The sequence below is a fragment of the Pusillimonas sp. DMV24BSW_D genome, assembly GCF_011388195.1.
GTDB lineage: Bacteria > Pseudomonadota > Gammaproteobacteria > Burkholderiales > Burkholderiaceae_B > Neopusillimonas > Neopusillimonas aestuarii.
On sequence record NZ_CP049990.1, the window covers coordinates 115343 to 346028 of the forward strand.

Genomic DNA, 230686 nt, shown 5'->3' on the forward strand with positions numbered 1-230686 from the left:
TAAACAAATTGTAATAATAACGTAACAACACCACGCTACCGCCTGCCCACCATGAACGCCCTAACCCGAGAACCTTTCACGCCGCGCTGGCGTATCGATAACATCGGCCGATTGCTTAATAATGCGATTAAACGGTTTGAGAGTCGTATTTTGCTGGAAATGGAAAAAGCCGGATATGGGGGCTTCTCTCTAAGCCACATAACCATTACACGTAACCTCGACACGGAAGGCACACGCGCAACCGAACTGGCCCGGCGTGCAGGTATTACAAAACAATCCATGGGCGAACTGATTGCGCAGCTTGAACAAAGCGGCATTATCGAACGCCAGCCCGACCCCAACGATCGTCGCGCAAAAATCATTTTTTTCACACCCGCCGGCATGAAATGGCTCGACGCATTCGGCACGGCACTGAACCGTGCCGAACAAGAAATGTGCGCCGAGCTAGGTGAGGAAATGTTTGAAGCACTGCGCAATGCCCTGCTGCGCTACGACCGAAACAGGCACTAATGACCTGGCAGCAGCATGCCGGGCTGACTTCACCATCCCATAATACTGCCTTCGATTTTCCATTACGAGGCGGCTCAATCAATATTATTGACATTATAGTAAGGTAATCTTACTATTGAGAGGAATACCACGATTAATAGCTGTTCTAAAAAGCAGCATATCTTTGGCTTTTGACAAACCTGGACCTGGAATAGTTATGCTACCGAGTAATACTTCCGTAATGATTGTGGGCGGCGGACCCTGCGGCCTGATGCTCGCCAACGAGTTGGGGCGACGCGGTGTTTCAGCCGTGCTGGTCGATGAAAAACCCAGTACCGCCTTCAATCCACAGGCTAATGCAACCCAGGCGCGCACCATGGAACACTATCGCCGCCTGGGGTTTGCCAATGACATACGCGACTTGGGTTTGCCCAGTGATTTCCCAACAGATATCGCCTATTTCACCCGGTATGCAACGCACGAGCTGGCACGCTTCAAACTTCCCTCTGCTGCAGAGGCAAAAAAGAAAATCCATTCACTATCAGGGTCATGGAGTGCCGCCGAGTTGCCCCATCGCATTTCCCAGAAGTATGTGGAGCAAGTCTTGCGTCAACAAGCGGAGAAACTGTCTGGTATCTCTGTTAACTTTGGTTGGCGCATGGTTGAATTCTCTGATACCGGAAAGGATGTTCGGGTCCTGGTTGAACGGGTTGAAGATGGTGAAAGACGGGAAATCACCGCAGCTTATCTGATCGGTGCCGATGGCCCTCGCAGCCCTGTTCGTGAAGCCCTGGGTTACCGATACACAGGCGAAACCGGTGTTGTCCGTGACTTCATGGGTGGACGTATGTATGCCATCTATGTTCGTAGCCCCGACTTTTACAAAACCGTTCCTCACGCCCCTGCGTGGATGAACGTCTGCTTCAACAACGAGAGGCGCGCCTTTATGGCGGCGGTCGACGGTAAAGGCGAATTCGCCTTTCACACTCAACTCAAACCCCATGAGAATGAAGCAGACATCACTCAGGAAGATGCCTTACGGATGTTCCAGATGGGGGTGGGCGCACCAGTTAAAGCAGAAATTCTCTCTCATGGCGCATGGACTGCGGGCCACTCTCTGGTTGCCGATCATATGCAGAAAGGCCGTGTCTTTATAGGAGGGGATGCCGCTCATTTATTCACTCCCACAGGAGGGTTGGGCTACAACACAGCGGTGGAAGATGCGGTCAATATAGGATGGAAGCTGGCCGCCGTGTTGAAAGGTCAGGCTGCACCGTCTTTATTGGAATCCTACGAGCTTGAGCGTCGGCCGCTGGCAGTTCGCAATACCGCTTATGCGAAAACATTTGCCGACTCACTCGGGCTGTATGCGCCGGTGCCTGAAATTGAAGAAGACTCCGCGGCGGGGCGACAAGCGCGTGAACAGGCCGGCCAATACTTTGAGGCGCACGGACGTGCTGAATTCAATATTCCCGGTATTACTTTCGGCGGTCGCTACGACGGCTCACCAGCTATAGTGTCGGACGGCAGCGCCCCACCACCCGATGCGGCCAACGAATACACCGCCACCGCATGCCCCGGCGGCCGGCCTCCGCACTGCTGGCTATCGGCCGACAAATCCCTGTACGACACATTCGGGTTTGAATGGACTCTGCTTTGTATGAACCCAGACAATGTTTACACTGACGATTTTAAAGGACAAGCCCAACAGCGCAGGCTTGATTTAACGGTTGTAACGGCGCCACAGGCCCGTGATTTATACGAAGCCGATTTCGCTTTGATTCGTCCAGATCAGATCGTCGCCTGGCGGGGCAACAACACCCAATCGGCGGGCGAGATTTTCAGCCGGATTCTTGCGCAATAAAACCAATATGAATAACCTTTTCGGAGACTCTATTCCATGCGTGACCTTAATGAAAACACCTTGACCGATGAAGTCATTGCGCGCCTGAAGCATTGCGACAATCCCCGAGTCAAGCAAATCAGTGAAGCCTTGGTTCGTCATTTACACGCCTTTGTGCGGGAAATAGAACCGACTCAGGAAGAATGGGAAAGCGCTATCGGGTTTCTCACGAACACCGGCCATATGTGCGATGACAAGCGACAGGAATTTATTCTGCTGTCCGACACCCTGGGCGTATCCATGTTGGTTGACGCCATCAACCACCGCATGCCGGAAGGCGTGACCGAAACCACCGTGCTAGGCCCGTTTTATGTTGAAAATGCAAACGAATTTCCGCTTGGCGCCGATATAACCGAAAACATTAAAGGTACGCCCATGCTGATTCAAGGCACTGTGCGAAGCCAGGACGGCAGCCCGCTTGCCAATGCCCACATCAATATCTGGCAGTCCGACGGAGAAGGTTTCTACGACGTCCAACATCTCGATTCACTTGCATTGCGAGGCCAGTTTCACGCCGACGAAAACGGTAACTTCAGTTGCTGGACCGTACGCCCTTCCGCCTACCCTATTCCCGATGACGGCCCTGTGGGCAATATGCTGCGCGCTCAGGGGCGCCACCCTTACCGCCCTGCTCACGTGCACTTTATGATTCAGGCGCTGGGCCACCAGAAACTGGTGACACATGTTTTTGCCGATGGAGATAAGTACCTCGACAGCGATGTCGTATTCGGCGTAAAAAACTCCCTGATCCGAAACTTTGAAATGCACGACCCCGGCACGGCTCCGGATGGTAAAAAGATGGACCAACCCTATGCCTACTTGCGTTACGATTTCACGCTAAAAGCTATTTAATTCCATCAATATCATAGTCGCGACAACCCAAAACAGGATAAAGCCACATGCAGACTCATTTCATCTACGAAACTCTTCCTGCCCGCGTTATTTTCGGCGAGGGCAAACTGAACAGCCTCGGAGAGGAACTTGAGCGAGCGGGCCTCAAAAAGGCACTTGTCCTGTCAACCCCTCACCAGGCAGATTGGGCTCACGAAATAGCCACGTCATTAGGAACGTTAAGCGCAGGCGTTTTTTCACAAGCGGCCATGCATACGCCGGTCACCGTAACTGAAGACGCCATCAGCTTTTTAAATAAGGTCGGGGCCGATTGCGTTGTCGAGCTGGGTGGAGGCTCTACCATTGGGCTGGGGAAAGCGATTGCCTTGCGTACCGGGTTGCCACAAATTGCCGTGCCGACAACCTATGCGGGCTCGGAAATGACATCCATTCTTGGTCAAACTGAAAACGGCGTTAAAACGACGCAAAAAAAGCCCGTGATACAGCCCGGCACTGTGATTTACGACGTGAACTTAACACTTACCCTGCCGCCGGCATTAACCGCCACCAGTGGCCTGAACGCCATGGCGCACGCGGTTGAAGCACTTTACGCGCAAGACCGTAACCCAATCATTTCGCTTGTTGCTGAAGAAGGTATCCGTGCGTTTGCCGAATCACTGCCGGCCGTCATTGCCGCCCCAAACGACAAATCCGCACGCACAAAAGCACAGTACGGGGGCTGGCTATGCGGTATTTGTCTGGGCTCGGCCGGCATGGCACTGCACCACAAGTTGTGTCATGTGTTGGGCGGGTCATTCGATTTACCCCACTCGGAAACCCACGCCATTATGTTGCCTCATACCGCGGCCTACAACGAACCGGCCGCCGCTGAAGCCATGGACGCAGTGCGGCGTGCGCTGGGCAACGCAAACGCGGGGCAGGGTTTATGGGAGCTGGCTAAATCCATAAATGCCCCTTTAGCCCTGAAGGATCTGGGTTTTAAAGAGACCGACATCGAAAAGGCAACTGAAATTGCCCTGAAAAATCCCTACTGGAATCCACGCCCTCTTGAAGCCGACGGGTTACGTTCGCTGTTGCGTCGCGCTTGGGCCGGTGACGCCCCGCAAGCTTAAGGCACCGCCCATTTAAAGGCCTAAGACGCCAGGCTTATTTCTCCGGGTCTGGTGTTGAGTCAGGCTCAGCCGCCAGTAGTGACAGACGCTCAACCTGATAATCGCCATGATGCGGCTCAATGGACGGCAAGGTTTTATTGGCTTTGGCCGAAAGCTCGTTAAACCGGTTTACTTTGCCGTACAAACCCTGACGCCCGGCCAAAGCCGTTACGGTACGGTTGTAATGATTGCTGACGGTTCCCAACGTATCACCCAGCTTCTTCAAATTTTCCGCAACAACCGCCACCTGGTTGTAAATTTCACCGGCGCGATCACTTAATTCCTGCGCCTGAGCACTGCTGCGCGCCACCATCCACAGGTTAGCCACGGTCTTCAAAATGGGCATGAGGGTAGTGTGCGACACCATCACCACATTACGCTGGTAACCATAGTTGAACAGATCGCGATTATTCTTCAACGCTTCGATATAAGCCGACTCAATAGGCATGAACATGAGTACAAAACTTGGGCTGCGCATCCCAATGAGGTTCGTATAATCCTTACGCGAAAGGTCATCGATGTGCTGTTTGACGGCCTTAACGTGGGCCTGCAGCGCGGCGCCCTGTTCCGCTTCGGTTTCAGCACTTAAGGCGCGGTCGTAATCAACCAACGATACCTTGCTGTCGATTACCATATGCTTGTCATCGGGCAGCTTAATCACAAAGTCGGGCTGCCGGCTCTGCCCTTCGCCGTCTTTGAACCTGGGCTGAGCCTCGTAGTGGTCGCCCTTTACCAAACCCGCCAGTTCCAGCGTTTTCTCCAGTTGAATCTCCCCCCAAGTGCCTGTGGTTTTCTTATCCCCCTTCAGCGCCAGCGTTAAATTGTTGGCCTCGGCGCTCATGCGTAAGCCCACTTCCAACACTTGCTTAATTTCCGTACCCAGCGAAGCGTTGCCTTTAACCGATTCGTCATGCACTTGATTAATACGTTGCTGAAAGGCTGAAATTTGTTCACGAAACGGTTTCAACATGGCGTCGAGCGACGACGTGCTGGACTGAGTGAACAAGCGTCCTTTCTCCTCAAGCACTTTGTTCGCCAGATTCTGAAACTCGGTTTTCAACTGTTCCTTTGATTGCTCGAACGATTGCTTCAGCGTTTCAAAGGCAGCCTGTTTTTCTTCATGTTCGGCCTGCAAGCGGGTAAGCTGGCGATCAAGGTCATTCACACGGCTTTGTGCACCGGCCAGCTCAAGGCTTTTATCATTCACGGCATCTCGCGCCTCGTCGAGCCTTTCACGCAAACTGCGCAACTCGGCCTCATAACCGGCAAGCTGTCGATCAAGCTGCTGAATACGCGACTCGTAGTCGCTAATGCGCGCCTCGTACTGCGTTCGCGCAAGCTCATTCCGATTGCGGGCTTCGGCCAAACCGCGCCGGCCGTATATCATCGCTGCGCCTCCCCCCATGAGCAGGCCCAGCCCCCACAAGAGAAGACCAATCCACTCCGGCGACAACGTCATGATTTTTTCTTGACTCCAAAACAATGATCGAGCGTTGGGAACTGGCCCTCGCGCACCTCTGCGGCGTATTGGGCGGCGGCATGGCGGATAACACCGGCCGCATCGCCAAACGGTTTGGCAAACTTGGGAATGCGATCGCCGCTTAATCCCAGAATATCCTCGGTAACCAGAATCTGGCCATCGCAATCCGGCGATGCGCCGATACCAATTGTAGGAATTGCCACCGCATCGGTAATGCGACGTGCCAGTTCTTCGGCCACGCCTTCCAGCACCAATCCAAACGCCCCCGCTTTTTCATGCGCCAGCGCATCCTGAAAGATTCGCTCAGCCGCCTCTTCGGACATCCCTTGGGCCTTAAACCCGCCCATGGTGTTCACATACTGCGGCATTAAACCTACGTGCGCCAACACGGGTACCCCACGATCGACCAAAAACCGCGTCGTGGCCGCCAGTGCGCTTCCCCCTTCCATTTTTACACCGGCTGCACCACTCACCGCCAAAATATGTGCCGCATTGCGAAACGCCTGCTCCGGCGACTCTTGATAAGAGCCAAACGGCATATCGACCAAAATGCAGGCACGTTGCGTTGCGCGCACAACAGCCGCAGCATGAGCGGCCATCTGATCGACTGTAATGGCCAGCGTATTGGGCATGGCGTAACCCACCATCGCCGTGGAATCGCCAATCAGAATCATGTCCTGACTTTCATCAAGCAAACGCGCAATGGGCGCAATATAGGCTGTTAGGGAAGCAATTTTTTTCTTGCCCTTGTAACCCATGAGGTCGGGAATACTAATACGTTTTATTTTGGAATGTACGCTCACAGACAGCTCCTGGTTTATGCCGGAATCGAGAACCTTATAATGACCATAAGCTTACCCTGTTTAACACCTTAGGGAGATCGCATGACCGATATTGTAAATAGCGTTACGTTTCACGATGGCCACAAAGCCCCACGTATTGGGTTCGGCGTTTGGCAAGTAGAGAACAATGAAGCCGTTGACGCCATCAAAACCGCCGTAAAAACCGGCTATCGTCTCATTGACACCGCCGCCATATACGGCAATGAAGAGGGCGTCGGGCGCGCCATAAAAGAATGCGGCGTCGATCGTAAAGACCTTTTCATTACCACCAAAGTCTGGAATGATCGGCATGGCTTCGATGAAACCATGAAAGCATTCGAGGAAAGCATCAATAAACTCGGCCTCGATTATATCGACCTCTACCTTATTCACTGGCCCGCACCTAAAATCGGCTTATACGTTAAGAGCTGGGAAGCACTGATGCAACTGCGTGAAGAAGGCCGGGTTCGTTCCATTGGGGTTTCAAACTTTAATATTGACCACTTGCAAATGCTGCTCGACGAAACAGGCGTACTGCCCGTCGTGAATCAAATTGAATTGAACCCGCGATTCCAGCAGCCTGAGCTACGCGCGTTTCACGCAGAGAACAACATCGTTACCGAGTCATGGAGCCCGCTTGGGCACGGCCTGTTGTGGGAAAACCCGATTCTGGCCAAAGTTGCACAAAAACATAAACGTTCGGTTGCGCAAGTCATACTGCGTTGGCATTTGCAACTGGACTGCATGGTTATTCCAAAATCGGTCACCCCAAAACGTATCGAAGAAAATTTTGAAGTGTTCGACTTCGAGCTGGATGAGCAGGACATGAACGACATTGCCACCTTACACGACGACGATGCGCGCCACGGACCCGATCCGGAACGCTTCCGCTTACCTAAGGCGTAAACCAATTTAAGGCGTTATTTCCTGGGCCATAGCACGTGCCGCCGCTCTTGCGTCGGTTTCGGCTTTGGCCTGAATCACACGCCCAATAATAAAAAACGCCGCCCCGGGTGCAAGCGCGAAGGCGAACAATAGCGCATACGCGGCCGATTGCGCTCCTTGAACACCTCCGGGGTCAGTAATGCCGGCCGCGTTAACAATCATGCCGGCAATGGTTGAACCCATTGCAAGCGCAAACAACTGGACAGTAATAACCGAGCCGGACGCGATACTTTCCTGCCCCGCGGGCGCACTTCTGAATACCTGCGAGAGCAAATGAGGCCAGGAAATGCCAATGCCAAGGCCCACACCAAACAAAGGCGCCAACATCACCCAAAGCCAATATGTTTGCGTTAAATGCAGCATGGGCATGAGTACCGCCAGTGCTGCGAGCGAAACGGCAATCGTTGCAGGCCCCGCCCGCAATAACCATTTCGCAGTGGCCGGCCGGCGACCCGAACTAAAAATTGACCCGATCGTCCAGCCGATAGACATCAGAGCCGTTAAATAACCGGCCGCCAGCGGCTCGTAGCCATGAACCACCTGCAAAAAATAAGGAATGAAAACTTCGACGGTAATGGATACGCTGATCAGGGCCACGCAGGCGTAAATGCTACCCATGGCCTGCCGTAAAGAATAAGAACCTTGTGGCAACAGCGGGATATCGGCGTTCATATCGCTACGCGCGACCAACACCGCAATACCCAACCCCACAAAAACACCCAACGCATTCCAGCCCACATGGGTCGACAAGCTCCCCATTGAAACAACCAGTACCGACAACACCACAAGCGCGATTTTGCCAACGGGCACTCGAATACGTTGGCTGGGCGCATTCGTGCTGCCCGTCGTGGAAGCGTTAATTTGCGTAATCACCAGCCAGGCCAACCCAAACGCCACCGGCAAAATCGCCCCGTAAGCCCAGCGCCAATTTCCCGACTGAGCAAAAATACCGCCAATTGCGGGCCCGCTAAGCGTGGAAACGCCCCACATACTTGATGTCAGCCCCACCGCACGCGGCCAAAGGCGCTCCTCAAACACAACTCGAATCGACGAATAACACAGGCCCAACAACAACCCACCACCTGCACCCTGAACCGTACGGCCAACCAGCATCCAAAGCATGCTGGGCGCCAGCGCGCAGGTGGCAGTACCCACTGAAAAGATCGCAATAGCGACCAGGAAGGCTTTTTTCAAGCCGAATACGTCATTCGCCTTGGCCGATAAGGCCGAGCTCATAATTGAGGCCGCAACGAACAGCGTCATGTTCCACGCGTAATACTCCAGACCGCCAATATCACGCACAACGGACGGCAAAATAGTGACGGCAATATAGACATTGATGGCATGCAATGCCACCCCACCGGCCACCGCCAGTGAACGCAAACCATTGCGCCCCGAGAGCAGCTCGCCCCATGACGCTTGATCAGACGACCCACTCATACCGGCTCTCCGGGAAAGGGCCGATCGGCACAATTTGCATAGAACGCCTCAAGAAGCGACAAAATTTCTTCCGCCGTTTCCACCACCGTTACTAACTCCCGGTCTGCCTGAGAAATCATGCCCTCTTCCACCATAAAATCAAAATCAATCAATCGAGACCAATAATCTCTGCCGACCAAAATAATCGGCATACGCGACATTTTCTCGGTTTGCACCAAAGTTAACGCTTCGAACAATTCATCCAGCGTGCCAAAACCACCTGGAAACGCCACCAGCGCACGCGCACGCAACATGAAGTGCATTTTGCGCAAGGCGAAATAATGAAAATGAAAGCACAGCGTGGGCGTAATGAACGGGTTGGGAACCTGCTCGTGCGGTAAGGTGATGTTCAACCCAATACTTTTTGCTCCCGCATCAAACGCACCGCGGTTACCTGCCTCCATAATGCCGGGCCCACCCCCTGTAACCACCACAAACTGGCACGGGTTATCTGCCTGAAAACGTTGTGAAATAAGATAGGAAAACCGCCGGGCTTCTTCATAGTAGCGTGAATAGTGAACGTGCCGCTGCGCCACTTTAAAACTTTGTTCGGCTTGTGCATCACCCGGATGATTCGCAAGATAATCCGAGGCCTCATCGAACCTTTTTTGTGCTTCGACAGGCGACAATACACGCGCACTGCCATAAACCACAATCGTTGAGTCAATGTGATTTTCACGCAAATACGACTCGGGCTTAAGCAACTCAAGTTGCAACCTGACGGGACGCAAATCTTCATCCCGCATAAATTCAGCGTCGTGATAGGCCAACCGATAGGAAGGGCTTTTAAGAATGGCACGCAACAATTCGGCGCGTTGTTCCGGAGTGAGTGAATCGCTGGTCATTTCAAGGTCTTTTCAATACGATCCAAAGTCTCGTAGGCAGGCAATACACGCGCCATACCGGAACGCGGCTCGCGGTGTTCCTGAATAGCCGCGAAAAACTCACGGTCTTGCAACTCTATGCCATTCAACGAAACATCGACACCCGATACATCAATGACCTTACCTTCGCCGTCTACCAACTCATCGTAACGTGCAATGTAAGTGCCATTGTCGCAAATATAGCGGAAGAAGGTACCTTGCGGCCCCTGGTTGTTAAACGAAAGCGATAGCGTGCAAAGCGCCCCTGATGCCACTTTCAGTTGCACCGACATGTCCATGGCAATGCCCAGTGCAGGATGTAACGGCCCTTGCATGCCGTGCACTTCCTGCGCCACCTCACCGGTTTGATACTGAAACAGATCTACCGTGTGGCAAGCATGGTGCCATAACAGGTGGTCTGTCCAACTTCGAGGTTGCCCTTCCGCGTTCACATTGGAGCGCCGGAAAAAATAGGTTTGCACGTCTAATTGCTGCAGCACCAACTCGCCCCGCTGGATACGGTGATGTATCCACTGATGGCTGGGGTTGTAACGGCGCGTGTGCCCGGCCATCGCAACCAGGCCGGTTTCCTGTTGTTTGGCAGCCAAAGCCCGCGCATCGGCCAGGTTGTCGGCCATGGGAATTTCAACTTGAACATGCTTGCCGGCCTGAAGACAGGCCAATGCCTGAGCGGCGTGCACCTGGGTGGGACCGCACAAAATTATCGCATCGATTTCGGGCAGCGCCAGGCAAGCTTCCAGCGACGGCAAGACCGCAGGCACCTTGAATCGGCGTGCAATCGCCTCCAGTCGGGCGGTATCACGGCCACCGGTAATACAAACCACCTCAACTCCGCTGATATGACTAATTGCTTCTAAATGTTTCAGCCCAAAAGCCCCAATTCCAGCGATACCTACCTTCATTTCCGCCCTTTTAACGCCGCCCCCGGCCCCTAAAATGCCTTAAGTTTCCTGAAAGGCTGACGTAACCATAGCTACACATAGCTGTCAAGCCAATTGTAACCACCCTTTTTCCGAGTAAGTCTATTCATGATGCACAATCTTAAAATCAGTACCCGTCTGATCATCGGGTTCGTTGTAATGCTGCTGTTCATTGCCATTTTGGCCGGTGTCGGCATCTGGCGCGTTCAAAGCTCCGATGCCATGGCACAAGACCTTACAGAAGTTCGTTTGTACAACGAGCGGATTATTTCCAAATGGAACATGCTGACCGCATTGAACGCTGTGCGCACGCTCGCCAATGCCAAACTCACCGACCCCGGCACCATCGCCGCTTTCGAAAAAGATATGAAAGCCACAAGCGCGGAAATATCCAAGTTACAGGCCGCGCTTAAAGAAAGCGTAACCGACCCCGAAGCCTTGCGTTTATTCGATATTATTCAAGAGCGACGAGGCGAATACGTTGGCAAACGAAACGCGGCCATTGAAGCACGCAAGGAAGGAAATTTTGCCGCTTCGCGTGATTTCTTCGACAATCAGCTTGAAGGTTTACTGGCAAACTACACACAAAGTATTCAAAACCTTCTCACCTATCAGCAAGGTTTAATTAATAAGCGTGCCGACAACTTAAATCAAGAAAATGAGCTTGCGCTTACCATCATGATCGGTCTGACGGTCGCTGCGTTGCTTATCGGTGTACTGATGGCTGTCGGCATCACTCGCTCCATTACGCTTCCGCTGCGAAATGCCGTTAACTTCGCCGAAAAAGTCTCATCTCGTGATCTAACCGGTAATATCTCGGTAAAAGGCAAGAATGAAGTCGCCACCTTGCTGGCCGCCCTGCAGCGCATGAACGCCAATCTGCTCGACGTGGTTCTCGAGGTTCGCGACGGCGCCGATTCCATTGCAACCGCTTCCACCCAAATTGCTGCGGGCAACACCGATTTATCGTCACGCACAGAGCAGCAGGCAAGCTCGCTGGCGGAAACAGCCGCAACCATGGAAGAAATTACCACTACAGTAAAACAAAATGCCGACAACGCAAACCAGGCCAACGGTCTGGCCGAATCGGCAGCGAATGTGGCCACCCATAGCGGCAAAGTCGTATCCAAAGTTGTTGACACCATGGGCGCGATTAACGAATCGTCCAAGCAAGTGGTGGATATCATCAGCGTGATCGACGGTATCGCCTTCCAAACCAACATCTTGGCATTGAACGCGGCTGTCGAAGCGGCACGCGCCGGGGAACAGGGCAAAGGTTTCGCGGTTGTGGCCTCGGAGGTGCGTTCGCTTGCACAGCGCAGCGCCCAGGCGGCCAAGGAAATCAAAGATCTGATCGACAAATCGGTTTCCATCACCGAGGAAGGCAACCGTCTGGTCGCCGAAGCCGGCTCAACGATGGAAGAAACCGTTAGCAGCATCAAACGGGTGACCGACATCATGGGTGAGATTACCGCCGCGAGCCAGGAACAAAGTATTGGTATCGACCAGGTTAACCAGGCCGTTGCGCAAATGGACCAGGTCACCCAGCAAAATGCGGCATTGGTTCAGGAAGCCTCAGCGGCATCGGCCAGCCTGCAGGATCAGGCCGCATCGCTGGCCAATTTGGTTGCCACATTCCGCGTGGAAGCACAAGCCCATAAAGCTGCCACCAAAACAATCGAACAAGACAACGAACCCATGGGTCGTACTCCCAAACTACTGGGTGCCTGAAGATAACCTTCGACGTAACCAGCGAAAAACCCCGCCCACCAGCGGGGTTTTTTCATACAAGGCCTGGGCAGGATCCCAGTAGTCGTAATGCATGCACACTTTTCCGTGTGCATTGAACCGAACATGCGTAGCCCCCTTTACCGTCCAGTCGCGACGGGCGCCTGCTTTCCCGGTTTGAAACGAGAATGTCCAGGTTAAAAAGCCGTTGCGCCCTTCTGACGCAATCGCATCCACTTTGAACACCGGCAAATGCACTGTGGCAAACATATGTTCAAAAATGCGCCGGATAGCGTCAACACCGATCACATCGTTAAATGGGTCGGTAAACGCCGCGTCGGCTGCGTACACTTCACCCAATCGATCAAGACTTTCAGGCGCAAGACGCTCGTAGAACGCGGCAACACGTTGAATGCCCGGAGCACTCATAACCCGGTTCCCCGCCGCACCAGCGCAAAATACAAACGGTAAGGCAATAAACGCAGAAACTTCAGAACCACTGTGAAACGACGTGGGAAGTGAATTTCAAAACACCCGCGCGACCACCCCTTCAAAATGGCGGTTGCAGCCTGTTCAGGCGTTTGCATTGCCGGCATGGGAAACGGGTTCTGCGCCGTGAGCGGTGTTTCGACAAATCCGGGATGCACAACCGAAACGTGAATGCCGGCCGGTTTTAAATCCTGGTACAACACTTCGGCCAAATGCGTTAACGCCGCCTTGGTAGGCCCGTAAGCTAGACTTTGGGGCAAGCCCGTAAAGCCGGCCACACTGGATACAAAACTGATATGCCCCGCCCCCTGGGCCTGCATTGGCGGCAGCACGGCATGCAACATATTCAATGCCCCCACATAATTAACCTGCTCGTGCCGCAACATGGTGTCCAGATCATAGTCCTTCGCCCGCATGGTCTTGAAATAGCCGGCGCAATACAACACCACCTCAAGCTCGCCCAACTCCTGGGTAATACGCGCCATGGCTTGCTCAAATGTGCGCACATCAGTGACATCCAACGGAACAGCCAACGCCCCCGGATGCTTTTCAACGAAAGCGTCCAGCGCCTGCGCATTGCGCGCCGACACGACCACTTTGGCCCCCTGTTGCGCCAAGTCGTGGGCAACCGCGTGCCCAATACCACTGGACGCGCCCACCACCCAAACAACACGGTCTTTCCAATTTCGCATAGGTGGGTTCATCGGCATAAGAACTCCTTTTAGCGTTTGTAGAACGACAACGTCACTTCGCCCAGGCGAATACCGAATTTGCTCATGGTGGCGCGATTCAACATGACCTTGTCATTCATCAGGAACATCCAGTCGTCGAACGACACATCGTAGGTGGTGTCACCTACCGGCAGGCGCAACACATAATTCCATTGGAACGCATTCCCGGCAACATAACCTTCGGCTTCACCGACAACATCGGACGCCGTCCCGGTATAACGACCGTTGCCCTCATCGATTAGCGTCCAGACGCGGCGCTGGGTTTCACCGTCGCTGTAGATAAAATCCTCTTCCAGCGTCCCTTTATTGCCTTCCCAATACGCTTTAATGCGAACTGTGAACCGACGCACAACCTTGCCACTGCGATCAGTGAAAATACCGTACGCATCAATATCACCATCAAAATATTCTTTCAAATCCAGACGCGGCTTTTCCTGAGCGTAATCGGAAGGTGTGGGCGATGCACACGCCGTTAACACCAGGCACGCCAGTGCGGCCAACACTCCACGCCGCCAAACACGGCTAAGCCGAATGCCAAACATGCTCATTAACTTCTCCTTTTCGGTCAAAATTCATGCGCCAAACCCATAGCGCACCCATAGCGAACAACTTCAATAGGCAGGGCAAAACGGCATATCCGACAGTAAGCGCAAAAAGCCCGGCCGCGTCTTGCGTGCCTGGTGAATAACCCAGCCACTCCAGTAACGGCAACGCCAATCCGGCGGCCAACGCCAGATTCAACTTAGCGGCGCTGCTCCACCAGCCGAAATACGCACCTTCACGCCCGACGTCTGCCTCATGCCGACGAATGACTTTGGCCAACAATGCCGCGGGCAAGGCAAGGTCGGCCCCCAACGCGAACCCACTGGCGGCGCAAATCAAAGCAAACGCCACAATATCGCCGGCACCGATAAACGCCGCACCCACAAACCCCGCAATGGCCAACGCCATCCCTATGAGCCACGTACGGCTTAACCCCCAACGCGCCACACATGCAATCCACGCGGGCATGGAGCCGGCAGCCAGCGCAAAATAAATGAAGAGAAACAACCCTTCCCAGCCTTGTGCCATCAAACGATCGTTCACAAAGAAAAGCAACAGGGTTGCTGGAATGGCACTGGCAATCCCATTCAACAAAAACACGACGATCAAACCGCGATAAGCGGAAATACGCCATGGTTGAACCATTTGTGCCCAGCGCCGCGGGGCGACGTGTTTCGGATCATGCACGTTGCGGCTGGGTGCAGGCCCCAGCATTAATGCCACGGCGCCCATCGCCAGCGTCAGCCCCAAGACCACACTGGTTGTTCCCATTCCCGACACGGAAGGCAAAACGCTCGCAACCAGTACACCAACCAACGCAAAGCCCTCACGCCACGACACCCATTTACTTTGCGTTTGGTCATCTCCGCGCAAACGGGCGGCCCAGGATTGATGGACAATAGTGAGTACGCCGTAAGAAAGATAAGTAAGCAGCAAAGCGAGAACCGCCCAGATTAAAAGGCCACTGCCATTTCCTTTCCCCATATCGAAAAATAGTTGTGGCGGGAAGAACAAACCTGTAAAGCCAAGCCAAAGAAACACCGCCGATACGCCAAGCACCCATGCAGTCAACTTTAAGCCGCGTTGGAAAACATCGTCGGCAAGTTGACCTATTACCGGATCGGTAATCGCATCAAATATCCGTACCCCCAGTAACAGCGCCCCAAGCAGGGTCAGTGACATACCGAATTCGTTGGCATAGTAAGACGGCATGTAAACATAAAGCGGCAAGGCAACAAACGACAGGGGTAACCCCAGCGCCCCGTATTGCAAACCTGAACGGACCGACGGAAATGTCATTCCTTCATCCCAAAGAGTGCGCGGCGCAACGCCGGCTCCGACGTATCCGACGACAACCAGATTCCGAAGAAAAGCCGGGCGAAATCGGCATCGTCCGTTGACGCGGTTTCACGTCCGTTGAAATAGAATGCAGCCCCGCCATCGGGTCTATAAATACCGGTTAAGCGATCACCATCTTCCACGTTTGGAAAGGCCGATTGCATGAAAGACAGCCAACTTGCCTGACGTTGCGCATCAATAGTTTCCTGCGCTTGCATCTCTTCCAATGACTTTTCGGCAATGGCCTGACCCTCAAGGCTACGCGCATAGGTCAATTCCAATGCAAACGGGCGCCCCACCCATGCCTCGGTACTCAGCGGTGCTTTCACCCATAGACGAATGTCATACACAGAAAAGCCAAACCACCGAAAGCGCTCCTGCCCTTGCAACCGGGCATCGCCCAGCACCTCTCGCACCTCCGGCGGGGTAACAACCTGAGTTTTGCTTTCATCCGAGCCGGCCGCATCATCCGACTGCGATGACAGCGGATCATAGGTTTGTGACGATGACGTTGAAATCCCGACCCCCATGAAGAGTAAGAACATGAGTGCGTAAAGCACCCCATGGCATCTGCGACTCGTGACAACGGCTTGACCTTTCCTACGCGCTTTCATGCTACCTCCTGCGCCTCGTTAACCAGCGTAAACTGCACGACATTCGTGTTGCCAGTGTCGAATGCCGCTTCACAGTATGAAAGGTAGAAATCCCAGGTTCGCATAAAAACAGTATCAAACCCTTGAGCCCGAATGGCCGGCTCGTTCGCGTGAAATGGTGCTCGCCATCGGCGCAACGTTTCCGCGTAGTCGGGGCCGAAACGCAAGACGTTCTCGACACGCAACCCAGCACGCTGTGCGGCATTGCAAAACTCGCGTTCGCTGGGCAGCATGCCGCCGGGAAAGATGTACTGCTGGATAAAATCGGTTGACTTAACGTAGCGATCGAACAGGTCATCGCGAATCGTAATACTCTGAATACACGCCCGACCGCCGGGCTTCAGATTCTTACGCACCGTTTCAAAAAAAGACGGCCAGTACTCACGCCCCACTGCTTCGAACATTTCAATCGATATCAACGCGTCGTAGGGGCCATCGTGAATATCCCGGTAGTCTTGTAATCGCAAGTCGGCTCGCTCACCGTACCCTGCATCATCCAACCGGTTTTGCGCGTAATGCAATTGTTCAGTTGATAACGTCACGCCCACGACGTTCGCGCCGCGCTGCGCAGCAGCATGGGCTACCGCCCCCCAACCACAACCAATTTCCAGCACGCGATCACCTGCCGCTACTGCGGCTTCGTCCAGTGCCCGCCTTACTTTTGCGTGCTGAGCCTGTGGCAACGACTGCGTGCGATCATCCTGAAACCAGGCCGAGGAATAATTCATGGTTTCATCAAGCCAATAGCGATAAAACGCATTGCCCAGATCGTAATGGGCGTGGATGTTGCGCCTGCTGCCACTACGGCTGTTGCGGTTCAATATATGACGCATCCGATAGACCAACTTACCCCACCACGCACCGTAAAGCACACGCTCCATCTGCTCGCGATTAACGATAAAAAGCGCAATCAGCGATGTCAGGTCGGAAGTTGTCCAATCGCCCTGAATATAACTCTCGGCAAAACCAATATCGCCGGATTTCAACGCTGCGGAAAATACATTCCAGTTATTCAACCGCAAGGCTGCATGAGGTTGACCACCCGGCCCAAAGCGACGCATTTCGCCATTGGGTAGCTCAACCTCCAGCCGACCACAAGATAGCTTGTTAAGCATCCGCAAAACCGTGCGCGCCGCGAAGGTGGGCCGACTGTGCTGCGTACCGGTGCGGCCAAGGGTCGGATGAGAATCCAAAGTGCGTGTCATGATTCTGAGCTCCTGGAGTAAGACGTATCGGGGTCGTCACCCTGGGTGACAAAAGGTTGATCAAGTGGCGGCTTACGATTGAACGGCACTTTTTTGAGCCATAAGCGCAGCGCCTGCCAGTGAATCCTGGCCATAATTCCAAAAGTCAGGAAAGGCATGGATATCATGGCTTTCCAGAGGGTGGCGCGGCCAAGCGTTTCAAGATGCCCACTTATGCTGGTTTGCAAAATAGCCCGGCCACTCGCATCGTCGTGATCAATGCGCGCCACAATACGCTCTGCGCGGGAAGACGCAGCGTCTGTACGCATGAAGCGAAACCGGTAGCGCCCCGACGCCCGGCAAAACGGCGACACATGAAATACCTTGTCTGCCGTCATTTCTTTACCCCACTGCACTGACGACGCCAGCAAATAGCAATGACGCTCACCGAAAGTGTTGTTCACCTCGGCAACAATGGCTCGTAGCTTGCCTTCGCGGTTGTAGGCATACCAAAAACTGACCGGCTTGAAAACGTAGCCGAATACACGCGGATAGGTTTGCAACCACACTTCGCCGTCGGCATTGTGAATACCCGACCGCTGCAATAACTGGTCGAACCACGCAAGCGCATCGCCCTCCCCATCACCGTGATCTTTGTCGTGAAATGCAACCAGGGCGGACTTATTACGCGCCAGCCCACGCCAGCCGACATGATGGGCGCTTCGCATAGGCAACATCAGAAACCAGGTGCGATATGAAAATGCGTGCTCAACCGGATGCAACCGCGCATGACGGATTTGACCAATACCAATCAAAGGAACGCTACGTGCATGTGCACGATTCGCCTGCCTCGTGGTGATGTTCGACGTTTTCATAGGTGGCTCACTTATGCCGCCAACGCGGATGAAGGTCGGACGGGTGACTGTTGCCAACATTCCACCAATTGGTTTGCCACCCTCAAACCCGACTGATACCCGTCTTCATGAAAGCCGTAGCCCGTCCAGGCTCCGCAGTACCAAGTGTGATTCCGACCTTGCAAATCGGGCAATTGACCTTGAGCGCGCCGTGCCGCCAAATCAAAAACCGGATGCGAATAATCGAACCGCGCCAAAACTTTGCCGGGATCGGGCTCGCGCAACGGGTTCAGCGTTTCAACAACCGGCACATCGAATGGCAAAGGTTGTAAACGGTTCAACAGATAATGCAGACAGACGCCCGGCATTGCATCATCGCCGCGAACACCATGCTCATAATTCCAGGCTGCCCAGGCCGTTTCTCTGGCTGGTAGCACGCTGATGTCGGTGTGCAACACGGCATGATTGGGTTGATACTGAATCGCGGAAAGCATCTCGATCTCTTGTGGATGCGCATCCAGCGCCAGCAACTTCAAGGCCTGGTCGGAATGACAAGCCATCACGATGTCATCGAAATACTCGGTTCCGAAACGGGTGGTAACCGATACCCCCGTGTTCTGCCCATGCCGTCGTACCGATATAACCGGCGTACGTAAGCGCAAATCGGGGATCTCCGCTGTCATTTTCTCCACATAGTGACGTGCACCGCCACGCACCGTATGCCATTGCGGCCGATTTACCAACTGAAGCAGGCCATGGTTATGGCAAAAACGAATCAACGTGGCGACGGGAAATGCCATCATTTGATCTGCCGGGCATGACCAAATGCTGCTAATCATGGGAAGCAGGTACCAGTCGCGAAAACTGTCACCATAACCATTGGTTTCCAGGAAAGCGCCGAGCGGCTCCTGCAATTGGGCCTCTGTGCCGGAACGAGCCAGCGTAGTGGCCTGACGGTTAAAACGCACCAAATCCGACAACATCGACCAAAACTGTGGCCGCAGCAAGTTCTTGCGCTGGGCAAATACGGTATTCAAGTTACTACCACACCACTCAAGCGATTGCGCCGGAACCTGAACTGAAAAAGACATATCAGAAGGCGCCGTTTGGACATTCAGTGTGTTAAACAGCTCAATCAAACCGGGATAGGTCCGTTCGTTGAAAACCAAAAAGCCGGTGTCAACGCCATGCGTCACCCACTCACCCCGACTATTCGGCAAGGTGACGTCGACCGTGTGAGTGTGGCCCCCGCAATAATCCTCCGCTTCGAATAACGTGACCGCGACCGGGTAGCTTTGACGACCCAGGTACCACGCTGCACTGAGGCCCGATATGCCTGATCCAACAACCGCAACTTTCTTCACTTTCGCTTTTCCTTGCCTAGACAAAATAATATTTGTCTAAGTCAAAAATTGGTAATTAGCGAAATAATAGGCTTAAAATAGTTTTTTTTCAATATATGTCCTAGACAAAATAAATTTGCTATTATTCTTGTCCATGACAAACTAGAAAACAAACAGGTTCAAAACCATGACGTCTGTTCCGAAGAATCCGCAGCTCATGCTGAACATCACCGCTGTGGAACGCGATACCCGGATTGGCAAAGACGCTTTGCGCGTGTGGGAGCGACGCTACGGTTTTCCCCAGCCGGAACGCGATACAAACGGCGAACGTCTGTACCCGCCCGACCAAGTGGAGCGCCTGCGCATTATCAAACGGTTGTTGGATGCCGGCCATCGGCCCGGGCGGGTGGTTGCATTGCAATTGGCTCAATTGCATGAACTCAGTGACGCACTGAAAGAAGCAACCAATGCAACAATTGCCGCCGGCGACACAGCGTCATTGCAGAAACTGGAAATTACGCAACTTCTGGACCTGCTTAAAACACATGACCCCACACAGTTGCGACGTCGGTTCTCACAACAGATTATGCGCATCGGCCTGGCCCGGTTTGTTCTGGACATTGCGACCCCGCTGATGCGTGATGTCGGCAAAGCCTGGGCGAGCGGCGACCTGCACATCTTCGAGGAGCATCTGTGCAGCGAAGTGCTCGAAACCAGCTTGCGCGCCGCGTTGGCAACCGCGCCCGAACCTTCGGCGAACAGTCGACCCCGTATATTGTTATCCACCATCCCGGGAGAAAGTCACAGCTTAAGTATTCTGATGGCTGAAGCCTTATTTCTGGTCGAAGGATGCAGTTGCATGAACCTGGGTTCACAAACCCCGCTACACGATCTGATCAGTGCTGCAAACGCGCACCGGTCGGACATCGTCGCCATTAGTTTTTCAGCTGCAAGCAACCCCGGGCAATCGGCCGATGCGCTGCATGAGCTGCGTGCCATGCTGCCCGCCGCCGTTGAGCTCTGGGCGGGTAGCCCTCATTCCGTGTTGCTACGACGGGACATTCCGGGGGTGAGCGTCATGGCACATCTTGAAGACGTACCCGGCCAAGTGCAACGCTGGCGTCAACAAAGATAAGCCGCACAGGTTTACACTAAGCGCACTTGCCGTCCACCTCCGGATTGCAAGTGCCCGGATTCTTCATTTTGAGGGTCACTGTGTCAAAAAAATGGGTCAACTGGAAGATGCTGTTGCCGGCCTTGCTTGTGGCTGTGGTCGGCATAATCGTCTGGCAAAAATGGCGTGGTCCTGAAATACGCGCCTACCGTGTCGAATCGCATCCGCTGATTCAACAAGTGGTCGCAACCGGGCGCGTCGCCTCCGACGATCGCGCGGATATCGGCAGTGAAATTACGGCAGTCGTCAGAGAACGCCTGGTTGACCGTGGCCAGCCGGTACAAGAGAATGAAGTCCTGATTACACTTAGTGCAGACCAATTAAAAGCACAAGAGCAAGAGGCGCAAGCGGCCCTGGCGTTAATGCGCAGTTCGCGCCGGCCGCAAGCACAGGCGCGGCTGGAGCAAGCGCAATCGCATCTGGCGCAAGCAAAACGGGAGGTACAGCGGCGGCGCTTGCTGGCCAAAGAAAAAGCCATTCCAACCGAAGATCTGGAGCAAGCGGAAAATGCCTTGGCTGCAGCACAAGCGGGATTTGACCAGGCCAAACTTGACGTCTCGGCTTTGGCGCAAGGCGGCGTCGAGGAGTCTATTTTGCAGCAACGCCTGAATGCCATCCGTGCAGCCCTGGATAAAACACAAATTCGAGCGCCGTTTTCAGGCACGGTATTGGAACGTTACGTGTCACCCGGTGATACAGTTCAGCCGGGGCAAGCACTACTGACATTACGCGACCAAAGCAAGATTGAACTGCTGGTGCCCGTGGACGAACGTAACCTGGGCGTTCTTGAGGTGGGTCAGCCCGCCATTATCATTGCGGATGCCTATCCCAATGAACCTTTTAGGGCAGAAATTACGAGTATTGCGCCGGTCATCGACCCACAGCGCGGTACGGTCGATATTCGTTTATCGGCCGCGCCCGCCCCTGATTTCCTGAAGGAAGATATGACGATCACCGCCACAATAGAAACGGCGCGGAACGATGCCGCACTTGTCGTCCCCAACGACACACTGTTCCAACAAAACGGCAACCGGGCGAAGGTCTGGGTATACAGCCACGGCAAGGCTAACGAAACCCAAGTGAGAACAGGGCTCAACAGCCTGGCGCTATCGCAAATTACCGAAGGCTTGAGTGCCGGCGACATTGTTCTTGGCACCAGCGATGAGCTTACCGACGGCCAACGTGTTCGGGCAACCATCAGCCCTTTACCGCAAAGCCGAACCATTGATGCAGCCGAACGAACCGATGGGGAAACGCCCATGAAACTGGATTAGGCCCTTCCACATGTGGCTTGAATCACTGATTGCCTTAAAGTTTTTACGCCAAAATCTGGTTCAAACGGCATTGATTCTGGTGGGCATAGCCGTGGGGGTGTCAGTTATTGTCTTTATCACCACGCTAATTAATGGTTTGCAAGCCAACATTATTGAACGCACGCTGGGCACGCAGTCTCACATTCGGGTTGAACCGGCTGAAGAGCAAAATCTGATTGCACCGGTTCAACCCGGCACCATTGCCCTGATCCGCGAGGATCCTCGGGGTCAACGGTTACGCTCCATCAACAACTGGATTGCGGTCCAGTCCACACTCGATAATCTGGAAGGCATCACCGCCGTTTCACCCATCGTTTCCGGCCCGGCCTTTGCCCGTAGGGGCGACGTTTTAAAATCGGTGTCGCTCATTGGCATTGACCCCGACCGCTATGAAAGAATCATCCCGATCAGCGATGACATGATCGCCGGCCGCTTTCGTGTCGGCGCCGGCGACGCCGTTATTGGGCGCCTGTTGGCTAAAGACCTAGGGCTGCGTACCGGCAGCAAAATGCGGATTGAGGCGGACGATGGAAGGATTGCGTTAGTGACGATCGCCGGTATTTTTGAACTGGGCGTACGTGAACTTGATCAACGCTATGTTTACCTCGACCTGAAACAGGCACAGTCGTTATTGGATTTACCTGGTGGCGTCACCCTAATCGACGTCACGGTCGACAACCTTTTCGCCGCCGATCTGGACGCACAAAGAATTCAGAAGCTAACAGGCATGAAAGCGGAAAGCTGGATAGAAACCAATGCCCAATTGATGAACGCCTTGAGCTCACAAAGGCTCTCAACCACCATGATTACCGTATTTGTGGCTTTGTCGGTTGCGTTCGGTATTGCCAGTGTGCTGGCGATTAGCGTGACCCAACGCACGCGGGAAATTGGGATTTTGCGCGCCATGGGTATTCGGCAACACCAAATGTTGCGGGTGTTTCTCGTTCAAGGTGCGTTGCTGGGAATGGCTGGGTCGGCGGTTGGTGCAGTGGCCGGCACCGGCTTGGTCTGGGCATTCAACACCTTTGGCCCAAAACTTTTCTATATTCCATTAAGCCCTGTTCTTATCCCCATTACCATGGTGTTTGCTGCGTTCACGGGCGTTTTAGCGGCCAGCGTACCTGCCTGGCGTGCAGCGCGTTTAAACCCGGTAGAGGCGATCCGCTATGTCTGAAACGCTTCGACCCGTTCTAACACTGAAACAACTAAGAAAATCGTATAACGTCGGCAAACCCAACGAAACCGAAGTCTTGCATGGTATCGATCTGGAAATTGGCGAGGACGATTTCGCGGCGCTTGTGGGGCCTTCAGGTTCGGGCAAGAGTACACTTCTGAACATGTTGGGCTTGCTCGACCACCCAACCTCAGGTGAGCTTTTTCTGCAAGGCCAACCTACTCGCGAAATGGATGATGAGACCCGAACGGCTGCACGCGGCCGAAAAATTGGTTTCGTATTCCAGTTTCACCACCTGATTCCCGCATTCAGCGTGCTTGAAAACGTACTCATGCCTTTGATGATTGCGCAAGGCAAACCCGGCAAAACTGACCAGGAGCGCGCGATCAAACTGCTTGCTGAAGTTGGGCTGGAAAAATTCGCCCAGGAAAAGCCCGGAAACCTTTCAGGCGGCCAGCAACAACGCGTCGCCATTGCCCGCGCGCTGATTACGCAACCGGCACTGCTGCTGGCGGATGAACCCACGGGAAACCTTGATACACAAACAGCGGCCGGCATCTTTAAGCTCTTTCGGCGCTTCAACCGCGAGTTCGGCTGCGCTGTTCTGATTGTGACTCACGACCCTCGGTTATCAGAGACCTGTGACCGCACAATTACCCTGGTGGACGGCCGCATTGAGTCGGATTTACGCACACCTCACGAGCCGGCGCAATCGGGCCAGGGGATGTCCGCCTCGGAGGCCTTGGCTTCAAAAAGCGGCTTGGAAAAATAGTATCCCTGCATCAGGCTGATACCCAAATCGCTTAAACAGCGATATTCTTCGTAAGTTTCCACACCCTCGGCAATCATCACAATGCCCAACTCTTCCACCATGCGCTCCACGCCTTTGATAATTGCCTGGCGCGGACGGCTTTCATGCACGTTACGGATTAAATCCATATCGAGCTTGATAATATCGGGCTGATAGTCGGCCAATAAATTCAAACCGGCAAAACCCGCACCGAAATCATCGATGGCCGTTGTGAACCCAATGCGCTTGTACTCACGCAAAATTTCCGCCAGCCATTTTCCATCCTCGACCTCTTCACCTTCCACTGTCTCAAAAATAATTTGGTCGATGGGAAAGTCGAACGTTTTGGCGGCCTCGAGCGTGGTGCGGATGCAAAGCTCCGGCTTGTAAATGGCGTTGGGAAGAAAGTTAATGGAAAGTTTGGAATCCATGCCCAACTGCGAGGCAATTTGAATCGCCTTCACACGACAAGACTGATCGAACTGGTAGCGATTTTCATCGTTAACCCGCGCAAGCACGGAATAAGCAGATTCGCCTCGTTCCCCCCGGACCAAGGCCTCATGGGCAAATACTTCCCGGTTTGCAACATTTAAAATAGGCTGAAACGCATAACTGAACTGGAAACCGAGTGGTTCATTATCGCGACACTGAGAGCATGAAAGTGGTGGCATTAAATTTTAGGGTTCGATGTTTTGTAATATTCCCTGATCATAACAAAACGGGTCACCTCTGCAATACTGGTTTCGCCCCTAATTTAAATATCGATATAACCCTTAACAATGCCGCAGCCTGGCCATTCAACCCATCGGCGCGCGCTGCGACGTCGTGTACCAACACCGCATTTTCCTGCGTTACCGACGAAAGACTCGACACGGCACTATTAACTTGTTGTATTCCCGTCTTCTGCGAGTCGGTTGCCTCGCTGATTTCATGAATCAGTGCCGATACTTGCCTGACTTCATCGACCACCTCGGTAATCAGCGCACGGGTTTGCCCGGCAATCCGGCTACCGTTCTCAACCACCGCTGCGCTGTCTTGAACCAGGTGGCGGATATCCCGCGCCGCGGTCGCGCTGCGTTGCGCCAGATGACGCACCTCACCGGCCACCACAGCAAATCCTTTACCCTGCTGACCAGCTCGGGCAGCCTCCACCGCCGCATTCAGCGCCAGAATATTGGTTTGAAAAGCCAGTTCATCGATCAACGCCACTATTTCCGTAACACGCCGGGACGAAGCATCGATTCGCTGCATCACATTCACCAATGTTTCAACCGCTTCCCCTCCATTTTCCGCCCGCTCGCGGGCAAGTGTCGCCTTTTGCGCCACATCGCGCGCAACACTCGCATTGCGATCCACTGTTTGCGCCAGCGACTCCATCGTTGCCACCGTTTCCAGCAAGCTTTGAGCCTGTTGCTCGGTCCGCTGAGCCAAATCGATGCTTCCCTCCGCGATATGGCGGGCTCCTGAAGCCACCTCGTCACTACTTTGATGGACTTCACCCACAACGTTACGCAATGCGGTCTGCATGTGATGCATGGCGAACAACACGCTGCTTTTGGAGACCTTGCGCAAATTCAATGAATGAGACAAATCCCCTTTCGCGACCGCATGAGTGACCTGCACCACATCGCGTGGCTCGGCGCCCAACTGGCGCTTAAGTCCGCGCGTCAGCGCAGCACCCAGCACAATCGCCAACAGCGCGCCGGCCAAAGAAAGTGCGCCCATTTGGCTTAAGGCGAATTGATAAATTTGGGTTGTTTCATCGGCCAGTGCTGAAGACGTATTCTGCTTCTGCAACACCAACGCCACGGCACCCGTCTCTGCCTGCTCACCGATGGCGTGGGCCTGGGCCAACGCTTGTAAATAATCGGGGTCTGCAGACACCTGCATACCTTCGGTTTCCAAGCGTCCGGCATAATCTTCCAAAGCGGCGGCATAACGTTCAGTTAAGCCGATCATCTGCTCCACCGCCAGCCTGCCCTCCTCGTTGTCGAATAACGGCTTCAACTTTTCCAGCTCAGCATGCGCGCCGTCAAGGTGATCACGCATAAAGTAAATCTCACTGATGCGCGCCCCCTTATCCGCCACCAGCAACGCATTGGCAGCCGCCCGGCCCGCCGCCGTCATGTGTGCCTGTGCCTGAGAGGCATGCCTCACGCCGGCCACCTCCTGATTGAACATTTTTACCGCCATGGCGTTAACCTGCCCCAACAACTGCACACCAAACGCGCCCGTGAGGGCCGACATGGCGGCAACCAGAAGAAAAGCCATGATCATCTTGACGCCCAGGCCAAGACGCACTCCCTTTTTCATGCGGATTCCCTATCCGTGAACCAAAGCAGGCATCTTATCGACCAATTCTTGCAACTTTCTTACGCACCGGTTGAAAGCTGAAAACAAACACTCACTTACTACAACTTCCATCGTTTAATCACACGTACCCCCTTGCTAAAGCGATCTCATATCGCTAATCTTGCGATGTCACACTGTCAGCACCGCCACTTTCCATTTTCAGGCAGACGCATGCCGCGCATTTCGCTCTCCCATCGGTCAAACTATCGCTTCCCTTTATGGCTTGGTATTAGTTTCGTGGTAGCAGCGCTTGTTGGGCTGGCAACAATGCTGGTGGAGCCCGTAGAGGCCTGGGCTCACCGGCACTACCTTACCTGGCACCTGACGCTCGAAATCGCCTCCATTGCCTTCGCTTTTGCCGTTTTCGCCTTGGGGTGGAGTACTTACCGAAAGCATCCACAAAGAAATATTCTCTATCTGGCCTGCGCTTTTCTGGGCGTCGCGTTGCTTGATATTGCCCACACGCTGTCGTTTGAAGGCATGCCTGCCTTTGTTACGCCCAACAGCCCAGAGAAATCCATTTATTTTTGGCTGGTTGCGCGCTATTTGGCCGCCATCGGTCTTCTAATTGTCGTTTGGCTACCTTGGCCTTCAATCACTGAGTTACCGCAACGCCATAGTCGCCTTGCTCATCTGACCTGGCCGTTAAGTACTGTGTTGGGGATCGTCATCATCACCCACGGGGTTGTCTTGTACGCTCCCACTTGGCTACCCAACGTATTCAGCACTGAAACCGGCTTAAGCGATCTGAAGATCATGGCCGAGTACGGCATCATTACACTGCATATCGCGGCATTGGCCATTTTGCTGCGACGCCTGCCCAACAACAGCGAGTGCAACTTGTATCTGTTGGCCAGCGCACTCTTGCTCATGGCCGTGAGTGAACTGCTTTTTACTTCCTACACGGCGATTTCAGATACCGCCATGCTGTTGGGCCACATATATAAAGCGGCGGCCTATCTATTGCTTTATATGGCGCTGGACACCGGCCATCTGCAACCCCCTCCCTTTCGTGTGCAGAAATTGGAAAAAGCCCTGGAGGCCGCGATTAAAAACGGGCAAATGCATCTGGCGTTTCAACCTGTCATGAATCTGGCTGATGGTCGTTTATCCGGCGCCGAAGTCCTGGTCCGCTGGACCCATCCGAAACTGGGCATAGTGGGCCCGGCCGAGTTCATACCGATAGCCGAAAAATATGGGCTGATGCCCGAAATAGGGGAGTGGGTATTAAAAACTGCAATTGCCCAAATTTCACTATGGGTTCGTCAGGGCCTGTCGCCGAATGTCTGCTTTTCGGTTAACTTGTCATTGGTTCAGTTCCGTTACCCGCTACTGGTGGAACGCATTCAATATCTGCTGAAAACCTACCAATTGCCCGCGCATTACCTGGGCCTGGAAATTACTGAAAGCGTTGCCATGCATAATGCGCAAACCGCCATCCAAACCTTGCGCACATTACGGGAACAAGGCATTGCACTTTCAATTGACGACTTCGGCACGGGCCATGCGTCGCTCAGCCATTTGAAACTGTTTGACGCAAACACCTTGAAAATAGACCAGTCATTCGTGCGCGACCTAACCCATGATTCGCGTGATCGCGCCATTGTTCAGGCTATTGTGCATATGGCGCATGCCCTGGGCATGCGCACGACCGCCGAAGGTGTTGAAACGTCGGCCCAATTGGACCTGCTGAAAGCCCTTGGGTGCGACAGGGTGCAGGGCTACTACTTTAGCCGCCCCTTAAACACAGAGGAGTTCGAGGCGTTTTCATTGTCGACCCGGCGACCACAGCCGTTATCGGCCTGAACGACCGCGGCGTGTGCCGGAAAAGAACGGCTATCGCAAAACCAATACCGGCACTGGGCTGGTGCGCAACAACGTAGAGGTGGTACTGCCCATAATAAGGTGGCGTATACGTGAATGCCCATACGCCCCCATCACCAGCAGGTCGGCATTCACCTCAAGCAGATACTCACGCAAAACGACCTCCGCTTCGCCAGGCCGAACAACCTTCACAACATCAAAACCTTCATTGACCAAGGTGTCGTTTGCCCAATCGATGTTCTGCTGCTGCGTTTCACTTTCATCACCCACCCCAATAACATGGCAGGAAAGCCCTTTCAAAAGAGGGCTGGCGGCGACCATTTGCACCATTTTCTTACCTGTCTGGCTGCCGTCGAACGCGATGACAAACCGCTCCGGCTCTTTGAAGTCGCCGTCAACCACCAGAACCGGACGCTGCAGTGAACGTACAACGCGTTCGGCGTTTTGGTCGAGATACCATTTGGATGCACTGCCGGCGGATCGCTGCTGCCCGATAACCACCAACCGGGTTTCCGACTCAAGCTCAAGCAAGGTTTCAACCAGCGAACCATGGCGCTGCAGGGTGTCGGTGTCTTTCGCGCCTGCCCCCTCGGCCCGCTTGTGCGCCGCCTGCAGAATTTGCCGCCCTTGCTCCTGCGCCAGACGGCTGCGCTCTTCATCAAGAGTGCTCAATTGCTCCAACAGGCTTTCCTGGGCATCCATACCCAGCGCCCCACTGTAATCCGTTAAGCTGGCGCGCTCCGGATGGCGATCGAGCACATGAAGAAACTGCAACTTCACCTCTAGCAGACGAGCCGCCCAAATGCCGTAGTCGCACACCGCTGTGGCGCGGGGGGAGTCATCGACGCATGCTAATACCCTATTCACGCCCTTCTCCTTGATTATAAAAATCCACTTTAGCAGAGTTCAGCTCTGACTTATGTTTCCTTCTGATATTCAGGCAACACGGCGCCACACGACTTGCAGAACTTGGCATCGCCATCAAGACCCGTTGCCAGACAAGAGGGACACGTACGGGTGTTAACCCGCGGCAAGAAGCGTTGCGCCGTCATCTCCGACGAAATAATACCTGTGGGTACGGCCAGGACGCTCCAACCTATAAGCATCGTAAATGCGGTTATCGCCCTGCCTAAATCTGTTTGCGGAACAATGTCACCAAAGCCCACCGTCGTTAACGAAGTAATGGCGAAATAAATCGCTGTGGGAATGCTGCTGAACGCAGTGCCGGGTCCACCTTCAACCAGATAGAGCAGCGTGCCGTTCAGCGTAACGACAATCGCCACAACCGACAAAAATATAATAATTTTGCGCCGGCTGGCCATCAACGCCTGGCCGAGCATTGAGTATTCGTGCACATACGATACCAGCTTCAATAACCGGAACATGCGCAACAAGCGGAGCAACCGCAGATCAACCAAAGCGTGTAGCTCGGGCATAAGAACCGCTGCGTACGTGGGCAGGATCGCCAGCAAATCCACAACGCCATAAAAGCTGCGGGCATACTTCATGGGCTGTTTAACGCATGCCAGCCTGGCAATGTATTCGAGCGTAAACAAAACGGTGAAAAACCACTCGAGCACGCTTAAACTGGAACCGTATTGCTGTCGCACAGCGTGAATGCTGTCGAACATGACAACCGTGACGCTAAGAATAATTGCTGCAATCAGCGTGAAATCGAACCAACGGCCCAGGCGGGTGTCGGCTTCAAAAATCACTACAAACATCCGGTGGCGAAAGCCGTCTTCATAGCCCTCGAACTGCGAAGCAAATTGCCCACGTGTTGCAGATGAAGAACGCTCGGATGCCGACATACCTATTGTGCCTTCTGATATTCCTGGGTTAACTGCTGTTGAACTGTCTTTGCCTTTTCGGGCCAGGCACGCTTGATATACGCAAGACTGGCCCGGATTTCCTCGTCAGTTAAAACAGTGCCGTAAGCCGGCATATCGCTTTCATAACCAATAGGTGCCGTTACGCCGGGCACCAATCCGTTTTTTACGATATCGAACAAGACTTGATCGGGGTGATGCCAGGTATGCCCGGAAACATCGTGCGGCGGCGCGGGGAGTCGCCCATTCGGTTTCCGTTGCCGCCAATTTGGCTCGCCCTCGAGGTTTGCGCCATGACAAGCGGCACATTGCGCCGCATACACTTGTTTACCCAACTGCACCAAACGGGCGTCGGAAGGGTCAATATATGCTTTCGTTACGCTCGTTGCTGTGTGATAAATGTAAATACCCACCAACAGCACCACCAAGCCCGCACCCAGCCCCCAGAGCACCGGTTTACGCATGACTAACCGCCGGACTGCCGGTTGCGTAGCGCAAAGCCAATAAACAAAAGCGTCCAGCCCTGAATCAGCAAATCGACCCCAAGAATCAACCCTAAAACCCAAACACTATTACCTGGCCAGCCAAACGCAATCAATAAACCAACCAATAGTGTTACGACGCCGGACAAGGCCAACCATTGCCAGCCGCGTTGCGCCCGATTGTTAAACCAGATCCACAAACGCAATGCCCCTGAACCAATCAGCGTGGCACCAAAAAGCAGGGTTAACAGCGACGCCCCGGTTTCAGGACGAACCAGCGCCAATACTCCCGCACCCAAATACAAAACCCCGCCGATTGTCCAAAACACGAACCCCGACATCTGTTTCAGGCGCCAGGCATGAATTAACTGCCCGATACCGCCAATTATCATCAGGACTGCGATAAACAGTACGCTTACCAAAGTGGCCGCAACCACATGCCCCAGCGCCACCATACCCAACACCACCATCGCAACGCCCAGCGCAACAAACCAACCCCAACGATCACTCAATGAGGCCAGCATCTTCTGAACCTGCGGATTCGTGCCGCTCGGGGAACTCACCGGTTCATTTTCATTTGGTTTGTCGCTCATGCGTGGCCCCCGTTAGCTCGTTAAGTTAGCTCGTTAATGTAATGCCCACTATGGTAATGAACTACGCGCATTTCAACAATGTTATGCGCTGAACAAAAACGAAGGCGAAATGTCGGCTAAAACGCGTGGCTGTATGTAAGCTGAATCACGTCGAGCCCATCATTCGGGCGTTTAATTGCCGCATTAGAGTAATGGGAGTAACGCAACCCCAGGCGACCGGCTGAAGACAAGTTCACACCTGCTCCTATGTGTGTACCAAACTGAAACTGGGTCGATAAAGTCTTGTCGGCAAAACGCGTATGAGAAAAACGATTGATGCCAACTCCAGCCTCAAGATACATATTGTTGGGAAACGTCCAGCGCAAGAATGGCGTCAACCCGATTTGCCACACACTGGCACGATCTCGATTGCCACTGGCCTTCCAGAAAGCCGCTCCAGCCTCAGCCACCAAATCGAGCCGGCTACCGGATTCGGCAAACCGATAGTGCCACATCGTGGGCGACACCCAAGCCAACTCATAGCGCTGGTAATGGTTACCCACACCCGCACGCAACCCAATACCCGCGCCGTCGGCATGAGCCGTATCCGGCAACAACATCGCACCTGCACTGAGACACATTGCAAGTACACACAGCCCCGACTTTGTTGAAAGACTATGCATGATTTTTCCTTGTTCTGAATGAAGTTGTCAGCCAATCATATTCTATCTATAATTTATTAATCGTATAGTTAATAAATAACACTTCCTGGAGAAGCGCAACATGGCCAAACCATTGAAAGTAGGCATTATCGGCGGCGGCATTGGTGGTGTCGCAACCGCAGTGGCATTAAGTCAACGCGGTATCGACTACCACTTGTTCGAACGAGCCGCTGAGTTCGGCGAGGTAGGGGCCGGCATACAAATGACACCCAACGCCGTCAAAGTCATTAAAGCCTTCGGAGCGTGGGACGCCTTGAATAAGATTGGCTTCCTGCCGGAAGCTTTGGTTGGACGAAACTGGGATACGGCCGAAGAAACATTTCGCATGCCCCTGAAAAGTGATTGCCCACGCTTGTACGGTGCCGAATTCTTCCACGTGCATCGGGCCGATCTGCATCATCTCCTTGCAGACATGGTCGATCGCAATAAAGTCACGTTTTCAATTCGTTGTACCGGTGTTTCGCAAACCGGCGACAAAGCAGTGGCGCATTTTGACGACGGCAGCAGCTTTGAAGCCGATCTGATTATCGGTGCCGACGGCGTACGATCGGTTGTTCGCCATGCCCTGTTCGGCGACGACGATCCTAAATTTACCGGTCATATGTGTTATCGCGCGGTTGTCCCATTTGACTCCCCACCCAACTTCGTCGCACCGGAGGCCTCGTTCTGGCTCGGCCCAAACAGTCACATCGTGACTTACTACGTAAACAGCGGCAAAGCCGTTAATATCGTGGCCGTGCATGAAACCGAAAAATGGGTTGAAGAGTCATGGAACGCCCGCAGCACAAAAGAAGAATTGCTGGCCGATTTTCAGGGTTGGCACACCAACATCCAACAATTGTTTGATCGTGTGGATGACGTGTACCGCTGGGGCTTGTTCGATCGCGACCCTATGGAAACGTGGTCAAAAGACCGTATCACCCTACTAGGCGACGCTGCCCATCCCATGCTACCTTTCCTGTCTCAGGGCGCGGCGATGGCTATTGAAGACGCTTACGTTTTGGCCAAAGCATTGGCCGCCTTACCCGATCAACTCCCCAATGCACTACAGCAATACGAAAAAGAGCGCCTGCCCCGCACCGCGCGCGTGCAGCTTGAGGCGCGTGAACGCGGCAAAACCTATCACCTGTCATCAAAAGAAGCGCAAGCCAAGCGTGATGCCGAATATCGTGAACAGCAAAAGAAAGACCCTCACGCCGGCGGCATAAAGGCAAACTGGGTTTATGCTTATAACGCGACCGATTTCGAACCCGTGGTTTAGCCCTTATGACAATCTACAACAGCCTCTCCCCTCCAGCCCCGAAACGCAAAACGGCCCGTAAAGGTCCGGGCCGCCCGGAAGGCACGGGAGACAACGCATCAGAGCGTATTCTGGATGCCGCCGAAGACGAATTCGCCGAAACCGGCTACACCGGTACCAGCTTGCGTGCTATTTCCCAAAAAGCCGGCGTCACTCAGGCCCTGATCAATTATTATTTTGGATCCAAATATGGGCTCTACGAGGCTGTTTTCATTCGGCGCGGACGGGTTGTTTCCGACGAACGTTTACGGCGGCTCAACCAGTTAAAACAACAAACCGATCCCATCACGGTTGAACAAGTGGTCAGGGCCTTTCTGGAACCCACCATTGCATTGCGGGAAGAGCCTGCAGGGCGCCGATTTCTTCGCTTACAGGCACGGCTGCATACCGAGCCGGCGGAAATTTCATACCGGCTGCGTAATGAAGCCTACGACATCTCCACACGTGCGTTTGTAAATACCTTGTTGGAAATATGCCCAAGCTTGTCGGCAAAAGATGTGAACTGGCGCATGGCCTTAACCATTGGGGCCTACATGTACGCCTTTTCGGATACACACCGGCTCGATGAATTGGCGCCGACGGAATGCGACCCCAACGACACAAAGGAAGTCATCGAGGAAATTACCGCATTCGTCACAGCTGGGCTACGCGCGCCGCCCGTGTACCCTCGGTAACCAGGCCCAGCAGCGTTTGCGCATGAACAGGTCGACCCAATAAATAACCTTGCAGGTAATCGCAACCCAGGTCGACCAGCAAATCAAGTTGTTCCGGCGTTTCGACCCCTTCAGCCACCACGCTTAATCCAAGCTTGTTCGCCAGTGTGACCACGGCTTCGACAATGGCAACATCTTCTTTTTGCAGCGTCAGATCATGGACGAATCCACGATCGATCTTCAGTTCCGACACCGGCAGCCGTTTCAAATAGAGCAAGCTGGAATAGCCCGTACCGAAATCATCGATTGCAATACGCACCCCCAGACGCCGCAACTTATGCAAAATAACAATACTGGTTTCAGCATTTTGCATAGCAGTGGTTTCTGTAATTTCCAACGTAAGTGATTCAGGCTTGATGCGATAGCGATCGAGGATGGTTTGAAGCATTTCCACCAAACCCGAATGACTGAACTGCATCGCCGACAAGTTAACGGCGACGCGAGCATCTTTCCAACCCGCATCTTGCCAGCAGCGCAATTGCGAGCATGCCTGATCCAGCACCCACTCCCCAATAGGCACAATCAAGCCGGTGCGTTCGGCCATGGGGATAAAGCTGTCGGGAGCCACCCGCCCGTGGTCTGGATGCGTCCAACGCAATAACGCCTCCGCACTGGCCAAACCGCGGCCACGGGAATCATAAATGGGTTGATACACCAAGCTAAGCTGATTGTTCTCGAGGGCGATGCGAAAGTCTTGGAGCAAACGCAATTGCTCATACACGTTGTCGTTCATCGACGACTCAAAAAATCGGTAAGTATTGCGGCCTGACGACTTGGCATGCCGGCGTGCCGCGTCGGCGTTAGCCAGCAACGTCTCCCTAAGGTCACCGTCTTCGGGACACATGGTCACACCGATACTCACGGAAATATGCAAATCGCGGCCCACAATCTGAAACGGCTTCTGCACTAATTGAATGAATTTATCGGCCATTAAACTGGCGTCATCAGGCTTGGAAATAAACGCCTGCAAAACGAACTCATCGCCGGCCAACCGGGCCAGGGTGTCTTGTGCCCGGATGCCGTTTTGCAGGCGCTGCGCCATCGCGACCAGCAAACGATCACCCACATGACGCCCATACGCATCGTTAATGACCTGAAAGCCATCGACATCGATCATGAACACCGCCAGGTAACCGCCGTTTTTCTTCACGCTTCGAATGGCCTGATCGAGCCGCTCTTCAAAGAAAATACGGTTGGGTAACTGGGTAAGACCATCGTGCAACGACAAATGTTCAAGCTGGTCGGTTGCCTTACGTAACGACGTACTTAAAGTGGTTGACGTCAGTTGCATCCGGTTATCGAGCACGGACACCACCAGGGTAGCCAGCAAGGCCGCCAGCGTAACGGAAATGGTTAACAAAGCCAACCAGTACACATCAACGCCGGTAGAGGCCGCACCACAAATACTGCCTACCGGAAACTGCGCCGCCGCCATCCCGGTGTAATGCATGCCCGCAATGGCAGCCCCCATAACCAAAGAAGCTCCCACCCGCAACGCCGTCACGTAATTCAGATTCTGGCGCAAACGAAACGCCAGCCACAACGCAGCAACCGAAGCACCAAAAGCAATAAGCAATGAAAGCGCAACCCAGGACGGCAGATAGTCGATTCCAGGCTGCATAAGCATGGCGCCCATACCGGTGTAATGCATGCTGGCAATACCGGTGGCCATAATGAACCCACCTGCCAGCAAGCGATACCAGGGTAGCGTGGCACGACAAACCAACCACAAAGCGTAGCCGGAAGAGGCAATCGCCATTAAAAGCGATATTGCCGTAATGAAGGGGTCGTAACCCAGCGGTATGGGAAGATTGAAGGCAAGCATGCCGACGAAGTGCATGGACCAGATACCCAACCCCATGGCACACGCCCCGCCTGCCAGCCACCACCGCGCAGCGACACCCCGACTGGATGCGACACGACTGGCCAGATCAAGCGCGGTATACGACGCAAGAACGGCCACGGCCAGAGACCACAGTACCAGCGACGGGTTATAGGAACTTTCCAGCATGTAAACAGGTCTCTCCTGCGTTCGGCAAGCCCAACGGCTAAATACGTTATAACGACATGCTTACCCATAAATTAAGGGTGTAAATTGTTACAGCGCCTTGATCGCTGAAACTGTTGGTTTAACGCCCCTTTTTAAACACTTAAATGTCTGCTAACACCACGACCCGAAAAACTGAAAACGTCCTGGCCGGCCCCATGCTTAGAAGGCTGGAATCCAGGCGAATAGTGTTCTGGCTGGCAACCCGTGAACCCTGCGTCTGGCGTCTTTCAATAAAGGATATTGAAAACAGCGCGGCACTTGTTCCAAATGCTACACCGGTGCGCATCGGCCGTCATTGCTTTTTATACCTTTTGGATTTCGTACTTGACTCAGACCTGCCGACGGACCAGGCACTTCCCTACGACCTGCAATGGCAAAAGGAATCTGCCGGCGAAACAGAAAACTGGGTCAGTATTCGGGAATGGGCACCCGACCTGTGCCAGGACGGCCACGACCTGCCGCAATTCGTAAAACGTACGCGCCTGGCCGGCGTATTGCACGGTTCATGCCGCAAACCCCATTACCCTTGTGAAGATGGGCTCGTTGCCGCAGATCACTGGTTGAACCTGAAGGCTAACGACCCCGCAAGCTGGCCGGCTTTTCTGATGCTGACCGGAGATCAGGTGTATGTCGACGATGTGGCCGGGCCGATGCTCACGGCCATTCATGAGTTAATTGAAGAGCTCGGGCTTTACGACGAACAGATAGAAGAGGCGCTGGTTCCAGACAGCCAAACGCTGTACAAGAGCAAATACAACTACTATCGACGCAGCGAACTCTTGCCGGACGTGCGACCCAACGACCCGTTGCGCAAGCGGTTTTTTGAAGGGGCGAAAAAACCGGTTTTCACCACCAGTAGTGCCGATAACCATTTGGTGACCCTGGCCGAAATACTGGCAATGTACTTGCTGGTTTGGTCGCCGATAACGTGGGATTGCCTGCCCGAAGGGTTGCCCGCGGGTTTGAGTCCCGAAGAAACGGAACGTTATCGCAAAGAGCGCGAGACCCTGACTCACTTCATTGGCGGCCTCAAATCGGTGCGCCGTGTGCTTGCACACATGCCCACTTTGATGATTTTCGATGATCACGACGTCACCGACGATTGGAACTTGACGGCCGATTGGGAGCAAACGGCTTACGGCCACCCCTTTTCAAGACGCATCATCGGAAATGCCCTGGTGGGGTACATGCTGTGCCAAGGTTGGGGAAACAACCCCGATGCATTCAAAGACGACACACTCGAGAAAATACAAGCGTGGTCCCAATCACCCACCAAGCCGCACCAAGATGACTTGATCCATCATTTATTGCACTTTCATCATTGGGAATACAGCCTGGACACAAAACCCAAATTGTTGGTCATGGACACGCGTACACGGCGCTGGCGGTCGGAACGGAACCTGAATCGCCCTTCAGGCCTGATGGACTGGGAAGCGCTTACTGAACTGCAAACTGAGCTGTTGAACCACGATTCGGTTGTGATGGTGTCACCCGCGCCGATTTTTGGTGTAAAACTGATTGAAGTGGTGCAAAAGTGTTTCAGCCTCGCCGGAAAACCGCTGCTGGTTGATGCGGAAAACTGGATGGCACACAAAGGAACCGCCGGCGCCATTCTGAATATTTTTCGGCATACCCGAACGCCGGCCCATTTCGTCATACTTTCAGGAGATGTGCACTACTCTTTCGTTTACGGCATTCAGCTTAAGTCACAACGCGGTGTTCCCCATTTATGGCAAATTACCAGTAGCGGAATCAAGAACGAGTTCCCGCGCAAGCTACTGGACACGCTAGACCGCTTAAGTCGATGGCTTTATTCGCCGCGCTCACCGTTGAATTACTTCACTCGGCGCCGGGGCATGAAGATTAACCCTTTCAAACCCGAAACCGCGTCACACGGCGAACGCCTTTTGAATCAGGCCGGCATCGGCTATGTTGAGTTTGCCGAAGATGGAAAACCCACTTATGTTGAACAAATCAGTATGCAGAAACGCACCCAGTTCCGTTTGGATGTACCAGAAGAGTCGTCGTCAAACCCAGGAGAAACTCAATGAACCGTATTCCTGATGCAGATTTCAACAGCCTTCTTCCCCCGTTACAGCTGAACCGGCGCGGCTTCATGGTTACCGCGCTGGCAACCGGTTTCACGCTTGCCGCCGGGCCGCTCAATGCCGAAACCATTATCCGCACCGATACTGAAGGCCTGACCGCCGGCGACATCATGATCCCAGTGGGCGAAGGGGAAATCCCCGGCTATCGGGCCATGCCGGCAGGAAAAACCAATGTCCCGGTCATTCTCGTTGTACAGGAAATTTTCGGGGTTCACGAATATATTAAAGATGTGTGTCGACGCTTTGCCAAACAAGGCTATATGGCTATTGCCCCAGAACTCTATGCGCGCCAGGGCGACCCATCTAAATATACGGAAATCCCGAAGCTTTTTGCTGAAGTAGTCAGCAAAGTGCCCGATGCCCAGGTCCTGAGCGACCTTGACGCCAGTGCAAAATGGGCCGGCTCGAACGGGGGCAATACCCAAGACATCGGCATCACCGGCTTTTGCTGGGGCGGGCGAATTGTATGGCTTTATACCGCGCACAACCCGAACGTAAAAGCAGGCGTGGCATGGTACGGGCGCCTGGTGGGCGACAGCACCGAACTGACACCAAAACATCCGGTCGACATTGCCGCTTCTTTGAACGGGCCGGTGCTGGGCTTATACGGGGGAAAAGACGCCGGCATCCCGCCCGACACAATTAAAGCGATGGAGGCCGCGCTGGCAAAAGGTAACACTGCCTCTAAAGCATCGAAATTCATCGTTTATCCCGACGCCCCCCATGCTTTTCATGCCGACTACCGCCCCAGCTATCGCGAGGAAGCGGCCAAAGCCGGCTGGCAGGAAGCTCTTAACTGGTTCAACAACCATTTAAAATAGTTGTCAAGTTCGACTCAGATAGTCGACGACGGCATCTTGCGGCCCGCTAAACACAATGCGGGCCGCCTTCTTTTCGCGCTGTGACGCATACATTGGATCGTAGTATTCATGCAGAAGACCCTCAATCCAAACGCGATGCAAACTGATATCTCCCGACCGCTGCTGCACCTCCAGTGCCCGCTGCATAAAGACATCGAAGCGCTGGTAACGTTCGTGCCCCAGCCGTTTCACGATATTGGCCAGGCTTTGCCGCAGACGTTGTGCGAAAGAATGAAACCCGTCGTGCTCACCTTGCAGCGCGATAAACTCCTTCGACAAACTCGCCACGTAATCATGCAAAATACGTGTCACGCGATTCTCGAACGTGTCTTCCAGCCACACAACAGGTAGCGTTTGCATGCGTTGATACAGGCTCAATGGCAACGCACAACTGCCCACCAGGCGCGACTCATCTTCAAGCACAAAACGGTGCCGGCCGTTGGCCTGACTGCGCATCAGCTCAATAGCCAGATTATTTTCAAAATCAATTTGCGCAGGTTGCGGCGTGGCACGTTTACCGAAACTTGAACCGCGATGATTTGCCAACCCCTCGAGGTCGAGCGCAAACGACAGGCGCTTTAAGACATCGGTTTTACCGCAACCGGTTAACCCGCCCACCAGGGCGAATTCGCACCGGTCGACAGCCTGCTCGATTTCGTTCAGCAAAAAACCGCGCATGGCCTTATAGCCACCTGCTACGCGAGGATATGACACCCCCGCCTCGGCCAGCCACGACTGTACCAACCGTGACCGCAAGCCACCCCGAAAGCAATACAGGCACCCATCGGGATGAGCCTGAGCGAACTCGACCCACGCCTCGATGCGCTGAGCCTTAACGGCACCGGAAACAAGCGTGTGGCCCAGTTCAATGGCCGCATCCTGCCCATGCTGCTTATAGCAGGTACCCACTTTTTGCCGCTCAATGTCGTTCATCAACGGCAAATTTACCGCGCCGGGAAATGCCCCTTTGTTGAACTCAATGGGCGCTCGTACATCCATGAGCGGCGTTGAATCAAGAAACAAACGGCGAAAGTCGGCAATGGTGTCGGTCACAGTGAGAATCAATGCCCCAAATAGGCTTGCTGAACGGCAGGGTCGTTACGCAAATCGTTTGCGCTACCCTGGCCCACAATGCGACCGGTCTCAATAAGATAGCCCCGGTCGGCAATATCGAGGCTCAGATTAACATTTTGCTCAACCATCAGCACACCGACTCCCATTTCCTTGACACGCTTAATCGCCCGGAAAAGCTCTTGCGACATTAAGGGCGATAAGCCAAGAGAGGGCTCGTCGAGCAATAAATAGCGTGGCGCCGACATAATGGCACGGCCCACCGCAACCATTTGTTGCTCACCACCGCTCATGGTGCCCACCCGTTGGGGCAAACGTTCGGCCAATCGCGGAAACAGATCAAGCACGTTAGCCAGATTTTCTTGCTCGTGAGGCCGGGCCCGGGGAGTGAGCGCCCCGAGTTGCAGGTTTTCCCGAACAGTAAGGTCAACGAACACGCCGCGCCCTTCGGGTACCAATGCCAACCCCTTCTCGACCAAATGATGCGGCGGGACTGCCAGCAAATCTTCACCATCAAGCAAAACTTTAGCGCCCGGGAGCGGCTTGAGCATGCCACCTAAAGCCCGCAACATGGAAGATTTGCCCGCGCCATTGGCACCTAAAATGACGGCAAGTTCACCTGCTCCAACCTGGATGGCGGCATTGTCCAAAGCCAGGTGCTTGCCGTAGCGTACCGATAATTGACTCACTTCAAACATGCGGTGCTCCCAGATAAGCGGTAATCACTTCCTCCTGAGCCAGAACCTCTTCGGTCTTGCCCTCTGCCAATTTGGCACCAGCCAACATGACGACACAGCGATCACACAACGCACGCACCGCCTCCATGACATGCTCGACCAAAATGACTGTTAGCCCTTGCGCACGTAAGTTGCGAATCAGTTTGATGCCCTCTTGCAATTCAGTGGGGTTCAGCCCGGCCAGCCATTCGTCGAGCAATAGCAAACGTGGCTTGAGTGCAAGCGCACGCGCTAATTCCAGGCGCTTTTGATCGATATAAGTAAGATCCACCGCCGGCGTATCCGCAAACTTGCTTAATCCCACTAATGCCAGCAATTCCAACGCTTCGGTATGGGCCGCCGCACCGAACTTGTGATCTTTTCGATACGCCATACCGGCCTGTACATTCTCGACGCAGGTCATCCCGCCCAGCACCCGCACCAACTGGAAGGTACGCGCAACACCCAGGCGGGCAATTTTATAAGCAGGTAAGCCCATAAGTTCATCGGACTCCAACCGAATGCTTCCGGAGTCGGCGTGCAATGCCCCTGATATGAGATTCATGGCCGTGGTCTTGCCGGAACCGTTCGGCCCCAGCAAACCCATGACTTCACCCTCGGCCACCTCGAAACTCAGGCCGTCAACCGCCCTTAGACCTCCGAACGATTTTCTGAGTTCTTCAACTTTCAGTAGCGTCATGTTTGCTCCTTACCCGCATCGCGTTCGCGACCGCGACGCCCGAAACGACTTTGCAGTACGCCGACAATCCCATTAGGCACCAGATACACAATAATCAGGAATACGACACCCAGGAACAAAGCGAAATGATTCGGGAAGTTGGCCGATAACACTTCAAACAAGGCCGTCAACGGAATAACGCCGGCCAAAGGCCCCAGTATGTGTCCAACACCACCCAGCAAGGACATAATCAACACTTGGAATGATACGGTGGGGTTGAAGACAATGGCCGGATCAATGTATGTCCAGCGCGGCGCCATAATGGCACCCACAAGCGTCATGAACGTGGCACTGATCACAAACAGGGATACTTTCGCCACGGTGGTGTTCATGCCCAGATGCCGCGCCACGTGTTCATCTTCGCCGATAACCCGCAAAGCCAACCCCAGCCTTGAGCGCCGTATCCACCAACCGGCAAAAAGCACCAGCGTGAGCAAGGCCAGCAATTGCCAATAAATATCCTCTTGGGTGATATCCAGAAAAATATAGCGTCCGATTGATTTGGTGATGTTGACCTCGTACCAGGTCACAATCTGACGAACCAACTCGGCCAGGCCGAAAGTGAAAATGACGAAATGAATACCCGACAAACGCAGTGTTGAGAGCCCCACAACTAACGCAAGCAAAATGCCGATAACCATGGCGACACCCAAAACACCAAACCAGGGGAGTGTTTCCGAGAGCACGGCCACGGTATATGCGCCGATACCGAAAAACGCGGTGGTGGCTAATGAAATGTAACGCGTGGGACCGGAAAAGAGCGTCCAGGCGGTGGCCAATGCGGCATACTGCAAAACATTAATGCTGTAGGCCAGGAAATAACTGCTGTCTATGAGCAACGGCAAGGCCGCCACAATAATTAAGACAACGACAACCACGAGAAAGCCCGGAGAGAACATGGCGTTATTTTGATTCATTTGCCGGCCCTCCCGAAAATGCCTTGCGGGCGCAACAACAACACCAGCAGGAAAATAGTAAATGTCGCCGCCATGGTTAAGCCCGGATCAACAAAACGGGACACCAGCGTTTCAACGACCCCCAGCAACAAGCCGGCCAGAATACAACCCAGCAAATTTCCCACGCCGCCCATAATGACAATAACCAGCGCCTTCATGGTGAACGCCACGCCAATGTAGGTGCTGAACGGAAGAAACATGCTTACCAGAACCCCGGCACCCACGACCAATGCGCCGCCCAGGGCGAAGGCAAATGCAGCCATAGCGCGAGGGTTGATTCCCACCAAATGCGCAAACTGAGGCGCGTTGGCCATGGCGCGTAACGACGCCCCCCAGCGCGACTTCACCAGCACAAAGTAAACCGCCAGGCCAATGACAAGTGCCGCGCCCGCCGCCAACAAGCGATTGGCCGCAACCGCAGAACCCAATACATTAACCGGCACAGTTAAATAATCGTAGCTGTAATAATTGCCGCCGAAAATAATGAGCAAAATGCCCTGTACGACAAACAAAATGCCGAACGTAGCCAAAATGCTATCAACCTCAAGTGCGTCGGCTGTGGGCGAGCGTCGCACCAACGGCGTAAGCAATAATTGGTAGATTACCCACTGCAGCGCAAAACCCAGCGGCACGGCAACGGCCAGCGCCATCAATGGGTGCACGCCCAGGCTGGTAACCAACCAATAAGAAAAAAATGCCGCAGCCACCATGAATTCGCCATGCGAAAGATTCATGATGCGCGCAACCCCGTACTGTAGCGTCAGCCCCATGGCAATCAACGCATACAACCCGCCCAGCGTCAGTGACGCCAGCAAAAGCTCAATGAACAACATGTTTTTCCCCTGAACTGGAGCAACATCGGAGCGCGGGAAACCCGGCTCCGACGTTGACCGATCGGATTACTTCTTCCAGTCGGGTTTAGGAATGATAACGGGTTGCGCACCTTTCAGGTCTTTCGGCCCGACACCCTGGAAAACACCGTTTTGCCATTGACCGACGGTGAAGATACCGACCAACTGGTTGTTAACAATTTTGATGTCACCCAGAATGGTCTCGAAACCGCCTTTCTTGAGTTCGGCCGAAATTTTTTCGCGATCAATTTCACCGACACGCTCAATAGCCTGCTGCAGCATTTGCAATGAAGCATAACTTACTTGGCTGCCCCAATAGTCGGTATCTTTACCCGTCACTTCTTTGTGGCGTGCACGATATTCCTGGATAGCCTTTGATGTGCCGTCGATACCGCCCAAGCTCATTTGGCCTTCAACACCTTGCGCACCGTATTTACCAATGAAGAAGGGAAACTGGGTACCCACGCCGGTGTAGAAAATCTTGGGGTTCAAGCTAATGATACGTGCCTGATCGCTGATCAGGATCGTGTCGGGCGGATAAGAATAAGCAATAAAGGTATCGGCCCCCGAATCTTTAACTTGATTCAACAGCGTTGATAAATCGGACGTACCGACTGGATAACTTTCATCCATTACCAGCTCGAAGCCTTTGGCTTGCGCAGCCTTGCGAGCCGCAGAGGCGGATTCAACACCGAAACCGTCGGCAACACTGATCATGGCGATTTTGTTATTGATTTTCCCCTCTTTCAGCGCATCGGCCAATGTATCAAACAATCCATTCGCATACATCGACGCCGAGCCCAACAGAAAATAATGATTGGGCCAACGCTTGGCGAACTGGTCGGCTTTATCAGTTAGGTTGGTCGTGCCCAGTTGCGGATAGCCGTGCTTGTCGAATAACGGCGCAACGGCCAGATTTGTTGCCGTACCCCAAGGCGGCAATAGCAGGTCCACCTCATCTTGTGTTATTAAGCGTTCCACCGCGCGCACCGCCTCTTCGGTGCTGGAACGGTCATCATATTCAACCACTGTAATGGGTACACGCTTGCCGTACTTGCTTAGCATGATACCGCCGGCTTTGTTAACCTCTTCGACCCACATTTCATAGTTGGGTCGCTGCGTCGTGGACGCACCCGGGGCATTAGGGCCGGTTTTTGCCAGGGCGTAACCGATTACGATTGACTCGGGCGCTTCGGCGGCCAGGGTGGGTGCCGCGGCACCCACCACCGACAGACTTAACGCCAGTGTCGCCAGCTTTGATGTCCATTTTTTAACGGTCATTTTTTGTCTCCGGAAAATAAGGGGTTTTTAAAGTGATGACACACCCGACAACACGCACCCCATACAAGTGGCCAGGTAATGACTATAACAATTTACACACTATGTATCAGGTTACCTGATTGGTTGTTTTTAGTTGTTATTTCATGCTTTGATCAGTTCAAGAACTTCTTGAACAATCGCATCGGCAAATGCTTCATCATTCAAATGGCAATCGAATGACTCAACCTTAACGGACGCCGGCATGGCTTCTTTCGCCGCGTTATAAAAAACCGGGCATAAAGAAGAATCATGCAGGTGTCCTTCCGGGCTGTCATGATGGGAGAAACCCTGTAAGGGTACTAACACCGACACCGGGCTTTTGCCTTCTTTTACAAGGCCGGCCAAATGCTGCGCCAGCCGTGTTAGTTCTTCTTTCTCAGTACGAACCGCCGTAAGCGCTTTATTGTGAATGTGATAGCGTTTGCCCGGGAATTGACGCTCGGCCATTTCCGGGGGGCCGGACACCATGAAGTCGGCATTGCCCGGCGCGATCACCACTGGAATCCCCTTGGCCAACGCAGCCTTGGAACGATTGGGCCCGGCGCTACACAGGCCGTTATTCAGAAAATCATTATGCTCAACCACCGACGATTCGATTACTGCGATAACGTCGCGCTCGCTCACAATTTGGTCCAGAGCCTGCCCACCGGTGCCAAGAGTATGGAAAACCAACACTTCATAACCCTTATCTTCCAGCGACTTACGCACACGCACCGTGCATCGATCAATCGTTCCCAATGTGCCCATGGCGATGATGGGCTTATCGGACGCCTTTTTCGGCTCGTAATGCTTGGCCATGGCAGCTACTGCGATAGCTGCATTGCGATAAACATCGCCGGTGATGCTGTTAATGCCTGCAATATCGCAGACAGGATTGAACATGGTGATGTCTTTCGCGCCCACGAATGGTTGCGTGAACCCCGATGCCATGGTCGACACAAGTACCTTGGGCAACCCATACGGCATGGCCTGCATAACGGTGCTTACCAACGAGCTCCCCATGGAGCCGCCAATACCGATAATGCCACTGAGCGGTGTTTTGGCGTGCAGCGCCAACGCCAGCTTGGTGGCGCCTTCCATCATGACAGCCTGGCATTTGCCTTCGTGACCTAGGTCGCGGACCTCCTGAATGGTTTTCCCTGCTGCGCCGGCCACTTCCTCGGGCGTAATTTCAGCTCCCGGCTTGACCGAACGCCGAATACTGGGGTCCATATGAAGCACCTCGACACCTTGCGCTTCCAGATTGTCGCGCACATATTTGGCTTCCACCGCTTTGGTGTCGAGCGTAGCGATTAATAAAACTTTTGGTTTTGTACTCATGTTGTCTCCTGAAAATATTATTTGATTCCACACCTGTCGAGCCAAGCTAAGACGGATTCAATTTTTGGGCCAAACGAATAAAGAAATCGAGACTATCCGGGTTCGCCATCGCGTCGGGATGCGCCACCTTTTGCGCGGGCGACCCTAACAGCAAACGCCGTACCGGCACCTCCATTTTCTTGCCGGTTAAAGTGCGGGGAATAGCTTGAACCTGATAAATCTCGTTGGGCACATGACGCGGCGACGCTTTGGTGCGAATTTGCGTTTTAATCTGCGCCTTTAAATCATCATCGAGCACTTGCCCGTCGTCCAACACGACAAACAAAGGCATGAACGAATCACGCCCCAAATACTCAAGATCCACCACCAGGCTATCGCGCACTTCGGGCAGCGCTTCCACCACACGATAAATCTCTGCGGTGCCCATGCGAATCCCGAAGCGATTAATTGTGGAGTCGGAGCGGCCATAAATAATGCTGGTTCCACGCGACGTGAATTGAATCCAGTCGCCATGGCGCCAGTACCCCGGGAACATATCGAAATAACTATCGTGGTAGCGCTCGTTGCCCGGATCATTCCAGAAATAAATAGGCATTGAAGGCATGGGTCGGGTAATAACCAGTTCACCCACCTCATCGACTACAGCCTCGCCGCTCTCGTTGAACGCATAAGCGGCTACCCCTAATTCGCGGCACTGAATCTCGCCTGAATACACCGGCAGAGTGGGCGCGCAGGCGACAAACCCCGACGCAATATCTGTACCGCCGCTAATCGAAGCGAGCCAGAGGTCTGACTTGACGTTGTCGTACACCCATTGAAACGCATCAGTAGGTAACGGCGAGCCAGTGGCATTAATGGCACGCAGGGCATTGAACGGCCCAACCTCCTTAGGCGACAGCCCTTCTTTCATGCAGTTAATTAAATAAGCTGCACCACACCCTAAAAGGGTGACGTCGTAATCGTTAACAAAACGCCATAACGCTTTCTGATCCGGCCATGCGGGGTTGCCGTCGTAAAGCACAACGGTGGCGCCCACCAACAAGCCACCCACCTGTAAATTCCATACAATCCAGCCGGTTCCGCCCAGGAATAACAAACGATCCCCCTCGCGCAAATCGTGCTGCAAAGCCATGGTTTTCATATGCGTTAAAACAATGCCGCCATGACTGTGCACGATAGCCTTGGGCAAACCGGTTGTACCCGACGAGTAAACCACCCAAAGCGGGTGCGAAAACGGTACACGCTCGTATACTAATTGCGCCGGTTCGGAAACCTGGCTTGCCCACGACAATTGATTTCGCCAAGGCAGCGGTTGATTCACCTCTGCGTTCGGGCCCGGCACATGAATGACATGTTGTACCGTTGGCAGCGCATCAAGCAACTCACTCACCTGCTCTACCCGGGAGTGAAATTTGCCGTTGTAACTGTAGCTGTCGGTGGCAAAAATAAGCTTGGGTTCAATTTGGCTAAAGCGATCGGTCACGACCCGCACACCCATATCGGGTGCGCAGCTTGACCACACTGCACCCAAACTGGCGCAGGCCATAAACGCCACCACCGTTTCAGGGCGATTGGGCAAATAAGAAACCACACGGTCGCCTTTACCGATGCCCAGTTTGCGCAAACCGGCGGCCAATGCACCGGCATCACGCTGCATATCGGCCCAGGAAACCTCATAAGGCTCTGACGTTTCATTACGCGCGATCAGCGCCGGACGTTGATCCGTTGCGTTGCGAAATATATGTTCTGCATAATTAAGGGTTGCGTTGGGAAACCATTTTGCATCCGGCATCGTCTGAGACGCCAGCACCGGCTGGTTCGATCCGCCGGCCTGAACATCGAAATATTCCCAGATTGACGTCCAGAACGACTCGAGATTATCGACCGACCATTGCCATAAATCGGCATACTCGCCGCGCGGCAGGCCGTAACGGCGCTCAAGCCACTGCTGATAATGCGCCAGCCGCGAGGCATTTATTTGCGACTGGCTCGGTGTCCACAAAGGTTGAGCCGACGTTGCTTTGTCTGCTGACTGCGTCATCGCATTAACTCCAATAACTGGTCGATACCCGACAACGAATAATGTGGCCGGCGGTTATCAGGCAAACGAGCGAAGTCGTTCGCTTTGTACAAGCCGGTATGAACACTGACCGAAATCGCCCCGTTCAAATGCGCCATTTCATTTTCCAGCGCCGGGTCGTCACCCACAATCGCCACATGTTCCGGCGCCACGCCCAGAATTTCGCGCGCGATGGCAAAAGCCTCGGCGGCCGGTTTGCCAACGACAATCGCCTCCTTGTCGGTCACACTGCTAATGGCGGCGGTTAAGGCACCCGAAATACCCAAGGTACGGCCATCACGGCTGGCAATGTACGGCACGGTGGAAACCGTATAAAACCCCGCCCCCTGCCAAATCGCCCTACTGGCGGCGTCAAGGTCGGGCAAACCGAACTCGGGGTACCATCCGATAAAAACCGCATCGGCATCGTCTGCCCGCTCGGGCGCACACACCACTTCAAAACCCGCATCAGCCAACGGCTTCCAAACACCCTCGGCCCCCAGCACCAAAATTTTCTTATAGCCTTTTTTGCGAAAAACCGATACAGCAATGGCAGGAGGCGTTAAAGCACATTCGGGGGCCACCTCAATTCCCGCGTTGCCCAGCGCCTGCGACAACTGCACCGGCGTTTTCAATGAACCATTGGTAAAAACAACATAGGGCAACCCGCGCGAGCGCAAGAGCTCAAGCAACTCGAGCGAACCAGGCAACGGCGCATAACCGTTCAACCCCCTATCGGCCAATGCCAAGGTGCCGTCCACATCGAAAATAAACCCGCGCATTGCGTTCAGATCGGGCGCCTTTACTTCAGTCATTAAACTTCTCCCGCAGCTTATTGGCCGCGTAACTCCATTAGAAACCCGTCACGTTCGATTCGGGCATGCTTGACATCGGGGCGTTCGGAAAGCGCTTTAATCAGGTGCTCCACCGGCGCCACGCTGGGGTTGTAATCTTGTCGGCAAGGACCGGCCGCCACCATGGCATCAACCTGCTCAGCCGGCATCACTGCACGCAACAAAAACTCTTCATCCGACAATTTAGGGCTAAACTTTTTGCGCAATTCCGCCAGCGGCGGCATGGGCGACTGACCCACCAACTCTTTGGCGCGGGGCAACTGCTCAATACGATCCCTTACATTCGGGTCGACATCGCCCGGCGGCGTACCAAAGCGCCCAACCACGTAACGAATGACCTCATCGGGTACGTTGGCATAGCGCTCGGGCGACAACACATTCATGACCGCCATGGTGCCTACAACCTGCGAGAATGGCGTCACCATAATGGGGTAACCCAGCTCGGCCCGCACACGCTCCACTTCCTCATACACCTCAGGCAGGCGATGCGCCTGACGCATCTCACGAAGCTGACGCTTCATGGTACCGATCATGCCGCCCGGTAACTGATGAGCGAAATAACGTTCGTCGTACTCCTGCGGAATACCCATGGGTAGACCTTCCGCCTTGGCCAGGCTCGTAAAGTACTCGCTTACCTTCGCCATGGCATCCAGATCGAGATCATGCGCTACACCACGGCTTTCCAGATTACTGATCACGTTTTCAACTGCAGGCTGACTACTGCCGTTACCCAAGGGTTGCGCAGCGGTGTGTAAGGCATCGACACCCAAACCGGGGGCTTCGGGGTATGTGAACGGCGCCAGGCCAATCGTGCAATGGGAGTGCAACTCAAGCGGTTTGGAACCGACTGCCTCGCGAAGGGCCGGCAACAAGGTACGTGCGCGGTCGGGCGTAAGCAACCCGCCCGGGTCTTTCAGGTAAACCCGGTTAATAAAAGGCTGTGCCGCCAATTCGCGCGCCATTTGTGCAAAAAAAGCATCATCGTGAATCGGGCTCACGGTATATACCAACGCGCCGATCACTTCCGAGGCACCTGCCTTGGCAATGGCCTGACAATTATTAATAACGGCCTGCGTAGTATTCATGGGGTCCATGACCATGAAACGCTCAATACCATTATTCACGAGCAACTGATACGACAACGCCATCACTTCCGGATGAGCCGTTTCCCATGAAATAAACCGCATGCCTGTGGAGAGAAACGTGAGCGGCGTATTTTTTAAACGTGATTTCATTAAGCGCAAGCGTTCCCAAGGATCTTCCTTGTGGAAACGTACCGTCACCGCCATATGCGTGCTGGTACTGAAATCAATTGCGTAATAACCCACCTGATCAAGCACGGATGCGATTTGCAGCATCATGCCGGTGCGCAAACCCGTTGCGCCCCAAAGGCTTTGGTTGCCGTCTCGTAATGTCGTGTCAATAAACTGAATCTTTTTTTGCGTCATGTTTGTTCCCGTCGCGCTTCATTTTGCAAGCTGGGCTTTTCCGCCAAATAACGACCCAAAAAACCCGTATCGACTCCGCCTTGCGTAAATTCCGGCGTTTCCAATATGGCTTTATGCAGCGTAATATTGGTTTTCACGCCTTCCAATACCAAATCATCAAGCGCCATACGCAAGCGAAGACGAGCCTGTTCCCGGTTTTGCCCAACCGCAATCACTTTGGCCACCATGGAGTCATAAAAGGGTGGAATCATGGCACCGGCTTCAATGTGCGTATCAATACGCAAACCGTCGTGGGAAGGGAAATGGGCCTGAGTGACACGCCCGGGGGACGGCCTAAAATCGTGATCACAATCTTCGGCGTTAATTCGACACTCAATGGCATGGCCCTGCACCTGAATGTCGTTTTGCGCCCATGGCAATGGTTCACCCTGCGCAATACGGTACTGCGCCTCAATCAAATCAACACCCGTCACCTCTTCGGTAACCGGGTGTTCAACCTGAATACGTGCGTTCATCTCCAGAAAGTAAAACTGCTCGCGCGGCACGTCGACCAGAAACTCAATTGTGCCCGCGCCGCGATAACCGATATGGCGGGCAAACCTTACGGCCGCCTCGTGCAAACCATCTCGCAACGCATCCGACAGGTGCGGTGCGGGAGCCTCTTCAATCAGCTTTTGATATCGACGCTGCACTGAGCAGTCGCGATCGCCAAGGTGGAGGACATCTTTGCCGTCTCCCAACACTTGCACCTCGACGTGGCGACCTTGCGTCACGAAGCACTCAACATAAACGCGCCCATCACCGAAAGCAGAAAGCGCCTCAGCGCTGGCCATATCAAATTGTTGAATCAATGATTCACGCGTATCAGCGCGCTTCAGGCCACGACCACCGCCGCCGCCAACCGCCTTGATCAAGACGGGGTACCCGATATCATCGGCAACGGCCAAAGCTTCATCAAGGGTTTCAACCGGCCCGCCCGGCGTAACGGGTACATTTGCCTCGCCGGCTATGCGTCGTGCCTCCAGCTTGTTGCCGACCTGTTCAATTTGTTCAGCGGTAGGGCCAATGAAAATCACATCGTTTTCTTCGCAGGCACGCGCGAATTCAGCACGTTCTGACAGAAAACCATAACCAGGGTGAATCGCTTGCGCACCCGTCGCCTGAGCGGCATGTACCAAGGTATCGATTTTCAAATAGCTTTCAGTGGCACGGCCTGGCCCCACGCACACCACCTTATCGGCCATGCGCGCGCCCAGGCTGTCGCGATCGGCGCTTGAAACTACCAGGACCGTTTCAACGCCCAGGCGCTTAAGGCTGCGAATAATCCGCACCGCGATCTCACCCCGATTGGCCACAAGTACGCGGGTAATCGGTGGGGTCTGAATGCGATCAACCATGGTGATTGCCATAAATCCGCCTTAAGGACGCACGCGGAACAAAACCTGGTCGTACTCAACCAGTTCACCGTCTTGCGCCACCACCTCAACAACCTCGCCGGTTATATTGGCGGGAACTGAATTCATCAGTTTCATGACCTCGATAATGCCCACCACCGTTTCCGGCTCGACCTTTGATCCTTCCGCAATAAAAGGATCCGCCCCCGGTTTCGGTGCGCGATAAAACGTGCCCAGCATGGGGGCTTTAATCTCGAGCAACGCGGCCTGGCCTGAAGACGACGCCCTGTTTTCATCAGCATCCGACGACGGTGCTGCTGTTTTAGCTGAATTTGCCGGCTGCGGGGCTGAAACCGACGTGGCGGATGACACGGGCCGCATTGATGGCATTGCCGACGCAGGCGACGCATCCGAAACCGCGGTTGATGCACCGCTGTTGCGACGCAAATCCAACTTGATACCATCGGCTTCCAAATGCAGCTCGTCGAAATGCGACGCGTCAAGCAACTGGATAATGCGCTGCACATCGTCGTGGGTAAAGCTCATGTCAATGCTCCAAAAACACCCTGTTTGTCTTATTCATGTGCCGGTTTAAACCAACCCTTGTGCAACCAGTTTTGCCTAAACCCTCACGACAGTGCTAGCATTGCCAAACAACTTTTCACCAGGTGAAATTTATTGAAAGATTATCAAGTCAAGACGATCCGCGCCCTTGATCGCGGCCTGGAAGTACTGGAGTATCTGCACAAATCGCGCAACGCCAGCCTGCACGACTTATACTTGGCCACCGGTTTACCCAAAGCCACCCTGACTCGGGTTATCGCAACACTGGAGCGGCGCGGACTGATTTGGCAAAGAGTGGCCGACGGCGCCTTCATGGCCAGCCACACCTACCAGCCCCGGCCGCCCCAAGTCAATGACGAAAACTATCTGGTTCAAGTGGCGTCACCCACCCTGGTGCAACTGTGCCGTAAAGTCGACTGGCCATCCATTCTGGCTGTGCCGCGGCTGGATCATATGGCCGTGATTGAAACCAACAGCCCGCGCTCGTACTTCTCGCACATTCCATTGGGCCCAATCGGTTTTCGGGTGAATATGTTGCGCTCAGCCACCGGACGCGCCTACCTGGCTTTCTGCAGTGAAACGGAAAGGCAGTCGGTTTTGCAACGTTTGGCCGCCAGCAACGAGCCCGGCAACTATCTGGCGCGTCGCCCTGAACAAATTAAACAATTGCTGGAAGAGACACGCCAATTAGGCTACGGTTTGCGCACACCCGACTTCGGCGGCCATTACGACAAAACACGCCGTGAATTTGACGACGGACGAGACTCGGTTGCCGTACCGATCTGGGCAGGCAAAGAAGTGGTGGCAATCGTCAACCTGACATGGATTCACAAGATCGCAAAAAAAGAGGACATTATCAAAAAGCTATTGCCCGAACTGCGGCAAGCCGCACAAACCATTTCCTGGAATTTAATGTCGCCGCTGCGTGAAGACGCCTTAAATCCTTAACACCGCTGTGCCGCGCTTGGACCCAGACTCCACAAACTCATGTGCAGCGGCGGTTTGACGCAAACGGAAGGTTTTTGCCACGCGGTGCTGTAAACGCCCTTGCTCAAGCCACCCCGACAATTTTTCGATGCAGGCGGAGCGATCGTCGGGCAGCAAGTCGTACACCAGGAAGCAGCGCAAATCGATTGAACGCCACAACAGCGTTTTCAGATCAACAGGCAAAATACCGGTGGTGTTGGAGCCATAGCAAATATACACACCGTGTGCTTTCAGCACATTTTCCGAAAGCAATGCAGCCGTTGAAGAGAAATCCATATCGATGACGGCATCAACTCCCGCACCCTGCGTTAACTCAAGCACGCGCGGCCCAACTGCGGTTTGCTTATAGTCGATAACCGAAAATGCGCCCGCCTGCTCGGCATCTTCACGACGCGCACCTGAGCCCGCCGTGCCAATAACACGCGCCCCTTCAAGCACAGCCATCTGCGTTACGTAGTGACCCACCGCACTGCCGGCCCCGGTTACCAGAACCGTTTTACCTGCCAATGAACCTGCCAACCGGACAGACTGCACTGCGGTTAATGCGGGAATACCAAGACACGCGCCCTGCTCAAAACTCATTGCGTCTGGCAGGGGCACAGCCTGAGCTTCCGGCAAGACAACATATTCACAAGCAGTACCCCACGCTCGGCGCCACTGGGCATTCCATACCCAGACACGCTGACCGATACGATGAGACCCAACACCCGGCCCCACGTAATCAATCGTTCCCGCGCCGTCACTATGAGGCACAATTTGTTCAAAATCCAAGGGTCGGCGCAAACGAAACTTCACATCCGACGGATTAATACCCGACGCATGCAACTTCACTCGCACCTCACCGATGCCTGGCTCGGGATCGGATAACTCACCATACTCGAGCACTTCACGCGCCGCACCGTTACGGACATACCAAACTGCTTTCATAACGACCTATTCCTTAACAAGCACTTCACAAAGCTACACCTGCTAACGTTGCCCTTCAACCCATTTTCACCAATTTCGCTAGAATCGGTTTCTGTTTCAACATACGACGTAACAAATGGAAAATGCAATGACAATGACACACGAACTGGGTCTGCATCTAAACGGCCTGGAACAACTGCAGATTATGCTGGATCAGGACCTACGCTGCCCAATCGCAAAAACACTGGATATTAAAATGGTTGAGGCCGAAGACGGTCGCGCGGTATTCGAAGCGACCCCCGATAAACATTTATATAACCCAAACTATTTCGTACATGGCGGTTTTTCGGCCACCATGATGGATTTCGCCTGCGGCTATGCATCGATGAGCAAGATTCCAGCAGGCAAATCCGTTTCCACCATTGACTTGAAAGTTTCATATCATCGGCCAATTAACAAGGACACGGGTTTGCTGCGGGCGGAAGGTATTGTGACAAGCAGTGGCAAACGCGTTATTTTTTCAGAAGCAAAACTCATCGATCAGGATGGGCGCCTTTATGTTTCCGCAACATCAAGCGTGCTTGTTTTCAATCTTGAATAACACGGTACGACTCACGGCAACCGAGCATTACTCTTTACGCCGCGCTCGAACGGGCGCGACGAAAGTACAGCACCAAAAGCGCGACGCCCACAATCACAGCGGGAACCAGTGACCCGATATTCAACCACCACCAGCCTTGTGTGGTTACCAGCGCACCGGAACTGAACGACGACACAGCCATGACAAAAAACACCACGAAATTAATGGCCCCCTGCGCTTTATCGCGCTCTTGCGGCGTATGCGCCTGAGTGGCCAAATTGGTGGAACCGGTAAACAGGAAATTCCAGCCCACGCCCAACAAAAACAGAGAAATTAAATAGTGCTCGTAGGTATTACCCGACAGGGCAATGAAAATGCAGACCATGTTCAACACCAACCCTGCCAGCATGATTTGCAATGTACCGTAACGCTTTATGAGCGAACCAGTAATAAAGCCTGGGGCAAACATGCCGATAACGTGCCATTGCAATACCGTAGCGGTGTCTGAGAACGGAAAACCATCAACCTCCATTGCCAGCGGGGTGGCCGCCATTAGCAAGTTCATGATGCCATAGCCGATACCCGCACCCAAAGCCGCCACAATAAAAACCGGTTGACGTGCAATTTCCTTTAAATCACGGCCACTCGATTTGGGCGCCTCCGTTCTTGCATCATCTGGGAAACGGATGAAATGCATCACAACCATGCCCAAAACGCCCAGCACTGCCAACGCCAAATAAGCCCCCATAAACGGGTAAGCCGCCACGTCTTTCGTGTGCTGCGCCAAAGCCGGCCCTACAATAGCGCCGATCAACCCACCGGCCAACACCCAGGAAATCGCTTTTTCACGCAAACTGGCGTCAACAACTTCGGTTGCCGCAAAACGATATAACTGTCCGTTCGCGCTGTAGTAGCCCGCAATCAGTGTAGCCAACACCAGTAACCAAAAACTTCCGATCCATACCGCGAATGCGCATAGCAAGGAAGAGAGGACGGCAACGACCAAACCCAACTGAAAAGACTTTTTACGACCATGGCGACTCTGGGTTCTGGCAACCAACGCTGTCGACAACGCACCGCCGATGACGTAGCCCATGATGGGCAACGTTGCCATCCAAGGGATCGTCGCCAAATTCATCCCAACCAAACCGTTAATACCGATAAAAGTCACGTTATTCGTGAAAAACAATCCCTGGCAAACGATTAACAGCACGAGATTAGGGTTAAAAAGCCTGGGTTTTGCGGACATGAACAGCCTCCAACATGATCAGTGCGCTGATAATACACCCGATCACCTTTCCAGTAGCTGAAATTACCTTCCAATAAGCCGCCAAAAACTTATGCCGGGCCCTGCTATTATTGACCCAATTTGGTTAAATACGCGGCGGGAAATATCCAATGTCCATACAAAATCTACTTCAGCAAATGCTTTCTTCCGGGCAGCAGGCCGGGCAATCCGCCGGCACTCAATTGAACGACCTGGGCCGCAAAACCGGGCTAGGCGGATTTGGCGGCGGGGCGTTAACCGGCGGCGCGCTGGGGCTTCTGCTAGGCAACAAAAAATTCAGAAAAATGGGCGGCAAAGTCGCCACCTATGGCGCAGCGGCCGCGTTGGGCGCGGTCGCTCTCAAGGCTTATCAAGACTGGCAAACGCAACGCTCAACCAACAACGCGTCCGCGTCAGCGCCACCCGCGCCAATGGCCGGTGCTCAAGCGGCTCAAGCTTCAAGTGCAGCATTAGGCTGGTCGGAAAAAGACACTGAAACACATAGCCAGGCAGTACTGGCCGCCATGATCGGCGCAGCCAAAGCCGATGGCCATATCGGTGATTCAGAGCGTGCACTCTTGGAAGCGGAGGTCGCCCGGTTGGGCAGCGCGCAAGATCAAGCCTGGTTTCATTCTGAGCTGCAAAAACCGGCCGACCCGGCAGCCGTTGCCCAGCAGGCGGCAACACCCGAAATGGCCGCTGAAATGTACCTGGCCAGCTTGCTGATTATTGATGAACAAAGCTTTATGGAGCGCGCTTATCTGGATGAACTGGCGAAACAATTAAAGCTGGAGCCAGGCCTGAAAAACAACCTGGAAGGCCAGGTTAAAAACCTGGCTTAGAAATCGAAACGAAGACCCACCAAAAAGACGCGTCCACCCTGGCTGGCCGAGGTTAAATCAGCCAGGCCCCCGCGCTTTTCGACAATAGAAGCAGTTGACCCTTCACGATAAAACTCGGCAAAGAATTTCAGGTTTTTATCGTATTGATAGTCGACACCCAAATGCACAATGTTGTCGCCATAGTTCTGCACTTTGGCAAACATCGCTTTGAATGTATACGGGCCTGTGTTGTAACTGGCAAACAAATTAACCGCCTTATTGCCATCACGCGAGAAAGCACCGGGCGTATGATTATTTGTGTCGAATATCTCGTACTTGGCGGCAAAATACCACGGGCCGGCCTGGTGGCTGGCTGAAACACCATACACTCGGTCCTTCCCCAGCCCGGTATCACCACGATCGTCAAACCCAACCGCCAAACGCGTGTCGCCCAAAACATACGATAAAGCCGCCTGCATGCGACGGTCATCGATACGCGAAGTTGAGCGACGATTACCCGCAGCCGATGTGTAGCTGCCCGAAAGGGTGAAACCGTAAACAGCCGGGCTGTAGTAAGCAATCGTGTCGGGAATCCGAAACGCGGTATAAGTGGCAAAACCGCTGTAGTAACTGCTGAACTGATCAACCGGAGCGGCAACGGCGTTGTAATAAGGCATCCATTGCTGGCCGGCAATTAAAGTACCCACCGTTGTGCGCACGCCGATTTGGGCAATACGGATACGCTGGCGCTCATCGCGCCCCGCCCCGCCCTGGTCATAGGGATCGCTGATACGAAAATTGGCTGTGTCGAACGGCAACTCAAACTGGCCGAACACAGCGGTATCGTCATTGAAACGATACTCGCCTTTCAAGCCAACACGCGTGTAGGCGTCGCGCAACCCCACATAGGAACCCCACGGCCCGCTGTTTCCAGGATGCACAGACTCCAACTGCATGCGCAATGAGCCGTACAGCTCAACGGAATGATTCGCTCCTTCTGTCAGAACCACCGCCGAAACGGAAGGTGCAGCCAGAAATGCTGCACTTAACGAAAGCAGCCACTTTGCGGGTTTCATTATTTTTATGCTGTTCATATTTTTTTCCTGTTTGCACACTGCCATGCATTAAGGCGCCGGTGGTGTAGAGGCCGCTCGCCCATCCTCACGATCAGCCAAATACCGCAACTTGCGACGCAATTCACGCTCGCGGCGGCGCTCCTCACGATAATCCTGCTTCACCGCCCGCCAGAGTGCGACCACCATCAGCACAATAACTAACGTAAACGGAAGCGCGAATACAATTGTGGCCGTTTGCACCGCCTGAATGCCGCCGGCCAATAACAAACTAATTGCAATACCCGCCACCAGAACACCCCAAATAATTTTTACACGTGCGTGCGGATTAGGTTCGCCTCCGGTGCTCATCATGCCTAATACCAGTGTGGCGGAATCGCCCGAGGTCACGAAAAATACCAGTACCAGAACGGTAGCGACAATGGACATTAACGTACCTAACGGCATGGCATCGAACATCACAAACAACGCCGTGGACACGTCGGCCTTGACCGCATCTGCCAACGGCACCGCATCCCAGATTTGCATATGCAGCGCCGTACCGCCGAAAACTGAAAACCACAGAAAACCCGCCAATGTGGGTGCCAAAACCGTACCAAGCACAAATTCACGAATCGTCCGACCACGCGAAACCCGCGCAATAAACAAACCAACAAACGGTGACCAGGCAATCCACCAGGCCCAGTAAAAGATGGTCCAGCCACCGATCCAGCTATCATCCATGAACGGCGTCGTGCGCAAACTCATGCGCACAAACTCGCTGGCGTAACTGCCCAGGGTGGTCGTAAAGGTATCAATTAACGCAACGGTTGGCCCAAGCAGAAAAACCGTGACCATCAAAAGAAAAGCCAGAATCAAATTAATGTTGGACAACCATTTAATGCCGCGTGTCACCCCTGTAACGGCAGAGGTTAAAAACAAAATGGTTGTTACCACAATAATCAAAACCTGGGCGGTTGAACTAATGGGCACGCCTAACACATAGTGCAACCCGCTATTAATTTGCAGCGCCCCTATACCCAGCGAGGCAGCCACCCCAAAAGCCGTTGCAATAATGGCCAGCACATTCACCGCCAAACCCAAGTGAGGCGCCCACGACCATGGCAAAGAACTGGTGGCCACACTGACCAGCGCCGGTTTATCGCGGCGGAAACAAAAGAAGGCAATGGCCAATGCCACCACGCTATATACAGCCCAAGGGTGCAGCCCCCAATGGAAAAAGCTGTAACGCATCGCCGCCGATGCAGCCGCCGGCGTTTCCGCAATGAATCCGGGAGGCGGCGAGCCATAATGGGAAATGGGTTCGGCCACCCCCCAAAAGACAAGACCGATGCCCATTCCTGCCGCGAACAGCATAGCGAACCAACTATGAAGAGAAAACTCTGGGTCTTCATCTTCGGCCCCCAGTTTTAAATCGCCGTAACGACTGAACGCCAACAAACCGGCCACGACCACCAGCCCCAAAACAATCCACAAATAAAGCCAGCCAAACGTAACCGTTATAAAGCCGAGAAGCTCGTCGAAAATGCTCCCGAGAGATTGCGGCGCAATGATCCCCCACATGACGATCAGCAGGATGACGCCGGCCGAAATAATAAGCTGCATGCGTGTTCTCCTTTTGTTATGTGCCCGACATTGTAAACAGGCCTCACTTAGATTGACGATTTATGACATATAAATTAAAATAAGAATAGTTCTCAGTTGTATTAGTAAATTTAACTACCCCTTCCAACATAGGTTTTCCATGGCAACTGCCGCGTCGCTCAAAACCTGGTACTGGCTACATAAGTGGTCCAGCCTCGTCTGTACCGTTTTTCTACTCCTCATCTGCCTGACTGGGCTGCCGCTGATATTTCACGAGGAAATTGAACATGCGTTCGAGGACGGCAAACCGCACACCGTCGTTCCCGAAGGCACTCCCCGCGCCCGGATGGACGCCATTCACGCCAACGCCAAGGCACTGTACCCCGGCGAAGCACTGCAATATACCTATGTTGATGACCACGAACCCGTAGTCTGGGTGGGCATGGCCGACCCGGCCACCGCCTCCGATGCGAAAAGCCATCATTACATGCGTTTCGACGCCCATACTGCGGAACTGCTCTACGACGGGCCTAGTGTCTTTGAAGAACAATTCACATTCATGGGCGTCATGTACGCCCTGCACGTCGACCTGTTTGCGGGCCTTCCGGGTCAACTTTTCCTGGGTTTCATGGGGCTGTTGTTTGTACTTGCCACCGTATCGGGCGTTGTACTTTACGGTCGCTTCATGAAGAAACTCGAGTTTGGCTCCGTTCGCGCCGACCGATCACGCCGAATCAAATGGCTCGACCTGCACAACCTTTTGGGCATTGTCACCGTCGTCTGGGTAACCGTTGTGGGGGTAACAGGCGTCATCAATGAACTGGCGACACCCATGTTCCGCTATTGGCAGTCCACAGAAGTCGCCGCACTGATTGCACCCTACCAGAACAAAACGCCCCCGGCGGAATATGTATCGGCCGACGCCGCCATGGCGGCAGCCACCCAGGCTTTGCCCGATAGCGAAGCAACCAGTTTCAGCCATCCCGGCAATATGTTCGCCACGCCGCATCATTACGTATTCTGGATGAAAGGGTCGACACCCCTTACGTCCCATTTATTCACACCCGTATTAGTCGACGCCACAACGGCTGAAGTGACCGCCATTGCTGAACCCCCTTGGTATCTGGTCATGCTGGAGCTATCCCGCCCCTTGCACTTTGGCGATTACGGTGGGCTACCGCTCAAAATCATCTGGACTTTACTCGACCTGATCACCATTGTGGTGTTGGTAAGCGGCTTGTACTTGTGGGTTGCACGACGCAAAACCAATGATGCCCGCATCAAACAAATTGCCGATACGCTTACCCCCGCTTATTCAGCAACGAGGTCATGATGTCATCCCAGTCCCTCTCCTGCACACCACCGCGCCCTCGTGTACGTGTCTGGCGCACCCCTATTTTGCTGGGAATTCTTACCTGTTTCGGCCTGCTTTCCGCACTATTGGGAAGCGGCATCTGGAATGTGGTTAGCTGGATCGCAATGGCGATACCCCTGCTGGTTGGCGCTGGCTTCTGGGTTTTCCCCAGAAACAAAACCCGAACCGTCCAGCACCGGCGCCAATAAAGCTGCATCCGGCCTCGTTCACAAAAACAGTCACATACAACTCAGGGAGTTCTCCATGTCCTCTTCGCATAACCGCGCAGATAAGGCCTCTGTGTGCCGCCTTTCCGCCCTTACGCTTGCGCTGCTCAGCGCCGGCTCAACCGTCTGGGCGCAAACAACCGACAATGCCGACACCCAGACACGCGCGCTGGCACCTATTGTTGTTCAAGGCCAGGATGCCCAATCACCCTTGGGCCCGGTCGACGGCTATATTGCCACCCGCTCAATCAGCGCGACCAAAACCGACACACCCCTCATTGAAACACCGCAATCAGTCACCGTTGTCACACAAGAGCAAATAGAAGACACGGGCGCACAGAGCCTTCAGGATGCGCTGAACTACGCGGCCGGGGTACGTACCGAAGCATACGGCGTCGACTCACGCTCCGACAATTTCCGTATTCGCGGCGCCTCGCCCTCCATTTACCTGGACGGCCTGCGCACCAACTATAACTACTACACCAGTACAACCCGCACGGAACCCTACACGCTCGAACGCGTCGAGGTCTTGCGGGGCCCGTCATCCATGCTTTATGGCCAGGGCAGCACAGCCGGCGTCATTAATATGGTTAGCAAACGGCCACAGGAAGAGGCACATCACGAAATTGGCATCTCCTATGGTTCGCATAACCGCCGTCAAATACAGGCAGACCTCACCGGAGCAATCGATGAAGACGGAAAGTGGCTGTATCGTCTGGTTGCACTAAAGCGCAAGTCCAACACGCAAGTCGATTACGTGCGGGACGACCGTTGGGTACTGGCACCGTCATTGACCTGGCGGCCCAGCGCCTCAACTTCGCTCACCCTGCTGGCGTTATTACAGGAAGACAAATCAGGCTCAACCTCCCAGTTCTTCCCTTGGGAAGGGGTGGCCACCTACAACCCAAACGGGCAACTACCCACCAACCGATTCATTGGTGACCCCGACTGGGATCGCTACAACTCGAAGCGCCGCGCCATAGGTTGGGAGTTCGAACACAAGTTCAACGATAACTGGACTGTTCGTCAAAACACCCGCTTCTCGAAAAATGAAGTGGATTACCGCTCACTCTATGGCGACAGCTTCACACTGCCAGGCGGCTGGGCCGGCGACCCAATCAACAAACGCATGCTGGGCCGCATTGCCTATGGCTCCATCAAGAATGTGTTCATGGCCTCGGCCGACCAGCATCTGGAAGGTAAATTTGAAACCGGCGCGTTGAAACACCATGTGTTGCTTGGCTTTGACGCCACCTACGGTCGAGAAGAAGAGCGCTCAGCTTACGATGCGCCAAACTACAACGGTGGCACCGTACCGCTGATCGACGCCTACAATCCGGTTTATCCCGCCTACACCCCTCCCTCATTCTCTGAGCTTCCCACCATTCGCCAACGCGATATCGGTTTCTACCTGCAAGATCAGATGCGCTATCAGAACTGGATTTTCGTAGCGGGCCTGCGATACGACCGTTCCACTAACGCGCCCGATGGCGGGCAGGATCAAACATCCACCGCGTGGACCAATCGCTTCGGCATCATGTACGCCTTCGAAAACGGCATTTCGCCCTATGTCAGCTACAGCGAATCATTCACTCCAGTATTAGGCCGCACGTCTGCCGGCTCTCCCTATGTACCGTTGCGTGGCAAACAAATTGAAGCCGGCTTGAAATACGAGTCGCTCAACGGCAACATTCTTGTCAACACGGCGGTCTACAACCTGAAAGAAGAAAATCGCCTGGTCAGTGACCCGGCCAACCCGACTCAAAACATTCAGGCCGGCAAAACAACCAACCGTGGTTTTGAAATTGAGGTGAAAGCGAAAGTGACCCGCAAGCTTAATGTGCTGGCCAACTACAACTACACCGATGTCGACGAACAACTGGAAGCATTGCCTCGCCATCAGGCGGCCTTGTGGGGCAAATACCAAATTACCGGTGAAGAGCAAAATGGGCTTTCCGCCGGTGCCGGTGTACGTTGGTTCGGCGCCTTCACCGACGGCAACGCACCGCGCACGCCCAGCGTTACCCTGGTCGATGCCATGATCGCCTACGAAACACCCGATTGGCGCCTGGCACTGAATGCCAACAACATTTTCGACAAGGTTTACGTCAGTACATGCCTGTCGCGCGGTGACTGCTGGTATGGTGCGCGCCGCAGTATTGTTGCCTCGGCCACCTATAAGTTTTAAGCTAACCTTTCGCCGATGGGTGGGAAGGTGCCTTCCCACCCGCACAGCGCCGCCTTCAGCGGCGTTTTGTATTTCAACGTATCGGGTTTGTTATGCGCACACGTTTCCATTCCTGGCTATTTGGTTTAATACTCGCAATGAGCAGCTTGTTTCCCACCGACTCGATCGCCAGCGAATTACCCGCCGGTTTCACCTATCTGGAAGAAGCCATTCCCGACATCAAGATCAACCTGATGTACACCAGCAGCGATAACTTTCTGGGGCGCCCGGTCAACGGATATGAGAACGCGCGCGCCGTCCTTACCAAATCGGCCGCACAAGCGTTAAAGCAAGCACAAGATAGCTTGAAACCTTTTGGGCTCGGTTTATTGATTTACGATGCCTATCGCCCACAACGCGCAGTCGACGATTTCATTGCCTGGTCTCGCACCGATGACAATAAAATGCGCGAAAGTTATTACCCTGATGTTTCCAAGCCCGACCTATTCAAAGAAGGCTATATTGCCGCTAAATCAGGACACAGCCGCGGCAGCACGGTCGACCTGACCCTATGCGACCTGAACACAGGAATGCCACTGGACATGGGCACACGGATAGACTTTCTTGGCAAGGAATCCTGGCCCGACTATGCCGGCGTCACAGCTCAACAACGCGCGAACCGGCTGTTGTTAAGAAGAATCATGATGGAACACGGTTTCATCCCGCTGCAACAAGAATGGTGGCATTTCACTTTGGAAAATGAACCTTTTCCAGAAACCTATTTTGATTTTGTGGCGCGATAAGAACCAAGGTGCTCAAGCCTGCATAGCCATACACACCCGATTACGGCCGGTTTCTTTAGCCTCATACAAAGCGTTATCGGCTTCACGCAGCAGATAGCTGTAATCAGGATGGCCCGAGTACACTGCACACCCGATACTCACGGTTAACTTGAACACATCAGTTTGAGGCAACTCAAACTGATGCGCCTCTACAGCTGCGCGAAGGGCCTCACTGAGTTCCAACGCCTGATGCCGCCCCACATCAACCAGAATCACCAGGAACTCTTCACCCCCCATTCTGAACAGAAAATCTCCACCGCGGCATTGTTTCTGCAAAAGAGCAGCTACCTGCTGCACAACCACATCACCCGCTTCATGACCATAACGATCATTAATACGTTTAAAGTAGTCAATATCAACCGACACAACAGCAAATTCCCGCCCTTGATTGCGACACAGATCGATCTCGCGAGACAACACCGTTGGCAGAAACTTTCGATTCAACAAATGAGTAAGAACATCTTTACCCGACTCAAGCTCCAGGCTCTTTTCAAACAAACTTGACAGCTGCAGCAACAAATTCTGGGCATGTGTTTTAAGCACACGCAATTGCTCAGCCCGCAACGACAGATCGTGTGCGCTGCGTTCAATGCGCTGCAAACAAACAGTATCAACCTCTTCAATAACCTGCTCTATTACTGCGCATTCGGTCACCCCCTGAAAGGCGTGCGACCCTTTATGCCTGAACCACAAGCCAAACTCCGATTCCCGAATACGCGGCAAACGGGTGTCCGTTAGGCCGCCCAACGCCGCCTGAAACATCGCCTCACTTTCCCAGTTCAATAGCGCGGCCTTTTGTTTCTCCTTCTCGGTCGACAAATTTTCGGTAATTGAAAACAAACGATACGCTTCGTTGGACTTGGCCTGACGTTCAACATTCAAGGTATACGCTTCGCTCATCACCTCCATAGCCAGATCAATACGGGAACAAAACAACCGTATCGAAAAATGCCGCTGTTGTTGCGCGATATCGGCGGCGTTATCCACCAATGCAGCGTAGCGACTTTTAAGGCAACGTGCGCCTTTCAACACAACCGATACTGGAATGTCAACACGAGCGTGAATCGCGCCAATATTACGTTGATGGGTGTATAAAGCATGAATTTCGGCAGGCGTTTTTGCTGCATTCAAATCAACCAGCCATTGCATCATTGAGCGATGCAAACGTTGTTTTACTTTATCGTGAGTAAGAAACTGCCCCGCCTCTACATCATCGAGCATGGTTTGATAGAAGTAATCGGCCAACAATGGCGCGTGGTGCGTCACCAGTTCAGCCGTCACATACTCAACGACAGGCTCAACTCTTTCATGAAGCGCCTTCCATTCACGTTCAAAATGATTGTCAACCAGACCATCCATATACTCAAAAACTCACTTCAAGAACAACCATATTCTTAGACGCTAAATTTAATGATGAAAGCCGCCCGCCTCTCCCGCGCTCATGGGTACATCAACCGGGTGCCTCTCGAAATACTCAAGACTGCGTTTCATATCATCGACCAAAAGACTCACCAAATCACGGCTGACCCCGTGCCGCACCAGCACCCGCTGTATCACCAAATCGGTTCTGTTCGCCGGCATGGAATACGCCGGCACCTGCCAGCCGCGACTGCGCAGCCGATCGGCAAAGTCGTACAAGGTATAACCACGCGACTGCGCATCGTCTTTCAGCGTCCAGCACACAGCCGGCAAGCCGCGCTTCATGTCGCCGTCGAACAGCACTTTGAAAGGTCCCAGCTTGTCGATTTCCTGCGCCAGATACTGCGCGGCTTCGTAACACGCCGTTTGAATCTTACGGTATCCCTCAATACCAAGACGCAAAAAGTTATAGTACTGCGCCACGATTTGCCCCCCAGGGCGTGAAAAATTCAGCGCAAAAGTAGGCATATTGCCGCCCAGATAGTTAACGTCGAAAATCAGCTCGCGAGGTAAGCTTTCTGCATCACGCCATACGATCCAGCCCACACCCAGCGGCGACAGACCGAACTTATGGCCCGAAGCATTAATCGAGTGCACGCGGGGCAAACGGAAATCCCATTTCAGTTCGGGCGCGCAAAAAGGCGCCAGAAAACCACCGCTCGCACCATCAACGTGCATGGGAATATCGAGCCCGGTTTGCGCCTGCAATTGATCCAACGCCTGGCTAATGGCTTCAACCGGCTCGTAATCGCAAGTAAATGTGACGCCCAGTGTAGGCACGACCCCAATCGTGTTTTCATCAACACGTTTTATCACCTCTTCAGGAGACAAAATCAAACGGTCTCCCTCCAACGGCACTTCCCGAAGTTCAACATCGAAATAACGTGCAAACTTATGCCAGCATATTTGCACCGGACCACAAATAAGGTTCGGCTTATCGGTTGGCTTTCCTTGCGCCTGCCTTTTCTTGCGCCATTGCCATTTCAACGCCAACCCTCCCAGCATTGCCGCTTCTGAGGAACCGGTTGTGGAACACCCCAACGTATTCTCCGCCGCAGGGGAATGCCATAAATCAGCCAGCATGTGCACGCAACGCGCCTCTATTTCGGCCGTTTGCGGGTACTCATCCTTGTCGATCATGTTTTTATCGATGCATTCATCCATAAGACGATGCACCTCATCCTCAACCCAGGTTTGGCAGAACGTCGCCAGGTTCTGGCGTGAATTCCCGTCGAGCATCAATTCATCGTGAACCACCTGATACACATGTCGAGGATCCTGCTCTATTTTCGGGAAACGGTACTTTGGCATACTCACCGACAGGTCGGTTGAAGCATAAACATCGTCGAGCAAACGGTCGCGAATTCTGTTCCGGGAATGAAGAGGCATGGCTTAACCTGAATTATGTTGTACGGGGAAAGAATCAGTGTCAAAATCAGACACGGGGTTAGCCACATGTTAACGGAAACCACTCCCTTTCTACAGCAAGGACTCCATGGCCGTTAAACCGCCTGTTTATGTCAGCCGCATTTCCAAATGGGTGTGTGGTTTTAGCTTGGCGCTCCTGCTTCCATTAACAAGCGCGCAAGCGCAATCAGTGCGCGTGGGCGTGTACCACAACCCGCCCAAAATATTTATCTCTCCAGACGGACGCATTACCGGAATTTTCGGCGATCTCATTAACGCCATTGCCGACAAGCAAGGTTGGGATATTGAAGTAGTTCCCTGTAGTTGGGAGGCGTGTCTGCAATTAACCCAGCAAGGCAACATTGACCTGATGCCCGACGTGGCTCTTTCAGAGTTGCGCGATACGCAGCTTGATTTTCACCAAACTCCTGCTTTGTACAGTTGGTCTCAGGTGTACCAGAACCCAACCCAAAACATTCAATCTTTCCGTGACTTCGAAGGCAAGCGCATTGTGGTTCTTGCGCAATCCATTCAACAGTCATACCTCGAATCGGCGCTTGCAGGGTTCGGGGTAAACGCAAAAATCATACCTGTTGATCGCTACGAAGAAGGGTTCAAGCTCGTAGAACAAGGGCAGGCCGATGCCGTGGTGTCGAACCATCATTTCGGCAACTACACCGCCAACACGTTCAATGTTGAAGAAACGCCCATTATTTTTCTTCCGAGCGGGCTTTACTTCACAACGGCCGAAGGTCGGAATCCCGCTTTGCTGGCAACAGTCGACCAGCAACTTCAAGCCTGGCAGGCGGACACGCAATCGTTCTACTACGACACTTTGAAAAAATGGGGTGGCGAGCCGATCATTTCAGAAGTACCACGATATGTCTGGTGGACACTTGCTGTAAGCCTGGCACTGCTTGGATTAACATTATTTGCCGCGTCTCGACTTCGCCGGGAAGTAAAGCAACGTAAACGGCGTTTGGCTGAAAGCGAGTCACTACGCAACACCATTCTGGATGCCGTCGACGCCTGCATCTACATCAAAGACCTGGAATTCCGTTATTTATATGTAAATCAGGCGGCCTCGAAACTGTTCAATCGCCCTGCCGCCGATATCGTCGGCAAAAAAGACGAAGACCTTTTCGACCTGGAAACGGTAAAACATCTTAACGAGATTGACCACCAAGTTATTGAAAAAGGTGAACGCTTTGCCGGCGAAGAGGTCGACACAACACGCAACAACAATCAGACCACTTATTTTTATTCCGTAAAGATTCCGTTGCGCGACGCCGGAAATAGAATCGTCGGGCTATGTGGAATATCAACCGACATTTCCCAGCAGCGCCAGTTTCGTGACACCATTGAAAAGCTGTCCAAATATGACGCCTTAACCGCACTACCCAATCGAAGCTATTTCTTCGAACAGCTTGAGGAACGCTTGCACAACAACGCAATGCGTCTGATGAATGCCGCACTTATCATTGTCAATATCGATGACTTCCGTTCGCTGAACGACACGCAGGGTCATCGGGTTGGTGATTTACTGCTTATCGCTGTGACCAACACCATTACCGGACTATGTCGGCCCAACGATCTCGCCGCACGACTTGTGGGCGACTCCTTCGTCATCTATGTCGACGAACTCCCCTCTTTATACGCTCAGGCAAACAGCCATGTACTTGACTTTGCCGACGCGGTGCGCAAACAGCTTGGCCGGCCTTTTATGCTGGAGCAGCTCGAATACCAGGGAAGTGTCTGTATTGGCGCCACCATATTCAACGCCCACACCACCCTTGCCGAAGAGGCATTGAAACAAGCCGAACTGGCGCTATACCAGGCAAAATCTGTAGGGCGCGGCACAATTCGCGTTTTTGAACCTGAAATGGAGGCCCTTGCCACTGCGCGCACGGAAATGGAACGCGGCCTGCGCCAGGCGATTGAACGAAACGAGTTCATTCTGTACTACCAGCCTCAAATAGACCGTGCCGACGGCATTGTCGGCGTCGAAGCACTGGTGCGGTGGCGGCACCCCCAACAAGGTTTAACATCGCCGGCCAGTTTTATTCCGCTGGCCGAACTCACTGGGTTGATAGTGCCGCTTGGGAAAAAAGTGCTGCACATGGCATGTCGCCAATTGGCGCTGTGGCACGCGTACCCCGCCACACAACACCTAACCATTGCGGTGAATGTCAGTGCGAAAGAATTCTTCGACGACGGATTCGTTGATTATGTATCACATACCTTGAATGAAACCGGTGCCCCCCCGGAAAAACTGGAACTGGAACTGACCGAAAGCCAACTCATGCAAGACGTTGATGCAGCCATTAAAAAAATGCAGGCCTTGAAACAAAAAGGCATACGGCTGGCACTGGACGACTTCGGCACCGGCTATTCGTCGTTAAGCCAAATTCAACAACTGCCGGTAGACCAATTAAAAATTGACGCTGTTTTTGTACGTGACCTGGTTTTCAACCGCAACGACATAGCCATCGTTCAAACTATTATTAACCTGGGCAAGGCGTTAAATCTGGATGTCATTGCCGAAGGCGTCGAAACCCAGGCGCAGCGAGACGTACTGGCCCAGTTGGGCTGCCATAAATACCAAGGCTTCTTCTACGGCAAACCTGAGCCCGCAGAAACCTTCACAGAAAGCCTTATGGTGACCTAAGCCAAGACGACCGCGGTGTTGTCATACGCCCCATCACAAATGCCAGATTCGCGGCCGCCGCCATTGCCGCATTATGGGCATCCGCTCGTGCCTGGCGTGCTTCCAGCAAATCGGTCGTTGCCTCGGTCACCGTAGTCAATGTTCCCACACCACTGCGATACGCATCAAACGACGCGTCGTAAGTGGTTTGCGCAGTAGACACCAGTTCCGTTGCCGCCTCAAAGCTTTGCAATGCGGATCGCAACACCGTTTCGGCAGCAACCATTTCCCGCAAAGCATCACGACGCTGTGTTTGCAGCGCTTGCTGTGCCTCTTCCACCGCAATTTCGGCGTCGCGCAAACGGGCCTGTCGTAAACCGCCATCGAAAATCGGCATTGTGACACCCAGCAAAACCCCGCTTGACGTGGCCGTTTGACTTAATCCAGGCAAACCCCGCACATCGAAACTGATACGGCTGTTGGCGGCAACCGCGCCTAAATACACCTTGGGCAAGAACTCGGCCTCGGCCGCTTTCACATTCGCTTTAGCCGCCTTTACCGCCGCATAAGCCGCCACTAAATCAGGGCGTTGCGCCAACGCCTGTTGCATACGCTCCGATGTAATCGGGTCGGTTGCAACAGGCAACGCGCGTGTTTGAACCGGCGCAATATTAAGCTGGGTTGTCGGCGGCACGCCCAACGCGCTCATAAGCCCCAGATACGCATTGCGCTCCAAACCCTCGTTATCGACCAAATTCAATTTGGCTTGCGCCACCGCCTGTCGAACCAAAGAGAGCTCAATGGATGTCGCTACACCAGCGTCCAGCTTGTCACGTACAGCACGCTCGACTTTACGTTGATTAGCCAGTGCTTCACGCGCGAGTTTTGTCCGCATGCGCGCCGTGTTGTATTGGTAAAACTGATCGGTGACGTCGCGAATCACCTTTTGATGCGCCGCATTGAACAACACATTCGCTGCGAACGATAGTTGGGACGCCCCCTCCAGCAACGCTTCACGCTGGCCGAAATCGAATAATAGCCAGCCTAAAGCCAATGCCGGTACGGTTCCACTGATATCGGTATCGAAGTTTCGATAGCCGCCTACCTGCAAAGGTAAAGGCTGACTGGTACGCTGATAGCCGCCAATGACATTGGCCGACAACATGGGTAAAAACGTGGCTTCCACCATTCCGGTGGCTAAAGCCGCCTGCCGCGCCCGATTCCACGCTTGACGGGTTTGGGGATTTTCGCGCTGGGCGATATCAATGAGCTCGGGCAGTTGTAAAGGTCTCGACGTATCAAGATCCGGGCCGGAATCAACTTGCGCCAAAGCCGGCACCGAAGGAATTGAAAAGCCGGAAAGGTCAGGAGGACTAATATCCAAACCCGCCGAAGCCTGGTTTTCAGTTGGCCGCCAAGGCTCGTGAGCTGACGCGGGCGCACGATTAATTGCATTACTTGCACACGCCGACAAGGCAACACATGCCAGAATGGATAGCGCCTGACGCCCCACGCGCGCAGCACTGACCATCGCCCGACTGCTGAAAAAACTGATTGAAAAATAGTTCATGCTGGTTGCACACTTAGCTGATGACGCATGTCAGTTAACTGACGCTCCCATTGCGCGACGGTACCACGACTTTCCTGCATCAATGCCATTCGCACACCAAATACTTCCCCTTGTTTCAGCGTTTTCCTAAGCAGGTCCAATTCTTCACGCGGGGGGCGTAACGAATGGGGTTCGAAATGCACACGCGATAACTGCTCGCGAACGGCGTCCAGAGCAGCCAGATTCTGCGCCGTTTGATTAGGGCTACATAACGGACCAGGGTGGGTCTGCCCGCTATACCAGGACAACCGCTCTAAAACCGCGCTTAGCCTGGCGCGCGCGGCTTGTGCGGCACTGATCGGCCATATCCGCGTGAATACAAGATAAAGAATCAGATTCCCGAGCAAAATTCCCATTATGCGATCCAGTGCGACGGACATTTGCACATCAGGCCCAAACCCCTGAAGCACCGTCAACAAGAATGCGAGCCCAATTTGCACACCGGCGTAAGCACTGCGCTCGGAACCACTGGATACCCAACCCGCGCAGAGTATTCCAACAAACACCAATAACATAAGCTGCCCGATCGACGTCATCAGCGGAATCAAAAACAGAATGGAAAGCACACCCATGGCCGCCCCTACCAGGCAACCCAATATCCGCAGCGTTAATTTATGAACGGTTTCCCCGGTGGACCCCAGCGCTGCCACATAACAGGTAATCATGGCCGTGTGAATGTCTTGCCAATCCATCGCCGTATACGCAGTGTAGGCAATCACGGCGGCCAATGTGGTTTTAAGCGCAAATCGCTGATAAACCGGGTTAGTCAGTGCATCTGGATAAAAGAAACCCGAATGGGGAGCGGACCGGCCTTCGGGTACGGGTGTGTATAACAAGGCTATGGCGTTCGTGAGAGGCTGCAACCTAAGCGGAACATTTTGCGCTTGCTGAGGTGGTTCCGGATACTGGCCCGCCTGGAAAGCCTGCGCCAGCCGACGACACTGAGCCGCCGACTCTGCAGCATAACTGTCGAAACTGCCGCGCTGCGCCACGTGCGTTTCGTCGTCGGCTGTGCCCGACGAGTCATATTGACTGGCATGAATCAAAAGCTCATAACTTCGCGTGACGGCAGCTTTAAGCTGGGCTTGCCGCACTTTAGGAATGAGGTGAAACAAAGCAACATACTTCATATAACTGTCGGCTTCGGCATTACCCTTTCGTAAAAGGGTCCAGACATCATCCGCCGATGCTTGCCCATGAAGCACATCGGCCACCACATTCAAACGCTCAGCGACCAAACGCTGCAATAAACGTGGTACCGAGCGCCCGAACGCCACATTGCACACAATAATCAAACCCATAGGCACCGCCGCCATCAGCCACGCGTACAAAATGCCGCGCGTAGCCACTTCACCAAATGGCGCGTTACCCAACAAGGTCATGATGAACGCCACGACCAACGCCAGAATGCTGCCTGCCGGTCCCAACTGCGACGCGGCCCCCAGAAACAAAAACAGAAATGAACTGACCGCGATAATCACCATGCGCCACAGCGGCACATCAATCGCCAGGTTGGTTAACAGCACCAAAACCGGTACCACAATTGAAACCAATACGCTGATACCAATCGCCATGAGCGTGGATTCTGCAGGGTCGGGCTTCATGACAAACAGGATGAGATAGCAACCAATAGCCACCAGAGGAATGCCATAGGTCATGAACACCAGTACCGCCAGCGAACAAATCAGGGCGATCCGCCAAGCGGTTTCGAACCTGCCTTCGAATGGCTTGAGCTCTTGAATGATTTCACGTTCGAACCAGGAAATCATAGGCATTAACACTCGCGATCAGTACGCACCACCACCGAAGCCGACGCCCCAACCCGCATCAAATCAGCCGGAGGGTCCTGCAATAAAATACGGACGGGAAAACGCTGCGCCACACGCACCCAATTCAGGGATTTCTGAACGTAAGGCAAAGATCGCGGTAACGACACCAAATCTTCAGAAGCCACACCCCAACCAATGCTAACGACCTTTCCCTTGATTTCTCGCGCGGGATCCGACAAGGCATACGCCTGCGCGCATTGTCCCGCTTTCAAATGTGCCAGGTCGGTTTCCCGAAATAGCGCCGTGGCAAACCATTCGTTCGCGTCGATAAGCGTGAACAAAGCTTGATCGGGTGCCAAGCGTTCACCGGTCATAACCTTCAAACCCACTACCAAACCGTCATGAGGTGCTTTTACAACCGTGTCGTCCAGAGCCTTACGGGCAAGCGCCAGCGACGCCTGAGCTACGTCCACCGTTGCCTGTGCTGCCTCCAGTTCTCCGATTAACTCGCGGGCAGCTGTGGATTGGGATTGTGCCTGACTCAAGCTCACCTGGGCATCGCGCTGCGCAGTTCTGGCCGCATCCAGATCTTGTTGCGTCACGTACCCCTTCTTGGCCAAAGGGGTTAAACGCTCTACCGTTTTACGCGCCAGGTCTAAATTGGCCTGCGCGCGCCCGATTTGTTCGTCGGCAACGGAAGCATTTGCCGTTTCAGCCCGAATTTGCCGCTCACGTGTCGCAAGTGCTGCCTGGGCAGCCGCCAACTCAGCCTCGGCCTGTTGCACCCGCAGGCGGTACGCCTCCGGATCAAGGCGAAACAGGACGTCACCTTTCGAGACCCGACCTCCTTCAGCTACGTTCAACTCGGTAATCTTGCCGGGTACCGCCGCACTTATGTGAACCACATCCGCTTCCAACACGGCATCTTCAGACATCAGGTTGCGATCGAGATAGCGCCAGTAAACTGCACCGGCAACCATGGCGGCCAGAATCACGACGACCGCCAACAGAACGGCAAGACGGCGGTTTGAAAAATGATGAGCGTCGGCCATTGGCATCACCGGGGAGAAAAAAGAAATGCAAACATCATTGTGAAGATCAGACCCAGGCAAACATAAACCAATAAACGCAGGGGCAGAACATCGTCGATACCGACGCGTATCAAACCCCAGCGAACAAGTAACGTTAACGGGATGCTAATAGCCACGCCCACCAGCCATGACGGAAAATAAGAGCCAAACAAAAGAAATGAAGGCGCACGCCCCTGCGAGCACCCCCCCAACATGAGTAACACCGGGAGGGTAAAAACGACTCTCTCCAACCTGATTCCTTTAAGCCACGACATTTGTCACCCTTCGCTTAAAGCTGATCTTTATAAATACGGCCATCTTTCATGATCATCTTCAGGTTCTTGTCTGGGTCGCTGATGAAGTCAAGATTCTGAGTGGGGTCGCCGTCGGCGATCAGGATATCGGCCAGCCCGCCAGGCTCAATCACGCCCAGTTTGCCCTTGTACGGACTACGCTGCCCCGCCATCGCCAACAATTCTCCGTTCTGCGCCGTGGCCATTTTCAGCAAACTCAGCGGATCGTAAAAACGAGTAAGCTTCGCCAATTGCCGACCTTGTGTTGACAGATTCTGCGGCGTAAACAGAATATCGGTACCCCAGGCGGTTTTAATTTTCATGTCGATCGCCATCTGGTACGCACGCACAGTCCCCTCGGCCACCTCGCGCTGCTTTTCCTTGCTGTTCGGATCAGCCTTTAGATTGGCATCTTCATCGGCAAGAAACGGCTGCAGGCTCCACCAAACGCCCTCATCGGCCATGAGTTTGGCCACTGTTTCGTCGGCCAACTGCCCATGTTCAATAGATTGCACGCCCGCCTTCACGGCGCGTTGAATACCTTTAGGGGTATACACATGCACCATGACATACGTACCCCAGTCTTCGGCAGCCTGCACCCCCGCGCGCAACTCGGCTTCCGTGTATTGCGTGGTGTCGAGTGGATCGTAATGCGATGTCACGCCGCCCCCGGCCATTAGCTTCACCTGGCTGGCACCCAACATGAGTTGCTCGCGCACACGGCGCAATACTTCGTCGGCGCCATCGGCAATCATGGCTGCCCCCATTTTCTCGGCATAACTGAGCGGACCACCCGTTTGACGTGGCACCTCGTAACGCATGCGGAAGTCGCCATGGCCGGACGTCTGCGAAATCATCGCACCCGACGGAAAAATGCGCGGCCCAACAACAACACCTTCGTCAATGGCCCGCTTTAAAGCGAAGCTGGGGCCGCCCGCATCGCGCACACTGGTAAAACCCCGCAATAACGTACGTTCCGCCTCACGCGCCGCAACCAGATAAACATAACCAATGTCCGCCGTCATGGCAGCCATTTCGGTAAGGCCGCAAAACATAGTGTGCCAATGCACATCGATTAATCCGGGCATGGCCAGGCGCCCGCCACAATCGATCATTTGCGCGCTTTCAATCACCTCACCTGCCCCGGGCAAGGCCGAAATACGATTCCCCTCGACGAGAATGTTAACGCCCTCCCGCACTGTTCCACTGACCCCATCAAACAAACGCAGGTTGGTCAACAGCAGAGGGCGGTCCGGAGGGGCCGGTTGCTGCGCAATGGCTTTGCTGGTTTGAAAACCAATAAACGGCACTATGGCTGCCGCCGCGCCCCCCAAAAACATTCGGCGGGTCATGGATGCCATAACGCGATCGTGCAAGACTTGAGCCGCTACCCCCCCACACGTACAAACCGGTTGACGACGCCGGCCCAGATACGCCCCTTCCTGTGACCCGGTGAACCCATCCCTTGCACTAAAGGAAGGGTTAAACGCAGCCAAAGACGAAAACGACGGGACGGCGGCACAACGCATATAGCTCTCCAAGACCAACTCATTCACACAGGTAAGACACAACCACAATTACGATGCCAGATGCGCAGCGGACGCAATAATCTCTTCAATGCCGTTGATGACCAATTGCACGCCCATGCATACCAGCAAGAAACCCATAACACGGGATATCGCATCAATGCCATCGTGCCCGACAATCTTTACAAGCCGATACGCGGAGCGCATGCACAAAAAAAACAGGACACCAAGGATGGCGGCGATAATCACGGGCGCCACCCAAATGACCCATTCCGCATAATGCGCGCGAACAGAGTCCAGCCGCGACGAAGAGCTGATAATCATGGCCATCGTGCCAGGGCCCGCGGTACCTGGCAAGGCAAGCGGCACAAAAGCAATACTGGGGTTCGCATGCGTTTGCATCGATTCTTTGGCGCGATCCGCCTCGGGCATGTCGCCCACCGATGTGGAGGGGAACAGCATATTGAAGCCAATAAATGCCACGACCATGCCGCCGGCAATACGCATGCCAGGCATGGAAATATCAAACGCGCTCATGATCCACATGCCGGCGTAGTAGGTAACCAACATAATGCCCATGACGTAAAACGTTGCTTGTTTAACCTGGCGGGCCCGTTCTTGTTGCGACAGGCCGCCACCCAGCGACAGCAAAAGACTCACAGAGGTAAGAGGGTTGGCCAGCGGCAACAATAAACTTAACCCGATACTCACAATTTGAATTAGTTGGCTGACCTCACCCACTACGCTTCCCTTCCACCATTGGACATTCGACTATTTGCTATAAAGACTCAATCAACGCAACCATTTTGCTTCGCATTGCCGCATCAGGCAAGCGCCCCATGCCGCCGCGCATATTATCGGCCATGTTGGCAGGCTTACTGGTTGCGGGTGTGATTGCCGTCACTTCGGGGTGACTGGCCACATACTTAAGGAAAAACTGCGCCCAAGTCGCGGCATCGAACTCTTTCGCCCATTCCGGCACAGTCTTGCCACGCACCTTGCTCCACAAACGACTGCGGCCAAACGGCGCATAGACCAGAACACCGATTCCACGTTCCCGCGCCACCGGCAAAATCGTCTCTTCAGCGTGACGTTCGTCGATAGCGTAATCTGTGCCGATGAAGTCAAGCGTCTCGTCTTTCATCATTTGCACAAATGCCTCATATTGCGTTTGAAACGTCGTGGTTACGCCAATATAACGAATGCGCCCAGCCTGCTTGTATTCGCGCAATATAGGTAATTGCGTGGGCAGATCCCCCATATTGTGAATCTGCACAAGGTCAATCACTTCTTTATCCGCATATTGAAACGAGCGCTCCAATTGCTCGCGAGCCGCTTTTTCATCGGCCTTACCGCCACCATAGCCCGCCACATTCAGCTTCGTCGCCCAAAAAAGTTTTTGCGTAATACCCAGCTCTTTCGCCACTTGCCCGGCCACTTGCTCCGAAGCCCCGTAACTGGGCGCAGTATCGAACACCGTTCCGCCCAGATCAATCATTGTCGACAACACGCCTTTAACCGCTGCAATATCTTCACTGCCTGCAATTCGCTGAAATGTTGCCGAACTGCCTAACCCCATAATGGGCAGCTTTTCCCCACTTGATGGGATCGCACGGTAAATAAGCTTTCCCATGGCACCATTTTCATGGTGCGCTCCCAGCGCAACGCCCGCAGCACCGGCTGTCGCCAACCCGCCCAACATGCAGGCCCCGTATTTCAATACATCACGTCGCGTCGTCATGACTTTCTCCTTTGCGCTTGCGTTGCATCCAGCCCAACCAGACACCCAGCATGGCCCACAACACCGCCAGCGGCAACGCAAATGCCGCCAAACCGACAAGCCCCATTCCAAGCCGCCCAAGCAAGCCTTCTGTTTGCGCGCCAACTGCGTCGCCACCCCGATACACAAACGTATCAATAAATGCTTTCGATTTGTAGCGCTGTGCGCGGGGCACAACCGTAAAAAGCGTTTCACGCGCCGGACGCATAATGCCTCGCTGCACTGCACGAAACGCCGCTTCCAGCACAATCAGCGCGGTTAACGTTCCCGTAACAGCCAAACCTACGAAACCCAGCGCCACTGTTACAGGCAGCAGAACCAGGGCCACCGCCACGCCCAGGCGCCGCATAATATGACCCGTTATAAGCGCCTGCAAAAACAACGTGGTGGCTTGCGTAATGAAATCGATACGCGCAAATATCACCGCCCGGCCATCGGTGTCGTCGACCAATGCCGACACCATTTGCAAACGGGTAAAGTAAAGCAAAGTTGCCATAATGGCCACCAACAAAACGTAACCGGCAATCCCCAGCAAATAAGGCGACTGCACGGTAGTTTTGAAGCCGTCCCAAGCCTTGCCGCCAATCAGGCGTTCGTAAAGCGGATCGGGATAAACCTCGTTTATGACACGCCCGCCCTGCATGTGTGGATCAATCGATTGCGATGATGATGAGTCAGTACCGAATACCCTGTCGGCTCGCGGCTTTACCAAAGCACCCAACGCGTGCGCTGCCACAACCGCAGCTATGAGAAAACCGGAGGCAACCGGCAGCAATGCCGCCGTCCCAACATGCGGAACCAAGGCCCCCGCAAGCCATGGCCCGAACAACGCCCCTAACGTTCCCCCAACCGCAACAGCGCCAAAGAGCCGCTCACTTTGATCCGGCGTAAAACTGTCGACCATAAACGCCCAAAACAACATGGTGGCAAACAAATTAAACACACTGAACCAAACATAAAAAACCATGCCCGACGTTTGCCCCACCGCCGCGGGAGTGAATACTAGTAACGCATAAAAAAGCAGTAACCCGGCTGCGAAGAATAAGTAGGTGATGCTGACGAACACACGGCGCCGAAAGCGACTCACCAAAACGCCGAACACGGGATTAACCAGAAGTGTTAACAACAAGGTACCCACGAAAAGCCAACGCACCATTTCAATACCGCGCTGCAAACCCAGCGCCTCGCGGGCCGGACGCACCACCATCAACGCAGCAAGCACGCAGAAAAAGAAAAGCCCGGCCAGCAAAACCGGCCAGGCTTCTTTTCTTTTAATTTGCAGAAAGGTTTGTACGCTTTTTGCCATTCATTCAGGGCTAGTGACGTGTTTACAATAGAGGCAACTTGGTTTGAAGTCCTATTATGCAAGCATTTGCCTATTTCGAGACAGCCCCTTTTCTTGACTCCCTGGTCAGCCTTATTGCCGCGTTCATATTAGGCGGGGCAATTGGCCTTGAACGGCAATTTCGCCTTCGTACGGCAGGCTTAAGAACCAATGTCCTGGTGGCAGTGGGTGCGGCGCTTTTTGTTGACACGGCCATGCGCTTTCATCAGATTCATGGCGGATCTCCAGGCACCTTGCAGGTGCTGGCGTATGTGGTGTCCGGCGTCGGCTTTCTTGGCGCCGGGGTCATTATGCGCGAACAAGGGAATGTACGCGGCATTAACACGGCAGCAACCCTTTGGGGATCAGCGGCAGTGGGATGCGCAGCAGGCGCCGATCTTTTACCCGAGGCCATACTGGGCGCACTGTTTGTTTTGGCGGCAAACACGCTATTGCGCCCGGCCGTAAACCGCATCAACCGACGGCCGTTGCATCCAGACGAGGTGGAGGTCACCTACTCAATTCATGTCATTACGGATGAAAGCCAAAGTAATGCCGTGTTATCGGCCCTGGAAAAAGCACTGGGCGCAGTGGGCCTGCCATTCCGTGACATGGAGATAAAAGCGTTCGGTGAACAACGCACGGAAATTGAAACCAGTTTGCTTCCTGTGTCTCTACAGGGAACGGAACTGGACACACTCATGGGAAAAATGAAGAAAACGCCCGGTGTTCAACAAGTATTCTGGCGGGCCAGCACCACCGTTTAAACTGGGTCGTCGCTGTATACCACCTGCCCGGTTTTCAATGTTTCACCCACGCCGCGCGTAATCACCGCATTCATGCCGAACGTCAGTGCCCCTTTCATCCGTGCATCGCGCCGGTAGTCGCGCAAAATATCATTTACCCGATTCGTCACCAGCCCGGTAAGCGGATCAATATCGGGAATCGCACACCGGGTGCAAGGCTTCACGAAGCGCAATGCAACGTCCGGCGCAACTAACCCGGGCACTTCATCTTCCAGGTGCGCCGGCCAGTCACTCACCACAATATTGGGACGAAACCGGGACACATCAACCGTCGCGCGCCCTGCATCGCTCATGCGGCGATTCAATTGCGCAATGGCGGCAGCACTTAACACTAACAGCGGAAAGCCGTCGGCAAAGTACGTGGACGTCTGGTTATTTCGCGTCCACTCAGGGTCGCAAATACGACGCTCACGCTTATCGAAGCGCACCAAACGACAAGCTGTTCCAAGAAACTCACTCAACCACTCTGCCACTTGATCGCCCATATCTAACGCCGGCACTGAATCACGCCAAACTTTCACCATTAAGGAGGCAGGGCTGTCCGGTGCAATGAGCGCAAGGTCATTCATTCCCGTTGCCGACAGCGTTAAACCATCCACGCCGTCCACCGCACTCAGGTGCGGCTGGATCAACGCCATGCGCGGGTAGGCCCGTTGCGTGAGGAAGTGACCATTTGTATCCACCACCATCCATTCCCTATCTAACGCCAACCCGGTTGACCGCACCGCAGTTTGACTTAGTTTCAGACCGGCGCACGACTTAATGGGGTAAATAAACAAGGCCGAAATAATCCCTTGAGTCGCATCGTTAACGTTGAACATGGATACGTTTCCTTAAATTTTACTTACTTTTTGACCCGAATTTGAACCGATTTATTTATATTAAAACGATTCAAATCATGGACAAAAATAAAAAATAAACCTAAATTGCTAACCATACCCGGTACAAGTGCGCTGGGTTGGTTAGTTCAACACTTGGTTTAGTTCACCAAAGGAGTTAATGATGAAACGCTTTTTAATGGGAATGTCTCTTGCTTTCGCCGTTGGCACGGCCTCCGCTGCCGATATCGTAGATACCGCAAAATCAGCCGGCTCTTTCAACACGCTGGTTACCGCTGTTGAAGCTGCGGGTTTGGTTGAAACACTGAAAGGGCCGGGTCCGTTCACCGTCTTCGCCCCAACCGATGACGCTTTTGCCAAAATCCCGAAAGACAAATTGGACGCGCTGATTGCAGACAAAGCAGCGTTAACCGGTGTGCTCACCTACCATGTGGTACCCGGCAAAGTAATGGCCGCCGACGTTAAACCTGGTGAAGTCAAAACCGTTCAAGGCAGCCCGCTTACAGTTAGTGTGAAAGACGGCAAGGTGATGGTGGACAATGCAACGGTTGTACAAACCGACATCCAAACCGACAACGGTGTCATTCACGTGATTGATACGGTCGTGATGCCCATGTAAATTTCGTCAACCGTGCTGTTTCGCCTAACGCAGCACGGCCGGCGAAAACCAGAAAGGCCCGGTTTAAACGACCGGGCCTTTCTTCTTTTGCGTCAATCAAGCATATTCCTTGCGCAAAATTTCAGCTGCTTTAACCATAGCCTGTAACTTACCATCGGCTACTTCACGAGGCAGATACTTCATGCCGCAGTCGGGCGCCAAAATAACCTGCTCGGGCTTGATATGCTTGAGCGCTTTACGAACACGCTCGGCCACCAACTCGGGCGTTTCCACCGTCATATCGCTTAAGTCGAGGCAGCCCACCATAATTTGCTTGTTGCCCAACGTTTCCAGCACCGTGCAATCCAAATTCGACTGAGCGGTTTCCACGGAAACCTGATTGCAAGAGCACTGATTCAATTCCGGCAGAAAATCGTACCCGCTTGGGCGCGCATGAATTACCGCAGCGTAACCAAAGCAAATATGCACAGCGGTTTGGCCCTGCACACCTTCCAACGCGCGATTCAACGCCTCAACACCATACTCGCGGGCTTTTTCAGGACGAGCCTGCATGTAAGGCTCATCGACCTGAACAATGTCTGCCCCGTTGGCAAACAAGTCTTTGATTTCCTCATTCAGCGCGGCGGCATAATCCATAGCCGCTTCTTTTTCCGACGCATAGAAATCGTTTTGTGCCTGCTGCAACATGGTGAACGGCCCGGGCACCGTAATTTTTACTTTACGATCAGTGTTCTTTTTAAGGAATAACAGATCTTCAACTTCTATCGGCTTGATGCGTCGGATTTTGCCCACAATGCGCGGGACCGGATTCGGGTGTCCCGAGCGATCCAGCGCAGTACCGGGGTTGTCGATATCGACGCCATCCAACGCTGTAGCGATACGGTTTGAATAGCTCTCACGGCGAATTTCACCGTCGGTAATGATGTCCAGCCCGGCACGCTCTTGTGCCCGAATGGCGACAATGGTGGCGTCTTCCATGGCTTCGTGCAGATAAGCCTCGGGTATGCGCCAAAGCTCTTTGGCACGCACACGCGGCGGAAAGCGACCAGCCAGTTTTTCACGATCAATCAGCCAATCCGGCTGCGGATAACTACCAACAATAGTGGTGGGGAATAGCATGCTGTCTCCTGTAGGAATCATGTCTACTAAATAATCAGTGGTCTGATTTTCGCAGAAAACGCCAAAGATGTTTAGCTAGACTGTTTTCTTAAGCGTATCGGTCAATGAATTTACTGTTGTACGCTGATGGTGGAACGCACTGAGGCTCGAAAATGAAATATTTTATCCAAAGCGCCGTTATCGCCCTCTTTGTATTCGCGGCAGTATTGGCATTGGCGATAGTTTTTGGGGCGCCTAAAGACCCACCTCCCATGAAGCGCATTACCCAACCCTTCAAAGAAATTCGCGTTAACAAGGAAAAAGAGCAATTCGTCGCGCGCGATGGAAGTCGCTTAACCTATCGAAGGTATCCTGCCAGCCTCGAGCCGGCAAAAGGAAGCGTTGTGCTCCTGCACGGTTCGGGTGCAAGTAGCGATAGCATGCACCCCCTGGCGCAAGCACTAAGCAAAGCAAACTATACCGCCTATGCTATGGACATGCGTGGACACGGAACGACAAACGCCAAAGGCGATATTGCCTATATTGGCCAGTTAGAAAATGACCTGAAAGACTTCATGAATGTCGTCGACCCGGCAGCGCCGTCGACATTAGTCGGCTTTTCCTCCGGTGGGGGCTTTGCGTTGCGCTTGGCGGGCAACCCTCACCAGAGCTTGTTCAACAACTATCTGTTGCTGTCGCCTTTTATCAATCAGGATGCACCCACGCAGCGCCCCAACAGTGGCGGCTGGGTCGAAATTGGCTTACCAAGACACATTGCCATCCTGTTGCTCAATCGCTTGGGCATTGATACGTTCAATCACCTTACGGTCATGCGGTTTGCTCTTCCCGATAATGCACCTGAATATTTAACTAGGGAATACTCTTTCAATCTGGCCCAGAACTATCGGCCGCAGGCGGATTACCAGGCAACGATTCAAGCTGTGAAACAACCCATGCGTGTCATGGCGGGTACGCATGACGAAGCCTTTCACACCGACCGCTTTGAAGAGGTGTTCCAGAATGGCAACGCAGACATCCCGGTAGCACTGCTCCCAGGCGTTAATCACTCTGGGCTCATTCTTGAAAAGAATGCGCTTGACGCGATTATTAAAGCCGTAGACGAAATGAATTCAAACAATAAGCCGGCACCGTCGCCCCAGTGACCAGAGACGGAGCACGCCGCCCGGCCGACGCATGAATTCCGCAGTGCGGAATCCTTGCGTCGGTTTCTCCTTGACGCTCTGTATCCGCCTGCTTATCTTAAATAAACAAATAATCAAGGAGACAAATCATGCTGCATCGCTTGCTTGCAACGGCCCTCACCTCGGCCTGCTTACTTATAAGCGCCCCGGCCCACGCCAAAGACCTCACCTTGCTGTCAAGCTGGGATGACAACTACAACGCCGTCCCCGTCTTCGTCGGCCAATTCGTGGAAAAGCTGAAAGAAAAATCAAACGGCGATCTAAACATTCAAGTTCGAGGGCCTGAAACAGTCCCTCCATTTGAGCAACTGCAACCCGTTGCTGGTGGGCTATTCGACATGCTCTTCACCCACGGCGCCTACCACTTGGGTGAAACCGGCATGGCATTCGGTCTGGATGCCGTTAAAGATGACCCCATCGCGCGACGCGAAAGCGGTATTTACGAGCTCATCGATAAACACTACCAAAGCCGTGGCTTGAAACTGATCGGCGTCTTTTCTTCCGCCTCGGGTTATCACTTCCTGCTACGCCAGCCAATTGGGGAAGACGGCGCCCTTAAAGGCCGCAAAATCCGCGCGTCGGCAACCTACCACGATATGGTGCAGGAATTGCAAGGTGCCGTGGTCACCCTTCCGCCTAGCGAAATTTACTCCAGCCTTGAGCGGGGAGTGGTCGACGGCGCCGCCTGGCCGGTGTTTGGCGCAATGGAATACCGTTGGTATGAAGTTTCCGATTACATGACCCGCCCCACGTTCGGAGTCACCAACCAAGTCATGCTCATGAACCTCGATACCTGGAACGGGTTATCGAAACAGCAACAAGACACCATTATGGAGGTGGCGCGCGAACTTGAGGTATCCGGTCGCCAGGTTTTCGCCGACCTTTGGGCCAAAGAAGATGCAGCCATGCAGGAGGCCGGTCTTGAAATTACCCAGTTCGGTCCGAACGTTGCGCCTAAAGTCGACGCCATGTTTGCTGAAGGTGTCTGGAAACAGGTTCGCAATCGCGCCGGTGCCGATGGCGAAGCCTTCCACAAGCTTGCTGTTGAAAAGGGTTTAACCAGTCAATGAGTGCCTCCGGCCCCTTTCGGCCAGTACGACACGCCTTGTGTCTGCTGGCCGCTTTTCAAGATGTCATTACGCGTATTACGTTTGTCGTTGCCGTTATCGCCTCGGCTTATCTAACGCTGGTGTTGGCCTGGGAAGTCATCGCCCGCTATGCGCTCAACAACCCCACCGGATGGGGGCCCGACACGGCGGCAATCAGCTTCGCTTTAATTACGTTCTGCGCAGCCCCTATGCTGGCCTGGAAAAGCGGGCACGCAAACATGAATATGGTGGTTAACGCATTGCCCGAGCACATCGCTGTTTGGCTACAACGCTTTACCTGGCTATTGGCTTGTACTGTCTGCCTCATCGCCGCATGGTTTGGCTTTGCCGAACTTAAACGCGTTTTCGCCGGCAATGTGATGATGATTGCCGTTACGCCCATTCCAAAGTGGTGGCTCATGTTGGCCATTGTGTACGCCTTATCAAATATGGGCTTTTACTTCCTGCGCCACTTCCTGTGCACCTGGGCGGACTCCCGCCGACAACACGACACCGGGGCCACATAATGGAATGGTACGTGCTCATTTCTGCCGCCGTAGGCTTGATGCTGCTGCTGTTCGCCACAGGCTTGCCTATTTTTTTGTCATTCCTGACACTGAACCTGCTGGGCCTGTATGCGTTAACTGGGAATTTCAAAGGCGTCTTGCTGGTGGTGAACTCGATGTACGACACCGGCACAAGCTTGTCTTTGGCGGCCATTCCGCTTTTTATTCTGCTCGGTGAAATACTTTTTCGTTCAAGCGCTGTCAATGTCATGTTCAACGCCGTCGACGCGGTGGTTGGCGCCGTAAAGTCACGCTTGTATATCGTCAGCGTGATTCTGTCCACTATTTTCGGAGCACTTTCGGGCTCAGCCATGGCCGTTGCCGCCATGATGGGTGCATCGTTGTTACCCGAAATGGAGAAACGCGGCTACCAGAAAAACATGTCGTTAGGCACGATATTGGGTGGCTCAAGCCTTGCACCCATCATTCCCCCAAGCGTCATGGCGGTCGTTCTGGGCATTTTGGCCGGTGTCTCCATTTCCGGGCTGCTGGTTGCCGGTATTCTTCCGGGCCTTTTGCTCGCGCTGGTATTCTTTGTTTATATCGTGATTCGGGTCAAGCTCAACCCAAAACTGGCGCCCGCCGTTATCGAGTCGTCAAGCTTAAGTGCGCAAGAGCGCATAAGGCTTTTACTCCGTGCTGTACCGTTCCTGGCAATTATCGCCACCATTTTGGTGCTGATTATTTCGGGTGTTGCGACTCCCACGGAAGCAGCCGCCATGGGCTGTGTAGTTGCCATGATCACCTGTTCGTTGTTTGCCTCGCTGCGCTGGCCGACACTGGTGCAAGCGCTGCGATCCACAGCATGGACCACCGGCATGATCATGATCATTATGGTGTGCTCGGTCTCCTTTAGCCAGATTCTGAACATGAGCGGCGTGACAACCAACCTGGTGAACGCCGTCACCAGCCTGGAGTGGCACCCGGTACTGATGTTTATCATGCTGATGGCACTTGGGTTTGTGCTGTGCATGTTCATCGACCAGATCGCCGTCATGATTCTGCTGGTGCCACTTTACAAGCCCATTATTGCCGCCTTGGGATTCGACCCCTTATGGTTCTGGGCTATTTTCCTGGTGAACGTTTCAATCGGTAATGTCACGCCGCCTTTTGGCTATACACTCTTTGCCTTACAAGGCGCGGCAAAAGGCACTACGATTCAAGAGCTTTACCGGGCATCCGTTCCCGTCATTCTGCTTTATCTGCTCGTTATTGTTGTGTTGGCGCTCGTGCCCGATATTATTCTTTGGCTACCATCGCTAATGTAATCTTAAATTGTTAACTCATTGATATCTTGGATAAAAATATGGATTTAGGCATTTCCGGCAAAAGCGCATTGGTACTGGGTGGCTCACAAGGCCTTGGATTCGCCTGCGCCCAGGCCCTGGCCGAGGCGGGGGTTAGCGTGGCCGTGAATGGTCGTGATGCAACGCGGGCGGAAAACGCCGCCGCGCAATTGGGGGGCGGCGCCGTTGCCGTGCCGGGCGACATTTCCAGCCCGGAAAAGCGGCTTGCCATTTTCAATGCTGCACGCGACAAACTGGGCCGCATCGACATTCTGGTTACCAACGCGGGTGGGCCGCCGCCCGGGCCGGTGGAACAGCACTCACAGGAAACCTGGCACAAAGCACTGGAAGCCAATATGCTGGCCGCCCTTGATTTCACTGTAATGGCCCTGCCCAACATGAAGCAGGCGGGATTCGGGCGAATCATAAACATCACTTCATTTACCGTCCGTGAGCCTTATCCCAATATGGGGCTGGCAACCGGTGTACGCGCAGGCCTAACCGGCGCCATGGCCAGCCTGGCTCACGAAGTGGCGCCGCTGGGCATTACCGTGAACAACATCCTGCCCGGCTTAATGGATACCGGCGCATTGGAACGCGTGTACAAAGCCCAATCGGAACAGCAGAACATCTCGACCGATGAAGCAAAACGCCGCATGGCCGAATCAGTTCCCATGAAACGCCTTGGTTTGGCTGAAGATTTTGGCCCGGTATGCGCCTTTATGTGCTCAACACACGCAAGCTACATAACGGGCCAAAACATTACAGTAGACGGCGGGTTGGTGAAATCGTTACTTTGATTCAGCGCCCGCCTGCGTCAAGGCTGCAGCAGACACCAACCCGTATGGGTTGCCGAAATCATCCATGATTTCGAAGTGGTTGTAGTGTTCGGCAAAAATCAGTTCCACAGGTTTACCGGCCTCTTTCATGGCTTTGGCGAAATCTTGCGTTTGGCGTTTGAACTCATCCGTTTCAAGGCCACCGTATGCCAGAATAACCGGCGTGTTGATCTTGTCTAAATGACGCTGAGTGCTCATGGCGTCTTCAAGCTCGTCGGTAAACGGAACATAAGACGACCGGGCCGACAAACGAACCGGCTTCAAATCGTACATGCCGGAAATAAGCGTGGCGCCCTTGATAACATCGGCGGGCACATCATATTTTGACCAATCGGTTACCAGCAGAACGCCCCCTAAATGACCACCTGACGAATGGCCGGAAATATAGATGCGATCTTTATCAATTCCGAGCTTGTCGGCGTTCTTGTACATCCAGGCAATGGCGTTGCGCAGTTGTTCAGCCATACCGTCCAGACCAATGTCTTGTACATAGCCGAAATCCAGTGCGGCGTAGCTGATGCCGTTATCCAAAAACATTTGCGCCGGGAAGTGATATCCCGCGGCTTTCCCGGCACGCCATGCCCCACCATGAATGAAAACATGCAACGGCGCCTTCTCGTTCTCGGCCCGGAACAAATCGAATGTTTCAACTTCACTGTCGCCGTACGAAAGCTTTTCAGGATTACCCAAACGCTCACGCGCGGTTTCGCTGCGCGCACCATAGCGCTGCAGAATCTGACGAATATTCGGCGCCCATTCGCCCTGGTTGTAGTTCTTGTCCAGTTCAGCTTGGGTGTAATTCAAAAACACCTTTTCTCCTTGCGCGTCGGCCTTTGCTTTCGCTCCGTGGTCATCTGCGTAAACAGCCGACCCGAAACACAGCGCGGCACCCAGGCAGACAATGGCAAATCTTTTCATTAGACGTCTCCCGATAAGAAATTCGTGAAATCAATCAATTCCGGCATCCTCAATTTAAAAATGAGCATGCTCAGTAAGCTTACCTTAACATCGTTTGAGAGACTGCCAACCTAGGCAAAACCCCGTATTTCAAGTTTCTAGAACGATAATTTCACGCGCTTTAACGCCCGCGACAACCCATTCACAATCACATCGTATCGTGACATAATCCAGCCGTTTACCGCACATATGAGAGAACCATCATGAGTAAATCGACATTGGCAATCGCTCTGCTTAGCCTGGGCGCGCTCACCGCCTGTCAAAGTCCGTCACAGGCCGGCCGGGGTGGAAACTCGGAATTCAACTGCATTGCCGGTACGGTTGGCGGTGCCATTATTGGCGGTTTAATAGGCAGCACTATCGGTGGCGGTCGCGGCAACACGCTTGCAACAGCGGCAGGCATCGGTGCTGGGGGATATCTTGGAAACCAGGCGGGGTGCCGATAATGAGAACATTCACCATTAAATCTATTTTGGCCGCAATGTTTGTGGTGGCCGGCGTGGCAACCGCAGGGCATGCAACAGCGCAAAATCAAACTCAGCAAAGCGGGCTCACACCCGAGCACTTCGCGCAACTCGATCGCGATGGCAGCGGCGGCGTCAGCAAAGCGGAATACGAGCAATTCATGCGCGATTCCTACACAAAAATGGACGCCAACGGCGACAAGCGCCTCACCAAGAACGAAACGGCCAATGTCCTTACATCGGAACAGTTTGACAGCGTCGACGTCAACAAAGATGGGGTTGTCACTGAGGAAGAGTTTATGGCGCAGGTAAGCCGCGATTTCGATCGCTACGATTACGACAAAGACGGCGTATTAACTCAGTAAAGTCTACAAACGTATTCATTCTTATATTACGGGTTGCGCAAACAGGCCGCTATGCCTTTCAATAGCGGTCATGAAACGCATCCCTTTTCTTCCCGACTCATACACGTTCCTGCTGCTCGGCACCGTTGTGCTGGCCAGCTACCTGCCCGCCGACGGCATGTTTGCAGTTGGCCTCAAGTACATTACCGTCGCGGCTATCGCACTCTTGTTTTTTCTGCACGGCGCCAAACTGCCAAGGCAGGCCATCATCGACGGTGTCACGCACTGGCGTTTGCATGCACTAATTCTTAGCTGCACTTTTTTATTCTTTCCCGTCATGGGGTTTGTGTTGCGGCCGCTGCTGCAACCCATGATCAATCATGAGCTCTATCTAGGCGTGCTTTACTTGTGCATGCTGCCGGCCACAGTGCAGTCGGCCGTGGCCTTAACAAGTATCGCCGGTGGCAACGTTCCCGCATCGGTGTGCAGCGCCTCTTTTTCCACTTTGCTTGGTATTCTGATCACACCGTTTCTGGTGAACGGCTTGATCACCTCCACAATGGGATCCGCTTCAACGTTTGATTCCATCGTTCAAATTTTCATGCAGCTGATGCTGCCTTTTTTGGCCGGTCACTTGCTGCGCCCCTATTTCGACACACTGTTCAAGAGAACCGGGAAGCTCCTTTCGTTCGTGGATCGCGGCGCCATTTTGCTGGTAATTTATAGCGCGTTCAGCGCGGCAGTAGTGGGCGGCATCTGGCAAAAAATATCTTGGGAAATGATTGCAAGTCTGTTGGTGATCAGTTTTATTCTTCTGACCTTATCGATGATTTACGTTTATGGTTTGGCCGTATGGTTTGGCTTTAGCCGGGAAGATCGTATTACCGCTTTATTCGGCGGGGCGCAAAAAAGCCTGGCAACCGGTGTACCCATGTCGCAGGTGCTATTTAGCGCAGCAACCGCCGGCGTCATCGTCTTGCCATTAATGTTATTTCACTTGCTGCAGCTCATTATCAGCTCAATGATTGCGCAGAAATTGAAACGCCAATAAGTCGATTATTTGTTTTGCAGCAAGTTCGCCAGCCGCGCCAACATGGCGTCGCAAGCGGCCAGCTGTTCAAGACTTACAAACTCATCGGGTTTATGCGCCTGGTCGATACTGCCCGGGCCACAAATAACGGTAGGAATACCCGCCTGGTTGAACAACCCGCCTTCGGTGCCGAAGGCCACCGTACTGAACTGGGTTGAACCCGTAAGCGCCGCCACTAACTGTGCCACTTCACTTTCCGGTGGTGTCGCCAGGCCCGGATAATCACTTAAATGATCGAACTGAATGTCGCTTTGCCCGCTTACGGCACGCATTTTCGGCAATAAGGTTTCCTGGGCATAGGTTTTCAGTTGATCCGGCACCACAGCAGCATCAAACCCGGGAATCGCGCGAATTTCGAAATCAAACTCACATTCGGCCGGCACAATATTCAATGCACGGCCGCCTTTAATGACCCCGGTCTGTACGGTTGAATAGGGCGGCTCGAACCGATGGTCGTGCAGCTCGGGTTGCGCCAACGCTTCGCCTATTTCCCCTAACTTGCCAATGAGCTTGGCAGCATATTCGATGGCATTCACACCCTGCGGTGAATAGGCGGAATGACAGGCCGCACCTTTCACACTACAACGCATGGCCAGCTTGCCTTTATGGCCCAGCACCGGCTGCATAAGGGTAGGCTCGCCCACTAAACATAATTGCGGTTTGTTGTTGCGCTTTTCCAGTTCGGCCAGCATGGGGCGCACCCCCAAACAGCCCACCTCTTCGTCGTAAGAAAAAACCAGATGAATGGGCTTTTTCAACGGCTTGGCCAGAAACGAAGGCACAGCGGCCAACACGCAAGCTATAAACCCTTTCATATCGGACGTACCCCGGCCATACAGACGCCCGTCATTTTCTGAAAGACTGAAAGGATCAACTGTCCAGTTCTGACCGTCTACGGGCACCACGTCTGTATGGCCTGACAACGCAACGCCCCCCTGGTCCGGCGGGCCCACAGTCGCAAACAAGTTGGCCTTAGTGAGCTCGGCGTTATAGAACAACTCGCTTTCGACGCCCAGCCTGGAAAGATAGGCTTGAATAAACCGGATTAACTCAAGGTTGGAGTCGCGGCTTACCGTTGGAAAGCTGATTAATTGCTCAAGCATCGCACGGCTAGACACATTACTCATCGCCCGGCACCCCATAACTGGGCGCAACGGTTGGGTTAAGCGCCCGTGAAAGATAGTCTTGCATCTGCGGTTGGTAGGCTTTCCACAAACCCTGTAACTGGCCAATGGGATCTTCGTCGGCCCAGTCGACACGCAAGTCGGCAATCGGCCACGGCACGTTACCCACAATTTTCAACGCGGCGGAATGAACCGGCCCGGCTTCCCCGCCCGCATCCATGGCAGCCTGCATCGCCGCCAACAAACGGTCGGCCAATTCGCCCGACGTGTTCTCGAATGCGGGCACCATGGCGGCAATCACCGATTGGTCCGACAGCAAATTACCGGCTGCGACACATTGGTTCCCCGCGACGGCGTTATAAATTCCAAGCGCTTCCTTGCCACTGAAAAACGCCGTGCGGCCCTGATTATCCACAACGGTAACCTGGCGATAATCACGCCACTCATCTGTCTCCAGCGCCGCCTTCAACGCCGGTTCGGCCGACAGCCCTTTGGAAGCCAGTAAATCGAGAATCTGGTTACCCAGCGAAGGCAACGTGACATTCTGGGAGGACACGGCACCAACCCCCGAGCGCGCCCAGGGGCAACGCGCCCCTACCGCAATACTGGACGAACTGATGGCAATACCAAATTGGCCGGTTTTCTCGCAACGACCCACAATCGAGAATGTCATAAAAGCCTCCTTATTATGCCTGCTGGGGTTTCCAATCGTCCGGAATGACAGCAATCACATCGATTTCCATCAGCCATTCGGGCTGACCCAGGGCGCTGACCACCAAACCGGTTGAAATGGGGAAAACCCCCTTCAGCCATTTACCCACCTCTTGATAAACCGGTTCACGAAAACGCGGATCGGTTAAGTAAGTGGTGGTTTTAACGATATGCGTCATATCGCTGCCGGCCTCTTCCAGCAATTGCTTTACGTTCTTCATGGCCTGTTCGGCCTGAGCGCGGGGATCACCCAGCCCCACCAATTTGCCGTCGAAGTCGGTGCCGACCTGACCACGAACATACACCGTGTTGCCGGCCCGCACGGCCTGGCAAAGATCATTATCCAACGTTTGGTTAGGATACGTATCCTTGGTGTTGAACATCCGAATGCGCGTATGAGTTGGCATCACGCCCTCCTGTTATCTTCTCACGCTATCAAAAAATTTCAAATTGTGCCGACTAAGCCATTACGCCCTGGCCGTTTCCCGCTCGCGCTGTGAAGCATCGCGATACGCTTCGTACTTGCGCCGTGTCGCAATATGGTCGGCAATATGACGGGCATCGTGCCAAACACCCCAAATAAATGATGAACCCCGGCGCGACAACCATGGCAGTCCGACAAAATAAACACCCGGTTCGGCGGACACGCCACGCTGATGTTTCGGCTTACCCCGCTCGTCGAAGGCATCAACCTGCAACCAGGAGTGCTCAACCGTATACCCGGTGGCCCAAATAATGCTATTGATTCCGGCTTGGTCCAAGTCAAGCTCAAGAATGGGGTTTGCTACGCACTCGGGGTCGGCAAATACCTTGCGCGCCTCGGGTTCTTCCGGCAAATCAAGACCATTACGTTCAATATACGCGTCGGCGGCATCCAGCAAAGCCAAATAGTTCGCATCCCCATTATTCAAGTTCTGAACAAGGTCCGATTTGAACGAAACTTTGCCGTTTTCGAACGCATGGGTTAAACCGACCAGGTTAATGCCTTGATGCGCCAACTCACGGAAGTTAATGGTATAGCCACCGCGCGCGCCGGTGACAGCGATGGTCACATGCTCCTTGCCTGGTGTGGCGACCTCCTGATCCCATTGACCCAATACACCCAACCACCACACGAAGTCGCGGTTGCGATAGGCACGCGGGGGCCGATCGTGAGGACCTACCGACAAATACACTTTGCGACCTGCGCGATTCAGTTCGTCAGCAATCTGTACACCCGACGAACCCGCACCGACAACCAGAACAGCGCCTTCAGGCAACTGCTCTGGATTGCGATAATGGGCCGAATGAATTTGAGTCAGTCGATCATCTTTAGGCGCAATCGGCGGAATAACGGGCCGCTGAAAAGGACCGGTTGCGGCCACTACACGCTGCACATCGTAAACACCTTCCGACGTTTCCACCGTAAACCCGGGATGCCCCTGATTACGCACCACTTTGTGCACCTCAACGCCCGCATGAATCGGCGCATTGAACTTTTTGGCATAGGCTTCGAAATAGCCGGCAATTTGATCCTTCCCCGGAAAGCCATCGGGATCAAAATTTTCAAACTCCAGACCCGGAAAACGATCGTGCCAGGCCGGGCCGTTCGCAACCAACGAATCCCAGCGCCCGGTGCGCCATTGCTCGGCGATTCGATTACGCTCCAGCACCACATGTGGCACGCCCTGCGCGGTCAGGTGCTCGCTCATCGCGATCCCTGCCTGGCCGGCACCCACAACCAGTGTGTCAATCGATTTCTTCTCTACCGTCATGGCTGTTCCTTCTTTCTACAGAGGTATATACAAACGCACTACAAAACTACAAATACAAATGCTTGATCACGTCGTTGCTCAGTAATTCTTTCGCAGATCCCGACGCCACGATCTGTCCTTTCAGCAACAAATAGCCGCTATGCGCAATCGACAAAGCCGCCTCAGCGTTCTGCTCAATCAGCAGTACCGTGATGCCTTCTTTGTGAATACGCTCTACGGTCATGAAGTACTCTTCAATCAATTTGGGCGACAAGCCCAGAGTGGGCTCATCCATCACAACCATTTTCGGGTTGCCGATCAGCACCCGGCCCAGTGCCACCATGGCCTGTTCGCCGCCGGACAAAGTGCCGGCATCCTGGGCAAGGCGCTCGCCCACGCGGGGAAAGAGCTCAACAACGCGCTCAAGCGCCTGTTTGAAAGAATCCTTTGGTTTCAGAGCGTCATAACCAATTTGCAGGTTTTCACGCACACTGATTTCCGGGAAGAGGCGACGGCCTTCCGGCACAAACCCCACACCCAGCCCGGCTAGGTCTTCCGTTTTAATATCGGCCAACTTGCGGCCACAAATGGTGATCTGGCCTTCGTAAGGCCTCAACAAGCCGGCAATCGCCTTGAACGTCGTGGTTTTTCCAGCACCGTTCGGACCCAACAGGCAAACAACGCTGCCTTCATCCACCTTCAAACTGACTTTGTTCAGTATGTTGACAACGCCATAGCGCGTACTAATTGCATCAAGCTCAAGCATGGCTGGCCTTTCTTCCCAAATAAGCTTCCTGAACACGCGGCAACTGACGTACCACTTCGAAACGGTCATCACCGATTTTGCGACCGTAATCGAGCACCATGACCCGGTGCGGCAAGGCCGCCACCAAACGCATGTCGTGTTCAATAATGATGAAACTGAGCGTCGGGTTCTCTTGCTGAAGACGCCGAATATCGGCGATTAAGGCATCGGTATCGCGATCATCCATCCCGCTGGAAGGCTCGTCGAGCAAAACTACTTTGGGCTCCGTGGCCAAAGCACGGGCAATCTCCAAACGACGGCGATCAGCCTGCGGCAAGCTGCTTGCCAGTTGATTGCGACGCTCGTATAAATCCGGCGAAACCCGTTTCAATAACTCACCTGCGCGCTCGGCAGCGCGACGCATTTCGGCATTGGCGCGCCCGGGTAACAATAAAGCCGTCAAGACACCGCATTTTGTGCGGGTGTGCATACCAATAATGACGTTATCCAACACACTTAAGCTGCCGAACAGCCGACTGGTTTGGAATGTACGGGCAATGCCCGCTTCAGCAATCTTGTGCGCAGGAATACCGTTCAACCGCTGCCCTTCCAGGAAAACATCCCCTTCAGTCGGCGCATAAATTCCGGTAATCAGGTTCAACAACGTTGTTTTGCCGGCGCCGTTGGGGCCAATAATGGCCAACACCTCACCACGCTTTAACGTAATATCGACGGACTCAACCGCAACCAAACCACCAAAACGCATGGTGAGTCCACGACCTTCGAGTACCAGCGACTCGGACGTATTGGGTTCGGGCGCTTTCACTTGTGTATCAATGCTCATGGTTACGTACTCGCTGAGGGAAAATGCCGCGCGGACGGATAACAAGGAACAGAATGACAACCAGGCCGTAGAACAAAATTCGGTAGTCGGAGAACGCACGAAGTTTCTCGGGCAGCATGGTCAGCAGCAATGCACCCACGATTACCCCCAGAATATTGTCCATCCCCCCGGCAATCACCATGGTCATAATGGTGACCGACACCAGGAAAGTGAAGTTGTCGGGGGAAATAAAGCTCACGTAGAACGCATACACCGTACCGGCAAAACCGGCCAGGAAGGCATCAACCGCGAACGCCTGTACCTTGTACCAGGTAACGTTAATACCGCAGGCACGCGCCGCGATTTCGTCATCGCGCAGTGCATTCCACGCCAGGCCGATTCGAGAGCTATGCAAACGTTTGGCCGACAAAATCGCCAGCCCCACCAGCGCAACCGACACATAATAGAAGTTGCCCTGGCCCGGCAAACTATGGCCAAACAGTTCAATGGGGTCATTGAAGGAATGACCGAACAAAGTGGGCGGCGGAATCCCCACCAAACCATTTGCACCACCCGTCCATTCCAGATTCATCAGTAACTGGTGAACCACAATGCCGAACGCAATCGTAACCAGAGCCTGGTAGCTGTCGCGGGTACGCATTGAGGGCAGGCCCAGCAAATAGCCGAACGTAGTGGCGACAACGGCAGCCACTAGCAACCCCACCCAGAAACTCACACCGAAATGAATGGCCAACAACGCCGAGGCATAGGCCCCAATACCGTACGACGCTCCCGTGGCAAAATTGGGAATATTGGCACTACCCAACTGAAAGTTCAGGGCTAACGCCAATACCGCGTACAGATTGCCGATAATCAATAAATGCAGCGCATACGTGTCGCCGCCCAATAACCAGGGGAACAAAACCGCCAGAGCAATCCCCAGCACCGTCGCCACGCTGCGCTTGCGACGAAAGGCATCAACCAGCCGCTCTTCAAACAACGGACGACGCTGGACGGCGATCAGGGCAATGGCGAACAGTGCCAGCAAACCCAGCACCGCAACCCAGCTTTCAACGGCCAAAAACACCCACAAAAATGCCGTCGCGCCAAATGTCAGCACGAGCACAATCAGCAAATCGACGAACCCACCAGGGGCCGCCTGTGCGCCAACCGGGTCTGTTGAATGCCTTACTTGATTCTTTTGCATCAGACCTTCTCCATTTTCTGGGATCCGAACAAGCCTGCCGGACGGAACACCAATACCAAAATAACCAATGCAAAGACGAACACCAGGCGATAAGAGGTACCGTTGGGAACATAGCCCTGCACAATGGTTTCAATGGCCGCAATGAGCAACGCACCAATAATGGCACCGCCCAAACGCCCCAAACCACCGACTACTGCGGCCGAAAAGCCAATGAGGCCGGCCTGAATGCCGAAATCGAATCGCACCACGCCCGCGTAGCTGGCCATAAAAATGCCGCCCACCGCGCCGATGGCCGACGCAATGAAAAAAGCGCGCCGAAAAACGGGGCCACTGGCAATCGCGAACAGGCGAGCCGTCTCGCGGTCTTGGGATACCGCACGCAAGCGCATGCCGGCCGGCGTACGATGCAAAACATATAAAAGCGCAATTACAAGACCGACCGATACCAGAACCGACACCACACTAATCATGGGAATTGCACCAAACGGTGTGGTGATGCTGCCCTGCGCCACGGCGGGGAAAGCGTGTGGATTGCTCCCTTCCGGATACACGTGGCGAATAAGTTCGCGTAAAACGATACCCAGCGCCACCGTCGCCACCAGCGGCATCATGGCGGGCGAATCGCGAAAGCGGCTGATAACCAGCTTGTCGAGCCCCACGCCCAGCCAGCCCACCGCCACAATCGCGATCAGGCACGCCGCACCCAACACCAGCCAGGAAGCATCTGCACCCAGGCTGGCAGCCACAATTTGAACAGCTGCCAAGGCAACAAAAGGCGCCACCAGCGCCACATCGCCATGAGAAAAATGGATGACCTGCAATACACCAAACAACAGACTAAAGCCCAATGCCAATAAGCTGTATATGCAACCCAAGGTCAACCAGTTAATAAGCTGCTGGAACAAGACGTCCTGCATACCATTGACTCCTGAAAGTTCCGATGGAACGATTTGCAAGGGGTCTATTAAACCCAAAAAATTGCCGTCACTGATTCGCTTTTTTCAATCAACTACGTCGGAAAACGCGAACCAGCATCAGGCCCGCGCTCGGTATGATGCTTTTTCAGTCGTGTGATGGTTGACCCCTTCGCCGACCCCACCAATGACACTTCAGAGGATTGACAATGAACGCATTTTCAACTCTTACAAAAACATCTGCCTCGCGACGCCGCCACCTGGCGGGAGCGCTCGTTGTCGCATGCGCCACACTCCTTGGCGCGGGCGTCGCCCAAGCGCAAGACACCATTAAACTCGGCTTCATCGGCCCGTTAAGCGGTGGCAACGCCCAACAAGGACTGGGCGCCAAAAACGGCTTCCTGCTGGCCATAGACCAATGGAATGAAACCGAAGGCGTGCCCTTCAAGGTGGAAGGCGTCGTACTTGACGACGCATCCGACCCTCAGGCCGGGGTTTCCGCCGCGCTGAAACTGGTTAATGATCGCGACGTCGTTGCCGCTACAGGCCACTGGAACAGCCCGGTCGCCTTGGCAACCTTGCCTGTCTTCAACCGCTCGCAAATGCCCTTTATCGTCTGGGGCGCAATCAGCCCCAAAATTACCGAACAGAATCTGCCAAACACCACACGCGTCACACCAACGCTGGTTAATGAAAACAAACCATTGGCCGACTGGGCGGCCAAAGAACTGGGCGCCAAGAAAATCGCCATTATTTCCGACACCAGCGACTACGGCGCGGCTAACCTGAAGTGGTTTGGCACCTTCTTCGAAGAAGCGGGCGGCGAAATCATTGCGCGTGAAAGCTTCCCTGTGGGCACCACCGATTTCCGCGCCATCCTGACCAAAGTCAAGTCTCTGAACCCCGATGCTGTGTACTTTGGCGGCGTGATTACCGAAGCAGGTATTGTTCGCAAGCAAATGGCTGAACTGGGTATGGAACAACCCATGCTTGGCATCAGCGGCATCCATGACCCGCAACTCATCGAAATCGCCGGAGATGCAGCCAATGGCGTGGTGGTAGGCGTACCCAAAGCACAAAGCAACCCCAAGCTGAAAGCCATGGAAGAGGCCTATAAAGCGAAAGACTACAAAGAAGCGCAAAGCCCTTATACCAAGTACGCCTACGACGCCACCGGCATTCTGCTTGAAGCGATTAAACAAGCCGGGCCGAAAGACAAAAAGGCCATCGCCGAAACCATTCGCGGCATTAGCTACGAAGGCGCCCTGGGCACGACCACATTCGACGATAACGGGCAAACTGAAATCCCGGTCGACATTGAAGTGCGTACCGTTAAAAACGGTGAATGGACAAACTACTAAGACATAGTCAGTAAGCACATCGGTTGCCGGCCCCGAAACCGGCCGGCACCGCCAAGCTGCCCGTTCAGCGCTCACCACCCTTCCATAGCAGTTTTGAGGGGTTGTGAGCGCTTTTTTGCGCGAAATGACGCGTGATAGAATGAATTGCACTGTATGCGCATCATTGTTTCGTGATCTTCGCGCCTTGGTGGCAAACAAGGCAACTAAAACAATTTTTAGAAAGCATTTGCCTGCCTAAACCCATGCTCACCCGACTTACTTTCCGACAACTGGAATATTGTTTGGCCGCCGGCGAGTTCGGCAGCGTTGCCAAAGCAGCCGAGTATATCCACATTTCGCCGTCGTCCATTTCGGCCGCCATTACTCAGGTTGAAACCGAGTTATCCGTCACGTTGTTTATACGCCGCCATGCACAAGGCCTATCGCTTACACCAGCCGGCGTGGAAGTCCTGAAGCAAATTCGCCTGACGCTTGATCAGGCACTCAGCCTCTACGATATTGCCAACAACACCCAACATTTAGTGCGCGGGCCATTGCGCGTAGGGTGTTTTACACCGCTGGCTGCCATGATTGCCCCTGAATTGTGTCAGGGCTTCGCCCGCGCCCACCCAGGTGCCGAAGTATTGCAAATTGAGGATCACCATGAAGGCCTGATAGAACGACTTCGCAACGCCCAGATCGACGTTGCCATCACCTACGACCTGAACGTCGCTGAAAGTGACATTGAGTTTGAAGCATTGGCGTCGTTGCCGCCCTTCGTCATTGTGAGCGAAACCGACCCGCTGGCGCAAAACCGGATCACTTCATTGAAAGCGTTGGCCAAACGCCCAATGATCCTGCTCGATTTGCCGCTTAGCCGGGAATACTTTTTATCGCTGTTCCGTGAGGCGGGGGTATCACCCACTATTGCTGCGCGGTCTACCAGCCCCGACGTGCTGCGCTCCCTGGTCGCCAATGGAGTAGGTTACTCACTGGCGAATGTCAGGCCGCGCACCAATGTGTCGCTCGACGGAAAAAGGTTGGTCAGTGTCAATTTGAAAGGCCGGCACCGCCCCATGAAATTAGGGCTGGCCTGGTTGAAAGACCAGAAACTGCGCAGTGTGGTGGAAGCTTTTATGGAACGCTGCCGCGCTTGTATCTCCGACGGGCATGTGCCGGGGATGTCGGCGCCGGGCTTTGCCGGGCGAGTGGCCGACGCAGCGGCCCCGGAACATCACGACACGGCGCAATCCGACTAACATCAAGACCACCATGTTTTCCGAGATCATAGACCCCATACGTCGCACGGCATTACGCACGGAAATTGAAGGCCTAAAGGCGGCAATACCCTTGCACGATCTAACACAAGCACTTGGCCGGGTAACTCATGCATTACAACGCGAACGAGGTGCGACACAAGGCTATTTAAACGATCTTGATGACACCCGCATAGCGTTGTTGAAAAACGCTGTGGCGCTCAGCGATTCCGTATTGCCAGAACTGCTGCCTCCTGCTCAAACAGTACTCAAAAATCCGTCGGGCCCGAGTGCCGCCCGTTTATTCAATCGCCTTGCCGACGCCCTCTCGGGCTTGCAAAGCCTTCAGCTATTACGACAGCAATGCTTCGCGCGCCGGATTCGCGCTGACACCGCGTTCGAAAAATACGCTTCGATCATTACCCGCTTACTTCACACGGTTTACGAAACGACCAGTTTGTGGGTTGATCCCCATTTGGCGGCTCAGGTTGTCGCATTGTTTTCCGTTATGCAGGCAAAAGAATATGCCGGACAAGAGCGGGCACTGACAATGGCGGGATTCACGCGAGGAAGTTTTTCAAAATTACACTTGCAACAAATAACACAACTTATCCACGCACAAGAAGCGTGCATAGAACGGGCAAAATCGATTGAAAAAGCCCATAACGGTACCCTTGGAGAATCGGAATTCGAAACGTCCGACATGGCATTGTTAGAACGAATGCGGCGTTTGGCACACACTCTGGAAGGACAAAACTCGTCGGGAGAATCATTGGGTGAAGCCTGGTTCCAGATCAGTACAGCACGCATTGAATCCTTACTCAATTACCAGAAATCACTAGAGAACCAACTGAAAGAAAAGGCACAAGCCCGCTTGGCCCAAGCCACCATCGCGCTCAATAGCGAGTCACTTGACGCCATGCCGGCCACACCCCCACTGGTAGGGCTTTACCTGCCTGTTGCACAACACCCGCAAAATTGGTCAACCGAACCAAGCACGATTTCCGACACTAACTTACCACCTGAATTGGGCCAAACGTTAATGGATTGGGCTTACGAGCAACAACGTAGCCTGCGGGAAACCCGCGAAGCACTCGCTCAGGCAGAAATAGCCGCGCAAGAGATCAAGATACTGGAGCGCGGCAAAACCAGACTAATGCAATGGTATGGCTGGACTGAAGACCAGGCTCACCGGGAGCTGCGTCGCATGGCGATGAACCGTGGTCGTAAACTAATTGAAATCGCCGGCGTCCTGTCGGAGCTAACCGACAAACCCGCTGAACCGATTAATGACAAACCCGCCGATTCCCCCGACTAAACATTTGCTCGACGAAAAATGAAGACAGCATTGGTGCATGTGAGCACCAATACAGTGCACCTTCAGTTCGCCCTCACATCAACAAGCCGACAACCTATTCAGTAAACCGCTTTAACTGGTAATAAACAGGGCACGACGAAACCTCTAAATAATTGGCACGTTTATTGCTTGGTATAGAACAAGCAGTCATCAAACGCAGACCAAGGACGGCCGGCAAAGATAACTGCCCGACTGATACGGACATGCAGTCAGTTTCTGAGCAAAGGCGCTTGCACCAAGGAATTTTGGTGTAGGCGCCTTTTTTGCATTTACGGTCCCTAAAACCATTGATGAGCTGGAGTGAAGTATGAAACCCAATGATCTTTCCAACGAACGTTTCACCGGGAAACCACGCCTGATCGTGATTGGCAATGGCATGGTCGGACAACGACTGCTGGAAGAACTCATGCAACTAGGCGCGCGTTATGACATTACTGTTTTCAGCGGCGAGCCCCACCTTGCATACGACCGGGTACAGCTTAGCCAGTGCTTTAACGGCTCTTCGCCGGACGATATCAAACTAACGGATGAAACTTTTTTCCACCACCACGGCATAACATTGCTGCACAACCAACCGGTAGCGTGGATAGATCGAAAAAAGCAATGCGTTTATACGGCGCAGGAGAGCGTCTACCCTTACGACAAACTGGTTCTGGCTACAGGATCAAACCCATTCATACCACCCATCGAGGGCAACGACCAACCCGGATGCCTACCTTATCGCTCGTTAACCGACATTGACGCGATTCGACACTGGGCTCAAGGAGCCCGCAGGGGAGTGGTGATCGGTGGTGGCTTGTTGGGTCTGGAAGCCGCGCGTGCGTTACATAGCCTGGGTCTCGACACACATGTTGTCGAGTTTTCCGGCCATTTGATGGCCATGCAGATTGACGAATCGGGTGGACAACTGTTACGCAACAAAATCGAAGCTATGGGCATTCATGTTCACACGCGTAAAATGACACGAGCCATCTCCACAGGCTTATCGTCCCGTTACCGCTTACGCTTCGCCGAGGGCGATTTCCTGGAAACTGACATGGTGGTCTTCTCGGCCGGCATCCGGCCATGCGACCAACTTGCACGCAACTGCGGCCTGGTCATCGGCGAACGCGGCGGCATCACAATTGATGCGCATTGCCGCAGTTCCGACACAAATATTTATGCCATTGGTGAAGTCGCCAGCTGGAACGGTAATACATTCGGCCTTGTGGCACCCGGGTACGAAATGGCACGCGTTTGTGCCGCACACCTGAGCGGCAATGATGCGACCCTTTTCAAGGGCGCCACACCCAGCACCAAACTGAAACTGCTGGGCGTTGAAGTAGGTTCTATCGGAGATGCTCACGGTACTACGCCAAACAGTGTGAAATGCGTGTTCGAAGACGCCCTTGAAGGAGTCTACAAAAAACTGGTGCTTGATGCCTCCGGCAAACGGTTGTTAGGCGCCGTGCTGGTTGGCGATACGTCATCATTTGCGATCCTGGATCAGTATTTCAGCAATGCGCTTGCAATGCCTTCCAAACCCGCCGCGCTCATCAGTCCAAAAACGGCAAACGAACCCGGACCAGGTATTGATAACCTGCCAGACAGCGCACAAATCTGTTCGTGCAATAACGTAAACAAAGCCGACTTATGCAGTGCCATTGCCAACGGTTCGACACAACTTGACGATCTGAAAGCAAGTACACGCGCAGCCACCTCTTGCGGTGGCTGCGCAACCCTGGTCAAACAAGTCTTTGATTCGGAGCTGACGCGGCTTGGAATGACCGTTGACAAAAGCCTGTGCGAACACTTTACCTATAGCCGCCAGGAGATCTACCACCTTGTTCGTGTCAACGGAATCCGCGACTTCAACACACTGATACAACGCTTTGGCAAAGGTCGCGGCTGCGATATCTGCAAACCAACTGTTGCATCCATTCTGGCCTCCTGCTGGAACGACTATATTCTTGCGAAAGAACACGCAACACTACAAGACACCAATGATGCATACCTAGGAAATCTGCAAAAAGATGGTACCTATTCAGTCGTACCGCGCATTCCCGGCGGCGAAATCACCCCAGAAAAACTGATCGTGATTGGTGAAGTAGCACGTCGATACAAGCTATACACGAAAATCACCGGAGGTCAACGCATTGACTTGTTCGGCGCACGCTTGGAACAACTACCCGAAATCTGGGAAGTATTGATCAATGCCGGCTTCGAGTCGGGCCACGCATACGGCAAAGCGCTACGCACTGCCAAATCGTGCGTGGGAAGCACATGGTGCCGCTATGGTGTTCAGGACTCGGTCAGCATGGCAATCCGGCTCGAAGAGCGCTACCGCGGCATACGAGCTCCGCACAAAATAAAGATGGCAGCCTCGGGATGTACGCGCGAATGCGCAGAAGCCCAAAGCAAAGACGTCGGCATTATTGCCACCGAGAACGGCTGGAATCTTTACGTTTGCGGTAACGGCGGAATGCGACCGCGACATGCCGAGTTGTTGGCCACCGACTTGAATGATCAGGAACTGATCCGCACCATCGATCGTTTCTTAATGTTCTACATACAAACAGCGGACCGTCTGCAGCGTACGTCAACCTGGCGCGAAAATCTCGAGGGCGGCCTGGACTACATCAAAGATGTTGTATTGAACGACAGCCTTGGCCTGGCCAACGAACTGGAAAATCAAATGCAGGCATTAGTAGATCGCTATGAATGCGAATGGGCGGCCACAATTAAAGATAAAGAAGCGTTAAAACGGTTCCGCTCGCTGATCAACGATACGACTCCTGACGAACAGATCGTTCATGTAATCGAACGCGGACAGCCACGACCCGCAACGTTGCGGGAACGGGCTGAAAAGCTAGCCAGCACCTTGACGGAATAGGAGCCCGCACATGCCAAAACCAAGTCAAACACCCCCATGGCAAATTGTATGCCACGCAGACGACCTGCAACTGAATGCCGGCGTCGCCGTGCGCGCGCACGGCGCCCAGGTTGCTATTTTCCTAACAGAAAACGCACTGTATGCGATCGACAACATCGATCCATCGTGCAGTGCAGCCGTCCTTTCGCGCGGCATCGTGGGAGATATAAACGGCCGACTCGTCGTTGCCTCACCCATGTACAAACAGCACTTCTGCCTAACGACCGGACAATGCCTTGAAGACGAAACCATGTCAGTGCGACCGTGGCCAGTACATCGCGGGCCGGACGGTTCAATCGAAATAGGCCCCTGCGACAACTCTAATCATGAAGATGCCCATCATGCACAACAGCGCGTTTGAACATGAAAAAATCACAACCACGTCCAGCCGGCCCGGCCAAGTATGGCTAGTGGGCGCCGGACCGGGGGATCCCGACCTCATCACGGTAAAAGCCCTTAAAGTGTTACGTGCTGCAGACGTCGTGATCTATGACCGACTCATCGCCGGCGACTTGCTGAATTGCTGTCCACCACAAAGCATCAAACTTTATGTAGGCAAACAACGCAGCCGACACAGCGTTCCGCAATCACAAATCAATCAATTGCTTGTCGAATATGCACAGTCTGGAAAAAAAGTAGTTCGGCTTAAAGGAGGTGATCCGTTCATCTTTGGGCGCGGAGGAGAAGAAATGATGGCGCTACGCGCGCATGGTGTACAAGTTGACATCGTTCCCGGCATCACAGCGGCGTCCGGATGCGCCGCAGCAACCGGTATTCCTTTAACTCACCGAGATCACGCCGGCGCCGTGAGCCTGATGACGGCTCACCGCTGCGACGGCGCAACGGACTGCGATTGGGCCTCGTTAACTGCAGATCGGCAGCGCACACTCGTGTTTTACATGGGCTTGGCTCAGGCCCAACACATCAGCATGGAGCTGATTTTGCATGGGTTGCCAGGCAACACACCGGCAGCCTTGATTTCTAAAGGATCAACCACACAACAAAAAGCCGTTAGCTGCACGGTGGAAACGCTGGCGAAGGCAGCAACACAAGAAGGGCTGACGTCGCCATGCCTCATCATGGTGGGCAGCGTCGTGCAATTGGCTGATCCGGCCCGCATCACCCCAGCATCCTTGACACACTTCGAACAGGCGACGGCTGTATGCCCCGAATAACTCCGCTCTACCCAATCTTCGCCGATCTTGCAGCACGTCCTGTTCTGGTTGTCGGCGGCGGCGCCGTTGCCGAACGAAAAGTACGATCATTACTGAATGCCGGGGCAGAGGTACACGTGGGTGCACCGGCGCTAACTGAAACACTAGCTCGGTGGGCGGATGAAAGACGCCTAAAACATATTGACGGCATGTTCCAGGCGCAATGGCTTGACAACATGTGGCTGGTCATCGCCGCCACCAATCATCGCGAAGTAAACGCCAAAGTGAAACAAGCCGCAGACGATCGTGGCCTGCTGAGCAATGTAGTCGATGACCCTGCGCTCTCGTCTTTTCAGGTCCCTTCTGTGGTCGACCGCGCGCCACTGACAATCGCCATATCGTCGGCCGGAGTCGCCCCGGTACTGGCACGGCGCTTACGCGAATGCATGGAAGCAATGTTCGACCATGCGTTGGCGGATCTGGCAAAACTGGCAGGTCATTATCGGGCTGCCATTCGCCACGCATACCCAAACACAGGTGCACGACGACGCTTTTACGACTGGCTTTTTGATGGACCGATACCAATTTTGTTGCGCCAGGGGAAACACCTTGAAGCGGAGCAAGCCCTGATCTCAAACCTTGCCAACCCGGACACTTGGCCCGCCCGCGTGGTAACCTGGATCGACCCAGGGCCGGGAGACCCTGGGCTATTGACCCTAAACGGCTTGCGTGCATTAAACGAAGCGGACATCGTAGTGCATGATAGCCACATTGAAGAGCCCTTACTTTCATTGGCCCGACGCGATGCCGACCGACGCCTCATTAGCGGCGAACTGCTGCACCACACGGAAATGCTAAAAGAATATCTGCTTAAACTCTTCGAGGACTACCAACGCGTTGCCCTCGTCATATCAAACAGCGCTTTACTTCGCGTTGAACAACGCGAACTGACTGAGCAATTGAGCCATCGTGGGGTGCTAACCAACATAGTACGAGGCGTGAGCGCTCAATCGTGATACACACTTTGCATTCACATTAATACACATCACGAATATAACGTCGCTCACGCGTCAGACGACTCATAAATTCACCTACCTGCTCATCAGATAAACCGCCATACTGTGCAGCAATCCGTCGCAATGCAGTGTCCACGTCTTTAGCCATACGCATGGCGTCTCCACACACGTAAAATCGGGCGCCGTCCTGAAGCCATGCCCACAATTGCGCGCCCTGCTCCAACATCCGATCCTGCACATAAACTTTCTGCGACTGATCGCGCGAAAACGCTACATCCAGTCGCGTCAGAAACCCGTCTGAAGCCATTTGCCTGAACTCATTTTCGTAATAAAAGTCGGTTGCAGCATAACGCTCGCCGAAAAAAAGCCAATTCGACCCCTTACTCCCGCGGGCACGGCGTTCATGCAAAAATCCACGAAATGGCGCAATGCCCGTACCAGGACCCACCATGATAATCGGCGTATCGCCATCAACAGGCAAATGAAAATGCGCCGATTTTTGTACGAAAGAAGGTACGCTTACATCACTCGCCCGATCAGCCAGAAACGTTGACGCAACACCTTTACGCCATTTTCGGTCATTGCGATAACGTACCGTCGAGACAGTGAGGTGAATCTCACCAGGGTGCACCAACGGACTGGACGCAATGGAATACAGTCGTGGCGTCATTGGCCTAAGCATTGCCAACAGCCCTTCGGCATCAATCGACACAGGAAACTCATGCAACACATCAACCAGTTGACGCCCCCACAACCACTGCTTGAGCTTCTGCTTATGCTCATCAGCCAATAAATCCTTAAGCGTGCGGCTCTTGCTCATTTCAGCCACAATCTTCAAGCTATCCGGGTGCACACGGGTCATATCGAAATGCCGGGTTAATGCGTCGGCAAGCGGCAATTCCCCAACCCCTGGCACGTTAACGGCAACATTGCCATCTAGTGAGGTTTGCTGCAACAATTCGCACACAAGTTCCGGGCAATTACTCGGCCAAACGCCAAGCGCATCACCCGCTTCATAATCCAATGCAAGATCCTGCGTAGACAACGCCAAAAAGCGCGTGTCCTTCCCGGACCCTTCTCCATTCAGGCAAATGTTGGTTTGCAGGCTTGCAGGCGCAGGGCGCACTTTGGTAGGCTGAGAGCGGCCGGTCAGGCCACCGTTCGGAGTTTTCGCACGACGCGTATCGTCGTGCGCTTTGATGCAATCAATGGTCTGCTCAAGCCAACGATCCGACCGGCTCAAATAATCGGCATCACACTCAACACGTTCCATTAGGCGTGTCGCGCCCAGCACTTCAAACTGGGAGTCAAGATGACGGCCGTGACCACAAAACGCATCATAGAGCCGATCACCGAAGGCAAGTACGGCGTAACAAACCTCTTCCAGACGCGGTGCATCCGGAGCCTGAAGCCCCAGCCAGAAATCGCGGCCATTGTCGGGCGGCTCACCATCGCCGAAGGTACTGCTCATTAATAAAACGTACTCCGCCTTGGTCAAATCAGCCACCGGGTAATCCGACATGCAGGCCATACGTATCTCGAATCCCGAATTCATTAATTGCGTGGCATAGCGATCTGTCAGCGACTCAACATTTCCAGTTTGAGAAGCCCACAGCAACAGCACTTTAGGACGTACCCTTACGGTGCGAGCAGCGGCCACAATTTCCGCCCCCGTATCTGAAATATGGCGGCTTTTCGTGTCGTCATCGTGCAGCGCCTCCCTGCTGCGGCTGTACAGCCCCGCCAGTAAACCATCAAGCCAGGTTCGCGTACGCTCTGAAAAGGGGGCATGGGCCGGCAACACAGGAACCGCCTCTGTTTGGGCAGACTGATCCATGCGCAACCCTCCCAAATAACCAGCCAGATAAACCTGTTCGGTTTCATTCAACTGCGGGGGCTCAGTATCAGTTACACAGACATAGGCTGCCAAAGCGTCCAAACGGGCCTGTTGATCGTCAACACGACCTTCCTGAACTTTATTGTGCTGTGCTACACGTGAAACAGTGACCGCACTTATCTTGAAACCCGGCTGAAGAGATAGCGGATCAACCGCATCGTGAGTGAGCGCATTCACACACAGGTCTTCGCCAAACGCATCATTCCAATGCATCGGAGCAAAGCAGTTACCCGGCATGACCCGGTCTGTCACGAGCGCCGGTAACACCGCCGTACCTCGACGAGACGTTAGTTGAACACTATCCTGATCAACGACTTCCAGCGCGGCAGCATCGTCTGGATGCAACTCAAGAAACGGGCCCGGATTCATTCTGTTCAGCATGGAAACCTTACCCGTCTTGGTCAAGGTATGCCATTGATGCTGTACCCGACCCGTGTTCAACACCATAGGATAGTCGACGTCCGACAGCTCAACAGGATCCACATGAGGCCTGGCATAAAACATTGCCCGACCAGACACCGTTGGAAAAACAGGACCAGTTGCGGAGGAGCTCGCCGATACTGAACAAGACTGCTCTTCTTGTTGCAGATAGCGAATTGGGTAACGCGTTTGCGTTGATTGAGGAGCGCAAGGCCACTGAATCGGCGACTCACGCAACCGCGCATGGTTTACGCCCCGAATATCATAACCAGTGACAGGGTTCGCAAACTGAGCCAACTCGGCGAACACTTCTTCCGCGCAGGCATAATCGAAATCCGCCTCATAGCCCAAGGCTTTCGCTACTTCAGCGATCAAGCGCCAATCCGGCAATGCCTGCCCGGGCGGATCGACTGCTTGGCGCATCAATGTAAGATTACGCTCCGAGTTAACCATCACACCGTCACCTTCGGCCCAAAGGGCCGCCGGCAACACTATGTCAGCAAACCGCGTCGTTTCGGTATCCAGGAAGGCGTCCTGAACAATCACTAACTCAGCCTTCTGGAGACCTTCAATGACGGAACGACGGTTCGCCACCGTTGCCACCGGGTTACTGCACATAATCCAACATGCCTTAATCTTTCCGATTGCCATACTGGAAAATAAATCTATCGTGCCACCGCTTTCTTGCGCCGGGATCGTCCCCCTTGGGACCGCCCAGGCATCTTCAACGAAATGCCGATCAACCGCTGACAACGCCGACCGCTGGCCCGGCAGACCAGCGCCCATATACCCCATTTCGCGCCCACCCATGGCATTGGGCTGTCCCGTTAACGAAAACGGCCCACTCCCAGGTCGGCAAATCTTACCGGTAGCCAGATGCAAGTTACACAAAGCGTTGGTATTCCAAACGCCGTGTGTACTCTGGTTTAACCCCATGGTCCAGCAACTCATGAACTCATCTGCATCGGCGATCCACTGCGCAGCCAACTCCAATTGCCTCTCGGTTAAACCAGTTAACTCGGTGACCTTTGACGGCGGATAATCAGCCAACAAATCAGACATCGCCTCCCAACCTTGAGTAAACGACTCAATGAACGCCAAATCAAGCTTGCCCCTCACTTGCAACAAATGCAGCAAGCCATTTAACAAAGCAATGTCGCTACCGGACTTCACCTGTAAAAACAAATCTGCCTTTTCAGCAGTAGCCGTTCGGCGCGGGTCCACAACAATCAATTTTGCGCCGGCTTTAACGCGCTCCATCATGCGTAAAAACAAAACAGGATGGCAGTCGGCCATATTTGAACCAATGACCAGGAACACGTCAGCCCGGTCAAAATCATCATATGACCCTGGGGGGCCATCGGCGCCCAATGAAAGCTTATAACCACTGGCGGCACTGGCCATGCACAAACGGGAATTGGACTCAATATGACGGGTGCGGATAAAGCCTTTAGCCAGCTTGTTGGCCAGGTATTGCGCCTCAATCGACATTTGTCCCGACACATAAAGCGACACCGCATCTGGGCCATGCGTGTCCAGCACACTGCGTAAACGGGCCGCCGTTTGCTCAATTGCCTGAGAGACTTGCAGCGGAACTGGATCGGCTTCACGCGCCTGGCGAACATAAGCACTTTCCAGGCGGGCGGAATGACGCAACACCTGATGTGCCGTCTTTCCCTTGGTACACAAGCGCCCACGGTTGGCGGGGTGGTCAGGGTCACCTTCCAGCTTTACCACCTCGTTATCCTTAACGTGCAACACCATGCCGCACCCAACACCACAATAAGGGCATACTGTTTTGACCTGTTTATCAATCATGACGCTTCTTTATTCAAGTACATTTGCAGCAAGTGGCTTAAACATCAGCGAGGGCACGAGTCGACAAAGACGTCTCATGCGTCTGCCTCTTGTGCTGAACACCAAAGCGAACGGCCAACGCACAGACGGCCGATGCCATGACAACGAAACCAAGCAACACCAAAGTCTGCTGCGCTTCTCCCACGCCCTTCATCAGAAAAGCGGCACCCACCGCGCCTACATTACCGCCCGCCCCCACAATGCCCGCCACGCCGCCCAATGCTTTCGAATCAACAAACGGCACCAACGCGTAAGTTGCCCCACACGCCATATGCGTAAACAAACCAAACACCACCATTGCCGCCAGCGCCATGGCCACAACATCTGAATAGGCGAACCACAACAGGCCCAATCCTTCACCTAGAATCAAAGAAAACAGCAAAATGGCCCGCCATTCCAGACCTTTGCGTAAGGCAACCCGATCCGACAACCAGCCACCCAAAGCACGTGCAAACAACGCCAACAGGCCGAATACACCGGCAGCCATGCCTGCCTGACCCAGTGTTAATTGAAAACGGTCGACGTAATACAAAGCAGCCATGTTATGCATAAACACTTCAACGCCAAAGCAAGCGCCATAGGTTATGAACAGCATCCAAACCCGGTAGTTCGAGCAAGCCGCCCGAAAACTGGACCACCCGCCCCGTTTACCGGCCTCAACCAGATCACCCCGGGAACGCAACTCGGCATAATTGCCCTTGGGGCAATCTTGCGTATAGCGCCAGTACATCACCGCCATCACCAGCATAGCGACACCAGGCACCAACAACGCCAGACGCCAGGCCTGAGAGTCATCAAAGCCAAGCAACAACGCGCCCGCCAGCAAAAGGGGAACCAACGTTTGCGCAGCGCCGGCACCTGCATTGCCCCATCCCGCCGTGGTGGCATTAGCCGTACCAACCACATTAGAGGCAAACATCACCGAGGTGTGATATTGCGTAATTACAAAACTGGCACCAACTGCGCCAATACCCAAACGGCAAATCAGAAAGGTCAGATAATCATGTGTAAATGAAACCGCGATCACCGGTATAGCCCCAAAAGCCAGCAAGCCCGAATACACGCGACGCGGCCCATAACGATCACATAAGGGGCCCACAATGAGACGAACCATAATGGTTGCCATGACTGCTGCAATATTGATATTGGCTATCTGTGCAGGCGTTAAGCTAAATTCTTTTGCTATGAGCGGCATCAGGGGCGCGCTGGCAAACCAGGCAAAAAAACAAACAAAGAACGCCATCCAGGTCAAATGGAAAACGCGCATTTGCGCAGAACCAAGACTAAACAAGGTGATGCGAGTCGCTTTAGTAGGCATAGTCAATCCATCAAACGAAAAAAGCCCTATTCATCTGGTGATATCACCAGATGTCTAGGGCGTCATTGTCCTGAGGACGGTCGTTAAACCGTAAACACAAAGCGCGTCGTCATTGACGGCTCTCAGAACAGTTCAAGCAAGATGTATGCCAACTTCTTAACTAACAGAATATATAGGGAAAAACGCAGACCGCGCCCAAAACGAGTGACGTGCCTTCAATTGGAAAGCACTGGTGCGGTGCAACAGCGCACTATGCAAGTGCGTCCGGCCCCAAGCGCACAAACCATTCGCGCGGTGAAACACCCTGGTCGGGCCCCAGCATGGAAAACCCGCCGTCAACGGGAATATCCACACCTGTCATCCAGGACGCCTTATCGGTGGCAAGAAACGAAATCACATGGCCAATTTCCTCGCCGCGGCCCACTCGACCCAACGGATGAAAATGCGCTCCCACCGCATCGGCCACCTCGATATTACCGGCACTCATGGATTGCGTTGCGGGCGACCAGGTCCAGGCCGGAGAAACTGACAGAACACGAATTCCCTTGGGTGCCAGATCAACCGCAAAGTTACGGGTAATTTGCAACATGGCCGCCTTGGATGCCGGGTAAATCGCGCGACCGGCCGCACCGAACTTGCCACCGGTGCTGCCCAGATTAATCACAACACTACCTTTACCCATATGAGGCTCCACCTTCTGGGTAAAAATGGCGGCTGAAATCAAATTCACATTCAGCGTTTGAAACCACTGGTCGCGCGACGAACTCAAACCCTGGTCAACATAGCTGCAAGCGTTATTCACCAGAATATCGAGCCGCCCGAATTTGTCGGCAACAAAATCAATGCAACGGTCAATCGCTTCGTCGGACGTAACATCGGCCTCGATGAAGCAAGCACGATCACCGATACTTTGCGCCACGGCTTGCCCGGCATCGGCACCCAGGCCCACCAACACAACCTGCGCGCCGTCGCTGGCCAGCACCTTTGCAATATCACTGCCAATACCTTGAGACGCGCCGGTCACAATGGCAACTTTTCCGGCTAATGCTAATTGGGAAGCTTGCTCTTGCGCCAATGCGCTCTCCTTTAGGCCACCAAAGCCACACTTTAAATATGCATGTCCAGCATACCGAACACACCTTCACAGTTTGTGAGGTTGACCCGTTTCAAATGGATGGCCCACCCGCCCGAATCTGTGGCGGCCAGTTTATGGTAAACCGTTGCGCCTAATTGACGCGCCTCCAAACGATACTCGGTGAGCTGCAAGCTGGAACGCACAATAATATGGCCGGCGGCGTCGGTGCCGTCGATCATGACATTGCCAACCAGGCGGCTGCCATAAGTTGGGGGGTGTTGCGACCAATTGCGATCGTGGTTCACACGGCGCACCCGAACCTCGCGCAGCATGGCGTCTTCCCAAAACAGGGAGACATGATCGAACGGGGTTTCCTGGCCCTGCTTGCGCGGCACCCAATAGCGCCCTTCCGGCGTCCAGAGTTTCAGCCACTCATCCAGCTTGCGATCATCCAGCAACCGGGCTTCATGATAAAGGTACTGCTGAATGCTGTGATAAGTTTCCAGCGACGGTGAAATAGTGGCAACGGGTTCGACGGAAAAATCGAAAGTACGATCAAGCAGCATTTTATTTCTCCTGTGACTGGGCGCTACCGCCCGACAACATGTATTGTTTCCAGGCCGCAAACTGGTTACGCATCGGCAATTCGCTGGTTCCGTTGGTCGACACCGTGCCTTCCGGTGTTTCTTTGTCGGTACCGGCGTAACGATGCTGGCTCACCCAATCACCACCCCGAGTCATATTGCCGTCCTGGCAACGTCGGTACACCTCAATATCATCGGGCATGACATTCGACGACGGGGAATTAATAATGTTGGTATAGGTCAAGGCGCGATCAAAAACCTCATCCGGCGCACCTTTCAAGCGGAAGGTTTGTATTTCAATAAGCGTTCGATTGGCACTAATGGGACGAATAACGCGAAACTGCTGGAACACCGTATGCGGTGAACCGCTGCCGTAAATAACAGTGTTGTGGCGATTCATACCCAGAATCTCACGTGCCTTTTCCTCGCCGTGTACCTTGGCCAGCGATTCAAAGTGTGCGCGCGAGACAGGATCGCGCGTTGCCGCGGCCGGGTCAAAAATAGCCTCCATGTAACCATGGCCATTCTTGTAGGCGCGCAACTCGAGCTTTTCCCAGAACTCATAAGGCTCGCCGTTACCATCCATAATCAACAGCTCGAAAGGCTTTTCGCCCAAATACTCAGCCTCATCGCGCGCCGCCATAAAAGACGACTCGTGTGTAATCGGCGCATGCATCGTGTCGTGCAAATTCTCGTAAAACACTTTCCAGTTCGATTCCTGCATCACCTGGAACACACCGCCCACCACTTCAACCTCGCCTTCGGGCGAACGATCGCACAGATTTTGAATAGATGACGCAGCGCCGTCGAGGAACGTAAGCAGATCAGGGCCTTCCGGAGACTGGCTGGCAAACACGAAACCACAGAAGGATTCGACACGCGCCAGCGGGCGCATGGAAAAATCCGGATGGGATTTGTCGAACGAGGTGCCTTCCATTCCCCTGCGCAAGGGCACTGCCAGCAATTCCCCGCTTAATTTGTAAGCCCACGCATGATAAGGGCAGCGCAGAAATTTACCCGCATGGCCACTACCCTGAGAAACCAGTTGGGCGCCTTTGTGTGCGCAGCGGTTGTACAGCACATTGATCTTGCCGTCGCTGTCGCGCGTCATGATGACGTCCTGGTCGCCGATGCGGCTTGTAATATAGTCGCCCGGATTCTTTACCTGGCTTTCATGACCCACGTAGATCCACGCCTGGCCATAAATGCGGTCCATTTCCAACTGGAAAATTTCTGGGTCGGTATAAACCCGCTTATGCACACTATCTGGGCGAACCAGCCCCGCAATTTCTTCGTTGCTAATGCTCATGTTGTCCTCCGAACCGTTCAAGAGTCATTCTTTCAAAGTCAATTTATTACGACCCGAAACCGCACAATAGCCATAACTGGCATGCATTGTCCGCTTATGGCTCACTATAAGATTTTTCAAGCGCAAGGCTCTGGACATCGGTCACCTGAGCAACCAGCGCCAAACTACGTAAGGCGGCATCGTGCAGCTCGGGCGAGCCCGATGCGCATGCCTGGGCGACAATGGTTACCTCGTAACCCCGATCAGCGGCGTCCCGAACGGTATGCTCAACAACAGAATGCGTCGCCACACCACCGATAACAAGATGGCGCACATCCAGCATGCGCAACAGATGATCAAGCTGCGTTCCGACAAATGCGCTAAGGCGTTGATGTGTAACAATAAATTCTCGTTCATTGTCTAACGGTTGCAATTGCGCCAGGAACTCGGTGCCCCAGTCTCCCTCCTTAACCGCACCCAACTCAACCGTTTTGCGAAAAATGGGCGTATTGCGCGGGCAATCGGCGTAATCCGGGCGAAACGCGATGCGCACATGCATCACCGGCCATCGTCGTTCCCTTGCCAAGGCAAGCATGTCGGCGGCCCCGGCAATAACGCGTTCACGCACGGCTTCATCATCCACCCCCACTCGAATTTTGCCATCGGGGTGCAAAACTTCGTTCTGATAATGCAGGGCGATCACCGCCGCTCGCTTACTCATGGTTTCCCCCAGTTGGTTGTAGCAATACTGAAAAGGATAGCGCCATTTCTACCTGCCCGGTGTCTGAAGCCCTTAAGACCACGGGAAGTCCCTGATTCCACTCACGATTCCTTTACGTCTAAAGTACCGGATGTGGCAGAGTGGCGCCACCTTTACCCTGCCGTCTCAAACCACCGGGCCAATACCGTGCAACACTTGGAAAACCTCGACCTGTCTAGGCTTAACAACCACCTTGTTTTTCACTCCGACTCCCCGTCTGAAGTGCGTACTAAACTGGGCGGCATATTAAGCGAGCACGACCTAACCCTGGGCCACGGCCGGGTGAACACAACACTGTTCCAACGTAAATTAAACGACATCAGTGTCATGAAACTCACCTACGGCGCAGAGGTGAATATAGAGGCCAGCCCGTTCAAAGGATTTTCGCTCGTACAAACCCCTTTAAGCGGCTCATTCGAGGTGGAAATCGGCGGCTGCAGAAAAACCTTCGGCCAGGGGGACGTGGCCGTTTTGTCTCCGCAGCATCATTTCGGTCTTCACTGGCAGGAGGGCAGCGAACAGCTTATTCTTAAAGTCCCCCACCACCTTCTGTTCCGGCATTTCAACGGTGCCCCTTCTCGTACCGCCAATGCCGCCACTGGCTTTACATCACCTGCTTTCAAGCTCGATGGCAGCTTTAATCTGATCTGGCACTCACTGGTTCAACAAGCCATCGACCTCCCCAACGGCACCGGTAGCCTGAATAATTTATGGCTCGCGCACTTCGAACAAACCATTGCGCTGTTCCTGTTAACCCACCAAACCGCCGACGCCGGAAAGCCCGAGGTTTCCCACTGCATTCCGGCATCAAACAGCGCCTTTAAGGGGAACTCAGCCCCACTTGAGCGCATGGAAACTTATATTCGGCAACGCTTGTGTGCACCCATTTCGCTGGTCGACCTGGCGCTGGCAGCGGGCCTAAGCCCCCGTTCGCTTAATGCTTTGTGCCACAAATATTATGGTGTATCGCCCATGGTGTTGCTGCGCAATATGCGGCTGGATGCCGTACGTGAAAAGTTGCAAAGCTGCCCAGGTGCCAATGTCACCCGCGTTGCACTGGATCATGGCTTCGGGCATTTGGGGCGCTTCTCGGCGTACTATCGAGAACGGTTTGGAGAGCTACCCCGTGACACGACAAGCAATCAGTTTTTGCCCTGTATGTAAAAATGCCAATTAAGCTATTGGCATTCGTAGCGAAACATATCAACGGAGTACGCTTTTATGAAAGGTCTTTGCTTGTGCGGCGCAATTGAAGTTTCCACCAACGACCAAAACAAAGTCGATGTCTGCCACTGCAGTATGTGCCGACGCTGGTCAGGCGGGCCCATGTTCGCCGTACACTGCGGCCCCAATGTTAGTTTCAGCGGCACACAAAAGCCCACCACATATCGATCATCTGACTGGGCCGAAAGGGGCTTCTGCCCTTCCTGTGGGACTCACCTCTTCTACCACTTAATTCCAGCCAACGAATACATTCTCTCTGCCGGGCTTTTCAACGATGACACGCACTTTGAAATGCGCAGTCAGATATTCATTGACCACAAGCCTAACCATTATGAATTTGCCAATGAAACACCGACGCTAACCGAAGAACAAGTGTTTGCGAAATACTCACAAGGACAATAACCATAGGTACGCGCAAGCCCATAAGGGCTTGCGACCTGCGAGCCTGTTAGCGATCAGGCCCACCACCAACATCCGGGCCCGACGGGACCGGGCCCTGTGTTTGAGGATTAAACGGTTTTGACGCTGCGGCACTCGGCTGCTCGCCTTGCAGCCGACCACCCAGTGTCTGGAGGTCAATATCGCCCGGCTGAGGCTTCCCAAAATGCAGTACCGTTTGCGGATAGGGCAGATCAATACCGGCCTCGGCGAAACGCTTGCGCACCAGCCTGTTGAAGCCACGTTGCACCGCCCACTGCATTCCTGGAATGGTCTTGATCAACACACGGATGTTGTAACCACGTTCGTGCAAAGAGGTCACGCCGGGAATGTCGATTTTGTCGAGCACCATGCCGGCTAGCTCGGGGTCCTGCATCAGTTCGTCAAACGCCTCGTACAACAAGCCGATCGCTTCGTCCACGTCGGCACCATAGGCAATAATATATTCACCATAATGGTAGCCAAAATCACGCATATGGTTAGACACTTTGTCGATGGCCGAGAAAGGAATTAAGTGGTAGCCGCCATCCAACGTACGGATACCCACCGTGCGCACGGTAATTTTCTCAACCGTACCGAAAATGCCAGCCACTTCAACCACATCATTGTGGTTCATGCCATTCTCAAGCTGGATGAAAACCCCGGTAATAATGTCTTGTACGAGCTTTTGCGCGCCAAAGCCAACCGCCAAACCAATGACACCCGCGCCGGCAATTAATGGGCCGATATCCACGCCAATTTGCGACAGCACAATGAGCACCGTCATGGTCACGATCACAGCCAGGGCAGCGCTTCGGAACAATAGGAGCAACGTCTTTTGTCGTTCAGTCGTCCCGTTAGACGGATCATCATTCAGCTTACTTTCAATAATGCTGGCAACAACCGTCCAGATCCCCATGGCAAACAGCAAAATCACGGCCACATGCACGATGCCCGCGATGGCAGCCCTCCCTTGCGCGGAATACAACCATTCAGAAAGGCTAAAGGCGCGCCAGGCGTCGAGAATCAACAAAACGGCAATCACCAGAATCACGCCTCGCAATAGGCGGATCGCGCCGGGCACATAAGAATTCAGACGTGACTCAAGCAAAGGAAGCCGGCTTCGAATGTCATCCGAAAGCGTGATTTTGCGGGCCAGCAATGATGAAAGCATTGCAGCAATCAAGGTGGCGACCCCCGCCACCACCAAAGTGCGCAATGTCGCCTCGGTAATGAAAGGCAATGCATTTTGTTGGTCGGCCTGCGTGGCAACCAGCAAGGCGGTAAAGTACGCCAACCCAACCCAATGCCATAATCGACCCGCGATGCGATACAGCGTTGCGAAGAATGCATTAGAGGCCGTCTCGGCACATTGCTCGATTCGCACGCGCACATCGTGCCGGTTGCGCCAAATAACACGCACGGCATATACATAAACGCCAAGCATAATAAACAGACCAACAATTCGACCCATGGACTGCGTTAACATTTGCTGCACAACCGGTACCGCCACCAGCATGCCGTAGCCAGTAATACTAATAATGCGTTGCAGCCATCCACTCCAATATTTGGCTTGTGTATCGCTCATTCGCCACAGACGTAAATGGGGATGCCGTTCGGCAAACACCACGCGGCATAGCGACCGTGCAAGTTCAATGGCAACGAAAGCGCTGACAAAGAGCAAACCCAATAGGGAGGGTATCTGCCATTTCTCTTGGATGAACAAAGATAGTCCATAACCTGCCAAAGCTGCCAAGAGGATCGTCACGGCATCGATGGCCAGCGCACCTGCAGCCGCACCAACACGTGGCATGAGCTGGGCTGAGCGCTTATTTGGCTTGGACGCCTGGTTACGCTCAACCCATGCGTCCAGCCGGCGGAAAAACGACAATGCGGCCAAGCGAAACACACCAAAGGCCACCAAGGTACTCACGATTACCAGCACCAAACTCAACCAACGCGATTTCCATTGCGCCGCACTCATCTCATGAATGCCTTCGCCGGCAAATAACCCACGAAGCATGGCGGCCGTTTGGGAAAAGTCATTGGCCATATCGGCGGCAAATGCTTGCAGAGAACCGGCAGCGCCTTCCATTGATTGTGCCTCAGCCTCAGTGGACGTACCGGAGGAATCAGAATCGACTTGGGCCGCCCCGCCGTCTTGAGTCTGCGCATTTTCTTGATCAGCCCCGGGCTTATTCCCCGGTTGCTCGTCTGCCAATTGCCGAAGCTGTGTTATCAAGGCATTACGTGACTTTTCGTCTGCAAGCAAATCGGCCAACACAGCATACGAAAGCGTGGTATCGGCCGATGACGACGACTCGCCTTCAGACGACACCGACTTTTCGGCCGAACTGGACACACTGGAAGGATTTGCCGGTTGGGCCGCTGCAATGGGCGCCAACGCAAAAAGACCTAGAAAAAAAACACAAACCAATAAAGCCTGCACCTGGACGACGAAAACGCCCTCACCGTTGCGACAATTCACTACCCATCCCCTTGCTTTGATTCGAACATCCGAAACGGTCAAGCCGCTGCGGTTATCGCTTTACAGGGTAACATCGTCGCTTATACGGTAAAACCCACACCAGATGTACTACACGAGGCGAAGCGTGGAATGCAGCACAGGCTATATATAATGTCGGCCATGCAAAAACTTCATTCCTTCGACAACGTTGAAACAGTTAACGTAACGGTAACCGGCCGCGTACAAGGTGTGGGCTTCAGGGCTGCCACCGTGCGTCAAGCGCACCTCTTGAAGCTAACCGGCTGGGTTCGCAATAATCACGACGGTTCAGTTGAAGCGTTGCTGCAAGGGCCACACGACGTCATCGACCAAATGTTGTCGTGGTTGTTAATGGGCCCGCCCCCGGCGCGTGTCGATCAAATCGACACAAATGAAGTTGTTACTGAGCGACGTTTCGACCGGTTCGAGCAAATTTAGGCGAACACCGCCGTCGCATCGTTTACGCCTTCCACCACTTTGAGTATGGAAGCATCTATCGCTGAACCGGCAAATAACGAAAAAACACCTGTGACGCGGCTACTTTAACCTGCATCGCACACAACGGAAATTAAGTTGCCATTAATTCTAATAATCCTTAGAATGATAGAATGAAAAAACGTATACTGAAAGACCTTCTTTATGAACAGGTTGCCCGAATCGGCAAGGCAACTTCAAGCCCCAAGCGGCTGGAGCTGCTGGAACTGCTTGCGCAAGAAGAAAAGTCGGTCGAAGTTCTGGCCGATGAACTCTCTATTACCATCAAACTTGCCAGTGCACATTTAAAAGTGCTTAAGGAAGCCCGTCTGGTTACCACCCGCAAAGACGGCAAGTTTGTGTACTACCGCCTGGCCGGCCCCGACGTGGGGCGCCTGTGGGTAACCCTGCGCAGCGTCGCCCACGAACATTTGGCAGAGCTACGCGTCGCGCTTGACACCATTTCATCAGCTCCCGACAAACTCGCCACATGCGACCGAAAAGCGCTGATGGCACAAGCAAAACGCGGTGAAATCATCGTCATTGATGTACGGCCAAGCGCCGAGTTCGAACACGCCCATTTGCCGTTTGCCCGTTCCATGCCCCTAAGCGAGATAGCCAACCGCCTTAACGAACTGCCGAAAGACACAGAAATCGTAGCCTACTGTCGCGGCCCCTTTTGTCTGTTCGCACAAGAGGCAACGCAGCTCCTGCAAAATCATGGCTACACCGCCACAACGCTCTCCGACGGCGTGGCCGAATGGCAATCGGCCGGTATGCCGCTTAAACACGCAAAAACACCTGCTTTTTAAATTCTTACTATGTTCTTCAAACAACTTCCTGCCAAGGAATCTTCACTCTCATACTTTTTCGGCTGTGCGGGTCACGCCATGGCTGTGGCCGTCGACGTGGTAGCAGGTGACGAGGATTGGTTCATCGAACAAGCCGAACAAGCCAATGTACGAATCGCCTACGTCATCGACACGCATATTCACGCCGATCATTATTCAGGAGGCAAAGCCCTGGCCAAGCGCGTTGGCGCTTCATACTGTTTGCACGAAAGCGCGCGCTCGGTCGTCAAGTTTGAATACACACCCTTATCAAACGAACAAGTCCTTAAGCTGGGCAACGTCAACATCCAGGTTCTGCACACGCCGGGGCACACACTAGACAGCATGTGCTTGCTCGTGTCGGATGCCCGGCGCGGCCCGGACCCCTGGTTCGTCATCACCGGTGACACCCTCTTTGTAGGTGCAACCGGGCGCCCCGACCTTGCCGGACAAGAACAGGAAATGGCGGGCATGCTGTACGACAGCCTGCATGAAAAACTGTTGAACCTTCCATCCGAACTGGAGATTTTCCCGGGCCATCAGGCGGGTAGCGCATGTGGCGCGGGGCTCTCCGGAAAACCCTCTTCAACCATCGGCTTTGAAAAACGCTGTAACGCGCTACTGACAATGGACCGCCGGAGTTTTATTCAGGCGCTTACGGCCGATATGCCCGAACGTCCCGCGAACATGAACCAAATCATGACTGCCAATATTGCACCGTGAAGCGACCAAAATATGAAACACGGCATTCAACACAATAAATCCCAGTTCTTTCACCAACTCTTGCAGGTACTTTTCGTGGGTCTCACCATTGGCATGACCCGCACAGTGATCCCCGCGTTGGCCGAATCCGATTTCGGCGTTCCCAAAAACTCGTTCCTTTTGCTCAGTTCATTTGTCGTCGCCTTCGGCATCGTTAAAGGCATGATGAATTTTGTTGCCGGGGGGCTATCCGACCGCATTGGCCGCAAACACGTACTGGCTTTGGGCTGGCTTGTAGCCTTACCTATTCCCATTATGATTTGGTACGCATCCAACTGGAACTGGATTGTGGCGGCCACGATATTGCTGGGGGTTAACCAAGGATTAACCTGGTCGATGACCCAAACATCAAAACTCGATATCACCCGCCCCGAAGAGCGCGGCCTCACCTTAGGGCTGAATGAATTTTCCGGCTATGTGGGCGTAGCGCTTGCGGGTATTGTGACGGCCTACATGGCGTCATACTGGGGGCCGCGTGAAGGAATACTGATTTTTGGGTTGGTCATTATTATTGTCGCGTTGGTACTTACCCAACTATGGGTTAAAGACACACTGGCTTGGACCAAAGTTGAAATCAACCCACATCAACCTGCATCTGCGCAAATATCGCCATACAGCCACCCTAAAGGCGTCTCGGAAACACTATCGACCAAAGAAATTTTTATCCTTACCAGTTGGCGGGATCGCCGTCTAATGGCGCTAAGCCAAGCCGGCTCGGTCGAGAAATTTGTTGACGCCCTGGTGTGGGTTTTCTACCCGGCGTTTTTATATCAGAACGGTGTCAGCCTAACGGACATCGGTTGGATAATTGGCTGCTATGGGCTGGTTTGGGGCGGCTCACAATTATTCACCGGCACACTTTCCGACCGCATAGGCAGGCACGGCTTGAACGTTTGGGGCATGTGGGTGTGCGGTGCCGGTGTGGCCGGCATGATGCTGGGTCATGGCGTGACCTGGTGGGCTGCATGCGCCGCCGTTTCAGGCTTCGGCATGGCTTTACTGTACCCCAACCTTTCGGCGGCGGTAGCGGATATCGCCCATCCATCGTGGCGCGGCACCGCCATCGGCATTTACCGCTTCTGGCGTGATCTAGGCTACGGCATCGGAGCATTAGGACTGGGCCTGGCCGCCCATTTCACCGGCCATATGGAGCCCGCGTTCTGGTTTGTGGCGGTATGTATGTTCGTATCCGGCTTGATACTGTGGTGGCTGGGTGAAGAAACGCATCCGCTTCATAAGTAAAAACACCGATTGTTAACTGTTTGAACAAACGTTTAACTTTAAAGTAATTGAAAGCGGCGTTTGCCAATGCAAGACGCCGTTTCGCTCTCGAAGCATGCGCATCATTCAGTAGTGCTTAACGTAGTCACTTTTTCGAGGTTCCCCATGTCCACTTTCTCTATATCTCGACTTTTACGCGGTCTGGTTCTTGGCGTCGCTGCCACCGTATCTCTCCCAGCCTTGTCAGAGGAAATCACGCTTAAGTATGCTTTCTTTGCGCCGGCAGGCACTTTCCCTGGCAAACAAATGACGCATTGGGCCGAAGAAGTTAATAAACGCACCAATGGCAAAGTCAAAGTTGAAACATTTCCTGGTGGCAGCCTATTGGGCGCCCGAGAAATGTGGGACGGCGTAACCATGGGGGTAACCGATATCGGCTTGTCCGCACCTTCCTATGATCCGGGCCGCTTTCCACTCACTTCCGGCATGGCGCTTCCTCTAGGCTTTGAAAACGCCACTGAGGCCAGCCGTGTTCTATGGGAAGTCACTAAAGAATTCCAACCGAAAGAGTTCGAAAATTTCAAGGTGCTTGCAATGTTCACTTCGGAACCTGGGCACATACAATCGAAGGAGCCTGTGCGCAACACTGAAGACCTTGCCAACATGCGATTACGTGCAACCGGTAGCGGTGTGCCTGTTATCGAGGCCCTGGGTGGCTCAGCAGTCGGCATGAGCATGCCAGACGTTCCCCAGGCCGTTCAAACTGGCGTCATCGACGGCACGATGACATCAAGGGAAGTCCTCCGTGATTTCCGTTTGGCAGAGAACTTGAAATACGTCACCGAATACCCCATGGTTGTATCCACTTTTGCCGCGGTTATGGATAAGAAAAAATGGGACGCCCTGCCCGATGACGTTAAGAAAGTGTTCGATGAACTGGGCGAGGAAATGCATGCCTGGACAGGTCGCTATCACGATGAAGAAAACGTGAACGGCGCGTTGGAATGGGCCCAAAAAGAACAAGGCCTAACTATCCTGACACTTTCCGATGAAGAAACCGCGCGCTGGGACGCCAAAATGGAACCAATCGTTGAAGAGTGGATTGTCGCCACAGAGGCGAAAGGTCTGCCAGCCAAGCAATACATAGAACGCATCAAAGAACTTCAGAAGAAATAATGAAACTGATAGATTCTGATCAGTCTCTTCTAGGGCAGCTGAACCAGGTTGTTAACAAAGGGTTTGCTGCCCTAGCTGCGACAGCAATGCTGGGCTTAATGTTTCTTACCGTTGTCGATGTAGCGCTTCGCAAAATGGGCATGCAAATAGCAGGCTCATTCGAATTTATCGGCTGGCTATCCGCAATGGCAATGGGCCTTTCCCTGGGGTATGTACAACTCCATAAAGGCCACGTTGCCATTACCGCTATCAGTGAACGGTTTCAAGGTAGAGCCGCCGCAGCGGCCGAGTTCATTAGCTCGATTCTTTCTCTTCTTCTTGTTGTATTGCTAACGTACTATACCTTCCGGTTGGGCATTATTCAGAAAGCCTCTGGCTCGCTCTCTGAAACATCGCGCCTCTTGATATACCCTTGGGTGCTCATTCTGGCTGCAGGCATGGGGGCGCTTGGCCTTGCATTGCTGGCAGATTGTGTTCGTTCATTCACAACGATTATTCAACCCAAAAAAACTTAGGACTCTCGTCAAGGGATCGGTAACTGAATGGAAACGATTCACATGGCCTTGCTAGGCCTGGTCGGCATGTTTGTGCTTATGGCAATTGGTATGCCAATTGCGTTTGCAATGTTATTAGCTGGCGCGGCAGGCATCGCATCTTTATTATCTTTTTCCGCTGCAACACATTTGGTCTCTACAACGGTTTGGGAGCAGTTTTCGTCCTACAGCCTAAGTGTCATTCCGTTATTTGTTCTAATGGGCCAACTTGCTTTTCGTTCTGGAATTACCGAACGGCTTTACGCTGCAGCCTATAGCTGGCTGGGCCGCGCGCCCGGCGGGCTTGCCTCTTCTACAATCGTCGCATCGGCAGGTTTTTCGACAATATGCGGATCTAACGCGGCAGCCAGTGCCACCATGGGCATGATCGCGCTACCGGAAATGAAACGCTATGGCTACTCGCGTGCGCTCAGCGCCAGCTCAGTTGCAGTTGGCGGCACACTAGGGGCAGTCATACCGCCTAGCGTGGTGATGATTGTCATCGGCATTCAAACAGAACAATCTATTCTGGCGTTATTCCTTGCCGGCATTGTCCCGGGCATTTTGCTGACGGTACTATTTATCGGCACCATCGCCTTTATGTGCTGGCGCGACCCTAAAGCAGCACCAAAGGGCCCAGTCACCACGTTAAAAGAAAAACTCATCGCTGGGCTTAGTGTACTGGAAACTTTAGCCCTGTTTAGTTTTGTAATAGGGGGGCTCTACGCCGGGCTTTTCACGCCAACCGAGGCAGGCGCGACGGGTGCCTTCGGCGCGCTCGTCATTGGCTTAGTTCGCGGAGGCCTGACTATTCCTCGCATTATCGAAGCCGTAATGGAGTCGTTGCGAATATCGGCTATGGTTATTGCGCTAATAACTGCAGCAGTTGTATTTGGGCGATTTTTAACACTTACGCGCTTACCCTCAGAGCTGGCAGCCTGGGTCACAGCCCTTCCGGTATCACCCGACCTCATCTTGCTTGCCATTTTATTAATTTACCTTGTTGGCGGGGCTTTTGTTGATGCGCTGGGTTTTCTAGTGGTCACGCTACCCATATTTTTCCCGCTTTCAGCTGCACTGGGCTTCGACCCAATTTGGTTCAGCATGATGCTGGTTATTGTGACCACAATAGGGTCTGTTAGCCCGCCCGTTGGGGTGAACGTGTTTGTGGTCAGCGCACTTGCGCCAGACATAAAAATAGGCGCTATATTTAAAAGTGTTTTCTACTTTTTATTTAGCTTTGTTTTCTGCGTCGCCTTAATATGGCTTTATCCCGACACAGTTCTATATCTTCCTAGAATGCTGCAATAACAGCCATTTTTATAAGCTCGTTTAGGCTGTTTAACAGGGCATCATCATGCATTAACACTGTGTTAAAGATGCCCTGAAATTTGGTGGGCTGTTTCCATAACAGCCTTTACCATTTCTTCCATTTTCTCTGGCGAAACACGTGGGGTGGGGCCACCCACCGCAATGGCGGCGGTGATTTTTCCAGCAAAATCCCGAATAGGTGCCGCTACCACTCGCAAGTGCGCCAGCAACTCCTCGTCATCCATACTCCATCCCCGGCTACGCACCAGTTCAATGTCTTTTTCTAGTGCGTTGATGTCGGTAATGGTTTTGTCGGTACGCCTTTCCAGCGGAGCGCGGGCAACAAAATCATGAAGGTCAGTTTCGTCGAACGCTAAAAAAAGCTTGCCTGCGGCCGTACAATGTAGCGGCGCAAGCGTTCCCACTTCCGATGCCACCCGCATGGGCTGTGGCGTCTCGAACACTGAAAGATACAGAACGTTGTCGCCACTACGAACCGACAATTGCACTGTCTCTTGCGTTTCCTGGGCAAGCCGATTAAGAAAGGGTTGCGCTCTTGAGGCAACCGACATACCACGCAGCTTCTGACCGGCAAGATTGACAGTGCGCAAGCCAAGCCGATATTTCTTTGTCTCTTCGTTCTGCTCGATAAGCCCGTACTTTTCAAGTGCCTTTAACGCCCTGAAAACGGTCGCCTTGTCGGATCCAAGTATTTCGGTAATCTCTGAAACCCCCACATCGCGAGACTGATCGGCGACACAAAAAAGAATTTCAAGCGCTTTATCAATAGCTGACTGGCGGCTCACTTTCGTCATATAACCCAAGTTCCGTTAAAAATAACTAAGACACGCTTTGTATGTCGGGCGGCGAGGTAATAATTTGGCGCGCAAAAGCTTCAGCAACAGGCGAAAGCGTACTGTTCACTCTGGTTAGTAATTTCAGCTTACGCTGAAATTCTGGCAGAAAAGGAGGCGCCAGCGTCTTGATTCTACCCAGCTCGGCAAGCTCTTGCGTGACCACATTGGGCAACATTGCTACCCCCAACCCGTGAGATACAGCCCGGGCAATTCCTTCGTTGCTGCCGAATTCAATTGTTCCCGACGGTACGATATGATTCGCTTGCAATAGGCTTTCGGTAACGGTACGTGTTCCCGATCCTCGCTCCCGAACCAGCCATACCGCGCTATTCAATTGGGCCATCGCATCATGCTGATTGGTAGAAAGCTGAAAGCACGCCGGCGCAATTAAATTGAGCTTCTCGGTTAATACGTCTTTAGACAGAATGAGCGGATCTTCCGTTGTACCTTCGATAACAGCCAAGTCTATCCGATACTCCTTCAGATCATGGCATATTGACTCGGTGTTCCCTACAACAACGCGCAACGCAACATCTTCGTGCCCCTCTTTATAGCGCGCTAATAAAGGGGGAAGCCAATAGCTAGCAACGGTTGTGCTGGCGCCAATGGTTAACCTGCCTTTAGAAGCAGACAGGTGTTCTTCCAGGTCGTTAACAGCCAACTGTTCTAGTGCAAATATTTCACGGGCACGGGCGTAAAGCGCACGTCCGCTGTCTGTTAGCCGCAGCTTTCCATTCTTTGTTTGCCCACCCGCAGTTCTTTCAAGCAGGTCTAAGCCCAGTTGGCTTTCCAGTTCACGTACTGCTTTGGAAACAGCGGGCTGACTTACGAAAAGAACTCTGGCGGCTTTGGAAAAACTATTTTCGCGAACGACAGTAAAAAAGATGCGCGTAAGATGCAAATTTAATTTCATAACTAAATCTTATTGCCCCATGAGATATAACCAATAGAAATATCTCTTTCAAAATTATAGACTGTGCGGACATTAAAACCTTTGTTAAAGCCCAGTCAGTGAACGCATCAGCAGCCTGTAAAAAACTAGAAGAATATTTCACACCCGGTTTCTCCGGGCTTATCAGCGGGTTGCTTCTTGTCACGCTCCTGGCCCTTCTGGGCCTGTATATCGCCGAAAACACATGGGTGCAACGCATGGGGCTTGGCCCTTTAACAATCGCTATGGTCATTGGCCTGTTGGCGGGTAACTCTATATTCCCCCCTTATGCCCATCGATTCACCCAAGGTGTTGTCTTTTCGAAGTCGACATTATTAAGACTCGGCATCATTCTTTACGGTTTTCGCGTAAGCGTGCAGCAGATTTACGAGTTGGGCCTTTCGGGAATCGCAATTGGCCTATCTATCGTCGTACTCACGCTAACAATCGCCCTGTTATTGGGTAAGAAACTCTTCAAAATAGACAATGAAACCTGCTTGCTTATTGGTGCAGGCAGTGCAATTTGCGGTGCGGCTGCCATCTTGGCAACCGAGTCCATCACCAAGGCAAAAGCCGAGAAAGTATCTGTCGCTGTGGCGACCGTCGTCATCTTTGGCACCATTTCAATGTTTGCCTATCCCCAGTTATTTCCTTACCTGGAAATGAGCCCCAACGAATACGGTATCTATGTTGGGTCAACCGTGCACGAAGTGGCTCAAGTTGTGGCGGCCGCTAACGCGTTAGGTGATCAGGCCACTGAAACCGCCGTGATCGAAAAGATGTTTCGCGTCATGCTGCTTGTTCCTTTTTTATTCCTGCTGCTTATATTGGGAAAGAAAACTGAAGCAAACAAACAGAGAACCGGCGTTCAGAACGTTACGGTGCCCTGGTTTGCGGTTCTGTTTGTTTTGGTGATTGCCATCAATTCAACTTGGCCCATTTCCCTTGAGCTCACCGCCACGGTCATTAAGATCGACGATTTCATACTGGCAATGGCCATGACAGCACTGGGCCTAAGCACGAACCTGAAATCGTTGCACCGCGTGGGGCTCAAACCTTTCGGGCTCGCTGCCGTGTTGTTTCTTTTCCTATCCCTTGGTGGCTACCTAATTAACCTTGGCTTTACAGAACTGCTGTGATTCGTTAGCGGTAAATTGAAACAGGGCTTGTCGCCTCAAAAGCCTGGCGTTCGTACTGCACCAACTCCAACTGGTTACCCCAGGGGTCAAGGAAGTACCTGACTTGCAAGCCGGCGCATGGGCCTTCGTCCATTTGAATAGGGCCACTCATAACACGCACATCATGCTTTTCAAGGTACTCAACCGCAGCCGCTAGGTTTGTAACTTTGAAAGCAATATGATGGCCACCAAGATCACAGTTTCGCGGTGGTGTCGTATTACGCGTCGTAGGGCGATCATACTGAAACAGCTCTAACATAATTGTTGGGCCAATTTGCAGCATCGCAATCATCAGGCGGGCGTCAGCAACGTTCACATGGGCCTCACACCAGTCTTTTCCATCGGGCATGCGTGGCATTTCACGCGCGTCGAACGGCCCCAACCGGTAAAGCTCAACACCCCCAATCACATCAGTATAGAAAGCAACTGCGGTATCAAGATCGGGAACGGTCAAGGCGACATGGTCTACGTGAAGCAGGCCAGGAAGACCAGACTTGTCAGATGTATTCATTACTTCTCCTAACGTAAGTAAACCCCTGTTTGGGGCGGCGCATCATAATGGAAGAGCTGATGGTGGCGCGAGATTACGCGTTGCCAATTGCACGATTCGTTTCTTCAAGCGCCAACCCGAGGACTCCAGTGTCCAGCAGTCATGATAGTGACCTACTGCATAAACCGAAGTCGTGCCCTCTGAGCAAGTGCGAAAAACCGAAACGGTCGCAACCGTGTGTGTTTCCGATTCCGAAAAGCGAAACGAAGGTGGGCTGATCTGATGGGTACGCAACCCGTTATTCCACAAATGACGCGGCGCCATGTCCAGCAAATTCTGAAGCTCGGATTTGTCCAGATCAATCCACGTTGCCAGGCCATCTATTTCGGGCACTTTGGAAACAAGCTGGTATTCCCCGTCGTCGGTAAACAGTGACAAGTAAGATGCAAAATCACCTTGGTCCAAATAACGTCCCGAGGCTAATAAGCTTTCGGTTATTGCAGCGCGTTGCTCATTGTTCATGTGCGGCTCCGTTTTTGAATGGTGTATGAATATCAAAAGACGAAACACCGACAAGCTGTTGCCATTTTGCATAGAAACTGCGAACGGGCGAGTCGTCTGTCGCCTGGTCGTTGTCTTCACGCGCAACCAAGGAATACGGATACTCGTGCGCCGTCATGTTCGCCCACTGCGTCTCAATGGCCCAAATGTCCTCGGGAAGGTTGCGCCCCATTGGCCCCCAAACCTGGTTGTGCTGCTTGACCCGGGCGCGACGCTGGGTTTCGGTGTCCGATTTAGGCCCCAAGCCACGACACTCCAGAATTGTCAGCCCTGGTTCGACCGGAATCAGAGAGTCGATTCGTACAACAGTCGATCGCACATTGATCATGACATCGGGAAAAATGTCGGTAACCACATGCATATTTGGTGTCATGCCGTTCAGCGTGTCGGTACCCCGATCGCCCAACTTAAGCTTGTTGTACGCAATATTGGCCGGCTGGAAGGTATGGTGCCCATTGGGATGAAGCAACCATTTCCGTTTTAAATAAGTCGGCTGCGACAACGCTGTCGTGCGGTTAAGTAAATGCAGCAGCTCGTGATAGCCCTCGCAATTTGTCTCAACAAAGAGCTTCCAGTTCGCTTTAACCAACACGCGGTGATAATGAAAAACCTCAAGATCGCCAAGGGGTGCCTGAATCTGATCCATGGCAGAACCTATAAAATCTTTCAGCGTTTGGCTTGGTTGGCTTGATAGATTGACAAAGATAAGGCCGTGAATAGTGTCGAGATTCACCGCCTTTAAGTGCACATTGTCTGCGTTAATTGCCTCGTTTGGATACCCCTGAGGCAACGGTATCGTTGTGCACTGACCCGCAGTGGTGAACGTCCAGTGATGATAAAAACACGTGGTGCGATCGCCTTTAATGGTGCCTTGAACATCGCGCAATAATTTTGCGCCTCGGTGTGGGCAGATATTCAAGAACGCACGCAGGGTATTGTCGGTGCCCCGAATAATGGCAACCGATGTATCGGCAACGTTGATGACCCGGTACCTTCCGGGTTCCGGAACTTCGCTTTCATGGCAGGCGAACTTCCACTGCGCTTTGAAAATCTTTTCCTTTTCATCGTTGAAAAGGGCCTCGTGTGTGTACATACGGTTGTCGAGGTAATGCGTACGCGGCAAACCCGGAACACGATCCCAATCCCAGCCGAGTGCGGAAGCAGGCGAGCTTAAAGTGTCCATGAAGTTTCCTTAATGGCTAAACAAGAGGCATGGATTACAGACCATCACCTTTAAATTCGTTTCGCATGTAGAAACACTGTTTCATTATTAATGTATGCCTTTGGCCCAAACTCAACAATAAGTGAAAGTACTGATATCGACGGCGCTTTCTGCTTACTGTGCATGACGCGAAGCGCGCGCAGCCACAAACAGTAACCCCATTCCCAAATCGAATTGCTTCAACTCGCTTGGGAATGGGGTTCGCCCTGGCGTTAAACTTTCATTTCCACTAACCATCTTCCCCTGCATCCATGCCCCATATCGTTATTGAATACACCCCCAACCTAACAGACCTGCCCTTTAACGCCATGCTAGACGCCGTTACACGACGTTTGGCTGAAAGCACCGAAGTACAAGACGAAGCCGACTTGAAAGCACGTGTGGTGCGCGCCGACCACTTTCGCGTTGGGCTGGAAGACAGGGGGCGTGGATTCATTCACGTAACGGTTCGAATTATGGCAGGCCGCAACGAGCAGGCCAAACAAGATTTCAGCCAGCGCGTTACCGATGGCATGCTGGAACACATGCCGCAGTTTGGCAACGAAATGACTGTGCACCTGAGCGTGGAGGTGGTCGATATCGACCGAGGGAGCTATCGGAAGGTTAAGATGACGTAACAATCAGCACTCATCCACCTGACCCTAAGGCTGTTTAGCTGTAAACGAACTAAATTCGGTATTGACACGAAAAACCAATAACGAATATAAATCGTTAATAGCTGTGGTTTGCCTTACTAAAGGAAGTGTCCGATGAAAGTCATTATCGTTGGAGCAGGGATCGGTGGATTATCGACAGCCCTCGCGCTGCATCATCAAGGCGTAGATTGCGAAATTTACGAGAAGGTTCCGAAACTGTTGCAACAGGGCGTAGGCCTGATGCTGCTTCCACATGCATCCAAGGTGATGGAGGAACTGGGTGTACTACCTGCACTTGATGAGGTGGGTGTGCGCATCGAGCACACTTATTTCCGTACACGACATGGGCAGAATGTATGGGACGAACCGCGCGGATTGGCGGCTGGATACGACGTACCGCAGTTTGCCCTTCATCGCGGATACCTCCAGCGTGTTCTGGTAGACGCGGTCGAGGAACGCCTGCCCGGCGCACTGCATCTTGATGCCGCATTCGAAAGCGTGGAAGAGACCGCCGACGGCGTCGTTGCGCAATTCCGTCGGGCTGATGGCAGCATCATCAAAGCCAACGCAGACGCCTTGATCGGCGCAGACGGCATTCACTCTGCTGTAAGGCAGCATTTCTATCCAGAAGAAGGTACGCCGCGCTGGAGCGGCCTGATGCTGTGGCGCGGCTCGGCGGAATGGCCCACCTTCCTGGACGGCCGTACTTACTTGAACACGGGCGGCATGGATGCCAAGTTTGTGTGCTACCCGATGGCAGCGGGATCGAAACCCGGCATACAACTGACAAACTGGGCCACGGTCGTACGCCGGGCCGAACCCGGCGGGCCGCCACCTGCACGCGAAGAGTGGGATCGGCAAGCGCGCCTGGCCGACGTTCAAGAGCTTCTGAAAGTGTTTACCATTCCCGAAGTGGATATCGAAGCGCTGGTGGCCGCCACACCCATGTTCTGGGAATTCCCCATGTGCGATCGCGACCCGCTTCCGCGCTGGAGTTTCGGCCGTGTCACACTGATGGGCGATGCAGCGCATTCTATGTATCCATTTGGGGCTAATGGCGCAGCGCAAGCCATTCTTGACAGCAAGGTATTGTCGGAGTGGTTGAGTAAGGAATCGTCTGTGGTCAAGGCGTTCGAGGGTTACGAAAACGAGCGCTTGCCGATCGTAAATGAAATTGTTGCGACCAACCGCAGCGGTGGGCCCGAGCGTGTCATCAACGCGGTAGAAAAGCTCTCTCCAGAACCTTTTAATGACCTTGAAGCCATTCTGCCGTTTGCCGAGCGAAAAGCCATTGTGCATGGTTATGCCAAGTTGGCTGGGTTCTCGAACGAGCAAGTGGCAGCCGGCTCTTCATCGGGTTCGGGGAAAACAAATTAGCGCCGCAAGTAAACTCCATGCAGCTTTGACTTCATGATTTAGCCTCGGAAGATTGAATAGCATTGTCCACGCGCGACTGCAAATCAGCCCCAACAAAGCTAGTAAGATCTCCCACAGCACTGGCACGCAGCAATTTCTTTGCAGCTACGTCCAGACAAGATCGAAGTTCACCCAACATAGGGCTCGTAACAATTAACACTAATGACGCGCAACGTTTCTGCGTAACGCCCTCGTTAATATAGTTTGCAATTTGCCTGGCGAACTCGGCGCGCTCTTTCGCACGCACCTCTGTATGTGGTTCAAATTGCGTACCCGCATGGGCAGTTCGCCCATGCCCTTTACCTGCGGCGCCTGTTAAATCACCTTCACGGGCCTTATCAGAAAGGCGTTGATGCCGATGGTTAAAGTCGGCCAGCTGAGTAAGCGAATGGTCAGCACCAGAGCGCTCAAAACAATAAGCACGTTCAGAATTGGCAATCAGAACCCATGTCTTTTCCATTTTGGCTGACCCCGAAGTGAATGGTTATATCGTCATTAGGCCCGCTTCCGTAAGCCCACACTTGGAGTAACCACTTTAATCGCGAACCGTGCATCCAAACAGTTGGCCGATTGGCGTAATCCACGCTAGATTGATACGCACATCTGACTTACGTCATGGCATGCCTTAACGGGTTAATTTCATAATGCGTGCTACGGCCTCCGGATGCGGACTTATGTAGCACCTGATGCTGAAGTAATTCTGTAATGTCGCGCAGTGCTGTATCTTGGGAGCACTTGGCAAGTAATGCCCACTTGCTGGTCGTCAGCTTGCCTTCAAACCCATCCAGCAATCGGTTCAGCACCTTGATCTGACGCTCATTCATGGGAACAGCTGCCGCCCATTGCCAAAACCGCGCCTTGATCAGCACCTGGTCCAGCGTTGTGTGCGCTTGTTCGACCGCTTTTAACAATGCGGCCAAGAACCACTGCAACCAGGCGGTGACTTCCATATCGCGTTTTTGAGTGCGCTCAAGGATATCGTAATACCCTTTCCGTTCCCGCTGAATTTGTGCTGACAAGCTATAGAAGCGTTGTGGACTGCCATCTGCTCGCGTCAACAACAAATCGCCTATGGCTCGTGCAATCCGGCCATTACCGTCATCAAAGGGATGCAATGTAACGAACCACAAATGACCCAATCCAGCACGAACCAGGGCGGGTTCGTTTGGCGTGGGGTCATTCACCCAAGACAGAAAACGCTTCATTTCGGCGTCAAGGCGTTTAGCCGGGGGGGCTTCAAAATGCACTTTCTCTCGGCCAATAGCACCTGAAACAACTTGCATCGGGCCATTTGTATCGTCGCGCCACCTAGCCACACGGATCGGGCTTATTCCGGAATAACCAGTTGGAAATAATGCGGCATGCCATCCGAACAAACGCGCTTTAGTTAACAGGGTGTTCGCGTTACTGGTTGCATCAAGCACCATGTCTACAATACCGTCTACGTGACGATCTGCCGGCGCCAAAGCACCAATATCGACGCCCAAACGGCGTGCCACAGATGAGCGAACAGAGGCGACATTCAATATCTCGCCTTCAATGGCACTGGTTTGGATAACATCTTCGGTAAGTGCGACTAAACTCGCTTCATCGCGCAAGGTCATCCCCACATCTGTCAGCCGGCCTAGCAAAAGCCCTTGGGCACGACTAACCGCCGCCAACGGCTTTGCCAATGCGGCAAGGTCATATTGCCACTGGGGCCAATGCGGCGATTGCCAGATATATTCACCGTGTTTCATGCGGTGATTGTGAAATGTTATTGCCGCATTGTCAATGCTACCCGAGCCATACAATTCTCCGTAGAATATGAGGTAGCAAAAAGGAGCCCACCATGAAAATTCTACAAGTCGACTTCCCCTCTCCTGGCCCATTTGGCGCTGAAATGACTGAAATGATGCAAGGGCTGGCTGAAAGTATTGCCAAAGAGCCCGGCCTAATCTGGAAACTTTGGACTGAAAATGCGGAAACCGGTGAAGCAGGCGGTATCTACTGTTTCGAGAACCTCGAAACCCTTAACGCCTACAAAGAAATTCATGCAGCACGGCTGGAAAAAATGGGCGTGCGCAACTTGCGCTTTAAAATCTTCGATGCAAATGTCGCGCTTTCAAAAATCGACCGCTTTCCGGGGTTGTGAGTATAACTTCATGCACAGCATCATCTGGGCGCCAATACGCGTAGTCAGCCCTTCGGCTTTAACCCCTTTTCTTGGATACGCGCTGCAGCACCTGAAGTCAGCTAATCTTGAGAGGTTTAGGTCTGTTCAACGACGCTTCTTTTCTTCAATATCCTTATCGCGCAGGCCTTCCAACTCTGGAACTAGCGCCACATTCTCTTGTTCCGCCGCATCATTCCGTGAGGAAATAGCAGTAGCGGGTTCAGAGTCGGATAAATTAAATGCAATATGCGGGACACCAGGCGGAATAAAACAGAAGGTGCCTGGCTCTATCAGGCAGTAATCCTCTAATTGGGCGCCGTGATAGAGCCCGATTCGGCCTGATATGCCATAAATAGCCGTTTCAAAGTCACGGTGATAATGCACCTTAGCTTTACCACCGGGGCCAAAGGCTGTCAGGTTCATTATTTTTGTAGGGGTCGCATTTGCAGAAAACATGGTGGCCGACGTGCAATCTTTACTCGATCCGGCACAGCCAATCGACCCTTTGCTCAAGGCGCGCTGGGCAATCTTCTACTCCATTTCCACCACACAACCTGGCCTACGTGGCATCAGCTTTGGCAATTTTCTGCTGAGGCGGGTCATTGAAGCGCTGAAGCTAGAACTTCCCAAACTCAAATATTTTGCCACCTTATCGCCCATACCAGGTTTTACCAAGTGGCTGGATCAACAATCCGAATCGGACATTCAGGCGATGTTGGGGCAACGGGCCAAGCAGGTACCAGATACCAGCGCCAACAACCCCTCATGGGCACAACGCCTGCAGGCCCCCGTCGACTCGCCACCATCCGAAGCGCTAAAACGTTGCGGACTGCGCCTGGCCGCTCGCTACTTAACAACCATGCACGACGGGCAGCCCCTGGACCCCGTCGCGCGCGCAGTGCAGAAACCCATTTCCAGCGCGCGTTAAACCGCTACTTTAACAATCGTCCCCCGCTACGGGGACATACAAGCCGCGCCAGACTCCCTATAGTTGGAAACACTAGTTAAAAATTCTGAAGGAGGCGCAATGACGGACACAATTGACATTAAATACTCAATGTTCTCGGTACAGGACCACTATCCCGTCGAGAAGTACCCTGAGCATACGAGAACCGTTGAGCAGTTGTACTCCGAGGTCATCGATCAGGCTAAGCTCGCGGAAGCGCTTGGATACGACACCTTTTTTGTCGCGGAGCACCACTTTCATGAATATGGAACGGTTCCGAACCCGGCAGTAATGTTGGCATATCTGGCAGGCCAGACGCGTCGCCTGCGCTTGGGTTCTGCAATCTCTCTCCTGACATTCCACAACCCACTGACAATCGCTGAAAATTACGCAATGGTTGATATTCTGTCGGGTGGCCGGGTCTTTTTGGGCGTGGGTTCGGGCTATTTGAAACACGAGTTTGATGGCTATGGCATCAATGGTGCTGAAAAACGTGAGCGATTTGATGAGAACCTAGAAATCGTCTCGCGTTTGCTGCAGGGAGAGCGACTAAGCTACGAAGGTAAGTTCAATCAAATTGATAATGTTCAATTAAACGTACGTCCGTTGCAGCATCCGCATCCGCCTATAGCTGTCGCTATCCTCAGAAAAGAAGCCGCATATCACGTCGGGCTGAAAGGCCACAACATCTTATGCGTACCCTACGGATCCCTAGATCATTGGGACGACCTGGGGGAATTGGCCGGTGAGTTTCAACGCGGCAGAAAGGAAGGTGAAAAGCCCGCTAAGCCTGGCGATGCAGCGTTTGTATTTCACACCTTCGTGGGTGAGACTGAAGACGAAGTACGCCAATCAGCCGCTGAGTGTTTTGACTTGTATGTCCGCACGCGGCTGTACGCAAAAAGTCAGACTTATGACGATATTATGAATAGCGGACTTTCACTGTTTGGTACGCCGGATACCGTTGCCGAGAAGGTCGCACATCTATATAAGCTGGGGGTATCCCATGTGATGACGCTACATAATTTTGGGCACTTGCCTGAAACTCAGGTGCATCGCTCAATGAAGCTCTTCGCGCAAGAAGTGATGCCGAGAGTTCGTGCACTCCTGCGTCGAGATCAGGTCGAGAAAGCGGGCGAGGCGGTCTGATGGGTGAGCCGTCACGCCTTCCCGAAGGTCCAGGCGGTCAGGCTCAGCTTTGCCAAATGAAGTTGCGTTCCGCCTTGGCCCAGTTCGCAACCGGTGTGGCCGTCATCACGACGGTCACATCCGATAACGCGAATGTGGGTCTAACAGTGAATTCTTTTTCTTCTGTTTCCCTAAGCCCACCGCTGGTCCTGTGGAGCTTGGCAAAAAAATCACAGAACTTGAAGTTGTTTGAAGAAAGACACGCATTTGCGGTCAATGTACTCACCACTGCTCAGGTCGAAGTATCTAACCGTTTTGCGCGTGCTGTTGATGACAGGTTCCGCGATATTGATTGGAAACCCGGCATTGATGCGGTACCGTTGATTTCGGGTTGTGTTGCCACTTTTGAATGTCGTACGCGCCACATCATCGACGCAGGAGACCACAAGATATTTATTGGTGAGGTCGTCCGTTTCAACAGCGATAGTGCAGAACCCTTGCTTTTTCTGAATAGTCGTTATCACCGCGCAATCCCCTTGGTTTGAAGTTGTTTAAAGCACGATAAATACATAAAGGAGACAATGATGAGATTGCTGGAACTAAAAAAATTCGTGGCAGGCCTGGTTCTGGCGCTACCGGTTATCGGGGCTCAGGCAGAAACCGTCTTACAGTTGAATAACTGGTTACCGCCTGGTCATTTCATTTTTACGGAAGTTTTGAAGCCTTGGGGAGACGATGTGGCTGCGGCAACGCAGGGGCGCGTACGTATCAACATTACAACGTCATCACTTGGCCCACCCGCTCGTCAGTTTGATATGGCTCGCCAGGGTATCGCCGATATCACCTGGAGCACCCAAGGCTACACACCGGGTCGTTTCTTATCGAGTGAAGGTGTGGAGTTACCATTTCTTAGTGACAGTGCGGAAGCGCTTTCGGTTGCTTATTGGCGTACGCACAAAGCGCACTTTGAAAAGCTGAACGAGTACGCTGGAGTCAAACTGTTGTCATTACATGTTCAACCACCGGGAGAACTGTTTACGATAAAAAAACCCGTTCACAGCCTGGATGATTTGAAGGATCTCAAGATCAGGATTGTAGGGCCGGTTACCGCCAATCTAATGGAACAAGCGGGTGGTGTTGCGGTTGCCGCACCCGTGTCGCAAATTTACGAGCTTGTTTCATCCGGCGTCGTCGACGGCACCTTTCTAACGACTGACAGCATTCCCCACATGAGAATGACGGATCAGTTACATCATCGCACTACGGTTAATGGCGGGTTTTACAACACAAGCTTTTTTCTGGTAATGAATCAGAAATCGTGGGATAAGCTGTTACCCGAAGACCAGAAAGCAATTGAGCAGCTATCAGGGGAGGCTTTTGCAAAACGCGTAGGCAAGATTTGGGATGAGAAACGTGCGTACGGCGAAAAGCAGTTTGAAGAGCACAATGGTCAACACATTCAAATTCAGGGCGCCGCCCTGGAAAACCTGAAAGCGAAAATGGATAAAGTTCGCGCACAATGGGTCGCCTCAATAACAGAGCGGGGGGTTGATGGTGATGCGGCCCTGAAAATGGTGCAAGAGGAAGTGAAAAACTATAGCTCTCAATGATTTATCCTGTCATATCTCTACTTTTATAAGGGGTTGCTATCATGACTATTTCTGTTAAAGGACTTCATCATGTCGCGTGGCGCTGCGCTGATGCTGAAGAAACCCGACATTTTTACGAAGACATACTGGGTCTGCCACTCGCACACATTATCAAGGCTGATAGGGTGCCATCTACGCGCGAACATATGCCTTATGTTCACATATTTTTTGAGTTCCGCGACGGCTCCTACATTGCTTTTTTCGACGTAAATGATGGAAAAGGCAACACATTGCACCCGGAAATGCCGGAATGGATTCCCCATTTCGCCATGGAGCTCGATTCACGCGAAGAACTGCTGGCAATGAAAAAACGCCTTGAGAATCATGGCATCGACGTGATTGGCGTCGTCGATCACCATTTCGTTCAATCTATTTATTTCTTTGACCCCAACGGCGTGCGTCTGGAGTTCACCGTTCGCACTGAAACGCAGGCGTATTTAGATCAGGCTCGCACACAAGCTCGCCGGTCTCTGGACGCCTGGACGGCGACCAAACGCGCTGGGCTTGACAAAGCTGCCGAGCCGTTATCCAGCCCTGAACTAAACGGGTAAAAAGAGGACAAAATCAATGACTACTAAGCCACCCCGGAAAATCGTTACCGAATGGATCCATATCGCCTTCGATGAAACGTCGTCCTTTGTTGAAACTTATGGTTTTTCGGGCAGCCAGGGTACTGTTAATCTGGAAGGGCTTTTACTCAAGCCTCAGGGCGATTCCTCCCGGACCCTTTTGGTGTTTATGCATCCCGCCTCTACACTGCAATTACTTCCAATGCCCCGGAAACTGGCGCAAATGGGGTTTCATGTCTTATGTGCAGGCAGCCGATTTGCAAAGAACGACACCGCGCTAATCATGGAAAAAGTCGTTCTTGATCTTGGTGCCTACATTAAAGAGGCCAAGCACAACAGGGGATATGAAAAAGTCGTTCTTATGGGCTGGAGTGGTGGGGGTGCCCTTTCTGCGTTTTATCAGGCTCAAGCAGAACACCCAAGTATTACGAATACGCCCGCAGGTGATCCTGTCGATATCGCAGGCGCAGGCCTGATTCCCGCAGATGCGGTTGTGTTCCAGGCAGCCCACTTATCGCGTGCGCGTATGCTTTCTGAAATGATTGATCCATCGGTAAAAAACGAAAGTGATCCCGACGACCGGGTGCTTGAAATGGATATCTATGATCCACGCAACCCAAACCAGCCGCCGTACTCGAAAGCTTTTATCGAAGAGTATCGTACGAATCAATTGAAACGCATCCGAAAAATTCGTCAATGGGTTTTAGAAACACTTGATGATTTGAAGCGCCGCAATACCTTGGAAATGGAACGTGGCTTTGTCACACATCGCACAATGGCGGAGCCTCGATTCCTTGATTCGACCCTGGATCCAAATGGCCGTCGCCCGGGCTGGTGCTACATGGGTCATCCCGAAACCGCCAACAATGGTCCGATTGGGCTAGGTCGTTTTTCCACGCTGCGGTCATGGTTATCGCAGTGGTCGATTAACGACTCTAATGCCGATGGTCTTAGTTGCGCCGCGCATATTTCGAAGCCGGCATTAGTAGTGGAAAATGAGGCGGATGACGCAGTTCCCCAACCCCATCCTGGAATGATGTTCGATGCCTTGGGATCGCAAGATAAAACCATGCATGTCATTGCGGGCGCCACCCATTATTACAAAGGACAACCCGAACACTTAAATCAGGCTGCGGCTATCCTTACCAGCTGGATGGCATCGCGCAAACTTATTGACTTTTAATGCTTCAATAATTAATGAGCCAAGGGCTTCGTGTGCTTAACCTGGCGAACACAAAATATAAGTAACGCCAAGTTCCCTGGAATTGTCGTGACGCGTATAGTATAAAAACAAGACACTACAAGAAACAGACGAGAGACAACTATGGCAGCCCTTAGAAGCATCGATACATCATCGAGTTTTACACATAATGTCAATTGCGTTGAGCGTCTGGCGCTTCGATCGCCAAGAGGCAGGCGCAGCTCTTTACCCTCTGTTAACCGCACAAGCGACATGAATAATCCCCCATGGGGCAGGCTAATCGACAGCATTGGAAGTGACGATTTCTTCAATCAACTGCGCGCCTGGCTTAAGCTCAGTTGCCACGTTGATCACATCGGCCTGTTTCAACTGCACGAGTCGACTATCTCTGTAATTGCCTGCATTAGCCCCGAAGGAAGTGGTCTTGCCACCGAACGGATTGGTCGCTATACATCAAGTGGATTGTGGCGGTTTGATCCTTCAATACATCACATCCGCCAAGGATTGAAGACCCAAGGCCGGCAACATGTCAGAGTCAATCTTGACGGGCTATCCAAGGTTTTTCGAGAAACGCTGTACAGAGGTCTGGGTGACAAAGTCGTTCTTAGCGGTGTTCGAAACTCGGGGGCCTACAGCCTAAGTCTTTTCAGGGATGATTCTCAAAACCGGTTTGCGCAAGAAGATATCGAAGGTTTAATGCATTTAAGTGAGTCTCTCATTTCAGCGGTTGCCAAACATTGCGAACTCAGAAACTGTCGGGCCCATCGAGCGTTACGGGCCCCGATTGCTGAAATTTATGCCTGTATTCAGACAGAACACAGACTGACATCCCGCGAGCTTGAGGTCTGCGCTCGAATTATTTACGGAATGAGTCACCTGGGCATTGCCCTTGATCTGAATGTTGGTGAAGAAACCGTTAAAACATATAAAAATCGAGCCTATCAGAAGCTTGGCATTGGCAGCCAACGCGAGCTTTTGATGTGGTACCTGTCTTTGTGGAATCCATTCAATCACTAACGAAGCTGCCATGAAAAATCACAACGAATTTTCAACCCACCACATTTTCGTGGTTATCCCCCAGTTCCTTGGCAAATGTGCTGCTTTATTTCTATTGATAATGATGTCGCTCATGTTCGCCGATGTACTTGGGCGTTATTTTTTCAGCAATCCAATTAGTGGTGCGTACGAACTGACGGAAATTCTATTAGCTTTGGTCGTTTTTTTTGCTTTACCCCTGGTTACTCATGAGAAAGGGCACATCACCGTTGCCTTGTTCGACGCATGGCTGAGTGACACCATTAAAAGAATAAAAAGTTTGGCAATTAATTTGACGATGGTCGTTATTCAGGGTGTGATGACATGGCGTCTTTACCTGCATGCCAGCGACATGATCGCATATGGTGACGTTTCCATGTTTCTGCGAATTCCGTACGGCTGGATTGCCTGCACCATGACAGTAATGGCCGCTGTTTCCACCCTTTTTTCCCTGGTTCTGGCCCTTGGCGATATTCTTCGGTCTAACAACCAGGGAGACGCGCAATGATTGTTGCCGGTTTCCTCGCACTGCTTTTCCTTCTGCTCTTTTCAGGGCTGCCAATTGCTTTTGGAATGGGTTTGGTGGGTACGCTCGGATTTATGACACTAACCTCGGCTGACGCGGGTTTGGCGATGGTAGGACAAGTTGTTTACGACACCACCCTGTCATATCAGCTTTCGATTCTTCCATTGTTTATCTTAATGGGTAACTTTATTAGTCATGCCCGAATGTCTGACGACCTCTACCAGGCTGCGAACGCTTTTTTGGGCCATAAGAACGGGGGCTTGGCAATGGCGACCATTGCGGCCTCCGGCGGATTTAGCGCCGTGTGTGGCTCCAGTCTGGCAACGGTTTCTACCATGAGCAAAATAGCGATACCGCAAATGCGGCGCTTTGGCTATTCCGACGGGTTGGCTGCGGGAGCGGTAGCGGCCGGCGGCACAGTCGGAATACTGATTCCGCCCAGCGTGGTGCTTATTCTATACGGCATTCTTACCGAGAATAACATCGGGGCTCTTTTTGCTGCGGGCTTGATACCGGGCGTTCTGGGTTTGGCTCTGTATATTGGGGCTGTTCGCATTATCGTTTTCAGAAACCCGAACGCCGGGCCTAAGGGCGACCGATACTCGTGGCGTGAACGACTTCACGCTTTATCAAAGGTATGGGTACTTTTGGTGTTGTTTATTATCGTACTTGGCGGGATATACGGCGGAGTTTTTACTTCAACCGAAGCGGCTGGAATTGGCGCGTTCGGTGCTTTTGTCGTTGCACTTTTGCGACGGGCACTCACCGTTAAGTTATTGCTCGCAACCCTGCTTGACAGTGCACGTACGACAACTATGCTGCTGATGGTCTTGGTGGGCGCCATACTGTTCGGAAATTTCATCAATATGGCCCAATTCCCCCAACAACTGTCAGGGCTTATTTCTGCGATAGAGCTTAACGCTTTCGAAGTTATTCTTGTCATTACTCTAATTTATCTGGCGATAGGTTGTGTATTAGAGAGCATGTCGATGCTGCTGCTGACCGTGCCAATCTTCTACCCGGTAATCATCAACGCGGGCATTGACCCCATTTGGTTTGGTATCTATACCGTCATCGTGATCGAAATCAGTTTAATTACCCCTCCAATAGGCTTGAATGTCTTCGTTTTGAAAGCCACGGTTCCCGACATGTCGCTTTCTACAATCTTCAAAGGCTTATTGCCTTTTATCGGAGCAGATATTATTCGGCTTGGGTTGTTAATTGCATTTCCGTCCCTGGCCCTTTTTCTGGTGAATTTGTTCTTTTAAATTTGAAATGTCCAAATAGATCATTATGAACACGGCCCATTTTATGTTCAGCCGCATGGTTATACGCCTAACCTTTTGCCAGTAAACTGCAAACGACAATACTTTTCTATGCCAAGATGCCCCATATCGTTATTAAATAAACTCCCAATCTAACCGACCTGCCCTTCAACGCTATGCTGGATGCCATCACGCACCGCTTAGCCGAAAGCCCGGAGTAAAGGACGAAGCTGATTTAAAAGCATGCGTAATACAGCGGGTTGCTATCACGCAGTTCAATGCGCAAGACCAAGGCTTGGCCGCCTAAGACCGTGAGCTTGCGGGAAGTTACGCGGCGCGATCCAGAGCGGTGCAGTGTGGGGTTAGATTCCATGGCAACAAGTCGTCGATTCGGTTGACGGGGTGCTCGGCGATACGGGCCAGCACCTCACGCAAGTAAGCCATGGGTTCGATCCCGTTCAGTGCCGCGCTACCGAGTAGGCTATAAATGGACGCAGCGCTGTGGCCACCCGCATCAGATCCGGCAAATAGGTAGTTCTTGCGGCCCAAGGCGACCACGCGCAGCGCGCGCTCAGCAGCATTATTATCGATTTCAATGCAGCCATCGTCCACATAGCGCGTTAAAGCGGTCCAGCGCGTGAGCGCATAGCGAACCGCCCCGGCCAATGCGGATTTACGTGAGACGGATCGTAAGGTGTCGTGCAGCCAGTCGTGTAAAGCGTCAAGATGAGGGCCAGCCCGTGCCTGACGCGCTTGGCGTCGCACATCGGGCAACTCACCACGGATTTGCGCTTCAATGGCATACAGTTCAGCAATGCGCCCAATGGCCTGCAAGGCTTCCGGGCTGCTTTGCTGTTCGGCGATGTCGTAGAACTTGCGTCGTACGTGCGCCCAGCATGCTGCCTCAACAATTTTCCCGCTTTCGTAGAGTGCATTAAAACCTGCGTACCCATCGGCCTGAACAATGCCCTGGAAGTTTTTAAGGTGCTTCTGTGGGTGCTCGCCTTTACGATCTGGTGAGTACCCGAACCAGACCGCCGCCGGTTGATCACTGGCAGCGGTTCGGTCGTCACGAACATACGTCCACAGACGCCCCGTGCGGGTCTTGCCACGCCCCGGCGCCAGTACTGGAACAGGGGTGTCATCGGCATGGACTTTGCTGCCACTCATCACATAACGATGCAATGCCTGAACCAGAGGGCGAAGCAACTGACTGCTGCCCGCCACCCAATCGGCCAGTGTCGAGCGTGAGAGTGTCACGCCATGACGGGCATAGATCGCGCTCTGGCGATAAAGTGGTTGATGATCGCAGTACTTGGCCACCAGAACCTGAGCCAGCAATCCAGGGCCAGCCAAGCCACGTGCAATCGGACGCGAAGGTGCGCTCGCCTGCACAATGGTGTCGCAATGGCTACAGGCCATCTTGGGTCGAACCGTGCGGATGACCTTAAAGCTGGCTGGAATGAATTCAAGCGTTTCGCTAACGTCTTCGCCCAGGAATTTGAGCGCACCACCACAAGCCGGGCAGTCACAACTATCGTTGGCAGCCAGCACATGTTCTTCGCGCGGCAGGAAGTCTGGCAAGCTCTGGCGCCCGGCAGATGGCGTGCGTTTCTTTGGGGAAGTGGCTTTGGGCACAATGCCTCGCACCGGCGCACCTGATATCGCCATGTCATCAAGCATCAGCGGCAGTTGCGCCAACAGGTCGCCAGCCCGTTCACTGCTGCGCCCGAAGCGTTCGCGCCTGGCCTTGGCCAACTGCAAACGCAAGTAGTCATTTTCTTGTTGCAACGCCTTGATCACGGCCAGTAAAGCCGTTGTGTCAGATGAGGTGGCGTTAACGTTTTGCATGACCGTAATTTTACCAAATAGTCATGCCTGAATCGACCGATTATTGCCAGCAAACCCAATAAATATGCAGCTCTCCAAGCAATGCTGGCATTACACTCGCATAGGTCGCTGTGTGCGCTGGGGTCGTCGCCAATCGATGCCTTCCAGCAGCATCGACAGCTGTGCGGGCGTCAGATTGACCGCACCCGATTCAGCCGAAGGCCAGACGAAATGACCATGCTCTAACCGCTTGGCCAGTAAACACATGCCATCGCCGCTCCACCACAACACCTTGATTCGATCGCCTTTGCGACCACGAAATACAAACACGTGACCACTGAACGGATCCTCAGCCAGCTTCGATTGCACCAGCGCGGCCAAGCCATCGAAACCACGACGCATGTCGGTGACCCCAGCCGCCAGCCAAACTCGGGTTCCCGCAGGTAAACCAATCATGCGCGTAGCGTCTGGATCATGCATTGCAGCGCCCGCAGATCGGGCGTCCCATGCACTACAATTTTGGCATGACCAAGGTGCAGTTCAATTTGCCCACGCTGGGGGTCGCAATCATTGGTTGGTGACCGTGTCGTATGATGAGCATGTGGCGTCGTTGGCTGCGCACTGATGTGAACAGGCAATAGCGCAGCCGTTTCGGTGACACTTCCAAAATCACCGCGTCGATACTGCCAGCGCCAGTTGTGTAATTGATTGGCATTGAGCCCATGGGCCATGGCAACACGTGCAATTGACGCGCCTGCGGCCATTGATTCCCGCACAACGTTTCGCTTGAACTCAACAGAGTAGCGGCGTCGATTAGTGTCAGATACAGGTACGAGAGAAATTGAGGATTCGCTCATCAAACTACGTGTCCATTTGAATGAATTAATGGACACGTAGTTTGATGAGATTTATCTGAGATCGCTAGACGGTATCGGGCGGACGCTTACAAAAGGAACGGTCTTAAAGGTAGAATTTTCTAACAGCAGTATTCAGGAAATTTTGCATGAAGACCTCACGCTTTACCGACAGTCAGATAATTGCCATCCTCAAGCAATCCGAAGCGGGTACGCCGGTACCGGAGCTTTGCCGAGAGCACGGTATGAGCAGCGCCACGTTCTATAAATGGCGCGCCAAGTACGGCGGCATGGATGCTGGCCTGATGTCACGCATGAAGGAGCTGGAGGCGGAGAACGCCCGGCTGAAAAAGATGTATGCAGAGGAACGGCTCAAGGCTGAAATCCTGAAGGAGGCCATTGAAAAAAAGTGGTGAAGCCATCTCACCGACGTGAGATGGCGCAACGAGCGGTCAAGCAGTTCGCCGCCAGTATTCGCCTGGCCTGCAACGCGTTTAGCATCAGCGAGAAATGCTATCGGTATCAAGCTAAGTTAAGCAGCGACAATCAGCAAATTGCCGACTGGCTGCTTCGTTTGACCCATAACCAACGGAACTGGGGGTTCGGCCTTTGCTACCTGTATCTGCGCAACGTCAAAGGCTTCAAGTGGAATCACAAGCGCATATACCGCATTTACCGTGAGCTGGAGTTAAACATGCGTATCAAACCGCGCAAACGCTTGGTGCGGGAACAACCAGAGCCCTTGGCGGTACCGTATGCACCTAATGAAATCTGGTCGATGGACTTTATGCACGACCAGTTGGCCGACGGTCGCAGCATCCGGCTGTTCAATGTTATCGACGACTACAACCGCGAAGGCCTATGCATTGATGTGGACTTCTCGCTGCCTGCTTTACGAGTGATTCGTTCGCTTGAACAGGTCATGGAGTGGCGCGGCAAACCCAAAATTATTCGCTGTGATAATGGCCCGGAATACGCAAGTTCTGCACTGATGGGCTGGGCTGAAAAGCACCACATCAAATTGCAGTTTATCCAACCGGGTAAGCCGCAGCAGAACGCCTATATCGAACGGTATAACCGCACGGTACGCTACGATTGGTTGGCTCATCACCTGTTTGATTCTGTGTCTGATGTCCAGGACTTCGCCACACGCTGGCTCTGGACTTACAATCACGAACGGCCAAATATGGCCTTGGGCGGCATTACGCCAATTCAAAAAATGGCATTGGCCGCTTAGCCTCTACGTTTAACGACCGTTAAAAATGGGGGGATTACCGCAAGAACAGGCCTACCTCAACCAACCCACTTAAAATCGATGCACGCATATTGGCAACTGTTGTCACCTCGGTACCCAACAGCTGGCCACTTAACTTGCCATCTGAATACTCAGGCAACAATTTCTGAAACTCAGTATAAAGCGGGTTATGGGCCGGATGCAGGGGCGGCACGCCAGAAGCCATTCGAAGGTCTTTTGCAGAAACGCCTGTGGCAGTGGTCGTTAACATTGATTGTAGCGGCCAACACCACTTTGGCAACGCCATAGATTGGCGAGCGTGTGATTTTCATGCGTGTCTCCTTTGGATATCATTAATTTTTTGCATCATTCCATTAAACTTGGCTCAGGAATGGCATCTCAACCACTGGCTTGTGGAAAAAATTCTAATGACTGACATGAAACGCGCACAACGAAAATCCCTTGGCTTGTGCACTCAGTGCACAATACTGCCCTTACCCGAAGGGCTTAAGTTCTCTCTTGCTTTAAACGCCGCCACAATGTGGTACGGCTAATACCCAATGCCGTGGCGGCCGCATTTTGATCCCCCCCACAAGCATCAAGCGCCTGCTTAATCTGGCTTGTTTCAAGCCGCTGACGAAAGGTCTTCAGCCCTGCATCTTTAGACAAACCCTTTACACATGCAGCTGGCAAAATGTCGAGCAAGAGCGTACCGGGCGAAAAATCGGGCAGCGCAAACACCATCATGACCATCCGCTCAATAACGTTTTCCAGCTCACGCACATTGCCCGGCCAGTCATAATGCAAGGTATTCTTGAGCAGCGCCGGAATCAACGTGTCAATGCCGTCTGGCTCTGTTCCAATCCTGTGCGCAACACGTTCAAGCAATTCCTCAACCAGCAAGGGCAAATCCTCAACCCGCTCGCGCAACGGCGGAATAGAGAGTTGCAAAATATTCAAACGATAGTAAAGATCTTGCCTGAATCTCCCTTCGCCAATTTCAGCTTCAAGATTACGATGGGTTGCGGCTATCACCCGCACATTTACGGGCGTTGGCATAACTGACCCAATACGCGTAACCATTCGCTCTTGCAAAACGCGCAATAGCCGGGTTTGCAACGATATGGGCATTTCACCCACCTCATCCAGGAATAACGTTCCCGTGTGCGCGGCCTCGAATACACCCATTTTTCCGCCACGCGCCGCCCCAGTGAACGCCCCATCGACATAACCAAACAACTCGCTTTCCAGCAAGCTTTCCGGAAATGCCGCACAATTAACCGCAATAAACGGTTGTTCACGACGTCCGCTTTCGGCATGAATACCTTGCGCCAGTATCTCCTTGCCCGTCCCACTTTCGCCAAATATTAAAACTGATGCATCATGCTTTGCACATGCCAAGCCAAGCGCGCGCAGCCTCACTATTGAATCATGCTGGCCCAGAAGGTTGCTTAAGCGATAGCGCGTATGCTTTGACTGAACGCTTCGATTGCTGCGCAGGCTGTGATCCAAACGTTGAATTAAGGCTGAGTCTTGGCAAATCAGCACAGCGCCAACCAGTTCACCATGCTCTAACAAGGGTAACCGGGTCATCACAATGGTTCTATTGCCCACCTGTTGAATTTGCTCGGTCTCGACTTTTTGCGTCTGCAATGTTTTAGCCAAGCTCAGGTCTTCACTAACATGGCCAAGCTTTCTACCAATGAGCTTATGAGCAGGTTGCTCTAACAGTGCTACCATAGCCGGGTTCACCACCTCAATGCGGTCATCCACATCAACCGCCACGACTGCATCCCGGAGCTTTTCGAGAATTGTGTTCACCCGCTCGCGTCGCGCCAATTCGATACGACTTAATCGCGCGGCCTCAACCGCATCCTCAATGGCTTCACGCACCAGCCGCTGAGAATAGAGCAAAATGCCGTGCAAACCGTCTGCCTTCGCTAAATCAACCACCAGCCCGGGGGCAACAACCGCTTCAACCCCTTCCCGCTTTAACTGTAGAACACATTGCCGGGCATCGGCCTCGGTTTCATAACAATGCAACTGGACAGGTAAGTCCAAAACGCGCACAAAATCACTGAGTTCTGCAGGCACGCTGCCATACATCACAATTGCAACCCGCTCGGACACCCCCTTGGCCTGAACCAGACCCTGCATAACATCAAGCCCGCTCACCTTTACCAAAATCACTGGCAAACCGAGGTGTTGACGCAGATAGTCTCCGTTTGAGCCCGCTGCCACAACGGCATCAACCGTTCCACGAGTGCAGAGCGCATTAATTTCTACCACTGCATCATGATAGGCCCGCTCTAGCAGAGTAATTTGCACATTGCGCCTATACTCGGGTGCCAGAGCCTCGAATAAATATCTCAGCCCGTGTAACCCCACGGCGACAATATGTAACGGGGGAGCTGTTAATGCCATCATGACCATCCACCTGCAGTTTCATTTATGAAAATATAAAACAAAGTTTATTTCATTTTTGAAACAGCGTGTTTTATTACATCCACGGCCATATCGATCAAAGTTATAAGTTACACATATAAAACAGTACCTTATAGATCTCCATCTTGCACATAATCAAGGCCGATAAAATTGGCACGAATATTGCTTTAATAGCATCATATCTAATAATTGGGCTCAAAAATGCAAACGAAACCCACCACCGCCGGCACCCGCTTTCGCACAGCCCTTTCTCAAGAATGGCCGCTTCAGGTAATTGGCGCCATTAACGCAAACCATGCTCTGCTGGCACAACAAGCCGGGTTTCGCGCCATATACTTGTCGGGCGGTGGCGTGGCTGCGGGCTCGCTGGGCATGCCCGATCTGGGTATTAATACGCTAGACGACGTTCTGACCGACGTGCGCCGCATCACCGACGTATGCGAACTACCCTTAATGGTCGACATCGATACCGGCTTCGGCCCTTCTGCGTTTAACATTGCCCGAACCATTAAAAGCCTGATCAAGTTCGGCGCGGCGGCCTGCCATCTTGAAGACCAGGTGGGCGCCAAGCGCTGTGGCCACCGGCCCGGTAAAGAGATTGTCAGTACCCAGGAAATGGTTGACCGCGTTAAAGCGGCGGTTGACGCGCGAACCGACCCTGATTTTTTCATTATTGCGCGCACCGATGCCATTGCCGTGCATGGCGTGGAAGCGGCGCTTGAACGCGCGCAGGCCTGCGTCCAGGCCGGCGCTGATGCGGTATTTGTCGAGGCCGCATACGATCTTGACACTTATCGCCAGTTCACCCAGGCTTTGTCTGTACCCGTGCTGGCCAACATTACCGAGTTCGGGCAAACACCGCTATTTTCCAGCGAGGAGCTGGGGCAGGCGGGGGTAGGCATTGTGCTGTATCCGCTCTCGGCATTTCGCGCCATGAACAAAGCGGCGCAAACCGTTTACAACGCAATTCGCCACGACGGTCACCAACGTAACGTGGTCGACATGATGCAAACGCGCGAAGAGCTGTATCAATCTATTGGCTACCACGAATACGAGTCGCGACTCGACCAACTTTTTCAACGGCATAACGAAACAAAATAGCAACAAGCCTTACGCGAATTTATCGCAACGCCATTTCAACCATCGCGTTTCAGAACGCTCAGGAGACACACCATGGCTACATCCCGCTCACGCAAAAGCAAGTCTGCAACCGCATCAAAAACAGCGGCCGCCCCGGCAGTGCCAGAACAAAACACCCCTGCGTCCGCCGGGCCCAAGCCCAAGAAATCCGTTGCACTATCGGGCGTCGTGGCCGGCAACACCGCGCTATGCACCGTGGGTCGCAGCGGCAACGACTTGCACTACCGCGGCTACGACATTCTGGATATCGCGGAAACCTGCGAATTCGAGGAAGTCGCCTATTTGCTGATTCACGGCAGCCTGCCCACCAAAGTCGAGTTGGAAGCCTACAAAGCCAAGCTGCAACGTTTGCGCGGGCTACCCTTACATGTACAACAGGTTCTGGAAGCCTTGCCGGCAGCCAGCCACCCCATGGATGTCATGCGCACCGCCGTCTCAGCCCTGGGCTGTGTCTTGCCCGAGAAAGACGACCACAATCTGGCTGACGCGCGCGATATCGCCGACCGTTTGCTGGCCTGCCTGAGCTCGGCCTTACTTTACTGGTATCACTATAGCCACCGCGGTGAAATGATCGATGTCGTGACCGACGACGACAGCATTGGCGGTCATTTTCTGCACCTGCTGCATGGTGAAAAACCCAGCAAGGAATGGGTGCGCGCCATGCACACCTCGCTTATTTTGTATGCCGAGCACGAATTCAACGCTTCCACCTTCACGTGCCGCGTGATTGCCGGAACGGGATCCGACATGTATTCCGCTATTGCCGGTGGCATTGGTGCCTTGCGCGGCCCCAAGCACGGCGGCGCCAACGAGGTGGCCTTCGACATACAAAAGCGTTACGACACCCCTGAACAAGCCGAAGCCAATATTCGTGAACGGGTTGCCAACAAGGAAGTCATCATTGGGTTCGGACACCCGGTGTATACCGTCTCCGACCCACGTAACGAAGTCATTAAAAAGGTCGCTAAAAAACTGTCCCAAAGCACCGGCGACACCAAAATGTTCGAGATTGCCGAACGGCTCGAATCCGTGATGTGGGATGCCAAAAAAATGTTCCCCAACCTGGATTGGTTCTCGGCCGTGTCGTACCACACCATGGGCGTGCCCACCGCCATGTTCACACCGCTATTCGTGTTGGCCCGCACCGCCGGCTGGGCCGCACACATTATCGAGCAGCGCATCGACAACAAAATCATTCGCCCTACAGCCAACTACGTGGGCCCGGAAAACCGCAAGTTCGTGCCGCTTCCGCGCCGTAAACGTTAATACTCATCAGGAAGTTTTTTTTATGTCTGCCGACACCACTCATATTTCCAATGTTCGCCCCCAACCCGACCAGGTTTTAAGCGACATTGCCGATTATGTTCTGAACTACACCATTCAAAGTGAGCTGGCCTACGAAACAGCCCGCAACTGCCTAATTGATACGCTGGGTTGTGGCCTTGAAGCGTTGGAATACCCTGCTTGCACCAAACTGCTGGGGCCCATTGTGCCTGGCACGACAGTCCCTCACGGTGCCAAAGTGCCCGGCACGCAGTTTCAGCTTGACCCGGTTCAAGCCGCCTTTAACATCGGTGCCATGATTCGCTGGCTCGACTTCAACGACACCTGGCTGGCTGCCGAATGGGGCCATCCTTCCGACAACCTCGGTGGCATCCTGGCTACAGCCGACTGGCTTTCGCGCACTGCCGTCGCGGCAGGCAAGGCACCGCTGACCATGCACGATGTCCTTACCGCCATGATCAAGGCGCATGAAATTCAGGGTTGTATTGCGCTGGAAAACTCCTTTAATAAAGTGGGGCTGGATCACGTTGTACTGGTCAAGGTGGCTTCTACGGCGGTAGTGGCGCAAATGCTGGGGTTGAACCGCGACGAGATCATTAATGCGCTCTCGCTGGCCTGGGTCGATGGGCAAAGCCTGCGCACTTATCGTCATGCACCCAATACCGGCAGCCGCAAAAGCTGGGCCGCCGGCGATGCCACCAGCCGCGCGGTGCGTTTGGCGCTTATCGCCCAAACTGGCGAAATGGGCTACCCATCGGTGCTGTCAGCCAAAACCTGGGGCTTTTACGACGTCCTCTTCAAAGGGCAACCCTTCAAATTCCAGCGCCCCTACGGCAGCTACGTTATGGAAAACGTGCTGTTCAAAATCTCGTTCCCGGCCGAATTCCACTCGCAGACAGCGGTGGAGTGCGCCATGCAGATTCATGAAACGCTTAAGCAAAAAGGCAAGTCGGTTGATGACATCAAGCGCATTACCATTCGCACCCACGAAGCCTGCATTCGCATCATCGACAAGAAAGGCCCACTGAACAACCCTGCCGACCGCGATCACTGCATTCAGTACATGGTTGCCGTGCCGCTTCTGTTCGGACGCCTGACCGCAGCCGACTACGAAGACAGTGTGGCTAACGACCCGCGTATTGATGAACTGCGCGACAAAATCATCTGTGTGGAAGACGCGGCGTTCACAGCCGATTATCACAACCCGGAAAAACGGGCGATTGCCAACGCCTTGAAGGTTGAGTTCAACGACGGCACCGCCCTAGACGAAGTGGTGTGCGAATACCCCATTGGCCACAAGCGTCGCCGCGAAGATGGTATTCCGTTACTGGAAGCCAAATTCCGTACCAACCTGGCACGCCGTTTCCCCGAGAAGCAACAACAACGTATTCTGGACGTATCGTTGAATCAGGCACAACTGGAAACCATGCCTGTGCATGAATATGTTGATCTGTATGTAATCTAAAAAATATAGTGATCGCGTAGGGTTTATTCACGATAACTTCTGCGCGATCACTATTGACGACCTAGTTTGATTTCTCGTCTAACAGGTCAAGCGCTACATCGACGATCATATCTTCCTGCCCGCCCACCATTCTGCGACGTCCAAGCTCAACCAGAATATCAACCGTTTTTAAACCATATTTTTCGGCTGCTATTTCTGCATGTCTTAAAAAGCTCGAATAAACTCCGGCATAGCCTAAAGCAAGCGTTTCTCGATCAACTCGCACAGGACGATCCTGCAACGGCCGAACAATATCGTCGGCAGCATCCATTAGTTCGTACAAATTACAGCCATGCTGCCATCCCAATCGACTTGCCGCAGCGACAAAGACCTCAAGTGGCGCATTACCAGCACCTGCCCCCATTCCTGCCAAGCTGGCATCCACCCGGTCACACCCCTCTTCAATTGCTACGATACTATTGGCAACACCTAAACTCAGATTGTGATGTGCATGAATACCTGTGTACGTTCGTGGATCTAAAGTATCCTTCAACGCACGAAAACGATCGCGCACATCCTTCATACTAAGCGCCCCTCCCGAGTCAACAACGTAACAACAGGTTGCCCCATATGACTCCATTAGCTTTGCCTGTTGCGCCAGCCCGGTGGGGGTTTGCATGTGGCTCATCATTAAAAAACCCACTGCTTCCATACCTAATGCTCGCGCGTATTCGATATGCTGTCGAGAGACATCCGCTTCGGTGCAGTGAGTCGCAACTCTGACAACGCGGGCGCCAGCGCTATACGCAGCTTGAAGATCCTCCACAGTACCAATTCCCGGCAACAAAAGTGTGGCAATCTTGGCATTCGATACGACTGCGGCTACCGCCTCAATCCACTCAAGATCACTATGCGCTCCAAAGCCATAATTGAAGCTGCTGCCTTGCAGCCCATCTCCATGAGCCACTTCAATTGAATCAACGCCAGCGAGGTCCAAAGCCTTTGCTATCTTTGCCACCTGTGCAACTGTATATTGATGACGAATCGCGTGCGAGCCATCCCTTAAGGTGACATCCGAAATGTAGATTTTCTTATCCGAGTTCAAAACTATTGCTCCTCAACAGCCAGTATCCGTGACGCCATCAACTCTGCAGTCGCTTTCGCAGCCGAAGTCATAATGTCTAGGTTTCCCGCGTAAGATGGCAAATAATGGGCAGCACCTTCGACCTCAAGGAAAACTGAAGTTTTCAACCCAGAATTAATTTTCCCCAATCCAGGAATCATTAACGGCCTGGCTTCTGACACAAGATCAAACTGCACCTTCTGCTTTAAACGATACCCAGGAACATACGACTGAACGTCTTTAACCATCTTATCGATAGAGTCCACAATTCGCTCTTGGTCGGCAACATCCGATAAGCAGTAAATCGTGTCTCGCATGATTAAAGGTGGTTCTGCTGGATTCAGAATGATGATGGCTTTACCAAGCTTTGCTCCACCAACGATCTCAATCGCTTTCGCGGTTGTTTTGGTAAATTCATCAATATTTGCGCGGGTACCGGGCCCTGCAGATCGACTCGAGATACTCGCGACAATTTCCGCATAACTGACGTTCGCAACACGCTGTATCGCTGCCACGATTGGAATCGTCGCCTGGCCTCCGCAGGTAACCATATTAACGTTGAACCTATTCAGATATTGGCTACCATTCACTACAGGAACACAATAAGGGCCAATCGCAGCAGGCGTAAGGTCTACAAAACGAATATTGGGCTTTCGTTGGGACAGGAAATCAAAGTTCTTAGCATGAGCCTTCGCGCTCGTTGCATCGAACACCAGCTCAATATCCCGAAACTCAGGCAGGTTAACCAATCCCTCCACACCCTCATGCGTTGTCGTCACGCCTAACCCTGACGCCCGAGCTAACCCGTCGGAGCGGGGATCAATACCTACCATGACAGCCACCTGTAAATGCCGGCTATCTCGCAAGATCTTCAGCATTAAATCCGTACCTATATTTCCTGAGCCAATAATGGCTACTTTCAATTTATCGCTCAAGTCATCCCCTTTTTACTTCAACCAAGACATCCAACGACTTTTATCAAACTACATCACAACGACATCGAAATCGCTTTCTTCAGCTGAATATAAGCGCTCGACCATGTCGGCACGCCGCATTAACACAAGGCGTTGATTGATATACCCTTTGTCAGTGATCTCACCACTCTCAACACAAGGTGGCTCTCTAAGCACGATGGCCCGTTTCGGAGCCAACGACAGCCCACCCACGGTTTCTTGATGCAACCTTCGAAGCGCATTCTTAATATGCTCTCGCAAATTCTCCTCACCCAACTCATTTGCCTTTGGCGTTGCAAAAATCAACAAACCCACGCAATCTCTATCATGACCAGTAACCACAACATCTTGTGCGTAAGGCGCTAAAGCACTAACCGCCTTAACACGTAGTGAACCTACTGATACCCAAGTACCCGTATTCAACTTGAAATCCTCGGCAACACGACCATTAAATGCGATTCCCTTCTCTGGGCGATCTGAATCTATCAAAAAGGCCGCATCTCCAATCTTGTAGAAACCATCCTCATCAAACGCTTCGTCGGTTTTCTCAGGATCATTCAAGTAACCGGGAAAGACTTGCGGCCCCTTCATACGGACTTCTAACTTATCACCATTGGGCAAAAACTTGATCTGCATATCTGCAACTGGCAAACCAACACAACGAGGATCCGTTGAAAGCCAATGTACATAGGTACCCACTGGAGATGTTTCCGTTGACCCAAGAGACGAAGAAAACATTACCGGATCACCGACTACCTTCTCAACAGCAGCATTAAATTGCTCCCATGTTGATTGCGTTAGAGCCGCGCCAGCATAAAACACTGCCCTAAGCCGGGCGAAACAATCTCTCGCTATTCCTGGATCAGACTCCATCATCGACAAGAACACATCGAACCCCCTGGGTATATTAAGGAATAAATTCGGCTGTATCTCTCGATAATTCCGCACAGACTTCTCGATGAGCCCTGGAAGCGGCTTCCCTTCGTCAAAGTAAAAAGAACCGCCGTTGCACAAAACCATATTAAAGTTATAGTTTGTACCGAACGTATGGCTCCAAGGTAACCATGAGACCAAAATTGGCTTTTCGTGTTTCAAGAAAGGCCAGGCAATTTGTATTTGCTTCTGGTTAGCACACAACATTCGGTGTGTATTAATAACAATTTTAGGTTTGCCTGTTGACCCTGATGTCAACATATATTTGGCATGCGTCTCGGGCGTAACAGCATTAAACGCATGCATGACCTCAACCGTCTCCTCCGTGTGAAGCAGATCAGAAAAGGAAATGCTGCCAGCAATCGCTTCTTCTTTCTCAGAAAGCAGCACAGGGCAATCTTTTACAGTCGCCCCGATCGCAGGCTGATACAACTCACCATCTGAAGCATAAACCAACCCCGGGCGTAAACCCTCGAAGGCCGCTTTAAGCTTCAGGTAGTCTTTAGAAACCCGAGAGTACGCGCTAGAGACGGTAGAAAAAGGACGGCCAATATACAAGCAAGCGAGCATGAGCAACGCTTGATCTATTCCAGGATCTGAAAGTGCAACGACGGGAGCGTTCCTGGGAAGTCGCATATTCAACAACCCTTGCGCCAAGCGACCCACATGTTGGCGAACTTCAAAATAGGTCAGTTTTACCCATTGCTCATTCGAGTCGCGCTCGGCCAGGAAAAGGGCATTTGGACTTTTCAACGCCCAATGCTCCAGCCACTCGCCGACGCATCGCGCTATTTCTCCGAGCGGCTCAGGATTAGACAAGACGAAAGCCCCCTCACCCAGCTCATGACGAACGACGTTAGGCGTAGCCAGCATATGAGGATTATTTAAAAAGCTCATGACTCATCTGCCTTACTTTGTCAGACGCCATTGGCCGTCTTTAATCGTAATCAGCACGACTGCATCTTCTCTCAGACCCAAATGGTTATCGGCGCTCAAAGAGCTTGTCCCATGAGTTAATGCAAGCTGATCCGTTTTCTCAAGCTCTTTCAGTAAAGCAGTGCGAAATTCTGGGGTACCCGCCTCTACCGAGCCATCAACGGAAGCAATTGCTCTGTCTAGCAGAAGATAAGCATCGTAAGCGTATGCGCCAAAAGGATTACGCGAGCCCGCACCATACTTGTCTTCATACATAGAAAGATACTTAACGCCAACCGACTTTGATGGATGGTTATCGGGTAATTGCTCAGCAACCAACACCAAACCCGTTGGCGCAATCATGCCCTCCCCCATCTTGTCTGCTACACGCAAGAAGTCATTATTTGCAACGCCATGGTTCTGAAAGAACGGACCTTTATAACCTCTCTCTCGCAGGGCTCTCATTGGCAACGCCGCTGCAGACCCACTCGCTGCAAACACCACGGCATCCGCTTTCGACTGAATGACCTTTAATGCTTGTGCAGTCACCGACTGATCGGTACGACGATATCGCTCATGGGCCACGACATCGATTTCATACTGCTCGGCCAATTGCTCAACCTCGCGCCAGCTGGCATCGCCTAACGCATCGCTAAAACCAAAAAAAGCGATTGTTTTAACACCATCTTGCTGCAGCTTTTTGAAAACGGCATCGTACATCAACGCGTAAGTTTGGGGCAGAGAAAAAGTCCATGTTTGATCTTTTGCCGTGTAGGGAGCAAGACCCAAATGCGGGACTTTTGCTTCGTTGCTAACCTCGGCTACAGCCAGATTATTTGGGGTTGTGCTAGACCCAATAATCGCATCAACGTTCTCGACCTCAACCAAACGACGAGCATTACGCGTGGCCTGACTCGGATCCGTGGCATCGTCCAGAACAACGTAGTTTACCGGCCGTCCTCCTAAGGTTTCCGGGAAAAGCTCAACGGTATTGCGTTGCGCGATACCAAGGGACGCAGCAGGGCCAGTTGAACTAATCGTCACACCAATCGTAACTGGCTTCTGAGCCTGAACGGTTGAACCTATAAAAACGCAGAGCCCTGCCGTTACGAGCTTTAAATACTTAAGCATTATTGTCTCCTTATGTTTTCTATTAATTAGTAAATCCAAATAAATCAATCACCAACACTACATTTCACACTACCGAACCCAGATATACTCACCTCCAGGCAATCTCCTTTCCCTATTGAAACCATCGGACCTAACGCTCCTGAAAGCACCACATCACCTGCTTTCAGAGGGCTATCTAGTTGATACATTTTTCGTGATAACCAATGCGCGGCTAACAAGGGATGCCCCAAACATTCAGCACCACTGCCTGACGATGCCGTTTTTCCATTACGTGCAAAATTCATCACACATCGTTCGAGGTCTACATCACCTAGATGACGGGGCTCCAACCCCAAAACATACAAACCCGAAGAGGCGTTATCCGCAATCGTGTCCGGCAAAGTCAGATCCCAGTTCTCTATCGCGCTATCCACTATTTCAATGGCGGGAAGAACATACTCAATACCCCGTAAGAACTGCGCCCAACTCAAACCATCCGTATCGAGATCTCGACCTATAACGAAAGCAATTTCACCCTCTGCTTTTGGCTGAATCAAACGAAACAACGGCAACTCGCAACCCGACAGATACTCCATATCGGAAAACAGCACGCCATAGTCTGGCTCGTAGACCCCCATCTGTTTCTGAACCGCCAACGAGGTCAAGCCAATTTTCCTACCCGACAGCTTTCGACCTGCACTCGATGCTGCTTGCACATTGAAATTAGCAACCGCATAGGCCGAGTCTACGTCTTGAATTCCATAGTCCACAGAGACTTGCGGTATAGGCACTCTTGCATCCCGTGCATTCTTTATCGCATGTGCAGCAGCCTTAACATGGCTATCCAAAACAACAGCTTTACTCATGCGCGTCGCTCTCCCAATAATGATGCCAACGCGATACTTTCATCACGCAAACACAACTGATACTCGTCATACAACTGATCAACTACCTCAGCCACAGATTGAACTTTCGTGATAGCACCCACACCGTGTCCGGCTGACCAAACATCTTTCCATGCCTTAGGTGCAACACTGATATCCCCGGCAAAATTTATCTCCGCAGCTTGCGCTTGCGGCTCGTCCAGGAATCCGCCCTGCGCCTCTAAAGAGCGCTTCAACCAATTTGCCATCACGCCAGAAACGGCTTTACTCGCAACCAGGTCTTCGAGCGAACTGTCGACAAGCATTTCTCTGTAGGCCACACTGGACAGACTCTCTTTAGTTGCAAGGAAGCGCGTGCCCATAACAACAAAATCAGCACCCAGCATCTGAGCGGCACGAATATCTTTTCCCCGACTAACCGCCCCCGCCAAGCCCAGCGGGCCAGACCAAAATTTACGTATTTCGTCGACAAGCGCAAACGGATGATAAAAGCCGGTATGCCCACCAGCACCATTTGTCACTAAAACAAGGACATCAGCCCCTGCATCGATCGCTTTTCTTGCAAAGGTAGGCGTAGTCACATCCGCCATGACAATACCGCCATAGCCATGAACGGCATCAAGCACGCGACGAGGACTGCCGAGCGCCGTCGACACGATTGAAGGCCGATAGCGCTCCACCAACTCAAGCTCCTTGAAAAAGCGCTCGTAACTTCGATGAACAATCATATTCAGCGCCCAATGCTTGCCCTGAGCTGCTTGCTCAGTCTTCGACATCCAATCATCCAGCACATCGATATTTCTGGCATTTGGGGCGGGGAATGCGCCTAGAACCCCCGCCTTCCCTGCCGCAACCACCATGTCTGGCCCCGACACTAAGAACATTGGAGCGATCATCACTGGCAAACGACCGTTTTCAATCACCGCTCTGAAGTTATGATTTATTTCCATATATGAACCCCTCTCCGACGCCTATCGCCCTGCGCCCACTGGCCTGATTTCCCAACCGCAATCACTTTGAATAATGGCTGCGGTTGTCGCACTACTGTTACGTTTTGAGGCTAGCAACACATAATGACCAGCGTGATCTTCAGGAGCAGCAATGAACCTCAAGGGCATAGAATCGGCAATCTTTTCTTTAATTCCGGGAATTTCATTTAATCTTTGGTCTCCCCTCCCTAAAGACTCCGGCCCTCTCAACGCAGTGACTGTTCCACCCGGGGCTACGCCATTGACGCGAATTTCTGGGGCGAGTTCATAAGCCAATTGTTTTATCATCCCGACGCATGCATGCTTGGATGCCACATACAATACCCCGCCCCCACCGGCATAAAAGGAAGAATTAGAAAGCGTAAAAATGAAACTACCTTGAGTCTGACGCAACGCACTTACCGCAGCTTTCGCCAACAAGATATAAGCCTTCACGTTAACGTCGAAAATTTCGGAAAATCCATCATTAATTTGTTGCGGTGACATCCTTTCTAATCTGCCAAAAGAGTCCCAGACACCCGCATTCCCTACAACCGTATCAATCTTTCCAAACTGCTCTAATGTCCGGTTAACTGCATTCTCATTGCTTTCATATGAACGCACATCGCCATACGTAATGCACACCCGATTGCCATAATCACGCAATAATCCATCGCCTTGAGAACGGTCGCGTAACAGAACCCCCACACCGGCACAACCTTCTTCAAAATATCGGTCGAGAATCGCTCGACCAATACCCGTGCCAGCGCCAGTTATTAAAGCAACATCGCCATCCAACCAACCCATAAACGACCTCAGAGAAAAGTATTAAAGTTTTTCGATAATAGGACCGCTTGCGTCGTTAGAATTTTTCTTTTTGCAATTAAGAAGCTATTAGCGTTTTTTCTTAAAACATCTTGTCGCCGCCCGACAAGAACATCGTTATCTCGATCTAGCCGGCTGCGATAGTTCACGAAAGTGCTATGCACCAAATACTCCTCCGCCGTATCACCCCCATAGGCCTCAATACCGGATATCAAGTGAACATGCCGCGTTGGAGGATCTTCGGCCCAGGCAGATGGCTGTTTAAAACGAGCAACCCGTCTTTGAAGATCAAAAAAGTTGTCATCAAACAGTGCGCCCTGCCCCCTTTCATAGGCACCCATACTATCTGTTCTCCGCCTGTTCTCAGGCATTGGCATCCAGTAATGCACGTCTGGCGCCATAAGCTGAAGCCACTCATCCCACTTTTCGGTATCAAGTAAGCGCGCCTCTTTGTATAAGAACTTACTGATCTCAAAATGCATTTCCATCGCAACACCTTTAGCGAAGCACGCCACATCCACACTCATCAGACCCGCTCCTTAGGCACATCCCGCCTTGGTACATCCGCCCAACTGGCGGACTGCATTAAGTCGAGCCAACGTTGATAGAAAGCGCGTTGATTTGCCTCGTTAACCTGCCCCTGAAACACATTGCCAGGCATTTCGCTATTCAAGATTTGGGTATTCATGCCAAGTCCAATGTAAAGATCGTGCTGCCTGGTGATATACCCCTCATTGGTGCGTGTGGAGTACTCCCAGTTCTCCCCGTCATCCATCTCAAAAACACCGGAGGGACTGAACGTCAGCATGCTACCTTTACGCCACCGTTCTTTAATGTCCTCTGGAGCGCTCTTGTTAACAAATGTCCACACATGCACTTCGATTTCATTTGGGCCGCGAGGATGCCACGTTCGAAAAGTATTCTGGCCGGCTAAGAATGACGTATTAGGAAAGAGAGTGCAGGAAGAAATAGACCCAATCATGCGTGAACGCAGGTCACCGAGCCTTTCTGCAACCTTAGGCTGAAGTGCATAGAGATACTTAACCAGCTCCTTGTCACCTAAGCTTGCGCAGTTACCCACGATATCTTGATTAAATTCCCAACCATGACCGTTGAAGTTCACCTGATAAGAACTTTCAATGTCTTTATGCAACTCACCCACCGAAGCACCCACCATCGCTTTAGCGCCAGAGTCGTGGGTCCAGCCAGCATGCAAAGCATCGCCCACAAAGTTTTCAGCAGCGTATTTCCAATTACAACGAATAACTGACTTGACACACCCCCCCACAAACTCTGTCCCTTCACCATCCATCGCAAACACCGCATCCAGGTAATACCGCATGTCACCCAAGTATTCGGCCAAACTCGGCGCTTCTGAATCCATCGTTGCGAAGATCAAGCCACGATACGAGTCAACTTTTGGAACTTCATGCAAGCCAAACCCTGACAGGTCAAAATTTGAAGCATCGAACGCTTCCGACGCATGCATCCCTTTTAAGCGCCCGTCAATGCCAAAAGACCAACCGTGGTAATTACAAATAAACTGTCTGGTATTTCCCACATCGGAAAAACAAACTTTGTTTCCGCGATGCGGGCAGGTATTTAAAAACACCTTGATAGAACCATCTCTTTGTCGAACGACCAGAACGTTGTCTTGACCCATATAAGCAGATACATAATCTCCAGGCTTCTTCAGCTGAGATTCATGGGCCACAAAGAGCCAGCAACGCGCAAAAATGCGCTCAAGCTCTAGCTGATAAATGTCGCTGTCATGGAACACTCGACGCGACATCCGCCCTTGGTCCAGGTTCAAAAGTTCATCCAAACCTACCTCAGTAGCCCCCTTGCCATTTGTATTGGTAGAGCCCAACGTAAGCGCTTTAGCTACAGGCTGAATTGTCTTCATACGTTTCTTTCCACTAGACCCGCGCCGCATGCGGCTTCTTGCGCCAAATCCACTACCAAGAATTCTCCGTCGTCAGCAACCCGATACGTACGGATTGGTCGCTCGCAGGGAAAGTCAACAGCGCGGCCTGTTGGTATATGGAACGTTCCACCATGAACTGGGCACTCAATCAAATCGCCCTCCAGAATTTCCCCTTCAGACAGAGACGCTTTGGCATGTGTACAACCGTCCTGCGTGGCGTAATACACCCCCCTTAGTTCATAAATCGCAATCCGCTCCTGTCCGTGCTCGAATAGACTTGGGCCATCCGGATCCAGCGATTTTTTTTCAATTCTTACTAATGTCGACATATCTACCCTCGACTAAACAATTCAACAAACCCCAACCCTGTAACCCATTCCGGAACAGGCGCGTACTCAATTACCTCGCCCCGTGCACCGGCCATTGCCCCCATCGCCACGGCCCATTGACGCACCTCCATCCCGCCATTCCCTCCGTTAGTCAATATATAGTCGTCCGTTAATGCCGCCATGGCATTCAGGTTTCCACTACACGCGTACTCCATTATTTGCCTGTCAAATAATTCATTGACCTTTCCCATTTGAGGCAGCCCAATCCAATGGCTTAAGCCCCCACTTCCCACCACAACCACTCTCTCTGAGCCAGGCGCGCACTCCACGGCCTTGCGAATTTCCTCGCCAAGGGCAATACACCGCTTCATACTGATGTAAGGATCTACCCCAGAAGCGATGTAAACCGGTATAGTCCCGAGGTCCGGATTCAGTTTTCGTACCTTGGCAACAATCAAACGATCCGGAATCGCGACGGCATGATCGACGGTAAAAGCGCGCGCCACGGCCCAATCAAAGCCATTTTCATGGCCGTGATTAGCAATATGTGTTGCGAGCGCTTGATGGCCCTGCATCACCTCACGCTTCAGACCCGGAAGCACGTCGAGCGGACCATCGATGTCTCCAGTTGCTATCAAGTATTGAGGCAAACAATCGGTACCAAAGTTTAGGTAATGATCTGCGCCTACAATGATTACGGCGGTCGGACGAAGCCTTGACATCCTGTCTGCGCACTCGTCAAATGCACCCCATATACGAGCACTGATTTCTTTCCCTGCGCCTTCAGGGGCATGAAACATAATTGGGTCATGAGGTACTAAAAACGCCCCGACTACTTCACTCACGGCTTTCTCCTTGTGCAGCAACACCGTTTACCAACGCATCGACATAAGCTTTAGGCGTCGGATCGTTGGCGTTTTCGAACCAAAACCCCAGGGTTAACATCGGATTAACGCCATGCAACTGCATTGCCTTCACATCCATCTCCCGAAGCATTTCTATTTCTTCTTCGGACAGTTGAAAGCGTTTTATCAAACCCTGAAAATCGTCCTTGAATCGCTGCTTTTCCCGCCTATCGACGCAAAGCCGATGTAATAACCGTTCCATTGCATTTCTGCTCATGACGCCCCCTTATTCATTACAGAAGTCGCGCACTAACTGCACAAACCGGCGTTTATGCTCAATTTGAACCCAATGACCACACTGGCCAAACAAATGAAGTTCTGAGCGCGGAATGCAACGGGCTAGCAAGAAGCCACACTCAGGCGGTACGACGGAGTCTTCACGCCCATGCAGAACCAACGTGGGCGCAACGATGTTTCTGAGCGAAGCTTCGGGAAACCCTTTGACAATCGTGCCTCCTTCCTTTGGTTTTGGTATCAATTGCCGCAGAGCCGTTTGAGCGCCAGGGCGAACACTTGCCTCGTAACGCACCCGAACCATTTCGTCAGTAATAAAAGTCGAATCAAAGGGGAACAATTCCATGATGGCTCTCATCGACTCAAGAGAAGGCTCGTACTCCCAAACCGACCGCAAGCCCGCAGTTTGTTCGAACTCCCCTGCAGGGGTACCCAACAGAATCAATTTCTCTACTCGCTCGGGGGCAAAAAGCGCAAGCCCAATCGCCAATGCACCACCAAACGAGTTACCAACGAACGACGCCTTTTGAATTGACATTTCGTCCATAATGCCAACCAGATGATTGACCCAAAGCTTTATGTCGTACTTACTTCCTTCTTTGAATTCGGTATAACCAAACCCCGCAATATCAGGCGCTACGATATGAAAGTGCTGATCCAGCTCGGGGATGACCGTTGACCAATTTGTCCAGGCAGACACACCCGGACCTGAACCATGCAACAGAAAGACGACTTTTGAAGCGTTCCCGGACTCCAAAACATTGGTTTTGTGACCAGCCGCCACAAGCATCTTGCCTAAACCTACTGACGCAGACATTAATTACTCCCAAACAATACACATACGTATGTGTATTGATAGTACACAAAACCAAGAAAAAAAATCAACCGTTTTATCTAAAAACCTTAAGCTCTAGGGAAATCCCTATATTTAACGTAAGTTTGTTTATTTTTATTGCGTTTAATCAACATCTCAACCTGTAAACGGGTGGGACTTGTCCATAGGGTGTTATAAACTAAATTGTATTGAAGCTTTGAAATACCAGAAAACAATACACCCATGAATGCACAAGGACTGCCTTACTATCTATATGCCTAAGCAATCGTCACAAAAAAAAAGCGTTGATACGACCGGCTCAAACCGCTCGCAACTAACCCCTCAAGATTGGATCAACGCTGCCACAGAGGTATTAATCGACAAAAGTATCGACGCCGTAAGGGTCGACGTTCTAGCGAAGGGGCTAAACGTCACCCGAGGTAGTTTTTATTGGCACTTCAAAGACAGAGAAGACTTACTTAAACAGTTGCTCACAAAGTGGCGGGATGAAGCCACAGAACAGCTAATTGATCGATTTGAGCATAGCGGCGCCAATGCTGACGCGTTACTTGATGATCTTCTCACGCTTCCATTTCGCGGATACGCAGCACTCCGATCTGCCTCCATCGAATTAGCAATCCGTGCCTGGGCTAGGCGAAATGAAATGGCAAAGCAATTTGTAGCAGAAGTAGATGCGAAACGATTAGCTTATACCGCTCAGTGTTTCGTGGGGATTGGCTTTTCTTTACAAGAAGCAAACATGCGAGCGTATTTGCTATATAGCTACATAATTGGCGAGTCTCTTATGCGTGAACAAGGCACTGACCAACAGAAACAACAACGACGTTCATACGTACACCAGCTATTATTGAAACGTTGAATCTAGCGATTTAACCTAAGCAGACCCCGCGACGTTCCTCTGTAGATAAAAAATCATGAACCATGGAAGCAAAAAGGTCTGGGTGGGTTAACGGAGCCATATGTCCGACCCCATTAAGCTCCTGCACCGTCCAACTATCACACTCTTGCTTGAACAACGCCATTAAGGCATGAATAGGCCGCTGAGTCGTTGTGGCGTAAAGTGCAAGCGTTTGTGCAGAGATTTTTCCAAACTGTTGAATCGTGGTGTCTTCAGAAATCAAGCTGTCTACTTCATAGAATGCAGGAACAATATTTTTTGTGAATATAGCCTTTCGGTCTTCTGGCATGCGCTCCCATGTCCCCACACCTGACCAATAATCGGCAAAAGTTTCAGCGACTCTTGACCAGTCTCCCAAAGAACCGTAACACTTAACATGATGCAAAAGTGTAATCGCCTCAAGATAGATGTCTGAAGGCCCGTTTTGCCGTAACAGATGGAATGGAATTGGCTCAAAAAGCACCAATTTTTCAACTTGCCGCCCAAATGACAAAGCGGCGCGCATGGCGACTGCTCCCCCAAACGAATGGCCTACAAGCGAGAAAGGCTCCTGCAAATTTTGCACTAATACTTTAATAAGTTCCACTTGGGCATAAAACGTCTGTGTACCGACGCTGCTCCATACAGTTGTGTCGCCGTACCCAAATAAATTAACTGCTAACAGTCGATAATTGCTTCGCATGCTTTTAATAAAACCACGCCACTGACGATTCCCACTTGCCGAACTATGTAGCAAGACAATCACTGGACCCTCGCCTTCATCGATATAGTCAAGCTTTAATTTGCCTTTTTCGAGAACCGGCATCCGCATTTCCTTTCGTAAAAAATTCGACGTGAAATAATTAATAACGTGTTAGGTGCGCATTCAACGCGTGACTGATTAAATCCGCAATTAAACATACAGTTATGTATGCTATGTGAAAAAAGACTCGACTGTCAATTGATACAGCATGCGCTTTCCACGTTATCAGCGCACTGGCGTTAAACTTTCATCAAAAGCACAATACGGTCGAAACATCGGTCGCAACGCTCAAGGCTAAATCGAACAACCTGCCTGATCAAACAGGTATCTCCCTCATATCTGAAGCGAACCAAATCAATGGTCTGTTTCGGTAGTTCAGCCGCTGGCTTGAGCGCAATCCGCTCCTGATCCACATGACCTAACACTTTATCTGGCCTCCCCTAAAAACGAAGCAGCCTATCGCCCAACCCGCCAATTGGTAATCATCCACAAACGAGCCTAAAAGTCTAGTAGTCACACACTCAGACTCAGAGTTCACAATATCGCAGCGATGACTGGCAAAAGCTCTGTCAAGCCCATCATTTAAAGCCCAGCCTGAGTCGGCGCGGCAATTGTTGGTATAACGCTGTGGTAGGTTCTTTTTAGTATTCTGAAAAAAGAAGGAATCCGTAAGCGGGTCTGCAAGACCCGTGACATGGCGTGTGCCGACGTATTCGATTACATTGAAGTCCATTACAATCGCAACCGCCGTCACAACCACCTCGGTGGTGTCAGTCTCAATACCTTTGAACAGGCCGTGGCGTGAGACCGGAAAGAGTTTTAAATCCTTGGTCAGCCCATATTATTTATCACTTTGTTCATTCATGAATCACGACTCACTCGTTGCTGTAGCAGAAGATCTTGAGTACCTATCACAATGGGGATCTGAGATCACCGCCGCTGAGATACGACGAGGCACTGCCGTATTGCGCCGGCTTCTAGTAGAGGATGCTTATGGGATAGCGTGGCGAACTATCGGTCAAGCGAAACAACCATCGTTGATTGCCATTGATCTTGACCAGATGTTGGGTGGCAATTCGCACAAGGTGATCTACGCCTTGGCTGGTGGAGCACACTTTCGCGGAATGCATATGGCGTGCATGCTCCTTAATAAAGGGGATCCTATAAGCCAGAACCCTCCAACCCCAATTCGACAGGATGGATACCCATTCGAGCGGAGATTCACTGTTTCAGAGTATTTGTCATCAAACGCGGGGGTAGTCGAAGGCCGCTCTTTCAATCGTCGGGATGTTATAAAGTATCTGGCAAATATTAAGGGCGGCGTTCACCTCAGCGCGCAACAACGCAAGACTGAAATAAAGCTGATTTCGCGACTAGGAAAGATCGAGAAAAAGATGATGCTTCACGCCACTGATGGCCTACTCGTGGAGGCTGTCGCTATTGCGCAGGCATTGGGCACTTCTGCTGATGCTAAAACCTACATGTCTCACATCAAGGCGCCTTCTTCATTCTAAAGTAGACCGAACCCAAGTCAAACATATCGGTTACTCATCTCCCCCGCCACCCCAAGTCGATGTCGCGGTGTTTAATTCCGTGGGCTTTGAGCACGCCGCCGGCCGGGCGTTGCACGGGGAAAAAGGGAGCGGCTGTTTGAGCGGGCAACGCCCGCGAGTTCCGCGACCGCCCCGTGAAACGCCCGGCCGGCGGGAAGCCCCGAAGGGGTCGTGCGATCGCCCGCGGAATTAAACACCGCGACATCGACGCCCCTGAAGCGTGGAAATAAAGTCTGTCGATTTTTGCTCTACCAACTGACACTTCGGAAAATTGACGCACAGTCTGTCGCCCTGTACCAATTTGGTGACACCTTAATGTGAAATTGAACGAAAGTCCGTCGACCGCTCAAGGGGACCTGATCGTGAAGCAGACATTGAACGCCATTGGAGCTCGATGAGGTCGCAGTAATGGGCCTCTTACATCCCCCGCATCCCCACTGAGCAGGATTTCAGTGGGTCCTTACAGCCATGGGCTGACAGCGAGCAGCTGGAAGCGGCATACAGCTCGACTTTAGGAGCACAGTGACTACACCCCCAGGTACCGCGTCAGCAACTCGGCCTGGCTAGACAGCGTGGCGCTATCACGCTGCTCGACCACCTTGCCTTTTTCCAGCACGATGCAGCGATCGGTGTGCGCCAATACCTTGCGGTAGTTGCGGTCGACGATTAGGGTTGCCACCCCGGTTTCACGAATGGATTCGATAATGCGCCAGATCTCGGCAATAATGAGCGGCGCCAGCCCTTCGGTTGCCTCGTCCAGAATGAGCACGTCGGGGTTGGTCATTAAGGCGCGACCAATAGCCAGCATCTGTTGTTCGCCGCCCGAAAGCTGCTGCCCCCCGTGGCCCAGTCTTTCGGTGAGCCGGGGGAAGGTTTCCAGCACGCGCTCGTAAGACCAGTCTTTGCGTCCTTTGTAGCCGGGGCGGGCCGCCACGAGCAGGTTTTCGCGCACATCAAGGTTGGGGAAGATGCCGCGCCCTTCGGGCACATATGCCACCCCAAGGCGAGCCACCTGGTGGGGCTGGGTGCGGGTGTTGTCCCGGCCCCGAATCACAATTTTGCCCTGTGCGGGTGGAAGGTGGCCCATGACCGTGCGGATCAGCGTGGTTTTGCCCATGCCGTTGCGGCCCAGCAGCCCGATGGACTCGCCGGCCTCGATGCGCATGTCTATACCATGCAGGATGTGGCTGGCGCCGTAGTAAGTATGCAGCCCAGAGGCTTCGATCAGCGCGCTCATTCGTCGTCTCCGAGATAGGCGGTTTGCACCAGTGGATCGGCCTTGATGCCGGCCGGATCGCCATGCGCGATGACGGCGCCGTTAACCATCACGGTGATCTCGTCCGAGATGCGGAACACGGCATCCATGTCGTGCTCTACCAGAAGGATGGCGTGCTGGGCCTTGAGCGAGTCGAGCAGGTTCAGCATGCGGTCGGTTTCTTCTGAACCCATGCCGGCCAAAGGCTCGTCCAGCAACAGCACCGCGGGGTGCGTGGACAGGCTCATGGCAATTTCCAGTTGGCGCTTGCCCCCATGCGAGAGCAGCCCCGCGACCTGGTTGCTGAAGCCCGACAGGCCGGCCAGTTCCAGCGCGCGATCGGCGGCCTCGTTGCTTTGCTTGCAACGGCTGGAAGGCAGCCAGCTCCAGAAGTGCTGATGGTTGGCCTGGGCGGTCAGGCGGCAGTTTTCGTGCACGGTCAGCGAAGGAAAAATCGTGGTGCGCTGATAGCTGCGCCCCATGCCTGCGCGCGCGCGACGGGGCTGCGGCCAGGTGGTGATGTTTTCCTGGTTCATGAAAATGGTGCCTTCGTTGGGCGCCAATTCGCCCGCCAGCACGCTGACAAGAGTGGATTTGCCGGCGCCGTTGGTGCCGATCACGGCGTGCACGGCGCCGCGCTTGAGTTCAAGCGAGACGTTGTCGATGGCGGTCAGGCCGCCGAAACGGCGTGTGATGTTCTTGGCCGAGAGTAATGTTTGCGTCATGGTACTGCCTTTACTGGGCCGAAGCCGGCACGATGGACTTGGCGCGACGACGGTTGCGCAGCTGTTCTGGAAGCCCTGCCAAGCCTTGGGGCAGCACAGCGACCAGGGCGATAATGGCCAGGCCGAAGGTTAGATGCCAGCGGCTGGCAAAATCGCCAAATAGCGCGTGCGATTGAAAGACCTCTTGCAACAGCGTCAGCGCGATGGCGCCGAGAATGGCGCCCCACAGGCGGCCCATGCCACCCAGAATAACCATTAGCAGCACCAGACCCGATTGCTCCCAGGCCAGCAGCTCGGGGTTGACGTAGCCGTCTTTGGCCGCGTACAAAAACCCCGCCACGCTGGCCAGGCCGCAGCCGATGACATAGGCCGTAAGCTTGTACTTGAAGGTGGAAAACCCGGCCGCACGCATGCGCTGTTCGTTCACGCGGATGCCGGTAAGCGCGGCGCCAAAGCGCGAGCGCATCAGCAGCGACAGGAACAGCCAGGTAAGCAGCATGCAGGCCAGCGTGAACACATAGAACACGAACTGGTCGTCGATATTCAGCACGACCCAGTCGCCCAGGCGGATTTCAGGACGGAAATACAAATAGATGCCGTCAGTGCCGCCGCCCAGCGCGGTATCGTGGAATACGTAGTAGGCCATCTGCGCGAACGCCAGCGTGACCATAATGAAATACACCCCCTTGGTGCGCAGTGCCAGCGCGCCGGTCACGGCCGCATACACCATGGTGGCGACCACAGCGCCGGGCAGCAGCCACAGCATATTGCCCGCGCCCGACTCGGGCGACAGCAGGGTGACGAAGTACGCGGCAATGCCGAAGAAGGCGGAATGGCCCAGACTGACCAAGCCTGTGCATCCCACCAGCAACTGCAGGCTTAGCGCGAACAGAGCGTAGATCATGATCTTGATGACCAGGCTCAGATAGTAGGTGGAGGCGAATGAGGGCAAGGCCAGCACCACCGCCAGCAGCACCAGCAACAAAATGGCACGAAGAACGAAACGCATGCGTGGAGCCTTGATTAGTGTTTGAAGAGCCCTTCGGGCTTGAACAGTAGGATGGCGGCCATTAACAGGTACACCATGACGCCGGCGGCGGCTGGGAAGAACACTTGCCCGAACGTATCGACAAAGCCCACCAACATGGCGGCCAGGAAGGCGCCCTTGATTGAGCCGATGCCCCCGATGACCACCACCACGAAGCAGATAATAATTACCGCATTGCCCATGCCGGGATATACCGACGACACGGGGGCGGCGATGGCTCCGGCAAATGCTGCCAACGCTACGCCGATGGCGAACACGATGCGAAACAGCCGATTGATGTCAATGCCCAAGGAGTTGATCATTTCGCGGTTGCTGGCGCCGGCGCGAATCATCATGCCCAGGCGGGTTCGGGTAAGGACCCAGAACATCAGCAAGCCCACAACAATACACATTGCCGAGATGAACAAGCGGTACACCGGATAGGTCATGACGTCGCCCAACTGGACGGAACCGGCCAGCCAGGAAGGCACCGGCACGCCATGCACGTCGTTGCCCACAATGATGCTGCGAAGTTCCTCAAAGACCAGGATGAGCCCGTAGGTCATGAGCACTTGCTGCAAGTGCTCGCGGTTGTACAGGTAGCTGTAAAAGGCCCATTCAAGAAAATAGCCCAATAGGGTGGCCAGCAGCACGCACACCAGTACGGTCACGACGAAGCCGCCGCCCAAGTACTGTGCTACGACGGGCTGCAAGGCAAAGGCCATGTAGGCCCCGATCATGTAGAAGGCGCCATGAGCAAGGTTGATAATGCCCATGATGCCGAAAATGAGGGTCAGGCCGCTGGCGACCAGAAAAAGCAACAAACCGTATTGCACGGCGTTAAGGCACTGGATCAGGAAGATGGCCGGGTCCACGAGGATTCCTTTTATTCAACGGAACATCCGGTACGCGCAACAGACGCGCGCACCGGATGGGTACGGATTTACAGCTTGCATCCACGTGCTGGGTCTTCAAGCGCCTTGCTTGCAATGCCCACGACCACGTTCTGCTTGTCTTGCACCTTACGCAGATAGATATCTTGCACCGGGTTATGCGCCTTGGACATTGTGAATGAGCCACGCGGGCTATCTATTTTGGCGCTTTCCATCGCCGCTATAACGCCTTTCTGGTCGCTGATGTCACCTTTCACGCCGTTGAGTCCGGCAATTAGAAGCTGCGCCGCATCGTAACCCTGTACGGTATAGACATCCGGCTCAAGCTTATAAGTCTTTTTGTACGCCTCACGGAAAGCGTTATCGCGCGGCGTATCAAGCCCATCGGCGTAGTGCAGGGTGGTGTGTATGCCTTCGGCGGCCGCCCCTTGGGCTTCAAGCGTGCCTTCGGTAAGGAAGCCTGTGGCATATAGCGGAACGTTGCGGTTCAAGCCGGCCGCTGCGTAATCTTGCACGAACTTCACCGCTCCGCCACCAGCAAAGAACACATACACGGCATCGGGCTTGATGCTTGCAATTTCGGTCAGGAAGGGCTGGAACTCAACGCTCGGAAACGGGATATAAAGCTCTTTGACGATTTCACCGTCCTTGGCTTCGAAAGACTCTTTGAAGCCCGCCACCATTTGCTCGCCGCCGGCGTATTTCCAGGTTAGCGTCACCACCTTTTTATGACCCTGGTCGGCTACCACGCCCCCCATGGCATACGAGGGCTGCCAGTTCGAAAATGAGGTGCGGAATATATTCGGCGCACACATCACGCCGGTAACTTCGTCCGCGCCGGCGTTGGGTACTATAAGCAAGGTGTTGCTGTCGCGCGCCACTTTCGACAAGGCCATCGATACGCCGCTGTGCACCGTGCCGATGATTACGTCTACATCATCACGCTTTACCAGGCGATTGGCATTTTCTACTGCTTTCGATGGGTCAGAAGCATCATCGACCGAGTAGTACTCAATGTCGCGGCCGCCCAGCTTGCCTCCTTGCTGGTCAATAGCCATCTTGAACGCGTTGGTAATGCCGTCTCCCAACGCCGCATAGGTTCCCGAATAGGGCAGCATGAAGCCAACCTTAACCGGGCGATCGGCGTCGCTTGCCGCCATCACGGGGGCTGCGGCAAGCAAAGCAGCCGCATAGACCAGACCTAGACCGCGTTTCAAACGCCCGGTACGGCGGGCGTCTTCCTTCCTTTCTCTTTTCATGTTGCTCTCCTTTGGTTGATTCTTGTGTAATGCACTTTCGTAAGCGCGCCTGATTGGCCGCTTGCTTGAAACGCCGAACTTATTTATGCACTTTGCCGAGCGTCAGCCGCGGCGCCATGTTTGGTGCTGTGTGCCAGCTCGCGCAGTTTGAAGCGCTGTATTTTTCCTGTCGCCGTTTTGGGCAAGCTATCGACGAACTCAATCCACCGTGGGCATTTGTAATGAGCCAGTTTTGAGCGCACAGCCTCTTTAATGGACTGCTCCAGCTCAGATGTGGGAACGACGTTGTCGCGTAGCACCACATACGCTCTTGGCTTGACAAGCCGATGCTCGTCTTCGACTCCAACTACGGCACACTCGGCAATGTCGGGGTGCTCGAGCATGGTGCTTTCAATTTCAGCCGGCGACACCCAAATTCCACCAGCGCGCAACATGTCATCGTTGCGTCCGACGTAAAAATAGTTTCCATCCTGGTCTTGATAGAACTTGTCTCCGGTCAGGACACCACCATCCCGCATCGTTGCGGCGGTTTTCTCGGCCTTGTTCCAGTATTGTTGAGCCGCCGAAGGGCCGATGGCGTACATATTGCCGATTTCGCCGCAGGGAACGTCTTTCCAGTTCTCATCCACCAGCCTTACCTGGTATCCATCCACGACCTTGCCCGAACTGCCGGGCACCACCTTCCCCGGGCGGTTAATGACAAACATATGAGTCATTTCAGTGGTGCCGACCCCGTCTAGAATGTCGGTGCCAGTAAGTTCTTTCCAGGCGCGTACCAGCGACGGAGCCAGAACCTCGCCACCGCTTACGCAAAAGCGTAGCGGTTCAAAAACATGCTGTATGGTTTCCTTGTCGACGTGCTTCAAGGTTTCAAAAAGGCCTGAGAAAATCGTAGGTACAGCCACCAACAACGTGGGTCGATGTTGCTCAATGATTTCCCAGACCCGCTGTGGGCGTCCCGGCTGGGCATCGGCCACCACGCGCGCGCACGCCCGCAACGGCATATACACTTTGAAGCCAAGCCCATACGCAAAGAACATCTTGGGCGGACACACAATGACATCGTCCTCCTTTATGCCCAGTGTGTTCTTGCCAAATAGTTCACACGACGCATGAATATGCGCATGCGTGTGCAACACACCTTTCGGGTCTCCTGTACTGCCCGAACTGTAAAGCCAGAATGCCACGTCGTCTGGCTCGCACTCACAGGTGGGCACATGAATTGGCAGGTCGCGTAGCGCGTCTTCAAGCGAACGAAAGCCACCGGTTTCTTTGCCAGTGACAAACACGTGCTCTGGAAGCTCCTGGGTATGGCTGACCTGCTGAATCAATGGGACCAAGCTCTCGTCAATGACAAGCATACGTGCTTGGCTATCGCGCAAGTAGTAGCCATAGTCTTTGGCGGTAAGAAAGGTGTTAATTGGCAAGCTGACCGCGCCGACCTTCATAACGCCCAGGAACAAAGACATGAAGTCCACGCCATCGAGCACGCTGAACATCACCCGCTCACCAGGCTTTATGCCAAGGCTGCCCAACAGGTTTCCGACCTGGCAGCACCGCTCATGCAACTCTTGAAATGACGTGTCGCCTTCAGGCGTGGTCAGGCAGGCGCGCGAAGCCAGATCTGAACCCAGCGATGGCTCGAACAGGTAGTCGACTATATTTCCGCGCAGCGGCGGTAATTCGGAACTCATAAGGTGTCTCCATGGTTAAACCATCGCAAGAAATCGGTCCGCGTGCAGATCGCTTTCGTCGATGCCTTTACAAATCAGTAAGTCTTCAACAGCGTCTATCATTGCCGGCGGGCCGCACAGATAGGCCTCGTAGCCCATGGCATCCGTCAATTTGCGCTGCATCAAATCTGTGACAAGTCCAAGCTCGCCTTGCCAGTCGGGGCTGCTATCCGGGTCGGCGATTACCGGAAAATATTGAAACTGTGGATGCTTTTGCGCCCATTGCTGCAAGCGATCCAGCCAGTAAAGTTCGCACGATGCACGTGCCCCAAAGAACAGCCGAATCTGCCGCTTGCGTCCGCTGGCAAACTCTTCTTCCAGAAGTGCGCATAAAGGCGCTAGGCCGGTTCCACCGGCCACCATCACGGCGGGTGCTTCGGCCTGCGAACCCAAGCCAAAGGTTCCATAAGGGCCGACAAGCTCGAACATGTCGCCTTCCCGAAGCCGACCTTGCTTCAGATACTGGCTGACTTCGCCGTGTTCATACGCCTTTACATGGAAGATCAGCTCGCAGCTGCCCGGACGGTTGGCGACCGAGTAAGAGCGATTGCTTGATACACCGGGCACTACCCATTCAAAATACTGTCCAGCTTCATAGTCAATGGGCTGGTCGGACAGCATCCTTACCTCGTATATGGAGGGCCCATGCGGGATGACTTGCGTAACATGCACGTGATGGTGCCCTATCGCCGCCTGCGGCCTGGCCGAAAGACGCGTCGACAACACCAGATCGGACTGCGGATAACACATGCAGGCCAAGATCTTTCCTTCGGCGCGATGCCCGTCGTTAAAAATAGCGGGGTCGGCGCCCGGAAGCTCTTTGACCGTGCCGCTGACCAGCGTGGCGATACATTCGCCACACTCGCCAGAACGGCAGTTGTATTCAAGAGCCACCCCGCCCTCAAGACAAGCATCCAGCACCGACACCCCTTCCGCTGCAATTGTCGAGATGTCGGTCTCAGAGACTTTGATTTGATAGCGGCTCATCGCAGCCCTCCTTACATCGAAGCGAGAATCAGTATGCGCGCTCGGTATCGTCGCCATCAGAACGCCACACTTCATTCATGTCTTCGGGGATATCTATGCCCCAATCTTGGGTGATGATGTTGCGAACTTGCTGGAAGTACGCAAGCCTCATGTTTTCGTTGGTGTCTTGTTTAATGCACCAGCGTCGATAAGCCTCGTTGCGCTTTGAGCCGTCACCACCAAAAGATTGCAGCCCCACAGGCAACCATATTTTGACCGCCGCTTCCACCTGGGCGCGTCCTTCTTCTGTTTGTAGAAGGTGTTTTACGCCGTCCATGCCAAGGCCAACGTGGCCATACTCTTCCTTGAGCGTTTCCTGACATGCTTTTTGGAACGGCTGATAAGGCGAGTTGACGAAATGTCGGAACTGGTGTGCCGCTGCGCGGTCGACCAAGGCCAAGAACACGACCTGATCCGCCCAGGTGTCAACCGGTGTATCGAAGGTGGTGAGGTGGCCTTTGCGGCGTGCGTACTCTTCCCAATCAAGGTCGAGCTCTTCCATCAGCTGGCGAAAGCGCAAGTGATGGCCATACTCTTCCATCACCGTTTTGGCCATACGCATCTTGAACTCGGCCGTAGGGGCCTTCAGGATGCTGGGTTCGAAGCAGTCGGCGCCGTACATCTCACTGGCCACATGAATACTGATGATATTGAGCATCAGCTCTTGGAACTCGGGGTCTTGCTGGCGGAAATCCTGCAGTGAAACCGAACCTGCCTCGAGTTTTTCAGCTACGTTTTGCATAGTGTCCTCGCTATAAATGCGTTAAGTGATCTGTGCTTAGATCAGCCGTAGAATCGGCGGTAGGAATCTGCCGAATCAATAATTACGTTCTTCACCTCGGTGAACTCGAATAAGGTTTCGAACGCGTCCTCGCGCCCGAAACCACTGGCTTTCATGCCTCCGAATGACGCTCCGGAAGGGAAAAGGTTGTAGCAATTCACCCACACGCGTCCGGCCTGAATGCGCTTGGCAGTGGTGTGGGCCTGGCTAAGGCTTGCGGTCCAGATGCCGGCTGCAAGACCCTGTTCTACGGAACCGACTTCGGCAAGCATCTGCTCGTAGTCGCTCCACTCGTGTATGGTGGCGACCGGGCCGAAGATTTCTTCGTTCGCAATGCGCATGTCTTGCGTAACCTGGTCGAAGATTGTGGCTTGCAAGAACAGGCCGTTGGGCAAGCCCGCAATCTTGGCCATATCGCCGCCACACACCAGGCGTGCGCCTTCTTTCTTGCCGATTTCGATGTACTCGCGAACCCTGGCCAAATGCTCTTTAGATACGAGGGTGCCCATTCGCGTCTGGTCATTGAACGGATCGCCCATGGCCAATTCAGGGATCAGCGCAATGATCTTTGCCTTGAGCTCGTCGGCGATGTCTTTGTGGGCAAAGATTCGTGAACCCGCAGTACAAACCTGCCCCTGATTCAGAAACGCGCCCAATAAAATCCCCTGAGCGGCTCGATCGAGGTCTGCGTCAGGAAACACGACCTGCGCGTTCTTTCCGCCAAGCTCTAGCGTGACCCGCTTCATGGTGTTGGCCACGCCTTTCATGACCTTCCGACCGGTTTCCGATGAGCCCGTTACCGAAATCATGCGAATGGCCGGATGAGCCAGCATGGCTTCGCCGGTTACGGCGCCGGTGCCGGTTACCACGTTCACCACACCCGGGGGGAGCACTTCGCTGATGATTGCCGCAATTTCCAACGTGGTAACCGGCGTGGCGTCAGCGGGTTTGTACACCACGCAATTGCCAGCGGCGATAACCGGAGCGATTTTGCCCAGGAACATATTCAACGGGAAATTCCAGGCACCGATAATGCCGACCACACCCAAAGGAACGCGGTGGTCGTAGCTTGTGATGTTGGCCGTTACGGGCAGCACCCGGCCTTCGAGAGCTCGAACCGCGCCGGCGTAGTAACGCAGGCGATCAACAGCGGTATGCACGTTGGCGATACTTTCGCGCATGGGCTTACCGGTGTTGGCCGTTTCCATCCATGCGATGCGATCGGCCTGTTCTACAAGTTTGTCGGCCAGATCAAGCAGCATCTGCTGGCGTTTCTTTGCTGTGGTCTCCGACCATTTCGGAAACGCTTGCGCGCTATTTTTAACGGCGGCATCGACGTCAGCCGCATTGGCAACGGGCACCGTCGTAATTTGCTCCCCGCTGACCGGGCTATAACACGCCAGGCGCTCTTTAGAGCCCGACTCTTGCCATTTGCCGCCAATGAACAGCTTGTAGCTTTCCGGGATGACTTCGCTTATGGGGTTTCCTACTGCGTTCATGCCTATTCCTCTAATTCGTCAAAATATGTATGGTGGCCACTGCCGAGTCGTCGCCCAACAGGCCACCGGCCATCTGCGCAAGACCCACTTTTGCGCCCGTCACCTGACGCTTACCAGCACGCCCTTCGACCTGCTCGGCGATCTCGACAATCTGGGCAACGCCCGTGGCGCCGACAGGATGGCCTCGTGCCGTCAAACCGCCCGAGACGTTGACCGGTATACGACCACCCAATGATGTCGCCTGCTGCTCGAGCAACTTGAAAGCTTCGCCCGGCCCGCACAAGCCAATGTCCTCGATATCGAGCAATTCTTGGGGTGCGGTGGGGTCGTGCACCTCGGCAAGCGACACGTCGTTAGGGCCGAGCCCCGCTTGTTCGAATGCCGTTTGCGCACACCGTGCGGTAACGGACGGCCCGTCGCCGCGCTGGGCGTCGCCACCTTCCACGGCTGAGGCCGCTAGCCGGGCGCCCTTAAGACCATGACGTCTTGCAAAGCTTTCGCTGACCAACAGAAGCGACGCAGCACCGTCTGCGATGCCGCCGCACATGGCGCGCGTTAAGGGAGCCACCACCGTGCGGTCGGCAAGTACCTCATCAACCGTTAGCGCCTGGTGCACGGCGGCCATTTCATTCATTAACGCGTGAGCACGGTTCTTCACCACACACATGGCAAAGTGCTTTGGCGTGGCACCATAGCGCTCCATGTAACGCATGGCGCGCTCGGAGTTGAGATCCATAAAGACAGAGCGGCCGGCGCTGGTTGGCTGCCGATCGGACGCGGAAGCCAGCGCGCTCATCGTCGCCTTGGGGTCATCGTGGGTCATTTTTTCGACGCCTAGAACCAGCACACAGTCGTACTGGCCGTAAGCGATGGAAGACCACGCCAGATGCACCGCATCTGAGCCGCTGGAACACGCGTTTTTGACGTTGTGAATTCGAATGGGCCCCAAGCCTGCTCCGCCTAGCAAGACTTGCCCCAAGATCGTTTCCTGATTCTGCAGCAGGCCTCCAAAACCGTTGCCGACAAAGGCGGCCTCGATATCGGTAGGCTTGATGCCGGTGGCAGCCAACGTTCCTTTTAGAACCGGCGCGGCCAGGCTGGCCAAAGTGGACTCGGGCTGCCGGCCGAATTTTCCGACCTGCCCGCCGCACACCAGTACGGATTGCAAAGCCTTCATTTCGCGTTAGCCTCATGGCGAATGGCTGCAGTGCCCTTCGCGGTTTGTGTGCCGTCAGCCTTCTCGGCTTTCAGTTCAAGATGGATGACATCGTCGAACGCCGCAATCTCGCACGTTAGCGTCAAGGGCTCTTCCGGATACACCGGAGCAGTGAACGTGATGTCAAGCGATTTCAGCCGCTCGGCGCCGTACTCGCGCGCAAGCAATTGGGCGAAGTACGCCGTTGTCATGGGCCCTTGCTGAATCACTTGGTTAAAGCCGCACTCTTTGGCGAAATCCAGATCCACGTGAATGGGATTGGGGTCTTCGGTAGCCTCGGAAAACATGGCGATGGATTCGCGTGAAGACCCTGGCATTTGCACCTTGAAAACGGAATTGCCTACGGTAGCGTTCATGCTCAGCTCCTTTTGATTATTCGGGTCAGCTCGCGCAACACCAGCTGACCATCGGCGGCGCGCTTGTAGTCGTACTCGACGTCAGCAATCCATAACGGGCCAGACTTAGTGGTTTTTTCTGTGATCGTGACAACCCTGGCCGTGACTTCCATGCTGTCGTCCCACTGAATGGGGCTGAACCATTCGTACTTCTGGCCACCATGCAGCGCGCGATTACGCGGGATATCGAGGTCGGTGAACAAGTTCACACCGTGTGCTTCCCCGCGCAGAAAGATCAGATAGGTTGGCGGAACATTTTCCGATTCCGACTGCAGGCCCATTGAGCGCAAGAACTTCTCCGCCAGGCCTTTATCGATTTTCAATGGATAGGGAGGGTAGACATGCCCCTGCATTTCCATTCTCATCACACGCTCCAAAAGTTTTTACGTTGATGTAAATTTACACGAGGGTAAAAAATAAATCAACCAGTTTTTTATGAATGTGTAAAAAGAAATGAACCGTGGGAAAACGACGGCGGATCGGGGAGCCAGTCCTGCAAGGAAATGCAGGACGGACAGGCGATAGAGTTGTGCCGCAAGCGCCTCGTGTGGGCGTGCGTCACACGCCTCGTGAATCAGGACGGCGTCGCGTCGCTGTGCAACAACGGCTGATCGCCAAACCCAACAAAAAGGTACCTACGAACAGGCCGAACGAGCCGAGCACGCTGCGAAGTGCGATGCCCAGCGTGAGGGCGATAAGGCTGTAGAAGATTAGGGGCTCGGGCGGAAGTAGCCGCAGCAAGCGCGGTGCAAACGGCGCAAAGACGCCAAAGCACAGTACCGGTAGAGTAAAGAGCACACCTAACTCGGTGCCCGATAAGCCCAGACCCACCCTGATGGAATCAATCACCGGGCCAACACCAACCAGCGGGGCTCGCAAGTTCACCGATACGTACAAAATGGTGAACAGCAGCAACAATTGCGCCGCGCGCCATTGACCCTTGTTGGTGCGGTTGCTGGTGCTGGTGCTCGTGCCGGCATCGTTCGGAGCACCGGCGCCCCGGCCATCCAGGCGATTTTTACCTCGACCCTCTGTAACGTCATCACCGACCGCATCCGCTGCGCGCTTCGCAAACTCGGTTTCACGCCCAGATGCCATAGCAGATCCGGAAACAGGCTCCGACGACCGGCCAGTCGACCCAGGTATGCTTTTCGTGGTGTCTCTTTCAATACTCATCAACTTCTCCCAACCGCAGTTTGCCACAACATGGCGCAACCGCGATCTGCGGCACCTCCTCGGCCGACCGTCTCTGCTCCTTCTCAATAGAGGTTTTAAGTCTGCGTGCGCACCCTTCTAGATGGTGTCAGTTATTCCGACGCGGATACCCTTCATTGAGAATCCGCTTCCACACGGCCCTTTTTTCTTCTTCGGTGAAAAACACCCAGTTCGCCACTTCCATAACGGTGCGGCCGCAGCCGCGGCAGATGTCGTCGTAAAGCGTTGAGCACACCGCCACGCATGGCGAATCGCGCTCGTCGGGGTTATAAGAGGGATCGCGTCCCGTTTCGTCGGGCGTCCACTTGCCGTTGTCGGCCATAAAAACTCCTAATCCATGCAAGTGCAAAGGGGCGCCTGAGCCGTACCTGCCGCGCGCCTACCGTCGGAAGCTTCGGCACTCATGCGCAATCACGGTCAACCCTGCGAGCGCACACACTTTGGCGCTTCTAACAATAACAAGGCCGCCCCAACCAGGGACGGCCCACCGAAGATCTGCACGAGAAAGCCGCCGGCGCTTTACCGCTTTTGCGATCAGACGCCTTCGCAAGCAGCGCCTTCGCGATTAGGCCGCCTTCTTCAGCATGCACCTTATCGGTGGCTTCCCATGAGAACTCGGGTTCGGCACGACCGAAGTGGCCGTAGGCTGCCGTCTTGGCGTAAATGGGGCGCAGAAGGTCGAGCATATTGATAATGCCTTTCGGCCGCAGATCGAAGTGCTCGCGCACCAGCATAGAAATTTGCTCGTCACTGATGACGCCGGACCCATAGGTATTGACCGTGATGTTGATCGGCTCGGCGACACCAATAGCATAGCTGATCTGCACCTGGCACTGGCTGGCCAGGCCGGCAGCCACAATGTTCTTGGCCACGTAACGTGCGGCATAGGCAGCCGAACGGTCGACCTTGGACGGATCTTTACCCGAGAAGGCACCGCCACCGTGCGGGCAAGCGCCGCCGTAGGTATCGACGATGATCTTACGGCCCGTAAGCCCGCAATCACCCTGAGGGCCGCCAATTACAAAGATGCCCGTTGGGTTGATCATGTACTTGGTCTTGGCGGTAAGCAGACCAGGAGCAAAGCTGGGCTTGATGATCTCTTCGATAACCGCTTCGCGAATATCTGCTTGCGAAATATCGGGCGAATGCTGAGTGGAAAGCACCACCGTGTCAATACGCCGCGAGATAACGCGTTCCGTGCTAACTATAAAGAGAACTTCCCTAACTGGTCACTTGACGTCTACGCCGTGCAGGGCTACGATGCCGCTCAGATGCTCGACGCCGGCCTGAAAGCCGTCAACGGCGACGTCAGCAAGAAAGACGCTATGCGCGACGCAATCCGCACTGCCAAGATCGACAGCCCACGCGGCGAGTTCACCTTGTCCAAGGCGGGCAACCCTGTGCAAGACATCTACTTGCGTAAAGTCGAAGGCGACGAAAACAAAGTTGTGAAAGTTGCCGTCGAAAAACTGGCCGACCCAGCTCGCGGCTGCAAGCTGTAATTCACAGGTCGTGCACGAAATAAGTGCACTAAGGGACGGCGAGCCGCACTAAAAAGCGTTCGCCGCTTTAAGTAAGTGGCGGCACCCAACGGCAAAGCGTCAACGGCGCTTTGCCGTTTTGCGTGGGGCTTTGGCCTTGGCGGCGGGTGATTCGGAGGGAGGCAGCGCCTGCGCTGATGCTGCAACGGCCAAAGCATCGCCGGTATTTTGGCTTAACCCCTGGCTGACCAGGTTGAAGTAGGTATCGATAAGTTGTTCGATAGACACTTCTTTGTCGGGCTTATACCAACGGGCCAGCCAGTTGCACATTCCCAGAATGCCGAAGGCGATCATCTTCGGGTCGCCAATATTCTGGAACTGGCCGGAATCTTGACCTTCTTTGATGAGCGCAGTCCAGAGTTTTTCGTAGGTTTTCCACACGCGAGTCATGGATGACTGGACCGGATCGCTGCTGCCCATGATTCCATCACGCAAGGTGATTGTCATTTCAAGGCAGTGACGGTCGAAACGATCGAGGTGGTTTTCCATCGCACGATGCAGCTTTTGTTCCGATGGCAGATCGCTGCTGACGATTTCTTCAAGCCCCGCAATAAGGCCGATGGCTTGCGGCTCGATAATGGCCAGAAGGAGCTCTGCGCGGTTCTTGAAATAATAATATAAGGCTTCGCGCTTGAGTCCAATGGCTTGTGCGACATCGTCCAAAGACGTATTGAAGAAGCCTTGTCTATCAAAAAGCTCGGTCGCAGTCTGAATGATTTCTTCACGTCTGCGCATGGACTTCGACAGAGGAGCGGTTGGGAGATTCACGACTTGTTTCAGTAGATTTTTAATACTTTTATCTTACCTTAAAGACCTGTTCAGGTGCCGTCATCAACTTTAATGATGACTGCCATAGCTGAGTCGCCCGCAGCGCATCCCACAAACAAGCCATAACCACCTCCGGTAATTACCAGCTGCTCGATCAATTCTATGATTGCGCGCAAACCCATGGGCGCCTGCGGATGCCCCCACACTAGTGAACAACCGAAGCGATTCATAGTTAAAGGATCAAGCCCCAGCTCTTTAGCCAGCACCAGATCATTCACGATGAATGGATTGTGCGTCTTTACAGCTGACAAGTCGCTGGCCTTCAAACCCGCAGCCTGCAGCGCCTTACGCGCAGCAGGAGCGGGAGCGGCCGGCATAAATGCCGGCTTGACTCGAGATTGGCCGAAAGACACGAGCCGGATATCAATCTTCGGGTCTTGAGATAGCTCGGCGGCCCGCTCTGCTGTGGTTACCACTATGGCGGCATTGCCGTCGGCGGGGTGTGTTTGTCCGCCGAACGTGACCGTGCCGCCGTCAAGCAGAGGCTTCAACTTCGCCAAGCCCGCTTCTGTGGTGGGGAAGATGCCCTCATCGCCTTGCAATACCGACTGCTCTCGCTTGAAGCGTGCATCGGGAACACTAAAGGGAAGCGTCATGAAGCGCCGCAGAAAGGCGCTATCGTTCTTGAGCGCTTCTTCATATTGCTGATAACGCACCAGCGTGAGCTCGTTCTGTTGCGCGGTAGTCAGGCCGTATTCGGCCGCAACATTCTCGGCCGTTTTCAACATGTTGACGCCTGTGTACGGGTCGCAGTCGAAGTTGTCCATTACCCAGTTTTCATGCTCGCGGGTACCGCCAGGCCCATGGGGCGCCGGATAGTAAATATGGGGCCCGTTCGAGACGCGGTCTGCCGCAATTGCCAGCGCAACCGTGACGTCGCCCTCGCGTAGCGAGGATGCCACCGACTGAAGAAGCCGCGCACTGGTGGCACATGCCTGACTGATGGTGGGACCGCCAACCTGCTCGGAACCCATCAAGCCCATCAACCAGGGCAAACCATAGAATGAGCCTTTTTGCGGCACCGATACGCCAACGCCGCATGGTCGAATGACCCGACGTCTATACTGCGACGCTGAAGCTCATTCCTGGCGACATGAGCGGCAAAACGCAGACTGTGCAAATGCGAAAAGCTGCCCTGCCAACGTGTAAACGGCGTGGACCAATAGGCTCCGTAAGGAATTGCGATGTTTGTCACGAGGCTTGGGCTCCGGTGCTAAGCTCAGTCTGGTGGCGCACCGTTTCTGCGCCCAGCCCAGAGGCTCCACCACTGACTACAACAGATTGTCCCTGCAACTCCATGCTTACTCCTGATTTAGTTTTTACATTGGTGTAAATTTACAGTAAAGTAAAAAACGGCGCAATACATTTCGCCTTTTTAAAAAGCGGGCGGGAGTTTCAGCAGTTCTCGGTGAACCGGTCGCGTCACGAATCGCTTGTTCTGAAAATCGCTTGCCGTACGAATCGATTGCTCTGGAAACTGGTTACCTTGAAAGCCGGTTGCCTTGAGAACCGATTGTCTTTATCGAATCAGTCTACGTAAAAGAAGGAAGCACGCATGAAGACCTTGTCTGGACAGGTTGCCCTCGTATCAGGGGCGGGACGCGGAATAGGTAGAGCCATAGCGTTGAAACTGGCAAGCGCTGGCGCACGGCTCGTAGTAAACGACCTCGATCAGGAAGAGGCCGAAGCGGTAAGAAAAGAGATTGAAGGGCTAGGAGGCCAAGCAGTAGTTTGTGACGGGGACGTTACCGCTGCCGACTTTGGAGAGCGCTTCGTACGGGTTGCAATCGATAACTACGCAGGGCTGGACATTATTATTAATAACGCCGGCTATACCTGGGACAGTGTCATCCAGAATATGAGTGACGAACAGTGGTATGCCATTATTGACTGTCACTTGACTGCACCGTTTCGTATTCTTCGTGCGGCTCAGCCGGTGATCAAGGGGCTGGTGCGAGCGGACCAAGACGAAGGCAAAGGCCACCACCGTAAGGTGGTCAATATTTCGTCCATTACTGCACTGTCTGGCCAGGCCGGACAAGTCAATTATGGCGCTGCCAAGGCCGGCATCATCGGGCTGACCAAGTCGCTGGCGAAGGAGTGGGGGCGCTTGAAGACCAACGTCAACTGTGTGGTATTCGGTCTGATCGAAACCCGCCTTACGGCTACAAGCAGCGAGGCAGACGCAAGCATACAAGTGGGGCAGCAACGCATTTCGGTAGGCATTCACCCCGACTACCTCGACAAACTGCAAAGCGGGATCCCGCTTGGATACGCCGGCTCTCCGGAAGACGCGGCTAACGCGGTGTACCTGTTGTGCCTTCCGGAATCAAACTATATTTCGGGCGAGACTGTCTTGTGCTCCGGCGGCTATACGGGCTAGGTTCGAGAAGCGGCAGCCGCTCAGTTCACAAGGCATCCAACGCAAGTCGCAAGGCGGCATGATAAGTAGGCAGTAAGCGCTGTTGCTGCTCTGTAAAGTTTTGCCAGGCAAGCTGCTGCTCGGCGCTGCGCTGCTGAGGCTCGGCCCAGACCGCATCCGGAAAATGAGTATCTAGCGACCAGCGAGGAATGACATGCCAATGCAAGTGCGGCACCTGGTTGCCGAATTGCGCCAGGTTCACCTTGAGCGGCACCAGCTCTTTGCGCATTACTGTTTCCACCAACCACACCGCATTCATTAAATGCTCACGCGCCGGCCCCCGCTGTCAGAATAGTTGGAACCTCTACTGATGTTAGAGTTTGAATGTCCAACCCGGGGCGGTGAGAAGGTTCCCATGAAGTATTCCCCTGAGCGCCGTGAGGCCATCTTGGCCAAGCTGGAGGCGCCTTACAACCGTACGGTCAGCGAGCTGGCGACTGAAGAAGGGATTTCGGCCGCCACGCTGTATAACTGGCGCAAACAAGCCCGTCGTACGGGACGTTTACTGCCGAACGCATCAACGAGCACAGAAGGCTGGAGCTCCCGGCACAAGTTCAATGCCGTGCTGGAGACGGCCGCATTGACCGAGGAAGAGTTAGCGGAATACTGTCGGCGTCGTGGTTTGTATCCCGAACAGATTCGTCGTTGGCGCGCCAGTTGCGAGCAGGCCAATGAGCGGGCGGACCTGGCGGCAGAACGACAATCAGAATCAACCAAGGCGGAACGTAAACGGATTCGAGAGCTGGAACGGGAGCTGCGCCGCAAGGAGGCTGCGTTGGCTGAAACGGCGTACTACAAGCCTACGAAGGCCGCGCCGAAAGTTAAGCCTGAACTGGCAGAACCCATCAAAGCGATGATCGAAGAATCGCCGTCGTTTGGGTATCGGACGGTCGCCTATCTGCTAGGCATGAACAAGAACACGGTGCAGCGCATCTTCCAGCTCAAGGGTTGGCAGGTGAAGAAGCGTGCCATTGGATTCCGGCCACGTATTCAAGCCTTGCCTTCAGTGGCGAGTGCGCCGAATGAGCGCTGGTCGACTGATTTGTGCCGGATCTGGGCTGGCCGGGATGGTTGGGCGACCCTGGCGCTAGTCATCAACTGCCACACGCGTGAACTGCTCGGCTGGCACCTGTCGCGCAGCGGCAAAGCCACGACCGCTGGCAGCGCGCTGGAACACGCCTTGATCGCCCGCTTCGGCACCCTGGGCCGTGTTGCTGAGCCATTCCTGCTACGGTCGGACAATGGCCTCGTTTTTACGAGTCGCAGCTACACGGCGCTGGTACGCAGTTACGGCCTGCGCCAGGAGTTCATCACACCGCACTGCCCGCAGCAGAACGGTATAGTGGAACGGGTGATCAGGACGCTTAAAGAGCAATGTGCCCACCGGCACCGGTTTGAAACCTTGCAGCATGCCAGCCGCGTGATCGGCGACTGGATACGCTTTTACAACCACCGGCGTCCACATAAGGCGCTGAACATGAAAACCCCGGCTGAGGCATTCGCATTAGCCGCATGAGTGGAGCAGAAACTGCTGGGTCATTACATCCGAGTAGCCACTGCTCCTTGATCTTTCCTTATCTGCACTCGTAGCGCATCAGTGTGAGCGGGCATTTGGTGCAACGAGCTTTCATCAGGTTCCATGATGCTCCCATCATTCAGCCCGGGTTACTGCCAGGTACCTGTTTCCGCCAACACTTTGATAACCGACTTATATGACACTCGGCTTCGCCCTGTACTCCGTCATTATGTCGGTGAGATGCTCTGCCTCAACGAATTTCTCAAGCGCTAGAACATATCGGACTTGCGCGCATGCTGCGGGACCGTCCCATCGTCCGCAGGTGTCGGCAGGGCGGTTTGCGCGATTCGCCGCGGTCGAGCATAAGGCAGTACTGCCGGCTTACCGTTGCCCTGTGCTAGCGTGCGGTCGCTTCGGTCTGATCCGAGAAGTGGCGGACCATTCGCTGATGCGCTTCACCAGCAAGATCACTCGCAAGCCATAGCACGTCATGCCTGAGCTTGCGATTAAGCCCTTCATATGAATCGAATCCGTCCGCAGTAATGCTGAGCAAGAGCGCATCTAGCTGAGCCAATTTGGCAACCGCTATATCGTAGTCATCGGATGGCATAGTGTGGTTCATAGACCGTTCCTTTTTCAAGATTAAGAGATGTGCTGTGATCCAGCTACTGGCTCGTCACTTCTACGAAGCCAGGATTGGCAAAGCGCACATCGAAAATTCGATACGAGCGCAAATGAGCTTGCGCCTCTCACGATAGCCATGAACGAACCTCCGCGTGGCTCAGCAACGATAAACATGAAAGCGCATCACGTTTATAGGCGCCGCGGTCAATAAACATATGCGACTCATGCAGCATCATGGATCGCAACGGGGTATGGCCCACATATGTCAATGAAAGGCTCGGATGCATTGGATTTTGGCTGATCAATAGCATACCGGCTGGCGTAGACACTTCCCTAGAAGCGTTCAGATCCAACTTTTTCCACAACCGCCTGCCCCAGAGGAGAGGTTCCAAGGTTCCTGCCAGAGTTTCCTCTGTGAGCTCGTCGTCTGTCAGGATCCGTCGTGGCGACAAATCCAGAGGCAGGCCTGCCAGCTCGTCCAGCCAATTGTGCTGATCGGTACTGCCCGTCATGATCTCAGCATGTGCGACATGAAACCGGGCAGGGCCCTCGCCGACCGTGATCACATACGGCAACTCCTTAACGAGGGGAAATAATTCTTCGCGCAGCTCTTCACGGGTGCCACTATCCAGTGCGAAGACCCAACGTCCTCCATTGCTGACTAGGAGCTTAGCTGATTGACGGCATGCGTATGGCTGCGAAACCTCATAGAGATAGTCCAGAAGCATGCCCTCGTGATTACCGCGCACAGCGAAGAACCACGGCTTATGAAGTAGCCGCAGGCATGCCATGGAATCAGGACCGCGATCGATTAGATCACCTACCGAAAATAGCCTGTCTACGGCTGTATCGAATCCGACACGGGCGAGCTCAATTTCTAGTAGATCTAAGCATCCGTGTAAGTCGCCGACGACGAAGTCGCGACCCGAAGTATTTGCGGACACCTTCAGATGTAGGCGTGTCATAAACTCTCTTCCTTCTGTATATGCACCTGCTACAGAGGAGCCAATCGATCATTACTTCTTCATGACATACGAAATCGCACAGCGCCGTATGTGGTTGCTGGGGGGGATAGATCGCGAGCGTTTTCTACAGGAGTCCCGCTACCACGGGGCTGGTGAATGGGTTCATCCTAACTGCCAGATTCGACAGGGACACGAGATTTACAACATCGAAATAGCCAAGCTGACCTCGCCAAAGTGCTGGATCGCTCAAATTACGTAGAGAGGGTGCAATGTCAGACTTAACGGGGAGCGAGCGGCGTAAGCTGGAAAAGCTACTTGGAATGGGTGGCGGCTACGTGTTGAACTTTTCCGACCGTACTTTTGGCGACTTCTTTGACGAATACCGGGTTGAGATCGACGCGGAGCGCTACCGCGTCAGGGGCACGTCGAAAGCCAATCGCATGCGTACGCATTGGGAGCTGGACGCGAACCATGTTGTCGGTCGAGTAATCGGTGGCCTAATCGAATACGCCAATGACGAGAGTTGCTTCGGCGATAGCAATCCGGTGTTGATCGAGGACTGCCGAAAGATTGCACAGCGCTTACTCAGCGACCAGCCCGTGGCCGAGTTAGACGCGCTGGCAGCGACCGCCGACGAGCATGACTTTGAGGTGGTGGCGGAGCACGTCCGCGAAGCCATCGAGAAGAATCAGCCTGAGGGTGCGTTGGATCGGCTGCATACGTTCGTGATCAAGTTCGTGCGCATCGCCTGTGAGCCTCACGGTATCGAGGTCAACCGCGACAAGCCGCTGCACAGCGTGTTCGGAGAGTACGTGCGCGCCCTACGCGACGGTGGTCACCTCGAATCGGCTATGACCGAGCGCATCTTGAAGTCCTCAATTTCGGTGCTGGAAGCGTTCAACGATGTGCGCAACAACAAAAGTCTGGCGCATGACAATCCGATCCTCAACTACGAAGAAAGCTTGTTGATCTTTAACCACGTCGCAGCCTCGGTCCGGTTTATCAAATCGCTTGAGGCCAAGATCAAGGCCAAGGCGATGACAATAAGAGCGGTCAGTGCGTGGGATGACAGCATTCCGTTCTGATCCAGGAAGGCTGCTAGGGAAAAAGCATGAAACAGCATGACGAAAACGAACCGTTTTTCCTCACCGAGGAAGTTGAGAGCTAGATGATCGCCGGCGGCTACGAGTTCGAGCCGCCTCCCATTGCCTGCACGACCCGTCCGCGCGACGTACTGGAGGGTATGAGCGACGCTGCGCTATTATTGCAGCCAGGCGAGATCGCCGATCAGAAGCGCAAGCACGGGCAGAACAAGCAATTTTCAGCCGACTAAATTGGGCATGGTATTATTTGTGGCATTGCTACAATTTAATTTTTTAAGTGACTGTAAATAAAGGATTTAATTCTACTATTTACAATAGAGTGGGAATGATTGGTCTTCGGAACGGCTTCACCACCTTCCTTGTGACCCATTCCACCTACAAGTGCACCGGCGATCATCTTAGTTCAGATGGCCGGATACAGCTCGCCCGGCAATAGCACTTCGCAGCCTTCTACAGTAGGATTCTTACGCGGGTGGCAGCCGCGATCTCGACCCCATGCATGCCTTTGTATGTTGCTCGGCAGCTAAAGTAGCGAGCAATCAATCTCTTGAGATGTGCGCCGCCAGGCACCTTAATGATCATTCAGCTTCTCCTATTCGCTAGAATGCTGTGATTCGCTATCTCGGAGTACTCGCTAACAAGTATGCCGACTTCAGTCATTGTCCGAGAACCGTCCGTAAATTCACAGCCAATGGTTTCGCGTAGACCGCTCGGGATCTTTTTGAAAATAGCAGTACATAGGTAAATTCACTCAGTGTCGCAGTTCGACCCTGAGCTGCCGTTCAACATTACCAAAAGCGGTCATTACTGAGACGATCAATTGAAATTACAAGGCTGATCCGCCCCATCGGCGCACGGCCCGGGCAGGTGAATCCGCGGAGTTGGGTCACTCGGTTCAATCGTATTGTCAGGCTCAAGCCGCAGCTTCGCGCGCATCCATCGGCCCTTTAGAGTTTAGAAAGTCTGTCGACAACGTAGAATAATCCTTCGAATCAACGATTGCGCCGACAAAACGGACCCCTGCGCATGCCGCGCCACTCCGTTTTTCAAATAGAAGCCGGCCACCAAGGGAGAGAGAATTGAAAGTCGACACCGCGTGGGTTGAACCTCCGTACTCTATCGGCGGATTAGATCACCTCGGCGCACAGGCGCCGTGCGTCCTAATTTACGGCCAGCTTTTGCCGGGTATCACGAACGTCACCGACCGGGCACGCTATTACTCCTTCTATCCGTGGCTCATTTGGTCGCTCGCTCAACGCTTTCCGGATGACGAGGACGAGATATCGTTCGTCGAACGTTTTCGGCGGGCCGATTGCCTGTTCACGTTGATCGCCGAACACCACGCGCAATGCACCGACAAGATCAGCGAGCGCCACGGCGCAGCGATGGTCGGTCGGCAGAAACTGGTGAGCGCGGTTCAACGAGTACGGAGCGGCGAGACACTGAAGCTCGTCAAGTTCACCGCCAACGATTCCGCAGACCGGTACTTCATGAATCGTATGGGTGGACTTTCGCAGTATTACGCGGGCACGCTCGCCGACCTGCGCGTGCTGGAGGGCGGCAGAAAGCCATGGTTTCGATTCACCAAGGAAGTCGGCAAGCCAATTGCCGAAGCTTTTGATGCGTCGGTGCCAAGCGAACCTTTCTGGGACATCCTTGAGCGTGGTGAGGTTACTGACGCGGGCCTTAGGCAGTTGCATGCGTTTTGCCCATGTCATCTTCGAAACGCGGTATCGAGTGAGCGCGAGCAGCTCATCGACATCTATTTCGACCGGCAACGTGAGTACGGCGAAGAAGGCATTCAGCGTAAGCGTTCGCTGGCGCTGATCCAGCGCCTCATCGGCAGCCTGTCGCCAGGTTTCGAGTTTGGCGAATACGTATTTCGCGCCACCGTGTATGGCAACGCGCTGCCTGACGCCACGAGCTGGAGCATCCCGGCCGATCTGACATCCACGCGTGAGAATTGGGCCATCTACGTCCGCAACGATCTGCTATCGGTTGCAGTTCAGACGATCTTCGCGCTTGCCTTGAACAAGTTGTCCCCGCAGACCACGGGCGAGCGTTACGTGTACGCCACGGTCGAGGCTTTCGCGAAAGCATTCGAGGAATCGGACCACGTGGCGGGCTTCGTTGCCGACACGGGATGCGCGACGTTTGGCGCGTGGCTATTGAACATCGAATCGGCATTGCCAGCGCTCGGCGAGTGGTCCGCAGACGGTCACGAGATGCCGCTGGCTCAGGACATAGTTTCGTCCTGGGGGCGCGCGAGCGACTCTGCGTTGCTTGCGTCGGCCATGCGAGTGCTCGCGATCCTCGCTATTCGCGACGATCCGAATCGCGCGCCCTATAAGGGGCTCGCGATCACGCCACAAGCACTACAGGATTACCCTATTAATCTCGATACGTTCCGACGCAAGGCTGCGGCGTGGAGTGAAATGCCATTAGGCGACGTGGTCTACGAAGTTGTTGCGTGGTGTATGAATACGCATTTGCGAGTTTCATTGCGTAAACTTCATCGTACGAGTTCAGCGACGTTCCGCTTCCGTCCTTCCGAGCTCGGTTTGCAACTGACGGATGGAAACATACCGGCGCCCTCCAATACCAGGCCGCGCTTCCGTCAAGCGGTACAGATTTTGATGGATATAGGCGCGGTAGTGCGTGATGACAACAAACAGATGTCATTGAGCGCAGAAGGAAAGCAATTGATGGAGGCCGTCAGTGCCTGATTCGATTTCTCTTTTGAATGTCATCAAGCAAGGCGGCTTCGACGCATCGTTGATCACCTCGTTCAACGCGAGTCTGCCCTTCTACGAGGAGGTAGTGCTGCGTCGTCTGGTGGCGGCAGACTGTCAGCAAAACATCGTCTTGATGGATTACGCGCAATGCAGTTTGAGCTGGCAGTCCGAGGCGACCCGTCCGAGGCTAGCAGGCACAGCGTATTCGCTCGTGCCGGTCAGCGTGCCCGGGGCGTTCCATCCGAAGATCTGCATTTTGGCCGGCAAGAAGAAGGCGGCGGTTCTCGTCGGCAGCCACAATCTGACGCTGTCGGGCTTTGGCTACAACCGGGAGATCACGAACTGGGTACACGTGACCGACGATAAGGATCGGGAGGGCACCGCGTTGCTGGACTCGGTGTGGCAGATGGGGCGCGAATGGATCGAACTCGCACGCGAGCATGTGCCTCCCTCCCTAATTGAAGCGGTGCTTTCCTTCTCCAAAAGCGTGGCACCATTGTCGTCGCCGGGGGGGGCAGCCACTACGACCGTCGCGTTGCATCAAAGCCCGGGAAGAGCGCCGCTCATCGAGCAGATCGGCGCGCGTGTGAAAGGCGAAGTTCGCAGGATCGGGGTGACTGGCGCGTTCTTCGATAGCGACTTGGCTTTCGTCGCGCATCTGCACGAACGGTGGCCGCAGGCAGATGTGGTCGTCGCAATCGATCCGGAAACCGTGCACTTGCCAAGAATGCGTGAGGTGCAGGCGCGTTTCGTGGACGCGAGGCTTCTCTGGACGACCGCCGGAAATCGCGGCGATAAGTACCTGCACGCGAAGGCGCTTTACATCGAGCAGACGCATGGCGATGGGAACGCATTCATTTCCGGAAGCGCCAACCCCAGCCGCCCCGCTTGGATGGGCAATCGAAGCAGCGCGAATGTCGAGGCGGTGCTGATGCGCATGGGCCCGGACGCGCAGGCCACGGCAGAGGCGCTAGGTTTGTACGGCATGTTCGCGCTCCCAGCGCTTTCGGCCAGCGAGCTCGAGGCCACGGCTGCACGAAGTGTCGCTGAAATACGCACGACCAATGAATCTGCCGAGCGCTTCTGGATAGGTGTGGCGGCAAGCCCCAACGAACTGCGAATAGCGACTTCGGGCCCGGCCATTGAGCTTGGCAGTGCCAATCTGTTGGGCGACAGTTTGGACGTGATTCAATCAAATATCGCCGTCACTCGGACGGGAGACGTCCTGAGTGTTCCCGTCTCCGTCGATATGAAGCTGGTCCGCGCGTGCGACTTTTTCATGAGTAGCGAGCGCGTGGCAAGGGCGATGATTGCGCACCCAAATTTGCTGACGACGGCGACGCAATCGGCGCATCGTCAGGTTCGCGATGCGCTGGGGGCATTGGACCCGTCCGGTGAAACCATTTCGGAGATGCTCAAGGCCGTCGAAGATGCAATTTTTGAGCCAGCCGCAGAAGAAGAAGTGCAGAACGAAGTGCGATCGCGGCGTGGATCGGCGCAGGCCGGCACAGCGAGTGGCGGCCGGCCCGACACATTGGAAATCAGCGTCAGCGAGCTTCGTCAGGCTAGGAAACGCCGTCGTCTGGTCGAATCCGCCGATATCGTCACTCTGATCGACCTGCTGTCCCGAAAAATCGGCCAGGAGCTACAGACGCCGTCGATCGTGCCTGTGGACCGGTCAGGCCGAACCGAGGAAGAGCAGGTCAATCAGGACGACGACCCGGAGCAATTGGACGACACGCCGTACGTTGCATCCCAGGCTCAGGCTATCCAAGATGCCGAGGTCGCACGGCGGGTTGCCAGAAAAGTGACGAACCTCATCAAACGGATGCTTTTGAAGCTGGCGGAGGCCGACCAACCCGACACCAAGGCGCGGGCGCTCGTTCAACTCATCGCCGTAATTTCGCTCGTGAAAGAGCTGGTGCGTATCGAGCGCTTGCCCCGTTGGCGAATGGCGCGCGAGTTCCTCGTTTACGAGGCCGACCGCCGCCGCTTGCTAGATGAATCCATGCGGTGTTTATTCAGTTCCAGAACGCGGCTCATAAGCACACTGACGGACGACACCGACTCTGAATCCGAGGAAGCGATTCAGCTCCGTGTGCTGCTGTTGTGGCTGGCATGGAGTATTGGCGACAAGGTTCCGGAGTCGTCAGTCGAGGCGTTCGATCCGAGCGGTCGGAATGAACAGTTGCGCGCCAAGGCGATGTTCCTCTCCCTCGCGCCCCCTGTTGCCGGCGACGACGCTGCGAGTGACGAACTCAGGCGCTACACCGCGGCGACGCTTCGGCCCAATCCTTTGGACGCTGCGCGCGCTGACAGATGGATTCGGCTCACCAACGAGTTTGGCCGGTACTGGAACAGGGAGTTGTCCGATGCGCCGCGAATCGAAATAGGCGGCTGTTGCATCGTGGGAGACGGCAGCTATCCTCGCGTCGTCGCAGAGGTCCACAATGAACTGGTCGGATTCTGGGATTTCGGGTGCATCCGGTCCTTCAGACAAGACTTTGTGATTGCGGTTCAGCCGGAAGCGGGGTTCTGACAGAGGGCCGTAGTATCGGTCATCGTCCTCAACTGCCGCTATCTTCCGATAGAGTAACAGCGGTCTGAACCGCTCCGGGAATCGTGGAGGCCGATTAGTTTAGATTGCTCAGCAGCACGCTAACGGGCAAGGCACGGGCAGTGTACTTCTGAGAATAAATTGCCGGCAATCTGGGTGCGAATTTTCAACGACCGCTTCTGGCCGAAGGCTGACGCGCTTCAGCGGCAAAGCGTGATACTGAAGGAGTTCTCTTTCTGAGATTGAGCACATCCCAATTACTTTGATGCCCCCCATTATTTCTTTTTGTGCTTAATTAAGCAATGTGTGAACTTCATTGCTTAATTCCGTCGCCAACCAAAGTATTCGATCTTGATCTTCAGGCGAGAGCTCGGTGAAGTTCTCATACCCAGGCCCTGATATCAAAATCAGTAAAGCACGCAGTTGAGAGGCCTTTGCTGTCAGTAAATCGTAGTTATCCACAGGCACGCAGAATGCTTCTTTCTTTTTAGGTTTTGCTTCCATATTCGGTTTCCCTTTTGATGAGAGTTAATGCACTTTATGTGTTTGCTCATTACCAAGCAAATCCAAGATAGCAGCCCGCATCTCCCGTGGGGATAGGCCGACCAGCATAGCTCGCTGTTCATCTGTTAGAGTCACAGCCCCTTCGGGCAAGTTCCACATTTTTTCCAGGTCTTTGACTACGCCGTTGATGAGCACGGGCGCATGATCCTCGCCTGGTGGGGGAAAGTGTACGGGTCGAAGGCGCGACATTAAGGGCTCAGAAATTGTGTCCAGCGAATTAGCGGTGGTGATGTAAAGACAGTGCGATAAGTCGCATTCGGTCATCAAATAAATATCGTGATAACGTTTTGCGTTCCCGGGTTCGAGCAGATCAAGTAATGCCTCCTGTGGATCGCCACCGTTACTGTATCCCGCATGCGCCTTATCAATTTCATCGAGAATGAATAAGGGGTTGGGTACCTGAGTTTGATGAATGAACTCAACAATCTTTGACGGGCGCTGGCCAGCCCACCCACGAGTAACGCCTTTCAGCACTTTTGTATCGCACATACCTGCTAAGTTGAGAACCGAGCTTGGCGTCTCCAATAGCTCGCTTAAGCGCTGCGCAAAACGCGTTTTGCCTGTCCCAGGTTTACCCACCAACAGTACCGGTGCCATGCCCAGCCGTGTCACACCGTGGCGCCGGCGGGCGATCAAATCATTCATTACGACGCGAATAGCGTCTTGCGCCCAGGGAAACTCGCTGAATAGCTGTTCGCGCATGCGCAGCAGCTCCTCTAAAACCGGAAAAGTTTTAAACCGCACAGGCTTTTGCAGCGAGGCATACTGCTTTAAAACAAGTACGTCATCTCGATCACTGGATGTAGGAATTTGACCTTTAATGACGACCAGCTGATCAACAGCGTTGGTCTGTACCTGATTGTTGGCCTGCGGCATATTACGATCGTCAAAACTGGCCGGCTGAGTCTCCGTACATTGCTGTACAAGTTGGGGGATATAAGAAGAAACAATGTATTTTTGTTCGATGAGCAATTGTTTTACTTCGTCTGAAATATCGTTACTCATTGACTCAATCAGGCGATCCCAAAACGGCGCAACCCATTGAAGTGTTTTGAATCGCTTGACGATCAGTGGCTCATCACCGTTGTACTTACGAAGGCTCTTTGGCGGCTCGCCAGGTAAAAGCAGCAAGTAATTAACAATACAGCCCACGGCGCACTGATGCGCTTGCAGATCCCAGTGCTCAAAATTGTTTTGAGAGGCAGTGAGTGTTAAGCGGATGCCTTCATACCAGGCCTGCGCGACCCGGACATCAATGCGAAATCGTGCGTTGTCTTTTCTCGCCCTTAACTCCGGCAACGGGTTTGTGTTCAAGTCAATTGAAACTTTTAAATCGCATTGCTTGAGCATCTCATTGGCAAGTTCCCATACGCCGACAATACTGCCTAATTGTTGCGCCAACTCAAACCAGGCAAGTGACTCACTTCGACCAAGCTGTGCTGGCGCAGCCGGCGCATTATGTTTTACAAAACGACCAACCTGGACAGCCGCTTGCGCGCGACGGTGGTTTGACTCTTTTTCATCTGCGAGAACATGCAGCGTTTCGCGCATTGCGTCATGGAAAATAGGCGCATCTGGTGGACTCAAATAAATTAACGTCAAGAAATCATCACCAAAAAACCCATTAAAGGGAATTTGGTCGATCAGCGATGAATCGTCTCTTTCCAACTCTAACTCGGGTGCTTCATTGACCCGGTCGACAAATACTCTGAAACTCATGTGTTTTCTCCACGCGAGCACAACCAACAGGCGAGCGCTGGCCCTGCTCATGCATACAGCTGATAAAAAATAGGGAAATTAAGATGACCCGCGCGTGTGTGGCGGGTTAGCTGGTTCGCGTGTGTATTCGCTGGCTTAAGAGTGTTGCGGCAGGCATAGAGGACTCCGAAAGAGCAGGGGTATTAACGTTGAAGCGTTGCGCATCAAGTTATTGGGTGAGCGTTAATAATCCCAAACGGTATATTCAGACTATCAAGGGATCAGCAGGCCCGCAAGCGAATTTTGATTGTGAGCGTTTATTTTTTAGTAACGTTATTTTTTGGCGGGTATTATGCTGCTTTTTGAATTCAATCAGCCTATCCCGTAAGTTCTCACCTTTCGCAACGGTGACTCATAGAGTCTGACCCTGTAAGTTCTCACCTTTAGAGCGGTCATCGGGAGGCGAGCACATCCTGTAAGTGCTCACCTTCGGAGGTGTTGTTCAATCCCAACGGTGAAGTCCTAAACTAGATGGAGGACTTGTCTTTGTGTATTGCGCAAGTATGGGGAGCGGGGTGAGTGTGCGAATGGGCTTGAATCCAAAAAATGGTCATCCACAGGTGGCCGCGCCTAACCTCAAATGGAAAACATGACAAAACATCGGATATATATGAGTTCTAATCCGGTCTTACATCCACACTTTCTTGGCTAACCAATTTATGTCTTTAGCCCCAAGACTCCCACATGATCATCAACACGAGACCGCGCGCACCCGTCTGGAACAACGGCGCTGGGGTCAAACGATACGCTGCCCTCTCTGTTGGTCAGCCGAACCTATTTATCATGAATATCGCAAGGGCGTGCCAGGCTACTATCGATGTCGTGGTCAACCGAACGACACCTATAGCCAGGAAAAGCCTCTTCACAAACCCTACGTCTTTACCGTGCGCACGGGAACCATCATGCAGCGCTCACATATTGCACTTTCAGTTTGGGAGCGCGCCCTGGCCCTTGTGCTACCGCAATGGCATTCCCTCACCAAAAGGCCCACTGCCTTTCATTTGTCACTTGAGCTAGAGTTGACGGAAAAATCTTTAGCCCGGCTTGTACGCTTAATTCACGACATGGATGAGCGTTTCGAAAAACTGTTGCCAGTCGCCTCAACTGACGCATCAAGATTAGAAGAGCAGGACAGGCGCTTTTTGCTCATGAACTCTTTTCTGATGACCTATCGCGTTCATAACTTGCCGCCTACACAAGCCAGTTGGTTTAACAAGTACTCTTCCCCAAAAATAGAAGTGGCACTAGAGCACCTAAATGAACGTTTGGCGCCCATAGCAAGGCAACTCAAGAGACTGTCACTGCCAGGTTTAGAGGGCTAATAGGTAGGACTAACACCCTAAAAAACTAAATTCCAAGTTAAGTATCATCGATTTGTTAAAACCAACGCCATATCGCCTTTGGATTAGCCGCAAGAGTGGGTATGGTTAAACCTAAACGACACGGCGGCTTAGTGCTTTTTACCGTACCCAAACCGCCAGTCACCGCCTTAATGAATAATTCGCAGCGAAATATACATATAAAACAGCTTTAATTTTTTTCATATAAATCAATGACTTATATTGATTTTGTTGTTTTAAGATCAAGACTTTTATTGTAGGATAGGGGCATCCGCAGACTGTCTCAGGCAACGCGGAAGCAGACAAATTCAAGCGACAAAGTGATGAGTAGACAGGAAACGTCTGAAATAGGGAGAAACGACAACAGAGCGAGCGCAGAGACACCCAAACAATATTTGAATAACGCGAGAACTGCGCGGTAAGACCAGCAACCTGGGCAAAGGCTGCAGATCTTACTGAATGCGCACGAGGTTGAGCAACCCTTCGTGCATAGTGCATCGAGAGGTTGGCACTGTCAAGTGCCAATGGGGCTTTTTATTGCCCAAAAAAATGCAGCGCAGTTCCGTATCCGACAAGCACCTTATGGATATGGAGACTATGTCTAGAGTACCCCTTATTAGCCCTGAGCGGCTATTTAGAATCGAAAAGCGCCAGAGCATCCCACGTTGGCAAAACGAGTACGAACCAGCCATGAAGGCTACCCGCGATGAGGCTCCGAGCATCAGCCGCCCATCCACCTTGTTTTGGTCAAAGATTGGCCGCGACTTACATTTTATGTCATTGGCCGAGCGCCACGTTTGCATCCTGGCACTATATCACCCAGGGCTAATTGACGTACACGAGCAACATGCCCTTGAGCGATTCGATGCCCCACACCCTTTAGCCGATCACCCTCGCGCTCGTCATCTGCGCCTGCCACCTTTACGCGGTACGGTCTCGATCACGGAAGAAATGGGCATTCCATCAGCGCATCCAGTTGTCAACATCCCAGACAAATCCAACTCAAACAATACACTGCGTGCCGCATTTCCCTTTATTGGCGATCTCTTACTGTTTATGGTCGATGACATCGAACCATACTGTGTAAATTGGAGCATTAAAACGACACGCACAGCGTTTTATGACAAAAAGGTAGCGACAAGAAACGCCAAAAGTCGACTCCATGACTGCGCTTTGAGCGACCGCCACCTGATCGAACAGCGCTATTTTGCCGATGCTGGCATTGCATCACACTTCATCGCAGCGGACGAGTTTGATAGTCACCTCATCGCTAACCTGAACGCGCTTTGTGCCAAAGCCCAGCAGCCAATTATTCTCGATTGGCAGAGACAGGAAGAGCTGATTGTAAAGTTTCAAAAAATTGTAGGCACCCGCACCACGCCACTGGCAATTATGGAGCCTGCGATGAGACAAATAGGCTGCAGCCGCCAGGACTTTGTCGCGATCTTGTACTCGGCCATCTGGAATCGAAGAGTACGGGTCGATCTTTATCAACCCGTTCTGGTGGATAAACCACTCAAAGCCGAGCGTCGTGATGTGCTGGTGGACTATGCACATCTTTTCTCTCGGGGGCAATAACATGCAAAGAGGCAGCGCACTCATTGCCCCTCAGGGGCTTGGCCCATTGGAAGCAGGTTTGACGTATCACTTGCTTCGCCACAACCGCGTCATTCGATCAGTTCAGCTTGTGCTCTTCACACAGACCAAACATCGGTGGTTAGCCCATCTGTACTCGTTGGAAAGCGCCACATTCGAAGATGCTTTGGTTAGGGACTTGATCACTAAAGCACCTTATGACAACGGCGCCCCGTTTCTGAGGACTCTTGACGGCAAAGACCCTTTGAGCTTGGACTTGAAAAGGCAAACCCGAAAACGGGTATCAGATTTTGATCGGGCTACCGAGCGGCTAACAAAGATCTCTCCACTTTTGAACCAGGAAAATGACATCCTGTGCAGCGCAAACCCCGAAGCAGTAATTAACGCTTTTGCACGCAAACACAATCTAAATGAACAACGGACGCGATTCTGGTTCTTTGCGTACCTTTGTTTTTCTCGCGATATGCGGGTGCTCGTTCCACACTACTTCGAATGCGGTAAATGGGATCGCCTACAAAAACCCAACGGCCCAAAGTTTGGGCGCCACTCAATATCCAAGGGCGCGCTCTCTGGCCAACGACTAAATAGTGAAACCATCGAGCGTTTAGTTAAAGCCTACTACAAGTATGCCAAAGAGGGTTCTACGTTGACATCCATTTATCAAGAAGCCATGCGCAAAGACTTTGGCGCCACGTTAGTTAACGATGACATTGGAATACCACGGTTAATTTCAACCAAGCGTTCGATTCTCCCTACGTTCGATCAGTTCAGATACCAGATACACAAGGCAGTCGGACAGGACAAAGTGCAAGCGCTACGTTGGGGCCAGGCGCGGTTCCGACGCAGCAAACAACCCCATCGGGGCAAATTCACCACCAACGTCAGCAACTTGTATGAGTCAGTCGAAGCCGATGCCTACTACACGGACGAAAGACCCAGGTCCAATTGGGGCGAGGGCCATCTAGACCCCTTGTGTGTAACCCGTCTTGTTGATGTGGCTTCAGGCATGCGCTTGGGCATCGGGTTTGCGATTGGTTCAGAAAGCAGTGAGTCTTACAACGCAGCCATGTTTTGTGCTGCGATCCCAAAAACAGTGTTCTGCAAACTTTTTGGTATCGATATCAACGAGGCCGAGTGGCCCAGTCAAGGCTTGCCTACAACATTAATCACTGACCGCGGGCCTGGCATTAAACGCGCCCGCATCGATCCAAGCGGCTTGCTGCATGGGCCAGCTATCCACGAGTTCACCCCTTCGGGCCAGGGCCAGAGCAAGGCGTTGGTCGAGTCAAGTCAACGCAGACGAACAAAACTTGAGGGTCCAAATCAACACTCAGAAAGCAACTTAACTTTTCACCAAATGATGGTGCGCGAAATTCGTCGCGTGCTCCTGGAAAACAAAACAGCAGACACCACTAGCAGACTCACCCCGGAGATGCTCCAACAGCACACAGCTGCGACCCCGCTCGGGGTCTGGCGCTTCTTGGATGCGCGTGCAAGAAACGATGGCACCACCCCTACGTTTGACCAAGCTGTAAGGAGCTTTCTCATGTCAACTGAAGTCAGCTTGAGCCGAGCTGGAGTAATGCTTAAAAGCCAGGCTTACTCGTCGGCGGCCCTACGGAACACAAAACTCATACAACAGCTTGGCGGCACCACAATAAGAATCAAAGCGTATGTACTAGCAGCATGTGTCAGACATATATGGGTAGAAATCGACGGCAAATTGCTTCAGTTGGATGCCCAGCTGTCACTTCGTGACGACACGCAAATGCTCTACCGCACCTTCAATGAGCTCAATGATGAGAATCGGGAACTGAGCAAGCAAAAATCCAAGCTACGTCAAGATAAACAAAGTCTTGCCGTAGCCCAGCAGAACCTTCTGCTATCAGAGCACGGTGGCGACTGGAACGCAGCGAAACGGTTACGGGGTAAGCGTAAACGGACACCAGAGGCCAAAGCAGAACAAGCCGTCGTGTTGGAAACATACGATCGCAAAATGGAGCGCGTTGATGGATAAGGCGGACATACGACCAGGTAACAAAATTACCCAAACGCTCACGCGCCAAATGCGCGAGCTTAACAATCGAGACCTGATCGCGAATCGCGTAACACGACTTCCTAGATCATCGTCGCCTATTGAACAAGTACAACCTCACCAAATCGGCCCGACCATCGAGGCGCTGCTGCACCAACTCTATGTGCCTACAAGCCAAGATCTGGACATTCTTGAGAGATTTGTGCAAACCGGCATTGCGCACTACGAGACAAACTACCCTAGCGATCACTCATACTTGCAGACTTTGTATACACACCAGGAGTCCTTTTCCCCTCCTGTCCAAACGCCAACTTGTTTGACAGGTCCAGCCGGGATCGGAAAAACATCGCTTTTGCAAGCACTTGGACGATTGTTGCCGCCCCCGATCGAGCTTGAACCCGCTCCCAATCATGGGCCGGTCCTCTTCACATCTCACTGGTCCATTGAAGTACGTCAACGTGTCAACGCAAATTCGTTATTACAACAACTTGTTCTCCCCTTAGAGGAGCGAAGTGCGAGACCGCGCAACCTTGGCGCTTTGGCTGCAAAATTGGCCCACCGCGCCGGCGTTGCCCTCTTTCTGGTAGACGAGCTGCAGTTTCTTACTCAAAGCGGCACAGCCAATACCTTGATCACAAAACTATTGTACGAGCTCAGTTATGTCGGGATCCCCTTGGTGTACGTAGCGAACTACAGCATGTGCAAGCTGTTGCAAAAGCGTCCAGAACAAGACCGACAAAGATTGTTGGCAAACCCAATTGTTATGCTACCCACGCAGCCCGACTCACAGGACTGGATGGCGTACCTGCGTGCAATTCAAAAGGTACTTGGTACAACGCTACAAATCGACGTGCTACAAGAGCGTGGAACAATTTATTACCTGAGCGCCGGGCTGAAACGCCTGGTGAAACAGTTACTCAGACGTGCCTACGAACTTGCCTGGCACACTGGCAGGCGTTACGTCACCATCGCTGATCTGCATGATGCATACAACGACACACCCTATGCCATCAGCCGCCAGCAAGTGGAAGCCATGCTTTCGCCGCACTCCAAGCGATCCAGCGAATATGTATGCCCGTTTCCTCTTCCCAGAGTGGCGGCACAAGCACTGGCACAACAGCAGGAGGAGCGTAAGAGAATAAAAATTCTAAACGACATTCAAGTCAGCGCTCTGACGACAACAGAACGAGAAAACCTTCCAACTGAGTTAACGACCCCGCGCCAGGCAAAGCCTTCCCGCCCAAAACGGCCCAAGCTTTCCGCTCAAGAACTGAGAAAAACACACGAGTATCGACTTAATACTGGCCAGATACCAAGCAAATGAGGGGAGTTAAGAATGCGCCTTAGTAACGGAAATCTCGGTCATAACTGGCCTTTACCCATCACCCAGTGGTTTGACGACGAGCTGTTCTATAGTCTTTGCTGTCGTTTTCATTACATCGCAGGTAATCGACTCTCTGGCCACACTGCCAAACAACTTTTTGGTCACGCGCGGCACGGCACACAGCACGATTTTCCATCCAACCTGGATACCTTTGTGCAACGTACAAGTGGCGTGTTTGGAGATACCCCAAAGCACATCATTTTGCAGCACACGATCTTGCCGTTCTACTTACCCTGGGTTAGTTGCTCACTAGGCACGGAGCTTCTTGACCTATTAAGTCGTGGCCAGGCTGCGCGAATCAAAAGCCTTTTGGGCCTACCCTCAAGCCGTCTGCGAGCCAACCACCCGCTTCGCGCATGCCCGGAATGTATGCATGAAGACAAGCAACGGACAGGTACAGCCTATTGGCGCCTGACACATCAGCTACCAGGCGTAAGAGTCTGCCCAACCCACAAGGTGCTACTTTGGCAGTTTAATGAGAAAACCAATGCCGTGCGCCGGTTCGATTGGCTACTGCCTCGCAATGATGCTTTCTATCCTGTAGCGCACACACTAACTACACACTGCCAACTTTGGCTCGACAGACTGGCTCAAGCCGCGATCGAGATCTTCAAGCTGGCGCCCAACATACATATTGACCTTAAAACGGTACAAACCGCCTACCGCACCGCCCTTGACGAGCATGCGATGTTGCGTGGCCGCCACCAGATAGCGTTAGGTACCGTCTGTCAGCGGTACCTTGCGTTTACTCGATCCTGCCGCTGGCAAGAATTAGGGATCATGCCGCCAGCCCAGGAGCGCAGTACGACCTTCATGCTCAGTCGTTTGCTGACGCGTCAGCCATGCAGCACAAACCCACTTCATCACCTGCCACTGATTTTGTGGCTTTTCGGTGACTGGCCTACGTTCTGGGCGGCCTATAAGCACGCCCAAGCACCCGCGAGTGTGACACCTGTTCACCCCCGGACATCGTCAGACATACCCGACACTCAAACGCAACGCCTTACTCAACTCGTTGTGGTTCAAGGCCTGTCGGTCAGCGCAGCAGCGCAGCAACTCGGCATAGCGGTGCAAACATGTCAGTCTTGGGCTGCTGCTTGCGGTATCCGCTTACAAAAACGTCCAAAAAGTAACCTCGAGCGCATCGCAGCTATCGTGAAAGACCTTCGTCAAGGCATGGAGCAAAAAGCCACTGCACACAAACATGGGGTGTCCAGCTCGACTATTTCCAGACTGTTACTCACCGAGCCGGGATTACACATACGCTGGGAAAAAGCGCGCCGCGCCCTAGCACAAAAGCGGGCTCAGTCACGCTGGTTACGTGCCATGACTAAGCACCCAAACGCGACCGCAAAGCAGCTTCGTGAGATCGAGCCAGCAAGTTACGCCTGGCTCTATAGAAATGATCGCGCGTGGCTGCAAAGTAAATTGAGAAAGCTCGCAAAGCATAGCGTCGACCGCAGCACAAGCGTCGATTGGGCAAAACGCGATGAGAAGCTACATGGACAAGTACAGCAACTTTATCAGCAGCTTCAACGTGATGGCGAACTATTTCCCATCACCGTGCAGCAAATTTACAAAAGCACTCCAAACATCAAGCCCGCTCTTTCAAGCCTGAATCGCCTCCCCCAAACTCGTGAATTACTCACTCAAATTCGAAAACGCTCCTACCGGACATCCAAATGTTGATATCTTCGCCCTTCCCTGACGAACTGGCACTAGGTCACCTTTATCGCTTAATTAGGCTAAACGACACCTACCAGGCAAACGAAAGCACAAACCAGAGCCAACTTGCAAAATGGATAGCAAATATGAGGCCAACAGTAACAACCGCCCACCGCCGAAGAGCTCCAATTAATCATATGTTGGCCAACTCACTGGGCGTCAGCGTCGCCTCATACCGATACAATCACTCATTGTGTTTTTTCGATAAAAGATGGAGACACCTCTCCAGTCAAGACCCCACAGTTGATATCAAATTGGGGGCCTTTTCGCCACCCGCATTTACTAAAGTGGCACCGAACAATGAAAGCCCTTACAAGCTTTGTCGTCTGTGTCGTCAAGAGGACACAATTGCCTACGGCATGACCTACTGGCATCGAATACACCAAGTGCCAGGCATCGACATATGCCCACACCACTTGACCCCCCTTCAACACCACACCGAAAGCGATGTCATCAACAATCCCAACCCCTTCGCGCTTAATGGGCCACTTGTAGCCGCAGAGCTCGTGCAGGCAGCACATCACCCCATATTAGAACGCTACCGAACCCTAGCCGCGCTTACATTGACTTTTGGCGAAGGAATCGAACTATTTGGGGTGCGCAATCACGTGCGTGACATCGCGCGTGAGCGTGGTACGATCATCGGCGTTGCATGGTACCACCCAAACACAAGCTACTTGGCACACTATCTAGCGGACAAACAGTTACCACCGGCCTGGCTGGGACACCACATTGACCCAAAGACAGATGTTCAATCGAACGCATGGAAAAACCCCGGAGTCAAAGAGCATGCCAGAGAACTAAGGCGCTTGCCAGATGTCCATCTCTTTCATCCTGGGTACCTATTGCTTGTCATGGCAGCAATGTTCACTACACCCAAAGCGGCCGAGATCCTGTTAGGGCATAACCCAAAAACGGCGATTAACAGTCTTAGGCTTGGGCAACCAAACGCCAAAATTTTCAAGCAAGAAAAGTGATCCCGGCTCGTTTCTTCCCGTTTATTCCTTTAAAACCAGGGTCAAGGACGATGAAAAATTGCAATCACCTCTGAAACCGTGTTATAAATCAAATAACGCTTCAGCTAGCCTGATGCGTTACCTATCTATGAGCGGTTGGGGGTTAAAGTATCAGATGCAATTAATTTTGTATTGGTTAACGGCCTTTCCCGATTTGAAGGCGTCAGCTTGATGATTGGGGGTTAATGAAATAGCAGCCTAGTGATTCCCTTGTGGAGTTGCTTATCGAAAACGCCTTTCCCAGCGCAAGCTGGGGGTTAAAAGAAGTTTTTCGTAGCCCAGGTTGGCTATATTTGTTTTTCCCTCTGCGATTAGAAAGGTAATGTGCCCGGTGAGTTTTCTCACTGGGCACATTTTTTGTGCGTGCCTGTTAAAAGAATGTTGCTCCCTGCCGCTTAGCGATGTCCCCTAATGAGGATGACAACTCCGCGCTCATCAAAGCCCGTCTTAAGCTTGCGGCCAGCCGCTAACAGTGAACCGACTTCCGGTTGCCATAAGCTTAATCACGACCCAAAAAATTTGGGATTTCAAAGTTTGTTGATCTGCAAAAATATAGGAAGACGCTGGCAATACCCCTACAATCGTTGAACCAGCAGCGTCAGGATGGTCCGGGCGAAGCTGCGCATCTTCTGATCGTTGGCCAGGACTTCAAGCGCCATGGACTGGTTGTCGTTCATGGCATCAAGCACGATGTCTTCCACGCGTTTCGGGAAACTCCCGTGCATCACCTGATCCGCACTGTGCTGGCTGATCTGCGCCATCACATCGGAATCTCGCTCGACGCGGTCGGCCACGCCCTTGGCAAAGTGCAGTTGATCCTCATTGGACACCTGTGCCCCGAAGAGCTCGTTCAAGGCCTCGATGATTTCCGAGAGCCGCTTCTTCTCAGGGTCGTGGGGTTTGCCACTGCCCACCGCATTGGCGGGTTCCAGGCCCTGACCCTCCGGGGACTCTTCGAGCTTCATGTCCTGCTCGGCTCGCTTGGTCAATCGGTAGTGAGTGAGTTCCAGGTCATTGAGCTCCAGGTCTTCCGAGCTCAGGCGATGGGTTTGCAGCAGTGGGTACAAATGCCGGGCGTACACATTGAGTTGCTCAAGCTCCCGGTCTTCATAGGGCACGATCTGTGACAGGAACTCGTAGAGCCGCACAAAGCTGATCAGGTTCTTGCGAAACAGCTCCAGGCGATCGACGGCCTCACCCGCTTCCTTGAGGCTGACTTCAGCCTTCTGGATGCCTGTGCTGTTAAGCATAAAATTGCCGCGCGGAAAGCTTATGCTTTATTTCACGAATGGCTGTTTTATGCTTTATTAGATACGCCTGAATGTGAATAAAAAAATTAGCAAGCCGATCAACAAGGAGCGGCTTTTTCATTTTAAGCGCCCCCTAGACACCTTCCCCAAAGCCGACGCACTACAAAGAACAACTTCTTAACTAAGTTGGCGACTTCACCGTTGGGATTGAGCAACACCTCTAAAGGTGAGCACTTACAGGATAGGCTCACCACTCGATGATCGGGCTGTACCCCATAAAAGGGGGATGCCGAATTCACTAAACACGGTTAATCACGCCGTTCCAACCGCACTGAGCTAAAACGCGCAGGCGGTAATTCTCAAAATTCCTGAACCCATACGCTCTGCGCGAAAGCATCTCCATCTTTGTGTGGAACCCCTCAGTAATTCCATTAGACTTTGAAAAGCGCCACATACGCACAATGGGTTCTAGCCACGATAATAACGTAGCAGCCAGTGCCCGAGCTGGGCTTTGTTCAAACTGACGAATGAGCGCCAGGAACTTAGGCAGCATCTTGCTTGCTCGTTCCCGGTGTGTCATGCGCAGGGTCAAAAAACCATTAAGCTGCTGTTTAGCAAAATATAAAGCATTCAGAACAGGCGATTGCGCCAGATATTGATGCAACCGTTCCTTTTGAACAGCAGACAGTCGCCAGTGATGACGGCGCATCAAGCTGAGCAGTCCCCGGTTCTTACGTCCCTCGGGGTCGTACTGTTGCCACAGCTTCAAAAAGTGCTGATTGACCAACCGAATCACATGAAAGCGGTCGGCCACGATCATGGCATTGGGGAAGTACTGCTGGGCGATCCGGCGGTACGTCTCGGACAGGTCCATCACAATGATCCGCACATTCTCACGCCCGGGAAGACGCTTTAAATAGCTACGCAGGCTTGCCTCTGAACGCCCCAACACCACATCAAAAACCTTGTGATTCTTCAAATCAACCAAGGTGGTTGCGTAGCCCTTCTTACGGGTAAAGAAATGCTCATCAATACCTAAAACCTGCGGACAGCTTCGCCCCGATAACTCAGAGACCCGTTGCTTGATGTAAGACTGGTACCAACGCTCAACCGTGGCGCTGCCAATGTTGTGGGTTCGGGTCAGCTTGCGCTGGCTGACCCCACCTTCATGCGCCTCAAACACCTCCAGGCGATACGCCTCGGTTGAGCGGTGCCAAGGCCGCAGCCCGGCAAACCGATGACGAAAATAACGATTGCACGATAGACAATGATATTTGGGTATACGCAAATGCAGCACCATCAACTGGTTACCCTGACGCGTGTGCTTTACAGTACGCCCATGCGTCGACTTAATCCGCACCGGCGCTTGCCGGCAATGAATACAAGCTGGCCGCTTGCCAGGCCTGGCCCACACCCGAATCGTGTGGGCTCGCTCAACCCGCTCAATTATCAAACCCGGCAAACCTAAGATAGAATCTATTGGGGACATCGGTATTACCTCCATTAAGCCTGTTCGTCGAAAAAACAAGTTTAATGAATACCGGTCGTCCCCCTTTTATGATGACACCGACAGGCGGCGTGATGCGAAGCACGAGAGCCCGGTCCAAAGCAGTCAGGCGCAGGGACACACCCAGATTTATCTACATAACTCTGTCAGAAATCAGTTTGCTTTTCAGAACAATCCATGCCTCCTATCCGATATACCCAAATCCTGCTAATACCCTCTGTCTTTGAAAGGCGACTACAGCTCTACCGTGCCATCCCTCTGCAGATGTATCATTTTTGTACAATGGCACAATAAAACAGCAAATTCTTGGGTTGGAGTCGTCTGACAATGCTTCACAAACCCCTGTCATGCTGAGATCCAAATAGTCTCCTGGGCAACACAACAACAGTTGCGTATCAAGCTCACCTCATAGACGGGTGTAGCCGTTTTCAGGGGACCAACTTAACGTGCCGGATAAGGGGACTAAGGAAGTGAGTGACCAGTTTTTCAAGCAACCCATCCTTAATTCTCCGTACAGCTACCCGTCCCAGCACTGGGAACTCGACAACAAAGGGCAGCCCACACAGAAAATCGTGGGGTCACGCCGGGCGTCCAGCTTTATCAGTCCGATCCCTAAGCCCCGACGCGGTCGTGGCGAACAGGCTACTCTAGGTCTGGATGAAATCGAGAATCTGGCTGACGACCAACAGCGCTACCAGCATTCGGAACTAATAAATGCAGTGCGGCGCGAGGTGGATGCTTGGCGTCGATTGCCACCGTCGCAATGGCGCGTTACGCCCGAGACGGCCCGTCTACTGGAGCACTGGCGCAATCACAAGTTCATGGGAGTACGCCCGTTCTTCTGCCAAGTCGAAGCGGCTGAAACTGCCATCTGGTTGACAGAAGTCGCCCCGCAGCTTGGAAAAAATGGTGGACGCTTTCTCGATCATTTGAGGAAGGTCAGCGATGATGCCAATCCTGGCCTGCTGCGCCTAGCGTTGAAGTTGGCCACTGGCGCAGGTAAGACCACAGTCATGGCCATGCTCATTGCTTGGCAAACGGTCAATGCTGTGCGGCACCCCCAGAGCAAGAAATTTACCCGTGGTTTTCTGCTGGTTGCCCCTGGCCTCACCATCAAGGATCGCCTGCGTGTGCTACTGCCTAATGATGCGGACAGCTACTACGGCAATCGCGAGATCGTTCCGCGCGAGATGCTGCCTGATCTGGACAAGGCCAAGATTGTCATCACGAACTACCACGCTTTCAAACTTCGCGAGCGCATGGAGTTGTCAAAGGGAGGCCGGCGTTTGTTGCAAGGCCGCACCGGTGGCGAACTGAACACGCTGGAAACTGAGGGCCAGATGCTCCAGCGGGTAATGCCGGAACTGATGGGGATGAAAAACATCCTCGCCATCAACGACGAGGCACACCATTGCTATCGAGAAAAGCCGCACGCTGCCGAGGACGACAAAGATCTCGATAAAGATCAGAAAGCCGAGGCCGAGGAAAACAATGAAGCTGCACGGCTGTGGATTTCTGGTTTAGAAGCTGTGAACCGGAAGCTGGGCCTACAGCAAGTGTTTGATCTTTCGGCCACGCCATTCTTCCTCGCTGGTTCTGGCTATGTGGAAGGCACACTATTCCCCTGGACAATGAGCGATTTTTCGCTGATGGACGCCATCGAATGCGGCATCGTCAAATTGCCGCGCGTGCCGGTCGCGGACAACATCCCTGGCGCGGATATGCCTATATACCGCGAACTCTGGAAGCACATCGGCAAAAAGATGCCGAAAAAGGGGCGCGGCAAAAACGCTCAGCTCGATCCATTAGCGATACCGGTGGAGCTACAGACTGCGCTGGAAGCGCTATACGGCCATTACCGCAAAACTTATGAAGCCTGGAAGCAAGCTGGTATTAACGTGCCGCCGTGCTTCATCGTAGTGTGCAACAACACCGCGACTTCCAAACTGGTGTTCGATTACATCTCCGGTTTCGAACGCACGAACGAAGACGGTTCCATTGCGCGCGTACCAGGAAGGCTGGAGCTGTTCCGCAACTTTGACGAGCATGGCGAGCCCCTGGCGCGCCCCAATACCTTGCTGATAGACAGCGAGCAGCTCGAATCAGGGGAAGCTCTGGATGACAACTTCCGAGCCATGGCAGCCGATGAGATCGAACGCTTCAAACGCGAGATCATCGAGCGCACTGGCGACCGCCGCCAAGCTGAGAACCTGAGTGACAGCGAACTGCTGCGAGAGGTGATGAACACCGTTGGCAAGCAGGACCGCCTAGGTGAGCAAATCCGCTGCGTCGTGTCGGTGTCCATGCTCACTGAAGGCTGGGATGCCAATACCGTTACCCACATCCTTGGCGTGCGTGCATTCGGCACCCAGTTGCTGTGCGAGCAGGTCATTGGGCGTGCCCTACGTCGACAGTCCTATGACTTAAACGAGCAAGGCCTATTCGACGTGGAGTATGCCGACATATTCGGCATTCCTTTCGACTTCACCGCCAAGCCGGTTGTTGTCACACCGCCCAAACCTCGCGAAACCATCACAGTCAAGGCACTGCGCCCAGAACGCGATCATCTGGAAATCCAGTTTCCGCGCGTGCAGGGCTATCGCGTCGAATTGCCGGAGGAGCAACTCGAAGCCGAATTCAACGACGACCACCATCTTACCCTGACGCCAGACATGGTCGGCGCAACCAAGACCCACAACGCTGGAATCATCGGCGAAGCAGTGGAGCTGGACATCAAGCATCTGGGGGACGTGCGCCAGTCCACCTTGCTGATGGAGCTAACAAAGCATTTGCTGTTTCAGCATTGGCGTGATCAAAGCCAGGATGCACCGATCGCGCTATTTGGCCAGCTCAAGCGCATCGTGCGACAGTGGCTGGACGAGTGCCTGGAATGCAAGGGTGGAACCTACCCGGCGCAACTGATGTATTGCGAACTGGCGGACATGGCCTGCGAGCGCATCACCAAGGGCATTACCGCGAAGGAGTTGGAGAAAGGTCGGCAAATCAAGGCTATCCTCGACCCATTCAACCCGACCGGCAGCACTGAGCATGTGCGCTTCAACACCTCGCGCCCTAGCAGCGACCGCTGGGAAACCATAGGCGTGCATAACCAACCAAAGAACCAGGTTAACTGGGTGATTCTGGATAGTGGCTGGGAGAGCGAATTCTGCCGCGTTGCCGAATCGCACCCAAAAGTACTGGCTTACACCAAGAACCACAACCTCGGCCTTGAGGTTCCTTATCGGTTCGGCTCGGCTAACCGCATCTACATCCCGGACTTCATCGTGCAAGTGGACGACGGTTGCGGAAAGGAAGATCCGCTGAACCTGATCGTCGAGATCAAAGGCTACCGGCGCGAGGACGCTAAGGAAAAAAAGTCCACCATGGATACCTACTGGATTCCAGGCGTAAACCACCTAGGCACGCACGGACGCTGGGCCTTTGCCGAGTTCGGTGACGTATACGAAATGCAAGAAAACTTCGCCAAAAAGATAGAGGCACAGTTCAACCACATGATCGAAACGGCTGCGCCGGGAAACAAGGAATACTGAAATGGCGACCAAGAAAATGCAAACACCCAGCAAGAGTATCGAGCAGATCACGCACACTGAAGCCAAGCGCAAGAACATTCCGACGGTGGAGCACCAGTCGGTGATGCAACACCACGAACAGGCACCGATTCAGGTGACATACCCCCGCGCCAATCGACAATGGTTAGACGAGTTATGCGCCTTGCACGACACGGGCAAGATGTCCCTAGAATTCCAGCAGCGCCTTAACCGCGACCTTGATCCGCAACTTATCTGGCGTGGCAAAGATCAGCAAGACTGGTCAGACCTGGTCGTCAACGCGCCGCCGCTGTACATCCAGGAGAAGGTAAAACCCAAGGTGCTAATCGACGAGCTGCGCCGTCAGAGCGAAGCTGCTGCGCCGCAGCCCGAAACGCTCGACTTGTTCGGCGATTTCAACGGCCTACCCGAAGGTGTGGACCGCACCGAGTTTTACCAGCACGAAGGCCATTGGCAGAACCGGATGATTCTGGGCGACAGTCTGCAGGTAATGGGTTCGCTGGCCGAACGCGAGGGGCTGCGCGGTAAGGTTCAGTGCATTTATTTCGATCCGCCGTACGGGATCAAATTCAACAGCAACTTCCAGTGGTCGACTACCAGCCGTGACGTGAAAGACGGCAACGCTCAGCACATCACACGCGAGCCAGAGCAGGTCAAGGCGTTCCGGGATACCTGGCGCGACGGCATCCATTCGTATCTCACGTATTTGCGCGACCGACTAATGGTAGCGCGGGATTTGTTGACCGAAAGCGGCTCCATCTTCCTGCAGATTGGTGATGAGAATGTCCATCGGGTTCGTGCCTTGATGGATGAGGTTTTTGGCGAAGACAATTTTGTTGCTCAGATAACTCTCACGAAAGCAGCCTCTCAAAGTTCAGAATTGCTTGCGGGTGTGAACGATTACATAGTCTGGTTTTCACGAGACATCACGAAGGTCAAGTATCGCCCGCTTTTTGTGGAACGACCGCCGATAGACAATCCGACACACCGATACATATGCGTTGAAGATGAAAATGACCTAATCCACGACTTGAGCCTTAAGCAGAAGCTAGGTCAAGCTCCGATTCCGGACGGAAAATTCCTTCGGATGGTGACCTTGACGTCACAGACCGGCTCTGACTCGTCGCGCTTCTCCGTGGATTATGCGGGGCGTAGCTACACTCCGCCTGGAGCTCGTGGTTGGTCAACGGGCCGTGAAGGTATACGACGCGTGGAAAAAGCAGGTCGTATGTGGGCGGTTGGAACCACACTGATGTGGAAAAACTATCATGCGGACTATCCATACAAGCCGCGAGTTTCTCTTTGGGACGACATCAGGTCAAGTGGTTTTGGCTCTGAGAAAATCTACATTGTGCAGACTCAACCGGAGGCAATCCAGCGCTGTCTTTTAATGACGACGGATCCTGGCGATTTGGTGCTTGACCCAACTTGCGGTTCCGGCACCACAGCCTATGTCGCCGAACAGTGGGGCCGCCGATGGGTCACAATCGACACTTCGCGCGTAGCACTGGCGCTGGCTCGCGCCCGCATAATGGGCGCACGCTACTCGTTTTACCTACTCGCCGACTCCCGCGAAGGCCAGCAGAAGGAAGCCGAAGTCACCCGGAGTGTACCGTCCAGCCAACCCGTATACAACAACATCATTCACGGGTTCGTGTATGAGCGCGTACCGCATATCACCCTCAAATCCATCGCCAACAACACCGAGATTGATGTCATCTGGGACACCTACCAGGCCGAGCTGGAACTACTGCGCGAACGGCTCAACGCAGCGTTGAAAATGACCTGGCAAGAATGGGAAATTCCACGCATGGCTGACGCGAAGTGGAATGATACGGCCAAAAAACTACACACAGACTGGTGGCAGCAACGCATCGCTCGGCAGAAGGAAATAGATGCTTCCATCGCCGCTAAGGCCGAGTTTGAATTTCTCTATGACAAACCCTACGAGGACAAAAAGCGTGTGCGTGTGGCCGGTCCGTTTACCGTTGAGTCGCTGTCGCCGCACCGCGTGCTGGGCGTGGACGAGGAAGACAACCTAATTGACCATGTGGCAGAGACCCAAGCGGAATATGGTCAGGATTTCGCCAGTTTGATTCTGGCCAACCTGCGCACCGCTGGTGTGCAGCAGGCACGCAAAGCCGACAAGATCGAATTCACCTCATTGGAACCGTGGCCCGGCGAACTAATTTGCGCCGAAGGCCGCTATTTGGAGAACGGAAAAGTACAACGTGCCGGCATTATGATCGGCCCAGAGTTCGGCACTGTTACCCGTGCTGACCTCGTCGATGCTGCCCGCGAGGCTGGCGATGCCAACTTCGATGTACTCATCGCTTGCGCTTTCAACTACGACGCACCCGCCAGTGAATTCAGCAAACTGGGCCGCATCAATGTGCTCAAGGCACGCATGAACGCCGACCTCCACATGGCCGAAGACTTGAAGAACACCGGCAAGGGCAACCTCTTCGTGATCTTTGGCGAGCCGGATGTGGACGTGCTAGACATCCAGGGGCGCAGCATCCGCCGTTACGACGGCAAGCGCGACGTCATCGATGTACCAGCAGATGGGCAACTAGTGGTGCGCATCAACGGCGTAGACGTGTTCCACCCCAGCACCGGCGAAGTACGCAGCGACGGAGCAGAAGGCATTGCCTGTTGGTTCCTTGACACCGACTACAACGAAGAGTCCTTCTTCGTCCGTCACGCCTACTTCCTCGGCGCAAACGATCCATACAAGGCGCTTAAGACCACGCTCAAGGCTGAAATCGACGCTGATGCTTGGGCGACGCTCAACTCCGACATTTCGCGTCCGTTCCCGAAACCCAGCAATGGGCGGTTTGCAGTAAAAGTCATCAATCACTTGGGAGATGAGGTAATGAAAGTTTTTCGGGTGAGCTAAAGCCAAATGTAATGCATATTCAATCAAATGGGCGGGGACCACATGCCTAAGATCAATAAGTTTATTATCGAAAATTTCAAGGGTATTGAAAAAGCTGAGATTGATCTTGAGAGAAAATCAGCCAGTCCAGTTTTGACGTTAATTGGACTCAACGAAAGTGGTAAAACAACCATCCTCGAAGCGCTTTCGCATTTTATTACTGGTGATAGGTCGGTTTCCAGCTTGTTTGATGGGCCTTATGCCAAAGCCACAGGCTTAGGTTTGATTCCAATGCACCGCAAGGCTGCATTCACCGGGAAGATCAAGATTGGCGCTGAAATATCTTTAAGCGAGGAGGATATTGAAACGCTTCAGGAGCTGGCCAAAAAATTCAATCTAATCCTCGACTCAGCCCCTTTACGAAACCCGATTAAAGCCATAAGAACATTTTCCTTCGAGGACAGCACCTTAAAGAACAACAATAGTTTTTGGACTATCCCTTTACACGCAAAAAAGCTCAGAGGGAAAAAGTTCTCGGAATACCAGCGACCGAAGGACAGCGATGAGGACGATCTTTGGCTGGATTGCGTCAACCTCATAGAAGATCGTCTCCAGCAAGTTTCCTACTTTCCAACTTTTCTTGTAGACATGCCAGCAAGAATCTACTTGCAGGAGCATCAGGATGAAAGTGCTCAGAACCGACACTACCGGTTTGTCCTTCAGGACATCCTTGATAGTCTGGATGAAGGGTTGTCACTAGAAAAACATGTTGCACAACGAATTCAGGACTACAAGGAAAGCCAGAAAACCGCCACCTGGCTATCGATGTTTTTTGGTAGTCCGAGCAAGACGCCGATAGACTCAGTATTCCAAAAAATTTCCAGTGCAATTACAAAGGAAGTAATCGGGAGTTGGCAACGAGTTTTTCAACGCGCCATCTCTGCAAAGTCCATTTCCATTGACTGGAACGTCGATGCTGAAAAAGGTGATCTTCCGTACGCCACTTTCCACGTTTCGGATGGCGAATCTAAATACGCCATCAATGAGCGATCCCTAGGCTTTCGTTGGTTCTTTTCATTCCTTCTCTTCACCGGATTTAGTAACGGGAAAAAGCGTAAGACTATCTTTATTTTTGATGAGCCTGCAGCCAACCTTCATGCAAAAGCTCAGGCAGAGCTGTTAACCAGTTTTTCGAAGATAGCATCGGATGGAAATAAGATTATCTATTCCACCCATAGTCATCACATGATTAACCCACGATGGCTCGGCGCGGCTTACATCGTGGAGAATGCCGCACTTGATTATGACAGTTCGGATAACTTCGGTTTAGACACCAAACCAACGAATATTACCGCTACGCCTTACCGCCAATTTGTATCCAGTTTCCCAACGCGATCAAGCTACTTCCAGCCTGTCATCGAGAAGCTTGAGTATATCCCACCGGAGATCGTGGGTTCAGCGCCATATTTAATAGTCGAAGGGATTTCCGACTTTTACGCTCTTACGCTCGCCAAGCGCATTGCCGGTAAAACATATTCCTTCAATGTGCTTCCGGGATCTGGTTCTGGGTCATCAGGCCCTGTGTTGAGCCAGCTACTGGCTCAAGGCCAAGAATTTGTTTTGCTTCTCGATGACGACTCGGAAGGAAAGAAGGCGGTAGCCAAGTATGCGGATGAATGGTTCATCGGTCCAGACAATCTCATGACGTTAAAGTCTGTTGATGAGTCTTTTGGAGGAATGGCTATGGAGAAGCTGCTTGGTAATGAAACCATCGAACTCATTCAGAGCCACCTCGAAATCCCGCGCCCCCCCAGCAAGAAGCAAATCGGCTGGTATTTGGCGGAGTCGAACGCTGCGTCTGGTGATGTGACAGACAGACTGCCTCAATCAGCCATTGAAAAATTAGTTGACATTCTCGACCACTTCGAAATTTCATTTACTAAGACAGCATGATGGAATTCCGTATTGCCGATACTTTTACCATTAGCCTTGCGCGCCTGACAGGTGACGAGCAGAAGGCTGCAAAGACCACTGCGTTCGATTTGCAGCTTGACCCGACGGGCAATGGCATGAGCTTCCACAAGCTCGACCGGGCTAGAGATCCGAATTTCTGGTCAGTGCGGGTCAATCGCGACATCCGCCTAATCGTTCACAAAACTACCGGCAGCCTGCTTCTATGCTACGTTGATCACCATGACAAGGCCTACCAGTGGGCAAAGCGGCGCAAGCTGCAAGTGCATCCCACGACAGGCGCAGCACAACTGGTCGAAATACGTGAGCGTGTCGAGGAAATCCTTGTTCCGAAGTACGTGGATGACAGCAGGCCGTTCAAGCAGCAGAAGCCAAAACTGTTCCTGCAATACAGCGATACGCAACTGCTAGCCTATGGCGTACCGCAGGAATGGCTAGCCGATGTAAAGGCCACCGATGAGGACTCACTGCTGGAACTAGCCGATCACCTGCCCGGCGAAGCTGCTGAAGCTTTGCTTGAACTGGCAACCGGTGGAACGCCCGCATTGCCCGAAATAGCAAGTAAGGGTGATGATCCGTTCCTGCACCCGGATGCACAACGCCGTTTCCGCGTCATATCCGATATGGACGAACTGGCCCGCGCCCTGGAATATCCGTGGGACAAGTGGACGGTGTTCCTCCATCCGGCGCAGCGTCAGCTGGTCGAACGCCATTACAACGGCGCGGCGCGCGTCTCAGGCTCAGCAGGTACAGGCAAGACGGTAGTGGCTTTGCACCGAGCCGTGCATTTAGCACGGGAGGACGAAGACGCGCGTGTACTGCTTTCCACGTTTTCAGAAACACTAGCCAACGCACTACAGGGTAATTTGTACCGACTAATCTGGAACACCCCAAAGCTCGGCGAACGTATCGATGTGCTCGCGATGGATGCCATAGGCATTCGTCTGTATTCGGCGGAGTTTGGCAAGCCGGCACTCACTAGCTGCGATGAAATTTCTACACTGTTGAAGGCCGCTGCCACCCAGGTGGATGGCCTAAAAGCGAATACCGCGTTCCTGGTATCTGAATGGAATGATGTGGTGGACGCTTGGCAAATTGACAGTTGGGAGGCCTATCGCGACGCGAAACGGCTAGGCCGCAAGACACGCCTGCCGGAAACGCAGCGCGCCTTGTACTGGCGAGTGTTTTCCACCGTAAAGGAGCAATTGAAACTGGCTGGCAAGATCTCCGCGCCGGAAATGTTTGCCAAGCTGGCAGGAGCTATGCTCAAACGCAAGCATCCCGTATTTGATTACATCGTAGTGGACGAAGCGCAGGACATCGGAGTGCAGCAATTGCGCTTTCTTGCTGCGATTGCCGCCAACCGGTCTAATTCCCTGTTCTTCGCTGGTGATCTCGGCCAACGCATCTTCCAGACGCCATTCTCATGGAAATCCTTGGGTGTGGATGTGCGGGGTCGCTCACGAACGCTCAAGATCAATTACCGCACATCACACCAGATTCGTTCGCAGGCCGACCGGTTGCTTGGCCCAGAAGTATCCGATGTAGACGGAAATGTCGAAAGCCGTAAGGGCACGATTTCTGTGTTCAATGGGCCGGAACCGGTCATCTGCAGTTACGCCGATGTCGAGGCGGAAATCCAAGCCGTCGGCGTGTGGTTGAAGCAATGCAACATCAGCGGCGTATTGCCGCAGGAAATCGGCGTCTTCATCCGATCCGAAAACGAACTCTCACGCGCACAGGCAGCAGTAAAGGCCGCTGGCTTGCAGGGACGCGTGCTCGGCAAAGACATGGCGACGGAAGAGGGTTTCATCAGCATTACCACCATGCACCTGGCAAAGGGCATGGAATTCCGTGTGGTTGCTGTGATGGCCTGTGATGATGAAATTATTCCTTCACAAGCGCGAATCGACACTGCCGCCGATGAAGCCGAATTGACTGAAATCTACAACACTGAGCGCCAGTTACTGTACGTGGCATGCACCCGCGCACGTGATCAATTGCATGTCTCCGCGGTGACGCCGGAGTCGGAATTCCTGCAGGATATGATGCAAAAGTAGTAGTCGCTGCAGGTCGATTCATCTCTGCACTACCCGCACCGAAGCGCGGGTAGTGCATACATCAATCGATAGCTCGCCAGATCAGACTCGATTCTGGATGCTGATCCACATACTGACGCAGCCCGTGATATCTCTCGATCAGCATATCCTCATGCGTGATGGCGATCAGATGGTTGAGGCCATAAAATGTTGCCACAATACCCGCCGCATCAGCCGACATTTCGCCGTCAAAGAAGTTGTTGGCCCATACAAGACGCAACCTCGATTCAATATAGGGTGCCATGTAAAAAGCCCCGTTGGACAGCCAGTAATAGTGCCAATAACCGCCCTGGTAGTCGGAAGACAACTCGCGCAGCCAGCTGAATACTAGCATCTCCCCTCGCAGGTATTGAGTGCCAAAGGCGCTCGGTAAAAAGTCCATACGCTTCTCATCTTCAACACGCTTTGCTGTGATGAGGGTGGATTCGGTTTCGACGTTGATGTTAGACATGATGCTCTCCAGTGTTCGGGGCGGGATTGCCCGGAACCCCGATGGCATGGCGCAGCGCAGGTATCAAGGGTCGAAGACGGCCAACGGCCGCAAGCGGCGCCCACGGCGGCGCGTAGCCCTTGAAACCGAGAACGGCATGACACAATGGCCGGGAGCAAGACAGCCCCACAGTGCCACTTGGTTTTGCGTGAGGGATGGAAGCCCGCAGGGGTGAGACGCCGAAGGTGGCTTGATGCGAAGCACGACAACCCGGCCCGGAGCCGACAGGCGCAGGGGCACGCCCAGGTTTATCCACATATTCTGTGAACAAGGCTGTGGGCAATCCGCGTAGTTTCCATCACAGGCCTTACCAGCTGTGCGATACGGCTAAACCGGACAACATATACCCAGCCTGACGGTCGTGTGCAAATCAGTCACAATTAGCGGAATGGCTGGCACGTTTGCAGCAATACCCACCCACTGAGAACACAAAGGGATGATATGAAACAGATTCAACCTGATCTCTGGGAAACCGAAGTCGAAAAGCCTTTCCCCGGCCTGACCACCCATGCCTACCTGTTGACCCGCGACGAAGGCAACATACTCTTCTACAACACTTTCGTCCTGGATCTGCTTCTGTACTTTCTTCCAGTCCACCCCGAATGGCGGATTGCTCAGCATGTAGTCAAACCGCTGCCCGGTGAGTTGATCATCTGACAAGGTATTGCCTAGCTTGATATTGGCAACGTCCTGGCCCTTGATCAGCATGTCAGCTTTACAGATAGCATAAGACTCGGCATTGAGTTCCTGTCCGTAGAGCGATACTGTTACTTTCTCACTTACTGACTGGATGTAAGCATCCCCTTCCGACAAAAAGCCACCCGTGCCAGCAGTCGGATCGTACACAGTCACGATGCTGTTGGGTTTGAGCTTGTCGTCCTGGTTGGTCAGCACCAGAGAAGTGGTCAGGTGCACAATGTCGCGCGGGGTGAAGTGTTCCCCGGCCGTTTCGTTTGAGCTTTCTGCAAAGCGCCGGATGAGCTCTTCGAAGATCACACCCATTCCAAAGTTGGTGACGGATGTTGGATTGAGATCAAAGTTCGCAAACCGCTGCACCACCTGGTACAACAGGTTTGCCGCAGATAACTGCTGAACGTAATCCTCGAAGTGGAAATGCTCGAATATCTCGCGCGCATGCTTGCTGAATGAATTGACGTAGCTCATCAAGTCATCGGCGGTCTGAGTGTCAGACAACGTGGCTAAGCTCAGTGGCGAAGCATTGAAGAAGTCTTTTCCAGTCGCGCGCAGCAACAGCCGGTCTCGAACTTCGTCAGGAAGGTTCTGCTGGCGATTTGCTTCAATTAGCACAGCCTCTTTGGTGGGCTCAAGCACGCACTCCATTCGCCTGAGCAAGGTAAACGGCAGAATCACACGTCCATACTGGGACTGCTTGAAGTCCCCGCGCAGCAGATCCGCCACAGACCAGATAAAGGCCGCAGTCTGGGAATGAGTTTCAGTGTTCACCGCAAAAAAATCCTTATGGTAGTTCCCGAAATGATATACGCCTGACACCCTTGATGTAAAAACTAATACGATACTTAGCTGGATTATGTAACTGAACAGGGTAGAAAGTGGATCCGCAGAAAAGTCTCTGGAACCACTACGTTACTACCGCCCCCAAGAACAGCTAAGTACAACGACGGGGCTTAGCACTACATAGATCAACCGATGTCAGGATATGCGCGATCTAGCGATATGCAACTTGAGAGTTTGGCGCAGCGCATTAGCAAGACGTGAAAATGGAAGGGTCGCCCGGATTTTCAGTCTTCTACATAATAGCTATGCGATCTCAATACGACCGCATCACTCAAAAAACAACAAAAGGGCGAAGATAGCTGAAATTTAATGTATTTTGAATGACGTTAGCATCAATAAAAGATCGACAGACTTTATTCCCTTCCGACAGACTTTATTTTCAATCTTCACCCCCACCAGCAAAAAAAACCAATCACTCCACCGTCACACTCTTAGCCAAATTCCGCGGCTTATCCACATCTGTCCCCCGCGCACACGCCGCGTGATACGCCAGCAACTGCAACGGAATCGTATGCAAAATCGGTGACAGCTTCCCATAGTTCTCGGGCATCCGAATCACATGCATCCCAGGGCTGGCCGTAATCCGCGTATCCGCATCCGCGAACACATACAACTCGCCCCCACGCGCACGCACCTCCTGCATATTCGACTTCAACTTCTCCAGCAACTCATCGCGCGGTGCAATCGTTACCACCGGCATCTGGTCCGTTACAAGCGCCAACGGCCCGTGCTTCAACTCCCCGGCAGGATACGCCTCGGCGTGAATATAGCTAATCTCTTTCAGCTTCAGCGCCCCCTCCATGGCAATGGGGTAATGCATGCCACGGCCCAGGAACAGTGCATTTTCCTTACTGGCAAAACGGTCGGCCCACGCCATAATTTGCGGCTCCAGCGCCAACACAGCCGTAATGGCCACCGGTAAATGGCGCAACGCTTTCAGGTAATCGTGCTCCTGGGTTTCGTTAATGCGGCCCTTCACCTGCGCCAGAGCAAGCGTCAGCAGAAACAAGCCGGTAAGCTGCGTGGTAAACGCTTTGGTCGACGCCACGCCTATCTCAACACCGGCGCGCGTCAGGTACGACAACTTGCACTCGCGCACCATGGCGCTGGTGCCCACATTGCAAATCGTCAACGTATGTTCCATACCCTGGCTTTGCGCGTGCTTCAACGCCGCCAGGGTATCGGCCGTTTCGCCCGATTGTGAAATGGTCACCACCAACGTACGCGGGTCGGGCACGCTGTCGCGATAGCGATATTCGCTGGCAATTTCCACGTTTACGGGAATCTTGGCCACCGATTCAATCCAGTAACGCGCGGTCATCCCGGCGTAGTAACTGGTGCCGCACGCCAGAATCAACACGCGGTCAATGGTTTTGAAGACGTCGTAGGCGCCGTCACCGAACAATTCCGGCGTAATGCTTTGAATGTCTTGCAGGGTGTCGCCCACCGCACGAGGCTGCTCGAAAATCTCCTTCTGCATGTAATGGCGGTAGGGGCCCAACTCTGCCGCGCCGGTATGAATTTGCACGGTGTGCACTTCACGCTTCACCTCATTGCCCTGCGCATCCACAATCCATACGCGCGACAACTGCAAATCCACTACATCGCCGTCTTCCAGGTAAATGATCTGGTCAGTTGTGCCGGCCAGCGCCAGCGCATCCGACGCCAGAAAGTTTTCATTCTGACCACACCCCACCACCAGCGGCGAGCCTTGCCGTGCACCCACCACGCGGTGGGGCTCGTCTTGGCAGAACACCGCAATGGCGTAGGCACCTTCCAAACGGCGCACGGCTGCTTGCACGGCTTCGAACAGGTCGGCCGAATACAGATGGTCGATTAAATGCGCAATTACCTCGGTGTCGGTCTGGCTTTCGAACACATAACCGGCTGCTTCCAGCTCTTCGCGCAGTTCGTCGTGGTTTTCAATAATGCCGTTATGCACCAGGGCAATGCGGGCTTTACCCCGACTTTGGCCGGAAAAATGCGGGTGGGCGTTGTGGGTGGCGGGTGCACCGTGCGTGGCCCAGCGCGTATGCGCAATGCCGGTAAAGCCGGCCAGCGCGGTGTCTTGCACCTCGCGTTCCAGCTCCGCCACGCGATGCGTGCTGCGGGCGCGCTGCAAGTCGCCGTCGGCATGAACGGCCACGCCGCAGGAATCGTATCCACGATACTCCAGGCGCTTCAGGCCTTCCAGCAATACGGGCACTACATTACGCTGCGCCACAGCGCCAACAATTCCGCACATCGTTTGTTCTCCTTGCACACAAGCCAAATCAGGCAATGGCCTATTGTGCGCAAAGCTGAGCGAAATAAGATTTCTTATTTATCTTTAATATGAAATAATATTTCAATAATGTGTAACCATGAAATATTATTTCACAACTAGATGATGGCGCTTACGAAATCCACAGTCAAACTCGACGACCTGGACATCCGCATTCTCAATGCGCTCCAGCACAATAGCGCGGTGTCCAACCTGGAGCTGGCACAACAGGTACATGCTTCCCCCCCCACCTGCCTGCGGCGGGTACGCCGCCTAACCGAAGCCGGCATCATCGAAAAACAAGTGGCGATTTTGAACCCTGAGAAACTGGGCAACAGCCTCACGGCTATTTGCGAAATTACCCTAAACACCCAAACCGAGCAGGTGTTCGCCGCGTTTGAGCAACAGATGCACAAAGAAACGCGGGTTTTGCAGTGTTATCGCGTGTCGCCGGGGCCGGATTTCATTCTGGTGGTGCAAGTGGAAGACATGCCCGCCTACCATGCACTGGCACATCGTTTGTTTACTGAGCAGGGCAACATTCGCAATGTGCGCACCTTCTTTTCCGTACACCGCTCGAAATTCAATACCCACTCATTGCTTTAGCGCAGCCTGGTATAGCGCCATATAACGGTCGCCCATCACCTTCACATTGTGCTCGCGCAAAACATAGTCATAGGCTTTACGTGTCATTTCCGCACGCAAATCGGCACCGTCTAAAACCTGCGCCAGGTTCTCGGCCATCGCACGGAAATCGCCCACGTCGCACAACAAGCCGCGCCCTTCGGCCAGGCTTTCTTTCAAGCCCCCGGCCCGGGTCGCCACAACGGGAACATTCTGGCTGAACGCATCCAGTACGCTACTACCTAACGCCTCCTCTACGGAAGACAAGGCGAACACATCGAACAGGCCGTAGACTTGTTCCACGCCCGGCTCGAAACCTGCAAACACATAGTGCTGCGATAAGTCCAGCTCTTTCACCAACTGCCGGGCGGCATCGGACACATCGCCGTCACCGCCAAAATGCAAACACACCACCTGAGGGTGCGTTTTACGCAATTGATGAACTGCACGAATAAGCGTTAATGGGTCTTTTTCTCGCGTAAGCGCCGCGCTGGTACCCACTACGTGCCGATCTTGCAGCGCATAACGCTGCTTCAGCGCAGCGATTCGTTCATCATTCGGCACGGCAGGCTCAATAGCACTGCGAATAATGGAAACATTCAAACCCAATCGCCCCGGCTCGACTGCCGCTGCTTCACTAATGGCAACAAATGCATCGACCCGCCGCCATTTCATTGCAGTGCGCGGCTGTTTCGACGGCGTCACCCGAAAAGACGTGCGGCGGGTAAACACCACCAGCCGACCCAACAACGGTTTCAGCACCGCCAGCCAACTTAGCGTATTGGCGGTTTGCGCATGCAGAACGTCAAACCCGCGCCCGATACACAGCAACTTGAAACACGCCCCCAACACCCCTTTCGCCGCGTGCACGGTAAACCCCTCGGCACGTGCCGCCTGAGCCAATGGCTCACCCGCCCGCGCCAGCAGTTGGGCGTCGATGCCGCGCTCGCGCAGTTGTTGCAAACACAACAACGTTTGCCGTTCACCACCGCGCCAACCACGTTCAAAATTAAGCTGCAATACACGCATAAATAATCTGCATCAGGTTGCTTTGTTGCGCTACAACTGCAAATCGGGCGTGGGGTTGAAATGGCGCACGACATTAATAACCACGGCCAGCAAAGCGCAAACAATGCTAACGGAAATGGACACAACCGGGCCGTTATCGCCACCCAGTTGAAACGCAATAGCCGCCAGCGCGGTGCCGACACTTTGCCCCAACACCCGCGTAGTGGCCTGCAAGCCGCCGGCCGCACCACTTCTGCGCCGGGGCGCCCCGGCCAGCATGGCACGGTTGTTCGGGGTTTGGAAAAAGCCCACGCCAATCCCGCTTAGCACCATCGGCGCCAACATGGCGTAATGCGGCGAATCAAGCGGCATCAGTACCGTCCAGATCAAACCCGCCCCGGTTAAACCGGCCCCAATAATGCACAAGACGGCCACACGATACCTATCTGACATCCAGCCTGCAATGGGTGCCATACTGGCCACGCCCACCGACCAGGCGGCCAGCAACACCCCAACCTGCCCATAACTGTAATCAAGCATATGAATGAGATAAAACGGCAGCGCCACCATGGCCGACATCTGCGAGGCAAACGAAGCCAATGAGGCACTAACGGCAAAGGCAATGGGCCGAATACGCAATAAATCAAGCGGCACCAACGGCGCTTCCTGCCTGCCCGCGCGCCTGAACAACCAACAACCGGCAATGCACGACACCCCCAGGAACCCCAGCGCCCACACCAAATTCGACACCAGCATGTCGAGCCCGACCACAAACAAACCAAAGGTGATCATACTTAAGCCGCACGACAGCCAATCGAAACGTTTGCTGGTGCGCGGCACATCGGGCAAAGCCCGCAAACCGAACAGCAACGCCACACACACCGGCGTATACACGACAAACGTCCAGCGCCACGACGAAAGCTCAATAATGAAGGCGCCAATTGCCGGCCCCAACACAGCCAGAACACCCACCACCAAAGAGCTCAAACTCACACCCAGCCCCAGTTGCCGCATGGGGTAAATATTGCGCACCAAGCCGCCGAAAAGGCTCATTAACATAGCTGAACCAATGCCTTGCACGACCCGCGCAATCAACAACATGGAGAACGACGTAGAGAACGCACACGCGAGCGCACCCACCATGAAAATAGTGGAACCCAGTCCGTACATTTGCCGAAAACCAATGCGCTCAGCCACCGCCGACGAAGGCAAAATACCCACTAACACCGTCACGGTATAGGCAATCATGACCCACACCACCAAGCCCGGCAACACATTCAGATCGGTTGCAATATCGGGCAGCGCCACGTTGGCGGCCGCCATATCCCACGACACCAACGCCAACCCCGCCATCAGCACCGCCATCGCCCAAAGGCGACGCGGCATGGGCAAGCCATCTTTGAATTCGGTCATGTTGAATGCCTACTACTTTTTTTCCGGCCGCTTCCAGTGCTCTATCGTGGTTTGCCGAGAGCGCGACAACGTTAACTTGCCTGCGGGCGCATCTTTGGTTAGCGTGGTGCCGGCCCCCAGCGTGGCCCCTTTTCCAACACGAACCGGCGCCACCAGTTGCGTGTCCGAGCCAATAAAGACGTCGTCTTCAATAATGGTTTGAAATTTGTTCACGCCGTCGTAATTGCAAGTGATGGTGCCCGCGCCAATATTCACGCGCTCGCCCACCTGGGCATCCCCAATGTACGCCAAATGGTTCGCTTTCGATCCTTTACCCAACCGGCTTTTCTTGATTTCCACAAAATTACCCACATGCGCCTGTTCGCCCACGTGTGCACCGGGACGCAGGCGCGCATACGGGCCGATACGGGCCTGCGCACCCACCGCTGCGTCGTCGATATGGCTGAACGCTTCAACCAACGACCCGGCGCCAATTGTCGCGGCTTTCACCACGCAGTGCGGCCCCACACGCACACCGTCTTCCAGCACGACATCGCCTTCAAACACACAACCCACATCAATGAACACGTCGCGCCCGCATTGCAGGGTGCCACGCAAATCGAAACGGGCCGGGTCGGCTAGCGTGACGCCCTGCTCAAGCAGGCGCCGCGCCTGCTCCGCCTGCCACAAGCGCTCAAGCTGGGCCTGCTGAACCCGGCTGTTAACACCCAGAGTTTCATAAGCCGCTGAAGGATGAGCGGCTCCCACAGTCACCCCGTCACGCACCGCCAGGCCCACCACGTCCGTCAGGTAATACTCGCCTTGGGCATTGTTGTTGGAAATTTGCCCCAGCCACTCAATTAGCTTGCCTGTGGGCGCCGCAAGAATACCCGTATTCACCTCGTTAATGGCGCGTTCTGCATCGTTGGCATCTTTGTGTTCCACAATGCGCTCTACGTGGCCGCTTGAGCCCCGCACAATGCGGCCGTAGCCGGTCGGATCCACCAGCTTTTCGGTAAGAACGGCCAAGCCACCATGGCGCGCGTCCAACAGACTTTCCAGGGTGGCCGATTGCACCAAAGGCACATCGCCATACAACACCAAGGTGGCCCCATTGGGGTCGGCCTGCTGCAATAACGGAATGGCCTGCATAACGGCATGTCCGGTGCCCTGCTGCGGGCTTTGCAATACAAAATCCAAATCACCGGCATGGGCGAAAGCTTCCTTCACCGTTTCGGCGCCGTGCCCCACGACCACAACAATACGGCCCGGCTTCAATAACCGGGCCTGATCAATCACGTGTGCCAGCATGGGTTTGCCGGCAACAGGATGCAGAACTTTAGGCAGGCTGGACTGCATACGCTTACCCAACCCTGCTGCCAGAATCACAATATTCAACATGAATAAAACACTTTCAGGAAAGTTTGCTGATCAACCTGCGGCTTTTTTCGCTGCAGAACGTTTACGGGCGGCTGTTTTGCGCGCCGCGCCGGTTTTCTGGCGTGCCGCAGCCCCGGTTGGCTTGCGTGCACGCGCAGCCGCCGTCCGTTTCGGTGCCGAAGCCGCTGACATCGTGCTTTTGGCATCGGCCGACGAGGCGGAAGCACCCGCTGCCTTTTTAGCACCGCCACTTGCTTTACCGAAGGTGTCTCCAGTTGCCATACCGGCCGAGGTAGCCGAGGCCAAGGTATTGAATTGATTTTGCAACATCGACCACCAGGCTTGAGCCGCCTCGGTCCCCTGTTGCATGGCTTCCGCACCCGCCGATTCATGCTCTGCGGCAGGTGCCGGTTTGATTTTGGCCTGCCCCGACGGCTTCAAACCCAGCGCCACCTCAAGTGCCGAAGGGTTGTCGCCATTGCCGGTCATGCCTTCGGGTGAAACAAAAGACTTTAATGTGGAAATGGTGGCGCGCTGCACCTCCAGACCCTGAATAGTACTGGTGAGCATCGACAAGTTCATGCGCAGCCAGTTTTCAACAGTACGTAACTCGGCGATACGGCGGTCGAGATCTTCAATATTCATAGGCGGCGCGGCCAACCCAAGCCCGTGCGAGGCCCCCGCCTGAGCCAGGTTATCCCAGGCCTGACGCATCATTTCT

At 53.3% G+C, this 230686-nt stretch carries 207 protein-coding genes and 4 pseudogenes (1 of these 211 only partly in view); 88 read left to right on the forward strand and 123 right to left on the reverse strand.

The window, feature by feature from the left end; all coding sequences use genetic code 11:
- Positions 1-51 precede the first annotated feature (51 nt).
- From G9Q38_RS00535 to G9Q38_RS00550, 4 genes are all read left to right on the forward strand, one after another.
- Positions 52-510, forward strand: a complete 459-nt coding sequence (locus G9Q38_RS00535; RefSeq protein WP_119441488.1) for a MarR family winged helix-turn-helix transcriptional regulator — start codon at positions 52-54, stop codon at positions 508-510.
- 196 nt (positions 511-706) lie between these two features.
- Positions 707-2353, forward strand: a complete 1647-nt coding sequence (locus G9Q38_RS00540; RefSeq protein ID WP_166126723.1) for an FAD-dependent oxidoreductase — start codon at positions 707-709, stop codon at positions 2351-2353.
- Positions 2354-2389: 36 nt separating this feature from the next.
- A complete protein-coding gene (locus tag G9Q38_RS00545) occupies positions 2390-3244 on the forward strand; it encodes an intradiol ring-cleavage dioxygenase (protein ID WP_166126725.1) in 855 nt (284 codons plus the stop codon).
- A 47-nt stretch (positions 3245-3291) separates the two neighbouring features.
- Positions 3292-4356, forward strand: a complete 1065-nt coding sequence (locus G9Q38_RS00550; RefSeq protein WP_166126728.1) for a maleylacetate reductase — start codon at positions 3292-3294, stop codon at positions 4354-4356.
- A 34-nt stretch (positions 4357-4390) separates the two neighbouring features.
- Here the strand turns inward: G9Q38_RS00550 and G9Q38_RS00555 are convergent, their stop codons facing one another.
- Both G9Q38_RS00555 and panB read right to left on the reverse strand, forming a co-directional pair.
- Positions 4391-5854, reverse strand: a complete 1464-nt coding sequence (locus tag G9Q38_RS00555; RefSeq protein WP_166126730.1) for a DNA recombination protein RmuC — start codon at positions 5852-5854, stop codon at positions 4391-4393.
- Entirely contained in the window at positions 5851-6678 is an 828-nt protein-coding gene (panB, locus tag G9Q38_RS00560) for a 3-methyl-2-oxobutanoate hydroxymethyltransferase (RefSeq protein ID WP_166126733.1), read from the reverse strand. Before panB ends, G9Q38_RS00555 begins: the two co-directional genes overlap by 4 nt.
- Positions 6679-6759: 81 nt before the next feature.
- Here panB and G9Q38_RS00565 point away from each other — a divergent pair, with 81 nt between their 5' ends.
- Positions 6760-7602, forward strand: a complete 843-nt coding sequence (locus G9Q38_RS00565) for an aldo/keto reductase (RefSeq protein ID WP_119441494.1) — start codon at positions 6760-6762, stop codon at positions 7600-7602.
- A 6-nt stretch (positions 7603-7608) separates the two neighbouring features.
- On the opposite strand, the gene G9Q38_RS00570 is transcribed toward G9Q38_RS00565, so the two are convergent.
- The 3 genes from G9Q38_RS00570 to G9Q38_RS00580 are packed head-to-tail and all read right to left on the reverse strand — an operon-like array spanning position 7609 to position 10906.
- Complete coding sequence (locus G9Q38_RS00570; RefSeq protein WP_119441495.1) at positions 7609-9081, reverse strand: MFS transporter; 1473 nt, start codon at positions 9079-9081, stop codon at positions 7609-7611.
- Positions 9078-9965, reverse strand: coding sequence for an LOG family protein (locus tag G9Q38_RS00575; protein WP_166126736.1), 888 nt, complete (start codon positions 9963-9965; stop codon positions 9078-9080). The genes G9Q38_RS00570 and G9Q38_RS00575 overlap by 4 nt, the downstream gene beginning before the upstream one ends.
- Positions 9962-10906 carry a Gfo/Idh/MocA family oxidoreductase gene (locus G9Q38_RS00580; protein ID WP_166126738.1) on the reverse strand — a complete coding sequence of 315 codons (945 nt, stop codon included), beginning with the start codon at positions 10904-10906 and terminating at the stop codon, positions 9962-9964. The genes G9Q38_RS00575 and G9Q38_RS00580 overlap by 4 nt, the downstream gene beginning before the upstream one ends.
- Before the next feature lie 129 nt (positions 10907-11035).
- Here G9Q38_RS00580 and G9Q38_RS15340 point away from each other — a divergent pair, with 129 nt between their 5' ends.
- Positions 11036-12655: a methyl-accepting chemotaxis protein gene (locus G9Q38_RS15340; protein WP_166132263.1), complete on the forward strand. Its 1620-nt coding sequence runs from the start codon at positions 11036-11038 to the stop codon at positions 12653-12655.
- Here G9Q38_RS15340 and G9Q38_RS00590 read toward each other — a convergent pair.
- Genes G9Q38_RS00590 through G9Q38_RS00625 form a run of 8 tightly spaced genes read right to left on the reverse strand, consistent with a single transcriptional unit; the run spans position 12641 to position 19808 of the window.
- A complete protein-coding gene (locus tag G9Q38_RS00590; RefSeq protein ID WP_166126741.1) occupies positions 12641-13081 on the reverse strand; it encodes a nuclear transport factor 2 family protein in 441 nt (146 codons plus the stop codon). The genes G9Q38_RS15340 and G9Q38_RS00590 overlap by 15 nt on opposite strands.
- Positions 13078-13851 carry an SDR family NAD(P)-dependent oxidoreductase gene (locus G9Q38_RS00595; RefSeq protein WP_166126745.1) on the reverse strand — a complete coding sequence of 258 codons (774 nt, stop codon included), beginning with the start codon at positions 13849-13851 and terminating at the stop codon, positions 13078-13080. Before G9Q38_RS00595 ends, G9Q38_RS00590 begins: the two co-directional genes overlap by 4 nt.
- An 11-nt stretch (positions 13852-13862) precedes the next feature.
- On the reverse strand, positions 13863-14414 hold the full coding sequence (locus G9Q38_RS00600; protein ID WP_114419571.1) for a DUF3833 domain-containing protein: 552 nt from the start codon (positions 14412-14414) through the stop codon (positions 13863-13865).
- Positions 14395-15714 carry an MFS transporter gene (locus tag G9Q38_RS00605; protein WP_166126748.1) on the reverse strand — a complete coding sequence of 440 codons (1320 nt, stop codon included), beginning with the start codon at positions 15712-15714 and terminating at the stop codon, positions 14395-14397. The genes G9Q38_RS00600 and G9Q38_RS00605 overlap by 20 nt, the downstream gene beginning before the upstream one ends.
- Positions 15711-16367: a chalcone isomerase family protein gene (locus G9Q38_RS00610; protein ID WP_166126751.1), complete on the reverse strand. Its 657-nt coding sequence runs from the start codon at positions 16365-16367 to the stop codon at positions 15711-15713. Before G9Q38_RS00610 ends, G9Q38_RS00605 begins: the two co-directional genes overlap by 4 nt.
- Positions 16364-17611 carry an SAM-dependent methyltransferase gene (locus G9Q38_RS00615; protein ID WP_166126753.1) on the reverse strand — a complete coding sequence of 416 codons (1248 nt, stop codon included), beginning with the start codon at positions 17609-17611 and terminating at the stop codon, positions 16364-16366. The genes G9Q38_RS00610 and G9Q38_RS00615 overlap by 4 nt, the downstream gene beginning before the upstream one ends.
- Positions 17608-18465, reverse strand: coding sequence for a DUF1365 domain-containing protein (locus G9Q38_RS00620; RefSeq protein WP_166126756.1), 858 nt, complete (start codon positions 18463-18465; stop codon positions 17608-17610). Before G9Q38_RS00620 ends, G9Q38_RS00615 begins: the two co-directional genes overlap by 4 nt.
- Before the next feature lie 11 nt (positions 18466-18476).
- Complete coding sequence (locus tag G9Q38_RS00625; protein WP_119441503.1) at positions 18477-19808, reverse strand: NAD(P)/FAD-dependent oxidoreductase; 1332 nt, start codon at positions 19806-19808, stop codon at positions 18477-18479.
- Positions 19809-19974: 166 nt separating this feature from the next.
- Here G9Q38_RS00625 and G9Q38_RS00630 point away from each other — a divergent pair, with 166 nt between their 5' ends.
- The 4 genes from G9Q38_RS00630 (at position 19975) to G9Q38_RS00645 (ending at position 24220) form a co-directional block, all read left to right on the forward strand.
- The gene (locus tag G9Q38_RS00630; RefSeq protein ID WP_166126759.1) at positions 19975-20922 is read left to right on the forward strand and encodes a MerR family transcriptional regulator; all 948 of its coding nucleotides are present in this window, start codon (positions 19975-19977) and stop codon (positions 20920-20922) included.
- A gap of 80 nt (positions 20923-21002) precedes the next feature.
- Positions 21003-22235 carry an efflux RND transporter periplasmic adaptor subunit gene (locus tag G9Q38_RS00635; RefSeq protein WP_166126761.1) on the forward strand — a complete coding sequence of 411 codons (1233 nt, stop codon included), beginning with the start codon at positions 21003-21005 and terminating at the stop codon, positions 22233-22235.
- 10 nt (positions 22236-22245) lie between these two features.
- A complete protein-coding gene (locus G9Q38_RS00640; protein ID WP_166126764.1) occupies positions 22246-23448 on the forward strand; it encodes an ABC transporter permease in 1203 nt (400 codons plus the stop codon).
- Positions 23441-24220, forward strand: a complete 780-nt coding sequence (locus tag G9Q38_RS00645; RefSeq protein WP_119441507.1) for an ABC transporter ATP-binding protein — start codon at positions 23441-23443, stop codon at positions 24218-24220. Before G9Q38_RS00640 ends, G9Q38_RS00645 begins: the two co-directional genes overlap by 8 nt.
- Here G9Q38_RS00645 and G9Q38_RS00650 read toward each other — a convergent pair.
- Both G9Q38_RS00650 and G9Q38_RS00655 read right to left on the reverse strand, forming a co-directional pair.
- Positions 24145-24909: an EAL domain-containing protein gene (locus G9Q38_RS00650; protein ID WP_166126766.1), complete on the reverse strand. Its 765-nt coding sequence runs from the start codon at positions 24907-24909 to the stop codon at positions 24145-24147. The genes G9Q38_RS00645 and G9Q38_RS00650 overlap by 76 nt on opposite strands.
- Positions 24910-24961: 52 nt before the next feature.
- Positions 24962-26551 (reverse strand): methyl-accepting chemotaxis protein, encoded by a 1590-nt coding sequence (locus G9Q38_RS00655; protein WP_166126769.1) that lies wholly within the window; start codon positions 26549-26551, stop codon positions 24962-24964.
- Positions 26552-26761: 210 nt separating this feature from the next.
- Here G9Q38_RS00655 and G9Q38_RS00660 point away from each other — a divergent pair, with 210 nt between their 5' ends.
- A complete protein-coding gene (locus G9Q38_RS00660) occupies positions 26762-28396 on the forward strand; it encodes a bifunctional diguanylate cyclase/phosphodiesterase (RefSeq protein ID WP_166126771.1) in 1635 nt (544 codons plus the stop codon).
- Between the two features lie 30 nt (positions 28397-28426).
- Here G9Q38_RS00660 and G9Q38_RS00665 read toward each other — a convergent pair whose 3' ends face one another.
- The 5 genes from G9Q38_RS00665 to G9Q38_RS00685 all read right to left on the reverse strand — a co-directional run bounded on the left by G9Q38_RS00665 (position 28427) and on the right by G9Q38_RS00685 (position 31980).
- The gene (locus G9Q38_RS00665) at positions 28427-29281 is read right to left on the reverse strand and encodes a universal stress protein (RefSeq protein WP_166126774.1); all 855 of its coding nucleotides are present in this window, start codon (positions 29279-29281) and stop codon (positions 28427-28429) included.
- A gap of 50 nt (positions 29282-29331) precedes the next feature.
- Positions 29332-30225, reverse strand: a complete 894-nt coding sequence (locus tag G9Q38_RS00670) for an ion transporter (protein ID WP_166126777.1) — start codon at positions 30223-30225, stop codon at positions 29332-29334.
- A gap of 2 nt (positions 30226-30227) precedes the next feature.
- Entirely contained in the window at positions 30228-30707 is a 480-nt protein-coding gene (locus tag G9Q38_RS00675; protein ID WP_166126780.1) for a c-type cytochrome, read from the reverse strand.
- Positions 30708-30709: 2 nt separating this feature from the next.
- Complete coding sequence (locus G9Q38_RS00680; RefSeq protein WP_166126782.1) at positions 30710-31318, reverse strand: HdeD family acid-resistance protein; 609 nt, start codon at positions 31316-31318, stop codon at positions 30710-30712.
- Between the two features lie 116 nt (positions 31319-31434).
- Complete coding sequence (locus G9Q38_RS00685; RefSeq protein WP_166126785.1) at positions 31435-31980, reverse strand: acyloxyacyl hydrolase; 546 nt, start codon at positions 31978-31980, stop codon at positions 31435-31437.
- Positions 31981-32080: 100 nt separating this feature from the next.
- On the opposite strand from G9Q38_RS00685, the gene G9Q38_RS00690 reads away from it, so the two are divergent.
- Positions 32081-33280: an FAD-dependent monooxygenase gene (locus tag G9Q38_RS00690; RefSeq protein ID WP_166126788.1), complete on the forward strand. Its 1200-nt coding sequence runs from the start codon at positions 32081-32083 to the stop codon at positions 33278-33280.
- A gap of 5 nt (positions 33281-33285) precedes the next feature.
- On the forward strand, positions 33286-33993 hold the full coding sequence (locus G9Q38_RS00695) for a TetR/AcrR family transcriptional regulator (RefSeq protein WP_166126791.1): 708 nt from the start codon (positions 33286-33288) through the stop codon (positions 33991-33993).
- On the opposite strand, the gene G9Q38_RS00700 is transcribed toward G9Q38_RS00695, so the two are convergent.
- On the reverse strand, positions 33953-36043 hold the full coding sequence (locus G9Q38_RS00700; RefSeq protein ID WP_166126793.1) for a putative bifunctional diguanylate cyclase/phosphodiesterase: 2091 nt from the start codon (positions 36041-36043) through the stop codon (positions 33953-33955). The two genes, G9Q38_RS00695 and G9Q38_RS00700, sit on opposite strands and share 41 nt — an antisense overlap.
- Positions 36044-36186: 143 nt before the next feature.
- Between G9Q38_RS00700 and G9Q38_RS00705 the strand changes: the two genes are divergently transcribed.
- Both G9Q38_RS00705 and G9Q38_RS00710 read left to right on the forward strand, forming a co-directional pair.
- Positions 36187-38133, forward strand: a complete 1947-nt coding sequence (locus tag G9Q38_RS00705; protein WP_166126796.1) for a metallophosphoesterase family protein — start codon at positions 36187-36189, stop codon at positions 38131-38133.
- Complete coding sequence (locus G9Q38_RS00710) at positions 38130-39011, forward strand: dienelactone hydrolase family protein (RefSeq protein ID WP_166126799.1); 882 nt, start codon at positions 38130-38132, stop codon at positions 39009-39011. The genes G9Q38_RS00705 and G9Q38_RS00710 overlap by 4 nt, the downstream gene beginning before the upstream one ends.
- 3 nt (positions 39012-39014) lie before the next feature.
- Here the strand turns inward: G9Q38_RS00710 and mnmH are convergent, their stop codons facing one another.
- From mnmH to accB, 12 genes are all read right to left on the reverse strand, one after another.
- A complete protein-coding gene (mnmH, locus tag G9Q38_RS00715; RefSeq protein WP_166126802.1) occupies positions 39015-40103 on the reverse strand; it encodes a tRNA 2-selenouridine(34) synthase MnmH in 1089 nt (362 codons plus the stop codon).
- An 8-nt stretch (positions 40104-40111) separates the two neighbouring features.
- Positions 40112-40819 carry an ABC transporter ATP-binding protein gene (locus tag G9Q38_RS00720; RefSeq protein WP_114419425.1) on the reverse strand — a complete coding sequence of 236 codons (708 nt, stop codon included), beginning with the start codon at positions 40817-40819 and terminating at the stop codon, positions 40112-40114.
- Positions 40812-41537 (reverse strand): ABC transporter ATP-binding protein, encoded by a 726-nt coding sequence (locus G9Q38_RS00725; protein ID WP_119515912.1) that lies wholly within the window; start codon positions 41535-41537, stop codon positions 40812-40814. The genes G9Q38_RS00720 and G9Q38_RS00725 overlap by 8 nt, the downstream gene beginning before the upstream one ends.
- On the reverse strand, positions 41534-42493 hold the full coding sequence (locus G9Q38_RS00730; protein ID WP_228276161.1) for a branched-chain amino acid ABC transporter permease: 960 nt from the start codon (positions 42491-42493) through the stop codon (positions 41534-41536). The genes G9Q38_RS00725 and G9Q38_RS00730 overlap by 4 nt, the downstream gene beginning before the upstream one ends.
- The gene (locus G9Q38_RS00735) at positions 42490-43365 is read right to left on the reverse strand and encodes a branched-chain amino acid ABC transporter permease (protein ID WP_119441521.1); all 876 of its coding nucleotides are present in this window, start codon (positions 43363-43365) and stop codon (positions 42490-42492) included. Before G9Q38_RS00735 ends, G9Q38_RS00730 begins: the two co-directional genes overlap by 4 nt.
- Positions 43366-43431: 66 nt before the next feature.
- Complete coding sequence (locus G9Q38_RS00740) at positions 43432-44664, reverse strand: amino acid ABC transporter substrate-binding protein (protein ID WP_166126804.1); 1233 nt, start codon at positions 44662-44664, stop codon at positions 43432-43434.
- A gap of 141 nt (positions 44665-44805) precedes the next feature.
- The gene (locus tag G9Q38_RS00745) at positions 44806-46023 is read right to left on the reverse strand and encodes a Tm-1-like ATP-binding domain-containing protein (RefSeq protein ID WP_166126807.1); all 1218 of its coding nucleotides are present in this window, start codon (positions 46021-46023) and stop codon (positions 44806-44808) included.
- A gap of 46 nt (positions 46024-46069) precedes the next feature.
- Complete coding sequence (locus G9Q38_RS00750; RefSeq protein ID WP_166126809.1) at positions 46070-48064, reverse strand: acetoacetate--CoA ligase; 1995 nt, start codon at positions 48062-48064, stop codon at positions 46070-46072.
- Positions 48061-48897: an HAD-IIA family hydrolase gene (locus tag G9Q38_RS00755; RefSeq protein ID WP_166126812.1), complete on the reverse strand. Its 837-nt coding sequence runs from the start codon at positions 48895-48897 to the stop codon at positions 48061-48063. The genes G9Q38_RS00750 and G9Q38_RS00755 overlap by 4 nt, the downstream gene beginning before the upstream one ends.
- Positions 48898-48914: 17 nt before the next feature.
- The gene (locus G9Q38_RS00760) at positions 48915-50384 is read right to left on the reverse strand and encodes a hydroxymethylglutaryl-CoA lyase-like TIM-barrel protein (RefSeq protein ID WP_166126814.1); all 1470 of its coding nucleotides are present in this window, start codon (positions 50382-50384) and stop codon (positions 48915-48917) included.
- Positions 50381-51793, reverse strand: coding sequence for an acetyl-CoA carboxylase biotin carboxylase subunit (locus tag G9Q38_RS00765; protein ID WP_228276162.1), 1413 nt, complete (start codon positions 51791-51793; stop codon positions 50381-50383). Before G9Q38_RS00765 ends, G9Q38_RS00760 begins: the two co-directional genes overlap by 4 nt.
- Positions 51794-51802: 9 nt before the next feature.
- A complete protein-coding gene (gene accB / locus G9Q38_RS00770; RefSeq protein ID WP_166126817.1) occupies positions 51803-52324 on the reverse strand; it encodes an acetyl-CoA carboxylase biotin carboxyl carrier protein in 522 nt (173 codons plus the stop codon).
- 132 nt (positions 52325-52456) lie between these two features.
- On the opposite strand from accB, the gene G9Q38_RS00775 reads away from it, so the two are divergent.
- Complete coding sequence (locus G9Q38_RS00775) at positions 52457-53290, forward strand: IclR family transcriptional regulator domain-containing protein (RefSeq protein WP_166126819.1); 834 nt, start codon at positions 52457-52459, stop codon at positions 53288-53290.
- Here the strand turns inward: G9Q38_RS00775 and G9Q38_RS00780 are convergent.
- Positions 53279-54256: an NADPH:quinone reductase gene (locus tag G9Q38_RS00780; protein WP_166126822.1), complete on the reverse strand. Its 978-nt coding sequence runs from the start codon at positions 54254-54256 to the stop codon at positions 53279-53281. The two genes, G9Q38_RS00775 and G9Q38_RS00780, sit on opposite strands and share 12 nt — an antisense overlap.
- A 127-nt stretch (positions 54257-54383) precedes the next feature.
- On the opposite strand from G9Q38_RS00780, the gene G9Q38_RS00785 reads away from it, so the two are divergent.
- Complete coding sequence (locus G9Q38_RS00785) at positions 54384-54836, forward strand: PaaI family thioesterase (RefSeq protein WP_166126825.1); 453 nt, start codon at positions 54384-54386, stop codon at positions 54834-54836.
- A gap of 34 nt (positions 54837-54870) precedes the next feature.
- On the opposite strand, the gene G9Q38_RS00790 is transcribed toward G9Q38_RS00785, so the two are convergent.
- On the reverse strand, positions 54871-56064 hold the full coding sequence (locus G9Q38_RS00790; protein WP_166126827.1) for an MFS transporter: 1194 nt from the start codon (positions 56062-56064) through the stop codon (positions 54871-54873).
- Positions 56065-56213: 149 nt separating this feature from the next.
- On the opposite strand from G9Q38_RS00790, the gene G9Q38_RS00795 reads away from it, so the two are divergent.
- Positions 56214-56924: a tellurite resistance TerB family protein gene (locus G9Q38_RS00795; protein ID WP_166126831.1), complete on the forward strand. Its 711-nt coding sequence runs from the start codon at positions 56214-56216 to the stop codon at positions 56922-56924.
- Here G9Q38_RS00795 and G9Q38_RS00800 read toward each other — a convergent pair.
- Positions 56921-57979: a porin gene (locus tag G9Q38_RS00800; RefSeq protein ID WP_166126834.1), complete on the reverse strand. Its 1059-nt coding sequence runs from the start codon at positions 57977-57979 to the stop codon at positions 56921-56923. The two genes, G9Q38_RS00795 and G9Q38_RS00800, sit on opposite strands and share 4 nt — an antisense overlap.
- A 48-nt stretch (positions 57980-58027) precedes the next feature.
- Complete coding sequence (locus tag G9Q38_RS00805; RefSeq protein ID WP_166126837.1) at positions 58028-59581, reverse strand: BCCT family transporter; 1554 nt, start codon at positions 59579-59581, stop codon at positions 58028-58030.
- A 139-nt stretch (positions 59582-59720) separates the two neighbouring features.
- On the opposite strand from G9Q38_RS00805, the gene G9Q38_RS00810 reads away from it, so the two are divergent.
- The 4 genes from G9Q38_RS00810 to G9Q38_RS00825 all read left to right on the forward strand — a co-directional run bounded on the left by G9Q38_RS00810 (position 59721) and on the right by G9Q38_RS00825 (position 64111).
- The gene (locus tag G9Q38_RS00810) at positions 59721-60893 is read left to right on the forward strand and encodes a PepSY-associated TM helix domain-containing protein (protein WP_166126840.1); all 1173 of its coding nucleotides are present in this window, start codon (positions 59721-59723) and stop codon (positions 60891-60893) included.
- Complete coding sequence (locus tag G9Q38_RS00815) at positions 60890-61123, forward strand: hypothetical protein (protein ID WP_228276163.1); 234 nt, start codon at positions 60890-60892, stop codon at positions 61121-61123. The genes G9Q38_RS00810 and G9Q38_RS00815 overlap by 4 nt, the downstream gene beginning before the upstream one ends.
- A 55-nt stretch (positions 61124-61178) precedes the next feature.
- On the forward strand, positions 61179-63329 hold the full coding sequence (locus G9Q38_RS00820) for a TonB-dependent siderophore receptor (RefSeq protein ID WP_166126843.1): 2151 nt from the start codon (positions 61179-61181) through the stop codon (positions 63327-63329).
- 92 nt (positions 63330-63421) lie between these two features.
- A complete protein-coding gene (locus G9Q38_RS00825; RefSeq protein ID WP_205962320.1) occupies positions 63422-64111 on the forward strand; it encodes a M15 family metallopeptidase in 690 nt (229 codons plus the stop codon).
- Between the two features lie 12 nt (positions 64112-64123).
- Here G9Q38_RS00825 and G9Q38_RS00830 read toward each other — a convergent pair whose 3' ends face one another.
- On the reverse strand, positions 64124-65509 hold the full coding sequence (locus tag G9Q38_RS00830; protein ID WP_166126845.1) for a GGDEF domain-containing protein: 1386 nt from the start codon (positions 65507-65509) through the stop codon (positions 64124-64126).
- A 48-nt stretch (positions 65510-65557) separates the two neighbouring features.
- On the reverse strand, positions 65558-66958 hold the full coding sequence (gene gad, locus G9Q38_RS00835) for a glutamate decarboxylase (protein ID WP_166126848.1): 1401 nt from the start codon (positions 66956-66958) through the stop codon (positions 65558-65560).
- A gap of 106 nt (positions 66959-67064) precedes the next feature.
- On the opposite strand from gad, the gene G9Q38_RS00840 reads away from it, so the two are divergent.
- Entirely contained in the window at positions 67065-69644 is a 2580-nt protein-coding gene (locus tag G9Q38_RS00840) for an EAL domain-containing protein (protein WP_166126851.1), read from the forward strand.
- On the opposite strand, the gene G9Q38_RS00845 is transcribed toward G9Q38_RS00840, so the two are convergent.
- The 8 genes from G9Q38_RS00845 to G9Q38_RS00880 are packed head-to-tail and all read right to left on the reverse strand — an operon-like array spanning position 69631 to position 78976.
- A complete protein-coding gene (locus G9Q38_RS00845) occupies positions 69631-71193 on the reverse strand; it encodes a TolC family protein (RefSeq protein ID WP_166126853.1) in 1563 nt (520 codons plus the stop codon). The two genes, G9Q38_RS00840 and G9Q38_RS00845, sit on opposite strands and share 14 nt — an antisense overlap.
- Positions 71190-73007, reverse strand: coding sequence for an FUSC family protein (locus G9Q38_RS00850; protein WP_166126856.1), 1818 nt, complete (start codon positions 73005-73007; stop codon positions 71190-71192). Before G9Q38_RS00850 ends, G9Q38_RS00845 begins: the two co-directional genes overlap by 4 nt.
- Positions 73007-74053, reverse strand: coding sequence for a multidrug transporter subunit MdtN (gene mdtN, locus G9Q38_RS00855; protein ID WP_166126859.1), 1047 nt, complete (start codon positions 74051-74053; stop codon positions 73007-73009). The genes G9Q38_RS00850 and mdtN overlap by 1 nt, the downstream gene beginning before the upstream one ends.
- A gap of 5 nt (positions 74054-74058) precedes the next feature.
- Positions 74059-74346: a YtcA family lipoprotein gene (locus G9Q38_RS00860; protein WP_166126861.1), complete on the reverse strand. Its 288-nt coding sequence runs from the start codon at positions 74344-74346 to the stop codon at positions 74059-74061.
- Positions 74347-74360: 14 nt separating this feature from the next.
- Positions 74361-75893, reverse strand: a complete 1533-nt coding sequence (locus G9Q38_RS00865; RefSeq protein WP_228276164.1) for a metal-dependent hydrolase family protein — start codon at positions 75891-75893, stop codon at positions 74361-74363.
- Between the two features lie 48 nt (positions 75894-75941).
- Positions 75942-76631, reverse strand: coding sequence for a MarC family NAAT transporter (locus G9Q38_RS00870; RefSeq protein WP_166126863.1), 690 nt, complete (start codon positions 76629-76631; stop codon positions 75942-75944).
- 37 nt (positions 76632-76668) lie between these two features.
- Positions 76669-77631: an aldo/keto reductase gene (locus G9Q38_RS00875; RefSeq protein WP_166126867.1), complete on the reverse strand. Its 963-nt coding sequence runs from the start codon at positions 77629-77631 to the stop codon at positions 76669-76671.
- Positions 77615-78976, reverse strand: a complete 1362-nt coding sequence (locus G9Q38_RS00880; RefSeq protein WP_166126870.1) for an NTP/NDP exchange transporter — start codon at positions 78974-78976, stop codon at positions 77615-77617. The genes G9Q38_RS00875 and G9Q38_RS00880 overlap by 17 nt, the downstream gene beginning before the upstream one ends.
- A 56-nt stretch (positions 78977-79032) precedes the next feature.
- Here G9Q38_RS00880 and G9Q38_RS00885 point away from each other — a divergent pair, with 56 nt between their 5' ends.
- On the forward strand, positions 79033-79761 hold the full coding sequence (locus G9Q38_RS00885; protein WP_166126872.1) for an MgtC/SapB family protein: 729 nt from the start codon (positions 79033-79035) through the stop codon (positions 79759-79761).
- Here G9Q38_RS00885 and G9Q38_RS00890 read toward each other — a convergent pair.
- Complete coding sequence (locus G9Q38_RS00890) at positions 79758-80621, reverse strand: MOSC domain-containing protein (protein ID WP_166126874.1); 864 nt, start codon at positions 80619-80621, stop codon at positions 79758-79760. The genes G9Q38_RS00885 and G9Q38_RS00890 overlap by 4 nt on opposite strands.
- Positions 80622-80802: 181 nt before the next feature.
- Here G9Q38_RS00890 and G9Q38_RS00895 point away from each other — a divergent pair, with 181 nt between their 5' ends.
- Positions 80803-81258 carry a fasciclin domain-containing protein gene (locus tag G9Q38_RS00895; RefSeq protein ID WP_166132269.1) on the forward strand — a complete coding sequence of 152 codons (456 nt, stop codon included), beginning with the start codon at positions 80803-80805 and terminating at the stop codon, positions 81256-81258.
- Between the two features lie 96 nt (positions 81259-81354).
- On the opposite strand, the gene G9Q38_RS00900 is transcribed toward G9Q38_RS00895, so the two are convergent.
- Entirely contained in the window at positions 81355-82377 is a 1023-nt protein-coding gene (locus tag G9Q38_RS00900) for a uroporphyrinogen decarboxylase family protein (RefSeq protein WP_114419397.1), read from the reverse strand.
- A 152-nt stretch (positions 82378-82529) separates the two neighbouring features.
- Here G9Q38_RS00900 and G9Q38_RS00905 point away from each other — a divergent pair, with 152 nt between their 5' ends.
- From G9Q38_RS00905 to G9Q38_RS00925, 5 genes are all read left to right on the forward strand, one after another.
- Positions 82530-83519, forward strand: a complete 990-nt coding sequence (locus G9Q38_RS00905) for an alpha/beta hydrolase (RefSeq protein WP_166126877.1) — start codon at positions 82530-82532, stop codon at positions 83517-83519.
- A gap of 128 nt (positions 83520-83647) precedes the next feature.
- On the forward strand, positions 83648-84628 hold the full coding sequence (dctP, locus tag G9Q38_RS00910) for a TRAP transporter substrate-binding protein DctP (protein WP_166126880.1): 981 nt from the start codon (positions 83648-83650) through the stop codon (positions 84626-84628).
- A complete protein-coding gene (locus tag G9Q38_RS00915) occupies positions 84625-85173 on the forward strand; it encodes a TRAP transporter small permease (RefSeq protein ID WP_166126883.1) in 549 nt (182 codons plus the stop codon). Before dctP ends, G9Q38_RS00915 begins: the two co-directional genes overlap by 4 nt.
- Positions 85173-86480: a TRAP transporter large permease gene (locus tag G9Q38_RS00920; RefSeq protein WP_166126886.1), complete on the forward strand. Its 1308-nt coding sequence runs from the start codon at positions 85173-85175 to the stop codon at positions 86478-86480. The genes G9Q38_RS00915 and G9Q38_RS00920 overlap by 1 nt, the downstream gene beginning before the upstream one ends.
- Before the next feature lie 38 nt (positions 86481-86518).
- Positions 86519-87298: an SDR family oxidoreductase gene (locus tag G9Q38_RS00925; protein ID WP_166126888.1), complete on the forward strand. Its 780-nt coding sequence runs from the start codon at positions 86519-86521 to the stop codon at positions 87296-87298.
- On the opposite strand, the gene G9Q38_RS00930 is transcribed toward G9Q38_RS00925, so the two are convergent.
- Complete coding sequence (locus G9Q38_RS00930) at positions 87290-88255, reverse strand: alpha/beta hydrolase (protein WP_166126891.1); 966 nt, start codon at positions 88253-88255, stop codon at positions 87290-87292. The two genes, G9Q38_RS00925 and G9Q38_RS00930, sit on opposite strands and share 9 nt — an antisense overlap.
- 242 nt (positions 88256-88497) lie before the next feature.
- Here G9Q38_RS00930 and G9Q38_RS00935 point away from each other — a divergent pair, with 242 nt between their 5' ends.
- The 3 genes from G9Q38_RS00935 (at position 88498) to G9Q38_RS00945 (ending at position 90153) form a co-directional block, all read left to right on the forward strand.
- Positions 88498-88740 carry a hypothetical protein gene (locus G9Q38_RS00935; protein WP_114419390.1) on the forward strand — a complete coding sequence of 81 codons (243 nt, stop codon included), beginning with the start codon at positions 88498-88500 and terminating at the stop codon, positions 88738-88740.
- Positions 88740-89123 (forward strand): EF-hand domain-containing protein, encoded by a 384-nt coding sequence (locus tag G9Q38_RS00940; RefSeq protein WP_166126893.1) that lies wholly within the window; start codon positions 88740-88742, stop codon positions 89121-89123. The genes G9Q38_RS00935 and G9Q38_RS00940 overlap by 1 nt, the downstream gene beginning before the upstream one ends.
- A 70-nt stretch (positions 89124-89193) precedes the next feature.
- Positions 89194-90153 (forward strand): bile acid:sodium symporter family protein, encoded by a 960-nt coding sequence (locus tag G9Q38_RS00945; protein WP_166126896.1) that lies wholly within the window; start codon positions 89194-89196, stop codon positions 90151-90153.
- A gap of 5 nt (positions 90154-90158) precedes the next feature.
- Here G9Q38_RS00945 and argE read toward each other — a convergent pair whose 3' ends face one another.
- Genes argE through G9Q38_RS00985 form a run of 8 tightly spaced genes read right to left on the reverse strand, consistent with a single transcriptional unit; the run spans position 90159 to position 97452 of the window.
- Positions 90159-91319: an acetylornithine deacetylase gene (argE, locus tag G9Q38_RS00950; RefSeq protein ID WP_166126898.1), complete on the reverse strand. Its 1161-nt coding sequence runs from the start codon at positions 91317-91319 to the stop codon at positions 90159-90161.
- Positions 91312-91989, reverse strand: coding sequence for a DUF1028 domain-containing protein (locus tag G9Q38_RS00955; protein WP_166126901.1), 678 nt, complete (start codon positions 91987-91989; stop codon positions 91312-91314). Before G9Q38_RS00955 ends, argE begins: the two co-directional genes overlap by 8 nt.
- A 13-nt stretch (positions 91990-92002) precedes the next feature.
- Complete coding sequence (locus G9Q38_RS00960; protein ID WP_114419385.1) at positions 92003-92434, reverse strand: RidA family protein; 432 nt, start codon at positions 92432-92434, stop codon at positions 92003-92005.
- Positions 92435-92494: 60 nt separating this feature from the next.
- A complete protein-coding gene (locus G9Q38_RS00965; RefSeq protein WP_166126905.1) occupies positions 92495-93781 on the reverse strand; it encodes a flavin-containing monooxygenase in 1287 nt (428 codons plus the stop codon).
- A 46-nt stretch (positions 93782-93827) separates the two neighbouring features.
- Complete coding sequence (locus tag G9Q38_RS00970; RefSeq protein ID WP_166126908.1) at positions 93828-94526, reverse strand: ABC transporter ATP-binding protein; 699 nt, start codon at positions 94524-94526, stop codon at positions 93828-93830.
- A complete protein-coding gene (locus tag G9Q38_RS00975) occupies positions 94519-95349 on the reverse strand; it encodes an ABC transporter ATP-binding protein (RefSeq protein ID WP_166126910.1) in 831 nt (276 codons plus the stop codon). Before G9Q38_RS00975 ends, G9Q38_RS00970 begins: the two co-directional genes overlap by 8 nt.
- A complete protein-coding gene (locus G9Q38_RS00980) occupies positions 95339-96535 on the reverse strand; it encodes a branched-chain amino acid ABC transporter permease (RefSeq protein WP_166126913.1) in 1197 nt (398 codons plus the stop codon). The genes G9Q38_RS00975 and G9Q38_RS00980 overlap by 11 nt, the downstream gene beginning before the upstream one ends.
- Positions 96535-97452, reverse strand: a complete 918-nt coding sequence (locus G9Q38_RS00985) for a branched-chain amino acid ABC transporter permease (protein WP_166126916.1) — start codon at positions 97450-97452, stop codon at positions 96535-96537. The genes G9Q38_RS00980 and G9Q38_RS00985 overlap by 1 nt, the downstream gene beginning before the upstream one ends.
- 206 nt (positions 97453-97658) lie before the next feature.
- Between G9Q38_RS00985 and G9Q38_RS00990 the strand changes: the two genes are divergently transcribed.
- From G9Q38_RS00990 to G9Q38_RS01020, 7 genes are all read left to right on the forward strand, one after another.
- Positions 97659-98810, forward strand: a complete 1152-nt coding sequence (locus G9Q38_RS00990; RefSeq protein WP_166126919.1) for a branched-chain amino acid ABC transporter substrate-binding protein — start codon at positions 97659-97661, stop codon at positions 98808-98810.
- A 242-nt stretch (positions 98811-99052) separates the two neighbouring features.
- On the forward strand, positions 99053-100048 hold the full coding sequence (locus G9Q38_RS00995; protein ID WP_119441571.1) for a LysR family transcriptional regulator: 996 nt from the start codon (positions 99053-99055) through the stop codon (positions 100046-100048).
- A gap of 13 nt (positions 100049-100061) precedes the next feature.
- Positions 100062-101363: a nitrate regulatory protein gene (locus tag G9Q38_RS01000; RefSeq protein WP_158582716.1), complete on the forward strand. Its 1302-nt coding sequence runs from the start codon at positions 100062-100064 to the stop codon at positions 101361-101363.
- A gap of 346 nt (positions 101364-101709) precedes the next feature.
- A complete protein-coding gene (gene nirB / locus G9Q38_RS01005; RefSeq protein ID WP_119441573.1) occupies positions 101710-104274 on the forward strand; it encodes a nitrite reductase large subunit NirB in 2565 nt (854 codons plus the stop codon).
- A 10-nt stretch (positions 104275-104284) separates the two neighbouring features.
- Entirely contained in the window at positions 104285-104674 is a 390-nt protein-coding gene (gene nirD / locus G9Q38_RS01010) for a nitrite reductase small subunit NirD (protein ID WP_166126921.1), read from the forward strand.
- The gene (gene cobA / locus G9Q38_RS01015; RefSeq protein ID WP_228276165.1) at positions 104655-105488 is read left to right on the forward strand and encodes a uroporphyrinogen-III C-methyltransferase; all 834 of its coding nucleotides are present in this window, start codon (positions 104655-104657) and stop codon (positions 105486-105488) included. The genes nirD and cobA overlap by 20 nt, the downstream gene beginning before the upstream one ends.
- On the forward strand, positions 105476-106483 hold the full coding sequence (locus G9Q38_RS01020; protein WP_166126927.1) for a siroheme synthase: 1008 nt from the start codon (positions 105476-105478) through the stop codon (positions 106481-106483). Before cobA ends, G9Q38_RS01020 begins: the two co-directional genes overlap by 13 nt.
- A 19-nt stretch (positions 106484-106502) precedes the next feature.
- Here the strand turns inward: G9Q38_RS01020 and G9Q38_RS01025 are convergent, their stop codons facing one another.
- The 6 genes from G9Q38_RS01025 to G9Q38_RS01050 all read right to left on the reverse strand — a co-directional run bounded on the left by G9Q38_RS01025 (position 106503) and on the right by G9Q38_RS01050 (position 115643).
- Complete coding sequence (locus tag G9Q38_RS01025) at positions 106503-110618, reverse strand: bifunctional nitrate reductase/sulfite reductase flavoprotein subunit alpha (RefSeq protein ID WP_119441577.1); 4116 nt, start codon at positions 110616-110618, stop codon at positions 106503-106505.
- A gap of 37 nt (positions 110619-110655) precedes the next feature.
- Positions 110656-111975, reverse strand: a complete 1320-nt coding sequence (locus tag G9Q38_RS01030; RefSeq protein WP_119441578.1) for an MFS transporter — start codon at positions 111973-111975, stop codon at positions 110656-110658.
- 250 nt (positions 111976-112225) lie between these two features.
- Entirely contained in the window at positions 112226-113050 is an 825-nt protein-coding gene (locus G9Q38_RS01035; protein ID WP_166126929.1) for an SDR family oxidoreductase, read from the reverse strand.
- 32 nt (positions 113051-113082) lie between these two features.
- Positions 113083-113616 carry an aromatic-ring-hydroxylating dioxygenase subunit beta gene (locus G9Q38_RS01040; RefSeq protein WP_114419369.1) on the reverse strand — a complete coding sequence of 178 codons (534 nt, stop codon included), beginning with the start codon at positions 113614-113616 and terminating at the stop codon, positions 113083-113085.
- Position 113617: 1 nt separating this feature from the next.
- Positions 113618-114943, reverse strand: a complete 1326-nt coding sequence (locus G9Q38_RS01045) for an aromatic ring-hydroxylating dioxygenase subunit alpha (protein ID WP_166126932.1) — start codon at positions 114941-114943, stop codon at positions 113618-113620.
- 94 nt (positions 114944-115037) lie between these two features.
- The gene (locus tag G9Q38_RS01050) at positions 115038-115643 is read right to left on the reverse strand and encodes a cysteine hydrolase family protein (protein ID WP_166126935.1); all 606 of its coding nucleotides are present in this window, start codon (positions 115641-115643) and stop codon (positions 115038-115040) included.
- A gap of 186 nt (positions 115644-115829) precedes the next feature.
- Between G9Q38_RS01050 and G9Q38_RS01055 the strand changes: the two genes are divergently transcribed.
- Positions 115830-116846 (forward strand): AraC family transcriptional regulator, encoded by a 1017-nt coding sequence (locus G9Q38_RS01055; RefSeq protein ID WP_205962321.1) that lies wholly within the window; start codon positions 115830-115832, stop codon positions 116844-116846.
- A 57-nt stretch (positions 116847-116903) separates the two neighbouring features.
- Positions 116904-117308, forward strand: a complete 405-nt coding sequence (locus G9Q38_RS01060; protein ID WP_114419366.1) for a GFA family protein — start codon at positions 116904-116906, stop codon at positions 117306-117308.
- A gap of 46 nt (positions 117309-117354) precedes the next feature.
- Here the strand turns inward: G9Q38_RS01060 and G9Q38_RS01065 are convergent, their stop codons facing one another.
- Positions 117355-119811 carry a mechanosensitive ion channel domain-containing protein gene (locus G9Q38_RS01065; RefSeq protein ID WP_166126941.1) on the reverse strand — a complete coding sequence of 819 codons (2457 nt, stop codon included), beginning with the start codon at positions 119809-119811 and terminating at the stop codon, positions 117355-117357.
- 159 nt (positions 119812-119970) lie between these two features.
- Here G9Q38_RS01065 and G9Q38_RS01070 point away from each other — a divergent pair, with 159 nt between their 5' ends.
- The 7 genes from G9Q38_RS01070 (at position 119971) to G9Q38_RS01100 (ending at position 126136) form a co-directional block, all read left to right on the forward strand.
- On the forward strand, positions 119971-120267 hold the full coding sequence (locus G9Q38_RS01070) for an acylphosphatase (RefSeq protein ID WP_370523898.1): 297 nt from the start codon (positions 119971-119973) through the stop codon (positions 120265-120267).
- A 170-nt stretch (positions 120268-120437) separates the two neighbouring features.
- Positions 120438-121115 (forward strand): ArsR/SmtB family transcription factor, encoded by a 678-nt coding sequence (locus G9Q38_RS01075; RefSeq protein WP_166126946.1) that lies wholly within the window; start codon positions 120438-120440, stop codon positions 121113-121115.
- Positions 121116-121193: 78 nt separating this feature from the next.
- Positions 121194-121856 (forward strand): MBL fold metallo-hydrolase, encoded by a 663-nt coding sequence (locus G9Q38_RS01080; protein WP_228276166.1) that lies wholly within the window; start codon positions 121194-121196, stop codon positions 121854-121856.
- Between the two features lie 12 nt (positions 121857-121868).
- Entirely contained in the window at positions 121869-123137 is a 1269-nt protein-coding gene (locus tag G9Q38_RS01085; RefSeq protein ID WP_166126951.1) for an MFS transporter, read from the forward strand.
- 144 nt (positions 123138-123281) lie between these two features.
- Entirely contained in the window at positions 123282-124292 is a 1011-nt protein-coding gene (locus G9Q38_RS01090; protein ID WP_166126954.1) for a TRAP transporter substrate-binding protein, read from the forward strand.
- Positions 124292-124807 carry a TRAP transporter small permease subunit gene (locus tag G9Q38_RS01095; protein ID WP_166126956.1) on the forward strand — a complete coding sequence of 172 codons (516 nt, stop codon included), beginning with the start codon at positions 124292-124294 and terminating at the stop codon, positions 124805-124807. Before G9Q38_RS01090 ends, G9Q38_RS01095 begins: the two co-directional genes overlap by 1 nt.
- A 27-nt stretch (positions 124808-124834) precedes the next feature.
- Positions 124835-126136: a TRAP transporter large permease gene (locus G9Q38_RS01100; RefSeq protein ID WP_166126959.1), complete on the forward strand. Its 1302-nt coding sequence runs from the start codon at positions 124835-124837 to the stop codon at positions 126134-126136.
- A 62-nt stretch (positions 126137-126198) separates the two neighbouring features.
- Here the strand turns inward: G9Q38_RS01100 and G9Q38_RS01105 are convergent, their stop codons facing one another.
- Positions 126199-126951: an IclR family transcriptional regulator gene (locus tag G9Q38_RS01105; RefSeq protein ID WP_166126962.1), complete on the reverse strand. Its 753-nt coding sequence runs from the start codon at positions 126949-126951 to the stop codon at positions 126199-126201.
- Between the two features lie 25 nt (positions 126952-126976).
- A complete protein-coding gene (locus G9Q38_RS01110) occupies positions 126977-127906 on the reverse strand; it encodes a LysR family transcriptional regulator (protein WP_166126965.1) in 930 nt (309 codons plus the stop codon).
- Positions 127907-128004: 98 nt separating this feature from the next.
- On the opposite strand from G9Q38_RS01110, the gene G9Q38_RS01115 reads away from it, so the two are divergent.
- Positions 128005-129063, forward strand: coding sequence for a YeiH family protein (locus tag G9Q38_RS01115; protein WP_166126967.1), 1059 nt, complete (start codon positions 128005-128007; stop codon positions 129061-129063).
- Positions 129064-129067: 4 nt separating this feature from the next.
- On the opposite strand, the gene G9Q38_RS01120 is transcribed toward G9Q38_RS01115, so the two are convergent.
- From G9Q38_RS01120 to G9Q38_RS01130, 3 genes are read right to left on the reverse strand one after another with little or no spacing between them, the layout of a single operon-like run.
- Positions 129068-129613 (reverse strand): VOC family protein, encoded by a 546-nt coding sequence (locus G9Q38_RS01120; RefSeq protein ID WP_166126971.1) that lies wholly within the window; start codon positions 129611-129613, stop codon positions 129068-129070.
- A 42-nt stretch (positions 129614-129655) separates the two neighbouring features.
- Positions 129656-130114, reverse strand: a complete 459-nt coding sequence (locus tag G9Q38_RS01125; protein WP_166126974.1) for a nuclear transport factor 2 family protein — start codon at positions 130112-130114, stop codon at positions 129656-129658.
- Positions 130104-131336, reverse strand: coding sequence for an aromatic ring-hydroxylating oxygenase subunit alpha (locus G9Q38_RS01130; RefSeq protein ID WP_166126977.1), 1233 nt, complete (start codon positions 131334-131336; stop codon positions 130104-130106). Before G9Q38_RS01130 ends, G9Q38_RS01125 begins: the two co-directional genes overlap by 11 nt.
- Before the next feature lie 290 nt (positions 131337-131626).
- On the opposite strand from G9Q38_RS01130, the gene G9Q38_RS01135 reads away from it, so the two are divergent.
- Positions 131627-131992, forward strand: coding sequence for a 5-carboxymethyl-2-hydroxymuconate Delta-isomerase (locus tag G9Q38_RS01135; RefSeq protein WP_166126980.1), 366 nt, complete (start codon positions 131627-131629; stop codon positions 131990-131992).
- A gap of 132 nt (positions 131993-132124) precedes the next feature.
- Complete coding sequence (locus tag G9Q38_RS01140; protein ID WP_166126982.1) at positions 132125-133387, forward strand: flavin-dependent oxidoreductase; 1263 nt, start codon at positions 132125-132127, stop codon at positions 133385-133387.
- Positions 133388-133418: 31 nt separating this feature from the next.
- On the opposite strand, the gene G9Q38_RS01145 is transcribed toward G9Q38_RS01140, so the two are convergent.
- Together G9Q38_RS01145 and G9Q38_RS01150 are read right to left on the reverse strand one after the other, a co-directional pair.
- Positions 133419-133886: a host attachment protein gene (locus tag G9Q38_RS01145; protein WP_166126985.1), complete on the reverse strand. Its 468-nt coding sequence runs from the start codon at positions 133884-133886 to the stop codon at positions 133419-133421.
- A 148-nt stretch (positions 133887-134034) separates the two neighbouring features.
- Positions 134035-135165 (reverse strand): Fic family protein, encoded by a 1131-nt coding sequence (locus tag G9Q38_RS01150; protein ID WP_166126991.1) that lies wholly within the window; start codon positions 135163-135165, stop codon positions 134035-134037.
- A 92-nt stretch (positions 135166-135257) separates the two neighbouring features.
- On the opposite strand from G9Q38_RS01150, the gene G9Q38_RS01155 reads away from it, so the two are divergent.
- Positions 135258-135560: a monooxygenase gene (locus G9Q38_RS01155; RefSeq protein ID WP_166126996.1), complete on the forward strand. Its 303-nt coding sequence runs from the start codon at positions 135258-135260 to the stop codon at positions 135558-135560.
- A gap of 126 nt (positions 135561-135686) precedes the next feature.
- Here the strand turns inward: G9Q38_RS01155 and G9Q38_RS01160 are convergent, their stop codons facing one another.
- Positions 135687-136037 carry a cupin domain-containing protein gene (locus G9Q38_RS01160; protein ID WP_166126999.1) on the reverse strand — a complete coding sequence of 117 codons (351 nt, stop codon included), beginning with the start codon at positions 136035-136037 and terminating at the stop codon, positions 135687-135689.
- Here G9Q38_RS01160 and G9Q38_RS01165 point away from each other — a divergent pair.
- The 9 genes and pseudogenes from G9Q38_RS01165 to G9Q38_RS01205 all read left to right on the forward strand — a co-directional run.
- Positions 136003-136476: pseudogene (locus tag G9Q38_RS01165) on the forward strand (malonyl-CoA decarboxylase domain-containing protein); the annotation flags it as partial. The gene G9Q38_RS01160 and the pseudogene G9Q38_RS01165 overlap by 35 nt on opposite strands.
- Before the next feature lie 132 nt (positions 136477-136608).
- A complete protein-coding gene (locus tag G9Q38_RS01170) occupies positions 136609-137676 on the forward strand; it encodes an LLM class flavin-dependent oxidoreductase (RefSeq protein WP_228276167.1) in 1068 nt (355 codons plus the stop codon).
- Entirely contained in the window at positions 137676-138200 is a 525-nt protein-coding gene (locus G9Q38_RS01175) for a flavin reductase family protein (RefSeq protein ID WP_205962322.1), read from the forward strand. Before G9Q38_RS01170 ends, G9Q38_RS01175 begins: the two co-directional genes overlap by 1 nt.
- A gap of 36 nt (positions 138201-138236) precedes the next feature.
- Positions 138237-139265 carry a TRAP transporter substrate-binding protein gene (locus G9Q38_RS01180; protein ID WP_166127003.1) on the forward strand — a complete coding sequence of 343 codons (1029 nt, stop codon included), beginning with the start codon at positions 138237-138239 and terminating at the stop codon, positions 139263-139265.
- Between the two features lie 41 nt (positions 139266-139306).
- Entirely contained in the window at positions 139307-139855 is a 549-nt protein-coding gene (locus tag G9Q38_RS01185) for a VOC family protein (RefSeq protein WP_166127005.1), read from the forward strand.
- Between the two features lie 16 nt (positions 139856-139871).
- On the forward strand, positions 139872-141056 hold the full coding sequence (locus G9Q38_RS01190) for an alpha/beta hydrolase (RefSeq protein ID WP_166127007.1): 1185 nt from the start codon (positions 139872-139874) through the stop codon (positions 141054-141056).
- A gap of 270 nt (positions 141057-141326) precedes the next feature.
- A complete protein-coding gene (locus G9Q38_RS01195) occupies positions 141327-142091 on the forward strand; it encodes a helix-turn-helix transcriptional regulator (protein WP_166127009.1) in 765 nt (254 codons plus the stop codon).
- A 10-nt stretch (positions 142092-142101) separates the two neighbouring features.
- Positions 142102-142617 carry a TRAP transporter small permease gene (locus G9Q38_RS01200; RefSeq protein ID WP_166127011.1) on the forward strand — a complete coding sequence of 172 codons (516 nt, stop codon included), beginning with the start codon at positions 142102-142104 and terminating at the stop codon, positions 142615-142617.
- The gene (locus G9Q38_RS01205) at positions 142614-143903 is read left to right on the forward strand and encodes a TRAP transporter large permease (protein ID WP_166127013.1); all 1290 of its coding nucleotides are present in this window, start codon (positions 142614-142616) and stop codon (positions 143901-143903) included. The genes G9Q38_RS01200 and G9Q38_RS01205 overlap by 4 nt, the downstream gene beginning before the upstream one ends.
- A gap of 324 nt (positions 143904-144227) precedes the next feature.
- Here G9Q38_RS01205 and tnpC read toward each other — a convergent pair whose 3' ends face one another.
- The 3 genes from tnpC to tnpA form a co-directional block, all read right to left on the reverse strand.
- Positions 144228-145751, reverse strand: a complete 1524-nt coding sequence (gene tnpC, locus G9Q38_RS01210) for an IS66 family transposase (RefSeq protein WP_166127015.1) — start codon at positions 145749-145751, stop codon at positions 144228-144230.
- Between the two features lie 90 nt (positions 145752-145841).
- Entirely contained in the window at positions 145842-146210 is a 369-nt protein-coding gene (gene tnpB, locus G9Q38_RS01215; protein ID WP_370523872.1) for an IS66 family insertion sequence element accessory protein TnpB, read from the reverse strand.
- The gene (gene tnpA / locus G9Q38_RS01220; RefSeq protein ID WP_166127017.1) at positions 146183-146587 is read right to left on the reverse strand and encodes an IS66-like element accessory protein TnpA; all 405 of its coding nucleotides are present in this window, start codon (positions 146585-146587) and stop codon (positions 146183-146185) included. Before tnpA ends, tnpB begins: the two co-directional genes overlap by 28 nt.
- Positions 146588-146733: 146 nt before the next feature.
- Between tnpA and G9Q38_RS01225 the strand changes: the two genes are divergently transcribed.
- A protein-coding gene (locus tag G9Q38_RS01225) for an IS3 family transposase (protein WP_166127019.1) occupies positions 146734-147821 on the forward strand; the annotation gives its coding sequence in 2 pieces (ribosomal slippage) (positions 146734-146986 and positions 146986-147821; 1089 coding nt in all).
- A 34-nt stretch (positions 147822-147855) separates the two neighbouring features.
- On the opposite strand, the gene G9Q38_RS01230 is transcribed toward G9Q38_RS01225, so the two are convergent.
- On the reverse strand, positions 147856-148044 hold the full coding sequence (locus tag G9Q38_RS01230) for a hypothetical protein (protein ID WP_166127021.1): 189 nt from the start codon (positions 148042-148044) through the stop codon (positions 147856-147858).
- A 281-nt stretch (positions 148045-148325) separates the two neighbouring features.
- On the reverse strand, positions 148326-150245 hold the full coding sequence (gene prpR, locus G9Q38_RS01235; RefSeq protein WP_166127023.1) for a propionate catabolism operon regulatory protein PrpR: 1920 nt from the start codon (positions 150243-150245) through the stop codon (positions 148326-148328).
- Positions 150246-150464: 219 nt separating this feature from the next.
- Between prpR and prpB the strand changes: the two genes are divergently transcribed.
- The 3 genes from prpB to G9Q38_RS01250 all read left to right on the forward strand — a co-directional run bounded on the left by prpB (position 150465) and on the right by G9Q38_RS01250 (position 154152).
- Complete coding sequence (prpB, locus tag G9Q38_RS01240) at positions 150465-151364, forward strand: methylisocitrate lyase (protein ID WP_166127025.1); 900 nt, start codon at positions 150465-150467, stop codon at positions 151362-151364.
- A gap of 72 nt (positions 151365-151436) precedes the next feature.
- Positions 151437-152669, forward strand: coding sequence for a bifunctional 2-methylcitrate synthase/citrate synthase (gene prpC / locus G9Q38_RS01245; RefSeq protein WP_166127027.1), 1233 nt, complete (start codon positions 151437-151439; stop codon positions 152667-152669).
- Between the two features lie 22 nt (positions 152670-152691).
- Positions 152692-154152: a bifunctional 2-methylcitrate dehydratase/aconitate hydratase gene (locus G9Q38_RS01250; protein WP_166127029.1), complete on the forward strand. Its 1461-nt coding sequence runs from the start codon at positions 152692-152694 to the stop codon at positions 154150-154152.
- A 61-nt stretch (positions 154153-154213) separates the two neighbouring features.
- Here G9Q38_RS01250 and dmpG read toward each other — a convergent pair whose 3' ends face one another.
- The 13 genes from dmpG to G9Q38_RS01315 are packed head-to-tail and all read right to left on the reverse strand — an operon-like array spanning position 154214 to position 166054.
- On the reverse strand, positions 154214-155236 hold the full coding sequence (gene dmpG, locus G9Q38_RS01255; protein WP_166127031.1) for a 4-hydroxy-2-oxovalerate aldolase: 1023 nt from the start codon (positions 155234-155236) through the stop codon (positions 154214-154216).
- 2 nt (positions 155237-155238) lie between these two features.
- Entirely contained in the window at positions 155239-156189 is a 951-nt protein-coding gene (locus G9Q38_RS01260; protein WP_166127033.1) for an acetaldehyde dehydrogenase (acetylating), read from the reverse strand.
- A 48-nt stretch (positions 156190-156237) separates the two neighbouring features.
- Complete coding sequence (locus G9Q38_RS01265) at positions 156238-158037, reverse strand: feruloyl-CoA synthase (RefSeq protein WP_166127036.1); 1800 nt, start codon at positions 158035-158037, stop codon at positions 156238-156240.
- 12 nt (positions 158038-158049) lie between these two features.
- Positions 158050-159186: an ABC transporter substrate-binding protein gene (locus G9Q38_RS01270; protein WP_166127039.1), complete on the reverse strand. Its 1137-nt coding sequence runs from the start codon at positions 159184-159186 to the stop codon at positions 158050-158052.
- A gap of 44 nt (positions 159187-159230) precedes the next feature.
- Complete coding sequence (locus tag G9Q38_RS01275; protein ID WP_166127042.1) at positions 159231-160031, reverse strand: 2-keto-4-pentenoate hydratase; 801 nt, start codon at positions 160029-160031, stop codon at positions 159231-159233.
- Positions 160028-160999, reverse strand: a complete 972-nt coding sequence (locus G9Q38_RS01280; protein ID WP_166127044.1) for an NAD(P)H-dependent flavin oxidoreductase — start codon at positions 160997-160999, stop codon at positions 160028-160030. The genes G9Q38_RS01275 and G9Q38_RS01280 overlap by 4 nt, the downstream gene beginning before the upstream one ends.
- 21 nt (positions 161000-161020) lie before the next feature.
- Positions 161021-161824: a 3-(cis-5,6-dihydroxycyclohexa-1,3-dien-1-yl)propanoate dehydrogenase gene (gene hcaB / locus G9Q38_RS01285; RefSeq protein WP_166127047.1), complete on the reverse strand. Its 804-nt coding sequence runs from the start codon at positions 161822-161824 to the stop codon at positions 161021-161023.
- Between the two features lie 8 nt (positions 161825-161832).
- A complete protein-coding gene (locus G9Q38_RS01290) occupies positions 161833-162369 on the reverse strand; it encodes a 3-phenylpropionate/cinnamic acid dioxygenase subunit beta (protein ID WP_205962323.1) in 537 nt (178 codons plus the stop codon).
- The gene (locus G9Q38_RS01295) at positions 162369-163748 is read right to left on the reverse strand and encodes an aromatic ring-hydroxylating oxygenase subunit alpha (protein WP_166127050.1); all 1380 of its coding nucleotides are present in this window, start codon (positions 163746-163748) and stop codon (positions 162369-162371) included. Before G9Q38_RS01295 ends, G9Q38_RS01290 begins: the two co-directional genes overlap by 1 nt.
- Positions 163745-164098, reverse strand: coding sequence for a non-heme iron oxygenase ferredoxin subunit (locus G9Q38_RS01300; protein WP_166127053.1), 354 nt, complete (start codon positions 164096-164098; stop codon positions 163745-163747). The genes G9Q38_RS01295 and G9Q38_RS01300 overlap by 4 nt, the downstream gene beginning before the upstream one ends.
- A 2-nt stretch (positions 164099-164100) precedes the next feature.
- Positions 164101-164943, reverse strand: a complete 843-nt coding sequence (locus tag G9Q38_RS01305; RefSeq protein WP_166127056.1) for a DODA-type extradiol aromatic ring-opening family dioxygenase — start codon at positions 164941-164943, stop codon at positions 164101-164103.
- The gene (locus G9Q38_RS01310) at positions 164936-165220 is read right to left on the reverse strand and encodes an extradiol ring-cleavage dioxygenase (RefSeq protein ID WP_166127059.1); all 285 of its coding nucleotides are present in this window, start codon (positions 165218-165220) and stop codon (positions 164936-164938) included. Before G9Q38_RS01310 ends, G9Q38_RS01305 begins: the two co-directional genes overlap by 8 nt.
- Before the next feature lie 9 nt (positions 165221-165229).
- Complete coding sequence (locus tag G9Q38_RS01315; protein ID WP_166127061.1) at positions 165230-166054, reverse strand: alpha/beta fold hydrolase; 825 nt, start codon at positions 166052-166054, stop codon at positions 165230-165232.
- Positions 166055-166325: 271 nt separating this feature from the next.
- Here G9Q38_RS01315 and G9Q38_RS01320 point away from each other — a divergent pair, with 271 nt between their 5' ends.
- The gene (locus tag G9Q38_RS01320; protein ID WP_166127064.1) at positions 166326-166931 is read left to right on the forward strand and encodes a TetR/AcrR family transcriptional regulator; all 606 of its coding nucleotides are present in this window, start codon (positions 166326-166328) and stop codon (positions 166929-166931) included.
- Between the two features lie 10 nt (positions 166932-166941).
- On the opposite strand, the gene G9Q38_RS01325 is transcribed toward G9Q38_RS01320, so the two are convergent.
- Positions 166942-167775, reverse strand: a complete 834-nt coding sequence (locus tag G9Q38_RS01325) for an alpha/beta fold hydrolase (protein ID WP_166127067.1) — start codon at positions 167773-167775, stop codon at positions 166942-166944.
- A gap of 446 nt (positions 167776-168221) precedes the next feature.
- Here G9Q38_RS01325 and G9Q38_RS01330 point away from each other — a divergent pair.
- Together G9Q38_RS01330 and G9Q38_RS01335 are read left to right on the forward strand one after the other, a co-directional pair.
- Positions 168222-168517, forward strand: a pseudogene (locus G9Q38_RS01330) (IS3 family transposase); the annotation flags it as partial.
- 58 nt (positions 168518-168575) lie between these two features.
- Complete coding sequence (locus tag G9Q38_RS01335) at positions 168576-169226, forward strand: hypothetical protein (protein WP_166127069.1); 651 nt, start codon at positions 168576-168578, stop codon at positions 169224-169226.
- Positions 169227-169791: 565 nt separating this feature from the next.
- Here the strand turns inward: G9Q38_RS01335 and G9Q38_RS01340 are convergent.
- The 15 genes and pseudogenes from G9Q38_RS01340 to metK all read right to left on the reverse strand — a co-directional run.
- A complete protein-coding gene (locus tag G9Q38_RS01340) occupies positions 169792-170502 on the reverse strand; it encodes an ABC transporter ATP-binding protein (RefSeq protein WP_119441610.1) in 711 nt (236 codons plus the stop codon).
- Positions 170499-171245 (reverse strand): ABC transporter ATP-binding protein, encoded by a 747-nt coding sequence (locus G9Q38_RS01345; RefSeq protein WP_119441611.1) that lies wholly within the window; start codon positions 171243-171245, stop codon positions 170499-170501. Before G9Q38_RS01345 ends, G9Q38_RS01340 begins: the two co-directional genes overlap by 4 nt.
- Before the next feature lie 10 nt (positions 171246-171255).
- Complete coding sequence (locus G9Q38_RS01350; protein WP_166127072.1) at positions 171256-172254, reverse strand: branched-chain amino acid ABC transporter permease; 999 nt, start codon at positions 172252-172254, stop codon at positions 171256-171258.
- A 14-nt stretch (positions 172255-172268) separates the two neighbouring features.
- Positions 172269-173147 carry a branched-chain amino acid ABC transporter permease gene (locus G9Q38_RS01355; RefSeq protein ID WP_119441613.1) on the reverse strand — a complete coding sequence of 293 codons (879 nt, stop codon included), beginning with the start codon at positions 173145-173147 and terminating at the stop codon, positions 172269-172271.
- 68 nt (positions 173148-173215) lie between these two features.
- Positions 173216-174424 carry an ABC transporter substrate-binding protein gene (locus G9Q38_RS01360; protein ID WP_119441614.1) on the reverse strand — a complete coding sequence of 403 codons (1209 nt, stop codon included), beginning with the start codon at positions 174422-174424 and terminating at the stop codon, positions 173216-173218.
- Positions 174425-174507: 83 nt separating this feature from the next.
- Positions 174508-176118, reverse strand: a complete 1611-nt coding sequence (locus G9Q38_RS01365; protein ID WP_119441615.1) for a benzoate-CoA ligase family protein — start codon at positions 176116-176118, stop codon at positions 174508-174510.
- 15 nt (positions 176119-176133) lie between these two features.
- A complete protein-coding gene (locus G9Q38_RS01370) occupies positions 176134-177144 on the reverse strand; it encodes a 2Fe-2S iron-sulfur cluster-binding protein (RefSeq protein ID WP_158582719.1) in 1011 nt (336 codons plus the stop codon).
- 28 nt (positions 177145-177172) lie between these two features.
- Positions 177173-177925 carry a Phenylacetic acid catabolic protein gene (locus G9Q38_RS01375; RefSeq protein WP_119441617.1) on the reverse strand — a complete coding sequence of 251 codons (753 nt, stop codon included), beginning with the start codon at positions 177923-177925 and terminating at the stop codon, positions 177173-177175.
- A gap of 41 nt (positions 177926-177966) precedes the next feature.
- Positions 177967-179463, reverse strand: coding sequence for an aldehyde dehydrogenase family protein (locus G9Q38_RS01380; RefSeq protein ID WP_119441618.1), 1497 nt, complete (start codon positions 179461-179463; stop codon positions 177967-177969).
- A 10-nt stretch (positions 179464-179473) separates the two neighbouring features.
- On the reverse strand, positions 179474-180640 hold the full coding sequence (locus G9Q38_RS01385) for a thiolase family protein (RefSeq protein ID WP_119441619.1): 1167 nt from the start codon (positions 180638-180640) through the stop codon (positions 179474-179476).
- Complete coding sequence (locus G9Q38_RS01390) at positions 180637-181035, reverse strand: MaoC family dehydratase (RefSeq protein ID WP_119441620.1); 399 nt, start codon at positions 181033-181035, stop codon at positions 180637-180639. Before G9Q38_RS01390 ends, G9Q38_RS01385 begins: the two co-directional genes overlap by 4 nt.
- 2 nt (positions 181036-181037) lie before the next feature.
- The gene (locus G9Q38_RS01395; protein ID WP_119441621.1) at positions 181038-181439 is read right to left on the reverse strand and encodes an FAS1-like dehydratase domain-containing protein; all 402 of its coding nucleotides are present in this window, start codon (positions 181437-181439) and stop codon (positions 181038-181040) included.
- Positions 181440-181632: 193 nt separating this feature from the next.
- Positions 181633-182172, reverse strand: a complete 540-nt coding sequence (locus tag G9Q38_RS15205; protein ID WP_179950518.1) for an MFS transporter — start codon at positions 182170-182172, stop codon at positions 181633-181635.
- 205 nt (positions 182173-182377) lie between these two features.
- Positions 182378-182611, reverse strand: a complete 234-nt coding sequence (locus tag G9Q38_RS01405; protein ID WP_119441622.1) for a DUF1289 domain-containing protein — start codon at positions 182609-182611, stop codon at positions 182378-182380.
- A 247-nt stretch (positions 182612-182858) separates the two neighbouring features.
- Positions 182859-183464 (reverse strand): annotated as a pseudogene (metK, locus tag G9Q38_RS01410) (methionine adenosyltransferase); the annotation flags it as partial.
- On the opposite strand from metK, the pseudogene G9Q38_RS01415 reads away from it, so the two are divergent.
- Positions 183459-183791, forward strand: a pseudogene (locus tag G9Q38_RS01415) (ABC transporter substrate-binding protein); the annotation flags it as partial. The pseudogenes metK and G9Q38_RS01415 sit on opposite strands and share 6 nt — an antisense overlap.
- Positions 183792-183890: 99 nt before the next feature.
- On the opposite strand, the gene G9Q38_RS01420 reads toward G9Q38_RS01415, so the two are convergent.
- Positions 183891-184565 carry a TetR/AcrR family transcriptional regulator gene (locus G9Q38_RS01420; protein WP_119441623.1) on the reverse strand — a complete coding sequence of 225 codons (675 nt, stop codon included), beginning with the start codon at positions 184563-184565 and terminating at the stop codon, positions 183891-183893.
- Positions 184566-184648: 83 nt separating this feature from the next.
- On the reverse strand, positions 184649-185680 hold the full coding sequence (locus G9Q38_RS01425) for a thiolase family protein (RefSeq protein WP_228276168.1): 1032 nt from the start codon (positions 185678-185680) through the stop codon (positions 184649-184651).
- Positions 185681-186213: 533 nt separating this feature from the next.
- On the opposite strand from G9Q38_RS01425, the gene G9Q38_RS01430 reads away from it, so the two are divergent.
- Positions 186214-187041 (forward strand): SDR family NAD(P)-dependent oxidoreductase, encoded by an 828-nt coding sequence (locus tag G9Q38_RS01430; protein ID WP_119441625.1) that lies wholly within the window; start codon positions 186214-186216, stop codon positions 187039-187041.
- Between the two features lie 25 nt (positions 187042-187066).
- On the opposite strand, the gene G9Q38_RS01435 is transcribed toward G9Q38_RS01430, so the two are convergent.
- The gene (locus G9Q38_RS01435; RefSeq protein ID WP_119441626.1) at positions 187067-187339 is read right to left on the reverse strand and encodes an HIT family protein; all 273 of its coding nucleotides are present in this window, start codon (positions 187337-187339) and stop codon (positions 187067-187069) included.
- Positions 187340-187435: 96 nt separating this feature from the next.
- On the opposite strand from G9Q38_RS01435, the gene G9Q38_RS01440 reads away from it, so the two are divergent.
- A complete protein-coding gene (locus tag G9Q38_RS01440; RefSeq protein ID WP_166127074.1) occupies positions 187436-188596 on the forward strand; it encodes an IS3 family transposase in 1161 nt (386 codons plus the stop codon).
- 397 nt (positions 188597-188993) lie between these two features.
- On the opposite strand, the gene G9Q38_RS01445 is transcribed toward G9Q38_RS01440, so the two are convergent.
- Positions 188994-189218 carry a hypothetical protein gene (locus G9Q38_RS01445; protein WP_166127077.1) on the reverse strand — a complete coding sequence of 75 codons (225 nt, stop codon included), beginning with the start codon at positions 189216-189218 and terminating at the stop codon, positions 188994-188996.
- 127 nt (positions 189219-189345) lie between these two features.
- Positions 189346-190185 carry a metallophosphoesterase gene (locus G9Q38_RS01450; RefSeq protein WP_166127080.1) on the reverse strand — a complete coding sequence of 280 codons (840 nt, stop codon included), beginning with the start codon at positions 190183-190185 and terminating at the stop codon, positions 189346-189348.
- 269 nt (positions 190186-190454) lie between these two features.
- Between G9Q38_RS01450 and G9Q38_RS01455 the strand changes: the two genes are divergently transcribed.
- The 4 genes from G9Q38_RS01455 to G9Q38_RS01470 all read left to right on the forward strand — a co-directional run bounded on the left by G9Q38_RS01455 (position 190455) and on the right by G9Q38_RS01470 (position 196562).
- Positions 190455-191270, forward strand: coding sequence for an abortive infection family protein (locus G9Q38_RS01455; RefSeq protein ID WP_166127082.1), 816 nt, complete (start codon positions 190455-190457; stop codon positions 191268-191270).
- A gap of 83 nt (positions 191271-191353) precedes the next feature.
- A complete protein-coding gene (locus G9Q38_RS01460) occupies positions 191354-191518 on the forward strand; it encodes a hypothetical protein (RefSeq protein WP_166127085.1) in 165 nt (54 codons plus the stop codon).
- Positions 191519-192367: 849 nt separating this feature from the next.
- Positions 192368-194014: a hypothetical protein gene (locus tag G9Q38_RS01465; RefSeq protein WP_166127087.1), complete on the forward strand. Its 1647-nt coding sequence runs from the start codon at positions 192368-192370 to the stop codon at positions 194012-194014.
- Entirely contained in the window at positions 194007-196562 is a 2556-nt protein-coding gene (locus G9Q38_RS01470; protein WP_166127090.1) for a phospholipase D-like domain-containing protein, read from the forward strand. The genes G9Q38_RS01465 and G9Q38_RS01470 overlap by 8 nt, the downstream gene beginning before the upstream one ends.
- A 309-nt stretch (positions 196563-196871) precedes the next feature.
- Here G9Q38_RS01470 and G9Q38_RS01475 read toward each other — a convergent pair whose 3' ends face one another.
- Positions 196872-197084, reverse strand: coding sequence for a hypothetical protein (locus G9Q38_RS01475; RefSeq protein ID WP_166127093.1), 213 nt, complete (start codon positions 197082-197084; stop codon positions 196872-196874).
- A gap of 24 nt (positions 197085-197108) precedes the next feature.
- The gene (locus G9Q38_RS01480; protein ID WP_166127095.1) at positions 197109-198863 is read right to left on the reverse strand and encodes an AAA family ATPase; all 1755 of its coding nucleotides are present in this window, start codon (positions 198861-198863) and stop codon (positions 197109-197111) included.
- A gap of 941 nt (positions 198864-199804) precedes the next feature.
- On the opposite strand from G9Q38_RS01480, the gene G9Q38_RS01485 reads away from it, so the two are divergent.
- The 6 genes from G9Q38_RS01485 (at position 199805) to G9Q38_RS01510 (ending at position 207959) form a co-directional block, all read left to right on the forward strand.
- Positions 199805-200224: a hypothetical protein gene (locus G9Q38_RS01485; RefSeq protein ID WP_166127098.1), complete on the forward strand. Its 420-nt coding sequence runs from the start codon at positions 199805-199807 to the stop codon at positions 200222-200224.
- Positions 200225-200932: 708 nt separating this feature from the next.
- Positions 200933-201820: a PDDEXK family nuclease gene (locus tag G9Q38_RS01490; RefSeq protein WP_166127101.1), complete on the forward strand. Its 888-nt coding sequence runs from the start codon at positions 200933-200935 to the stop codon at positions 201818-201820.
- Position 201821: 1 nt separating this feature from the next.
- Positions 201822-203855, forward strand: a complete 2034-nt coding sequence (locus G9Q38_RS01495) for a TnsB C-terminal domain-containing protein (RefSeq protein ID WP_166127103.1) — start codon at positions 201822-201824, stop codon at positions 203853-203855.
- Positions 203848-205197: an ATP-binding protein gene (locus G9Q38_RS01500; protein WP_166127106.1), complete on the forward strand. Its 1350-nt coding sequence runs from the start codon at positions 203848-203850 to the stop codon at positions 205195-205197. The genes G9Q38_RS01495 and G9Q38_RS01500 overlap by 8 nt, the downstream gene beginning before the upstream one ends.
- Positions 205198-205209: 12 nt before the next feature.
- The gene (locus G9Q38_RS01505) at positions 205210-206946 is read left to right on the forward strand and encodes a TnsD family Tn7-like transposition protein (RefSeq protein WP_166127109.1); all 1737 of its coding nucleotides are present in this window, start codon (positions 205210-205212) and stop codon (positions 206944-206946) included.
- Positions 206940-207959, forward strand: a complete 1020-nt coding sequence (locus G9Q38_RS01510; protein WP_166127112.1) for a TniQ family protein — start codon at positions 206940-206942, stop codon at positions 207957-207959. Before G9Q38_RS01505 ends, G9Q38_RS01510 begins: the two co-directional genes overlap by 7 nt.
- Before the next feature lie 614 nt (positions 207960-208573).
- Here G9Q38_RS01510 and G9Q38_RS01515 read toward each other — a convergent pair.
- Both G9Q38_RS01515 and G9Q38_RS01520 read right to left on the reverse strand, forming a co-directional pair.
- Complete coding sequence (locus tag G9Q38_RS01515) at positions 208574-209248, reverse strand: hypothetical protein (protein ID WP_166127115.1); 675 nt, start codon at positions 209246-209248, stop codon at positions 208574-208576.
- A 298-nt stretch (positions 209249-209546) separates the two neighbouring features.
- Complete coding sequence (locus tag G9Q38_RS01520; RefSeq protein WP_228276241.1) at positions 209547-210608, reverse strand: ISL3 family transposase; 1062 nt, start codon at positions 210606-210608, stop codon at positions 209547-209549.
- Between G9Q38_RS01520 and G9Q38_RS15250 the strand changes: the two genes are divergently transcribed.
- The 5 genes from G9Q38_RS15250 to G9Q38_RS01540 all read left to right on the forward strand — a co-directional run bounded on the left by G9Q38_RS15250 (position 210537) and on the right by G9Q38_RS01540 (position 221233).
- Positions 210537-210716 (forward strand): hypothetical protein, encoded by a 180-nt coding sequence (locus G9Q38_RS15250; RefSeq protein WP_228276246.1) that lies wholly within the window; start codon positions 210537-210539, stop codon positions 210714-210716. The genes G9Q38_RS01520 and G9Q38_RS15250 overlap by 72 nt on opposite strands.
- Positions 210717-211225: 509 nt before the next feature.
- A complete protein-coding gene (locus G9Q38_RS01525; RefSeq protein WP_166127117.1) occupies positions 211226-214306 on the forward strand; it encodes a BPTD_3080 family restriction endonuclease in 3081 nt (1026 codons plus the stop codon).
- A 1-nt stretch (position 214307) separates the two neighbouring features.
- Positions 214308-217223 (forward strand): site-specific DNA-methyltransferase, encoded by a 2916-nt coding sequence (locus tag G9Q38_RS01530; RefSeq protein ID WP_166127120.1) that lies wholly within the window; start codon positions 214308-214310, stop codon positions 217221-217223.
- A 42-nt stretch (positions 217224-217265) separates the two neighbouring features.
- Positions 217266-219155, forward strand: a complete 1890-nt coding sequence (locus tag G9Q38_RS01535) for an ATP-dependent nuclease (protein ID WP_166127123.1) — start codon at positions 217266-217268, stop codon at positions 219153-219155.
- The gene (locus G9Q38_RS01540; protein ID WP_166132275.1) at positions 219155-221233 is read left to right on the forward strand and encodes a UvrD-helicase domain-containing protein; all 2079 of its coding nucleotides are present in this window, start codon (positions 219155-219157) and stop codon (positions 221231-221233) included. Before G9Q38_RS01535 ends, G9Q38_RS01540 begins: the two co-directional genes overlap by 1 nt.
- Before the next feature lie 61 nt (positions 221234-221294).
- Here the strand turns inward: G9Q38_RS01540 and G9Q38_RS01545 are convergent, their stop codons facing one another.
- The 3 genes from G9Q38_RS01545 to glmS form a co-directional block, all read right to left on the reverse strand.
- Positions 221295-221723, reverse strand: coding sequence for an antirestriction protein (locus tag G9Q38_RS01545; RefSeq protein WP_166127126.1), 429 nt, complete (start codon positions 221721-221723; stop codon positions 221295-221297).
- 366 nt (positions 221724-222089) lie between these two features.
- Positions 222090-223226, reverse strand: a complete 1137-nt coding sequence (locus G9Q38_RS01550) for a type I restriction-modification system subunit M (RefSeq protein ID WP_228276170.1) — start codon at positions 223224-223226, stop codon at positions 222090-222092.
- A 484-nt stretch (positions 223227-223710) separates the two neighbouring features.
- Positions 223711-225543, reverse strand: coding sequence for a glutamine--fructose-6-phosphate transaminase (isomerizing) (gene glmS, locus G9Q38_RS01555; protein ID WP_119441663.1), 1833 nt, complete (start codon positions 225541-225543; stop codon positions 223711-223713).
- 141 nt (positions 225544-225684) lie between these two features.
- On the opposite strand from glmS, the gene G9Q38_RS01560 reads away from it, so the two are divergent.
- Entirely contained in the window at positions 225685-226167 is a 483-nt protein-coding gene (locus tag G9Q38_RS01560; RefSeq protein WP_166127129.1) for an Lrp/AsnC family transcriptional regulator, read from the forward strand.
- Here G9Q38_RS01560 and G9Q38_RS01565 read toward each other — a convergent pair.
- The 4 genes in view from G9Q38_RS01565 to G9Q38_RS01580 are tightly spaced (at most 30 nt apart) and all read right to left on the reverse strand, a layout consistent with a single transcriptional unit that may run on beyond the window.
- Positions 226156-227214 (reverse strand): glycosyltransferase family 4 protein, encoded by a 1059-nt coding sequence (locus tag G9Q38_RS01565; protein ID WP_166127132.1) that lies wholly within the window; start codon positions 227212-227214, stop codon positions 226156-226158. The two genes, G9Q38_RS01560 and G9Q38_RS01565, sit on opposite strands and share 12 nt — an antisense overlap.
- Before the next feature lie 30 nt (positions 227215-227244).
- A complete protein-coding gene (locus G9Q38_RS01570) occupies positions 227245-228606 on the reverse strand; it encodes an MFS transporter (protein ID WP_166127135.1) in 1362 nt (453 codons plus the stop codon).
- 12 nt (positions 228607-228618) lie between these two features.
- Positions 228619-229986 (reverse strand): bifunctional UDP-N-acetylglucosamine diphosphorylase/glucosamine-1-phosphate N-acetyltransferase GlmU, encoded by a 1368-nt coding sequence (glmU, locus tag G9Q38_RS01575; RefSeq protein WP_166127138.1) that lies wholly within the window; start codon positions 229984-229986, stop codon positions 228619-228621.
- 30 nt (positions 229987-230016) lie between these two features.
- A protein-coding gene (locus G9Q38_RS01580; protein WP_166127140.1) for a PhaM family polyhydroxyalkanoate granule multifunctional regulatory protein crosses the window boundary here: on the reverse strand, positions 230017-230686 show its 3' portion. Its footprint extends 89 nt past the window's final position; the window shows 670 of its 759 coding nt (coding positions 90-759); its start codon lies beyond the right edge, outside the window — the gene reads right to left on this strand; the stop codon is at positions 230017-230019.

Excerpts from the sequence above, each read along its gene's own strand:
- G9Q38_RS00535 (WP_119441488.1), top strand. The coding sequence starts at position 52 with ATGAACGCCCTAACCCGAGAACCTTTCACGCCGCGCTGGCGTATCGAT.
- G9Q38_RS00540 (WP_166126723.1), top strand. The coding sequence starts at position 707 with ATGCTACCGAGTAATACTTCCGTAATGATTGTGGGCGGCGGACCCTGC.
- G9Q38_RS00545 (WP_166126725.1), top strand. The coding sequence starts at position 2,390 with ATGCGTGACCTTAATGAAAACACCTTGACCGATGAAGTCATTGCGCGC.
- G9Q38_RS00550 (WP_166126728.1), top strand. The coding sequence starts at position 3,292 with ATGCAGACTCATTTCATCTACGAAACTCTTCCTGCCCGCGTTATTTTC.
- G9Q38_RS00555 (WP_166126730.1), bottom strand. The coding sequence starts at position 5,854 with ATGACGTTGTCGCCGGAGTGGATTGGTCTTCTCTTGTGGGGGCTGGGC.
- G9Q38_RS00565 (WP_119441494.1), top strand. The coding sequence starts at position 6,760 with ATGACCGATATTGTAAATAGCGTTACGTTTCACGATGGCCACAAAGCC.
- G9Q38_RS00570 (WP_119441495.1), bottom strand. The coding sequence starts at position 9,081 with ATGAGTGGGTCGTCTGATCAAGCGTCATGGGGCGAGCTGCTCTCGGGG.
- G9Q38_RS00575 (WP_166126736.1), bottom strand. The coding sequence starts at position 9,965 with ATGACCAGCGATTCACTCACTCCGGAACAACGCGCCGAATTGTTGCGT.
- G9Q38_RS00580 (WP_166126738.1), bottom strand. The coding sequence starts at position 10,906 with ATGAAGGTAGGTATCGCTGGAATTGGGGCTTTTGGGCTGAAACATTTA.
- G9Q38_RS15340 (WP_166132263.1), top strand. The coding sequence starts at position 11,036 with ATGCACAATCTTAAAATCAGTACCCGTCTGATCATCGGGTTCGTTGTA.
- G9Q38_RS00590 (WP_166126741.1), bottom strand. The coding sequence starts at position 13,081 with ATGAGTGCTCCGGGCATTCAACGTGTTGCCGCGTTCTACGAGCGTCTT.
- G9Q38_RS00595 (WP_166126745.1), bottom strand. The coding sequence starts at position 13,851 with ATGCCGATGAACCCACCTATGCGAAATTGGAAAGACCGTGTTGTTTGG.
- G9Q38_RS00600 (WP_114419571.1), bottom strand. The coding sequence starts at position 14,414 with ATGTTTGGCATTCGGCTTAGCCGTGTTTGGCGGCGTGGAGTGTTGGCC.
- G9Q38_RS00605 (WP_166126748.1), bottom strand. The coding sequence starts at position 15,714 with ATGACATTTCCGTCGGTCCGTTCAGGTTTGCAATACGGGGCGCTGGGG.
- G9Q38_RS00610 (WP_166126751.1), bottom strand. The coding sequence starts at position 16,367 with ATGAAAGCGCGTAGGAAAGGTCAAGCCGTTGTCACGAGTCGCAGATGC.
- G9Q38_RS00615 (WP_166126753.1), bottom strand. The coding sequence starts at position 17,611 with ATGACACGCACTTTGGATTCTCATCCGACCCTTGGCCGCACCGGTACG.
- G9Q38_RS00620 (WP_166126756.1), bottom strand. The coding sequence starts at position 18,465 with ATGAAAACGTCGAACATCACCACGAGGCAGGCGAATCGTGCACATGCA.
- G9Q38_RS00630 (WP_166126759.1), top strand. The coding sequence starts at position 19,975 with ATGACGTCTGTTCCGAAGAATCCGCAGCTCATGCTGAACATCACCGCT.
- G9Q38_RS00640 (WP_166126764.1), top strand. The coding sequence starts at position 22,246 with ATGTGGCTTGAATCACTGATTGCCTTAAAGTTTTTACGCCAAAATCTG.
- G9Q38_RS00645 (WP_119441507.1), top strand. The coding sequence starts at position 23,441 with ATGTCTGAAACGCTTCGACCCGTTCTAACACTGAAACAACTAAGAAAA.
- G9Q38_RS00650 (WP_166126766.1), bottom strand. The coding sequence starts at position 24,909 with ATGCCACCACTTTCATGCTCTCAGTGTCGCGATAATGAACCACTCGGT.
- G9Q38_RS00655 (WP_166126769.1), bottom strand. The coding sequence starts at position 26,551 with ATGAAAAAGGGAGTGCGTCTTGGCCTGGGCGTCAAGATGATCATGGCT.
- G9Q38_RS00660 (WP_166126771.1), top strand. The coding sequence starts at position 26,762 with ATGCCGCGCATTTCGCTCTCCCATCGGTCAAACTATCGCTTCCCTTTA.
- G9Q38_RS00670 (WP_166126777.1), bottom strand. The coding sequence starts at position 30,225 with ATGTCGGCATCCGAGCGTTCTTCATCTGCAACACGTGGGCAATTTGCT.
- G9Q38_RS00675 (WP_166126780.1), bottom strand. The coding sequence starts at position 30,707 with ATGCGTAAACCGGTGCTCTGGGGGCTGGGTGCGGGCTTGGTGGTGCTG.
- G9Q38_RS00680 (WP_166126782.1), bottom strand. The coding sequence starts at position 31,318 with ATGAGCGACAAACCAAATGAAAATGAACCGGTGAGTTCCCCGAGCGGC.
- G9Q38_RS00685 (WP_166126785.1), bottom strand. The coding sequence starts at position 31,980 with ATGCATAGTCTTTCAACAAAGTCGGGGCTGTGTGTACTTGCAATGTGT.
- G9Q38_RS00690 (WP_166126788.1), top strand. The coding sequence starts at position 32,081 with ATGGCCAAACCATTGAAAGTAGGCATTATCGGCGGCGGCATTGGTGGT.
- G9Q38_RS00695 (WP_166126791.1), top strand. The coding sequence starts at position 33,286 with ATGACAATCTACAACAGCCTCTCCCCTCCAGCCCCGAAACGCAAAACG.
- G9Q38_RS00700 (WP_166126793.1), bottom strand. The coding sequence starts at position 36,043 with ATGCTGGAAAGTTCCTATAACCCGTCGCTGGTACTGTGGTCTCTGGCC.
- G9Q38_RS00705 (WP_166126796.1), top strand. The coding sequence starts at position 36,187 with ATGTCTGCTAACACCACGACCCGAAAAACTGAAAACGTCCTGGCCGGC.
- G9Q38_RS00710 (WP_166126799.1), top strand. The coding sequence starts at position 38,130 with ATGAACCGTATTCCTGATGCAGATTTCAACAGCCTTCTTCCCCCGTTA.
- G9Q38_RS00720 (WP_114419425.1), bottom strand. The coding sequence starts at position 40,819 with ATGTTTGAAGTGAGTCAATTATCGGTACGCTACGGCAAGCACCTGGCT.
- G9Q38_RS00725 (WP_119515912.1), bottom strand. The coding sequence starts at position 41,537 with ATGACGCTACTGAAAGTTGAAGAACTCAGAAAATCGTTCGGAGGTCTA.
- G9Q38_RS00730 (WP_228276161.1), bottom strand. The coding sequence starts at position 42,493 with ATGAATCAAAATAACGCCATGTTCTCTCCGGGCTTTCTCGTGGTTGTC.
- G9Q38_RS00735 (WP_119441521.1), bottom strand. The coding sequence starts at position 43,365 with ATGTTGTTCATTGAGCTTTTGCTGGCGTCACTGACGCTGGGCGGGTTG.
- G9Q38_RS00740 (WP_166126804.1), bottom strand. The coding sequence starts at position 44,664 with ATGACCGTTAAAAAATGGACATCAAAGCTGGCGACACTGGCGTTAAGT.
- G9Q38_RS00745 (WP_166126807.1), bottom strand. The coding sequence starts at position 46,023 with ATGAGTACAAAACCAAAAGTTTTATTAATCGCTACGCTCGACACCAAA.
- G9Q38_RS00750 (WP_166126809.1), bottom strand. The coding sequence starts at position 48,064 with ATGACGCAGTCAGCAGACAAAGCAACGTCGGCTCAACCTTTGTGGACA.
- G9Q38_RS00755 (WP_166126812.1), bottom strand. The coding sequence starts at position 48,897 with ATGACTGAAGTAAAGGCGCCCGATCTGAACGCAATGCGCGGGTTTATT.
- G9Q38_RS00760 (WP_166126814.1), bottom strand. The coding sequence starts at position 50,384 with ATGACGCAAAAAAAGATTCAGTTTATTGACACGACATTACGAGACGGC.
- G9Q38_RS00765 (WP_228276162.1), bottom strand. The coding sequence starts at position 51,793 with ATGGCAATCACCATGGTTGATCGCATTCAGACCCCACCGATTACCCGC.
- accB (WP_166126817.1), bottom strand. The coding sequence starts at position 52,324 with ATGAGCTTTACCCACGACGATGTGCAGCGCATTATCCAGTTGCTTGAC.
- G9Q38_RS00780 (WP_166126822.1), bottom strand. The coding sequence starts at position 54,256 with ATGAAAGCAGTTTGGTATGTCCGTAACGGTGCGGCGCGTGAAGTGCTC.
- G9Q38_RS00785 (WP_166126825.1), top strand. The coding sequence starts at position 54,384 with ATGACAATGACACACGAACTGGGTCTGCATCTAAACGGCCTGGAACAA.
- G9Q38_RS00790 (WP_166126827.1), bottom strand. The coding sequence starts at position 56,064 with ATGTCCGCAAAACCCAGGCTTTTTAACCCTAATCTCGTGCTGTTAATC.
- G9Q38_RS00795 (WP_166126831.1), top strand. The coding sequence starts at position 56,214 with ATGTCCATACAAAATCTACTTCAGCAAATGCTTTCTTCCGGGCAGCAG.
- G9Q38_RS00800 (WP_166126834.1), bottom strand. The coding sequence starts at position 57,979 with ATGAAACCCGCAAAGTGGCTGCTTTCGTTAAGTGCAGCATTTCTGGCT.
- G9Q38_RS00805 (WP_166126837.1), bottom strand. The coding sequence starts at position 59,581 with ATGCAGCTTATTATTTCGGCCGGCGTCATCCTGCTGATCGTCATGTGG.
- G9Q38_RS00810 (WP_166126840.1), top strand. The coding sequence starts at position 59,721 with ATGGCAACTGCCGCGTCGCTCAAAACCTGGTACTGGCTACATAAGTGG.
- G9Q38_RS00815 (WP_228276163.1), top strand. The coding sequence starts at position 60,890 with ATGATGTCATCCCAGTCCCTCTCCTGCACACCACCGCGCCCTCGTGTA.
- G9Q38_RS00820 (WP_166126843.1), top strand. The coding sequence starts at position 61,179 with ATGTCCTCTTCGCATAACCGCGCAGATAAGGCCTCTGTGTGCCGCCTT.
- G9Q38_RS00825 (WP_205962320.1), top strand. The coding sequence starts at position 63,422 with ATGCGCACACGTTTCCATTCCTGGCTATTTGGTTTAATACTCGCAATG.
- G9Q38_RS00830 (WP_166126845.1), bottom strand. The coding sequence starts at position 65,509 with ATGGATGGTCTGGTTGACAATCATTTTGAACGTGAATGGAAGGCGCTT.
- gad (WP_166126848.1), bottom strand. The coding sequence starts at position 66,958 with ATGCCTCTTCATTCCCGGAACAGAATTCGCGACCGTTTGCTCGACGAT.
- G9Q38_RS00840 (WP_166126851.1), top strand. The coding sequence starts at position 67,065 with ATGGCCGTTAAACCGCCTGTTTATGTCAGCCGCATTTCCAAATGGGTG.
- G9Q38_RS00845 (WP_166126853.1), bottom strand. The coding sequence starts at position 71,193 with ATGAACTATTTTTCAATCAGTTTTTTCAGCAGTCGGGCGATGGTCAGT.
- G9Q38_RS00850 (WP_166126856.1), bottom strand. The coding sequence starts at position 73,007 with ATGCCTATGATTTCCTGGTTCGAACGTGAAATCATTCAAGAGCTCAAG.
- mdtN (WP_166126859.1), bottom strand. The coding sequence starts at position 74,053 with ATGGCCGACGCTCATCATTTTTCAAACCGCCGTCTTGCCGTTCTGTTG.
- G9Q38_RS00860 (WP_166126861.1), bottom strand. The coding sequence starts at position 74,346 with ATGTCGTGGCTTAAAGGAATCAGGTTGGAGAGAGTCGTTTTTACCCTC.
- G9Q38_RS00865 (WP_228276164.1), bottom strand. The coding sequence starts at position 75,893 with ATGCGTTGTGCCGCCGTCCCGTCGTTTTCGTCTTTGGCTGCGTTTAAC.
- G9Q38_RS00875 (WP_166126867.1), bottom strand. The coding sequence starts at position 77,631 with ATGACGACGCGACGTGATGTATTGAAATACGGGGCCTGCATGTTGGGC.
- G9Q38_RS00880 (WP_166126870.1), bottom strand. The coding sequence starts at position 78,976 with ATGGCAAAAAGCGTACAAACCTTTCTGCAAATTAAAAGAAAAGAAGCC.
- G9Q38_RS00885 (WP_166126872.1), top strand. The coding sequence starts at position 79,033 with ATGCAAGCATTTGCCTATTTCGAGACAGCCCCTTTTCTTGACTCCCTG.
- G9Q38_RS00890 (WP_166126874.1), bottom strand. The coding sequence starts at position 80,621 with ATGTTCAACGTTAACGATGCGACTCAAGGGATTATTTCGGCCTTGTTT.
- G9Q38_RS00895 (WP_166132269.1), top strand. The coding sequence starts at position 80,803 with ATGAAACGCTTTTTAATGGGAATGTCTCTTGCTTTCGCCGTTGGCACG.
- G9Q38_RS00900 (WP_114419397.1), bottom strand. The coding sequence starts at position 82,377 with ATGCTATTCCCCACCACTATTGTTGGTAGTTATCCGCAGCCGGATTGG.
- G9Q38_RS00905 (WP_166126877.1), top strand. The coding sequence starts at position 82,530 with ATGAAATATTTTATCCAAAGCGCCGTTATCGCCCTCTTTGTATTCGCG.
- dctP (WP_166126880.1), top strand. The coding sequence starts at position 83,648 with ATGCTGCATCGCTTGCTTGCAACGGCCCTCACCTCGGCCTGCTTACTT.
- G9Q38_RS00915 (WP_166126883.1), top strand. The coding sequence starts at position 84,625 with ATGAGTGCCTCCGGCCCCTTTCGGCCAGTACGACACGCCTTGTGTCTG.
- G9Q38_RS00920 (WP_166126886.1), top strand. The coding sequence starts at position 85,173 with ATGGAATGGTACGTGCTCATTTCTGCCGCCGTAGGCTTGATGCTGCTG.
- G9Q38_RS00925 (WP_166126888.1), top strand. The coding sequence starts at position 86,519 with ATGGATTTAGGCATTTCCGGCAAAAGCGCATTGGTACTGGGTGGCTCA.
- G9Q38_RS00930 (WP_166126891.1), bottom strand. The coding sequence starts at position 88,255 with ATGAAAAGATTTGCCATTGTCTGCCTGGGTGCCGCGCTGTGTTTCGGG.
- G9Q38_RS00935 (WP_114419390.1), top strand. The coding sequence starts at position 88,498 with ATGAGTAAATCGACATTGGCAATCGCTCTGCTTAGCCTGGGCGCGCTC.
- G9Q38_RS00940 (WP_166126893.1), top strand. The coding sequence starts at position 88,740 with ATGAGAACATTCACCATTAAATCTATTTTGGCCGCAATGTTTGTGGTG.
- G9Q38_RS00945 (WP_166126896.1), top strand. The coding sequence starts at position 89,194 with ATGAAACGCATCCCTTTTCTTCCCGACTCATACACGTTCCTGCTGCTC.
- argE (WP_166126898.1), bottom strand. The coding sequence starts at position 91,319 with ATGAGTAATGTGTCTAGCCGTGCGATGCTTGAGCAATTAATCAGCTTT.
- G9Q38_RS00955 (WP_166126901.1), bottom strand. The coding sequence starts at position 91,989 with ATGACATTCTCGATTGTGGGTCGTTGCGAGAAAACCGGCCAATTTGGT.
- G9Q38_RS00960 (WP_114419385.1), bottom strand. The coding sequence starts at position 92,434 with ATGCCAACTCATACGCGCATTCGGATGTTCAACACCAAGGATACGTAT.
- G9Q38_RS00965 (WP_166126905.1), bottom strand. The coding sequence starts at position 93,781 with ATGACGGTAGAGAAGAAATCGATTGACACACTGGTTGTGGGTGCCGGC.
- G9Q38_RS00970 (WP_166126908.1), bottom strand. The coding sequence starts at position 94,526 with ATGCTTGAGCTTGATGCAATTAGTACGCGCTATGGCGTTGTCAACATA.
- G9Q38_RS00975 (WP_166126910.1), bottom strand. The coding sequence starts at position 95,349 with ATGAGCATTGATACACAAGTGAAAGCGCCCGAACCCAATACGTCCGAG.
- G9Q38_RS00980 (WP_166126913.1), bottom strand. The coding sequence starts at position 96,535 with ATGCAAAAGAATCAAGTAAGGCATTCAACAGACCCGGTTGGCGCACAG.
- G9Q38_RS00985 (WP_166126916.1), bottom strand. The coding sequence starts at position 97,452 with ATGCAGGACGTCTTGTTCCAGCAGCTTATTAACTGGTTGACCTTGGGT.
- G9Q38_RS00990 (WP_166126919.1), top strand. The coding sequence starts at position 97,659 with ATGAACGCATTTTCAACTCTTACAAAAACATCTGCCTCGCGACGCCGC.
- G9Q38_RS00995 (WP_119441571.1), top strand. The coding sequence starts at position 99,053 with ATGCTCACCCGACTTACTTTCCGACAACTGGAATATTGTTTGGCCGCC.
- G9Q38_RS01000 (WP_158582716.1), top strand. The coding sequence starts at position 100,062 with ATGTTTTCCGAGATCATAGACCCCATACGTCGCACGGCATTACGCACG.
- nirB (WP_119441573.1), top strand. The coding sequence starts at position 101,710 with ATGAAACCCAATGATCTTTCCAACGAACGTTTCACCGGGAAACCACGC.
- nirD (WP_166126921.1), top strand. The coding sequence starts at position 104,285 with ATGCCAAAACCAAGTCAAACACCCCCATGGCAAATTGTATGCCACGCA.
- cobA (WP_228276165.1), top strand. The coding sequence starts at position 104,655 with ATGCACAACAGCGCGTTTGAACATGAAAAAATCACAACCACGTCCAGC.
- G9Q38_RS01020 (WP_166126927.1), top strand. The coding sequence starts at position 105,476 with ATGCCCCGAATAACTCCGCTCTACCCAATCTTCGCCGATCTTGCAGCA.
- G9Q38_RS01025 (WP_119441577.1), bottom strand. The coding sequence starts at position 110,618 with ATGATTGATAAACAGGTCAAAACAGTATGCCCTTATTGTGGTGTTGGG.
- G9Q38_RS01030 (WP_119441578.1), bottom strand. The coding sequence starts at position 111,975 with ATGCCTACTAAAGCGACTCGCATCACCTTGTTTAGTCTTGGTTCTGCG.
- G9Q38_RS01040 (WP_114419369.1), bottom strand. The coding sequence starts at position 113,616 with ATGCTGCTTGATCGTACTTTCGATTTTTCCGTCGAACCCGTTGCCACT.
- G9Q38_RS01045 (WP_166126932.1), bottom strand. The coding sequence starts at position 114,943 with ATGAGCATTAGCAACGAAGAAATTGCGGGGCTGGTTCGCCCAGATAGT.
- G9Q38_RS01050 (WP_166126935.1), bottom strand. The coding sequence starts at position 115,643 with ATGAGTAAGCGAGCGGCGGTGATCGCCCTGCATTATCAGAACGAAGTT.
- G9Q38_RS01060 (WP_114419366.1), top strand. The coding sequence starts at position 116,904 with ATGAAAGGTCTTTGCTTGTGCGGCGCAATTGAAGTTTCCACCAACGAC.
- G9Q38_RS01070 (WP_370523898.1), top strand. The coding sequence starts at position 119,971 with ATGCAAAAACTTCATTCCTTCGACAACGTTGAAACAGTTAACGTAACG.
- G9Q38_RS01075 (WP_166126946.1), top strand. The coding sequence starts at position 120,438 with ATGAAAAAACGTATACTGAAAGACCTTCTTTATGAACAGGTTGCCCGA.
- G9Q38_RS01080 (WP_228276166.1), top strand. The coding sequence starts at position 121,194 with ATGGCTGTGGCCGTCGACGTGGTAGCAGGTGACGAGGATTGGTTCATC.
- G9Q38_RS01085 (WP_166126951.1), top strand. The coding sequence starts at position 121,869 with ATGAAACACGGCATTCAACACAATAAATCCCAGTTCTTTCACCAACTC.
- G9Q38_RS01090 (WP_166126954.1), top strand. The coding sequence starts at position 123,282 with ATGTCCACTTTCTCTATATCTCGACTTTTACGCGGTCTGGTTCTTGGC.
- G9Q38_RS01095 (WP_166126956.1), top strand. The coding sequence starts at position 124,292 with ATGAAACTGATAGATTCTGATCAGTCTCTTCTAGGGCAGCTGAACCAG.
- G9Q38_RS01100 (WP_166126959.1), top strand. The coding sequence starts at position 124,835 with ATGGAAACGATTCACATGGCCTTGCTAGGCCTGGTCGGCATGTTTGTG.
- G9Q38_RS01105 (WP_166126962.1), bottom strand. The coding sequence starts at position 126,951 with ATGACGAAAGTGAGCCGCCAGTCAGCTATTGATAAAGCGCTTGAAATT.
- G9Q38_RS01110 (WP_166126965.1), bottom strand. The coding sequence starts at position 127,906 with ATGAAATTAAATTTGCATCTTACGCGCATCTTTTTTACTGTCGTTCGC.
- G9Q38_RS01120 (WP_166126971.1), bottom strand. The coding sequence starts at position 129,613 with ATGAATACATCTGACAAGTCTGGTCTTCCTGGCCTGCTTCACGTAGAC.
- G9Q38_RS01125 (WP_166126974.1), bottom strand. The coding sequence starts at position 130,114 with ATGAACAATGAGCAACGCGCTGCAATAACCGAAAGCTTATTAGCCTCG.
- G9Q38_RS01130 (WP_166126977.1), bottom strand. The coding sequence starts at position 131,336 with ATGGACACTTTAAGCTCGCCTGCTTCCGCACTCGGCTGGGATTGGGAT.
- G9Q38_RS01135 (WP_166126980.1), top strand. The coding sequence starts at position 131,627 with ATGCCCCATATCGTTATTGAATACACCCCCAACCTAACAGACCTGCCC.
- G9Q38_RS01140 (WP_166126982.1), top strand. The coding sequence starts at position 132,125 with ATGAAAGTCATTATCGTTGGAGCAGGGATCGGTGGATTATCGACAGCC.
- G9Q38_RS01145 (WP_166126985.1), bottom strand. The coding sequence starts at position 133,886 with ATGGAAAAGACATGGGTTCTGATTGCCAATTCTGAACGTGCTTATTGT.
- G9Q38_RS01150 (WP_166126991.1), bottom strand. The coding sequence starts at position 135,165 with ATGAAACACGGTGAATATATCTGGCAATCGCCGCATTGGCCCCAGTGG.
- G9Q38_RS01155 (WP_166126996.1), top strand. The coding sequence starts at position 135,258 with ATGAAAATTCTACAAGTCGACTTCCCCTCTCCTGGCCCATTTGGCGCT.
- G9Q38_RS01160 (WP_166126999.1), bottom strand. The coding sequence starts at position 136,037 with ATGTTTTCTGCAAATGCGACCCCTACAAAAATAATGAACCTGACAGCC.
- G9Q38_RS01170 (WP_228276167.1), top strand. The coding sequence starts at position 136,609 with ATGACGGACACAATTGACATTAAATACTCAATGTTCTCGGTACAGGAC.
- G9Q38_RS01175 (WP_205962322.1), top strand. The coding sequence starts at position 137,676 with ATGGGTGAGCCGTCACGCCTTCCCGAAGGTCCAGGCGGTCAGGCTCAG.
- G9Q38_RS01180 (WP_166127003.1), top strand. The coding sequence starts at position 138,237 with ATGATGAGATTGCTGGAACTAAAAAAATTCGTGGCAGGCCTGGTTCTG.
- G9Q38_RS01185 (WP_166127005.1), top strand. The coding sequence starts at position 139,307 with ATGACTATTTCTGTTAAAGGACTTCATCATGTCGCGTGGCGCTGCGCT.
- G9Q38_RS01190 (WP_166127007.1), top strand. The coding sequence starts at position 139,872 with ATGACTACTAAGCCACCCCGGAAAATCGTTACCGAATGGATCCATATC.
- G9Q38_RS01195 (WP_166127009.1), top strand. The coding sequence starts at position 141,327 with ATGAATAATCCCCCATGGGGCAGGCTAATCGACAGCATTGGAAGTGAC.
- G9Q38_RS01200 (WP_166127011.1), top strand. The coding sequence starts at position 142,102 with ATGAAAAATCACAACGAATTTTCAACCCACCACATTTTCGTGGTTATC.
- G9Q38_RS01205 (WP_166127013.1), top strand. The coding sequence starts at position 142,614 with ATGATTGTTGCCGGTTTCCTCGCACTGCTTTTCCTTCTGCTCTTTTCA.
- tnpC (WP_166127015.1), bottom strand. The coding sequence starts at position 145,751 with ATGCAAAACGTTAACGCCACCTCATCTGACACAACGGCTTTACTGGCC.
- tnpB (WP_370523872.1), bottom strand. The coding sequence starts at position 146,210 with ATGCATGATCCAGACGCTACGCGCATGATTGGTTTACCTGCGGGAACC.
- tnpA (WP_166127017.1), bottom strand. The coding sequence starts at position 146,587 with ATGAGCGAATCCTCAATTTCTCTCGTACCTGTATCTGACACTAATCGA.
- G9Q38_RS01230 (WP_166127021.1), bottom strand. The coding sequence starts at position 148,044 with ATGGCTTCTGGCGTGCCGCCCCTGCATCCGGCCCATAACCCGCTTTAT.
- prpR (WP_166127023.1), bottom strand. The coding sequence starts at position 150,245 with ATGATGGCATTAACAGCTCCCCCGTTACATATTGTCGCCGTGGGGTTA.
- prpB (WP_166127025.1), top strand. The coding sequence starts at position 150,465 with ATGCAAACGAAACCCACCACCGCCGGCACCCGCTTTCGCACAGCCCTT.
- prpC (WP_166127027.1), top strand. The coding sequence starts at position 151,437 with ATGGCTACATCCCGCTCACGCAAAAGCAAGTCTGCAACCGCATCAAAA.
- G9Q38_RS01250 (WP_166127029.1), top strand. The coding sequence starts at position 152,692 with ATGTCTGCCGACACCACTCATATTTCCAATGTTCGCCCCCAACCCGAC.
- G9Q38_RS01265 (WP_166127036.1), bottom strand. The coding sequence starts at position 158,037 with ATGAGCTTTTTAAATAATCCTCATATGCTGGCTACGCCTAACGTCGTT.
- G9Q38_RS01270 (WP_166127039.1), bottom strand. The coding sequence starts at position 159,186 with ATGCTTAAGTATTTAAAGCTCGTAACGGCAGGGCTCTGCGTTTTTATA.
- G9Q38_RS01275 (WP_166127042.1), bottom strand. The coding sequence starts at position 160,031 with ATGAGTAAAGCTGTTGTTTTGGATAGCCATGTTAAGGCTGCTGCACAT.
- G9Q38_RS01280 (WP_166127044.1), bottom strand. The coding sequence starts at position 160,999 with ATGGAAATAAATCATAACTTCAGAGCGGTGATTGAAAACGGTCGTTTG.
- hcaB (WP_166127047.1), bottom strand. The coding sequence starts at position 161,824 with ATGGGTTGGTTGGATGGCGATGTTGCTTTAATAACTGGCGCTGGCACG.
- G9Q38_RS01290 (WP_205962323.1), bottom strand. The coding sequence starts at position 162,369 with ATGAGTGTGGATGTGGCGTGCTTCGCTAAAGGTGTTGCGATGGAAATG.
- G9Q38_RS01295 (WP_166127050.1), bottom strand. The coding sequence starts at position 163,748 with ATGAAGACAATTCAGCCTGTAGCTAAAGCGCTTACGTTGGGCTCTACC.
- G9Q38_RS01300 (WP_166127053.1), bottom strand. The coding sequence starts at position 164,098 with ATGTCGACATTAGTAAGAATTGAAAAAAAATCGCTGGATCCGGATGGC.
- G9Q38_RS01310 (WP_166127059.1), bottom strand. The coding sequence starts at position 165,220 with ATGAGCAGAAATGCAATGGAACGGTTATTACATCGGCTTTGCGTCGAT.
- G9Q38_RS01315 (WP_166127061.1), bottom strand. The coding sequence starts at position 166,054 with ATGTCTGCGTCAGTAGGTTTAGGCAAGATGCTTGTGGCGGCTGGTCAC.
- G9Q38_RS01320 (WP_166127064.1), top strand. The coding sequence starts at position 166,326 with ATGCCTAAGCAATCGTCACAAAAAAAAAGCGTTGATACGACCGGCTCA.
- G9Q38_RS01325 (WP_166127067.1), bottom strand. The coding sequence starts at position 167,775 with ATGCCGGTTCTCGAAAAAGGCAAATTAAAGCTTGACTATATCGATGAA.
- G9Q38_RS01335 (WP_166127069.1), top strand. The coding sequence starts at position 168,576 with ATGAATCACGACTCACTCGTTGCTGTAGCAGAAGATCTTGAGTACCTA.
- G9Q38_RS01340 (WP_119441610.1), bottom strand. The coding sequence starts at position 170,502 with ATGAGCGCGCTGATCGAAGCCTCTGGGCTGCATACTTACTACGGCGCC.
- G9Q38_RS01345 (WP_119441611.1), bottom strand. The coding sequence starts at position 171,245 with ATGACGCAAACATTACTCTCGGCCAAGAACATCACACGCCGTTTCGGC.
- G9Q38_RS01350 (WP_166127072.1), bottom strand. The coding sequence starts at position 172,254 with ATGCGTTTCGTTCTTCGTGCCATTTTGTTGCTGGTGCTGCTGGCGGTG.
- G9Q38_RS01360 (WP_119441614.1), bottom strand. The coding sequence starts at position 174,424 with ATGAAAAGAGAAAGGAAGGAAGACGCCCGCCGTACCGGGCGTTTGAAA.
- G9Q38_RS01365 (WP_119441615.1), bottom strand. The coding sequence starts at position 176,118 with ATGAGTTCCGAATTACCGCCGCTGCGCGGAAATATAGTCGACTACCTG.
- G9Q38_RS01370 (WP_158582719.1), bottom strand. The coding sequence starts at position 177,144 with ATGAGCCGCTATCAAATCAAAGTCTCTGAGACCGACATCTCGACAATT.
- G9Q38_RS01375 (WP_119441617.1), bottom strand. The coding sequence starts at position 177,925 with ATGCAAAACGTAGCTGAAAAACTCGAGGCAGGTTCGGTTTCACTGCAG.
- G9Q38_RS01380 (WP_119441618.1), bottom strand. The coding sequence starts at position 179,463 with ATGAACGCAGTAGGAAACCCCATAAGCGAAGTCATCCCGGAAAGCTAC.
- G9Q38_RS01385 (WP_119441619.1), bottom strand. The coding sequence starts at position 180,640 with ATGAAGGCTTTGCAATCCGTACTGGTGTGCGGCGGGCAGGTCGGAAAA.
- G9Q38_RS01390 (WP_119441620.1), bottom strand. The coding sequence starts at position 181,035 with ATGAACGCTACCGTAGGCAATTCCGTTTTCAAGGTGCAAATGCCAGGG.
- G9Q38_RS01395 (WP_119441621.1), bottom strand. The coding sequence starts at position 181,439 with ATGAGAATGGAAATGCAGGGGCATGTCTACCCTCCCTATCCATTGAAA.
- G9Q38_RS15205 (WP_179950518.1), bottom strand. The coding sequence starts at position 182,172 with ATGGCATCTGGGCGTGAAACCGAGTTTGCGAAGCGCGCAGCGGATGCG.
- G9Q38_RS01405 (WP_119441622.1), bottom strand. The coding sequence starts at position 182,611 with ATGGCCGACAACGGCAAGTGGACGCCCGACGAAACGGGACGCGATCCC.
- G9Q38_RS01420 (WP_119441623.1), bottom strand. The coding sequence starts at position 184,565 with ATGCGCAGACGTGAAGAAATCATTCAGACTGCGACCGAGCTTTTTGAT.
- G9Q38_RS01430 (WP_119441625.1), top strand. The coding sequence starts at position 186,214 with ATGAAGACCTTGTCTGGACAGGTTGCCCTCGTATCAGGGGCGGGACGC.
- G9Q38_RS01435 (WP_119441626.1), bottom strand. The coding sequence starts at position 187,339 with ATGAATGCGGTGTGGTTGGTGGAAACAGTAATGCGCAAAGAGCTGGTG.
- G9Q38_RS01440 (WP_166127074.1), top strand. The coding sequence starts at position 187,436 with ATGAAGTATTCCCCTGAGCGCCGTGAGGCCATCTTGGCCAAGCTGGAG.
- G9Q38_RS01445 (WP_166127077.1), bottom strand. The coding sequence starts at position 189,218 with ATGAACCACACTATGCCATCCGATGACTACGATATAGCGGTTGCCAAA.
- G9Q38_RS01450 (WP_166127080.1), bottom strand. The coding sequence starts at position 190,185 with ATGACACGCCTACATCTGAAGGTGTCCGCAAATACTTCGGGTCGCGAC.
- G9Q38_RS01455 (WP_166127082.1), top strand. The coding sequence starts at position 190,455 with ATGTCAGACTTAACGGGGAGCGAGCGGCGTAAGCTGGAAAAGCTACTT.
- G9Q38_RS01460 (WP_166127085.1), top strand. The coding sequence starts at position 191,354 with ATGATCGCCGGCGGCTACGAGTTCGAGCCGCCTCCCATTGCCTGCACG.
- G9Q38_RS01475 (WP_166127093.1), bottom strand. The coding sequence starts at position 197,084 with ATGGAAGCAAAACCTAAAAAGAAAGAAGCATTCTGCGTGCCTGTGGAT.
- G9Q38_RS01480 (WP_166127095.1), bottom strand. The coding sequence starts at position 198,863 with ATGAGTTTCAGAGTATTTGTCGACCGGGTCAATGAAGCACCCGAGTTA.
- G9Q38_RS01485 (WP_166127098.1), top strand. The coding sequence starts at position 199,805 with ATGCAGCGCTCACATATTGCACTTTCAGTTTGGGAGCGCGCCCTGGCC.
- G9Q38_RS01490 (WP_166127101.1), top strand. The coding sequence starts at position 200,933 with ATGAAGGCTACCCGCGATGAGGCTCCGAGCATCAGCCGCCCATCCACC.
- G9Q38_RS01495 (WP_166127103.1), top strand. The coding sequence starts at position 201,822 with ATGCAAAGAGGCAGCGCACTCATTGCCCCTCAGGGGCTTGGCCCATTG.
- G9Q38_RS01500 (WP_166127106.1), top strand. The coding sequence starts at position 203,848 with ATGGATAAGGCGGACATACGACCAGGTAACAAAATTACCCAAACGCTC.
- G9Q38_RS01505 (WP_166127109.1), top strand. The coding sequence starts at position 205,210 with ATGCGCCTTAGTAACGGAAATCTCGGTCATAACTGGCCTTTACCCATC.
- G9Q38_RS01510 (WP_166127112.1), top strand. The coding sequence starts at position 206,940 with ATGTTGATATCTTCGCCCTTCCCTGACGAACTGGCACTAGGTCACCTT.
- G9Q38_RS01515 (WP_166127115.1), bottom strand. The coding sequence starts at position 209,248 with ATGCTTAACAGCACAGGCATCCAGAAGGCTGAAGTCAGCCTCAAGGAA.
- G9Q38_RS15250 (WP_228276246.1), top strand. The coding sequence starts at position 210,537 with ATGCAGCACCATCAACTGGTTACCCTGACGCGTGTGCTTTACAGTACG.
- G9Q38_RS01530 (WP_166127120.1), top strand. The coding sequence starts at position 214,308 with ATGGCGACCAAGAAAATGCAAACACCCAGCAAGAGTATCGAGCAGATC.
- G9Q38_RS01535 (WP_166127123.1), top strand. The coding sequence starts at position 217,266 with ATGCCTAAGATCAATAAGTTTATTATCGAAAATTTCAAGGGTATTGAA.
- G9Q38_RS01540 (WP_166132275.1), top strand. The coding sequence starts at position 219,155 with ATGGAATTCCGTATTGCCGATACTTTTACCATTAGCCTTGCGCGCCTG.
- G9Q38_RS01545 (WP_166127126.1), bottom strand. The coding sequence starts at position 221,723 with ATGTCTAACATCAACGTCGAAACCGAATCCACCCTCATCACAGCAAAG.
- glmS (WP_119441663.1), bottom strand. The coding sequence starts at position 225,543 with ATGTGCGGAATTGTTGGCGCTGTGGCGCAGCGTAATGTAGTGCCCGTA.
- G9Q38_RS01560 (WP_166127129.1), top strand. The coding sequence starts at position 225,685 with ATGATGGCGCTTACGAAATCCACAGTCAAACTCGACGACCTGGACATC.
- G9Q38_RS01565 (WP_166127132.1), bottom strand. The coding sequence starts at position 227,214 with ATGCGTGTATTGCAGCTTAATTTTGAACGTGGTTGGCGCGGTGGTGAA.
- G9Q38_RS01570 (WP_166127135.1), bottom strand. The coding sequence starts at position 228,606 with ATGACCGAATTCAAAGATGGCTTGCCCATGCCGCGTCGCCTTTGGGCG.
- glmU (WP_166127138.1), bottom strand. The coding sequence starts at position 229,986 with ATGTTGAATATTGTGATTCTGGCAGCAGGGTTGGGTAAGCGTATGCAG.